Source organism: Stenotrophobium rhamnosiphilum (assembly GCF_003052265.1).
GTDB lineage: Bacteria > Pseudomonadota > Gammaproteobacteria > Nevskiales > Nevskiaceae > Stenotrophobium > Stenotrophobium rhamnosiphilum.
Window position 1 is genome coordinate 57,672 of the sequence record NZ_QANS01000005.1, and the last position, 230,686, is coordinate 288,357.

The 230,686-nt window shown below is 53.8% G+C and carries 223 protein-coding genes, 2 tRNA genes and 1 pseudogene (2 of these 226 only partly in view); 80 read left to right on the forward strand and 146 right to left on the reverse strand.

All coding sequences use genetic code 11. From position 1 onward, the window contains the following. The 4 genes from CJD38_RS13155 to CJD38_RS13170 form a co-directional block, all read right to left on the reverse strand. Positions 1–848, reverse strand: partial view of an efflux RND transporter periplasmic adaptor subunit gene (locus CJD38_RS13155; protein WP_161554233.1) — the 5' portion only. The gene continues 256 nt to the left of window position 1, outside the view; the window shows 848 of its 1,104 coding nt (coding positions 1–848); the start codon lies at positions 846–848; the stop codon falls past the left edge of the window. Between the two features lie 253 nt (positions 849–1,101). Beyond that, the gene (locus tag CJD38_RS13160; protein WP_161554234.1) at positions 1,102–2,025 is read right to left on the reverse strand and encodes an SDR family NAD(P)-dependent oxidoreductase; all 924 of its coding nucleotides are present in this window, start codon (positions 2,023–2,025) and stop codon (positions 1,102–1,104) included. A gap of 91 nt (positions 2,026–2,116) precedes the next feature. Then, entirely contained in the window at positions 2,117–3,247 is a 1,131-nt protein-coding gene (locus CJD38_RS13165; protein ID WP_107941133.1) for an FAS1-like dehydratase domain-containing protein, read from the reverse strand. 22 nt (positions 3,248–3,269) lie between these two features. Next, positions 3,270–4,826 carry an acetate--CoA ligase gene (locus tag CJD38_RS13170; RefSeq protein WP_107940831.1) on the reverse strand — a complete coding sequence of 519 codons (1,557 nt, stop codon included), beginning with the start codon at positions 4,824–4,826 and terminating at the stop codon, positions 3,270–3,272. A gap of 289 nt (positions 4,827–5,115) precedes the next feature. Between CJD38_RS13170 and CJD38_RS13175 the strand changes: the two genes are divergently transcribed. The 6 genes from CJD38_RS13175 (at position 5,116) to CJD38_RS13200 (ending at position 11,345) form a co-directional block, all read left to right on the forward strand. Further along, positions 5,116–6,039, forward strand: a complete 924-nt coding sequence (locus CJD38_RS13175) for a helix-turn-helix transcriptional regulator (RefSeq protein WP_146165985.1) — start codon at positions 5,116–5,118, stop codon at positions 6,037–6,039. 146 nt (positions 6,040–6,185) lie between these two features. Beyond that, positions 6,186–8,825, forward strand: a complete 2,640-nt coding sequence (locus tag CJD38_RS13180) for a TonB-dependent receptor (protein WP_107940833.1) — start codon at positions 6,186–6,188, stop codon at positions 8,823–8,825. A 158-nt stretch (positions 8,826–8,983) separates the two neighbouring features. Then, positions 8,984–9,697 (forward strand): hypothetical protein, encoded by a 714-nt coding sequence (locus CJD38_RS13185; RefSeq protein ID WP_107940834.1) that lies wholly within the window; start codon positions 8,984–8,986, stop codon positions 9,695–9,697. Continuing rightward, positions 9,694–10,485, forward strand: coding sequence for a hypothetical protein (locus CJD38_RS13190; RefSeq protein WP_107940835.1), 792 nt, complete (start codon positions 9,694–9,696; stop codon positions 10,483–10,485). Before CJD38_RS13185 ends, CJD38_RS13190 begins: the two co-directional genes overlap by 4 nt. Beyond that, positions 10,482–11,057 (forward strand): cytochrome c oxidase subunit 3, encoded by a 576-nt coding sequence (locus CJD38_RS13195; protein WP_107940836.1) that lies wholly within the window; start codon positions 10,482–10,484, stop codon positions 11,055–11,057. The genes CJD38_RS13190 and CJD38_RS13195 overlap by 4 nt, the downstream gene beginning before the upstream one ends. Before the next feature lie 9 nt (positions 11,058–11,066). Then, positions 11,067–11,345 carry a cytochrome C oxidase subunit IV family protein gene (locus tag CJD38_RS13200; RefSeq protein ID WP_161554235.1) on the forward strand — a complete coding sequence of 93 codons (279 nt, stop codon included), beginning with the start codon at positions 11,067–11,069 and terminating at the stop codon, positions 11,343–11,345. A gap of 290 nt (positions 11,346–11,635) precedes the next feature. On the opposite strand, the gene CJD38_RS13205 is transcribed toward CJD38_RS13200, so the two are convergent. Both CJD38_RS13205 and CJD38_RS13210 read right to left on the reverse strand, forming a co-directional pair. After that, positions 11,636–12,799 carry a MopE-related protein gene (locus CJD38_RS13205; RefSeq protein ID WP_107940838.1) on the reverse strand — a complete coding sequence of 388 codons (1,164 nt, stop codon included), beginning with the start codon at positions 12,797–12,799 and terminating at the stop codon, positions 11,636–11,638. A 94-nt stretch (positions 12,800–12,893) separates the two neighbouring features. Continuing rightward, positions 12,894–15,209, reverse strand: coding sequence for an RCC1 domain-containing protein (locus CJD38_RS13210; protein ID WP_161554236.1), 2,316 nt, complete (start codon positions 15,207–15,209; stop codon positions 12,894–12,896). 207 nt (positions 15,210–15,416) lie between these two features. Between CJD38_RS13210 and CJD38_RS13215 the strand changes: the two genes are divergently transcribed. Both CJD38_RS13215 and CJD38_RS13220 read left to right on the forward strand, forming a co-directional pair. Beyond that, positions 15,417–16,178 (forward strand): response regulator transcription factor, encoded by a 762-nt coding sequence (locus tag CJD38_RS13215; protein WP_206362998.1) that lies wholly within the window; start codon positions 15,417–15,419, stop codon positions 16,176–16,178. Then, positions 16,175–17,992, forward strand: a complete 1,818-nt coding sequence (locus CJD38_RS13220; protein ID WP_107940840.1) for an ATP-binding response regulator — start codon at positions 16,175–16,177, stop codon at positions 17,990–17,992. Before CJD38_RS13215 ends, CJD38_RS13220 begins: the two co-directional genes overlap by 4 nt. A 178-nt stretch (positions 17,993–18,170) precedes the next feature. Here CJD38_RS13220 and CJD38_RS13225 read toward each other — a convergent pair whose 3' ends face one another. Further along, positions 18,171–18,572 carry a winged helix-turn-helix transcriptional regulator gene (locus tag CJD38_RS13225; protein WP_107940841.1) on the reverse strand — a complete coding sequence of 134 codons (402 nt, stop codon included), beginning with the start codon at positions 18,570–18,572 and terminating at the stop codon, positions 18,171–18,173. A 159-nt stretch (positions 18,573–18,731) separates the two neighbouring features. Between CJD38_RS13225 and CJD38_RS13230 the strand changes: the two genes are divergently transcribed. Next, a complete protein-coding gene (locus CJD38_RS13230) occupies positions 18,732–19,766 on the forward strand; it encodes an SDR family NAD(P)-dependent oxidoreductase (protein WP_107940842.1) in 1,035 nt (344 codons plus the stop codon). Between the two features lie 131 nt (positions 19,767–19,897). Further along, entirely contained in the window at positions 19,898–20,275 is a 378-nt protein-coding gene (locus CJD38_RS13235) for a VOC family protein (RefSeq protein WP_107940843.1), read from the forward strand. 156 nt (positions 20,276–20,431) lie between these two features. Here the strand turns inward: CJD38_RS13235 and CJD38_RS13240 are convergent, their stop codons facing one another. Continuing rightward, the gene (locus tag CJD38_RS13240; RefSeq protein WP_206362999.1) at positions 20,432–21,193 is read right to left on the reverse strand and encodes an IclR family transcriptional regulator; all 762 of its coding nucleotides are present in this window, start codon (positions 21,191–21,193) and stop codon (positions 20,432–20,434) included. 351 nt (positions 21,194–21,544) lie between these two features. Here CJD38_RS13240 and CJD38_RS13245 point away from each other — a divergent pair, with 351 nt between their 5' ends. The 9 genes from CJD38_RS13245 to CJD38_RS13285 all read left to right on the forward strand — a co-directional run bounded on the left by CJD38_RS13245 (position 21,545) and on the right by CJD38_RS13285 (position 33,397). Continuing rightward, positions 21,545–22,381: an SDR family NAD(P)-dependent oxidoreductase gene (locus tag CJD38_RS13245; RefSeq protein WP_107940845.1), complete on the forward strand. Its 837-nt coding sequence runs from the start codon at positions 21,545–21,547 to the stop codon at positions 22,379–22,381. A gap of 5 nt (positions 22,382–22,386) precedes the next feature. After that, positions 22,387–23,754 carry an aromatic ring-hydroxylating oxygenase subunit alpha gene (locus tag CJD38_RS13250; RefSeq protein WP_107940846.1) on the forward strand — a complete coding sequence of 456 codons (1,368 nt, stop codon included), beginning with the start codon at positions 22,387–22,389 and terminating at the stop codon, positions 23,752–23,754. Positions 23,755–23,824: 70 nt separating this feature from the next. Next, positions 23,825–24,640: a TauD/TfdA dioxygenase family protein gene (locus CJD38_RS13255; RefSeq protein ID WP_107940847.1), complete on the forward strand. Its 816-nt coding sequence runs from the start codon at positions 23,825–23,827 to the stop codon at positions 24,638–24,640. A gap of 8 nt (positions 24,641–24,648) precedes the next feature. Beyond that, complete coding sequence (locus tag CJD38_RS13260) at positions 24,649–25,887, forward strand: MFS transporter (RefSeq protein WP_107940848.1); 1,239 nt, start codon at positions 24,649–24,651, stop codon at positions 25,885–25,887. Between the two features lie 13 nt (positions 25,888–25,900). After that, positions 25,901–27,742 carry a flavin-containing monooxygenase gene (locus tag CJD38_RS13265; protein ID WP_206363000.1) on the forward strand — a complete coding sequence of 614 codons (1,842 nt, stop codon included), beginning with the start codon at positions 25,901–25,903 and terminating at the stop codon, positions 27,740–27,742. An 11-nt stretch (positions 27,743–27,753) separates the two neighbouring features. After that, on the forward strand, positions 27,754–29,127 hold the full coding sequence (locus CJD38_RS13270; RefSeq protein ID WP_107940849.1) for an aromatic ring-hydroxylating oxygenase subunit alpha: 1,374 nt from the start codon (positions 27,754–27,756) through the stop codon (positions 29,125–29,127). A gap of 55 nt (positions 29,128–29,182) precedes the next feature. Beyond that, complete coding sequence (locus CJD38_RS13275) at positions 29,183–30,910, forward strand: thiamine pyrophosphate-binding protein (RefSeq protein WP_107940850.1); 1,728 nt, start codon at positions 29,183–29,185, stop codon at positions 30,908–30,910. A gap of 132 nt (positions 30,911–31,042) precedes the next feature. Beyond that, the gene (locus CJD38_RS13280; RefSeq protein ID WP_107940851.1) at positions 31,043–32,476 is read left to right on the forward strand and encodes an aldehyde dehydrogenase family protein; all 1,434 of its coding nucleotides are present in this window, start codon (positions 31,043–31,045) and stop codon (positions 32,474–32,476) included. 9 nt (positions 32,477–32,485) lie between these two features. Beyond that, complete coding sequence (locus CJD38_RS13285) at positions 32,486–33,397, forward strand: SDR family NAD(P)-dependent oxidoreductase (protein WP_107940852.1); 912 nt, start codon at positions 32,486–32,488, stop codon at positions 33,395–33,397. A 3-nt stretch (positions 33,398–33,400) separates the two neighbouring features. On the opposite strand, the gene CJD38_RS13290 is transcribed toward CJD38_RS13285, so the two are convergent. The 10 genes from CJD38_RS13290 to CJD38_RS13330 form a co-directional block, all read right to left on the reverse strand. Next, entirely contained in the window at positions 33,401–34,129 is a 729-nt protein-coding gene (locus CJD38_RS13290; RefSeq protein ID WP_107941136.1) for a Crp/Fnr family transcriptional regulator, read from the reverse strand. A 125-nt stretch (positions 34,130–34,254) separates the two neighbouring features. Further along, positions 34,255–34,449 carry a CsbD family protein gene (locus CJD38_RS13295; RefSeq protein ID WP_107940853.1) on the reverse strand — a complete coding sequence of 65 codons (195 nt, stop codon included), beginning with the start codon at positions 34,447–34,449 and terminating at the stop codon, positions 34,255–34,257. A gap of 27 nt (positions 34,450–34,476) precedes the next feature. Next, complete coding sequence (locus CJD38_RS18565) at positions 34,477–35,085, reverse strand: BON domain-containing protein (RefSeq protein WP_107940854.1); 609 nt, start codon at positions 35,083–35,085, stop codon at positions 34,477–34,479. Positions 35,086–35,562: 477 nt separating this feature from the next. Beyond that, complete coding sequence (locus CJD38_RS13305; RefSeq protein ID WP_107940855.1) at positions 35,563–36,921, reverse strand: sigma 54-interacting transcriptional regulator; 1,359 nt, start codon at positions 36,919–36,921, stop codon at positions 35,563–35,565. 5 nt (positions 36,922–36,926) lie between these two features. Further along, positions 36,927–37,385: a hypothetical protein gene (locus CJD38_RS13310; RefSeq protein ID WP_107940856.1), complete on the reverse strand. Its 459-nt coding sequence runs from the start codon at positions 37,383–37,385 to the stop codon at positions 36,927–36,929. A gap of 67 nt (positions 37,386–37,452) precedes the next feature. Next, positions 37,453–38,940 (reverse strand): ATP-binding protein, encoded by a 1,488-nt coding sequence (locus CJD38_RS13315; protein WP_107940857.1) that lies wholly within the window; start codon positions 38,938–38,940, stop codon positions 37,453–37,455. A gap of 262 nt (positions 38,941–39,202) precedes the next feature. Continuing rightward, on the reverse strand, positions 39,203–39,562 hold the full coding sequence (locus CJD38_RS13320; protein WP_107940858.1) for a hypothetical protein: 360 nt from the start codon (positions 39,560–39,562) through the stop codon (positions 39,203–39,205). Then, entirely contained in the window at positions 39,559–39,816 is a 258-nt protein-coding gene (locus CJD38_RS18375; RefSeq protein WP_146165986.1) for a hypothetical protein, read from the reverse strand. Before CJD38_RS18375 ends, CJD38_RS13320 begins: the two co-directional genes overlap by 4 nt. Before the next feature lie 160 nt (positions 39,817–39,976). Further along, complete coding sequence (locus CJD38_RS13325; protein WP_107940859.1) at positions 39,977–40,306, reverse strand: hypothetical protein; 330 nt, start codon at positions 40,304–40,306, stop codon at positions 39,977–39,979. A 28-nt stretch (positions 40,307–40,334) separates the two neighbouring features. After that, a complete protein-coding gene (locus tag CJD38_RS13330; RefSeq protein WP_107940860.1) occupies positions 40,335–40,508 on the reverse strand; it encodes a DUF1328 domain-containing protein in 174 nt (57 codons plus the stop codon). 513 nt (positions 40,509–41,021) lie between these two features. Between CJD38_RS13330 and CJD38_RS13335 the strand changes: the two genes are divergently transcribed. From CJD38_RS13335 to CJD38_RS13355, 5 genes and pseudogenes are all read left to right on the forward strand, one after another. Then, positions 41,022–41,570 carry a DUF4142 domain-containing protein gene (locus CJD38_RS13335; RefSeq protein ID WP_161554237.1) on the forward strand — a complete coding sequence of 183 codons (549 nt, stop codon included), beginning with the start codon at positions 41,022–41,024 and terminating at the stop codon, positions 41,568–41,570. A 155-nt stretch (positions 41,571–41,725) separates the two neighbouring features. After that, positions 41,726–42,181: a PA2169 family four-helix-bundle protein gene (locus tag CJD38_RS13340; RefSeq protein WP_107940862.1), complete on the forward strand. Its 456-nt coding sequence runs from the start codon at positions 41,726–41,728 to the stop codon at positions 42,179–42,181. Between the two features lie 505 nt (positions 42,182–42,686). After that, a pseudogene (locus tag CJD38_RS13345) lies at positions 42,687–43,889 on the forward strand (cytochrome P450); the annotation flags it as partial. Between the two features lie 378 nt (positions 43,890–44,267). Next, positions 44,268–44,588 (forward strand): 2Fe-2S iron-sulfur cluster-binding protein, encoded by a 321-nt coding sequence (locus CJD38_RS13350; protein ID WP_107940864.1) that lies wholly within the window; start codon positions 44,268–44,270, stop codon positions 44,586–44,588. Between the two features lie 80 nt (positions 44,589–44,668). Further along, complete coding sequence (locus CJD38_RS13355; protein ID WP_107940865.1) at positions 44,669–45,283, forward strand: TetR/AcrR family transcriptional regulator; 615 nt, start codon at positions 44,669–44,671, stop codon at positions 45,281–45,283. Positions 45,284–45,290: 7 nt separating this feature from the next. On the opposite strand, the gene CJD38_RS13360 is transcribed toward CJD38_RS13355, so the two are convergent. Genes CJD38_RS13360 through CJD38_RS13380 form a run of 6 tightly spaced genes read right to left on the reverse strand, consistent with a single transcriptional unit; the run spans position 45,291 to position 50,675 of the window. Beyond that, on the reverse strand, positions 45,291–46,967 hold the full coding sequence (locus CJD38_RS13360; RefSeq protein ID WP_107940866.1) for a cytochrome P450: 1,677 nt from the start codon (positions 46,965–46,967) through the stop codon (positions 45,291–45,293). A gap of 12 nt (positions 46,968–46,979) precedes the next feature. After that, on the reverse strand, positions 46,980–47,432 hold the full coding sequence (locus tag CJD38_RS13365) for a hypothetical protein (RefSeq protein ID WP_206363001.1): 453 nt from the start codon (positions 47,430–47,432) through the stop codon (positions 46,980–46,982). A gap of 35 nt (positions 47,433–47,467) precedes the next feature. Next, the gene (locus CJD38_RS13370) at positions 47,468–48,169 is read right to left on the reverse strand and encodes a hypothetical protein (protein ID WP_107940867.1); all 702 of its coding nucleotides are present in this window, start codon (positions 48,167–48,169) and stop codon (positions 47,468–47,470) included. Between the two features lie 7 nt (positions 48,170–48,176). Continuing rightward, a complete protein-coding gene (locus CJD38_RS18785) occupies positions 48,177–48,311 on the reverse strand; it encodes a hypothetical protein (RefSeq protein WP_276307798.1) in 135 nt (44 codons plus the stop codon). Next, positions 48,308–49,126 carry a CbbQ/NirQ/NorQ/GpvN family protein gene (locus tag CJD38_RS13375; RefSeq protein ID WP_107940868.1) on the reverse strand — a complete coding sequence of 273 codons (819 nt, stop codon included), beginning with the start codon at positions 49,124–49,126 and terminating at the stop codon, positions 48,308–48,310. The genes CJD38_RS18785 and CJD38_RS13375 overlap by 4 nt, the downstream gene beginning before the upstream one ends. 16 nt (positions 49,127–49,142) lie before the next feature. Next, entirely contained in the window at positions 49,143–50,675 is a 1,533-nt protein-coding gene (locus CJD38_RS13380; protein WP_206363002.1) for a nitric oxide reductase activation protein NorD, read from the reverse strand. A 355-nt stretch (positions 50,676–51,030) separates the two neighbouring features. On the opposite strand from CJD38_RS13380, the gene CJD38_RS13385 reads away from it, so the two are divergent. The 8 genes from CJD38_RS13385 to CJD38_RS13420 all read left to right on the forward strand — a co-directional run bounded on the left by CJD38_RS13385 (position 51,031) and on the right by CJD38_RS13420 (position 61,533). Beyond that, entirely contained in the window at positions 51,031–51,690 is a 660-nt protein-coding gene (locus tag CJD38_RS13385; RefSeq protein ID WP_161554238.1) for a TetR/AcrR family transcriptional regulator, read from the forward strand. Between the two features lie 45 nt (positions 51,691–51,735). Continuing rightward, entirely contained in the window at positions 51,736–52,851 is a 1,116-nt protein-coding gene (locus tag CJD38_RS13390; protein ID WP_107940871.1) for a spirocyclase AveC family protein, read from the forward strand. Next, positions 52,844–53,728 carry an SDR family NAD(P)-dependent oxidoreductase gene (locus CJD38_RS13395; RefSeq protein WP_206363003.1) on the forward strand — a complete coding sequence of 295 codons (885 nt, stop codon included), beginning with the start codon at positions 52,844–52,846 and terminating at the stop codon, positions 53,726–53,728. The genes CJD38_RS13390 and CJD38_RS13395 overlap by 8 nt, the downstream gene beginning before the upstream one ends. A gap of 23 nt (positions 53,729–53,751) precedes the next feature. Next, the gene (locus tag CJD38_RS13400; RefSeq protein ID WP_206363004.1) at positions 53,752–55,467 is read left to right on the forward strand and encodes a nitric oxide reductase activation protein NorD; all 1,716 of its coding nucleotides are present in this window, start codon (positions 53,752–53,754) and stop codon (positions 55,465–55,467) included. Positions 55,468–55,663: 196 nt separating this feature from the next. Then, the gene (locus CJD38_RS18460; RefSeq protein ID WP_206363005.1) at positions 55,664–58,315 is read left to right on the forward strand and encodes a TonB-dependent receptor; all 2,652 of its coding nucleotides are present in this window, start codon (positions 55,664–55,666) and stop codon (positions 58,313–58,315) included. 13 nt (positions 58,316–58,328) lie between these two features. Then, a complete protein-coding gene (locus CJD38_RS13410) occupies positions 58,329–59,135 on the forward strand; it encodes a CbbQ/NirQ/NorQ/GpvN family protein (protein ID WP_107941138.1) in 807 nt (268 codons plus the stop codon). Between the two features lie 186 nt (positions 59,136–59,321). Beyond that, positions 59,322–60,104, forward strand: a complete 783-nt coding sequence (locus tag CJD38_RS13415; protein ID WP_107940873.1) for a spirocyclase AveC family protein — start codon at positions 59,322–59,324, stop codon at positions 60,102–60,104. 118 nt (positions 60,105–60,222) lie between these two features. Continuing rightward, the gene (locus tag CJD38_RS13420) at positions 60,223–61,533 is read left to right on the forward strand and encodes a PQQ-dependent sugar dehydrogenase (protein ID WP_107940874.1); all 1,311 of its coding nucleotides are present in this window, start codon (positions 60,223–60,225) and stop codon (positions 61,531–61,533) included. 43 nt (positions 61,534–61,576) lie between these two features. Here the strand turns inward: CJD38_RS13420 and modA are convergent, their stop codons facing one another. The 8 genes from modA to zwf all read right to left on the reverse strand — a co-directional run bounded on the left by modA (position 61,577) and on the right by zwf (position 69,747). Then, complete coding sequence (modA, locus tag CJD38_RS13425; protein ID WP_107940875.1) at positions 61,577–62,341, reverse strand: molybdate ABC transporter substrate-binding protein; 765 nt, start codon at positions 62,339–62,341, stop codon at positions 61,577–61,579. Between the two features lie 86 nt (positions 62,342–62,427). Further along, positions 62,428–63,936, reverse strand: coding sequence for an EAL domain-containing protein (locus CJD38_RS13430; RefSeq protein WP_206363007.1), 1,509 nt, complete (start codon positions 63,934–63,936; stop codon positions 62,428–62,430). A gap of 175 nt (positions 63,937–64,111) precedes the next feature. After that, positions 64,112–64,615 carry a nuclear transport factor 2 family protein gene (locus CJD38_RS13435; RefSeq protein ID WP_107940877.1) on the reverse strand — a complete coding sequence of 168 codons (504 nt, stop codon included), beginning with the start codon at positions 64,613–64,615 and terminating at the stop codon, positions 64,112–64,114. A gap of 40 nt (positions 64,616–64,655) precedes the next feature. After that, positions 64,656–65,654: an NAD-dependent epimerase/dehydratase family protein gene (locus tag CJD38_RS13440; RefSeq protein ID WP_107940878.1), complete on the reverse strand. Its 999-nt coding sequence runs from the start codon at positions 65,652–65,654 to the stop codon at positions 64,656–64,658. Between the two features lie 132 nt (positions 65,655–65,786). Beyond that, the gene (gene hexR / locus CJD38_RS13445) at positions 65,787–66,632 is read right to left on the reverse strand and encodes a transcriptional regulator HexR (RefSeq protein WP_107940879.1); all 846 of its coding nucleotides are present in this window, start codon (positions 66,630–66,632) and stop codon (positions 65,787–65,789) included. After that, positions 66,632–67,603: a glucokinase gene (locus CJD38_RS13450; protein ID WP_107940880.1), complete on the reverse strand. Its 972-nt coding sequence runs from the start codon at positions 67,601–67,603 to the stop codon at positions 66,632–66,634. Before CJD38_RS13450 ends, hexR begins: the two co-directional genes overlap by 1 nt. Then, complete coding sequence (pgl, locus tag CJD38_RS13455) at positions 67,584–68,279, reverse strand: 6-phosphogluconolactonase (RefSeq protein ID WP_161554240.1); 696 nt, start codon at positions 68,277–68,279, stop codon at positions 67,584–67,586. Before pgl ends, CJD38_RS13450 begins: the two co-directional genes overlap by 20 nt. Positions 68,280–68,283: 4 nt before the next feature. Continuing rightward, positions 68,284–69,747, reverse strand: a complete 1,464-nt coding sequence (zwf, locus tag CJD38_RS13460) for a glucose-6-phosphate dehydrogenase (RefSeq protein ID WP_107940882.1) — start codon at positions 69,745–69,747, stop codon at positions 68,284–68,286. A 299-nt stretch (positions 69,748–70,046) separates the two neighbouring features. Here zwf and edd point away from each other — a divergent pair, with 299 nt between their 5' ends. Beyond that, positions 70,047–71,939, forward strand: a complete 1,893-nt coding sequence (gene edd / locus CJD38_RS13465) for a phosphogluconate dehydratase (protein WP_107940883.1) — start codon at positions 70,047–70,049, stop codon at positions 71,937–71,939. Continuing rightward, positions 71,936–72,565, forward strand: a complete 630-nt coding sequence (locus CJD38_RS13470; RefSeq protein ID WP_107940884.1) for a bifunctional 4-hydroxy-2-oxoglutarate aldolase/2-dehydro-3-deoxy-phosphogluconate aldolase — start codon at positions 71,936–71,938, stop codon at positions 72,563–72,565. Before edd ends, CJD38_RS13470 begins: the two co-directional genes overlap by 4 nt. 16 nt (positions 72,566–72,581) lie before the next feature. Here CJD38_RS13470 and lra1 read toward each other — a convergent pair whose 3' ends face one another. Together lra1 and CJD38_RS13480 are read right to left on the reverse strand one after the other, a co-directional pair. Beyond that, a complete protein-coding gene (lra1, locus tag CJD38_RS13475; RefSeq protein ID WP_107940885.1) occupies positions 72,582–73,343 on the reverse strand; it encodes an L-rhamnose 1-dehydrogenase Lra1 in 762 nt (253 codons plus the stop codon). A gap of 67 nt (positions 73,344–73,410) precedes the next feature. After that, the gene (locus CJD38_RS13480) at positions 73,411–74,196 is read right to left on the reverse strand and encodes an IclR family transcriptional regulator (protein WP_107940886.1); all 786 of its coding nucleotides are present in this window, start codon (positions 74,194–74,196) and stop codon (positions 73,411–73,413) included. A 209-nt stretch (positions 74,197–74,405) separates the two neighbouring features. On the opposite strand from CJD38_RS13480, the gene rhmD reads away from it, so the two are divergent. From rhmD to CJD38_RS13510, 6 genes are all read left to right on the forward strand, one after another. Then, positions 74,406–75,584, forward strand: coding sequence for an L-rhamnonate dehydratase (rhmD, locus tag CJD38_RS13485; protein ID WP_107940887.1), 1,179 nt, complete (start codon positions 74,406–74,408; stop codon positions 75,582–75,584). Positions 75,585–75,602: 18 nt separating this feature from the next. Beyond that, positions 75,603–76,472 (forward strand): 2,4-didehydro-3-deoxy-L-rhamnonate hydrolase, encoded by an 870-nt coding sequence (locus CJD38_RS13490; protein WP_107940888.1) that lies wholly within the window; start codon positions 75,603–75,605, stop codon positions 76,470–76,472. Next, on the forward strand, positions 76,469–77,218 hold the full coding sequence (locus CJD38_RS13495) for an SDR family NAD(P)-dependent oxidoreductase (protein ID WP_107940889.1): 750 nt from the start codon (positions 76,469–76,471) through the stop codon (positions 77,216–77,218). Before CJD38_RS13490 ends, CJD38_RS13495 begins: the two co-directional genes overlap by 4 nt. A gap of 11 nt (positions 77,219–77,229) precedes the next feature. Then, positions 77,230–78,129 (forward strand): amidohydrolase family protein, encoded by a 900-nt coding sequence (locus tag CJD38_RS13500; RefSeq protein WP_107940890.1) that lies wholly within the window; start codon positions 77,230–77,232, stop codon positions 78,127–78,129. 73 nt (positions 78,130–78,202) lie between these two features. Further along, positions 78,203–79,438, forward strand: a complete 1,236-nt coding sequence (locus CJD38_RS13505; RefSeq protein WP_436296027.1) for a sugar MFS transporter — start codon at positions 78,203–78,205, stop codon at positions 79,436–79,438. Between the two features lie 13 nt (positions 79,439–79,451). Beyond that, positions 79,452–81,116, forward strand: a complete 1,665-nt coding sequence (locus CJD38_RS13510) for an AMP-binding protein (RefSeq protein ID WP_240783626.1) — start codon at positions 79,452–79,454, stop codon at positions 81,114–81,116. A 16-nt stretch (positions 81,117–81,132) separates the two neighbouring features. Here CJD38_RS13510 and CJD38_RS13515 read toward each other — a convergent pair whose 3' ends face one another. From CJD38_RS13515 to CJD38_RS13540, 6 genes are all read right to left on the reverse strand, one after another. Next, entirely contained in the window at positions 81,133–82,356 is a 1,224-nt protein-coding gene (locus CJD38_RS13515; protein ID WP_240783627.1) for a tetratricopeptide repeat protein, read from the reverse strand. 18 nt (positions 82,357–82,374) lie between these two features. Then, positions 82,375–82,806 carry an ExbD/TolR family protein gene (locus tag CJD38_RS13520; protein WP_107940893.1) on the reverse strand — a complete coding sequence of 144 codons (432 nt, stop codon included), beginning with the start codon at positions 82,804–82,806 and terminating at the stop codon, positions 82,375–82,377. 3 nt (positions 82,807–82,809) lie between these two features. Continuing rightward, the gene (locus CJD38_RS13525; protein ID WP_107940894.1) at positions 82,810–83,238 is read right to left on the reverse strand and encodes an ExbD/TolR family protein; all 429 of its coding nucleotides are present in this window, start codon (positions 83,236–83,238) and stop codon (positions 82,810–82,812) included. 16 nt (positions 83,239–83,254) lie between these two features. Next, positions 83,255–84,082, reverse strand: a complete 828-nt coding sequence (locus CJD38_RS18790; RefSeq protein WP_107941140.1) for a MotA/TolQ/ExbB proton channel family protein — start codon at positions 84,080–84,082, stop codon at positions 83,255–83,257. A 106-nt stretch (positions 84,083–84,188) separates the two neighbouring features. Next, complete coding sequence (locus tag CJD38_RS13535; RefSeq protein WP_107940895.1) at positions 84,189–84,806, reverse strand: energy transducer TonB; 618 nt, start codon at positions 84,804–84,806, stop codon at positions 84,189–84,191. Positions 84,807–85,083: 277 nt separating this feature from the next. Then, a complete protein-coding gene (locus CJD38_RS13540; RefSeq protein ID WP_240783628.1) occupies positions 85,084–85,812 on the reverse strand; it encodes a FadR/GntR family transcriptional regulator in 729 nt (242 codons plus the stop codon). 95 nt (positions 85,813–85,907) lie between these two features. On the opposite strand from CJD38_RS13540, the gene CJD38_RS13545 reads away from it, so the two are divergent. From CJD38_RS13545 to CJD38_RS13555, 3 genes are read left to right on the forward strand one after another with little or no spacing between them, the layout of a single operon-like run. Then, a complete protein-coding gene (locus tag CJD38_RS13545; RefSeq protein WP_107940897.1) occupies positions 85,908–86,723 on the forward strand; it encodes a (Fe-S)-binding protein in 816 nt (271 codons plus the stop codon). Continuing rightward, entirely contained in the window at positions 86,720–87,430 is a 711-nt protein-coding gene (locus CJD38_RS13550; RefSeq protein ID WP_107940898.1) for a LutC/YkgG family protein, read from the forward strand. Before CJD38_RS13545 ends, CJD38_RS13550 begins: the two co-directional genes overlap by 4 nt. Continuing rightward, on the forward strand, positions 87,427–88,875 hold the full coding sequence (locus CJD38_RS13555) for a LutB/LldF family L-lactate oxidation iron-sulfur protein (protein ID WP_107940899.1): 1,449 nt from the start codon (positions 87,427–87,429) through the stop codon (positions 88,873–88,875). The genes CJD38_RS13550 and CJD38_RS13555 overlap by 4 nt, the downstream gene beginning before the upstream one ends. A gap of 19 nt (positions 88,876–88,894) precedes the next feature. On the opposite strand, the gene CJD38_RS13560 is transcribed toward CJD38_RS13555, so the two are convergent. From CJD38_RS13560 to CJD38_RS13570, 3 genes are read right to left on the reverse strand one after another with little or no spacing between them, the layout of a single operon-like run. After that, a complete protein-coding gene (locus CJD38_RS13560) occupies positions 88,895–92,266 on the reverse strand; it encodes a family 78 glycoside hydrolase catalytic domain (protein WP_240783629.1) in 3,372 nt (1,123 codons plus the stop codon). A gap of 52 nt (positions 92,267–92,318) precedes the next feature. Next, the gene (locus CJD38_RS13565; RefSeq protein ID WP_107940900.1) at positions 92,319–93,269 is read right to left on the reverse strand and encodes an alpha/beta hydrolase; all 951 of its coding nucleotides are present in this window, start codon (positions 93,267–93,269) and stop codon (positions 92,319–92,321) included. A gap of 15 nt (positions 93,270–93,284) precedes the next feature. Next, complete coding sequence (locus CJD38_RS13570; protein WP_107940901.1) at positions 93,285–96,074, reverse strand: TonB-dependent receptor; 2,790 nt, start codon at positions 96,072–96,074, stop codon at positions 93,285–93,287. 156 nt (positions 96,075–96,230) lie between these two features. Here CJD38_RS13570 and CJD38_RS13575 point away from each other — a divergent pair, with 156 nt between their 5' ends. Beyond that, positions 96,231–96,920 (forward strand): TetR/AcrR family transcriptional regulator, encoded by a 690-nt coding sequence (locus tag CJD38_RS13575; RefSeq protein ID WP_161554241.1) that lies wholly within the window; start codon positions 96,231–96,233, stop codon positions 96,918–96,920. Between the two features lie 121 nt (positions 96,921–97,041). On the opposite strand, the gene CJD38_RS13580 is transcribed toward CJD38_RS13575, so the two are convergent. Both CJD38_RS13580 and CJD38_RS13585 read right to left on the reverse strand, forming a co-directional pair. Then, on the reverse strand, positions 97,042–98,634 hold the full coding sequence (locus CJD38_RS13580; protein ID WP_146165987.1) for a tannase/feruloyl esterase family alpha/beta hydrolase: 1,593 nt from the start codon (positions 98,632–98,634) through the stop codon (positions 97,042–97,044). A 29-nt stretch (positions 98,635–98,663) separates the two neighbouring features. After that, positions 98,664–100,262 carry a carboxylesterase/lipase family protein gene (locus CJD38_RS13585; protein ID WP_161554242.1) on the reverse strand — a complete coding sequence of 533 codons (1,599 nt, stop codon included), beginning with the start codon at positions 100,260–100,262 and terminating at the stop codon, positions 98,664–98,666. A 336-nt stretch (positions 100,263–100,598) separates the two neighbouring features. Between CJD38_RS13585 and CJD38_RS13590 the strand changes: the two genes are divergently transcribed. Then, positions 100,599–101,282: a TetR/AcrR family transcriptional regulator gene (locus CJD38_RS13590; protein ID WP_107940905.1), complete on the forward strand. Its 684-nt coding sequence runs from the start codon at positions 100,599–100,601 to the stop codon at positions 101,280–101,282. Here the strand turns inward: CJD38_RS13590 and CJD38_RS13595 are convergent. Next, the gene (locus CJD38_RS13595; RefSeq protein WP_107940906.1) at positions 101,272–102,639 is read right to left on the reverse strand and encodes an MFS transporter; all 1,368 of its coding nucleotides are present in this window, start codon (positions 102,637–102,639) and stop codon (positions 101,272–101,274) included. The genes CJD38_RS13590 and CJD38_RS13595 overlap by 11 nt on opposite strands. Positions 102,640–102,736: 97 nt before the next feature. On the opposite strand from CJD38_RS13595, the gene CJD38_RS13600 reads away from it, so the two are divergent. Further along, entirely contained in the window at positions 102,737–104,683 is a 1,947-nt protein-coding gene (locus CJD38_RS13600) for a glycoside hydrolase family 5 protein (protein ID WP_107940907.1), read from the forward strand. A 98-nt stretch (positions 104,684–104,781) separates the two neighbouring features. Beyond that, entirely contained in the window at positions 104,782–105,825 is a 1,044-nt protein-coding gene (locus tag CJD38_RS13605) for a poly(ethylene terephthalate) hydrolase family protein (RefSeq protein WP_107940908.1), read from the forward strand. 57 nt (positions 105,826–105,882) lie between these two features. Here the strand turns inward: CJD38_RS13605 and CJD38_RS18570 are convergent, their stop codons facing one another. The 20 genes from CJD38_RS18570 to CJD38_RS13705 all read right to left on the reverse strand — a co-directional run bounded on the left by CJD38_RS18570 (position 105,883) and on the right by CJD38_RS13705 (position 127,218). Next, a complete protein-coding gene (locus CJD38_RS18570; RefSeq protein ID WP_161554243.1) occupies positions 105,883–107,079 on the reverse strand; it encodes a methyl-accepting chemotaxis protein in 1,197 nt (398 codons plus the stop codon). 56 nt (positions 107,080–107,135) lie between these two features. Next, the gene (locus tag CJD38_RS13615) at positions 107,136–108,188 is read right to left on the reverse strand and encodes a protein-glutamate methylesterase/protein-glutamine glutaminase (RefSeq protein WP_107940910.1); all 1,053 of its coding nucleotides are present in this window, start codon (positions 108,186–108,188) and stop codon (positions 107,136–107,138) included. Between the two features lie 3 nt (positions 108,189–108,191). Then, positions 108,192–108,848, reverse strand: a complete 657-nt coding sequence (gene cheD, locus CJD38_RS13620) for a chemoreceptor glutamine deamidase CheD (protein ID WP_107940911.1) — start codon at positions 108,846–108,848, stop codon at positions 108,192–108,194. Next, positions 108,845–109,729 (reverse strand): CheR family methyltransferase, encoded by an 885-nt coding sequence (locus CJD38_RS13625; RefSeq protein WP_107941142.1) that lies wholly within the window; start codon positions 109,727–109,729, stop codon positions 108,845–108,847. Before CJD38_RS13625 ends, cheD begins: the two co-directional genes overlap by 4 nt. Positions 109,730–109,757: 28 nt before the next feature. Continuing rightward, on the reverse strand, positions 109,758–112,106 hold the full coding sequence (locus CJD38_RS18795) for a methyl-accepting chemotaxis protein (protein WP_107940912.1): 2,349 nt from the start codon (positions 112,104–112,106) through the stop codon (positions 109,758–109,760). A 26-nt stretch (positions 112,107–112,132) separates the two neighbouring features. Next, positions 112,133–112,669, reverse strand: a complete 537-nt coding sequence (locus CJD38_RS13635) for a chemotaxis protein CheW (RefSeq protein ID WP_107940913.1) — start codon at positions 112,667–112,669, stop codon at positions 112,133–112,135. 17 nt (positions 112,670–112,686) lie between these two features. Continuing rightward, positions 112,687–114,696, reverse strand: a complete 2,010-nt coding sequence (locus CJD38_RS13640; RefSeq protein WP_107940914.1) for a chemotaxis protein CheW — start codon at positions 114,694–114,696, stop codon at positions 112,687–112,689. A 2-nt stretch (positions 114,697–114,698) separates the two neighbouring features. Then, entirely contained in the window at positions 114,699–115,061 is a 363-nt protein-coding gene (locus CJD38_RS13645; RefSeq protein ID WP_107940915.1) for a response regulator, read from the reverse strand. After that, complete coding sequence (locus tag CJD38_RS18470) at positions 115,058–115,420, reverse strand: STAS domain-containing protein (RefSeq protein WP_161554244.1); 363 nt, start codon at positions 115,418–115,420, stop codon at positions 115,058–115,060. Before CJD38_RS18470 ends, CJD38_RS13645 begins: the two co-directional genes overlap by 4 nt. Before the next feature lie 307 nt (positions 115,421–115,727). Then, on the reverse strand, positions 115,728–116,225 hold the full coding sequence (locus CJD38_RS13655) for a chemotaxis protein CheW (protein ID WP_107940917.1): 498 nt from the start codon (positions 116,223–116,225) through the stop codon (positions 115,728–115,730). Beyond that, positions 116,222–117,199: a flagellar motor protein MotD gene (gene motD / locus CJD38_RS13660; protein ID WP_161554245.1), complete on the reverse strand. Its 978-nt coding sequence runs from the start codon at positions 117,197–117,199 to the stop codon at positions 116,222–116,224. Before motD ends, CJD38_RS13655 begins: the two co-directional genes overlap by 4 nt. An 8-nt stretch (positions 117,200–117,207) precedes the next feature. Continuing rightward, positions 117,208–117,948, reverse strand: coding sequence for a flagellar motor protein (locus CJD38_RS13665; protein ID WP_107940919.1), 741 nt, complete (start codon positions 117,946–117,948; stop codon positions 117,208–117,210). 6 nt (positions 117,949–117,954) lie between these two features. Further along, a complete protein-coding gene (locus CJD38_RS13670) occupies positions 117,955–119,697 on the reverse strand; it encodes a chemotaxis protein CheA (protein ID WP_107940920.1) in 1,743 nt (580 codons plus the stop codon). Positions 119,698–119,705: 8 nt separating this feature from the next. Further along, complete coding sequence (locus tag CJD38_RS13675) at positions 119,706–120,446, reverse strand: protein phosphatase CheZ (RefSeq protein ID WP_107940921.1); 741 nt, start codon at positions 120,444–120,446, stop codon at positions 119,706–119,708. Next, complete coding sequence (locus CJD38_RS13680) at positions 120,443–120,835, reverse strand: chemotaxis response regulator CheY (protein ID WP_170107373.1); 393 nt, start codon at positions 120,833–120,835, stop codon at positions 120,443–120,445. The genes CJD38_RS13675 and CJD38_RS13680 overlap by 4 nt, the downstream gene beginning before the upstream one ends. Before the next feature lie 45 nt (positions 120,836–120,880). Further along, entirely contained in the window at positions 120,881–121,615 is a 735-nt protein-coding gene (locus CJD38_RS13685; RefSeq protein WP_107940922.1) for an RNA polymerase sigma factor FliA, read from the reverse strand. Then, positions 121,612–122,505 carry a MinD/ParA family protein gene (locus CJD38_RS13690; protein ID WP_276307799.1) on the reverse strand — a complete coding sequence of 298 codons (894 nt, stop codon included), beginning with the start codon at positions 122,503–122,505 and terminating at the stop codon, positions 121,612–121,614. Before CJD38_RS13690 ends, CJD38_RS13685 begins: the two co-directional genes overlap by 4 nt. Continuing rightward, entirely contained in the window at positions 122,492–123,712 is a 1,221-nt protein-coding gene (flhF, locus tag CJD38_RS13695) for a flagellar biosynthesis GTPase FlhF (protein ID WP_107940923.1), read from the reverse strand. The genes CJD38_RS13690 and flhF overlap by 14 nt, the downstream gene beginning before the upstream one ends. 46 nt (positions 123,713–123,758) lie before the next feature. Then, positions 123,759–125,828: a flagellar biosynthesis protein FlhA gene (gene flhA, locus CJD38_RS13700; protein WP_107940924.1), complete on the reverse strand. Its 2,070-nt coding sequence runs from the start codon at positions 125,826–125,828 to the stop codon at positions 123,759–123,761. Between the two features lie 154 nt (positions 125,829–125,982). Further along, positions 125,983–127,218 (reverse strand): LVIVD repeat-containing protein, encoded by a 1,236-nt coding sequence (locus CJD38_RS13705; protein WP_107940925.1) that lies wholly within the window; start codon positions 127,216–127,218, stop codon positions 125,983–125,985. Between the two features lie 469 nt (positions 127,219–127,687). Here CJD38_RS13705 and CJD38_RS13715 point away from each other — a divergent pair, with 469 nt between their 5' ends. Together CJD38_RS13715 and CJD38_RS18385 are read left to right on the forward strand one after the other, a co-directional pair. Further along, the gene (locus CJD38_RS13715; RefSeq protein WP_107940927.1) at positions 127,688–128,032 is read left to right on the forward strand and encodes a HopJ type III effector protein; all 345 of its coding nucleotides are present in this window, start codon (positions 127,688–127,690) and stop codon (positions 128,030–128,032) included. A 237-nt stretch (positions 128,033–128,269) separates the two neighbouring features. Next, positions 128,270–128,533 (forward strand): hypothetical protein, encoded by a 264-nt coding sequence (locus CJD38_RS18385; RefSeq protein WP_146165989.1) that lies wholly within the window; start codon positions 128,270–128,272, stop codon positions 128,531–128,533. A 35-nt stretch (positions 128,534–128,568) separates the two neighbouring features. Here CJD38_RS18385 and CJD38_RS13720 read toward each other — a convergent pair whose 3' ends face one another. The 6 genes from CJD38_RS13720 to CJD38_RS13745 form a co-directional block, all read right to left on the reverse strand. Further along, positions 128,569–129,066: a DNA-deoxyinosine glycosylase gene (locus CJD38_RS13720; RefSeq protein WP_107940928.1), complete on the reverse strand. Its 498-nt coding sequence runs from the start codon at positions 129,064–129,066 to the stop codon at positions 128,569–128,571. Positions 129,067–129,119: 53 nt separating this feature from the next. Beyond that, entirely contained in the window at positions 129,120–129,455 is a 336-nt protein-coding gene (locus tag CJD38_RS13725) for a hypothetical protein (RefSeq protein WP_107940929.1), read from the reverse strand. Then, positions 129,452–129,868 carry a phage holin family protein gene (locus CJD38_RS13730; protein WP_146165990.1) on the reverse strand — a complete coding sequence of 139 codons (417 nt, stop codon included), beginning with the start codon at positions 129,866–129,868 and terminating at the stop codon, positions 129,452–129,454. The genes CJD38_RS13725 and CJD38_RS13730 overlap by 4 nt, the downstream gene beginning before the upstream one ends. An 11-nt stretch (positions 129,869–129,879) precedes the next feature. Further along, complete coding sequence (locus CJD38_RS13735; protein ID WP_107940931.1) at positions 129,880–130,287, reverse strand: ElaB/YgaM/YqjD family protein; 408 nt, start codon at positions 130,285–130,287, stop codon at positions 129,880–129,882. A 233-nt stretch (positions 130,288–130,520) separates the two neighbouring features. Further along, positions 130,521–130,763 (reverse strand): hypothetical protein, encoded by a 243-nt coding sequence (locus CJD38_RS13740; RefSeq protein WP_107940932.1) that lies wholly within the window; start codon positions 130,761–130,763, stop codon positions 130,521–130,523. Between the two features lie 392 nt (positions 130,764–131,155). Beyond that, positions 131,156–132,055 (reverse strand): hypothetical protein, encoded by a 900-nt coding sequence (locus tag CJD38_RS13745; protein ID WP_206363008.1) that lies wholly within the window; start codon positions 132,053–132,055, stop codon positions 131,156–131,158. A gap of 279 nt (positions 132,056–132,334) precedes the next feature. Between CJD38_RS13745 and CJD38_RS13750 the strand changes: the two genes are divergently transcribed. Together CJD38_RS13750 and CJD38_RS13755 are read left to right on the forward strand one after the other, a co-directional pair. After that, positions 132,335–132,928 carry a hypothetical protein gene (locus CJD38_RS13750; RefSeq protein WP_107940933.1) on the forward strand — a complete coding sequence of 198 codons (594 nt, stop codon included), beginning with the start codon at positions 132,335–132,337 and terminating at the stop codon, positions 132,926–132,928. Positions 132,929–133,032: 104 nt separating this feature from the next. Then, positions 133,033–133,455, forward strand: coding sequence for an SET domain-containing protein (locus CJD38_RS13755; protein WP_107940934.1), 423 nt, complete (start codon positions 133,033–133,035; stop codon positions 133,453–133,455). Between the two features lie 46 nt (positions 133,456–133,501). On the opposite strand, the gene CJD38_RS13760 is transcribed toward CJD38_RS13755, so the two are convergent. From CJD38_RS13760 to CJD38_RS13815, 12 genes are all read right to left on the reverse strand, one after another. After that, a complete protein-coding gene (locus CJD38_RS13760; protein ID WP_107940935.1) occupies positions 133,502–133,987 on the reverse strand; it encodes a VOC family protein in 486 nt (161 codons plus the stop codon). 95 nt (positions 133,988–134,082) lie between these two features. After that, entirely contained in the window at positions 134,083–134,652 is a 570-nt protein-coding gene (locus tag CJD38_RS13765; RefSeq protein WP_107940936.1) for a hypothetical protein, read from the reverse strand. After that, on the reverse strand, positions 134,639–135,187 hold the full coding sequence (locus CJD38_RS13770) for a DUF4304 domain-containing protein (RefSeq protein ID WP_107940937.1): 549 nt from the start codon (positions 135,185–135,187) through the stop codon (positions 134,639–134,641). The genes CJD38_RS13765 and CJD38_RS13770 overlap by 14 nt, the downstream gene beginning before the upstream one ends. Positions 135,188–135,262: 75 nt before the next feature. Further along, positions 135,263–135,781 (reverse strand): class IV adenylate cyclase, encoded by a 519-nt coding sequence (locus CJD38_RS13775; protein WP_107940938.1) that lies wholly within the window; start codon positions 135,779–135,781, stop codon positions 135,263–135,265. Positions 135,782–136,036: 255 nt separating this feature from the next. Next, positions 136,037–137,164: a flagellar biosynthesis protein FlhB gene (flhB, locus tag CJD38_RS13780; RefSeq protein ID WP_107940939.1), complete on the reverse strand. Its 1,128-nt coding sequence runs from the start codon at positions 137,162–137,164 to the stop codon at positions 136,037–136,039. Position 137,165: 1 nt separating this feature from the next. Then, positions 137,166–137,942 (reverse strand): flagellar biosynthetic protein FliR, encoded by a 777-nt coding sequence (gene fliR / locus CJD38_RS13785; protein ID WP_107940940.1) that lies wholly within the window; start codon positions 137,940–137,942, stop codon positions 137,166–137,168. Between the two features lie 7 nt (positions 137,943–137,949). Continuing rightward, positions 137,950–138,219 (reverse strand): flagellar biosynthesis protein FliQ, encoded by a 270-nt coding sequence (gene fliQ / locus CJD38_RS13790; RefSeq protein WP_107940941.1) that lies wholly within the window; start codon positions 138,217–138,219, stop codon positions 137,950–137,952. Next, positions 138,216–138,965 (reverse strand): flagellar type III secretion system pore protein FliP, encoded by a 750-nt coding sequence (gene fliP, locus CJD38_RS13795; RefSeq protein WP_107940942.1) that lies wholly within the window; start codon positions 138,963–138,965, stop codon positions 138,216–138,218. Before fliP ends, fliQ begins: the two co-directional genes overlap by 4 nt. Further along, a complete protein-coding gene (fliO, locus tag CJD38_RS13800) occupies positions 138,962–139,360 on the reverse strand; it encodes a flagellar biosynthetic protein FliO (protein WP_107940943.1) in 399 nt (132 codons plus the stop codon). The genes fliP and fliO overlap by 4 nt, the downstream gene beginning before the upstream one ends. Positions 139,361–139,362: 2 nt before the next feature. Next, entirely contained in the window at positions 139,363–139,734 is a 372-nt protein-coding gene (fliN, locus tag CJD38_RS13805) for a flagellar motor switch protein FliN (RefSeq protein WP_107940944.1), read from the reverse strand. A 4-nt stretch (positions 139,735–139,738) separates the two neighbouring features. Next, entirely contained in the window at positions 139,739–140,740 is a 1,002-nt protein-coding gene (gene fliM / locus CJD38_RS13810; RefSeq protein ID WP_107940945.1) for a flagellar motor switch protein FliM, read from the reverse strand. Beyond that, positions 140,737–141,267 carry a flagellar basal body-associated FliL family protein gene (locus tag CJD38_RS13815; protein WP_161554246.1) on the reverse strand — a complete coding sequence of 177 codons (531 nt, stop codon included), beginning with the start codon at positions 141,265–141,267 and terminating at the stop codon, positions 140,737–140,739. Before CJD38_RS13815 ends, fliM begins: the two co-directional genes overlap by 4 nt. Positions 141,268–141,766: 499 nt before the next feature. Between CJD38_RS13815 and CJD38_RS13820 the strand changes: the two genes are divergently transcribed. Next, the gene (locus tag CJD38_RS13820; RefSeq protein WP_494546298.1) at positions 141,767–144,295 is read left to right on the forward strand and encodes a pyridoxal-phosphate dependent enzyme; all 2,529 of its coding nucleotides are present in this window, start codon (positions 141,767–141,769) and stop codon (positions 144,293–144,295) included. A 21-nt stretch (positions 144,296–144,316) separates the two neighbouring features. Here the strand turns inward: CJD38_RS13820 and CJD38_RS13825 are convergent, their stop codons facing one another. From CJD38_RS13825 to CJD38_RS13915, 18 genes are all read right to left on the reverse strand, one after another. Continuing rightward, on the reverse strand, positions 144,317–145,393 hold the full coding sequence (locus tag CJD38_RS13825) for a flagellar hook-length control protein FliK (protein WP_161554248.1): 1,077 nt from the start codon (positions 145,391–145,393) through the stop codon (positions 144,317–144,319). 13 nt (positions 145,394–145,406) lie between these two features. Further along, positions 145,407–145,865 carry a flagellar export protein FliJ gene (fliJ, locus tag CJD38_RS13830; protein WP_107940949.1) on the reverse strand — a complete coding sequence of 153 codons (459 nt, stop codon included), beginning with the start codon at positions 145,863–145,865 and terminating at the stop codon, positions 145,407–145,409. An 11-nt stretch (positions 145,866–145,876) separates the two neighbouring features. After that, positions 145,877–147,229 carry a flagellar protein export ATPase FliI gene (gene fliI / locus CJD38_RS13835; RefSeq protein ID WP_107940950.1) on the reverse strand — a complete coding sequence of 451 codons (1,353 nt, stop codon included), beginning with the start codon at positions 147,227–147,229 and terminating at the stop codon, positions 145,877–145,879. Further along, entirely contained in the window at positions 147,226–147,861 is a 636-nt protein-coding gene (locus tag CJD38_RS13840; protein ID WP_107940951.1) for a FliH/SctL family protein, read from the reverse strand. Before CJD38_RS13840 ends, fliI begins: the two co-directional genes overlap by 4 nt. Then, on the reverse strand, positions 147,845–148,852 hold the full coding sequence (gene fliG, locus CJD38_RS13845; RefSeq protein WP_107940952.1) for a flagellar motor switch protein FliG: 1,008 nt from the start codon (positions 148,850–148,852) through the stop codon (positions 147,845–147,847). Before fliG ends, CJD38_RS13840 begins: the two co-directional genes overlap by 17 nt. Next, positions 148,845–150,512, reverse strand: a complete 1,668-nt coding sequence (gene fliF / locus CJD38_RS13850; protein WP_107940953.1) for a flagellar basal-body MS-ring/collar protein FliF — start codon at positions 150,510–150,512, stop codon at positions 148,845–148,847. Before fliF ends, fliG begins: the two co-directional genes overlap by 8 nt. 1 nt (position 150,513) lies before the next feature. Continuing rightward, positions 150,514–150,837: a flagellar hook-basal body complex protein FliE gene (gene fliE / locus CJD38_RS13855; protein ID WP_107940954.1), complete on the reverse strand. Its 324-nt coding sequence runs from the start codon at positions 150,835–150,837 to the stop codon at positions 150,514–150,516. A 97-nt stretch (positions 150,838–150,934) separates the two neighbouring features. Next, on the reverse strand, positions 150,935–152,464 hold the full coding sequence (locus CJD38_RS13860) for a sigma-54 dependent transcriptional regulator (RefSeq protein ID WP_107940955.1): 1,530 nt from the start codon (positions 152,462–152,464) through the stop codon (positions 150,935–150,937). A 45-nt stretch (positions 152,465–152,509) separates the two neighbouring features. Continuing rightward, on the reverse strand, positions 152,510–153,958 hold the full coding sequence (gene rpoN, locus CJD38_RS13865) for an RNA polymerase factor sigma-54 (RefSeq protein WP_107940956.1): 1,449 nt from the start codon (positions 153,956–153,958) through the stop codon (positions 152,510–152,512). Positions 153,959–154,094: 136 nt separating this feature from the next. Beyond that, positions 154,095–154,757, reverse strand: coding sequence for a response regulator (locus CJD38_RS13870; protein ID WP_107940957.1), 663 nt, complete (start codon positions 154,755–154,757; stop codon positions 154,095–154,097). Between the two features lie 56 nt (positions 154,758–154,813). Next, entirely contained in the window at positions 154,814–155,356 is a 543-nt protein-coding gene (locus CJD38_RS13875; RefSeq protein ID WP_107940958.1) for a PilZ domain-containing protein, read from the reverse strand. Between the two features lie 63 nt (positions 155,357–155,419). Then, positions 155,420–155,833 carry a flagellar export chaperone FliS gene (gene fliS, locus CJD38_RS13880; protein ID WP_240783630.1) on the reverse strand — a complete coding sequence of 138 codons (414 nt, stop codon included), beginning with the start codon at positions 155,831–155,833 and terminating at the stop codon, positions 155,420–155,422. Between the two features lie 247 nt (positions 155,834–156,080). After that, positions 156,081–156,836 carry a hypothetical protein gene (locus CJD38_RS13885; RefSeq protein WP_107940959.1) on the reverse strand — a complete coding sequence of 252 codons (756 nt, stop codon included), beginning with the start codon at positions 156,834–156,836 and terminating at the stop codon, positions 156,081–156,083. A gap of 192 nt (positions 156,837–157,028) precedes the next feature. Next, a complete protein-coding gene (locus tag CJD38_RS13890) occupies positions 157,029–157,700 on the reverse strand; it encodes a DUF1963 domain-containing protein (RefSeq protein ID WP_276307800.1) in 672 nt (223 codons plus the stop codon). 133 nt (positions 157,701–157,833) lie between these two features. Further along, complete coding sequence (locus tag CJD38_RS13895; RefSeq protein WP_107940961.1) at positions 157,834–158,418, reverse strand: hypothetical protein; 585 nt, start codon at positions 158,416–158,418, stop codon at positions 157,834–157,836. Positions 158,419–158,532: 114 nt separating this feature from the next. Further along, a complete protein-coding gene (locus CJD38_RS13900) occupies positions 158,533–158,787 on the reverse strand; it encodes a DUF2164 domain-containing protein (RefSeq protein ID WP_107940962.1) in 255 nt (84 codons plus the stop codon). 645 nt (positions 158,788–159,432) lie between these two features. Next, entirely contained in the window at positions 159,433–159,879 is a 447-nt protein-coding gene (locus tag CJD38_RS13910; protein WP_107940964.1) for a hypothetical protein, read from the reverse strand. A gap of 60 nt (positions 159,880–159,939) precedes the next feature. Beyond that, the gene (locus CJD38_RS13915) at positions 159,940–160,272 is read right to left on the reverse strand and encodes a hypothetical protein (RefSeq protein ID WP_107940965.1); all 333 of its coding nucleotides are present in this window, start codon (positions 160,270–160,272) and stop codon (positions 159,940–159,942) included. Between the two features lie 355 nt (positions 160,273–160,627). Between CJD38_RS13915 and CJD38_RS13920 the strand changes: the two genes are divergently transcribed. Continuing rightward, on the forward strand, positions 160,628–161,899 hold the full coding sequence (locus tag CJD38_RS13920) for a DUF4034 domain-containing protein (protein ID WP_107940966.1): 1,272 nt from the start codon (positions 160,628–160,630) through the stop codon (positions 161,897–161,899). A gap of 185 nt (positions 161,900–162,084) precedes the next feature. On the opposite strand, the gene fliD is transcribed toward CJD38_RS13920, so the two are convergent. From fliD to CJD38_RS14000, 15 genes are all read right to left on the reverse strand, one after another. Beyond that, entirely contained in the window at positions 162,085–163,461 is a 1,377-nt protein-coding gene (gene fliD, locus CJD38_RS13925; RefSeq protein WP_107940967.1) for a flagellar filament capping protein FliD, read from the reverse strand. Between the two features lie 28 nt (positions 163,462–163,489). Beyond that, positions 163,490–163,849, reverse strand: a complete 360-nt coding sequence (locus CJD38_RS13930; RefSeq protein ID WP_107940968.1) for a flagellar protein FlaG — start codon at positions 163,847–163,849, stop codon at positions 163,490–163,492. A gap of 85 nt (positions 163,850–163,934) precedes the next feature. Next, positions 163,935–165,077, reverse strand: a complete 1,143-nt coding sequence (locus CJD38_RS13935; RefSeq protein ID WP_107940969.1) for a flagellin N-terminal helical domain-containing protein — start codon at positions 165,075–165,077, stop codon at positions 163,935–163,937. 386 nt (positions 165,078–165,463) lie between these two features. Beyond that, a complete protein-coding gene (gene flgL / locus CJD38_RS13945; RefSeq protein ID WP_146165992.1) occupies positions 165,464–166,657 on the reverse strand; it encodes a flagellar hook-associated protein FlgL in 1,194 nt (397 codons plus the stop codon). A 3-nt stretch (positions 166,658–166,660) separates the two neighbouring features. Next, positions 166,661–168,283 (reverse strand): flagellar hook-associated protein FlgK, encoded by a 1,623-nt coding sequence (gene flgK / locus CJD38_RS13950; RefSeq protein ID WP_107940972.1) that lies wholly within the window; start codon positions 168,281–168,283, stop codon positions 166,661–166,663. 13 nt (positions 168,284–168,296) lie between these two features. Then, positions 168,297–169,184 carry a flagellar assembly peptidoglycan hydrolase FlgJ gene (gene flgJ, locus CJD38_RS13955; RefSeq protein ID WP_107940973.1) on the reverse strand — a complete coding sequence of 296 codons (888 nt, stop codon included), beginning with the start codon at positions 169,182–169,184 and terminating at the stop codon, positions 168,297–168,299. A 14-nt stretch (positions 169,185–169,198) separates the two neighbouring features. Continuing rightward, positions 169,199–170,275, reverse strand: a complete 1,077-nt coding sequence (locus CJD38_RS13960; protein ID WP_107941147.1) for a flagellar basal body P-ring protein FlgI — start codon at positions 170,273–170,275, stop codon at positions 169,199–169,201. Positions 170,276–170,513: 238 nt separating this feature from the next. Continuing rightward, positions 170,514–171,182 carry a flagellar basal body L-ring protein FlgH gene (flgH, locus tag CJD38_RS13965; RefSeq protein ID WP_107941148.1) on the reverse strand — a complete coding sequence of 223 codons (669 nt, stop codon included), beginning with the start codon at positions 171,180–171,182 and terminating at the stop codon, positions 170,514–170,516. A 14-nt stretch (positions 171,183–171,196) separates the two neighbouring features. Then, positions 171,197–171,982: a flagellar basal-body rod protein FlgG gene (flgG, locus tag CJD38_RS13970; RefSeq protein ID WP_107940974.1), complete on the reverse strand. Its 786-nt coding sequence runs from the start codon at positions 171,980–171,982 to the stop codon at positions 171,197–171,199. A 243-nt stretch (positions 171,983–172,225) separates the two neighbouring features. Further along, positions 172,226–172,966 carry a flagellar basal body rod protein FlgF gene (locus tag CJD38_RS13975; RefSeq protein ID WP_107940975.1) on the reverse strand — a complete coding sequence of 247 codons (741 nt, stop codon included), beginning with the start codon at positions 172,964–172,966 and terminating at the stop codon, positions 172,226–172,228. A gap of 13 nt (positions 172,967–172,979) precedes the next feature. Continuing rightward, positions 172,980–174,209: a flagellar hook protein FlgE gene (gene flgE / locus CJD38_RS13980; protein ID WP_107940976.1), complete on the reverse strand. Its 1,230-nt coding sequence runs from the start codon at positions 174,207–174,209 to the stop codon at positions 172,980–172,982. 31 nt (positions 174,210–174,240) lie between these two features. Continuing rightward, positions 174,241–174,900 (reverse strand): flagellar hook assembly protein FlgD, encoded by a 660-nt coding sequence (locus CJD38_RS13985; RefSeq protein WP_107940977.1) that lies wholly within the window; start codon positions 174,898–174,900, stop codon positions 174,241–174,243. A 1-nt stretch (position 174,901) separates the two neighbouring features. After that, positions 174,902–175,309, reverse strand: coding sequence for a flagellar basal body rod protein FlgC (gene flgC / locus CJD38_RS13990; protein WP_107940978.1), 408 nt, complete (start codon positions 175,307–175,309; stop codon positions 174,902–174,904). A 1-nt stretch (position 175,310) separates the two neighbouring features. Further along, the gene (gene flgB / locus CJD38_RS13995) at positions 175,311–175,721 is read right to left on the reverse strand and encodes a flagellar basal body rod protein FlgB (RefSeq protein ID WP_107940979.1); all 411 of its coding nucleotides are present in this window, start codon (positions 175,719–175,721) and stop codon (positions 175,311–175,313) included. 74 nt (positions 175,722–175,795) lie between these two features. Next, positions 175,796–176,731, reverse strand: coding sequence for a chemotaxis protein CheV (locus CJD38_RS14000; protein ID WP_107940980.1), 936 nt, complete (start codon positions 176,729–176,731; stop codon positions 175,796–175,798). Between the two features lie 127 nt (positions 176,732–176,858). On the opposite strand from CJD38_RS14000, the gene flgA reads away from it, so the two are divergent. From flgA to CJD38_RS14020, 4 genes are all read left to right on the forward strand, one after another. Continuing rightward, positions 176,859–177,548, forward strand: a complete 690-nt coding sequence (gene flgA / locus CJD38_RS14005) for a flagellar basal body P-ring formation chaperone FlgA (RefSeq protein WP_107940981.1) — start codon at positions 176,859–176,861, stop codon at positions 177,546–177,548. Between the two features lie 97 nt (positions 177,549–177,645). After that, positions 177,646–177,963: a flagellar biosynthesis anti-sigma factor FlgM gene (gene flgM, locus CJD38_RS14010; protein ID WP_161554250.1), complete on the forward strand. Its 318-nt coding sequence runs from the start codon at positions 177,646–177,648 to the stop codon at positions 177,961–177,963. Beyond that, positions 177,942–178,424 carry a flagella synthesis protein FlgN gene (locus tag CJD38_RS14015; protein ID WP_107940983.1) on the forward strand — a complete coding sequence of 161 codons (483 nt, stop codon included), beginning with the start codon at positions 177,942–177,944 and terminating at the stop codon, positions 178,422–178,424. Before flgM ends, CJD38_RS14015 begins: the two co-directional genes overlap by 22 nt. Before the next feature lie 251 nt (positions 178,425–178,675). Continuing rightward, positions 178,676–179,788: a Fic family protein gene (locus CJD38_RS14020; RefSeq protein WP_107940984.1), complete on the forward strand. Its 1,113-nt coding sequence runs from the start codon at positions 178,676–178,678 to the stop codon at positions 179,786–179,788. A 34-nt stretch (positions 179,789–179,822) separates the two neighbouring features. Here CJD38_RS14020 and CJD38_RS14025 read toward each other — a convergent pair. The 6 genes from CJD38_RS14025 to CJD38_RS14050 form a co-directional block, all read right to left on the reverse strand. Continuing rightward, positions 179,823–179,896 (reverse strand) — tRNA-Gln (locus tag CJD38_RS14025). 66 nt (positions 179,897–179,962) lie between these two features. Further along, on the reverse strand, positions 179,963–180,364 hold the full coding sequence (gene rpsI, locus CJD38_RS14030; RefSeq protein ID WP_107940985.1) for a 30S ribosomal protein S9: 402 nt from the start codon (positions 180,362–180,364) through the stop codon (positions 179,963–179,965). Positions 180,365–180,375: 11 nt separating this feature from the next. Continuing rightward, complete coding sequence (gene rplM / locus CJD38_RS14035) at positions 180,376–180,804, reverse strand: 50S ribosomal protein L13 (RefSeq protein ID WP_107940986.1); 429 nt, start codon at positions 180,802–180,804, stop codon at positions 180,376–180,378. Between the two features lie 144 nt (positions 180,805–180,948). After that, a complete protein-coding gene (locus CJD38_RS14040) occupies positions 180,949–182,010 on the reverse strand; it encodes a PilT/PilU family type 4a pilus ATPase (protein ID WP_107940987.1) in 1,062 nt (353 codons plus the stop codon). A gap of 140 nt (positions 182,011–182,150) precedes the next feature. Beyond that, complete coding sequence (locus CJD38_RS14045; protein WP_107940988.1) at positions 182,151–183,317, reverse strand: PilT/PilU family type 4a pilus ATPase; 1,167 nt, start codon at positions 183,315–183,317, stop codon at positions 182,151–182,153. Between the two features lie 9 nt (positions 183,318–183,326). Beyond that, entirely contained in the window at positions 183,327–184,361 is a 1,035-nt protein-coding gene (locus CJD38_RS14050) for a type IV pilus twitching motility protein PilT (protein WP_107940989.1), read from the reverse strand. Positions 184,362–184,460: 99 nt separating this feature from the next. Between CJD38_RS14050 and CJD38_RS14055 the strand changes: the two genes are divergently transcribed. The 3 genes from CJD38_RS14055 (at position 184,461) to rpiA (ending at position 188,002) form a co-directional block, all read left to right on the forward strand. After that, positions 184,461–185,165, forward strand: a complete 705-nt coding sequence (locus CJD38_RS14055) for a YggS family pyridoxal phosphate-dependent enzyme (protein ID WP_107940990.1) — start codon at positions 184,461–184,463, stop codon at positions 185,163–185,165. 112 nt (positions 185,166–185,277) lie between these two features. Further along, positions 185,278–187,299, forward strand: coding sequence for an acyltransferase family protein (locus tag CJD38_RS14060; protein WP_107940991.1), 2,022 nt, complete (start codon positions 185,278–185,280; stop codon positions 187,297–187,299). A gap of 43 nt (positions 187,300–187,342) precedes the next feature. After that, positions 187,343–188,002 carry a ribose-5-phosphate isomerase RpiA gene (gene rpiA, locus CJD38_RS14065; RefSeq protein WP_107940992.1) on the forward strand — a complete coding sequence of 220 codons (660 nt, stop codon included), beginning with the start codon at positions 187,343–187,345 and terminating at the stop codon, positions 188,000–188,002. A gap of 135 nt (positions 188,003–188,137) precedes the next feature. On the opposite strand, the gene CJD38_RS14070 is transcribed toward rpiA, so the two are convergent. Then, positions 188,138–189,613 (reverse strand): DEAD/DEAH box helicase, encoded by a 1,476-nt coding sequence (locus CJD38_RS14070; protein ID WP_107940993.1) that lies wholly within the window; start codon positions 189,611–189,613, stop codon positions 188,138–188,140. Positions 189,614–189,845: 232 nt separating this feature from the next. Between CJD38_RS14070 and CJD38_RS14075 the strand changes: the two genes are divergently transcribed. Both CJD38_RS14075 and CJD38_RS14080 read left to right on the forward strand, forming a co-directional pair. Beyond that, positions 189,846–190,337 carry a DUF4399 domain-containing protein gene (locus CJD38_RS14075; protein ID WP_107940994.1) on the forward strand — a complete coding sequence of 164 codons (492 nt, stop codon included), beginning with the start codon at positions 189,846–189,848 and terminating at the stop codon, positions 190,335–190,337. 25 nt (positions 190,338–190,362) lie between these two features. Then, positions 190,363–191,130 (forward strand): SDR family NAD(P)-dependent oxidoreductase, encoded by a 768-nt coding sequence (locus CJD38_RS14080; protein WP_107940995.1) that lies wholly within the window; start codon positions 190,363–190,365, stop codon positions 191,128–191,130. A 50-nt stretch (positions 191,131–191,180) separates the two neighbouring features. On the opposite strand, the gene CJD38_RS14085 is transcribed toward CJD38_RS14080, so the two are convergent. Further along, on the reverse strand, positions 191,181–192,062 hold the full coding sequence (locus CJD38_RS14085; RefSeq protein ID WP_107940996.1) for an alpha/beta fold hydrolase: 882 nt from the start codon (positions 192,060–192,062) through the stop codon (positions 191,181–191,183). Between the two features lie 69 nt (positions 192,063–192,131). Here CJD38_RS14085 and CJD38_RS14090 point away from each other — a divergent pair, with 69 nt between their 5' ends. After that, positions 192,132–192,980 carry a mechanosensitive ion channel family protein gene (locus CJD38_RS14090; protein ID WP_107940997.1) on the forward strand — a complete coding sequence of 283 codons (849 nt, stop codon included), beginning with the start codon at positions 192,132–192,134 and terminating at the stop codon, positions 192,978–192,980. 1 nt (position 192,981) lies between these two features. Here CJD38_RS14090 and CJD38_RS14095 read toward each other — a convergent pair whose 3' ends face one another. The 6 genes from CJD38_RS14095 to gatC are packed head-to-tail and all read right to left on the reverse strand — an operon-like array spanning position 192,982 to position 198,332. After that, complete coding sequence (locus CJD38_RS14095) at positions 192,982–193,440, reverse strand: SET domain-containing protein-lysine N-methyltransferase (protein ID WP_107940998.1); 459 nt, start codon at positions 193,438–193,440, stop codon at positions 192,982–192,984. Beyond that, positions 193,440–194,306, reverse strand: coding sequence for an Hsp33 family molecular chaperone HslO (hslO, locus tag CJD38_RS14100; RefSeq protein ID WP_107940999.1), 867 nt, complete (start codon positions 194,304–194,306; stop codon positions 193,440–193,442). Before hslO ends, CJD38_RS14095 begins: the two co-directional genes overlap by 1 nt. A 12-nt stretch (positions 194,307–194,318) precedes the next feature. Then, positions 194,319–195,134 carry a crotonase/enoyl-CoA hydratase family protein gene (locus CJD38_RS14105; RefSeq protein WP_107941000.1) on the reverse strand — a complete coding sequence of 272 codons (816 nt, stop codon included), beginning with the start codon at positions 195,132–195,134 and terminating at the stop codon, positions 194,319–194,321. A gap of 2 nt (positions 195,135–195,136) precedes the next feature. Next, positions 195,137–196,585, reverse strand: a complete 1,449-nt coding sequence (gatB, locus tag CJD38_RS14110; RefSeq protein ID WP_107941001.1) for an Asp-tRNA(Asn)/Glu-tRNA(Gln) amidotransferase subunit GatB — start codon at positions 196,583–196,585, stop codon at positions 195,137–195,139. Then, positions 196,585–198,039 carry an Asp-tRNA(Asn)/Glu-tRNA(Gln) amidotransferase subunit GatA gene (gatA, locus tag CJD38_RS14115; protein WP_107941149.1) on the reverse strand — a complete coding sequence of 485 codons (1,455 nt, stop codon included), beginning with the start codon at positions 198,037–198,039 and terminating at the stop codon, positions 196,585–196,587. The genes gatB and gatA overlap by 1 nt, the downstream gene beginning before the upstream one ends. Before the next feature lie 5 nt (positions 198,040–198,044). After that, positions 198,045–198,332: an Asp-tRNA(Asn)/Glu-tRNA(Gln) amidotransferase subunit GatC gene (gene gatC, locus CJD38_RS14120; RefSeq protein WP_107941002.1), complete on the reverse strand. Its 288-nt coding sequence runs from the start codon at positions 198,330–198,332 to the stop codon at positions 198,045–198,047. A 113-nt stretch (positions 198,333–198,445) separates the two neighbouring features. Here gatC and CJD38_RS14125 point away from each other — a divergent pair, with 113 nt between their 5' ends. The 10 genes from CJD38_RS14125 (at position 198,446) to CJD38_RS14170 (ending at position 209,544) form a co-directional block, all read left to right on the forward strand. After that, entirely contained in the window at positions 198,446–199,483 is a 1,038-nt protein-coding gene (locus CJD38_RS14125; protein WP_107941003.1) for a rod shape-determining protein, read from the forward strand. A 249-nt stretch (positions 199,484–199,732) separates the two neighbouring features. Next, positions 199,733–200,983, forward strand: coding sequence for a rod shape-determining protein MreC (gene mreC / locus CJD38_RS14130; RefSeq protein ID WP_107941004.1), 1,251 nt, complete (start codon positions 199,733–199,735; stop codon positions 200,981–200,983). Then, positions 200,980–201,471, forward strand: a complete 492-nt coding sequence (gene mreD / locus CJD38_RS14135; protein ID WP_240783632.1) for a rod shape-determining protein MreD — start codon at positions 200,980–200,982, stop codon at positions 201,469–201,471. Before mreC ends, mreD begins: the two co-directional genes overlap by 4 nt. 15 nt (positions 201,472–201,486) lie before the next feature. Beyond that, positions 201,487–203,433 carry a penicillin-binding protein 2 gene (gene mrdA, locus CJD38_RS14140; RefSeq protein WP_107941005.1) on the forward strand — a complete coding sequence of 649 codons (1,947 nt, stop codon included), beginning with the start codon at positions 201,487–201,489 and terminating at the stop codon, positions 203,431–203,433. 30 nt (positions 203,434–203,463) lie between these two features. Continuing rightward, positions 203,464–204,591, forward strand: coding sequence for a rod shape-determining protein RodA (gene rodA / locus CJD38_RS14145; protein WP_107941006.1), 1,128 nt, complete (start codon positions 203,464–203,466; stop codon positions 204,589–204,591). Beyond that, on the forward strand, positions 204,591–205,586 hold the full coding sequence (locus CJD38_RS14150) for a lytic murein transglycosylase (protein ID WP_107941007.1): 996 nt from the start codon (positions 204,591–204,593) through the stop codon (positions 205,584–205,586). The genes rodA and CJD38_RS14150 overlap by 1 nt, the downstream gene beginning before the upstream one ends. Then, positions 205,583–206,509, forward strand: a complete 927-nt coding sequence (locus CJD38_RS18800) for a septal ring lytic transglycosylase RlpA family protein (RefSeq protein WP_107941008.1) — start codon at positions 205,583–205,585, stop codon at positions 206,507–206,509. The genes CJD38_RS14150 and CJD38_RS18800 overlap by 4 nt, the downstream gene beginning before the upstream one ends. A 144-nt stretch (positions 206,510–206,653) precedes the next feature. Further along, complete coding sequence (locus CJD38_RS14160; protein WP_240783633.1) at positions 206,654–207,757, forward strand: D-alanyl-D-alanine carboxypeptidase family protein; 1,104 nt, start codon at positions 206,654–206,656, stop codon at positions 207,755–207,757. 71 nt (positions 207,758–207,828) lie between these two features. Continuing rightward, positions 207,829–208,446 (forward strand): lipoyl(octanoyl) transferase LipB, encoded by a 618-nt coding sequence (lipB, locus tag CJD38_RS14165; RefSeq protein ID WP_107941010.1) that lies wholly within the window; start codon positions 207,829–207,831, stop codon positions 208,444–208,446. Positions 208,447–208,614: 168 nt separating this feature from the next. Then, on the forward strand, positions 208,615–209,544 hold the full coding sequence (locus tag CJD38_RS14170; RefSeq protein WP_107941011.1) for an IS1595 family transposase: 930 nt from the start codon (positions 208,615–208,617) through the stop codon (positions 209,542–209,544). A 202-nt stretch (positions 209,545–209,746) separates the two neighbouring features. On the opposite strand, the gene CJD38_RS14175 is transcribed toward CJD38_RS14170, so the two are convergent. Then, positions 209,747–210,490 (reverse strand): DUF1828 domain-containing protein, encoded by a 744-nt coding sequence (locus CJD38_RS14175; protein ID WP_107941012.1) that lies wholly within the window; start codon positions 210,488–210,490, stop codon positions 209,747–209,749. Then, positions 210,490–210,963 carry a hypothetical protein gene (locus tag CJD38_RS14180; protein ID WP_107941013.1) on the reverse strand — a complete coding sequence of 158 codons (474 nt, stop codon included), beginning with the start codon at positions 210,961–210,963 and terminating at the stop codon, positions 210,490–210,492. Before CJD38_RS14180 ends, CJD38_RS14175 begins: the two co-directional genes overlap by 1 nt. Before the next feature lie 286 nt (positions 210,964–211,249). On the opposite strand from CJD38_RS14180, the gene CJD38_RS14185 reads away from it, so the two are divergent. The 6 genes from CJD38_RS14185 to CJD38_RS14210 are packed head-to-tail and all read left to right on the forward strand — an operon-like array spanning position 211,250 to position 215,074. After that, positions 211,250–212,077, forward strand: a complete 828-nt coding sequence (locus CJD38_RS14185; RefSeq protein ID WP_107941014.1) for an ABC transporter ATP-binding protein — start codon at positions 211,250–211,252, stop codon at positions 212,075–212,077. Positions 212,078–212,085: 8 nt separating this feature from the next. Continuing rightward, complete coding sequence (mlaE, locus tag CJD38_RS14190; RefSeq protein WP_240783635.1) at positions 212,086–212,841, forward strand: lipid asymmetry maintenance ABC transporter permease subunit MlaE; 756 nt, start codon at positions 212,086–212,088, stop codon at positions 212,839–212,841. A 16-nt stretch (positions 212,842–212,857) separates the two neighbouring features. Then, positions 212,858–213,337, forward strand: a complete 480-nt coding sequence (mlaD, locus tag CJD38_RS14195) for an outer membrane lipid asymmetry maintenance protein MlaD (protein WP_107941016.1) — start codon at positions 212,858–212,860, stop codon at positions 213,335–213,337. Beyond that, complete coding sequence (locus CJD38_RS14200) at positions 213,334–213,948, forward strand: MlaC/ttg2D family ABC transporter substrate-binding protein (RefSeq protein WP_107941017.1); 615 nt, start codon at positions 213,334–213,336, stop codon at positions 213,946–213,948. Before mlaD ends, CJD38_RS14200 begins: the two co-directional genes overlap by 4 nt. 20 nt (positions 213,949–213,968) lie before the next feature. Then, a complete protein-coding gene (locus tag CJD38_RS14205) occupies positions 213,969–214,223 on the forward strand; it encodes an STAS domain-containing protein (protein WP_206363009.1) in 255 nt (84 codons plus the stop codon). A gap of 29 nt (positions 214,224–214,252) precedes the next feature. Then, the gene (locus CJD38_RS14210; RefSeq protein WP_240783636.1) at positions 214,253–215,074 is read left to right on the forward strand and encodes an MlaA family lipoprotein; all 822 of its coding nucleotides are present in this window, start codon (positions 214,253–214,255) and stop codon (positions 215,072–215,074) included. Between the two features lie 63 nt (positions 215,075–215,137). Here the strand turns inward: CJD38_RS14210 and purL are convergent, their stop codons facing one another. From purL to CJD38_RS14265, 11 genes are all read right to left on the reverse strand, one after another. Continuing rightward, the gene (purL, locus tag CJD38_RS14215) at positions 215,138–218,974 is read right to left on the reverse strand and encodes a phosphoribosylformylglycinamidine synthase (protein ID WP_107941019.1); all 3,837 of its coding nucleotides are present in this window, start codon (positions 218,972–218,974) and stop codon (positions 215,138–215,140) included. A 1,089-nt stretch (positions 218,975–220,063) separates the two neighbouring features. Continuing rightward, the gene (locus CJD38_RS14220; protein ID WP_206363010.1) at positions 220,064–220,831 is read right to left on the reverse strand and encodes an MBL fold metallo-hydrolase; all 768 of its coding nucleotides are present in this window, start codon (positions 220,829–220,831) and stop codon (positions 220,064–220,066) included. Continuing rightward, positions 220,828–221,166 carry a DUF1820 family protein gene (locus tag CJD38_RS14225; protein ID WP_107941020.1) on the reverse strand — a complete coding sequence of 113 codons (339 nt, stop codon included), beginning with the start codon at positions 221,164–221,166 and terminating at the stop codon, positions 220,828–220,830. Before CJD38_RS14225 ends, CJD38_RS14220 begins: the two co-directional genes overlap by 4 nt. Beyond that, positions 221,163–222,092, reverse strand: coding sequence for a polysaccharide deacetylase family protein (locus tag CJD38_RS14230; RefSeq protein ID WP_107941153.1), 930 nt, complete (start codon positions 222,090–222,092; stop codon positions 221,163–221,165). Before CJD38_RS14230 ends, CJD38_RS14225 begins: the two co-directional genes overlap by 4 nt. Positions 222,093–222,102: 10 nt before the next feature. Continuing rightward, a complete protein-coding gene (locus CJD38_RS14235) occupies positions 222,103–223,146 on the reverse strand; it encodes a bifunctional UDP-4-keto-pentose/UDP-xylose synthase (RefSeq protein ID WP_107941021.1) in 1,044 nt (347 codons plus the stop codon). A 13-nt stretch (positions 223,147–223,159) separates the two neighbouring features. Beyond that, positions 223,160–224,080, reverse strand: coding sequence for a formyltransferase (locus CJD38_RS14240; RefSeq protein WP_107941022.1), 921 nt, complete (start codon positions 224,078–224,080; stop codon positions 223,160–223,162). Then, entirely contained in the window at positions 224,080–225,018 is a 939-nt protein-coding gene (locus CJD38_RS14245; protein WP_107941023.1) for a glycosyltransferase, read from the reverse strand. Before CJD38_RS14245 ends, CJD38_RS14240 begins: the two co-directional genes overlap by 1 nt. After that, a complete protein-coding gene (locus tag CJD38_RS14250; RefSeq protein WP_107941024.1) occupies positions 225,015–226,136 on the reverse strand; it encodes a DegT/DnrJ/EryC1/StrS family aminotransferase in 1,122 nt (373 codons plus the stop codon). The genes CJD38_RS14245 and CJD38_RS14250 overlap by 4 nt, the downstream gene beginning before the upstream one ends. Further along, positions 226,136–226,510: an EamA family transporter gene (locus CJD38_RS14255; protein WP_107941025.1), complete on the reverse strand. Its 375-nt coding sequence runs from the start codon at positions 226,508–226,510 to the stop codon at positions 226,136–226,138. Before CJD38_RS14255 ends, CJD38_RS14250 begins: the two co-directional genes overlap by 1 nt. After that, positions 226,507–228,159 (reverse strand): glycosyltransferase family 39 protein, encoded by a 1,653-nt coding sequence (locus CJD38_RS14260; RefSeq protein WP_161554251.1) that lies wholly within the window; start codon positions 228,157–228,159, stop codon positions 226,507–226,509. The genes CJD38_RS14255 and CJD38_RS14260 overlap by 4 nt, the downstream gene beginning before the upstream one ends. Before the next feature lie 85 nt (positions 228,160–228,244). After that, positions 228,245–228,334: transfer RNA gene (locus CJD38_RS14265), tRNA-Ser, on the reverse strand. A 118-nt stretch (positions 228,335–228,452) separates the two neighbouring features. On the opposite strand from CJD38_RS14265, the gene mltF reads away from it, so the two are divergent. Continuing rightward, positions 228,453–229,949: a membrane-bound lytic murein transglycosylase MltF gene (mltF, locus tag CJD38_RS14270; RefSeq protein WP_107941027.1), complete on the forward strand. Its 1,497-nt coding sequence runs from the start codon at positions 228,453–228,455 to the stop codon at positions 229,947–229,949. A 132-nt stretch (positions 229,950–230,081) separates the two neighbouring features. On the opposite strand, the gene def is transcribed toward mltF, so the two are convergent. Continuing rightward, positions 230,082–230,612, reverse strand: coding sequence for a peptide deformylase (def, locus tag CJD38_RS14275; RefSeq protein ID WP_107941028.1), 531 nt, complete (start codon positions 230,610–230,612; stop codon positions 230,082–230,084). Next, positions 230,609–230,686: the end of a (2Fe-2S) ferredoxin domain-containing protein gene (locus CJD38_RS14280; protein WP_107941029.1), read on the reverse strand. The gene runs 237 nt beyond the window's last position; the window shows 78 of its 315 coding nt (coding positions 238–315); its start codon lies beyond the right edge, outside the window — the gene reads right to left on this strand; its stop codon occupies positions 230,609–230,611. Before CJD38_RS14280 ends, def begins: the two co-directional genes overlap by 4 nt.

Below are 230,686 nucleotides of genomic sequence, written 5' to 3' on the forward strand. Positions count from 1 at the left end.
GCAAAACGACCAGTGACAAACACGCCTGCACTCAAGCCGCTGGCCGCGGGCAGATCGACATAAGCAAACCCATTGCGCGTCTTCGCATCAACTGTTGGCGAAACCTGTCGCAACTTACCCGTCACTTTCGATCCGTCAACCGCAGTCAATGTAACTGCCATGCCTGCTTTCAATCGTGTCAGAGCCGCAGCGGGAACTTGAGCGCGCCACTCCAAACGGTTTTTACGTACGAGGCGGAACAATTCCACGCCGACCATGCCAACGGATCCAACCGTTGCAGAGCGCGACGAAATCACGCCGTCGTCCGGAGCAACTACGCGTGCATAACGCAGCTGCAAAGCTTGAACTCTTTGTTGGGCCTTGGCCGAAGCGAGCATGGCTTCTGCCACTTGCGCTTGCGTGTGATAACCCATGATGACTTGTGCCGAGAGCGCATTGCTCTCGGCTAATTTATCCGCGCGCACAACATCAGCAGCAGCTTTCGCCAGATTCGCCTGTGCCTCGGCAACAGCCGCATCCTGACGCAGCAAGTTCGCACGTAATACATCTTCGCTGTAGCGAGCCAGAAGTTGGCCCTTGCTGACTTGATCGCCAACATCAGCACGCACTTCATCAAGGCGCACACCGCCGACTTCCGCACCAATGATCGCTTCTTGCCATGGCGTCACTTCGCCGCTGGCGGTTATCTCATCGCCCCAAGACTCTTGCTTGGGTGAAACCAGTTCAACCGCCATGACTGGCTTGGCCACGGTGGCTTCAGCTGTCTTGCCCTTGCACGCGGGGAGCAGCGTTACTGCCATTCCCACAAGAAAAACTGCCGCGATGCGGCCGATGATTGGTTTGCTCACGCTGCGCTTACACCTGAGATGAAACATAGAAGGACTGACCACATCAGCCTCGCGGCGACCGGATACCTTTTCGGAACGGGCCGCAAGATATGAAATAGAGTGGTTCATATATGGATTTTGAAGCTTTCGGCGTAGGACTGTCAACGCACAAACGGATGACTTACCTTGCCGGACGCAGCACACGCCAAAACTGGGCAGGAACGTCGCCCATCGGATACGTTTTATATGAGTGCTTTACCGCGTTGGATGATGCTTACGGCCAGAGATAGCGCATGCCCGTTTCCGATTCCAACCACGCCCAGAGCCTCGCTGCATCCGGCAAAGACTGCGCAGCTTTGGACGGCTTGGCGACCCGCGGCGCGCCGCGCATCTCAGCGAATCCAGACGGGCCATAAAACAAACCACCGCTGGCATTGGCGTCGATAGCCGCCATCAATGTCGGCTTCGCACCGTCTTCAATGCTTTGTCCGCCATAGTTGATGGCCCAACGCATGGTCAGCCGCGCCAGTCGATGTTTAAGAGGCAGCGGACCATTGTGGTTCCACCCCGCCCCGATGCCAGTTTTGGAAATGCCCGGGTGCGCAGCCAGACTCAGCAGTTTGTTGCCTGCTAACTGAGCGCGGCGATCCAGTTCTAAAGCAAACATCAGTGCAGCCAGCTTGGCGACGCCGTAAGCGATAGTCGGATCGTAACCACTCACTTGATTGAGATCGTTGAAAGGCAGCTTCGCGGTTCTGTGGGCCATGCTCGACAGCGTGACCACACGCGGTGACTGCGCTCGGTTTAACGCTTTCAACAGCGAGCCTGTCAGTACGTAATGCCCCACAACGCTAACGCCAAAACCAAGCTCGTGCCCCAGCGACGTTGCTGCGCGCTGCATCGGCGGTAGCAGGCCTGCGTTGTTGATCAGGAGATCGAGAACTAGATTCTCCTGTTCACGTTCATCAGCAAAATTTTTGACCGCGTCGAGATCACCAAGATCCAAAGCAAAGAATCTCGCGTTACTTTGCGGAACTGCTTCAATAATCGATCGTGCCGCTGCTTCACCTGCCTCACGATTGCGGTCGACAATCAGAACCTGAGCACCCTCACGCGCCAGACTCAGCGCAGTGGCAAGCCCTAATCCAGCAGCGCCTCCAGTAACTAAAGCAGTGCGTCGTTCAAGCGTGTTCGTCACGAGACTTTCCATTTTCTATTTGCAGGCACTGTAAACAAAAACGCCGCTGTGTCAGATCACGACACAGCGGCGCTGCACTTACAGACAAGTCTTACGGCAGTTCGACGATACCAACGCCAGTCGCGGAGAGTTCGCCCGTGTGCGTGATCGCTTTCTGGGTGATTTCCACCAGCTTGCGGCCATCTTCTTCAAACTTGCGGGTCACTTCGCCATTGATGTAGATGACATCGCCTTCCGGATTGTGACGACGGATTTGGCTGTTGGAGCTACGCAGGAAGCCTGCATCGCCCTGCCAGTTGGTCAGGTGATGCGTGAGCCATGAGGTGCGCTCTGGGCCGTAATCGTAGGCACCTGGCGTACCAACCTTCAGTGCAAACTCTTCTTCCCAATGCACGCGCTCTGGGCAATCTGGAATGCCGAAGCGGTTCTTGATGCCGAGGCCCGGATGCTTGTGATGCTGCGCCCAAGCGAGTTTGTTAGCGCGGATGTACAAGCCGCCCCAGCCCTGCGCGTAGCAGATAAAGCCGGTGACAGTCATCGGACCCTTCACCATCGTTGGCAACTTGTCACCAACATTGACGTCCTTCCAGTAACGCGGCGTGGCGCCACGTACTTCTTCCTTCGCATACAGCTCGAAGATCTTCGACAGCTCTTCGTCGGTGTAGACCTTCGGAGCACGTGCCTTTACTTCCTTGTACTTGGTGCCTTCTTCGCGAGCGACGTCGCGATCGGTGCGGAAGCACCAGCTGTCGGCTTCAGCAACGCACTCGCCCTTCTGATTGAAGAACTTCACGTTGTAGATCTGCTGGAAAGAACGACCAGCGAATTTGGTCTGATGTTCGATCAGATCTTTCAGCTTGGCTTCAGTGGTGATGGTGTCATTGCGCTTGACTGGCAAATGCCACTTCCAATTCGCGCCAGCCCACATTGCGTGCGTGCCTGACAGGCCGCCAACGTAGCCAGAGATAATGCGGCTGGTGGTGAACAGGAAGCTAGGCAGCGCAACGATGCCACCGAAGCGCGACTTGGCTGCGTATTCCGGATCGCACCAGAGCGGGTTGTCATCGCCAATGCCATGCGCGTAGTGACGAATCGCATCACGCGTGGCTTCGTAGTTCCAAGGCTCTACGGTGTCAGTGATTGCAACGCCGATGCGCGAACGAAGATCATCCAACGCCTTGTCGGTGATTTTTGGAAACAGAGTCTCTTTCTCTTGTGACATGCCACTCTCCTTGAAATATTCGTTATGCAACTGCCGCGGCGCTTTCACGATCACGCAGCACTTTGCGATTGACCTTACCGGCCGGGGTTTTGGGTAATTCGTCGACGATGGCAATCACGCGTGGATACTCGTGCTGGCTCAAGCGCTCGCGCGTGAAGTCCTGCAGTTCGCGAATAAATACGTCGTCGGTGTTGCGTGGGCTTACTACGAAGGCCTTCACCACCTGCCCGCGCAACTGATCCTTCACGCCGATGACCGCGGCTTCGCGCACATCGGGATGCTTCAACAAAACGTTTTCGATCTCGACGGCGCTCATCGTCCAGCCAGCAGAGATGATCACGTCATCTGCGCGACCACCGTGATACAGATATCCGTCTTCGTCGATATAGCCGAGATCTTTAGTGGCGACCCACTGGCCGCGACGCAGCAGTTTCAGCTCCCCGACCTGACGCGGCTCGCAACGCTTGCCGCTAGGGTCGTGCACTTCTACGGTCTGACCGGGAATCGCTTTGCCTAGTGAACCGGGCTTTACCTGAAAATCTGGCGCGCCGGGATAATTCACCAGCACCACACCAATTTCCGTCGTGCCATACATGCTGCACACGGGGTGACCAAATAGTGGCTCAACATATTCCAACGTCGCCGTATCAATCGGCTCGCCGGTGTAAGAAAGCTTCTGGATGTTGAATTTGAACTTCTCGGCTTCACCAGTCGCCTTCATCATTCGATAGTGCGTTGCCGCTGCCGAAAGATTGGTGATCTTGAAATCCTGCAGCGCCTGCAACAAACGGATCGCTGCAAATTTGCCTGACATGGTGCCGGTGGTTACGCCGAGTGACAGTGGCGCCAAGGTGCCGTGCCACATGCCATGTCCCCATGCAGGCGACGATGGGCAGAAGAAATCATCACCCGGACGAACGCCGGTGCCGTACAACGCAGCGAGTGCAAGCACGACGATTGATTTGTGAGTGTGCTTAACCGCAGCAGGCAACTCGCGCGTGGTTCCCGAGGTGTACTGGAACGCTGCGAGATCATCGCCTTTTGTAGTGACGACGAATGTATCTGAGAATTTCTTCAGCTCTTCGAACAGCGATTCATCTGCAACTACAACTCGTGTATTTGCAGAAGTACGTGCGGTTTCTGCTTTCTCAGTATTAGTAACGAGAATTGTCGGCGTGCAATCCGCTACACGCAGCTGAACGCCTTCAGGTCCAAACAATGTGAATAACGGCACACTGATTGCGCCCGTCTTCATCGCGCCAAACATCGCCATGTAAAACGCCAGCGATGGATCAAGCATGAACGCAACGCGATCGCCCGGCTTTACGCCTTGCGCAATCAGCCAGTTCGCAAAGCGGCTAGACCACAGCGAGATTTCTTTAAAGCTGAGAATTTCATCGTGACCATCAGCATGCGCAACGCGCACGGCAATCCGCTTGGAATCAGCGGCGTGCCGATCAATGCACTCATGAGCAATGTTGAAGGACTCAGGAGTCCCGTCAAACAAAGCCCAGACCTCCTGCATCGAGTAATGCTGCTGTGCATCAGCATAGCTCGTGTATTCCGTCAGCTTCTTCATTCAGTGTCTCTTGCTCTAGGCCATAAGGCCTTTGTCATTCCGAACGGAGTGAGGAATCCTGCTGTGAAGAGCCGAAGCAAGATCCCTCGCTGCGCTCGGGATGACAGATCGTTTTGTTATGGGACTCATCAAAACAGAATTTGGATATTGTTGTCAATGCGCAATACTTGTTTTATATATACAACAATGTAAGTATCGGATAAGCCATCAGTTAGCGACAAGAACCACTACCGATTGAGGCAAAACACGCTTGTGCAGAACATTGCCGCCCGCACATGGAGGTGCATAATTGAATGACCATAGTCTCGAACGTCAGCGCCCTCAAAACGCCTACACGATGAAGCCGCACGCAAAAGCAGCGATGGATGTGGATGCCGAACTGAATGTGCCTAGCGCACAGGTTCAGCTTGTCCACTATCAATTCGGCGAAGCGCCGAAGAGCGTTGTGCGGATGGACAGCACCATCCGCGTTGAACTCAGCCTCTCGCCAAGACATCGCAGCGCGCGCGCCTGCTTTGCAGATCGTTGGAGTTCGAATCGTTTTGAACGCATCGGTGAAATGTTCGTGCTGCCGCCGACCATTGATATGACGGCACGCAGTGATGAGACCCACTCCATCCACTCGGTGATCTGCCAGCTTGAACTTGAACCAGTGGTTTCACTGTTCGATACCTTGCCGGATCTTTCTGATCACTTCCTGTTAATCGGCTTGGATATCCGCGATGTGAATCTACGCAGACTGATGCTGCGCATGGCCAATGAGGTCAAACATCCGGGCTTTGGCAGTCGCATTCTGGTGGATGCACTTGCAACCCAAATCAGCATTGAGCTTTTGCGTTATGGCAAGGCGATTCCCGAACTGACTAAGCAAGTGGGGCTCGCAGCGTGGCAATTAAAACGCATAGATGATCGCCTGATTGATATGCGCGAAGCCCCCACCCTGCCGGAGCTGGCCAAGCTGTGTGGCATATCAGTGCGTCAACTCACTCGTGGTTTCCGCGCCTCGCGTGGCTGCTCGGTTGGCACGCATGTCGCTATCAGTCAGATGGCTCATGCCGAGGTGCTTTTAGCCAAGGATCAGAGCATCGCATCCATCGCCGAGACGCTAGGCTTCTCCTCCGCTTCAAACTTTTGCTACGCCTTCCGTCGTTCGACCGGCAAGACACCAAACGAATACCGTCAGTCTTTGTCGCACTACTCAAGCCTGAACTAAAACGCGTCGAAATCGCAGTAAAAGCATCTGGCCTACTTTCAATAGAAAGGCCAGTAATCAGCCTAGACCCTGATCACTTTCCCCTCTAGCTTTATCAAATACGCGGGACCACCCGCGAGTCGCAGCATTTCTGAAGGGGAAGATGCATGAGGAAAAACCTCGCGAATAAACGTTTTTTTGCGCCAATCGCGCTTTGCCTCACATTGGCAGCGCCGACTGCTGTTCTTGCGCAGGCTGAAAGCGATCTCGATAGCTTGCTCAATACAATTGAGCCAGAGGCATCGAGCAAGCAGCCCAGCACTGCAGAACCAGCGCCAGTAGCAGAGACCACGCCTGCTCCTGCAAATGAATCTTCTGCAGAAACCGCGCCGTTGGAAGTGATCACACTTCCTGAGCAAGCCAAAACAGCGCCTCCTGCTCAAACGAACACGCAATCACGCGCCCGCATTGAAGAGGTCGTGGTCACCGCACAACGTACTGCAGAAAACATGCAGGACGTTCCCATCGCAATCTCTGCGATCAGTGCCGATGATCTGCGTCGCGATCAGATCAGCAGTCCGCAGGATTTGAATGGACGCATACCGTCACTGGTCATCACCAGCGGCAGCCAGATGCGCAATACGGAATCCCCAACTATTCGTGGACAGGGCGCGCAATTTGGCGCCAGCCCCGGTGTCGTTATTTATATTGGAGAAGTAGCAGTTCCGTCTGATCCGGTCGCCAACAACCAAGGCGGCCCAGGCAAATTTTTTGATCTGTCGAGCGTGCAGGTTCTCAAAGGCTCGCAGGGCACGTTGTTTGGCCGCAATACAACCGGTGGCGCATTGCTGTTGGAGCCACACAGACCGGAAGACAATCTTTCGGTCTCCATCAGTACCGGCGTTAGTAATTTGTCAGGCCGTAAATTGGAAGGCGTGTTCAATGCGCCGATCATCAGCGACACGCTGCTCGTCCGCGTTGGCGGCCAGTATCTTGATCGCGCGGGTTTCACCCACGATGTCGTCACCGGCAAAGATTACGACAGTAAGCACTACTGGACTGCGCGCGCGGGGTTGCTATGGAAACCCAACGAGTCTTTCGAAAACTATTTGATGAGTTACTGGACAGACAGCAAGGACAACGGCACTGCAACCGTAATCGAGCGAATCAATCGGGAAGGTCTTAATCGCGCGATACCCGGCGCCATTGGCTTAGGTGCGCTGTCGCAAGCGATTCCAGGTTTGGACATCACCCAAACCGCCAACCTCGGCTGCACCGTACTGAATTTCTTTGGCCCTTCGACCAACTGCGGGCAAGACATCCTTGACGAGCAAGCCGCACGTGGCAAGCGCCATGTACAGCTCAGCGGCGATCCCACCGACATGCTCAAGACTGGCGCGATTATCGACAAAGCCCGCTACGCACTGAGCGATACGCTGAACCTCGTCAATATCGCCAGCTATTCCGCCTTCAGACACGGCTATCGCTGGGATCTCGACGGCTCGCGCGCCTCGCTCAATGAGTTCATCAATCCCGACGGCGTGCTGCAGTCCGATGTCCGCACCATCACTGAAGAACTACAACTGCAAGGCAAGGGCTTTGACGATGCGCTGAATTTTGTGATCGGTGGTTACTATGAAAAGACCAAAGCCAAAGGTCACATCATTGCCAAGTCGCTGATGTTTGTTGATGTTGATCAGCAGTACGAACAGAGCAAGAAATCCTTCGCGCCCTTCATGCAAGGCACTTACGATCTCGGGCATTTGTTTGAACCCTTGGAAGGCCTCAATTTCACCCTCGGCGCGCGTCGCACCAACGACAAGACCAGCGGCAATGCATCAATCAAGCAAGTTGCTGTCGGTCTTGTGCCACTGGTCGACAAAAGTTTTGTCGCCGCAATAGAAAGTGCGGTGTGGACCTACACCGCTGGGCTCGACTACAAGCTTGATGGCGATGAAAGCCACAATCTGCTCTACGGCAAAATTAGTCGCGGCTACAAAACTGGCGGCATCGCACCGATCTCCGTCAACCCCGCGCGCTACACCTACAAGCCAGAGTTCGTCACCAATTACGAGCTTGGACAAAAGTCTGACTTCACCGTCGCTCAAATTCCGGCGCGCCTCAATAGCGCGGTCTACTACACCAGCTATACCAATTTGCAGAAGGCCGGCATCGACGCTTACGTGCCGCCCAACTCCGTCAGCCCAGTTCCACAACTCGGCCAATCTATTTTCAACGTCGGCAAGGCCTGGGTCGCAGGCTTTGAAATGGACCTGACACTTCAGCCGACAGAACACTTCAGCTTCGTTGGCACCTATGGCTACACACGTGCTGCTTATCAGACATTCAAAGTGGACTACACCGGCGCAACACCACAGCTCGATTGCAGCGGCCAAGAGAAAGGAGCCGGCAATGTAATTGATCTGAGTTGCATTCCTTACCAATCCGCACCCAAACAACAATTCAGTTTGTCGAGTCGCTATACCTTGCCACTAGATTCCAAGTACGGCGATGTTGAAGCCTCGATGACCTACACATGGACCGACAAGCAATACAGCGGACAATCCTCTCCACCACAGGCAGAGCCCGGCGCATGGCTCCCTTCGGTTGGACTGTTCAATGCCAGCCTGAGTTGGCGCGATATCATGAGCACGTCACTTGATCTGCAACTGTACGGCAGCAATCTGGCCAACAAGCTCTATCGCATTTCCAACAGCAACCAATGGAACCTGACTTACTTCCAGAGTTCGATCTATTCAGAGCCGCGAATCATTGGTCTCAATCTCAGCTATCACTGGGGTGAGTAATGCAAAGAGCGACTGCATACAATCCTTGTCATTTCGAACACCTTTGTGTCATTCCGAACGGAGTGAGGAATCTAGCTTCAATTCTCGCCAATAAAGCGGCCGCAAGATTCCTCGTTGCACTCGGAATGACAAATCAATTTTGAGCCTGAGAAATAACAATGCGTAAAGTTGATGGCGAAATTATTCTGTTCTGGGCGCTGCCTTTTTTTGCCCTGATGTGGATTGTGATTTTCTTTTTGTTCCCCGGATTTTCACCGCCAATGTCACCCACGATGTCAGCAGAACAAGTCGCTGCTTTCTATCGTGATCCAGAAAATCTTCCGCGCATTCGCTACAGCATGATCATGTTCAACTGGTTTGCTGTGGGCATCGTCACGTTCCTGACGCTGATCGTGATGCAGATGAAGCGCATGGCGCATCGCACGCCGATCCTCGCCTACTGCTATCTGGGCTGCTCAACGGGTGGGCCCGTGCTGTTCTTCCTCGCTGATCTGTTCTGGTTGATGGCGGCCTTCCGTCCAGAACGCGATCCACAACTCACGCAACTCTTCAACGATCTCGCTTGGGTCACATTCACCGGACAGGTCGGCTTCATGGTTGCGCAGTGTGTGTTTCTCGCTTTGGCGATTTTTCTGGATCGACAAGCCAAGCCCATATTTCAACGCTGGGTCGCACACTTCAATCTGATCATCGCCGCAGCAGTAGCACCCGCTGCGTTCGTCGCAACTGCACTGACCGGCCCACTCGCGTGGGACGGCCTGCTGTCATTCTGGGTTCGCAACAGTGCGATCGCTCTTTGGCTCGTTGTGATGGCCATCGTCATCGGCAAAACGCTGTACAAGCAACGCGCAGAAGAAGTAGCCGCCGCATGAGCGCCGTAGCGAGCGAGCTTGCAGCACCGCCCGCAAGTCTCGTGGGGCGTATTGGCTGGCACTGGAAACACAATCCCAAGATCGAGTTGTGGATCATGTGGTGGGCGATGGTTTGCTTCTACCAACTGTTCGGCGTCGTCTTCGCCTTGATGACACGCGTAATGCCACCGCCTGCACCGTGGTGGGATCAAGCCAGAATCGTGCAATGGTTCAACGACAATCACTACGGCCTGCTGTGGGGATTCGGCATCATTTTTTTGGTCGCGGGCATCACCGCCTCCATGAATGCTCTGATCGCCTACTCAATGACACGCATGTCGGTGAGCCGCGCATTCAGTTACATCTACGTCGCGATTTATTCGCTCGCCACGCTGCCCGGCATGTTGTTGACTGCCATTTTTCTGACAGTCGGCGCGCTGCGTCCTGATCGTGATCCGGCTGTGATCAGCTGGCTGTATGACGCCAGCTTCACCGCTTTCGTCGGCACCATGGGCGTGTTTCTCATCGGCACATCGGTGTGGATGCTCGCCGTGCTGCTCGACAAGAATCGCGTGTTCCCGCTGTGGTTTGCTTATCTCAACATCTGCAATCTGCTGACGGAAATTGTTGTGGCACCCATGTGGATCTTCAAGGAAGGCCCGTTTGCATGGAATGGCATCATCGCCTTCTGGGTCGACACACTGGTGTTTGTCGTCTACACAATAGCGTTCATCACCTTGCTACGCCGACTGATCGTCCGTGAAGATTTTGGCGATGGCCCTCTGCCCGAACTTGAGCAGCGCACATGAGCACCATCGTCGCAACCAATGCCGAACGCAGCGTGCCTGGTCAGATCGACATCTGGTATTTCGTACTGGTTGAAGTTGTGATCTTCAGCAGCTACTTCATCACCTACATGCTCTACCGCATCTGGGATCCGGCGCTTTACTTGGAATCACAAGCGCATCTAAGCCAGAACTTCGGCGCACTCAACACAGTGATCCTGCTGGTCAGCTCCTGGTTGATTGCCCGCGGTGTTCAAGCCGCACGAGAGCAGCGATACGAATCAGCACAGAACTTGGTCGGCATGACCATTCTTTGCGGGGTGCTATTCATCATCTCAAAACTGTTTGAGTGGTCTTCAAAGATCCAGCAAGGATTCGAGTTTTCGACCAACCAGTTTTTCTCTTTCTACTACTTCTTGACCGGCATCCACGTTCTGCACGTGCTGATCGGTTTTGTCTTCCTTAGCGTTGTAATTTATCAACTCCGCAGCCCGCAGCGGCGTTCGATCAAGGTCATCGAATCCGGTGCCATCTACTGGCACATGGTCGATTTCCTGTGGGTGATCATCTTCGCCCTGCTCTACGTGATGAGGTGATCAATGGGCATGACGGATAAAAGACTGGCCGCTGTTTGCCTACTCCTCACAGGCGTGACGCTGCTTTCATGGTGGCTAGGTAACAGCCACGGTCATCATGCGTTCACGCTGAACGCAGGCATCACACTGGGCGTGATTTTGATCGCAGCACTGAAAGTACGCGTGATCGCTTGGGAGTTTATGGAACTGAAGCAAGCGCCATTGAAGATGCAGCGCGTTGCTGATGCAGCGCTTGCGTTCATCATCACGGTCTTGTTGACACTTTATTTCGTCGGGCTCTCAGCGTAAGAAGATCTCGAGTTATCGACACTCAAATATTCGCTTTGTGCCAGAAGCGGACGTTCAATGCCCAAACTCTTCCTGCGCGGATTCGTAGCGAAGCGAAAGTGTAGAGGTTGGCTGGATACATAATCTAGCCAAATTCCGAGCTGTCCCGCCGACGCAATTTTCTGCGTAATTCTTCAATGAAATAACTGCTGTCTGACATCAAAGGATCAATTGCGAGAATACGTTTTCTGTTCACTTCAAGTTTTGGTCGCTCCCCGTTCTCAGCTATTTATCTCTTACACGACCGAGACTCAATCGCTCAATGAGTACCTGCAGTCCTCGTTGATGCTGTTACCAGAAATCTCGGCGGCAGCAGGATTGATGGCGACATTGTTGTCGTCGCAATCACGGAATATGTCCTGCTCCTGCGAGTAATAGCCGTCGCCATCGTTGTCGGTGCCGTAATCAATCATCAGTGGCAGATAGAAATGCCCGCCATCCGAGACGATCTTGACGAGGACATTCTGGTCGCTGCTACTGCTGTTCTTTAGCGAGGAAGGTGTCACGCCATCTTCCAGATAGACCTCTTCATGCCAGAAGCCATCGGCCATCAAAGCAGTAACACCATAGTAATGACCGGCGGGCACGGTGACCTTGAACCAGTCCGCGTCACCCGTCGTCAGGCTATGGCCCCAACGGTCCTCCGGCACCATGTGGAGATACTGCAGCTGATAGAGCTGGTAGTTAGCCATGGGAATACGGCTGGTGGTTGTGGCAGCGTTGTTATCGGTCGGTTCGAAACTGTCCGGGTCAGAGGCCAGCAGCATGTCCGCTCCCGTGCAGTCCTGATCCACGCCATCGCCAGGGATATCGTTGCCCCAGATACTGATGTCGGCATTCTTCTCATTGCAATCAAACCAGCTTGAAACATCATCACCATCACTGTCCACATAGGAATGCACGTTGAGCCAGTAATTGCTCACGCCCCAGTCTTGGCGATTATCAAGAGTCTGATAGCCGATCTTGAGAAAGTAAGTGCCCGATGCGGCGGGCGTGAACTTGATGCGGTTGGCGGCCAAATAAAAGTTGTTGCGCGCACCGACTTCGGTCACGCCATCGGTTCCATACATTCGGGTTTCCGTGCCACAGGTGGGGCACTGGTGGTCCACTACCACCTCGTAAGTCGTGCCGGCCTTTAAATCCAACTTGACCCAATCCAGATCACCCTGCGGGAAAATCGTGCCCTTGTAAGTGCGGTTGACCCGGATCGCCGTAGCGTGGGCGGCGTCGCGGTTGATATCGCCGTTGACGTCGAAGTCGTCTACCGCGGTGGGATAGAAGGTCTTGTCCGGCTCCCGCTTGTCGCTGCCGCTATCGCCTCCTGCACAAGCAGCCAACAAAGCAGCCATGAGTAAGGACAAGATGAAGTTCGCAAGCTTCTTCCTGCGGATCAATTCTGTATGAGCAAAATTCATAATGGCTCCTGTCGTCAGATCAATGAGAGACGCGAGTGAAACCGCATCTCTCCATGCGATACAGAAGACTTGGTTGTTTTTCCGTGGGCACCGTTTATTTCCAGAAGACGGCGCCGCCCGATACAGCCACCGGTGTCAGCCTGTTAGTGCTGCTGTTATCACCGAGCCGACCATCACCGTTGTAGCCCCAACAGACCACCGTGCCGTCAGTCTTGAGCGCACAGCTGTGAAGATTGCCTGCAGCAATGGCGACGACATCGCTGAGGCCGGAAACGGCGACAGGCGTCGCGCGATTGCTTGTGCTGCCATCGCCCAGCTGACCAACATCATTCAGGCCCCAGCAAACGACAGTGCCTCCAACCTTGAGCGCACATGTGTGGGAGTAACCGACAGCAATGGCTGCAGCATCCGTCAGACCGGAAACTGAAACTGGGTAAATACTGTTGGCACCGCTACCATCACCCAGTTCGCCATAGGTATTGTTGTTGCCCCAGCAATCCACCGTGCCATCCGCCTTCAGCGCGCAGCTGTGGCGCATGCCTGCACCGATCGCCACAGCATTCGTGAGCCCGGAAACCGTATCAGGTGTGCTCGTGGTCCCGTGTCCGGTGCCAAGCTGCCCAAACGAGTTGTCGCCCCAGCAGGCCGCCGTCCCATCAGCCTTTAGTGCGCAGGTATGTGTCCACCCGGTCGCAACGGCCACCACGCCCGCGATACCGTCAACCATGACTGGCGCGGTGATCTTGTCGGGCGTGACGGGAATACCCACTTGCCCGGAGGAGTTGGAACCCCAACAAGCCACCGAGCCATCCGCCTTGAGCGCGCAGCTGTGATTCGAAGCTGCAATGGCCACGACACTCGTGAGACCAGAAACTGCAATGGGTGTGCTGTGGTAGTTCGTACTGCCGTCGCCCAATGCGCCATTTAAATTGCTGCCCCAACAAGCCACTGTTCCACCAGTCTTGAGAGCACAGCTAAGACTATTGCCAGCCACAATGCTGACGACATCGGTGAGGCCGGAGACAGTAAACGGTGTCAAGCGATCAGGAGCGCTGCCATCGGTGGCGCCGCCATCGCCCAACTCGCCGGAGGAGTTGTGGCCCCAACAGGCGACTGTGCGATCAGCTTGAAGGGCACAACTATGCCCACCACCGGCGCTCAAAGGTCGGATTACAGCCGTCAACGACACCGACACGGTTAGTAGTGCCGCATTGCTGTTCACCGAGGCTGAACTATTGCTGGCCACAGCACGGAAACGCTTGCCGTTGTCGCCGGCTGCTGTCGCGGGCGTGGTGTAGCTGGCGCTAGTCGCGCCAGTGATGTTGATCCAGTTCGTCCCGTTATCACTGGACACCTGCCACTGGAAAGTGGGAGTTGGCACACCACTGGCAACGACACTAAAATGTGCGCTGCTACCTGCCGTCACGCTCGCATCCTGCGGCTGCGTGGTGAAAACCGGCGCAGCGTTGGCCGCAGTCACCGTCAGCGTGGCCACGTTGCTGTTGACGCTGCCTTCACTGTTCGTGGCAACAACACGAAATTGCGCGCCACTGTTGCCTGCAACGGTGACAGACGTGGTGTAGCTGTTGTTCGTTTCGCCAGAGATGTCTACCCAACTGCCACCACCATTGTTGGAGCGCTGCCATTGCAGTGTTGGCGTCGGCGTACCGGTGGCGCTGGCAGTGAACGTCGCGCTGCTGCCTTCGGCAACACTCTGACTCGCGGGTTGTGTGGTGAAAGAAGGCGCTGCATTTCCCGATGACGCCGGATTGATCGTCAACACCACAGCATTGCTAGTGACGCTGCCCGCTGTGTTGCTCACCAGCACGCGGAACTGCGCGCCACTGGCTGAGGCTGACGTGGCCGGAGTGGTGTAGCTGGATGACGTTGCAGAGCTGATGTCATTCCAGCTGCTGCCGTCGGCTGATAACTGCCACCGATATTGCAGGGACGTGCCAGTAGCCGTGACGCTAAATGTGGCAGTGCCCGGTTCAGTAACGGTCTGGCTCATCGGCTGCACGGTGATGGCCGGTGCCTGCACCCCCGTCGTCACCGTAAGTTGAGCGGGCGAACTCGCCACCGTTGCTCCAGCTGCTGTGACCAGTACGCGGAAAAGATGACCCGAGTCACTCAGCGTTGTTGTCGCCAGCGTGTAACTGGCTGCCGTGGCACCGGCAATGTCGGCCCAACTCACCCCGCTGTTATTGCTGGTTTGCCATTGATAGGCAGGCGTTGTACCCGTCGCCGTGACGCTGAATGCGGCGAGGTTGCCTGCTACCACCGATACATCCGCTGGCTGCGCGGTAATCACCGGCGTTGGCGGCGGCGCGTGGTGGCCACTGCTGCAAGCAGCCAGCAAAAACACCACAGCCATCAGCGCCACGTTCCGGCCCCATCGTTGTTTTTGCATGACGACTCGATCCATTTCCCTGCTCCTGTCCTGCTCGGACACAGCATTGGAAAAAAATGGCGTCAGCAGGAGTGCCGAAAGTCATGCTGTCATCGGGAAACTTGTAAGAAATCTCCGCGTCAGCACCAATGCAGATGCAACGGCGTGAGTCAGAACCTGAAAATGACTTTCGCCACTAGGCGAACCGGGTGACAAGACCTAGCATTCATGGCATCAATTGCAGGCACACCTTTATTTCTTTCCGACATGAGTACGGCAAAGATCGATATCACCCGATCCATTGGGGCCCGCGGAGCAACGTCGTCGGCTGACGGCATTCTGGTTGTTGACGACCACGAACTCGTGCGCCTGGGATTTCGTGCATTGGTGCAGTCACAGGCGTCTGTGGCAGAACAATCCTCAATCGCACTGTTCGAGGCCAACACCTTGGCGCAGGCACTGTCGCTCTATCGCGAGCATCGCGAAGAAATTGCCGTGATCGTGCTGGACCTGAATCTGCCGGACAGCAATGGACTCGACGGTCTGATGGCCTTCCGCCAGCATTTTCCCGCTGCCACCGTGGTGGTGTTGTCAGGCAGCGATCATCCCGCCACGGTGCAGAACGCGCTGGCGCTGGGTGCCGTGTCTTTCTTTTCAAAAGCCGGCGATCTTGGTGACATGGTTGGCTTTGTACACACTTGTTTGCTGCACGGGCCGGAGGTCGCGAGCCAGCGACGATCTCGTCCCACAGCGACCTTCCCCGGGTTCAGTAGCGCGTCTGATCCTGGAGAATTTGCAGCATCGGCAGGACAGGCTTTGTCCACTCGTCAATTGCAGATTCTGCAGTGGCTGTTGCAAGGCAAGTCCAACCGCGAGATCAGCCAGCTTGCGTTTCTGTCCGAAGGCACGGTGAAGAATCATGTCTCGACGCTACTGCTGTCCTTCGGCGTGCGCTCGCGTGCGCAGCTCATCAGCAAGCTGCGCACATGAACGCGCCTTCATCCGTCGCCACGCCCAAGACGATCGTTAACTCAGAACTCCCGGATCTCGACGCCCTGATTCTGCGAGAGCAGGCAGCTTCGTTGTTTTCCACCGTCCGCCCTGCCACCTATAGCGACAGCGTGGTCACGGTGGTGTTTAGCCTGCTGATGTACTGGTATACAGATCAGCTGCTGATTTTTGCGTGGATGGCAGTGCATCTCTACACCCTGATGCGCATGCCACTGATGACGGCGTATTTCAACGATGCCGACGCTGACAAGAATGTTGAGCACTGGATCGATATCTATTGTCGCGAGGTATTCTTCAATACTGCGGGCTGGGGCCTAGCAGCAATCCTCTTTTTGCCAGAAAGCGTGCCGCTCACCTCAATCATGGTGGTGGTCATCATGGGCTTCTGCATGGGTGGCGTGCTCGCCGTCGCGCCGTTGCGACGCGCCACATATAGTCTGCTGATGCCGATGATGCTGGGACTCATACTGGCGCTGCTGCTGCGAGCCAGCGTGCTGAACCTTGCACTGGCGTGTTTCTGCGCAGCCTTCCTGATTGCCATACTTCGCTTTGCCAAGGCGCAGCAGGAATTGCTCACAACCGCCCTGCGCACGCGCTTTGAAAAAGCGGCGCTGGCAGAACGACTGGAACAACAGGTGCACGCCACCGAGATCGCCAGTCAAGAGAAAACCCGCTTCCTCGCTGCCGCCAGTCACGATCTGCGCCAGCCGCTGCACGCCATCGCCTTGCTCGGCGCTGCGTTAGAAAAAGAACTCAGTGATCGCCCTGAACAGCGCAACGCCTCAAGGTTGATGCGAGCCGTGAATTCGCTCCGCCACTCTCTCGACACCATGCTGGACGTGTCACGGTTGGACGCCGGTGTGGTTGTAGCCGAACGACAACCGGTCGCGCTGCACACTCTTTTTCAGTCGCTCAACCAAAGTTTCATCAACACCGCCAGCGAAAAAGATATCGAACTGCGTCTGCGCTCCAGTCCATTATGGGTCGACAGTGATCCACAGCTATTGCATCGCATGCTGTCCAATCTCATCGACAACGCTATCAAGTACACGCAGAAAGGTGGGGTGCTAGTGGTAGCCCGAAAACGCCACTCGAAAGACACAGGCATGCATACGGCAGAAGTATGGATAGACATCTACGACTCCGGCATCGGCATCGCAACGGAACAACAGTCACGCGTATTCGAAGAGTTCTATCAGATCGGCAATCCCGGTCGTGACCGTTCGCTAGGCCTTGGCATTGGCCTTTCCATCGTCAAACGACTTTCGCAATTGCTCGTACACCCAGTAGAGGTACGCTCTGTGCAGGGGCATGGATCACGCTTCCGCGTGCGATTGCAGGCAGCGCGTCCTCAGGCCGCTGCGCAATTTGCCGATGATCAGCACCTGCCACTATTGCGGCCGTACATACCGGCGCGCTTACCCAAGCGTGTTCTGGTACTTGATGATGAAGCCGATGTCCGCGAAGCCATGAGCCAACTATTGCATGCACATGGCATCGAAGCAGAAGCCGTGGCCACCGAAGCTGAAGCCGCAATAGCTCTACAAAGCTCAGCTAAAGAACTGAATCCGTTTGCCTTGCTGATATGTGATTTCCGTCTTGCCAACGGCATCGACGGGTTGCAAGTTGGCCAATCCCTGTCCCAACGTTTTTTCAATATTCCGCTACTACTGATCACAGGAGAAACCGCGCCAGAGCGTTTACAACGTGTTCGCGAGGCCGGCGTCCCAGTGCTATTCAAGCCCGTAAACACAGAACGTCTTTTTCAGGCGATGACGGCAGCCTTGGGGTGAAATTTTCTTTCGCCAAGTATGGATTCTTGATTCTCGCTTTCAAATCTCATAGTTGGAGTTCAGCCACTTCGTAAAGACGGCGTCAAAGTGCCAGAAGCAGACGGCCACAGTTGTGGTCTATTGGCTCTCAGGAAATTGCGTACGCGCCATCGGCCTCTGTAATCCCAAACTAAAATTTTTACTTCTGATCAAACAGCCGTTGAGACTTTCTCACCTGTTCAGAGTTAGCGTTGACCCAATCCAAAAGGGCCTGAAGCGGTTCAAGCAGGGTTTCTCCAAGCTTGGTGAGTTGATATTCAACGCGAGGCGGAACTTCAGGAAATATCTCTCTCGACACCATGCCGTCCCGTTCCAAATTACGCAGAGTAACGGTGAGCATTTTCTGAGAGATACCAGGGATGCATTTTTCAACAGCGGAGAACCTTGCGCGGCAATCTGGAAACATCTCCAGAGTGAGAAGAATAAAAATGCTCCATTTGTCTCCAACCTTCGTTAAGAGCTCGCGAACAGCGGCTGGATCCTTGCTCTTACAGAGCGTTGCCGGATCCGGAGGTTTTGTTCTGTTTTCTCTCTTCCCCATGACTTACCTCGGAGTTAGTGACGCACTTTAAAGTGCCTTCTTCCAGATAAAAGCATTCTACTTTATCTTTGCTGCGCATAAGAAAGCCACTAACTATAAGTTTGTATTGATGCTAGTGGTGGACATCTGTTCGGCAATCGAGATTAAAGGAAGACGGAAATGGAAAAGAGCAACTATGGCGGCGCGCTGCAGCGACCAATCGATTCAGGATTTGGCGCTGCCTCCACGACGGAAGAGGTCATCAGTGGAATTGACCTCAATGGGAAAACAGCCATCGTCACTGGCGGCTATACGGGAATCGGACTCGAAACGGTCAAAGCGCTTGTTTCCGCTGGAGCCACTGTAATTGTCCCCGCAAAGAACATCGAGAAGGCCAGAAGCGCGTTGGCTGGAATCGCAAATGTCGAACTGGACACGATCGATTTGGCGGATTCGAGATCGGTTGACGCATTTGCGAGCGCGTTCATCGCGTCTGGCCGCTCCCTTCATCTCCTGATCAACAATGCAGGGATCATGTGGGCTCCCCTGCTACGCGATGAGCGCGGCAATGAACTGCAGTTGTCCACCAACTATCTGGGACACTTTCAGCTCACCTCGCGACTGTGGAGTGCGCTGGTAAAAGCCAGTGGAGCTCGCGTTATCAATGTCTCGTCATGGGGTCATCACTTCGCGCCAGTTTCTTTCGACGATCCAAATTTTGTCACGCGGGAGTACGAAACGTTGTTAGCTTACGGCCAGTCCAAAACTGCCGTCACTTTATTCTCGTTGGAGCTCGACAACAGAGGAAGAGCCGCTGATGTTCGTTCATACGCAGTGCATCCCGGAATCGTCGTCGAGACCGATCTGAGCAGAAATCTTTCCAAAGAGGATTTGCAGAAATTCGGGGCTCTCGATGAAAACTACAGGGCGATAAACGATCCATCGAAGGGGCTCAAGACTCTTTCCCAGGGAGCGTCGACAACAGTGTGGTGCGCTACCGCCCCGACCCTAAAGACTATCGGTGGTGTGTATTGCGAGGACGCGGACATCGCCGAACTGGACGGCGTTAACGCAGACGGCTCTCCCGAAGTTATCGATGCAGGCGCAATGCGCGGTGTTGCGAAGTATGCGCTCAACGAAGAGTCGGCAAAGCTTCTCTGGACTCTGAGCGAAAAGCTCGCGGGCGTGCCGTTCCTGATTCCTCAGAAGGACTAAAGCAGTGTTGAACCATCAGCGGCCACTTCTGAACTTGAGGTGTTTCGATAGATGGCGGCGCCAAAACATTTTTACTTCGTGGCGGAATGCTGATCTGCCGTCACGCACATTCAACTGAACGGAGAGAAACCATGATCGACCACATCATCCTGACTGTCAGCGACGTTAAGCGCTCACTTGAGTTCTACGAAGCGTCGTTAAAGCCACTCAATATTTCGATGAACGTGCCCTTCAAAGGCGTTGACGGGCACCCAGACCTTTGGGGATTTGGAGACGGCATTAAAGCCTTTTTTTGGCTGAAGCAGGGAAGACCGTATCCAGACGCGATTCATTGGGGATTTGAGGCAAAAGACAACAACGATGTCGACAAATTCTATGAGGCGGCAATGGCTGCGGGCGCAACAGACCGTATTTCACCACGCGCACGGCTGGAGTATTACCCCGGCTACTACGCAGCAGATGTTATCGATCCGGATGGTTATCATTTCGAGGTTGTCCATAAAAGCTAGTGCACGTCTGATCTAAAGAGAGATGCCGAAATTAATGAGCGTGTTCGCTTCGGCGAGAGTAATCATCTTTCTTATCGACAGTCTGCTTAGGGCTGAAAGCAGTCAGTCAGAATCATGCTGCGAATCACGATCTTCTGAGCGCACTGGCTCTAGGTGTCAGGCGGACCCAAGCTGTCTCGAAACTTTCGCAGCACTGTCTTTCAGATCACGACCAATCTTAGCCAGCATCTGATCCTGCAGTTGTCCACTGATACCGACAACCACAAGGCAGTTAGCTAATTGCTCGTTCACGCCAAACACTGGCGCAGCAACAACGGTGACGCCGGCCATGTAGTTGCCCTGATCGAGTGCGTAGCCTTTCGTGCGCGTCTCAGCGACCTGTGCTTCCCACTCGGTGAGTGATGGCGCGCTATCCCATCTCAGGCCTTTGAAGCGACGACGAAGTTCTTCGCGATCGTATTCGCCGAATGCCGCGATGCAGCGGCCGCTGGCGCTGATGGTTGCTGGGAATCGGCTGCCAATCTGCGTGTGCAACTGAATCATGCTTTCGGAACGCGCCATGGCCACAACAATCATGTGATCCAAGCCTGAAACCTGCACGCCCATCGCTGTGACGCCGTATTCGCGGGCGATGCGATCCAGCGCTGACTGGGCGATATCCGCAAAACGATTCTGACTCAGCCATTGACGCGCCAACGTCAGCAGACCCACGTTGAGCGTGTAGAGCTTGGTATTAGCGTCGAAGCTAACGAAATCTTCAGCAACCAAAGTCCTCAAGATGTGCAGACAAGTGCTGGGAATGATGCTCAGAGAACGGGCAATGAACTGCACGCCGACAGGCTCGGAAGATCGGCCCAGCAAACGAAGAATTGCTGCAGCGCGAGAAACCGCCGGAACCGTGCTTTTCTCAAGTGCCACATCGAGCGCGGCTGCATGAGAGCTAGTCTTTTTTGTGGTTTTTTCTCTAGCCGCCATGGATCTGCGTCTTCTGCGTTCTGTGGATGACGTCACTGCGCGGATGATACGTGCATTGCGCACAAGCTGAAACACGCAAGTGCCCGTAAACAGGCGAAAACCTGAGCGTAGACGCGGTATTTCTCAATGCAGCAGATTCAGCACACAAACAGTGCCGATTTAGGCAACTTGTGTACAGCATTGTTGACTACATTCACTAGCAGCCGTTAATGTCGTTCGACACTAGAAAGCGCAGCTTTTGAAGCCTTCGTAAACCTGCCCATTCTTCCTATAAAAACGGACTGAGAGAGATCCATGGACCTCAAACTTGCTGGCCGAATTGTTGTGGTATCGGGTGCTGCCGGCGGCGGCATTGGCACCACCACGACCCGCATGTTGGCTGAGGCAGGTGCAACGGTGATCGCCGTCAGTCGCTCTCAGGCCAATCTCGACAAACACATTGGCCCAATGGTCGCCAGCGGTCTTTCCGTTATTCCTGTTGCGGCAGACACATCCACCGACGAAGGCATCGCAACTGCGATGGCTGCAGCGAAGAACGCCAAAGGCACGCTCTACGGTCTGGTCAACGTCGCAGGCAATGCAGCACCAGCAACGTGGATGCCGACGACGCGTGTTACTCGCAAGGATTGGCGCGATCTGTTCTCGCAGAATCTCGAGACGATGTTTTTCATGAGCCAAGCGGTCGCAGCGGAGCTCAAAGCACAGAAGCTTCCAGGCTCCATCGTTTCGATCTCATCAATCAGCGGCATGAACACCGCGCCATTTCATAGCGGCTATGGCGCAGCCAAAGCAGCCATCGTTGCAGTGACTCGCACAATGGCGACTGAACTCGCGCTCGACAATATCCGCGTCAACGCCATTGCGCCCGGTCCTACGGCAACGCCAGCTTCTGAAGCGTTCATCGACAAAGATGAAGAACGTGATCGCAGTGCGATTGCGATGGGTCGTCGTGGTCGCCCCGAAGAACAAGCCAATACCCTGCTCTTTCTGCTTTCTGAAGCGTCGGGCTATATCACCGGCCAGACGATTCTCGTTGATGGCGGCCTCAATCTGAAATGGACGCATCTGCGCTCGGACAACACGTCTCTGTTTCTCAAGAACGAAGAATTCCGCGCAGCGATGAAGCGCTAAGAGACATGAGCAAAGGTCCTGAAATTTCATCGGCAGAAGACTTAGGTGAATCCGCAACGATCAGCGCGGACGCTTACACCTCGGTGGAATACGCTCGCGCTGAACGCGACAAGCTGTGGCGCAAAGTCTGGCAGCAAGTCGGACGTATTGAAGAAATTCCAGAAGTCGGCAATTACCTCGCTTACGAAATTCATGATGACTCGATCATCATTGTTCGCACTGCGGTCGACAGCATCAAGGCTTATCACAACGTTTGCCCACATCGTGGTCGTCGCCTCGTTGATATTCCTGAAGGCGCAAAGCAAGGCTGCGGTCGCAAGACGGCATTCACCTGTGGCTTTCACGGCTGGCGCTTTAATCTCGAAGGCGAGAACACGCACATTCCGCACAAGGATGATTGGTGCGGAACGCTGACGCCTGAGAACACGCGCCTTGGCGAAGTGAAGGTCGACACCTGGGGCGGTTGGGTTTGGATCAATATGGATCCGAAATCCGAATCACTTCAGGAATATCTCGATCCAGCAGCCGGCCTTCTCGACCCATTTGAATTGCAGAACATGCGCTATCGCTGGCGCAAGTGGGGCATCTTCGATTGCAACTGGAAAGTTGCGATGGAAGCGTTCAACGAGACCTACCACGTTGCCACCACGCATCCTGAGTTCAACAAGTACGGCGAATTCCGTGGCTGGGCACGTGCGCAAGGCAAGCACAGCAACATCGGCTACGAAGCGCCGAAGAGCATGGACCAGAATCAGGCTGGCAAGCTGCGAGTCGGCACCGGTGCTGATCCACGTCTCTCCACTGCAGAAATGCAGATGTACACCTGGACCAAAGCCAACACCAACACCACGCAGACGATGGTAGATGCAGCGCAGCGTTTGAAAGACGAACTGCCTGAAGGCACGCCTGCTGGCGAAGTGCTGATGCACTGGCTGAAGACCGCGCGCGCTGACGATGCGGCACGCGGCGTGGTCTGGCCCGTGGTTGATCCTGCACATGTCGGCAAGAGCGGCACGGCTTGGCAGATCTTTCCCAATTTCCAAATTGGTCACGCTGTGAACAACGCACTTTGCTACAGCGCGCGTCCTTATGGCGATGATCCTAACAAGTGCATCTTCGAAGCAGCGGTTTATGAATTGTTCCCGAAGGGACAAGAACCGAAGACGGAATGGACGTTCTCGCCCGCTACTGAAGAAGCTTGGTGCTACGTGCTGGGTCAGGATTTTTCCAATATGGCCGCCGTGCAGAAAGGCATGAAGTCGGCTGGATTCAAAGGCACCAAACCAAATCCTTACATGGAACGCAGCACGGTCAATCTGCATTTCAATTTGGCGAAATACATGGGCACTGGCGCCCCACGAAAGCTCAAGTGAGCTTTACGAAAGCCATCAGCAACATCCAATAAATCATCAGCAACACCAGAAATAAGCTTGGAGCATTCCAATGACACTCAAGAGCACTGAACTAACTCCGCGGATCGCTTCCGCCATTCATGCCGACAAGGCGGATCTTCTCAGCGGCAAGTACGCCACGGAAATCCGTGCGCTGCTTGAACAGCGCGGCGTGCTGGTATTTCCGCAGGTGAATTTCACGGATGAAGAACAGGTCGCCTTTACCAACACGCTCGGCACCTTTGCGCCTGAGCACGACGGCGAGATCATCTACAAGGTCACGCTCGACAACAACGTGAATCCCAAGGCTGATTACCTCAAAGGCTCTTGGTACTGGCACATCGACGGCACGATGAACACAGTACCCATCCTCGCGTCGATTCTTTCGGCGAAGGTGCTGTCACCAACCGGTGGCGATACCGATTTCTGCAACACCTATGCCGCTTACGACGATCTGCCAGACGCAGAGAAAGATGAACTCGAAAAGCTGCGCGTGATGCACTCGGCTTGGAACACGCTGTTCTATTACGACCCAGAACCAGATCCACGTTTGCTCGCTGGCATGCAGGCGATTGGCGATCAGGAACTGCCTCTGGTGTGGAAGCATCGCTCCGGCCGTAAATCTCTGGTGATTGGCGCAACCGCACGCCAAGTCCTCAATATGGAAGACAAGAAGAGTGCCCATCTCTTGGTGCGTTTGCGCCACTGGGCAACGCAGGCGCAGTTCTCTTATCGCCACAAGTGGACCGTTGGCGACACCGTGATCTGGGACAACACCGGCACCATGCATCGCGCAACGCCTTATGACCCGAACGCTGGCCGCAGATTGCATCGCACGAAGTTGCAGGGCGAAGAAGCTTTTTCGTAAAGCAATTTATGTCGACACAACAAAACGCGGCCGCGGAGTGGCGTGGCTACTGGTATCTGCCCTTCGTGGCAGCGCTGGGCTATGCCACGTCGGTTATTCACGTCTATACGATTGGTCCATTCATTGGGCCGCTGCAGACGGAGTTCGGCTGGTCGCGTGCTGAGATCTCAATCGGCCTGACCGTTTCCAGCATCATCAGCGCGCTGTTCTGCATCCCCATCGGCATGTTGGTGGACAAAATCGGGCCGCGCCGCATTGGCTTGATCGGCGTTGTGTTGATGACGGCAGCATTCGCTTTACTGAGCTCGGCAAGCGGCTCGATTAGCAATTGGGTGTTGCTGTGGACGTGCATTGCATTCGCAACACTCGGCGTGCAGGCAACCGTGTGGACGAGTGCAGTTAATAGCCGCTTTGAAAAATCACGCGGGCTCGCACTCGCCGTTACGCTTTCTGGCGCATCACTCAGTGCTGCGATTTTTCCACTGCTCGCAACTTGGCTGATTGGTGCATACGGCTGGCGCATGGGCTTTGTCGGTCTTGGCGCTGCTTGGGCCGCTATCGTATTTCCGTTTCTGCTGTTGTTCTTCCGCGGTGCACGCGATCAAAGTTCCAAGGCCGTTCCAGTACCCGCCAAAGTACTCACGGGTCTTACGCTCAGCGAAGGCTTTCGTACGTTCGCGCTTTATAAGTTATTGCTTGCAGCTGGCCTTTTCTCATTCACAGCGATTGGTGCGCTCGTACACTTTGTGCCGATCCTCACCGGTGCTGGCACCACGCGATTGGAAGCAGCCAGCATCGCCGGACTCATCGGCATCTTCTCGCTGGTTGGACGCCTCGGCACTGGCTTTTTATTGGATCGCTTTTCAGCGCAGAAAATCGGCGCTCTCGCATTCATGCTGCCTGTCATCGGCATATCGCTGCTGTTGCTTGATGCCAGCAATCATCTTTATCAGTCCATCGCGGCAGCAACGCTCGGACTCACCGTTGGCGCAGAGGTGGATGTCATCGCCTTTCTCGCCGCAAAACATTTCGGCTTGAAGAACTTCGGTTCGTTGTACGGCGCAATGGTTATGGCGCTTTCACTCGGCACCTCGTTCGGTCCACTGACTGCAGGCGCGGTGTTTGATCATTACGGCAGCTATGCGCCGTTCCTCATGCTCAACGTAGTACTGATGACGCTCAGCGCAATCACGCTACTCAGTCTCGGCTCGCCTCCTGCGCAAGCTGCCGCTGAAGTAGTCAGCTAGCCATCAAAAATTCATGGATAACAAAACAATGAAGTGTGAGCCAACCCATACACCTGCTGAGATCGATATTCCCAAGCTACGGGAAAAATATCGACTGGAACGTGAAAAGCGTTTCCGTGCAGAAGGTAACCAGCAGTATGTACGTCCGAAAAAAGCTGGTGCCGGCAAAGCCGAGCCGTTTTCTGATCCTTATAAACCGGTTGTTCCACGCGCTTCGTTGAAGGAAGACATTGATGTTGCGGTGCTCGGTGGCGGCTTCACCGGCATCCTCGCTTCAGTGCAATTGCGCAAAGCTGGCGTCAGCAGTTTCCGCAATATCGAGCAGGCCGGTGATTTTGGTGGCGTCTGGTATTGGAATCGCTATCCCGGTATCCAGTGCGACAACGAATCGTATTGCTACATGCCACTGCTGGAAGAAACCGGCTTTATTCCTACGAAGCGCTTTGCCGACGGTGTCGAGATCCAAGGACATTGTGTTCGCATCGCCAAGCAGTTTGGTCTCTATGACAATGCGCTGTTCCACACGCAAGTCACTGCACTGCGCTGGGATGAGTCCATTCAGCGCTGGCGCGTCAGCACCGATCGCGGCGATGAAATTCGTGCACGCTTTGTGATCATGGCTGGTGGCCCGCTCAATCGGCCCAAGCTGCCGGGCATTCCCGGTCTGCAAGATTTCAAAGGCAAGGTTTTTCATTCCGCGCGTTGGGACTACGGTTACACCGGCGGTAGCTGGGAAAATCCGACGCTCGACAAACTCAAAGACAAACGCGTAGCCGTAGTTGGCACGGGTGCCACTGCCATCCAGATCGTTCCCTTCCTAGGCAAATACGCCAAGGAAGTTTTTGTTCTACAACGCACGCCACCGAGTGTTGATGCGCGGCCAAATCCACCGACAGATCAAGCTTGGGCCAAAACGCTACAGCCTGGCTGGCAGAAACAACGTCAGGAAAATTTCCATCGCGGCGCGATGGAAGGATTTCATCCTGGTGAACAAGATCTGATCTGCGATTTCTGGACCGAGATCAATCGCAACGTCGCCGCAAAACTCGCGGAACAAGGTTGGCCCGCGATCACGCCAGAAACTTTCATGGCGATGCGCGAAGACGAGGATTACCACGTGATGGAGCGTTTCCGTCGCCGCATCGACGAGATCGTTGACGACAAGGCAACGGCGGAAGCACTCAAACCTTGGTTCCGTTTCCATTGCAAGCGTCCGCTCTCCAGCGACACTTACTATCCGACCTTCAATCAGCCGAATGTGCATCTGATCGACGTCTCAGACACCAAGGGTGTTGAACGTCTGACTGAGAATGGATTCGTGCACGATGGCAAGGAATATCCAATTGATCTGTTGATCTGCGCCAGCGGTTTCGAAGTCACCAGCGATCTGGATCAGCGCTGGGGCATTGACGAGATCAGCGGCCGCAATGGAACGTCGCTTTATGATTACTGGAACGACGGTTACAAGACCCTGCATGGCGTGGTCTCGCGCGGGTTCCCTAATCAGTTCTTCACTGGCTACATCCAAGGCGGCCTCTACGCCACGACGGTGGAACAGTTCAATCGCCAAGGCCATCACATTGCCTGGATCATTGCTGAGTCACTAAAACGCGGCATCAGCGCTGTTGAACCCACGCAGGAAGCGCAAGATGAGTGGGTAGCGACGATGGCGCCTTCAACGGGTTTCTCGCAGTACATGCAAAGCGAATGCCCGCCAAGCTATCTCAACAATGAGTCCGGCAAATTCCGCTACTACCTCGGTGAGTTCTATCTCGCCGGCTTCACCGCATTTGAACAGCTGTTGCAGGACTGGCGCAGCAAAGGCGACATGGCGGGACTTGACGTCAAGTCATGACAGGAGAAGGTATGAACAAGCCAACGAATCTTGGGATTGAAGATCTAACCGAACCACTAACCTATTCGGCCGAATCGTTTTTGTCTCGCGATTACGCCAAAGAGGAAGGCAACAAGCTGTGGGCGAAAGTCTGGCAGCACGCCGGTCGCGTTGAAGAAATTCCGGAGGTCGGCAATTTCATCACCTACAACGTAGGCGACGACTCCATTTTGATCGTTCGCACTGCAGCGGACACGATCAAGGCTTATCACAACGTCTGCTCACACCGCGGTCGTCAGTTGGTGGATACACCACCCGAAGCACACAGCGCCTGCGGCAAGCGCACGCAGTTTGTCTGCGGCTTTCATGCTTGGCGTTACGACCTTGATGGCAACTGCACGCACAAGCTCGACGAGGGCGACTGGAAAGGCACGTTGACCGATGTGCGTACACATCTCGGTGAAGTGAAAGTCGACACCTGGGGCGGTTGGCTGTTCATCAACATGGACGCTAACGCTGCCCCTCTTCACGAATATCTCGATCCCGTCACCAAGACGCTTGGGCCGTTTTCGATGGAGAAGATGCGCTACAAGTGGCGTCAGTGGGTGATCTTCGATTGCAACTGGAAGACCGCGATTGAAGCGTTCATGGAGCCGTATCACGTTGAAGGCACGCACACGCAGTTGCTGAAGTACGGTCAGTACTACGCTTACAGCAAGGCACACAAGCTGCACGGCGTCAGCGGATTTGATGAACGCGATCCGACGATGAAGATGAAGCAGAGCAGCACCATCACTCGCGCTGGCAAGGGTGCAGACGCACGCGTCTCGACCTACGAACTGCAGAACGAGATTTACACCACGGTTAACAACGCCAGCACCACTGAGACCTTGGTGAATGCAGCGAAGCGCCTCGTTGATGAATTGCCAGAAGGCACACCACCGGGCGATGTGATCAAACACTGGCTCGCATCTGCACGCGCCGACGATGCCAAGCGTGGCATTGAGTGGCCGACGATTACTCCAGAGCAGATGGGCGAAGCAGGTTTGGCATGGAGCGTTTTTCCAAACATGTCGATCCTGCAAGGCATCACGTTTGCACTTTGCTATCGCGCTCGTCCCTACGGCGATGATCCGAACAAGTGCATCTTTGAGTCTTATGCGATTGAGCGTTTCCCAGAAGGTCAGGAGCCAAAGACCGAATGGGTGTACGCCGAAGCCACCGCTGAGAAGTGGGGCAAGGTTCTATCGCAAGATTTTTCCAACATGGCTGCAGTGCAACGCGGCATGAAGTCACGTGGCTTCCGCGGCACGCTGCCTAATCCGCATCAAGAACGCAAAGTCACCAACTTCCATCGCGTGCTGGCTGATTACATGCAGGCAGACGCGCCGAAGTTGATCAAGTAGACAGCGCTCGCTGATCCAAACCAATACATCACGAATACCAACAGAGAATAGAAACATGGCCGTCAAAGTTTACGAACGCATCCTTGAGCTTCTCGAAGCCGAAGGTATCAACACCGTTTTCGGCATTCCGGATCCTAACTTCGTTCACCTGTTTGTCGCTGCTGAAAAGCGCGGCTGGAATGTCGTCACTCCACACCACGAACTCTCTGCCGGCTTCATGGCCGAAGGCTACGCACGCATGACCGGCAAGCCGGCGCTGTGTATCGCCACGCTGGGCCCGGGCGTTGCCCTCGCCTCTGGTTCGATGATGACGTCGCTGGTTGAAAACACGCCGGTCATTTATCTCGGCGGTCAGCGCGCTCGCATCACGGAGCAGCGCGTACGTCGCGGTCGCATCCAGTTTATCCAGCAGGAAGCACTGTTCGAGAACTCGGTGAAGTGGAGCGCGAGCATTGAGTACGCCGAGCAGACCGACGAAATCATTCGCCACGCGCTGCGCGTCTGTCAGTCCGGCACGCCGGGCCCGGTCTACATCGAATATCCATCGCACATCATTCAGCAGGACCTGGACGTGCCTCCGGCGTTGCCGCCATCGTCTTACCGTTTGGTTGAGCCGGGTGCAGACGGCAACATGGTTGCCAAGGCTGTCGAGCTGATCAAGAACGCCGAGTGCCCAGTGCTGTTGGTGGGTCACGCGGTGCAGTGCACGCGCGCTGGTCAGAAAGTGAAAGAACTGGCGCAGCTGATGGGCTGCCCTATTCTGCAAACCTCGGGTGGTACCGCATTCATCGAAGGCGTTGAAGATCGCACCTTCCCTTATCTGTTCTCCCAAGTGGGTGACGAAATCGTCGCCAAGTCCGACGTCGTTGTCGCCATCGGCACCGAAATCGGCGAGCCAATTCACTACGGTCGTAACTTCTTGTGGGCCGAGGGCAAGACGGATCGCAAATGGATTTACGTTGAATTGGATCCGGAAGCGATTGGCCAGAATCGTCCGATCGACGTGCCACTGGTTGGAGACCTGCGCACCGTCGTACCGCAGCTCTCTGCTGGACTGAAAGGCAGCCCACGCAAGGAACATCCGGATCTGCAACGTTGGATCAAAGAAGATAAAGATCGCCTACTGGCGCTGACCAAACAGGATTTCAAAACCGACAGCGGCCGCGTTCACACGGGCCAGTGGGTTGTTGAAGCGACCAAGGCGATGCCGAAGAACGCGATCCACGCGCGCGACGGCGGTTGCACCGTGGTCTTCACGTGGACTTATCTGCAAGCCAAGCCGCATGACGTGGTTTGGAATCAGAACTTCGGTTGCTTGGGCACCGGTCTTGGCTACGCAATCGGTGCCTCGATTGCTGACGGTCGCAAGCGTCCAGTTTTGTTGACCACTAGCGACTCGTCATTCCTGTATCACATCGGTGATCTCGAAGTGGTTTCGCGTCTCAAGATTCCGATGGTTGTCGTTGTTGCTGTCGACAACGCATGGGGCTTGGAAGTTGGCGTGTACAAGCGCACCTTCGGTCATGGCAACACCACCGAACCGGGCGTGCATTGGAGCAAAGACGTTCGCTTCGACCAAATCGCCAAGGGCCTCGGCTGCGAAGGCGTTTATGTCGAGAAAGGTGAAGACCTCGGTGCAGCAGTGACGGCTGCATTTGCAAGCGGCAAGCCAACTGTCATCCACGTACCAATCGACCCCGTCATCAACCACGGTGGCAACCAGAATCTGGATACGCCGAACTACGCGCGTTTCCGCACTTGGTACGCCGAAGGTCAGTCGTAAAGAAAGTCTCCCTCTCCCCGCGTGCGGGGAGAGGGTCAGGGGTGAGGGGCTCTCGCCAATTAGAGAGAACCCCTCACCCTAGCCCTCTCCCCACAAGTAGGGAGAGGGAAACAAGAAAACACGGAGAAGGTTATGCGCGAGTATCTGAAACTCTACATCGACGGCCAGTGGGTTAGCCCTAGCGAAACAAAAACTGCGGACATCATCAACCCAGCGACTGAAGAGGTCTCAGGTCGCATCGCGCTTGGAAATGCAGCAGATGTCGATAAGGCAGTGAAAGCTGCAAGTCGAGCCTTCGACAGCTGGTCACAGACGAGCCGCAAGCAACGCATCGAACTGCTCGAATCGATTCAGGCTGAATACACCAAGCGCAAAGCTGATATCGGCGCTGCGATCACTGAAGAGATGGGCGCCCCAACAGGATTGGCGCAAGGCTTCCACGTTGATCTTGGCGCAGGCCATCTCGCGACTGCGATTGAGACTCTGAAAGAGTTCAAGTTTGAAGAACAACGCGGCGTAACTCTGATTAGCAAAGATCCCATCGGCGTCTGCGCACTCATCACACCTTGGAACTGGCCGATGAATCAGGTCACCGTCAAAGTGTTCCCTGCCCTCGCGACAGGCAACACGATGGTGCTCAAACCACCTCAGCTTGCGTCTTACTCAGCGCAGATCTTTGCTGAAGTGATGCATGCCGCGGGCGTGCCGAAGGGCGTGTTCAACATGATTCATGGCAGCGGCTCTGTGGTTGGCTCAGCGCTGTCAGCTCATCCACAAGTGGATCTGGTTTCCATCACTGGTTCTGAAACCGTCGGTATCGAAATCGCAAAGAGCGCAGCGAATACCGTCAAGCGTGTTTGTCAGGAACTCGGCGGCAAGAGCGCCTTCATTGTTCTTGATGACGCCAAGCTCCCCGAAAATGTTGCGGGTGCCACCAGCGGCTTGATGGTGAACTCAGGACAAACCTGCAGCGCAGGCTCACGTCTACTCGTACCGAAAGCACGCATGGCTGAAGCGATTGAAGCCGCGCGCGCAGCCGCTGCCGCAGTCACTGTTGGCGATCCCAATACTGCAGTCGCAATGGGCCCGGTCGTATCAAAGGGTCAGTTCAACGAGATTCAGAAGTACATTCAGATCGGTATCGACGAAGGCGCGCAACTGATCGCGGGCGGTATTGGTCGCCCAGAGGGTTTGAGCAAAGGTTGGTTCGTTAAACCGACTGTGTTCGCCAACGTGCGTAACGATATGCGCGTTGCTCGCGAAGAAATCTTTGGGCCAGTGCTGGTCATCATCGGCTACGACAATATCGATGACGCCATCGCCATCGCCAACGATTCAGACTTTGGCCTGGCTGGTTACGTTAACGGCGCCGACGCCAAGCAATGCAATGCAGTCGCTAAGCGCATGCGCACCGGCTGGGTCTCCATCAACGGCGGCTTCGATTTCAACGCGCCCTTCGGCGGAATCAAGAAGAGCGGCAATGGTCGCGAATGGGGCGAGTTTGGTTTCCATGAATATGTAGAAATCAAATCACTGCTCGGTTACGCACCAGCACCAGCGCAGTAAGGAACAATCATGAGCGAGCTGAGATTCGATAATCGCGTTGCCGTCATCACCGGCGCGGGTCGTGGCCTTGGTCGCGCTTATGCGCTACTACTCGCTTCACGCGGCGCGAAGATTGTCGTCAACGATCCCGGCGTCTCGCTACAAGGCGAAGGCACCGATGCTGATCCCGCACAAGAAGTCGTCAACGAAATCAAAGCCGCTGGCGGCGACGCCGTTGCCAGCAAAGAATCTGTCGCGACTTCTGCTGGCGGCAAAGCGATCATCCAGACTGCACTCGATCACTTCGGCAAGATCGACATCTTGATTCACAACGCGGGCAATGTTCGTCGCGCTGCACTCAAGGATATGGGCGACGATGATTTCAACGCCGTGCTTGATGTGCATCTACGCGGCGCGTTCCATGTGCTGCGCCCTGCTTTCGCATCGATGTGCAAACAGAAATATGGCCGCATCGTGCTGACATCCTCTGTCAGCGGCATCTACGGCAATCACAACGTCGCCAACTACGCGACATCCAAGACCGGCATGATTGGCCTCTGCAATGTCGCTGCGCTCGAAGGCGCAGCCGAAGGTGTGAAGTGCAACATCATTGCACCCGGCGCCGTCACGCGCATGGCCGAGGGGCTCGACACGTCAATGTATCCACCGATGGGTCCAGAACTTGTTGCGCCCGTCGTCGGCTGGCTCGCACATGAGTCCTGTTCGGTCACAGGTGAAATTCTGAGCTCAATGGCTGGTCGTGTATCCAAGATCTACATCGCAGAAACACAAGGCGTGTATCAGCCCGCGTGGAGCGTTGAGCAAGTGGGTGAACAGATCAATGCCATTGGCGATCAGTCTGCCCCTTGGGTATTTGCACCGGTACCCAAAGGACAGGTCGATCACATCATGCATAGCTTTGAGATGGCTCGCAAAGGTTAATCATCAATTAACCGCACACGAACACGGGCCTGGCAGCAGGCGTGCGTATTCATGTCTAACCACTTCGTAGCACTCGCAGCTCAATTCTTCGAGCTTGGGACGATTGAGCACGGTGATCTGTCCGCGGGCGTATTGAATAACGTTCTGTAGTCGCAATTTGCCCGCAGCGCTGGTGATGCCTTCACGGCGCACACCGAGCATGCCTGCGATTAAATCTTGCGTCAGACTCAGCTTGTTACCCGGTACGCGGTCATGCGCCAGCAACAGCAAGCGGCACAACTGCTGTTCAACGGAGTGATGACGATTGCAAACCGCGGTCTGCGACATTTGCGTCATCAGTGATTGCGTATATCGCAGGAGCAATTCCAAAAACTCTCCATGACGATTGAATTCTTCTTTGATCTGCTGCTTCGGCAGTCGATATGCAGAGCCCGCGCCATGCACGATGGCTTGACTGGAAGTGCTGTCACCGCCCAGTAGCAAAGCGATGCCAACGAGACCTTCGTTGCCGACCATCGAGATTTCTCCGGAAGCGCCACTCTCTGTCTCGTGAAACAAAGACACGATGGAATCAACTGGAAAATAAACATGCCGCAAGCTATCACCGGAATGGCACAAGACCTTTCCCATCGACAGCGGCACTAGTTCAAGTCTCGGAAAGAGACGATCCTGAATTTGAGCCGGTAAGGCAGCTAAGAGATGATTTTTTTGTGGTGCCAGTGAATCGAGCATGTCTGCCTCCATTTGCTTCTAATTGAATTGAATTGCTGTTTTAAAACAGGCCCGCAGTGGTGACACTGCGGGCCATTGGAACGGAGGCTAAGGGGGAGCCTCCGTGAACCACTCAAAAAAAACGCTTAGTGAAAGCCGAGATCCTTCAGCTGTTCCTTGGCTTTTTCTTTGGCAAGGCCATACTTTTCCTGCAGCTTGCCGAGAAGATGTTCCTGATTTCCTTCAGCCTGCTTTAGATCGTCGTCAGTGAGTTCGCCCCACTTCTGTTTGATCTTGCCGGACAACTGCTTCCATTCGCCTTTAACGGTATCTTTGTTCATTGCAATTACTCCTGTTTCAGGGGGAAATTAATTCGTGGTGCCAGCAAGGAGAGCCGACGTGTCGACGCTGCTTACGCCTTCGATGTTCTTGGCCAAATCGGTGGCGTGATCAATCGAAGCCTGTGAATCAACGGTGCCCGACAAGGCAACGACATGGTTCTTCGTCTTCACGCTGATCTTGAAGCCCTTGGTCACGCTGTCAGCCAGCAGTGCCGACTTCACTTTCGTCGTAACCCAGCTGTCCGAAACTACGCGTTCAGTCTTCTTGGCAGCGCGCTTGGTCTTCTTCTCGACCTGGCTCGTCAACGATGGGGTCTGAATGTCGTTGCCAACGTTCAACACGCCTTCAACGGTTTTTGCGACTTCTTCAGCAGCGCTCTTTGCTTCGGAGCTTGGAGCCGTGCCGGTCAGCGACACAACGCCATTGGCGGTCGTCACGCTGATGTCGGAATCTTTCAGACGCTTGTCTTCGAGATACTTCGCCTTCACTTTGGTGGTGATGGCAGCGTCGCTGATTGCGGTGCTGACATTAGCGCTCTTAGGCTCTGGTGCATTAGCGGCCTGAACAGTAGAGACGACGCCGAGGCTCATCAAAGTTGCGACTGAAACGGCGGTTGCGATGTGTTTAATCTTCATTGGGATATCTCCTGGAAATACATGGGTAAAAAGTTGATTGACCGACTGAAAAAGTTACGAATAAATTTTTAGCGTGTGAGAACACGCGGAAGCGACGCGCTCAGAATTGGCCCGTGCGGACGTCGTCAGCGAAAGCTTGAGAGGATCCGAAACAAGCGGCGGCAAACACGCTTGGGATCAATACAGACTGAATCTTTTGCATAAATGTCCTCATCCTTGAGTGGCTGATTTATCGAAATCGGAAGTCAATTTCCGTTTCCTCAGCTAGATAAGGGCAACGCGCGTGCCAACTCTATAAAGTCATTTATTAACAGTGAGTTATGAACTAAATTCGGCGCGATTCGAGCAGCGAGGCTCGTATTGAGCGTGAAATCGCGCAAAAGTGTCGGGAGATACCGACACTCCTTTTACAGGCAGCGCCTACAAGGCTGTTTTTATTGGTTTTTTGGTGTCGCCTTTCAGCGACAGAGGCCGCAATCAGCTTTCGGATTTGAACAAAGCAGGGTTCAAACCGAATCGCGACAGCAGCTTGTAGAACTCCGTGCGATTGCGTTCAGCCATGCGCGATGCCTGGCTGATATTACCGCCGGTGATCTGCAACAGCTGAGTGAGATACGCACGCGTAAAGTCATCGCGCGCTTGAGCAAATGTGGGGAGTGCAGAAAATTCACTACCCAATGCCTTTTGAACGATGCGTGCGCCAATGACCGGCGTAACCGACAAGGCCACATTCTGTTCAACAATATTGAAAAGCTGACGCACATTGCCCGGCCATGCCGCTGCCACCAGCAACTCCATCGCCTCGGGTGCATAAACTTTGCAGCGCTCGCCACTGCGTTCCGCCAAAGCAGCGAGATAGCGAGATACGAGTATGGGAATATCGCTGACACGCTCCGACAACGAAGGCATGCGCAGCCCGACCACATTCAGTCGGTAATAAAGATCGGCTCGGAACTTCTCTTCTTCCATCGCATATTTCAAATCACGATGTGTTGCAGAAAGGATTCGTACATTCACGGGGAATGACTTCACACTTCCGACCGGCCGAACCTGACGCTCCTGAAGTACGCGAAGTAGTTTGACCTGCAGTGGCAACGGCATGTCGCCGATTTCGTCCAACAGCAGCGTGCCGCCATCGGCCGCACGGAAAAGACCTTCGTGCTCACGAATGGCGCCAGTAAAAGCGCCTTTCTCGTGGCCGAACAATTCCGATTCCAACAAATTCTCTGGAATAGCGCCGCAGTTGACGGCGATAAATTCCTTGCTGGCACGAGGACTGGCCTTATGAATAGCGCGAGCGAGCAACTCTTTGCCGGTGCCGCTCTCGCCCATGATCATGACGCTAGTCTCGCTCGAGGCCACTCGATGAGCGTCCTCCAGCAGCTGAAGCATGACGGGGTGCATCGTGACGATTTCTTCGCGCCACTTTTTACTGCGGCTAGGATCAACAGCAATTGAACCGCCAGAAAGCTGCATGGCTTTCTCGACAACGGCCAACAAAGCTTCTTTGTCGACAGGCTTGGTCAGAAAATCGAATGCGCCACGATGCGTCGCAGCAACGGCGTCTGGAATCGTTCCGTGAGCCGTCAGCAAGATCATCGGCAAGCCGGGATGCAAACGCTGCACTTCCGTCAACAGTTCCATGCCGTCAGTTACCGGCATGCGTAAATCCGAAATAATTAAATCCGGCCGGAAGCTGTAAATCATATTGATTGCTTCGGCGGCATCTTTCGCGCAATCAGTATCGTAGTTGTGCGCGCGCAGTCGAATGCTCAACAGCCGCAGCATGTCAGGATCATCGTCAACCAGCAGAATTCGGCGCTTTGCTGTTTCCATAAAAGTTAGCGAGCCCCCGCCGTGCGTGGGTTCGTTTTTTCCAGATTCTGTTCGATTGCAGTCAAGGCTTTAATTTGTGCTTTAACTTCTTCTAGCTGTTGGTTCAGATCTTTGTTGCCGCTGGAGAGCGCTTTAACTTTTCCTTCCAGCGCATAGGTCTGCTTGTTGGCCGCGACTCTTGTCCTTAAATAAATTGCAATCACTCGCGGAAGCGATTCATTTTGTGCTTGCAGCTCATCAATCATCTGTTGCGATTTGAGGAGATCTGCGTGCGAATGACCGGGCGTCGTCAGGGCCAATGCCAATCGCATTTTATTAGTTTGAGAAGGATCGGCTTCGTATTGCTGCTGAAGCTCTACATCGAGACTCTTGTGGGTCGCCGCGTCTGCCTCAAGCAGCTGCTGCATCAATGTCAGCAGATCTTCCAGTTGCATGATCGTTCTCTGATCATCAACCTTGGTCATTCCCGGCATGCTCTGACATGCACTCAAACCAACGCTCACCAGCAGAAGCGTTGCGATGTAATGAAGTTTAGACGGCGACCGAGACTGAGGCGCGCTCGTATTCGATCGGCATGCGAATCGAGAAACAAGCGCCCAAAGCGGGGCGATCGACGACAGCAATGGTTCCCCCATGCGCTTTAACGCAATCATTAACCACCGCAAGTCCAATGCCCGTACCTTGTAGGTGGCGGCCAGCAGGCGGCTTACCCGTGAAGTAAGGGTCAAAAATATTGTTGCGATCATTCTCTGGGATGCCTGGCCCTTCATCCGCAATCTCTATTTGCAATTCGTTAGATGTCTTAACGCTATTGGATTCCACCACTTCTAAACGAGCGGCTATGGATATCGTACCGGCCTTCGGAGAGAACTTTATAGCATTGGAAATCAGATTATCCAACGTCATTCTGAGGCGCTCACGATCAGCATACACCTGAAACGAATCACAATTTATTGCAAAGGTCAGACTCTTGGCCGTTATTAGGACGCGATAGCGTTGTACACAACGATCGATCAAGGGGCGCATTGGGAAGAAACTGAAATCCATACGGCCGGCTTTTTCGCGCCAATCTTCAAAATCCAGCAGATTTTCGATCAAATTTTGGAGCTCGAAGCTGTTGTTATTCAGAATGCCGACAACCTCAACTTGTTGCTCCGACAAACTGCCGGTCACGCCTTCCGCCAATAGCTCTACAGCCTCACGGACATTGGCCAAAGGCGTCTTCAACTCATGGGCCATCTGGCGTAAGAAACGGTTTTTGTCCTGATCAACAGTCAGCAATCTTGTTCGCAGCCAATCGAGTTCTTGTCCCAAACGTTGCAGCTCTTGCGGGCCTCTAACTGAGATGGGCTTGTCTAATCGGTCTGCGCCCAGATCCCGAATCACGCGATCCAGTTTGCGCAAGGGAAAGATCACATAGTAGGCGGACAACAGCGCCATACCACAGGCTATGGGCAACAAGAATGCGCCGAGTGTGATTAAAAAGTTTTCGTGTTTGATCGCCCGCTGTTCAATTGCGCTGGCTTCATTGGCGATAAATATCTGCGCCTGGTCTGTAATTCCATTTGCCAGCTTATGGACTTCACCAAACTTGTCTAATGCCTGCGCAAGCTCAGTCGCTTGAGGGTTATTCAGTCTGAGTGCCGCGCCCAGCGCGCTCACATCGGAGCCAATCTTGTCGAGCTGCCAATCGCTTTGTCGATATTGAGTCGAAAGTTTTAAATCAGCCAATGCCTCATTGACCGCTCGTGCTCGCTTAGGAAATGTCTCAAGACTTTGCGGCTGACCCAGCACTCGATACTGCTGCGAGATGCGATCGATAGCGATAAGGCTATCTTCAAGTGCTTGGCTTTTTTGAATAACATGAATCCCATTATTCAAAAGATGATTACTGTCATCAGCAAGTGTCTTTGCATAAATCGCCGCCACAGCGGATACCACAATGATGGGCAGCGCTACTAGCGCATAGCCCAGCAATATCAAGCTAAAAATAGAGCGCGGTCTTGTAGGAATCCGCATCAGCGATTACCTCGCGTAAAGATTGGCAATGCGGAAATCGATCTACATTTCGATTTACGAAGTAGAGCCCCACCAATCCAACGATGTAAATGACTGGCGCGCCCTAGCATAAAGCCACATCTCCCTATTGCAAAGTTTCAGACCATGAAGGTCCCGTTAATTACATCATCACTTCCACAAGTAGCTTTTTTCTGATTGCCATAAAGTCGACTGTGTGATGCTCACGTTGTATTTAAATTCGACAACGCTAATCAATGTCGACTTAGCCGCAAAGCACTCTCAGTATTTGAACGTGATTTTGCATTGCGTCGTGATTGACTTGACCTTCAGACTCACCCATCTGCGTTGCTTGCACGGCGATGCCGGTGTCCGGCGCTTCAGCGTGAAACTGCTGCCATGACCTCGCCTGCTGAAAAGCAGACTGCGCCTTACGCGGAGTTGGCTTAGGCTTTTTGATGGAAGGCTTAACGTCGTAGTCCGTGTCTTGGCGCTGAACGCTAGGCGGCGGAGTTGGCTTCTTCGGCTTTTTGTCTTTATGGGACTCAGCCTCAATTTGCGGAGCGCCTTCGATTTGCTCAGAGAGTTTGATCAATGCGTGACCGTCTTCATGAATAGAATTCATTTGGCTTCTCCTAAATTAACGGTGCGGCTTTGGTCGTCGGTCCAGCCTAGGACTGAATGTCTATTAAGAACTGAAAGCTTGGCGACGATTTCGCGGATATCTGCGGATGCATCCATCACGCCGTGCCAATCTTCTTTTTGAAAGCACATCAATAAATAATCTTTCATCAGTACAAAGTCTCTCTCAAGCTGGCGTCTTTCCTGTTCAGGTGCGCGATCTCGAAACAGTGCTTCTTTTGTTTGGACTTTATTCATGGGGATCATTTTTTTATTTTATTAATTGGGTTGAACAGTAGTCAGGCATCCACGCTTGATTGAGCGCTAACTGACGCCGGTATAAATGACCCGCCAACCTTAGGTACAAGGATGGCGGGTCATAACCGGGTCAAGAGATGACCGGCATACTCTTCAACAATTACCGCTGCTGCGGCTTGTCCTGTGCGCGAGGACGATCACTCTGTTCGCCTTGCTGCTTGGACTGTGGTGAAGATTTGCCGCCGCCTGGCTGACGATTCTCATCGTCGTGACGTGCATGCTGCTGTGAATCTCGGCCAGCGCTGCGATCGTCTTCCTGACCAACCGACGTGCGGCTTTCGCCTTGCTGACGAGATTGCTCACCTTGCTTTGCATGCTGCTGGCTAGCGTTCTGCTGGGATTCAGCGTTAGCACGATCCTTGTTGGCATCCTGCTTGTTCACTGAGTTCTGCTGATTTTTATCTGTAGGTTTACCGTTATTTTCTTTCACAATAATTCTCCTGAAGGGTATCGATTTATTACTCAACCGGTGTGCGAACGCGGACGCCGCTAACCAGGCTGACAACGAAAAGAACCAAGAAAAGGAAGAAAAGAATCTTTGCTATTCCGGTTGCCGCTGAGGCAATACCGATAAAGCCCAAGTAACCTGCAAAAAGCGCAACGATGAAAAATACTGCCGCCCAATAAAGCATTGTCGTTCTCCTGAAAGTGCTTCATTACAGGTCGCATCTATTCAACCTGCGATCAAGCCAATTTATTCTGGCTCACTAGAATTCAGGCAATCACCGTGCCAATGCTTTTCTTTCCCAGGTGTAACAGTGAGTTATCGATTTATATCGTTCTGAGATTGGTCTATTTATTGCGCGCACGACTTCTCACTGCATGAATGTGTCGCCATATGACGACAGTTAAATCCATTCAAAAAATAAGTGTTTGTATTTTTTACAAATAAGCAGTCGTTAGAAAACGACACTCCTGAGATATTGCCCCACCAATAGGCCAACACACAGAAAATTTATGTGGGAATAAAATAATTTTCTACCTGAATATTTTTTATTGATGTGTCGCGTTAACGACGAGATGAATTAATATTAATTGGAACCATGCCGATCAAACGCGTTCATAACTTTGTACATGCATAACCAATGCACGGACTCGACTGCAGATGCAGACGAATAAATTCCTAATGGATGAAGGAGAAGTTTATGAAACCGTTTAAGCGTAATTTGGCTCTCATCGGACTCGCTGTTGGTATTGGCATGCCGCTATACGCATCTGCTGATTCCTCATCGGATTCAACAAAGGCTACTGGGCCTACGACTGTTTCCAAAGATGACATCGAGTTTCTTGGAAAAGCCGCGCAAGCTGATATGACCGAAGTTCAAGCAGCAACAATTGCATCAAGCCGCGCTCTAACTACTGAAGCAAAGTCATTGGCTACCAGCGCCAAGACAGATCATGAAGTGAATAACACTGATCTTCGTGCAATCGCTGCAACCAAAGGTGTCGTGCTTCCTACGCGTCTAGATTCCAAGCACCAGAAAGAACTGGATAACCTTCAGAAGGTAGACGCAAAGAAGTTTGATGCTGCCTACGCTGAAGTGGTGAAGGATAGCCACGAAGATGCCGTTGATCTCTTTGAGAAGACTGCAAAGAAATCTAAGGATGCAGACATTCAAACCTATGCGAAGAACACGCTGCCAACACTTAAGCAGCATCTCGACATGGCCAAGCGCCTTGATGAGAAGAGCTAGTTGTTAAAGCTCTGTTCACTGCCGCTCATTTTTGATGAGCGCAGCTCTCGCATCAAACTTGAAATGAACTTCTAGTCATAACTCAAGTCGGAATATCGTGACGTTAATATTTTTCAGCGTCACGCACTTATTTAATTAAATTGTTAAGGAGATTTATGAATACCAATGACACCATCAGCATTTTGAACGACCTCATCGAAACAACTGAGGACGGCAAGAAAGGTTTTACTGAAGCCGCACACGACGCGACCAAGCCAGAACTGAAAGCAGCTTTCCAGCAACGCGCAGTTGAATGCAGCAACGCTGCGACTGAGCTTCAGAGCCTCGTGCAATCCATCGGCGGCAAACCTGCAACGACCGGCACCATCGCAGGCGCTGCTCACCGCGGCTGGGTCAAGGTTAAATCGGCCGTATCTGACAGCAACGTCGCTGTTCTAGAGGAGGTGGAACGTGGTGAAGATCGCGCCAAGGCCGTATTTGCCAAGGCACTCAAAAGCGAGATTCCGCCACCTATTCGCACCGTGGTACAGCGTCAGTACGAAGGCGTGATTCGTAATCACGATCGCATGCGGGACTTGCGTAACAGCTATCGCGCATCTGCAAGCGCTTAACGCTAGCTGACCTATCAGGCTGCACTCTTTCGATTCATTAAGTGTGCAGCCTGATAGTTTTATTTCTGTTTTCAAAGAATCAATCTATGCGTCGCCAAATATTTTCTTCCTATATGCGCCAACGAGTCGCACACGTCGTTGACGCCAACCGACGTGGGAACCCAGCAGTCGTCGCCACTTGCCATGGGAGCCATGCGGCAGGACACGCGGCCTTAAAGCTGCCCCGCCTCCAATCCGCGACTGAGACGACTGTCAGCCAACCGTAGCGCTTTCTAAAGTCCTCGCGCCCCGCTTAAATACATTTCTATTTCAATAATTTAGCTTAAATAACACTGAGCAGAATTTCGCCTGCCCGGTGATTTTTAGTGTCAGCGAGCTTGCCCGCTTTACAGGCTAATGAACATGCGTGTACATTATAGTTCAGCATGACCGCTGCCCCTGCGAGGGCAATTGGAGACGGCATGTCCTACCCACGCACAGCAATAAACACGCGAAGGAACGAGAAATGAATTCAGCTGCCGCTCAGAGCATCTCATGGGATCCCTACAACACAGATCTAATCCCTAACCCGTATCCGATGTACAAGCGCCTCCGCGAGGAGATGCCGCTGTACTACAACGAGGAACACGATTTCTACGCGATCAGTCGCTATGCAGATATCGAAGCCACGCTGCGCGATCGCGACCTGTTCAGCTCAGCACACGGCGACATTCTTGAGTTCATCAAAGCCAAATCCGTAATGCCGGATTCCGTGTTCATTCACCAGGATCCACCTAAGCACACGGCTTATCGCTCGCTGATGCAGCGCATCATCACGCCTAAGCGCATGTTCGCTGTTGAGCAGGACATTCGCGCACTTTGCGCACGCAGCCTTGATCATTTGGTTGGCGGCGACCGCTTCGACTTCATCACCAATCTCGGCGCAGAAATGCCAATGCGTGCGGTCAGCATGCTGCTGGGCATTCCTGAAAAAGATCAGACTGCAATCCGCGAATCTGTTGATGCGCGCATGCGCACTGAAGCTGGCAAGCCGATCGACCTCGCAAACCAGCAAGCCATTCAACAAGAAGCCCTCGCAGGCTTTGAGGAATACATCAGCTGGCGCGAAAAGAATCCGTCCGACGACATGATGACGGAACTGCTGCAGACGGATTTCAAAGATCCCGAAGGCGTTGTTCGCAAGCTAACGCGCGATGAGATTTCCAATATCGTCAACGTCGTCGCTGGCGCAGGCAACGAGACCACCAATCGCTTGATCGGCTGGATGGGCAAGACGCTCTCCGAGCATCCTGATCAGCGCCGCGACATCGTCAAGAACCCTGCACTGATTCCGGCTGCCATCGAAGAACTGCTGCGCTACGAACCACCTGGCCCATTCCTCGCACGCGAAGTGATGCGTGATATCGAACTGCACGGCAAGAAGATTCCGAAAGGCGCTGCGATGATCATGCTAGTCGCTGCAGGCAATCGCGATGAGTCGCGCTTTGTTGACGGTGACAAATTCAACATCCATCGCGAACAGCGTCCGCACATGACTTTTGGTCAAGGCATTCACGTTTGCATCGGCGCACCGCTGGCACGTCTTGAAGGCCGCGTTGCAATGGAAGAAGTGCTCAAGCGATTCCCAGAATGGGAAGTGGATTACGACAAAGCCGTGATGTCATCGACGTCATCCGTGCGTGGTTGGGATTCGCTGCCCGTCTGGATTGGTTCCAAGCCGAAGAACTACGTTGCACCAAAGCCCGCCGCACCTGCGCCAGCACCCGCTGCCCCTGCAGCAGATGTCACGCTGGAAGGCACTTGGAATGTCGTCGTCAAAGGCCCTACCGGCCCGCAGCCTGCTGTGCTGACGCTGGAGCGCAATGGCGACAGCTTCACCGGCGCACAGGCCGGCGCTGGCACCAGCACGCCTATCGCCGACTTCAAGAAAACAGGCAACAAGATTTACTGGGTCAACCACATCACCAAGCCAATGAAGATAAAAGTAGAATTCACGGGCGAGCTCAGCGGCAATGTCATCACCGGCAAGGCCAAGGCTGGCTTCATGGGCTCGTATCCTTTCACCGCAACCAAGGCGTAAGCAGTCATGCCAAAGATTCTCTACATCGAACACAACGGCAAAGAGCATGTGGTTGATGCGGATGTCGGCAAAAGCGTGATGCAAAACGCGCTCGAAAATCTCGTGCCAGGCATCATCGGCGACTGCGGTGGTGCTTGTTCATGCGCTACCTGCCATGGCTACATCGACCCAGCTTGGGAAGGCAAGGCCGGCAGCAGAAATGAGAACGAAGAAATGATGTTGGATGGCGCTTTACGTGTTGAGCCAAATAGTCGCCTGACCTGTCAGGTGATCATGACGCAGGAACTCGATGGCCTCGTGGTACGTCTGCCTGAATCACAGTTCTAAACAAGTTGTCGTCTGGAGCACGGACAGATGTCCGTGCTCCAACGCACTTTTGTTCAGAGAACTGAGACTAAACTGTGCGCATGAGTAAGACGGTCGAACCCACTCCGCGCAAAACCCATATCCGGAATCCGGTGCAGACGCGCGAGCGATTGCTGCAAGCCACAGTCGAGTTGCTTGCGCTGAAAGGGCCGGATGCACTGTCGATCAAAGAAGCTGCACAGCTGGCTAATGTCAGTCGTGGTGTCGCCTATCAACATTTCACCGACCGCGATCATCTCCTGCGCGAAGCCAAAGGCTGGATCACGGAACGTTTGCTTGAATCAGTTCAGTACAGCAGCGTTGCCTCCGCTGATGATGTGATGCTACAAACCGCACGACTCGTCATGCAGAACCGCGATGCCGCCACACTGCTCATTGCAGATGCGATTGCAGGCCGCGAACTGTCATCTGATCACCCAATCAATCGGATGGTCAGACAAACGCTTAAACATATGCAAAGCACCGGCGAAGCACGCGCCGATCTCGACGTTGAAATTCTCTCGTACATCTTCCTCGGCATGACCTCAACACTCGTCATGCTCAGCCGATTGCCCGACAGTGATCATGAGCAACTCGCTCAACGCTTTACGCGCGAATTATCGAACTTCCTCCGCCACGGTATTTTCTCGCCTACGGCGACACCGCAGAAGACTTAACACCGGATTACATTTTTACGGCGGTAAAAGGGAACGAGCCCATGATCGAAGCCTTGATCTTGCCGTTCATCGAGTTGCCATCAACAACGCCTGAGAACTGCAGTTTCAGCGGAAGCGGCTTACTGATCTTATTGACCCAGCTGAGCTTGCCACTGCGACTGTCGTAGTCGATTTCTTTAACGGTTTCGACCTGACCCAGTGCGGACTGCGTGCCGCCGAGAACACCATTCTCGACTTTCAAGATCAAGGTTGTTTCCTGTGGTCCGGTGGGTCCATGAATTGTGACTGTCCACGTTCCTTCAACTGATGCTGGAGGCCCGGCAGTCACTGTTGCTTTGGCAGTGCTCGCGGCAACCGCCGCTGCCAACACAGGCATTTCCGCTGCTTTAGGTGCAGCGCTGGTTGTGGATTCGGGCTCATCTACTTCAGCACTTTCAACTCCCCACTGGAGATGAATACTGGTCGGCCCCGCAATGATACTGCCATGGAAAGTCGGCGGTCTCTTGGGATCTAAACGGAACTCAGGCAGTTTGTACAAGATTGTTTCGTACATGATCTTGAGTTCCAAGCGCGCGAGGTGAATACCAAGACAATGATGTGGCCCCGAGCCGAAGGCCAAGTGCGTGAGTCCTTCGCGATTCATATCGAACTTCGTCGGCTGCGCGTACTTTTTCTCGTCAACGCTAGCGCTAGGAATGAACATCATGACGCGCTCAAGTTCTTTCATCTGCACGCCATGAAATTCGGTATCGCGCTTCATGATGCGAATCGGCGCAACGAAGGCATAGCGTCGCAATATTTCTTCTGAAGCCTGTGGAATCAGTTCTGGGTTAGCGCGAAGCTTTCTTTGCAGATCGATATCACTGGCGATATGACGTACGCCAAAGCCCATTGCATTGACGACCGTATCGAGGCCAGCGATGAACAGGATGACGCAATAGCTCAGCATCAAATCCAGCGTCATCGGCTCGCCTTCAATCTCCAAGGACCACAACAGACTAATGAGATCCTGCTTGGGATCATGTTGACGTTCGATAATGGTGTCGCGCATGACGGCCGCGATGCTTTGCATCATCAGCATGTTTTCGGACAGATCAGGCGAAATGGACGTCAGATGTTTCTTGGCCAGATCACGGTATTCTCGTTCCTTGTTTTTCGGCAACCCAAATAATCCGAGGAAGATTTCTACCGGATAGATATCCGACACATCATGCTGAAACTCGCAGCGGCCCTTGGCCACAATGCCATCAATCAAGCGTTCTGCGACAGCGCGAATTTCAGCTTCGCGAGCCATCACAGATTTTGGCGAGAAAGTCGAAAACAGCGGTAACCGCAGCTTTGCGTGCAAAGGTGGATCAATACAGATGGGCACAGGAGAGGGAATGCGCTCCTCTGCTGGCAGATCGGCCATCATTGCCTCGAACGCGGCAGGCGAAAAATGTTCGCTTGAGAATGATCCATAGTCGCGCAAAGCGTCTTGAACGGCGTCGTGGGACTGCACCATCCAATGGCCACCGTTATAGGGCGTCCAGAAAATGGGCGGCGCCTTTACAGCGAGGTCAGCAGCACGCGCGTGCGGATCTCGGCAGTATTCAGGGTCGGTGTTGTAGTCGAATTCATAAACAACAGACTCCGAAACGTGATCCGGCCTTTTCACCTTATTGGCCATGTCTGCGCTGCTCATTGATAACTCCCTTTATTGTTGTGGTTGCGCTGCAGATAGACCTGCTTTTAACGCGACATCTCGCTCTGCACGAAGCCTGGCCCCCGCCGCTTCACGTGCAAGTCGCTCATCACGAAATTTGACGAGATCGCGATAACCGATTCGCTTGTAGTGCGGCCGCGGCTGAATGCCCCAGGTGTCTTGCGCGGTCTTCTGCCCTTTTGCTTCTGCAGGCCCAAACAGTGGATACGGCACGATGCACTCACGTGAGTCATCGGCAAATCTGACCTTCTCCATCTCATGACAGACTTCAGTCAGCGTCAGCGTGGGCCAACCCATCCACATCGCGATGAGTGGAAACGACAGTGCCGCTTCAAAAACCAAACACACAAGGCATACGAACAGCCCGCGCTGTAACCACTTATGCATATTGGCGTAGTGCGCGGTTGTGCCCAGCGGTAAATCTTTTTCATTAGATGCGTTCATCTGGAATTCCTTTTATTGAGTTCAGTCGCTTTTCATCACTCGGAGAAAATCTCGCGATTGACCGTGTGTAGGTAAGGAAGTGAGAGAAATGGCGTGATGTACCAGATGTCGTAGAGCCACCAACCCCACACCGGGAAGGTGACGCCCGAATAGCGAATGTCAGCGAAGATCGTCATGTTGGTGTTGTAGCCCGTCCACACAATCACGCCCATCCAGCAGGTCACGATGAGCCACTGCTGGCCCCAGCGTTTCATTTGCAGAAGACCAATTGCTGCGGCCAAGCGCGCGCAGAACAGAACTGGGATCAAAGCAATTTCCCAAGCTTTTTCACCGGGCGCGCCTGCACCACCCAGCCACAGTTCGTTGTAGTGCCAGAAATATCCACCATCAAACATCGCGCCCCAACCTGTTGTGAGTACACGATTGACGAGGGTGTGGTTGGCGAAGAGATCAAGTGTCCAACCCATGCTGTTGAGCGCGGAGTCGATAATCACCAGATAACCGATCAAGGTGACGATGGTCGGACGCATTGAAAGCCCGGCTTTCGCGGCGTTGATCTGAAGCCTTAGCCCATACAGAAACAAAGGCAATCCGAAGAGGCCGAGGATAGCGGTGCCCATCAGAATAGTGCCGCTGATCATCCACTTGTCAGCGCGTAGCTGTGCTGCAGCGCTGTCGCTCTGATGTGCGTCGTAGTTTCCGAAATTTCCGGATTGCGAATTAGTAATAGCTGTCATGACGATTTCACCAGTTGCTGATGGATTTCAGATACAGCTGAACGAGGAACGTGGCAAAGATCCATGAATAAATGAGGACCTGGAAAACGATCATCGCTTTCTTGCGGCGACGATCCTGCTCGGATACCGATTTGTTGTTCATGCTTTAACTCCTCCCGCGTCGACGCGTTTAGTCGCTGCCCCCAATAAACTTGCCGAGGCCAATTCACGTAGGCCGTCGTTGATAGCGCCGTCATTGCTGAGTGGCGCGAGAATGCAAACTTCAGCTGCTTCCAATTCGCTTGCACCGGCCGCGACCAGCTTTGCAGCCGTAACGAGGACGCGAGTAGAAGGTGGTTCGAAATGGAAAATGTCGTCTGCCTTGCGTATCGACATCGCGCAATTCACAAGACGCTTTGCTGCTGAGAGATCAATGCCCGCTTCAGAAACCAGCACTTCTGCTTCACGCTCGGGTGGCAGATACGTCATTGCCACCGTGACGAAGCGTTGACGGAATGAAGGCTTGAGTTCTTTCAGCGAGCTGCGATACGCAGGGTTGTAAGAGCACACCAACATGAAAGAGTCTGGCGCCGTGACAACTTCACCCGCGCGATCAAGATATAAGGTGCGGCGATGATCGGTCAGCGAGTGCAGAACGGCGAGTGAGTCATGGCGTGCTTCAACCACTTCGTCCATGTAACAAATCGCACCGCTTTTCACGGCTCTGGTCAGCGGCCCGTCGTTCCACACGACGTCGCCACCGGTGACCATGAATCGGCCGACCAAATCCGAACTGGTTAGATCATCGTGGCAGCTGATGGTCACAACATCGCGACCGAGCACTTCTCCCATGTACTCCACGAAGCGTGTTTTTCCGCAGCCTGTTGGCCCGGTCAACATCACGGGCACACGTTGCGTTGCAGCCTGTTTGAACAGTGCCACTTCAGATCCGTTGCTTTGATAATAGTTATTGCTCATTTACTCCTCGCACTTCTTATGTCGCTACAAGCTCGCGGTGAACCTGCGCTAATACGCGCGGCAGATCCTCCACTCGCCTGATGCGTGTCGAACGTCGTGGCCCGAAAATATCTGGCAGTGGATCGACCTTCGTCTGTCCAACGCCGATGTAATAAATAGATACCGATGCTTCAGTTGCTTCCTCGACGGCATGTGCTGCATCTGCCCAGGCATAGCGACCTTCGTAGCCTTCATCTGAAAGTTGTCCGTCTCCGATCACGATCAACAAACGGCGCTCCGATGGCTGTGCGAGCAGGCGACTAGTCAAATGCCGGATTGGTGCGCCTAAGCGGGTGTATCCGCCCGTCAGCAAACCAAGATCACTGGGCATGACGGAGTTGGCGTCTGTGAAATCTCTGAGGCAAGTCACATCGACGCGATGACGTGTCTTACCGTTGAAAACAAACAGTCCATGTCGCTCACGCGCGATCGACATCGCATGACAAAGCGCGTCGGCACACTCCAATTCCAATTTGAAAGTGCGGCCGTTCTGTCCACCTAACGAAGCACTACCGTCGAGCAGCAGCGCAGTGGTGACGTCACGAAATGTTGGCAGCAGATCTCTGAAGACACGCGCTTCAGCAGCTTTTCCGGTTAAGCGATCGACGTGGAAGTCGATGTACTGATCGATATCGAGATCTGAGCCATCTTCCAAGCGCTTCTGCATCACGCGATGCGTGTGCTCTTCGAACCAACGACGCAAATCAGCCGCTGGTACACGTGGCTTGCCTTTCTTTGCCTGAAACTTTCTTTCCAGCACTGCGACGTGATCAGGAAGGAATTTCTTCGTCCACAAATTCCACTCAGGATATGGAACGCCTGCACGTTGATCTGCGCGAATCTCGGGATCATCGTCCTCAGGACGACTCGGAGGAGGAATGCGAGAACTCTTGATGTTCCCTTTTCCACCCACCGGAATCGTGTCGTAGCCTGGCGAGAGATAGCGTTTAGTTTTCGACCAGGGCATGCGACCTTGTCGTCTACGCAATGCATTTAACAAACCACCTTTGGTAGCCGCGCCGATCGGCAGTTGTCCCAGCAATGGGTGATAGCTCAACTCTTGCTCTGATTTCGCTAACGCCATTGCACCTTCGAGTATCGCGACGCCATCCAGATCGGCGCTTCTCATATCAAGGTCTGGCAGAAAGCGTCGCAGCTCAGGCACCAGGCCCGGCCAACGCGAACCAATCCATCCCAACGCAACGCCACCTTCCACTAGTGAAAGTGCAGTGAGTTGTCTGGGCGATAAGGCTTGCAGCGTGAATGTAGCGATGCGGCTCTTCGATGGGGCGCATTGCATCGCGATGCCGCAGGTCCAGGTTCGCAAAGTCCAATCCGGACTCACTGCTGGATAGGGAACGTTCATCACCGTGCGGCCGAGATTCATGCCGAAGATGCGGCGCTCGCCGGACATGAGATGGACGCTGTCGCAGCGCCCTTCTGACAGGGCCGATGCAACAACCGCACAGCTGCGCTCGATGCTTAGCGCGTCTGCGGAATCATGGGACACGACGGAATCGGCGTTTGGAAGACGGGATTCAGAACGTGCCTACAGATTCGAAGAACCAATACCAAAACCAAATCACAAGGCCACAGATACCGAAGGCAAACACTAAACGCAGAGAGTCCAGAAGGATCAGTTCCAACATTTCAATCTCCTCATTTGTACTGCGCTGGTTCCCAATGCTTGCGCCCTAATTGCAAGCTTCCAGCGCCCGGCGGGTGGCGCCTTTGTTAGGCGTCTTTAAAAATTCTACTTGCGAGTTAGTTGAATTTCAACTTTCGAGTTAGTAGAATTTGTTCCTGAAGATGCGGTTTGGCATGCCTGCCGCTGCAAAAACCCGGGAAAGAGGCCTTTAAAAGCCGTGAACGCACAAGTCGCAACAACAGAACCAAGTGGTGCCAGAGCCGAGCGCACGCGCACGGCCATTCTTGCGGCAGCCGAAGATCTTTTTGCCCGACGCGGCTTTGCATCTACCCGCCTAGAAGACGTGGCGGAAATTGTTGGGATGACCCGCGCAGCACTCTTCTACTACTACGGCGACAAGCAGGCCTTGTTCGACGCCATGCTCGCCGACACTTTTGGATCACTGGCCATCAAGCTCGATGAAGTGCTGGCCAAAGGTGGCAGCATTTCGGAGCAGATTGAATTGGGCGTCGAAGCTTGGGTGGATGCCATCGTTGCTCGTCCGGCAATGGCGCGTCTGATCATGCGCATCGTTGCTGACGGTCCCGAGTTCCTGAAACACGGTGTCTTCTCAGACAACAACCAGATCGCGATGAAGTACTGGGCACTCTTCGAAAAAGGCCGCGCCAGTGGCGAGCTCAAGCCACTTCACGATGACCCTTTCCACGCAGCAAGCGCAGTAATCGGCTCGACGGTTTTCTACGTTGGCGCACTCGCAGCACTGGTTCCACACGGGCATTTTGAACCGCTGGATGAGCAACAAATCTCGGCACACAAGAGCGAAACGCTACACACCACGCGCCGTTTGCTGGGGATCGCGGAGCGCAACAAGAAATAAGAGGCTTCGTAAAAACAATTCGCTTCAAGTCTGGGGGGACTGGTAATGTCGAATCGCGTTAATGCAGCGTTGTCTAACAAGAGTTCAGTAACTACGTGGGTGTGGAGCCTTATTGGCATCACAATCATTTACCTGATTGCCCACTTCTCCGTGATGGGCGCTGTTTCTCCACGCATTTCGAATCCTGAGGCGGTGGGCATCCCTCGCCCTGTCGAGTTTTTATTCGGCTTTAAATACTGGGTGGAGTTCCACGAATTTTTCACGGTCGTGGCGATGGTCGCGCTATTTGTTGGATGCGTTTCTGTTTGGCGACGCACGCCTGGCCATCCTTATGTGCTGATGGCTATCGCTTCAACCGCAATTGTCTGGCAAGACCCGATCATGAACTGGGCGCCGTATGCGGTTTACAACCCGCAGCTCTGGCATTGGCCAGAAGACTGGCCGCTCATCAATATGTCACCCACCGTAGAGCCTTTCATCGTTGTGGGTTACGCGCTGTTTTATTTCGGGCCGTTCTTTCCTGCCGTTGCGTTGCTGAAGCGTTTGCAGGCTAGAAGCACGATGGATGCATTCGTCTGGCGCAAACCACTGGTAAGCCTTGCGCTGTTGATCCTAGTGATCGGCTTCGTGATGGACATGATGCTTGAGGTGTCGCTCATCCGTACCGGCTTGTATATCTACTCGCAAGTCATTCCATTTGGTTCGCTATTCCCGAATACCCCTTTCCAGTTCCCATTGATCTGGGAATCTGCACTGGTCACCCTCGTGATGATCCCGGCAGGTGTGCTCTGCTATCGCGATGACACCGGTCGCACGGTTGCAGAAAAGCTCACACAAAGACTCCGCTTCTTGCAGTCACGCCCAACGCTCGCAACATTTCTGGTGATGTTCGGCATCTTGAACATCGCCTACTTCATGTACGGCGCAGCGTTCGCAGCCATTCGCGTCTCCGGTGCAGCGACAGCAGTTGCCTGCCCTTACCCATTTCCAGAAGCAAAGGTTTACGACCCACAGGGTTATTACGAAAGCGAAGGCCAGCCCGGCCCTTTCTTCGAAGGCTACTGGAACAAGATCACGATCGGACAACCCGATGGCCGTCCCAAGGTAAATCCAATCAAGCCTGATGCTGTGTGCTCACCGAAGGAGAAGCCAAATGCGTAGTGTCGTCATAACCGGCGCCTCGCGCGGACTCGGTCTCGCGTCAGCAACACATATGTATCAACAAGGCTGGACAGTGGTCGCTGCGATGCGATCAATCGAAGCCGGTCTCGAAAAACTACGCGAAGCAACAGGTGCAAAGGTTGGCGATCCGCGTTTGATTGGCGTGAAGTTAGATCTGACCGATATTGCTTCGATTCCCACAACAGCTCGCGCGATTGAAGTAGCTGTTGGTGCGCCCGATGTCATCGTGCATAACGCAGGCGTCGCCGCAGCAGGCGTCGCAGAAGAAACACCTGATGAAGTCTGGCAGCAGTTATTCGCAACCAATCTGTTTGGCCCTGTCGCACTGACCAAAGCACTGTTGCCTGCAATGCGTGCAAAAGGCAGTGGTCGCATCGTTGCGATCTCCAGCATGGGCGCAATTCGCGGCATGCCAATCATCAGTGCTTATTCAGCATCGAAAGGTGCGCTTGAGCGTTGGGCTGAAGCCTTATCGCAGGAAGTCGCGCCATTCGGACTCGGCGTCACTATCCTAGTTACTGGCTCGTTCAACACCGACATCCTGACCGAGCAAACACCAGACTACGGCAATCATCACGGCCCTTACGGCACGATGTACGAAAGCATTCATACCGCAGGCAAAGCTGCCGTCAGCAAAGCCTTGCCACCTTCGCGCTTCGCGCTGGCATTGGCAGAAGCGGCAGAAGATACAGCACCGATTGTGCGACGCACCGTCGGTTCTGATGCAAGCGCGCTGTCCTTTATCTCACGCGTCCTGCCTAGAACATTGGTGCATCACATCATTCGCATGGCGATGAAGATTCCTTCGCAGGGCGCGCTCAGTAGAGCGTCTCTAGCCAAATTGTCGAAGACCTGAAGAAGTCGTAGCTCACGAATCTCGTGAACGACATCAATCACAACAAAGATCTCGCTCGCTTAGGCATGTTGGCCTCGGCACTTTCTCGTCGCGATATCCGTGTTGATCACACTGTTCTTGGCATTCCCGCGTGGACGAACGGAACGGTGATTTATGTGGACGGCAGCGCTGACTTCAGATATCAACTCAAAGAGCTATGCGTTCAGAGCGCCTTGCTCGTAGCAGGCAGCTTGAGTCGAGAGCTTGTTCAACGTTTGGCGCGTCGCCCAGAACTAGCCAAAAGATATCTGGCTGTTGAAGGGCATCGTGCTCTGTCAACGCTTAAAGATGTGTTGCCGCCGGTGATGCAATCGTTGATCGATAACGCAACAGCGTCGCGCTCCAATTCAGCCGCAGATTCTCTGAATATCGCCTTGAGCCGAGAAAGCATTGCGACTCCACCGCAATGCTTCGGTGCAATTCGTGCCCGAGAGTTGCTCGCCGCACATCAGCACGCAGGCGGATCCGGCTCAAGCGGGCAACATGTTCCGCGTCAGCAACAAAAGAAAGAACTAACCGAACTCGCTGAAGATGCCAATCACGACGACGAAGACATCGAAGATTTTGCAACCAGCCCAGTAGGCGGTGGTGGAGGACTAGGCAAACTTCTGCAGAAAATGTTTCAGATGGTACGCAAGGTCAAAGGCGACGGCGCTCTAGGCGCTGATTCTGCTACGCACTGGTCACGATCCGGTGCACGCGCAAAAGTTCGCGCCGTACATTCGACAGCAAGCGCAGAAACTGTTGATGACGCTTTCGGCAAAGGGAAAGGCATTCTCTATCCAGAATGGGATGTTCATCAGCGTCGATATCGATACGACTGGTGCACGGTCAAGGAAATCGATCCGCCCGCTGAGTCACACACATCAGTAATGTGGATGCATCAATACGATCTGCGAAAGCCTCTTGCGCGATTGGGCATGGGGCTTGACCGTTATCACCGTCAAACACAAGGCGATGACATCGATATTGATGCAGCGATTGAAGCGCAGGTTGAGATGATGGCGGGATCAGCGCCTGATGAATCCGTTTACATCGAAAGCAAGCGTCGCCGTCGTGATTTATCAGTGCTCGTTTTGCTGGATATCTCCGGCTCTGTTTCTCAGGAAGGTTCGTCGGGCACCAGTGTTCACGACCAGCAACGCAACGTCGCAGCGGCACTGATAGCGGCATTGCACAAAATTGGCGATCGCGTAGCCCTGTATGCCTTTCACTCGCAGGGCCGATCCGACGTGCATCTGGTTCCCGTAAAGCGCTTTGCTGAGGGATTGGACAACACGGTGATGAGCAGGCTCTACAGCCTCAAACCCGGCGCATATTCGCGACTAGGCGCCGCGATCCGTCATGGCGCGAGCGTGCTGATTGATCGCAGCGGCACATCGAGACGATTACTAGTCGTGCTTTCCGATGGCTTGGCCTACGACCATGGATATGAACCCGCTTATGGCGCTGCTGATGCGCGACAAGCACTAGCCGAAGCGCGACGTGATGGCGTTGGTTGCTTGTGCGTTTGCGTGGGCGCAAACACTGATGCCGAAGTCTTGCGCCGCGTTTTTGGCAGTGCAGCACACGCCACAATTCCAAATCACGATCAGTTGATTCAAACAATTGGTCCGCTGTTCCGTTCAGCACTGCGCTCGACGGATGTTCGCAGAAAATTTTCAAAGCCAAGAAGAAACAAAGAAGAGGTCGCAAGCTGATTACTACATAGGGAACAGACAACGGTTAATGCTCATAGAAGCAGCCGTTTCTGTATCCATGCCTTAAGGCGGGGATGAGGAGAAGAGAATGTACAGATGGACGAATAAATTGATCGCGATCAGTGTCGCATCCTGCATGGGATTGCCACTGATGGTCAGAGCACAGACGACATCGGATTCGACTGAAGATGCAGCGTTGGAGCAACTCCTCGAAAGCCCCGCCCTTTCATCCGATGCACAGCCCGGATCACCGCGTCCAGATGAATCGAGCCCAGCTCCTTCGCCTAGCGCAGCTCAAGCTTCGGTAGCAGATCCTAAAGCGACTAATCCTGCATCCACAGAGCAGAATGCGGTCGCTGCACCAAAAGCAGAGCTGGACCTAGAGAAAGTGGATAAACCATATCCACCTAAAAGAAAGGCGTCACAGCTAGAAGAAATCGTAGTGACAGCACAGAGGCGTGAAGAAAACTTACAGGCCGTTCCGATCTCCATCACGGTCTTAAGCCAAGCCCAACTCTCCAACGCGAATATCACCAACTCTGCCGACTTGGCTCGCTATGTTCCTTCTCTCTCGACCAACAACCGCTTCGGACCAGAAAACGCTTCCTTCACGATTCGCGGATTCACTCAAGACTTTCATACATCCGCTTCTGTCGGAGTTTATTTTGCCGACATGATCGCGCCACGAGGTCAGAGCACGCAGACTTCTGGCGACGGCGCAGGGCCCGGCTCTTTATGGGATCTCCAAAACGTTCAAGTATTGAAAGGGCCTCAGGGCACTTTGTTCGGACGCAATACAACGGGCGGCGCGATCCTGATTGTTCCGAAAAAGCCGACCGACGAATTTGAAGGCTACGTCGACGTCACCGGAGGAAACTTCAATACCAATCATATTCAGGCTGTGGTCAATTTCCCTGTAAATGAAGATTTGAGAATGCGCGTGGGCGTAGACAGAAACCAACGCGATGGAAATCTGACCAACATCACTCGAATCGGCGCGGATAAATTCGGCGATGTGAACTACACCGCAGGCCGTCTCAGTGCAGTGTGGGATATCACCGACAAGATTGAAAACTACAGCATCCTTAGCTTTGTTAACTCGGATACTGCTGGTTATACACAGCAGTTGTATGCGTGTAACAACCCGATCACGCGCCTGACGCAGGCCGGCATCGACGCCTCAGCCATCCTCCCAGGCCTGCAGAATATTCTGACAAGTGGGCGCATTAACCTAACCGATCCGATTCCTGGGGTTCCCATTGGCAGTCCTTTTGCGCTCTTAACCTTTCAATCATGCGAACAACAGCTCGCGGATCAGAAGGCCGCTGGTCAGGGCGGGTTTTATGACGTCGTCAGTGCAATCAAGACGCCGATCACTGTGATCAAAGAGCGTCGCTTCATCAACTCTACAACCTGGAAGATTTCGGACAACGTAACGTTTAAGAATAATTTTTCCTATGCACATCTGTTTACAAAGAATGGCTCAAACATATTTGGAACTCGCTTTCCTGATCACACCGACCTCACTGGTCAACGTGAATTTCCTCTAGGCGCTTCATTAGTTGGCCCAGACGTTCCTGTCACCAATCAGAAAACTGTGGTGGAGGAAATACAACTCCTAGGCGATTACTTTGATCAACGCCTGATCTGGCAGGCCGGGCTGTACTACGAGCACAGCACGCCGGATGGCCTCTCTGGAAACAACTCCGCCTCATTCATTAATTGTGATCTAAGGACTATCGAAGGCCAGCCATCGCAGTACAACTGCTTTGACCCCATACAGGGAATTCTCGGCGGTGTGCTGTCTTATAAGGTCACGATGGACTATCTGAACTTGGCTGCTTACGGGCAAGGCAGCTTTAATTTTACTGATCAGTTCAGCATGACATTTGGCATGCGTTACACCAAAGATAAAACCGAGGGATACGGAGTCAAGAACCTCTATAAATATAATCTCTTCATTCAGCAGGCCCCTACCGTTACCGTACAACGGCCTAAAACTGAAAGTCAGGCGCCAACCGGCATGATTGAGTTCAACTACCATCCAAATGATGGTCTGATGACTTACGCGAAATACACCCGCGGTTATCGCCAAGGCAACGTCAACATCATTGCCGATCCCGGCTTGGATATTCACGAGCCTGAATATATTAAAACCTATGAAGTGGGCTTGAAGAGTAGCTTTGAGTTTCTCATTCCAGGTCGCATTAACGTTGCAGCATTCAAAAATGAATTGACCGACATGCAACTTCAAGGCGGTTACATCTCCACTACTTCGGGCCCGACAACCGCCATTTTTAATGCAGGTAAAGGTGAATCGCAGGGCTTTGAAATTGAATCCACCTTTCAGCCGCTGGAATCGCTGACAGCAAGCCTGTCGTACTCCTACCTGAAAACAAAATTGGTCAAATCAGCAGACTTCTGCGGCAGAGTCGCCGCCGTAGGCCTTCTTGAAGGCATTTCATGTACGCCGATTGCTGACGTTGGCGATGAACTTCCATTTGCACCGAAATCTTCCTACGTGATCAATCTCAACTGGGCCATGCCAGTGCCTGAAGAGTTCGGCCAAGTATCTTTTGGCTCAACCTACGCTTACACCGGCAAGCAACGCGCGGCAGCAACAAGCTCGACACCTTTCGCAATCCTTGAAGATTTCGGAATACTGAACTTGAACCTGAATTGGAACGACATTTACAACAAGTCATTTGACTTCAGCATTGTTGGAACCAACGTTCTCGACAAAAACTACGTGACCTTCACGAGCGGAACATACAAACCATTGGGCGTTGAATCTCGCTCAGTAGGACTCCCCCGCATGATTAGCGCACGACTCAAATACAGCTTCTAAACTTCATATGAACATGCCAACTAAAAACATAAACGCTAGCACTCGACCGTATTACGTTGCGGTTGCGAATGAAGAACAAGTATTCAACGCAGCCTTTCGCCAAGGACTTTCGATTCTTTTAAAAGGACCAACAGGCTGCGGCAAAACGCGCTTTGTCGAAGCCATGGCCCATGATTTAGGCAGACCCTTAATCACTGTTTCCTGTCACGACGATTTGACTACCGCAGACTTGGTTGGCCGCTTCCATCTCAATGGCGGTAAGACTGAGTGGGTGGATGGCCCACTGACTCGTGCCGTACGCGAAGGCGCGATTTGCTATCTCGACGAAGTGGTTGAAGCCCGACAAGATACGACCGTTGTTCTTCATCCTTTGGCGGATCATCGCCGTCAGCTACCACTGGAACGCTTGGGCGTAACGCTCGATGCTGCACCGGGCTTTTGCTTGGTCGTTTCCTATAACCCTGGCTATCAAAGCGTGCTGAAGGATCTAAAAGATTCGACGCGCCAGCGCATGGTGGCTATCGAGTTTGGCTATCCGACTGCAGACGTCGAAGAGAAAATCGTCGAAAAGGAATCGGGTATTGGACATGAGCAAGCTGCTGCACTCGTTCGTCTTGGACAAGCGATTCGCAGACTTGAAACTGGAGGGTTACGCGAAGTGGCCTCCACCAGAGTGCTCATAGCCACGGGCAGATTAGCGTCCGCAGGCTTGACGCTTTCCGAAGCAGCTCGCGCTGCTATCGCAGGCCCATTATCCGACGATCCCAACATCACCAGCGGTTTGAACAAGATGATCGATGTGTATCTGCCTACCTCGTAAGCGCAATCGATCAAGTGCTTAGAGAATTCTTAGTCGTACAGAAGTTCATCAATCTATAGAGGCAACTGCCGTGGGCGCATTAATCATGCTGGGTACGCTTTTGGGATTGATCGTTCTTATCTTCGGACTGGTGCTTCGATTCGATCCAGAAGCACGCGGCGCCTCAAAGCGTAAGGGGAGCTGACAATGACTGAATTAACCCCACTCCTGAAAGCGTCAATCAGCTTTGCCTACATTGGCGCGTTTGTGTTTGTCGCTGCGGGTTTATTTTTAAGTTATCGCCAAGGCCGCCCACACGCGCTCATGCTCCTGTGCATTTCTGCGATTTCTTTCTCGTGGATTGAAGCTCCTTATGATTGGGCAATGTATGCGCAGTTCCCTGCCGCTATTCCGCGCATGCCCTCTTGGTGGCCGTTGAACATGACTTGGGGCGGCCTGCCTGCATCCGTTCCACCAGGCTATATCGCTTACTTCGTTCTTCCTGCCGTGATCGGCGTTGCTGTTGGCCGCTGGATCATCAAAACATTTCAGCTGCGTGCGCCAATTACGCTATTGATCGTGGGCCTTGCTGTTGGAACTCTGTGGGCGCTGATATTCAACGCTGGCCTCGGTGCAAAGCTAGGCGTCTTCTACTATGGCCGCGTTATCGAAGGACTCGCACTTCGTGAAGGCACAAAGAATCAATATCCGCTTTACGACGCGCTCGCGATGGGCGTGCAAATGATGACGTTCACCTATCTGCTCGGACGGACCGACTCAATGGGTCGAACATTGGTTGATGCGTGGGCAGATTCAAAGACAAAAAGCCGCCTGCGTTCGTCCCTACTCTCTATTGCAGCCTTCATCGTCATTGGCCACATCTTGTATCTCTCGGTGTTTATGCCGCATCTCGTCACCAAACAGCTGGGGCTGGTCAATGTTGGCCCGACAGAGCAACTGTTCGAAGGCATACCCAATCAACCGCTTTAGCTACTCAGACAGAGCATTGGAGAAATAACAGGGCCTTTGGTGCCTTTGGCCACAGTGATCAATGCTGGATTCTGCTTTAATCAGCATTCGATATTGAAAGACCAAAGGATGGTCCTCTATGAATGCTCAAGTTCCAGCAATCTTGCTCGCCCTGCTGTTGCCGACCATAGCCGGGGCTACAGATGCCGATAGCTTTGAAAAGAGCACGGGGCCGCGTCCAACGCTGCCTGCGCCCACCAGCTCGATGCTACCAACGCTCCACATCGCACCTGCTAAAAGCTGGCCTGCTGGAGCAACCCCCAAAGCAGCGCCCGGTTTTGCAGTAAAAGCATTCGCAAAGAATCTGGATCACCCGCGCTGGCTCTATGTGCTGCCGAATGGTGATGTGCTTGTCGCCGAATCCGATAGCCCACCGCAACCAGAAGACAATAAGGGCCTTAAAGGTTGGTTTGCGAAGTTCATCATGAAACGTGCGGGCTCTGGTCATCCAAGCGCCAATCGCATTTCATTGCTGCGTGATACCAACAACGATGGCTTTGCAGATGTGCAGACTGTTTTCCTGAAGGATCTGAACTCGCCTTTTGGAATGGCCTTGATCGGCAATGATCTCTATGTCGCCAACACCGACGCAGTGCTGCGTTTCCCTTACAAAGCAGGCGACACGGTTATTTCTGCTGCGGGGAAGAAGTTTGCTGATTTACCGGGCGGCCCACTCAACCATCACTGGACCAAAAACATCATCGCCAGCAAAGACGGCTTGCACCTCTATGCAACTGTTGGGTCTAACAGCAACGTCGCCGAAAACGGCATGGACAAGGAATTTCAGCGCGCAGCAATTTTAGAAATTGATGTAGCGACCGGAAAATCACGAGTGTTCGCATCTGGCCTGCGCAATCCAAACGGCATGGACTGGGAACCTAAAACCGGCGCATTGTGGACCGTCGTCAATGAGCGCGATGAGCTGGGCAATGATCTGGTTCCAGATTATTTGACCTCGGTAAAACCCGGCGCGTTCTATGGCTGGCCCTATAGCTATTACGGCCAACATGTCGACACGCGCGTGACGCCTGCACGTCCTGATTTGGTCGCCAAGGCGATTCCGCCAGACTATGCGCTCGGCGGCCACGTCGCAGCTTTAGGTCTGACGTTTTATCAAGGCAAACTCTTTCCGCAGCGTTACAACGGCGGCGCGTTTATTGGCCAGCACGGTTCGTGGAACCGTAAACCTCGCAGTGGCTATAACGTGGTTTTTGTGCCTTTCAACAACGGCACGGCTAACGGCAAGATCGAAGAAGTGCTGACCGGATTTGTTGATGAAGACGGCGATGCTTTAGGCAGACCGGTTGGCGTTACTGTCGATCAGAAAGGTGCCTTACTCGTCGCCGATGACGTCGGCAATACCGTGTGGCGAGTTGTACCGAACAAGTAATACAAAAGGGGCCCACTGGGCCCCTTTTGTTATCTGATGCTACTTACGGTTTCAACAGAACAAATCCGTATTGCTTGAAGATAGCCGCTGCTTCTGGAGAGTTCGTCAGAAATTGCATCAGCGCTTTTGCTTCTGGACGAGCATTGCTGACAATCGCAAACGGATAAACGATCGACTTGTGCGTGTCGGTCGGGAAACGCTCTAGAACTTCCACCTTGCTGCTGATCGCTGCATCCGTCGCATAAACAATGCCCAGCGGGCACTCGCCGCGCTCAACGAAAGCCAATGCAGTGCGCACGTCATCAGTGCCAACAATGCGGCCCGTCAACGGCGTCCACCAGCCCAGCTTCTCAAGACTTTGCTTTGCATAAATGCCGACAGGAACAACGCCGGGCTCGCCCGTGCATAGCTTTCCCTCAAAGGCTTCTGCGATCTTGAAGTCTTTCTTCATTTCGATTGGCAGACGCCTGCCCTTTGGCGCGATCAGTACCAAATCGTTGCCGAGAAGGTTTACAACTGAATCGGGCGCAATTTTTTTGCGGTCACTGAGATAGTCCATCCAGGACATATCCGCTGACGCGAATATATCTACAGGCGCACCAGCTTCGATCTGCTTGGCCAATGCCGAAGATGCGCCATACGCAAGGCTGGGGGCTGGATGATTCTGCTTCTGCCATTGCACAGAAATGTCATTGAGCGCGTTGGTCAGACTCGCTGCAGCAAAGACGCGAACCGGCTCTTCTGCAAACAGCTGCGTCGAACCCAAAAGCAGGAAACTTAAGACTAAAGAACGGCAAATGAATCGCATTGATTAACTACCCGGGAGATCGCCTCGATATGTATCGTTGTATATATCGATGAGACCTGTCAATTATTGAAGCGATAGCTAGTGCGTCACTGTTTGCCTGAAGCGCTTAGTAGATCAGGTAAAGACATGGGCTTTGAGAACAGCCAGCCCTGCGCGTATTGCACGCCGCGACTGCGCAGAAATTCCGCCTGCACAGAAGTTTCCACGCCCTCGGCGATCATTTTGAGCCCCAAAGATCTCGCCATTTCAACAATGTGCTGCACTACGTGGCTCGTAGCGGCATCCGTGCCGATGGTGTCGACAAAAGATTTGTCGATCTTCAAGTAGTCAATTTCAAAGCTCTCAAGGTACGAAAGGCTGGAGTAGCCCGTGCCGAAATCATCAATTGCTACGGGCATTCCGATGCTTCGTAATTGCCGCACGATTTCGCGGGCCTTTTCTGGGTCTGCAAATCCACGCTCGGTAATTTCGACCAGCAAGTTGCCTGCGCCAGCGCCCGTAGCGATCTTGAGTCCATTCAGCATTCCTACGGTTTCATCAGCATGCAGGTCTTCTGCAGAAAGGTTGATGCCGATATGAAAATCTGGTCTGCGTTTAAATAAATCCGCAGCGTCGTTAGCGATAAGCCCTACGACATGCTGAGTCACCTGCCGAATAAGGCCGGCATCTTCCGCAACAGGGATGAAGATATCCGGACGCACCATTTGGCCATCAGGTCGACGCCAACGAATCAGCGCTTCCGCGCCCACCCACTGGTTTGTCTGCAGGTCAACGATGGGCTGGTAGACCATGAAGAATTCGCCGCGACGCAAGGCTGTTTTCAATATCGTCGGCATCGCCATGCGTTGTCGCGCTCGATAAAGCACCACAATTGATAGCGCGATGCCCACCAACACACCGCCCAGAATGATCAGCGATGCCACAGTGCGTGTACGTTGAGCCAGATGCGCAATAGGCAGCGCAGCTATCGAAGCAATTTCATATCGCTGAGAAGCAACAACAGCGACAACATGATCGCCATCGATGAAAGCAGTTTCACTCTTGCCCGCCAGTGCATCAAACCAACTCGGCTTGATGTAGCCCTTCGACGTGAACACTTGTCCATTGCTCGACGATATGGCCGCCAATGCAAGTCCCTTCGCGTCGGCACGGATATCAAGCGGCAGGTCTTTGTGAATGATGGCTGCGTAGTGTTGGGTCTCAACAACGATGAATGAGATGCCTTTAGCGAATGGCAGCTGCACGTTGGCGCGTATCTTGGCTCCGTCGCGCTGAGTCCAATCGACGGGACCAAGGTTAAGTCCCTTGCCCTCCAGCCCAAGCGATGAGCAAACCAATTGGTTGCCACGCATATAACCAATACTCTGGATATAGCTGGATGCCAGATCAATTTTTCGCATCAACTCAACGCTAGCATCCGAGCAAGGATCAACAGATTGAAGCGCCATCAGCGATGCGACGCCGCGAGTGATTTGATCTGTGGTGCTATCCGAGCGAGCGAGCGCATCTTTGGCATAGTCCAAAGCGCTATTGGTTTCGGTATCGCGCGCTTCTTTTGCAGCCAGATAAATGGCCAACTTAATAGGCGCAGCCACCGCAAGTATTGCGACGGCTACAGTAATTATTTTCGTAATTCTCGGGCCCATTGTCCGATCCCATTTTATGTAGGGCTACCCGATGCGCCGGGCAATTCATCTTAGCTTATCGGAACGCTTTGAGATTTGCGGCGGTTACTGTGCTCAGGCCGATGTGGGCACTGCACAAAAATCTTTATTTCCGTTTACGTGCCTGCTTAAACCGTTCAATAGGCGCAACGAGTTTGGTGGCCAGCCTCATCCACAGTGGAACATTGAATGAATAGCTGTGCTGCTGCCTGCGCGTTTTGATGCGCCAGCCTTCCGGCGTGCGGATGTAGGTGTCGTGATACCAGATGCCAAACATCACTGTGTTTGTTCCACCCAACAGGCTCGGCGCCAACATGGGATTGAAGCAAGAGACCTGCCCCGTCGCGGTATCACCCTCAATCACAAACTGAAAGTTGCCCATCAAGTGCATGTAGCTCTTGAAGAACTTCAGCGTGCGCGGCAGCCACTCTTTAATCTCTGCGTAAGAGCCCTTGATGCCACCGGTCGCGGTGTAATCGATGATCGCGTCTGCTACAAAAACTTGATCAAGCCGATCCCAAGATCGCTGGTCTATCGCATTCGCGTATTCAATCGCGAGCTGCTCTAGATCCATACGATCTTGGAGGGTGTCTAGGAGATTCTGATTCATGGGCAAATCCTGAAAATCCAAACACGATCAGCAAAGAATTTTAAGCGGCGCGGTCGACCTTGAAATGGCCTTTCGCGACGAAGAATGCGATGAGGTCGCCCATGGTTTCTTCCAATGGCCGCGGCGCATAACCCAAATCACGCTCTGCTTTTGAGCGATCAACGATGGGCGAAGTTGCGATGGCGTCCAACGCTGCTTTAGAAAACGGACCGTCTTCCGCGCCGCCGTTCTTGGACAACTTGGAAACCATCGGCGCGATGGCCTGAATGAATCCCATCGGGATCGAGAATTTGGGGCCCGGACGTCCAACGTAGCGCGCAGCCACTCTGCAAGCATCCAGCATTTCGATGTAATGACCACCGAGCAGATAGTTCTCACCGGTGCGTCCACGCTCACTCGCCAGCAGCAAGCCCATCGCGACGTCGCGTACATCCACGAGATCAAATCCACCTGCGACCATCGCAGGAATCTTGCCGCGTGCGGAATCGAGAAAGACGACATTGAGTCGCGAGATCACGCTGCCAAAATCGGTTGGGCCATACACGCCGGTGGGATAACAAATCACGCCATCCAAGCCCTTGGCTACAACCTTCAAGAACTCCTGCTCACCTGCGTACTTGGAGCGGCTGTAAACAGGCAACGCTGCATCGGTCGAGCGCGGCAAGGTTTCTGAGAGCTGGCGATTGCATTTATTCTGATCGAAGGATGCGATCGAACTCACGTGCACCATGCGCTTCACTTTGCAGGCGAGTGCAGCCTCGGCAACGATGCGAACGCCGTCGACGTTAATGGTCCAAGCAACAGGATCTTCCTGAGCCAGCGTGATCTTGGCGACAAGGTGATAAACCACATCAACGCCTTCAAGCGCGGCTTGGATCGAAGCCGGATTAAGAATGTCGGCCTCAATAAACGAGACGCGAGGATCAAGCGATGGGGAGCGGACCCGGTCGATGGCTCGAACCTGATGGCCGGCATCCAAAAGAACCTGGGCGAGATTCAACCCGACGTAACCGCTTGCTCCAGTAATAGCTGCAATCATCTCAATCTTTAATTTAAGGGTGTTTAGTACCCCTAACGTTGCCTTACAAGGCGCCCTTTCCGCCTACTGCGGATCAAGTAGATTGGCCCTGAGAGGGCTAGAACAGGCCGCCCAAACGAGGCTCAAGGCCGCTTAGTCGTCGTAACCCAGCACACGCTTCTGCTTGAGACTGCCCTTGGCGCGCTCCAATTCCTTGGTCAGGCGAACGCCACGCTGCAAGGCAACGCCCACGGCCAATGAATCGATGATGGCCAAATGGGCGATTCGCGAAGTCATCGGCGTGTAGATTTCAGGATCTTCTTCGCAGTCGGCGTATAACGCGACGGTGGAAAGCTTGGCGACAGGCGATCCGCTGTGGGTAATGCTAATAACGTCAGCACCCGCTTCTCGCGCCAGTTCCAAGCTGCGCAACAGATCGATAGTCCGACCCGTATTTGAAATGGCAACAACAGCATCCCCACGTTTCAACATGGTGGCGGCCATGCTGTGGATATGCGGATCTGAATAAGCGACTGAGTGAACACGCAGGCGGAAGAATTTGTGCTGCGCGTCCTGCGCAACGATGCCGGAATTTCCCTGGCCATAAAATTCGATCTTGCGCGCAGCACTTAGAATTTTTACTGCGCGCTGCAGCGCTTTCATATCCAGCTGATTCCGCACTTGGATCAAAGCGGCGATGCTGCTATCGAAAACCTTTGCTACCAAATCCGGCACAGAATCATTGGGGCCCACATCGCTGTGTACATAAGACACGCCTGTAGCGAGACTGCGTGCGAGATGAAGTTTGAAATCTCGATAGCCGTCGCAGCCAGCGGCTCGACAGAAACGCAGAACGGTGGGCTCGCTTACTTCAGCCAGTTCAGCAATCGCGCTAATCGAGAGACTCAAAACCTGATTGGGTCGCGCAATTACAAGATCAGCGACGCGTTGCTCAGATTTTCTGAGCTGTTCTCGCAGACCTTTTACGCGTGTCAGCATCAGGGCGCATCCAAGGCAATGGCAGCGCCAATCAACGCAGGGTTATCAGCGTGAATCACATACGCAGGGATCGGAATCAGATATTCCGACATGCGACCTTTGGCCTCAAAGCGCGCACGAAATTTGGACTGATGGAAATACTCACCGAGCCGCGGCACGATGCCGCCACCGATATACACACCACCGCGCGAGCCAATGGTTAAAGCGAGACTGCCTGCTGCGTTACCGAGCAAACTGCAAAACAGTGACAGTGCCTCTGCGCAATCAGCGTCTTCGCCAGAAAGACCACGCTGGGTGACTTCTGCTGGCGTTAACGTCAGCGGTGATCGGCCAGCAAGCTGTGCCACCGCGCGATACAAATTGCACAAGCCCATGCCTGAGAGCACACGCTCTGCCGAAACATGTCCGAACTCGCGTCGAAGGATGGCGATGATTTCCGCTTCGTAATCGTCAGCGGTCGCAACGGTGATGTGCCCGCCTTCGCCTGACAGCGGCACCCAACGTCCCTCGCCCGCTGACAGCAACGCAGAAACACCCAAGCCAGTGCCAGGTCCGAGCAAAGCGCACGCTCCAAGCTCAACACGCTCACCACCACCGAGCTGACGCAATTCATGCGAAGCCAAATGCGGCAAAGACATTGCAAGCGCAGCAAAGTCGTTGAGCATCAGCAAGCGATCCAGATGCAAATGCTTGCGAGCTTGCTCAGTTGAAAACGCCCAATGCTGATTGGTCATCTTGATTGCATCGCCAGTCACCGGATTGGCAATCGCAACCGCTGCTTCAGTCACATGCGGCGAACCACTGAGCTCTAAGAAGCGCTCAACGGCATCAACAAAATTTGGGAAGTCGCCAGTCGGCAGCGTTTTGCACTCAACTGGCTCACGAGCGCCATCGCGCAACAAACCAAAGCGCGCGTTGCTGCCGCCAATATCGGCGACCAAACGCAAAGGCTTATGGGCTCCAGTAGACATGCACAGGTACCTGTTTCTGATGAAGGATGAAGCTAATCGGCATCCCAACCGTCGGGCCAGCACTCAAGGCGCGACGATAGACGTTTAGCTTACTGTCTCCACGAATAAGTATGTCGATCTGGCGACTTTGCAAAAGCGCTGGCAGCGTCAGACTGATTCTGCGATGCGGCGCAGTCACTGGATCGAGAATCATGCAGCTGCGGCCAGAATTTAAATCCAGCGCTTGCGCTAACTGCGGCGCCTGCGGAAATAGCGATGCTGTATGTCCGTCATCGCCCATGCCTAGAACGACTACATCAAGTGGCGTCGATAGCTTCTTCAATGCTGCTTCGGCTTGGCGCTCGCCGTCTGGCACTGGCGTTAAAGAAGCGTCAGACAAACCACTCAGCACGGCTGTTGCAGCTGCGCCTTGCAGCAAATGCCGACGAATCATGGCCTCGTTGTTATCTGCATGGTTGGCATCGACCCAACGATCATCTGTCGGCAGAACACTAACGGCAGACCAATCGAGTTCATGCGCGCTTAAAGCGTTGAGAAAATCAGCAGGCGTACGTCCGCCAGAAACCACCAAGCTCGCCTTGGATCTGGCAGCTAAGGCTTCACGCAATTTGGCAGCCGTGGCAGCAGCCAATGCTGATGCCAGCTCTTGATCAGAAGTAAAAAAGTGTTCAGACAACAAACTAACTTTCCTCTGGCCAAGACGACCCTTCACGCGCGAGCAAGGCACTGGCAGCGGCTGGGCCCCAGCTACCCGCGGTGTATGACTTCGGCTTTTCGTCGCTGCTATTCCAAGCATCGAGAATAGGCTCGACCCAGCGCCAAGCGGCGTCAAGTTCATCGCGACGCATAAACAAGGTGAGCTTGCCGCGAATGACGTCCATCAACAGACGCTCATAAGCATCCATTGGTCGCTGTTTGAACTGCTCAGAGAAATCGAGATTCAAACTCACAGGCTTGAGTTGCATCTCATTGCCCGGTTCCTTGGCCATCAGATACAGCTTCAGCTCTTCTTCAGGCTGCAGCTGAATGATCAGTCGATTGCCTTGAATGCCGCCTTTGGGTGGCGGAAAGATTGAATGCGGAACGTTGCGGAAATTGATCACAATCTCAGCGACGCGATCTTGCAGGCGCTTACCAGTGCGCAAATAGAACGGCACGCCGGACCAACGCCAGTTATTGATTTCCGCCTTGAGCGCAACAAATGTTTCAGTGTTGCTGCTGCTGGAAATACCTTCTTCCTGCACGTAGCTAATAACCGGCTGACCATCAATCGCACCTGCGCGGTACTGACCACGCACGGTCGAACCGCGAACCGTCTCTGCCGTCATTGGCACCAGACCGCGCAGCACTTTTAGCTTCTCGTCACGCACCGCATCAGGGTCAATACTCGATGGCGGTTCCATTGCAATGATGCATAGCAGTTGCAGCAAATGGTTTTGAACCATATCGCGCATTGCGCCAGCCCGGTCATAGAAATCACCGCGCTTTTCTACGCCGACACGCTCTGCGATGGTGATTTGAACATCACGCACCCAGGAGCGACTCCATAGCGGTTCGAACAAGGCATTGCCGAAACGCAGCGCCATCAGATTCTGCACAGGTTCTTTGCCTAGGTAATGATCGATTCGATAAATCTGCGATTCATCGAAAACACTACCAACGCGTGCATTGATCTCTTGAGCAGAGGCCAGATCGCGACCCAGCGGTTTTTCAAGAACTACGCGAGAGTTGCTGTGGATTAAATTCGCGACTGAAAGATTTTCACAAATTGACGTGAATAGATCAGGGGCAGTCGAGAGATAAAAAACTCGGACTTTTGCAGCGGAGTCTTTAAGAAAATCTGCGAGCGCGGAAAAGTCGGAGGCGATTCCAGCATCAACACGCAGATATTCGAGGCGTTTGGCGAAGACGTTGAATAAGGTCTCGCTGAACAGGCCTTTTTCAATATTGAGAATGCAATGCTCTTTGACCTGAGCAACAAATTGCTCGCGCGTCTGCTCTTGTCGAGCAACGCCAATGATGCGGCCGTGTGCTGGAAGGTCTCCAGCAACATGTCGGGAATACAGTGCGGGAAGTAGCTTGCGAAGCGCCAGATCGCCGCTGCCACCGAACAACACCAAGTCAAACGATTCCACCTGCTGCACGGCTGCTCCTTGCAATGAATTTCATCAACGTGCGAACCCAAAACAGGCTCACCGTTAAATTTATGTAGTTAATTTACACAAAAGCCATCTAGCGATAACAGTGTGACGTAAGCGCCCTAGGACAGGCAACAACGCCTCACAGCACCCATATATTGGGATAAATCGATAATTTTCACAACATTTTGGGCGCTCCTCCCTTGGGACGTCCAATTTTATGTTGCTATACTACATAAATATGACGGGTCGTCCGTCCGCCCAAATTACCGATCGTTAGCGTCATCAACGAGGCCCGCACCCAGATGGAACTCGATAAAACTCTCAGTGAAGTCACCGATAGAATCTGCAATCGCAGCCGCGCAAGCCGTGCCAGCTATCTGAAGCGGATTGAAGTCGTTGCCACGCAGCACCCCAGAAGAAGCAAACTGGGCTGTACTAATCTGGCGCACGCCTTTGCAGCTTCGGCACCCGATGACAAGAAAGCACTACGCGCTTTCAACTTCGCCAATATCGCCATCGTCTCCGCCTACAACGATATGTTGTCGGCACATCAGCCTTTTGCACGTTACCCAGACCTGATCAAAACCGCCGCCCGCAAAGCCGGCGCAGTGGCACAGTTCGCTGGCGGCGTTCCCGCGATGTGCGACGGCATCACGCAGGGCGAGCCCGGAATGGAGCTGTCTCTGTTCTCGCGCGACGTCATTGCGATGTCCACCGCAGTCGCACTGTCACACAACACCTTTGATGCGGCTTTGTACTTGGGCGTGTGCGACAAGATTGTTCCGGGCCTGCTCATCGGTGCGCTTCAGTTTGGCCACCTGCCCGCGATCTTCGTACCCGCAGGTCCAATGACTACTGGCATGAGCAATGCCGAGAAATCGCGCGTACGCCAACTGTTCGCACGCGGAGAACTCAGCCGCGAAGAATTGCTGGAGGCCGAATCCAAGTCCTATCACGGCCCGGGCACCTGCACTTTCTACGGCACCGCCAACAGCAATCAGATGCTGATGGAAGTCATGGGCCTGCACCTGCCCGGCGCTGCGTTCATCAACCCCAATACACCGTTGCGCGATGCACTCACGGTCGCCGCAACAGAGCGCGCCGTTCGCATTACCGCCTTGCATGAGGAGTACACACCGATTGCACAGGTGATTGATGAGCGCGCCATTGTTAACGGCATTGTCGGCCTGTTGGCCACCGGCGGCTCAACTAATCACACGATCCATCTTGTAGCGATTGCTCGCGCAGCGGGCATCCTGATTAACTGGGACGATTTCAACGATCTCTCTGCCGTCATTCCCTTGCTGGCCAAGGTTTATCCGAATGGCAGCGCCGACGTAAATCAGTTCCACGCCGCTGGTGGCGTCGGCTTCTTGATTCGCGAACTGCTTAGCCGCGGCCTGCTGCATGAGAACGTGATGACTGTCGCTGGGCGCGGACTCTCGCGTTACACCGAAGCGCCTCAGCTCGACAACGAAAAATTGTCTTGGCAGCCAACCCCCATCAATAGCCTTGATGAATCTGTGCTTGCACCAGCAAGCAAACCTTTCCAAGCCGATGGCGGTTTGCGTTTGCTCCGCGGAAATTTAGGCCGCGCCGTTATTAAATCTTCTGCTGTTGCGGCCAAGCACCGCCGCGTTCACGCGCCTGCGCTGGTGTTCAATAGTCAGGAAGAAGTGATTGCCGCTTATGAGGCCAGACAGCTGCAACGCGACTTCATCGCGGTCGTACGCTTTCAAGGCCCACGCGCAAACGGCATGCCTGAGTTACACAAGCTCACACCGCTACTGGGCGTTCTTCAAGACGACGGCTTTCATGTCGCGCTCGTCACCGATGGCAGAATGTCTGGCGCATCTGGAAAAGTCCCCGCCGCAATTCACGTCAGCCCAGAATGTTTGGCTGGTGGCCCGCTAGGCAAAGTACAAAACGGCGATATGGTGCTGCTCGATGCCGAGCACGGCATTCTGGAAGTCGAAGTGGCTGGCGACGTCCTAGCTTCACGATCCGCCGATGTCGTTGATCTCAGCGCCAATGAATTTGGCATGGGCCGCGAACTCTTCAGCATGTTCCGCTCACAAGTCTCAAGTGCAGAGCAAGGCGCAATTACTTTTGGCCATACTGCTGAAACCAACACGCCCGCACCTCAACGTCCATCAGAACACTTCACCGTACTGTCAGCTGAGGCTGAAGCATGAATACCACTGAGCTTATGAAACTCTCTCCAGTCATTCCGGTGATTGTGATTGATGATGAATCCCATGCCGTGCCAATGGCGCGTGCCTTGGTCGCTGGTGGAATTCGCGTTCTAGAAGTGACGCTCAGAACACCAAGTGCACTTGCTGCGATTCGCAATATTTCTCGTGAAGTGCCCGACGCGATTGTTGGCGCAGGTACGGTTCTCAACCCTGAGCATTTGCTTGCAGCTGCGGATGCTGGCGCGCAGTTCGCTGTGAGTCCCGGTCTGACTCAAGCCTTGGCAGCCGCAGCCAAATCCTCTGGCTTGGCACTGTTGCCAGGCGCCGTAACGCCGTCTGAAATCATGCTGGCGATGGAGCTTGGATTTAACAATCTGAAGTTCTTTCCCGCTCAACAATCCGGCGGCGTTGCCATGTTGAAGGCGCTGCATGGCCCTTTCGGCTCCACAAAGTTTTGCCCTACAGGTGGCATTTCTCTGGAGACAGCTGCGGAGTATTTGGCGCTAGAGAATGTCGCCTGCATCGGCGGCTCATGGCTAACGCCAAAAGCTTTGATGCAGAAGCAGGACTGGGCAGGAATACAGCAACTCGCAGAACAGGCAGTGACGCTACTCAGAAAAAAGTAGCGTCACGCAGTAGCTGTTACTGCAAATTCACAAACATGCCGCCGTCAACGAGCAACGAAGACCCTGTGACGTAGCGCGCCAAATCTGAAGCCAGAAATACAACGCAGCCTGCGACATCATCGGGCTCGCCCAATCGGCCTAGTGGAATACGGCCTTCCATGTATTTTTTCTTGGCGGGATCCGCCAAGTCTTCCTTGTTGATGTCAGTCGCGATCGTACCTGGCAAGACTGAATTACAACGAATGCCATAACGTCCAAGCGCAATTGCGCAGGACTGCATCAGCGAGTGCACGCCTGCTTTGGTTGGCGTGTAATGCGTCTGCATTTCGCCGCCGACCAATGCGCTAATCGAACTGATCGCAACAATCGCGCCGCCCGATCCCTGTTGCTGCATGCGCTTGGCAGCGGCTTGAACCATGTAATAAGCACCATGCAGATTCACACGCATCGTGCGTTCAAGAATCTCTGCGGGCATATCAAGGAAAGCATGAAACGGACAAATGCCTGCATTGCTTACAAAGACATCAATCTTTCCGAAAGCTTTTACCGCAGCTTCGACAAAAGCCGGTGCGGATGCTGCATCAGCAACATCGCCTTTCACCGCAATCGCGCGCTTACCTAAAGCTTCAATCTCAGCAACCACAGCAGCCGCGGCTTCTGGCTCATTCAGATAATTGATTGCGACATCTGCGCCCTGTTTTGCACAGGCAATCGCGGTCGCGCGACCGATACCGTGTGCCGCACCTGTGATCAAAACCGTTTTACCTTGCAGCAGCATTGACCGTCTCCCCCATATTTTTAGAGTCGATTTTTATAATTGATTTTTATAATTGATTTTTTACAGATTACTGCGGCTCGCTCCAGCCGAGTTCACGGCTGATCGCTGCAGTTGTTTTCTTCACTTCAACAACCAGCTCTGCCATGCGCGCATCACTCATATATTGAGCAGCGCTGGAGAGACTGATTGCAGCAATGATGTTGCCGCCCGCTTCGCGAATCGGCGCAGCGACACAGCGAATCTGATCTTCGTTCTCTTCAAGATCGAAGGCGTAGCCCTGCCGCGCATAAGTGCGCATGCGTTTTACCCATGTCTTGAAGAAACTTTCCGACGCATTCTTGCCGGTTTCAGAGAGATACAAGTCATGCCAGCTAGCTTCGTCTTCATCGAGAATCAGCGCCTTGCCCAATCCCGTTGAGGTCACAGGCTGACGTTCGCCAACACGCGAACTAATCTCTACGCGACGACGCCCTGGAATCTTGTCCAAGTAAAGCGCACGGCGTCCTTCAAGCGAACCCAAATGCACGGTGTCTTCAGAAGCCAGCGCAAGCGCTTCTAGATGCGGCGCAGCAATGCGGATGATGTTCATCTGCTGACGCGCGCCATAGCCGAGCTCTAAAAGTTTTGGCCCCAGGCTATAGCCTTCGCGGGGAACGAAAGCGAGATAGCGACGCTCGACCAACACTGAAGCAAGTCGATGTGCCGTGCTGCGCGTGAGTTCGAGTTTCTCTGCAAGCTCAGCAAGCCCAATGACACCTGCTGCCGCAGCTTCGAGTACATCGAGGCCACGTAATAGTGTTTGGCTGCCAGAAGGAGCGGCGGAATCTGCGGTAGTAATTTTGCGTTTGGCCATATTCTTAGGTTGACTGTTTATATCCCATATATTAATATTATATCCCATAATATGAAATATACAAGCAGCAATGATTGCTTGAGCCGAGGGGAGAGACGAGATGAATGATCCGATCAGGATGTCAGCAAAGCGATGCCCCATCGCGGCAACGTATTTAGTTTAAACACGACTACGCTCACACCACTCTGCTTACCAACCAGACTATAGACATGACCTTTCCACTGATTAAACACGTTCGCGCATTTGTTGTTCGTGGCGGCGGCGCCGATTACCACGATCAGGGCTCTGGCCATTGGATTGACGATCACATCGCCACGCCGATGAGCCGCTACCCTGAATATCGCCAGAGCCGTCAAAGCTTCGGCATCAACGTTCTCGGCACCTTGGTTGTCGAGATCGAAGCAGCAGATGGCACGGTTGGTTTTGCAGTGACCACCGGCGGCGAACCCGCTGCTTATATTGTTGAGAAGCACCTCGCTCGTTTCCTCGAAGGCGCCAGCGTCACCGACTACGAGAAGATCTGGGACCAGATGTACTTCTCGACGCAGTTCTATGGTCGCAAGGGCTTGGTCGTCAACGCACTCAGCGGCGTTGATCTCGCGCTATGGGATTTGCTCGGCAAGCTGCGCAAGGAGCCGGTCTATCAGCTGCTCGGCGGCAAGGTTCGCGAAGAACTGCAGTTCTACGCCACCAGCTCGCGCCCTGACCTCTCGAAGAAACTCGGCTTCATCGGCGGCAAGATGCCACTGCATCATGGTCCAGCTGAAGGCGAAGAAGGCCTGAAGAAAAATATTGCTGAACTCGCAGAGATGCGTGAACGCGTTGGTGATGACTTCTGGCTGATGCTCGATTGCTGGATGAGCCTTGATCTCAACTATGCAACGCGCCTCGCACACGAAGCGCACAAGCACGGCCTCAAGTGGATTGAAGAAGCACTGAGCCCGGACGACTACTGGGGTTATCGCGATCTGAAAAAGAACGCGCCGAAAGGAATGCTCGTCACCACCGGTGAACATGAAGCCACACGTTGGGGCTTCCGCATGCTGTTGGAAATGGATTGCTGCGACATCATTCAGCCTGATGTGGGCTGGTGCGGCGGCATCACCGAACTGATCAAGATTTCTGCACTCGCAGACGCACGTGGCGTAATGGTGATTCCACACGGCTCCAGCGTTTACAGCTATCACTTCGTCATCACGCGTCACAACAGCCCGTTCGCCGAGTTCCTGATGATGGCGCCGGATGCAGACAAGGTTGTGCCGATGTTCAACCCGCTACTGCTCGATGAGCCAGTGCCGGTCAATGGTCGCTTGAAGCTGGACGACAAACCCGGCTTCGGCGTGCAACTGAATCCAGCATGCAAACTCCATCGTCCGTACACGCATTAATAATCCGAGCGCACTCATATGAAATTGCTACGCCATGGATTGGCAGGCCAGGAAAAACCCGGACTACTCGACAGCAACGGTGTGCTGCGTGATTTGTCCGGCGTCATCGCTGACATCACTCCGCAAGTTCTTTCGAAAGCTGGACTGGCAAAACTCGCTGCGCTGAACACAAATGATTTGCCAATCGTTGCCGGCAATCCTCGTCTCGGCGTACCTGTTGCTGGCATCAGCAAGTTTCTCGCTATCGGCCTCAACTTCGCCGATCACGCAGAAGAATCAAAGCTGCCGATTCCAACTGAGCCTGTGCTCTTCACCAAAGCGATCAGCTGCCTGAACGGCCCCAACGATGACGTGATGTTGCCGAAGGGATCGAGGAAAGGTGATTGGGAAGTTGAGCTCGGCTTCATCATCGGCCGCACCGCGAGCTACGTCGAAGAAGCTGAAGCACTCGATTATGTTGCTGGTTATGTTCTGGTGAACGACGTCAGCGAACGCGAATTCCAGATCGAGCGTGGCGGCAGCTGGGACAAAGGCAAAGGCTGCGACACGTTTGGACCTGTCGGCCCTTGGCTGGTCACGTCTGATGAAGTTGGCGATCCGCAAGTTCTGGATATGTGGCTCGACGTCAACGACAAGCGCATGCAAACCGGCAACAGCCGCACGATGATCTTCACCATCGCCCAGCTGGTCAGCTACATCAGCAAATTCATCACGCTGCACCCCGGCGATCTGATTATTACCGGCACGCCACCTGGCGTTGGCCTCGGACAAAAGCCAGAGCCGATCTATCTGAAAGCTGGCGACACCATGAGCCTTGGCATTGCCAAGCTCGGCGAGCAGAAACAAAAAGTTGTCGCCTGGCACGCCACCGATGAGTCAAACGCATGAGCACCTTCGCAGGTCGTTTTGCAGGACAGACTGCAGTCATCACCGGCGGCGCTTCAGGCGTTGGTCGCGAACTCGCAGCTCGTCTGACAACAGAAGGTGCGACCGTCAGCATTTGGGATCGCGACGAATGTGCATTGTCAGAAGCGATTCAATTTACCGGCGCCATTCACAGCAAGGTTGTTGACGTAACTGACGCGGCGCAAATCTCTGCAGCCGCACTAGAAGCTAATACCAAATTAGGTCGCATCGATATTCTCGTGGTCAGCGCTGGCATCACCGGCCCCACCACCACGCTGTGGGATTACCCGCCAGAAGACTGGCATCAAGTCATTGATGTCAATTTGAACGGAACCTATCACTGCTGTCGTGCAGTGGTGCCTTACATGCTGAAGAATGATTACGGCCGTATCGTCAACATCTCTTCGGTCGCAGGCAAAGAGGGAAACCCCAACGCATCTGCGTATTCCACGTCGAAAGCTGGCGTCATCGGCCTGACCAAATCACTCGGCAAGGAATTGGCGAAGACCGGCATTCGCGTTAACTGCGTGACACCTGCAACCTTTCGCAGTCCGATTCTTGCGCAGCTGACGCAAGGCCAGATCGACTACATGCTGTCGCGCATTCCGATGGGTCGTATCGGCGAGACCGAAGAAGTCGCTGCGCTGGTTTCATGGTTGGTGAGTCGCGAGTGCTCGTTCAGCACCGCTGCGACGTTTGATATCTCTGGCGGTCGGACGACTTACTGAGATCGACAGCGATGATCGATTTTCCCATCATCGATCCGCATCAGCATCTGTGGGATTTCAGTCGAAATCACTACGCATGGCTGATGCAGCAGCCTCTGCCGCACAACCCGGCCGGGGACTGCACTGCCATCGCCAAGCCTTATGGCCTTAGCGATTATCTGAGAGATACGACGGGCTGGTCGATTAAGAAAACCGTGCATGTCGATGCGGGCGCCGATGCCAAAGACGCACTCAACGAAACACGTTGGTTGCAAGAACTTGCCGATCAATATGGCGCTCCGCATGGCATTGTCGCTTTTGCTGAGCTGAATCATCCTGAAGTGGAATCGCTGCTGGCCGCACATTGGGAACATGCCAATGTTCGCGGCATTCGCCAGATCATTAACTGGCACAAAGATCCGCTCAAAACATATACGTCACATGATCTGCTGGAAGATCTCGCATGGCGTCGTGGATTTAGTCTTCTGCAGAAATATGGTCTGTCATTTGATCTGCAGATCTATCCATCACAGATGCCTGCTGCGGCCCTACTCGCCGCGCGTCATCCCGGCACGCAACTCATTCTGAATCACGCAGGGATGCCGACGGATCGTGACCCTGCAGGTCTCGAAGCTTGGCGCAAAGGCATGACCTTGCTCGCCAGACAACCCAATGTAGCGGTCAAGATTTCCGGTCTGTCGATGATTGACCGCAACTGGACTGTCGAAAGCATTCGACCTTTCGTACTGACCACGGTTGAACTGTTCGGACCAGAACGCTGCATGTTCGCCAGCAACTTCCCCGTGGACAAGCTCTACGGAAGTTTCACCAAACACTTTTGTGCTTATGACCAGATCACTGCTGATTTCAGTCTGGCTGAGCGCTACAAACTTTTTGCCAATACAGCCGAGGCGATCTATCGGCTGAGCTGAATTTCAGAACCGACCCTCGAATATACGAAGGCGGAACTACATACAAACAAGCGACGAGGGGACAGAGATGACGATGCAAACCGCGGAAGTAACCGCGAATGGAAAGACGCAACGATCCGCGCTGACTGTGCCGCTGATCTATGCGATCAGTTGCTTCTTCATCTGGGGTCTCGCCTACGGCCTGCTGGATGTATTGAACAAACATTTTCAGGACACGCTCGGCGTCGGCAAGGCTGAATCCACCTGGCTGCAGATCGCCTACTTTGGCGCCTATCTGACGATGAGTTTGCCCGCAGGCGCGCTGCTGCGTCGCAAGGGTTATAAGTTCGGACTGCTCACCGGCTTGTGCATTACCGCCGGCGGTGCCTTTCTGTTTATTCCTTCTGCAGAGGCAGCAAGCTTTCCATTTTTCGTGTGCTCGATGTTCGTACTCGCCACCGGTCTCTGCTATCTGGAAACCACCGCTGATACCTACGTCAACGTGCTGGGCCCTGCCGATCGCGCAGAGCATCGTCTAAATCTCGCGCAGTCGTTTAATGGTCTCGGTGCTTTCATGGGGCCGATCATTGGCGGCGCTCTATTTTTTGGCGGCACTGTCGGATCCGATAACGCGCATCAGTCGATCCAGACGACCTACGCTGTCATCGGCGTATTAGTTCTGATCTTCGCGATTCTGCTTTCACGCGCACACCTTCCAGAGATCGCCGAACCTGAATCCACGCATGGCGGCGCACAAGGCGCACTCTCCAGCGAGAAACACTTCGTACTGGGTGTAACAACGCAAGCGCTCTACATCGGCGCGCAAGTCGGCATCGGCGCCTTCTTCATCAATCTCGTCACCGAAACCTGGTCAGGGCTCAGCTCGCAGAACGGCGCTTACATGCTGTCGATCGGCATGCTGCTGTTCCTTGTTGGTCGCTTCGTAACGACTGGCCTGATGACTCGCTTTGCACCACGCAAGATTCTGATGACCTACGGCGTGATTAATACCGTGCTGACCGTAGTTGTGGCCTTGGGCATCCAGAAAGTTTCTGCAGTCGCATTGATCGCAGTGTTCTTCTTCATGTCCACAATGTTCGCCACCATCTTCACCTTGGGCGTTAAAGATCTTGGCGCTAACACCAAGCGCGCATCATCGATTATGGTGATGGCCATCGGCGGCGGTGTGTTGCTGCCCTACCCGATGGGACTGATCGCAGAATCTTTTGGCACTGCTTCGGCCTTCTTCCTTCCTGCAGCGTGCTTTGTTCTGGTAGCGTTCTATGGCTGGAAAGGCGCACAGATTTCCAGACTCAATTCCAAAGCCTAAAAGAAGACAGAACATGTCCAACGCGAATGACCTTAATTCAGATCTCATGTCCTACTCCAATGGCCCCAGCACCGTGCCTTTGCTCGGTCAGACCATCGGAGAAAACCTGCGCCGCACTGTAGAGCGCTTTGCTGAACGCGAAGCGCTGGTGGTTCCATTTCAAAACTATCGCGCGAACTATCGTCAATTCTGGGATGAAGTGGGTCTCGCCGCTCGCGGCCTGATGGCTCGCGGAGTGCAGAAAGGCGATCGCGTCGGCATCTGGGCCCCCAATCGTTATGAGTGGGTCATCGTTCAATACGCCACGGCGCGTATCGGCGCGATTCTGGTCAACATCAACCCGGCTTATAAAACTGCAGAACTCGAATATGCACTGAAGCTGTCCGGCATTAGCGTTCTGATTCTGGCCAAGGCTTTCCGCACCACGAACTATGTAGAGATGCTGGACGAAGTACGCGGCAAGTGTCCTGATCTGCGAGACGCTCTGGTCCTGGAACAAGATTGGCAAACGCTGCTGAAACAAAGTGATCAGGTTTCTGAAGCGCAGCTCAACGAACGCGAAGCGGGCCTGCAGTTCGACGACCCGATCAATATCCAGTTCACCTCCGGCACAACGGGCTTGCCGAAGGGCGCCACACTCAGTCACCACAATATTCTGAACAACGGCTATTTCGTTGGCTTGACCTGTCGCTACACCGAAGAAGATCGCGTTTGCATCCCCGTGCCTTTCTATCACTGCTTCGGCATGGTGCTCGGCAATCTCGCATGCACAGCGCACGGCGCCTGCATGGTGATTCCTGCTGAGAGCTTCGATGCTTATGAAACGCTCAACACGGTACAAACAGAACGCTGCACGTCGCTCTACGGCGTACCGACGATGTTCATCGGCGAACTCGAGCATCCTGAATTTTCAAAGTTTGATCTATCGACTTTGCGCACCGGCATCATGGCGGGCTCACCCTGCCCAGTTGAGGTGATGAAGAAAGTGACGACGCTGATGAACATGCGCGAAGTCACGATCGGCTATGGCATGACGGAAACCTCGCCGATCTCGACACAGAACGCGGCAGACGATCCGTTTGATCGTCGCGTCTCAACGGTGGGCCGCGTACATCCTCATGTCGAGATCAAGATCATTGATCCGGAAACCGGCGCTATTGTTCCGTGTGGAACACCAGGTGAATTCTGCACCCGCGGTTATTCCGTGATGATTGGCTACTGGAACAATGAAGAAGCCACGAAGAAGGCGATTGATCGTGGCCACTGGATGCATACGGGCGATCTTGCAACGCTAGATGAAGAAGGCTACGTCAAGATTGTCGGCCGCATTAAGGACATGATCATCCGCGGCGGCGAGAACATCTTCCCTCGCGAGATTGAAGAATTTCTCTACGGACATCCCTGCGTTTCAGATGTGCAGGTGATCGGCGTGCCAAGCGAGAAATACGGTGAAGAGGTGATGGCCTGGATCAAGGTCCGTGAAGGCTCTAGCGCTACTGGCGAAGAGCTGCAGGCTTACTGCAAAGGCCGTATCGCGACGTACAAGATTCCGCGCTACTGGAAGTTTGTGGATAGTTTCCCGATGACGGTCACCGGCAAGATCCAGAAATTCCGTATGCGTGATGTTGCGATTGAAGAATTGAAACTGAATAAAGCGGCAGGCATCGCCACCGCTTGATAATGAAACGGCGGTCTTAACGACCGCCGAGTTTTATCTGCCAGAGCCTTGCAAGATCAGCGGTACCGTTCTTGCCTTTGACCTGAGACAAGCTCTTCAAAGCTTCGTCTTTCTTGCCGGCACGAATCTGCACATAAGCCAAATGCAAACGCGCTTCGTCAGCGTCTTTCAGTTTGCCCTTGGCAATGCCCTTCTGGATCAGCGACAGCGCTTTATCAAACTGACCATAGCCCGCATAAGCGAGACCGGTATTGACCAAGCCATCGCCACCCGGCTGTTGGCCCGCCTGTGTTTCGCTAGCAGCCAAGCTGGTTTTATCTTCAGCAATCTTGCGTGCAACCATCGCCTTGAGTCGAGCCTGACGATCAAGATCACGCGCCGCGCCTTTGCCCAGCACGCCGACCTTATTGCCCTGATCCAGAAACTGCTGCGCTTCACCGGGGTAACCGGCCTGAAGTGACAACTCGATCGCATCAACATAATCCGCTGCGCTGCTGATCGTGCCGGTCTCAACACGCAGACGATAAGTATCAAGCGCCAGTTTGTTTGAGAATCCAGATTTGGTTGCAGTACGCGCGATCAGATCATTCCAATAGCTGGCCTTGGGGTGATAGATCACTAGCTTGGTCAAAGCAACAACATAACCCGCCGTATCGTTCTGCTTGATCGCACAACTGGCCAACAGTTCTAGTTGATCTTCGGTGGGCGCTTTGCCAGCAGCCTCTTGCGCAGCGAGCAGTGCTGAGAGTTCTTTAGCAGCATCTGCAAAGCGACCCGACAAGTACAAAACCTGAGGCAGTAGCGCCAATACAGCAGGATTATTGCCGCCGTCCTGACGGTATTTACGCAGGGTGTCTGCGGCTTTTGCGTAGTTTTTTCCCGAGTAAGCCAGGCCGATCATGATCTCCAATGTCGGCAGCTCATCCGTCTTGGTCATCAATCCAGAAGCAAGCGCTGAGTCGAATGACTTCAGTGCAGTCGCAGTGTCACCAGCGCCACCCGCAGCAGCGCCGCGCATACGATCAATGATGAAACGCTCGTAAGGCGTTAGCTTGGGAATGGCTGCGGCCTCATCAACCTTGCCCAAGGCATCGCGATATTTCTGCTGTTGCAGAAGATCCTTGGCCGCCTGAAGTGGCTTGCCCACTTCTGCACGCAAAGACTGATCCGCAGCAGCAATCGCTACGGTGGCGGAAGCCAGCAGCACAAGGCTGGCGATAACACGCATGAAAAATGACATTACCGAACTCCGGGCAAACTATTGGAGAAACTGTTCGTTACCAACTAATCCGATTTGCGTGATACCCAAGCGCTGAGCTTCTGCCAGCACGGTAGCAACATATTTGTATTCAACGAGTTTGTTTGGACGGATATGCAGCTCTGCAGGCTCTGCAGAATTGGCCTCTGCCGTCAGGCGCTGTTCAAGCGCTGTGCGATCAGGCACCACTTCACCGTTCCACAGAATCGTGCCGTCGAAATCAATTTCCAAATCAATCGACGGCGGCGGCTCACCTGGCGGTGGCGCGCTGCTGCTGGGCATATCCAGCTTTACCGCATGCGTCTGAATGGGGATGGTGATGATCAGCATGATCAGCAACACCAACATCACGTCGATCAGCGGCGTCGTATTGATATCAACGACGACTTCCGGTTCGCCCGATCCATTTCCTTGGCCTACATTCATTCCCATGGTCTAGCTCTTAGGAGGCGGTTCAGTAATGAATGAAATCTTGGCAATACCCGCACGCTGGCAGGTCACCACGACTTCGCCTATCGATTGATAGCGAACAGACTGATCGCCACGGATATGAATTTCAGGTTGCGGAATCTTCACCGCAATCGTCTTCATCCGTTCAAACAAGGCTGGCAAATCAGCGACACGTTTTTCGTTCCAGTAAACATTTCCATCGCGATCCACGGCGATGATGATGTTCTCGGGTTTGGTCTGCGTGGGTTGATTGCGTTCGGTCGGCAGCGTCACCGGCACGGTATGCGTCACCACCGGAATCGTGATCAAGAAGATGATCAGCAGCACCAACATCACGTCTACCAAAGGCGTGGTGTTAATGGACGCTATGACCTCGTCTTCGTCTTCTTCAGCGCTGCCGATCTGCATTCCCATCGCGAATCTCCTACGCTCAGGCTGCTTTACGCTGGCTCACGCTGCTGCTGTCGCTCACGCGAGCACCAGAAATCAGCGCGGCGTGGAGATCGGTCGAGAAGGAACGCACACGGCCCATTGCGGCCTTGTTGCGACGAACCAACCAGTTGTAGCCCATAACCGCTGGCACAGCGACCGCAAGACCAATCGCCGTCATGATGAGTGCTTCGCCGACCGGACCCGCAACCTTGTCGATTGAGGCTTGGCCAGAAATGCCGATGGCCGTCAGTGCGTGGTAAATGCCCCAAACCGTTCCGAACAAACCAACGAATGGCGCGGTAGAACCGACGGTTGCCAACACTGACAAACCGCCCTGCAAACGGCTGGAAATTTCTTCAACAGCCTGATTGATTGAAATCGTGATCCAGCTGCTGCGATCAACTTCCTGCACCACATTACCTTCGTAATGTTTGCTGGCTAGCAAGGCTCGATCAGCGATGTACCAAAACGGCGTTCCCGCTTGCAGTGCAGCCTGCCCTTGCGAAACCGCTGGCGTGTTCCAGAATTTTGCGCTGGTGTCTTTAGCCTGAGCAAACAGTTTCTGCTGCTCGTAGAGCTTCACAAACATGATGTACCAAGTCGCTGCCGACATGATCAGCATCAGCACCAGTACGGTCTTGGCGACGAAATCGCCTTGGCGCCAAAGGGCATCCACGCCGTAAGGATTGTTCACCTGCTCAGTTGCAGGAGTGATCGGCACAGGATCTTGCGCTAATGCCACTGGAGCCATCAGCCCCATGAATAGCGTAGACACTGCGATAGCAATAACTGCGAACAGACTCTTCATACGTTTTGACAGCGACATAGCACCGATCTCCATATCCGTAAGCCGCGCGAAACGGCTGTTAACTCTTACTAAATCTTTTTTAGACTCAACATCATTGCCGCTGTGCATCGTTCTACTTGGCGCTCTAGTTAGAGCCCGGTATTTTCCAGACGTACTTGATCTTTGCCCACGCAGGCGTAGCAACACCGTTAACCGTTCCTGGAACAAACTTGCAGCGACTGAGTGCTGCTCTGGCAGCCTCATCAAGTCGAGGGAATCCACTCGTGCCCTCAACGCGACTCTCAGCAACCTTGCCGTCGATGCCAATCAAGAATGCCAACGTCACCGTGCCCTTCTCGCCAAGACGCTGCGATGACGGCGGATACTCAGGCTCGCGGCAGCTGCGACGTGCATTGATTACTGGCGCAACTGGCGACGGATTCTTTGGAACCGCTGCTGGCGGATTTTTTGGCACGACAGTCGTGACCGCTGCTGGAGGCGGCGGTGGCTGCTGAATGACAATTTCTGGCGGCGGAACGAACGTTGGTGGAGGCGGCTCGAACGTCGGCGGAGGCGGCGGTGGTGGCGCCTCCTGCGATTTAATTTCCTGGAGAATTTTGGTCTCAATCGGAGCAGGCAGCACTTCGATGGCTTTACGTGCGAGACCGCTGACGAGCGCATAGATCAAGGCCACGTGGAATAACACCACGAAGCCAATGCCGGCCAATCTTCGACCAGGTTCAGGGCGCCGGCCAAACTCCATTCTCTGTCTCCTCAAACGCGAACGGCCGACTGTGCGGCTCTATATTTATTACTTCTGTAACGACATGACTTAAATTCTTGTCATGTCGTTAATTCCATATTATGGGATATAATTCTATATATTGGGAATGTAGTTGTCAAGGAATGCGCGTGTAAATTCACCTCATCACGCCTGCTTTTCGCTAGGGAAATACGCACTAATGCCTAGCGAAGAACTAATCGCCATATAAAAAACATCGCAATAGATTTACAAAAAACGTCGTTAAGCAATAAACGCTTTAGCGCTTCCGACGCGGGGGAATATGGTCAAGTGCGTTAAGCCGCGTTCTGACAAATTCGATGTGCTGCTTAGAAACCGCACCTGCACGCGCAGCATCGCCAGCAACAATCGCTGCGACGAGTTCATGATGCTGGCTGCGCAATTGCGTAGACGTTTCTGACTGCGGAGAGAGTCCTGCAATGCTGAGTTGCACATGCTCGTGCAAAACTTTCAGCAGTGAATCGATCAGGTAAGAGAACACAGGATTGTGTGTTGCCTCTGCGATGGCCTGATGCAATGCGACATCTGCTTTGACTTGTTGTTGACGATCACTGCCGCGATACGCCACATCAACATCCTGACCTAGTTGAATCAAGCGCTCTTTATCCGCTTGAGTGCCGCGCTCTGCGGCTAACTCTGCCGTGCGGCTTTCGAGCATCTCGCGGAATTCAATCAGGTCCGCTTGAATCAGCGGATGACGATCCACCATGTCCGTCCAAATCTCAGCCATGCGTTGATCTTTCGCGGCACTGACAAAAGTGCCGATGCCATGCTGACGGGTGAGAACGCCTTTGCTGACAAGCAAACTGATCCCTTCGCGCAGCGACGCGCGGGAAACTCCAAGGGACAAGGACAGTTCACGTTCAGAGGGCAAGGCCTTCCCAACTTTGAACTTATTTTCACGAATGCCGCGTTGCAGGTACTCGACAACAGTCGTCGCACGATTCTTTGATGTCGGAGCTGTCACGGGGCCATCCGATGCTAGTGGTCTGACCACCATAGCATGCAGCTGTAGCTTGAGCACACTGCTGGAATGTTCGAATGAACTGCGCGTGGAGGAACATGAACACTGCACTACAAGGAGCGGCACAGACCGCTAGCAAGAAGCCATCGCAAGTCTATTTTTTCGCGACTTGTGTGATTGATATGTTCAGCCCGCAATCTGGACTCGATGCGGTTGATCTGATCGAACGCGCCGGCATCAAAGTGCTGTTCCCGCTCAAGCAATCTTGCTGCGGACAACCGGCCTACACCACTGGCTTTAGCAGCGACGCTCGACTTGTCGCGGCTGCTCAGCTCGATTTATTTCCAGCGCCTTGGCCTGTTGTAGTTCCTTCTGGATCTTGTGGAGGAATGCTGAGACATCACTGGCCAAAACTCTTCGCGGATGATCCGGTGCGCCTTGAGAAAGCACGAGACATCGCAGCTCGCACCGTCGAATTCTCCGAGTTCATGGTCAACACACTGGGATTGGATTTGAGCGGCGCGAGTGCGCAGCCAGTGACTGTTGCAGTGCACACCTCTTGCACCGCACGTCGAGAAATGGATAACCACCACCATGTTCGTCGCCTGCTGAAGCAGATGCCGGGCGTTGAAGTCGTCGTGCAAGAACATGAATCCGAATGCTGCGGCTTTGGCGGAACGTTCTCAGTGAAGCACCCCGAAATCTCCAGCGCGATGGCGCGCGACAAGGTTGATGCGATTACAGCGACGGGTTGCGACGCACTAATCAGCGCGGACTGCGGTTGCCTGCTGAACTTGAACGGCAATCTTGAGAAGCGCGCAGACATCTTGCGTGGAGAACACGTCGCCACGTTTATCCGTAATCGTCTTGATCATTCGTCTGGTTCACCAAACCGCTTGGAGACATCGAAATGAGTGCTACCCACTTGTCGGATAACCAGCGCGCACGCTCAGCCATTTTTAAGCGCTTACGCGAGATACCGGTATCGCCATTGCCTGCGCCAGACGTACAAGCCTATTTCCGCGCGCAGCCTACGGTTCTGGTTCAGAGCAGCGCCAATCGAATTGAACGCTTTATTACGCAAGCTAAATCGTGGCGCACTGAAATCATTGAAGCCACGCCGGGTACTTGGCAGGAATACGTTGCTGAAGTCGTGCAGAAGAAATCATTGCAGCGTTTACTGGCTGGTCGTGGCACGAGCTTTTCGGAAGGACTGAATCGTGCGCTCGGCAATAAGCTGAGCTGGTACGACGAAGATCTTTCCGAAATCAAACCGATCCTATTCAGCGAAACCGACGCAGGCATTACAACAGTGCGCAGCGGTGTCGCCGAAACTGGCAGCTTGATCGTGTGGCCCACGCACAATGAACCGCGCAGCTTGTCTCTGGTGCCACCCGTCCATATCGCAATTCTCTACGCCAGCGATATTGTCGAAACACTTTTTGAGGCCGTCAGCACGCAAAATTGGGCCAGCGGCATGCCAACCAATGCTTTATTGATTAGCGGCCCATCCAGAACATCGGATATTCAGCGCACGCTGGCTTATGGCGCACATGGCCCCAAAGAACTGGTACTTATTTTGATCCGCGATGATGTCGCCAATACACAGGCTCGAGCATGAGTGTCACTGAGCACATTGTTCGACCTGAAGATTTCAAACTCCGAAGTCGAGAGTCAGTAGCGGATCCCAAGCTGCGCGGCAATTTTCGCGGTGCGATGGATTTTCTGATTGATAAGCGTGCGGCTCAGTTCCCGGATAACGCGACATTCACGCTATTGCGCAAGGTTGGCGAAACCACTCGCAAGCATGCACTTTCCCGATTGCCGGATTTGCTGGATCAGCTGGAAATCAATTTGCAGCGCCTGGGCGTCAACGTTCACTACGCCGAGAATAGTGCAGACGCCAATCGAATCTTTCTGGAGATTGCCAAGAAGCATCATGCGGACATGATGATCAAAGGCAAATCGATGGTCAGCGAAGAGATTGAGCTGAACCAAGCGATGGCCACTGAAGGCATTGAGTGCATTGAGTCCGACATGGGCGAATACATTCTGCAGATAGATGGCGATCGGCCCAGCCACATCATCATGCCGGCAATTCATAAGACCAAGCAGGATATTGCCAAGCTATTCTCCGAGAAGATTCCCGGTGCCACGTACACAGAAGACGTCGATGAGCTGATCAGCATGGGTCGCAGCGTGCTGCGCGATAAATTCCGCGATGCGCGCATTGGCGTCTCTGGCGTCAATTTCATGATTGCTGAGACGGGCACGATTGCGCTGGTTGAGAACGAAGGCAATGGCCGCATGTGCACGACCATTCCTGATGTCCATATCGCCATCACTGGCATTGAGAAGGTCGTTGAAAAGCTTGAGCACGTCGTACCGCTTTACGCTCTGCTGACGCGCTCTGCCACTGGCCAAGCCGTATCCACCTATTTCAATCTGATCACCGGCCCGCGTCGTGTTGGTGAAAAAGACGGCCCACGCGAGATGCATTTGATCCTGCTCGATAATGGCCGCACTCAGGCTTATCGCGAAGAAAAGTTTCGCGCGACGCTGCAATGCATCCGCTGCGGCGCGTGCATGAATCATTGCCCGGTGTATACACGCGTCGGTGGACACAGCTACGGCACGGCTTATCCGGGACCTATCGGCTCCATCATCTCTCCGCATCTTCTCGGCTTGTCGGGAACGCGCGACTTGCCCACAGCTTCAAGCCTGTGTGGTGCTTGTGGTGAGGTTTGTCCGGTTGGCATTCCGATTCCGGAAATCTTGATGCGTCTGCGCGAGGCTGCGCGCAATAACAGCGATGGCGCAGATCAGGCTTTGCGAGGTCAGGCTAGCGCACGCAAGATGCTTGAAGCACTGACTTGGAAAGCTTGGCGAATACTCTACTCAAACTCATTCCTCTATCGCCCATTCGTTTTCATAGCGACAAGGCTGCGTTGGCTAACGCCGACGAATCAAGCCGGCTGGACGACATCCAGAACGCCGCTGCGTCCTGCGCCTAGAGCCATGCGTGAGTTACTGGCGCAACGTAATAAGCAGCGAGAGAAAAACTAAGGCCACAAAGATTGTGGCCTTAGTGCGTCGCGGTCTTGGCCTTTACGTCCTTCGCTTCAAAATTAAAGCTGCCAGCTCCGATCTGATAGATCGCATAGGCGCCATCAATCTTCTTGAAGCGCGCACCGGTCGGAACAGAGGCCGCCTTCACGCCACCTGTTGGCACCCAGATTTCCGCAGCAGCAGGCACGCGAACTTTCAGAGTGAAGCGACCATCAGCACGCTTCCAACTCGATTCAACAACACCGCGCTCGGTATCAATGCTGGCACGTGCCCATTCCAATCCCGTTGGCGGATAAGGCTTGATCACGATGCTGCGATAACCCGGAGCCGATGCGCGAATGCCCGCAATGCTCTGATAAAAGTAAGAACTGATTGATCCCCAGTAATGATGATCGTAAGAGCGTGATGTCAGCTCCCAGCCTTCTGCCATCGTTGAGAGACCGTTGTTGATCCAGTAACCCCAGCTAGGTAGATCGGTCTGCGTTGCAAGGGCATAAGCCGTATCGGCGTAGCCATAGTCGCCGAGCATCGTCATCACATAACGACCCGCGTAAACGCCGGTCGTCATCAGATGATTATTCTGAGCGACGATGTCTGCGTTCAGGTGACGAACGACGGCCGCCTCGTGACCTGTCGGAACCATTCCAAATGCCACCGGAAGAATATTCGGCGTCTGCGCATAGGCACGCTCTTGACCGCTAGGCTCAAGCGCACGGTAAATCTCTTTCTTGGCATCCCAGTATCGTTGGTTGTAAGCCGTGCGAACTTTATTCGCCAGCGCACGATACTGATCACGATCTTTTGTTTTGCCGAGAATGTCTGCGCTTTGTGCGAGCAGATTGATCATGTGGAAGTAATAAGCTGCAGCCGTCGCGTCCACCGGACCTGCTGGCATGCGCATGATGGCTTCCATAAACCCACCCGGCGGCAAGGGCACTGAGTACTCGCCGAGGAATGGATTGTTGGGATTGTTATAGCTGTAGTTATCTTCAGTAAAAAATCCGCCGGTGTAATCAACCAGATTTTTTTGCGTGACATACATCTGCTCAAGAATGCGGCGATCACCCAATGCCTGGTACATTTCCCAAGGCAGAATGAAGGTAGCCGCATCCCAAGGTGGCACAGCACCCCAGACCATTTCCCAACCCGGCGATTCTTCGTATCCGTAATATGGTGTTGATGGAACAATCTTTGGGATTTCGCCTTTGGCAGATTGTGAGTCGCGGAAATCTGCCAACCATTTGGTCCAGACACCCGCTACTTTAAAGTTAGTGATCGAAGCTAAAGCAGATGCCTGCGCATCACCGGTCCAGCCGTTCTTCTCTAGCGTCGGCGTGTCAGTTTGATTGCCGTGCATATTGTTGAGGATGGTGTTGCGTGCTGCGGCCTGAATTTTATTCAGCAGTTCGTTCGAGCTTTCAAACTCTCCCGCCATTGCAACGGCGGAGTGCACGATTTCGCCCGTGAGCGCGTCCAAGCTAGGCGTTCCAGGAAATCCTTCGACCTGCACATAGCGGAAGCCTTTGTAGCTGAAGCTGGGCATCCACTGTTCTGCTCCGCCGCCAGCCAAGGTGTACTGATCGGTCTGCAGCTGCGTATCAACCAAACCGCTGACGATTTCAACGCCGCCATCCTCAGCGAGTTTCTCAGTCTGTATCAATCTAACCGTGGTTCCGCGCGGACCTTTCACATTCAAATGCAGGCGACCAGCGAAGATGCGGCCGAAATCGAAAACGTAAATTCCAGGCTTAGGCTCTGTCACCGCAACTGGCGTCATCACGCCAACATTGGTAATTGGTTCTTGCTGGGCAGCAGACAAAACGCCAGCAGGTCCGTTCACTACAGCGACCTTGCTCCAAGCTGAATCCTCGAAACCCGCATTGAGCCAGCCTGCTGGCAGAAGCCGCGCGTCATAGCGCTCACCGCCATACACAGAATCATGTTGAGTCGGACCATCAGTCGTGCGCCAGCTGCCATCGCTATTGATTACAACGCGGCGACCATCGGCATAGCTCAGCTCAAGTTGCGCCAATACAGTTGGCGCCGCATGCCAAGGCGCCATATGCCAATACCATTCATTGGGCTCAGTGACGCCATACCAACCGCGGCCCAGTTCAACACCGAGAACATTGGCGCCAATCTTGATGAGATTAGTGACATCAAACGTGCGATACAGCACGCGCTTATCGTAGGCGGTGTAACCATCTTGTAGGGCATCACCAACAGTGTTCTGATTCAACGTCAGCTTGGGCAAGCCACCTGCAGCAAGATAGAGGCGTGCAGAGACTGGTGATTCCGCCACATTGAATTGATGACGCAGCAACGGTGCCGGCGCAGAGAGTGGCAACACCAAGTCTTTATCTGGCACGCCTGCCGCCACGGCCAAGCCTTTTTCCGTGATGTGACCGCCGGTGAACGGACTGATGCCATCACTAAAGTCGGTGCGGAATAATTCTTTGCCTTGATCTTCCACTCGCACGGAGTGAATGACCGCAGCATCGACTTCTTCAGAAGTCATGCCGATGGTTCCGGCGCTTTGACCATCATCAACAAGCGTATCGATAACCACGCCATCGAGTCGCGTGATGATTGAAGTTCCTTTCGTCTCGATCGTGAGATTGTGACGCTTGGTTTTCCAGTTCGCTGCGGCGTCAGCCAACGCGACGGTCTTCAACGTTTTGGTCGTCACAGCGGAGCTGCTGCCGCCCGCATAGTGACGTTGTTTTGCTAGCAGCTTGGGTTTGCCCCCCGACATCCCCACTTCCCACAGATACGCTTCACCGTAAGTTTTTCCTACGGGTTTTGCACGGAATAAGAATCCGACGGATTTTCCGGTGAGGGTGAAATCGATACTGATGATGGCGTCGCGCCAATCGTGATCTACTGTTTGGCGACCGCCGATCCATTGCGCAGACCAATCGGACTTGGCGAGCAAGCCCATCTCCCAGAATGACGCTTCACTCCATTCAGAAGCCTGGCCCTTTCCATCCCAAGTACGCACCTGCCACCAATATCGCGTGCGCGATGTCAGTGCTGGGCCGGCGTAAGGTAATTGCACACTCTCAGCCGATTTAACGCGGCCGCTGTCCCACAAAGCTGCGCGCTCAAATCCGCTGGCACTGGTCGCAACACGAATTTGATAAGCGCTTTGTCTGCCATCGCCTGTGCTTGGAATTTTCCAAGTCAGGCGTGGATGCAGAACATCAATGCCGATAGGCTGCTTGGCGTATTCCACGCGCAGGTCAGAAGGAATCATCTTCACCGCCGCAGACTGTTGCTTGGATGTACTGATTGATTTTCCGCTACCACTGGCAAAAGCTGGCTGGCCGGCCAAAACCAACGCTGCGCAAACAACAGCAAGATATTCAGCGCGACGTTTTTCAATCACAGCTTGTTCCTCAACTTGATGCTGCCGTTGTTTAGTAATCGGCGGCGTCGATTCACTTGCTGCGCTTCAACATGTTCTTCATTTCGAGCCAATCAGTAAACGCTTTCGCCCATTGATCACTGGTTGTTTCCTGTTGCTTCAAGGCGAAGCCATGTCCGCCTTCGGCGTAGACATGAAGTTCTGCTTCAACCCCCGCAGCTTGTAGGGTCTTGTAAATAGGCAGCGTGGAAATTGCTGTTAAGCCATCGTCCGCCGCAGCAGCCAAGAATACCGGCGGGGTGTCGCTAGGCACTTTGGCGATATTCCAAGGGCCGCTATAAATGATGCCCGCAAAATCCGGACGACTTGCAGAGTCATGATCGGTGGCAACGCCCGTAGCGACGACACCGCCAGCAGAAAAGCCGAGCACGCCAATTTTGCGTGAAGAAATACCCCATTCTTTTGCGCGCTTGCGTACGAGCTTGATCGCCTGCTGCGCATCTGCAATAGCTGGCGGCCCCAGACGCTGCATGTCTTCATGAATTGCGCCGCCGCCTGTGAGCAGTGGTACAAGAATGCCGAGAATATCGATCGAGAAAGTGAAATCCGAAGCCGGCGTCTCTTCAACGCGATAACGCAGAATGAAAGCGGTAATACCTTTCGAGTTCAACCAACGAGCAATCTGTTCGCCTTCGAGATCAATACTCAAGAAACGGAATGCGCCGCCTGGGCAGATGATAACCGCAGTGCCGTTAGCGATTGCAGGGTCAGGCCGGTAAACCTCAAGCGACGGCTTGACCACATTGCGGACAACGCGATCGCCCCACGGCGCAACGGTTTCCTGCTCAACTTGCTTGAGCTTCTCCGCACCCGGAGCAACACCGGGCCAAACAGCAATGCGCTGCGGCCCAGTAGAAGATTGCTCAGGAGGCGTAACGATCTTGCCCGTCGCGCAGGCGCACAGCACGCTGAGTACTGCACCCGCTGCAATGGCGACGACAGCAGAACGCTTAGATTGCTTCATTATGCTTTGCTCTATTTAGAAGCGTGCTTCAAGTGACATGCCGATGAATCGGAACGACTCGGTAGACAGCGCCTGACCTGACGTGTCGATGCCTGGCGATGACAGAGTGCCGAGCAGGTACGGCGCAAACAGGAACGGCGAGTTGGGCTTGTTGGTTAAGTTACGCCCAAAGATTGCAATTTCCCAGTTGCGGTCAGCACCACGAACACCAATTCTGCCACCCAAAATCGCGCGGTCAGGCGTTGTTGCACGGCTATCGTCAGATGGCACAAAGCTAATGCTGGTGCGATAAACCACATCGGCACCCACAAACATGCTTACTCGATCGCTAACGCCAAATTCATATTCTGGTGCCAGCAAGAACTTGAAGCGCGGTGCGTAAGTCATCTGCTTGCCGCCAATATCCTGCAGCGTCTCTGCATCGGTATCGGGGCATTCAGGGCCGACCTGCGTGCAAGTCGTCATGTAGCCAGCTGGGAACGTGACTTTGTTGTACAGGATGCCGCTGTTCACGACCAAGCCTTTGGCGAGGAAGCCGAACATATCCAACTCGATACCTTTTGTAACAACCTGCGAGATATTGTTTGGCGTCTGGCCTGCTGCGGTGAAGACTGAAGATTGGAAATCTTTGATCGTTGTGTGGAACACGTTGATGTTCGTCGCGATGATGCCGCCGAAGAACGTCGACTTGATGCCCGCTTCATAATCCATTGGGTATTCCGGCTTGACGATGGAGATCGAAGCCGGCGCTGGCAACTTAACTTCCAGTCCGTCCAGAGTCGGAATAATTCCAGGTGGATTGAACACAACCTGTGGACCTTTATAACCGTGCGAAGCCGTCAGATACGCCATCGAGCTCTTCGAGATGTCGTACTGCAAACCCAATTTCCAGGAAATATTGTTGACCTTGGATTGACCAGCTAATGGTTCGTTCAATGGCATCAATGGCGAGCCGAGAGGAAGCAATGACGTGACCACGCCAAGATAGGACGTCGACGTCATCTGTACATCATCGCGAGTCCAGCGTGCACCGGCGATCAGCTTCAGATCATCCAGCACTCTGTACGTCGCTTGACCGAATACGGCATAGCTCTTCAGATCGGCAATGTATTGGTTCGGGTTGTTCAGCGCAACCAGACCGTTGGCGCAAATACCCAGCGTGCCGCACAAGGAGACTGGAATGGTGCCGTCAATGATCGACGTCAGCGCATCCGCGCCAATCACCTGCGTCAGGAAGTTAGGAACATGTGACTTCGACCAGAAGCCGCCGACCACGTATTCCAAGTCCTCGCCTACTGGAGAAGCCAAACGAACTTCTTGCGTGTAGACACTGTTATCAAACTTGTTGCCGTTATCGTAGTAATTGCCAGGCAGGCCATCGACGTCGATGAAACCATCCTGCTTGTAACGTCGCGCTGATGTAATCGATGTCAGCGTGTAATCGCCAATCTGCCAATCGATCTGTGCAGAAGCACCATAGGTCGTAGCGTCGTTAACGGTCGGATTGTTATTGCATGAGATTCTGTTGCTCATCGACGGAATCGTGCCGTTGCAACCAGGAATCGCGGTGGGCTCGCCGGTATCGCTCTTCACGTAACGGTTGAACAGAATGTAGAGCTGTTCATTGACGTGCTGCTTCTCGTAGTCGCCGATAATGTTGATGGTCAGATCAGGTGTCGGCTCCCACAGGAAACGTGCGCGACCACCATCAATTTTCAAAACGCTGTCATTGCCACGAACTGCGTTGTGGATCAGCCCAGACTGATAACTCTGGCCAACGCTGATACGAAATGCGGAATCGTCGGTGATTGGAATGTTCACCATGCCATGCACAACTCGGGTGTCGTACTTAGCGCCAAGCTCTGCACGACCAAAGGCTTCAAACTTCGAAGGATCAGGCTTGTTGGTAGTAACGCTGATCACACCGGCTGATGCGTTCTTGCCGAACAGCGTGCCTTGAGGACCGCGCAACACTTCAATCTGTGCGATGTCGAACAAGCTCACCGATGGTGCTTTACCCAGCACAACGCCATCTGCGACGTAGGAAACAGCTTGCTCGGCAGTAACGCTGAATGAGTTGGTAGAAATACCGCGAATACTGATACGCGTGTCTGGGTTGCCGTCTTCGCCGCTGGCTTCCACGGCGGGAACTGCGCGACTCAGATTGCTGATCTGACTAATGTTCTGTCGGCTCATCTGTTCAGAGTTAACAACCGTCACAGCGATAGGCACTTTCTGCAAACGTTCTTCACGCTTCTGCGCCGTTACAACAATTTCATCGATGTTCTGTGGTGCCGCTTCTTCCTTCTCGACTTTGACTACCTTCTTCTCTTCCTGATGATTCACAGGAATTGTCGGAAGGAGTTCTGAAGTCTGACTGGCGTCGCCGCTTGCAGCTGGCGCAGCTGCAGTCGCGTCGGTTGCTGCGGCATCAGTTGCAGCAGGCTGTGCTGAGAGTTCTTCGATACCCGCTAATGGATCGTCTACTGGTTTAGCAGTGGCAGTGGTTTCAGCTGTCGTCGCAGCTGGAACTTGCTCTGCATTTGCAGGCACTGCTGTCGTTTCTGCTACCGCGGCAGAATCTGGAGCAGCAGTAGTTTCTGCAGCAGCTGGCTCAGCAGCAACAGCTTCTGGTGCAGGAGTCGCAGCTGAGTTTTCTGCGCTAGGCGCAATCGCTGATTCAGCAGCAGGTTCAGTAGTAGCTGATTGCGCTTCTTGCGCAATAGCTGAGGCCGTGGAAATTGCCGTGATCAACGACAAGCAACCGGGAACTAACAACGCGCGCACATGTGTAGCGATTGACATCCAATGTCTCCTCCAAAGGCCGTTTTACGGCTCGAATAAGCCAATACTATCCATGAAAAAACAAACTGGCAAGCCGGTTTGTTATTGTCATATAATGGGACGAATCGAACGGTGCTAAAGGCGTCGTTTCGGACTAAAAACAAAAGGGAGTTAGCAGTGCCAAAAGCCAAGCCCACCGCAGTTAAGGCGGCCGTAAAAGCAGCCGTACGCAGCAAGAAGGTCGTTGTGGAATTGCCGCGCGCTCGCCGTACCAATACTGAACGCAGTTCAGAAACGCGCCGGAAGCTTTTCGACGCTTCGATCTCGTGCTTACACGAGTTTGGCTATGCAGCGACAACAACGGCGATGGTTGCTGAGCGCGCTGGCGTAAGCCGTGGCGCGATGAATCACCACTTTGCAACCAAAGTTGATCTGATGGTAGCGGTCGTCGAATACATCTACGCACGCGACATCGATATTTATCGCGAAAGCCTTACTCGAATTCCTCAGAAAGATCACATGCGCCGCTTGTTGGATCTGGCGTGGACAACGATCAGCGGCGACGGTGGACAAGCCGTGCTGCACGTCATGCTGGCCATGCAAGGCGATCCAGAGCTGCGCATCAAATTGCCGCCAGTGATCAACGCAATCAGCGAAGGTTCACGCCAAGGCCTGAGAAGTCTGGCTAAAGCGTCCGGCCTCAAGAATCAGGCGGTGATCGACGCTAGCAGTGTTCTCCATCTTGCCGCGTTACGTGGACTGGCAATTGAATCGATTATTTCGCCAGATCAGAAAGGTATTGCTGGCGCACTGAAGCTCTTACACGTCTATCAGGATTATCTGGTTAACACGCTGAGCAAAGACTAAGCGCTACGCTTTTTGATCGCCCAATAAAAAACATCCCATGAACTCTCCGTAGCGTCCTTCAGAGAATTCATGGAATGTTAGTCAACGCTAGAACTAGCGAAGCAGTTTAGGCAACGCGCTGTTACTTCTTATCAGCGCGGCACTCAAAGTTTTCAGCCTTATCGGTAGAGCCGCTACCCTTCCAATGTGCGACTTTCGGATAAGGGCACAGTGGCCGCGTACGTAGGGGCTCGCTTTGCTCCATACCCAGCAGCTTCGCGTACTCATTTTCATACTTGCTGGCAATGATCGTGTCAGGTGCCGTCTTCTTTTCGACCCACTGCTCAAGCGGCGTCAGCATGTCGAAATCATTCGGCCCTGGCCCACCAATGCAATGCGCTAAACCCGGCGCCATGTAGAAGCGCATGAATTTCGCGGTTGCTGCTGCACCCATCTTGGCGTGCAAACGTTCGTAGTACTTGATCGTGCCCAGCGGCGTCAGCGCGCCATCGGCCCAGCCGTGATACAGAATCAACTTGCCGCCCTTCTTTGCAAAGGCGCTCATGTCTGGCTTATCTGAGTTCAGAATCGGGCCAATCTTTTTTACCGACTTGGCGTAATCCGCATCAAGATTGAGTTTGGATAAATCCCAAGCTGCATCTTCATGAACCATATTGCGGAAGAGTTCAGTTGCGTAAAACGCTTGGTCTGCCTTTGGCCCCGTAATCCACTGCGACCATTGCACTGCTTCAGAGCCAACCGGATAGCCTGGATACATTTGGGCGCCAGTTTTTGAATTGCGCGGTCCTTGGTAAATCTTTTTCGCAGCTTCAACTTGGGCTGCGCTCAGGCAGTCCGCCTGATCGCCATTAGTGCACTGAACAACAGCAGGATTAAATACACAGCGACGTGGATCTTCCAGAATTCCATCGGCAACTCCATCTATTAAGTCGCATTGTTTAATGACCGCGTCTTGCAACACGGCAAGCTTATCGTCAGGCAGTGCGCTTTCAGGCGTCTCGTTAATGGCTTTCGTATTCCAAGCAAAGCCTGCTGAGATTCCGGTCCACGCATTTGCGGGTGCGCCCGCCACGATGCCATCGTAATCGTGTGGAAAGCGTTGAGCTTCCATCAAGGCTTCGCGTCCGCCGTTAGAGCATCCCTGAAAATAAGAATACTTTTGTGCCTTGTTGTAATGCGCTTTGATCAAAGCTTTAGCCGCTAGCGCAGTCACGTGATTTGAGCGATAGCCATAGTCCTTCACTCTTTCCGGATGCCCAAGTGCCCAAGCTCCATTCAAGCTCCAGCCCTCGCCTTCACCGACATGCCCGGTGTCAGTGCCTGCCGTCGCATAGCCACGCGCAACGGCATCACGCATCGCGACATGCGGCGGATTCAAACTGCCGGCCAATCCACCATTACCCGTGCCAAGAAATTTACCGTTCCAGTCTTTCTGAGGCGGCAACCATACTTCTGAACGAATTGATGAACCCTTCGTCGGCGTTAACGTCAGCAGCACTCGACAAAAAGTTGCATTGGCAGGCACCGGCGGCAAGATCGGCATGCCGAAATCAATGGTATCGGCAGGCGTCACCGTATCCACTGAATCAACATGCAGCTGCGCCATCTTGAAATTCTTCAAGTCATCACAGGAATTTTCTGCATAAGCCGGCATCATGCTTAACGCAACGATAACCAAGCCAAGCACACTCAATATTCTTCCAACGTTGTTCACACAATTCTCCGAACAGTCGAATGCAGCGATCAACGCTTGCTGAAATGAAGCGTCAGCGCTTCAACAGCAGGCGTTGCAGCAGCCGCGACGGCCGCACCCTTATCGGAGAACTCCAAAAGCTTGTCGTCTTTCTTGGTATATGCGGGCCAAGCAGCCTGGCCAGCAACATTAGGTACGCCGGTTTTGGCGAATGCAGTGAAATAATCTTGCAGCACTTTCGCCGCCTGACGATCCGCATCGCTCACCTTGTCACCAGTAGCTGCGAGATTGCCAAAGATGTACGGGATATCTGTTGCATGCGCCGCGCCTTTAGAGCCTTTCGACTTGGCTTCTGACACATAGCTGAATCGATAGAGATACGTTGGCTGTACAGATGACGCGCTTGCGGCCAGATAACGTGCTGGTTCAACAAAGGTCACGTCACTAACGATGCTGACATCAAACACATCGCGCGAACCGTAGGCATCAACAATTTTGTCGAGATCGTCGCCGAGCTTCTCAACCAGTGGCTTGCTCATCGGCTTCAGGAAGATACCTGGCAAGAATCCAAGTTCATTGCTGGTGGAGCCAACGAGATAAGGAACCTTCGCCTGTTTACCTGCTGCAAAGCCGTCAGCAACACTGCTCGTGACAATCTTGCCGTCGAGAATCGGACCGGTGTAAGTCTTGGCTTCCGGATTGAGGAGGCTGATCGAGCCCTGAATCTTGGATGCAGGAATCGCGCGCAATGCCGCAGCGTCATCCTTGCCCTTGGCAAGACCAGCTGACGTAGCAAACGCTTGTCCAATCGATTCTGCTGAAGGACCGCTTGGACCATCATCACGCAGCGATTTCCAAACGGTGCGACCACCACCCGACATCACGATCGCTTTCTGGAACAAGCCTTTTGCCGGACCCGCCAACATCAGGTTGTTGATGGAATCACCACCTGCGGACTGACCAAACACAGTCACGTTGTCAGGGTTGCCACCAAACGCTTTGATGTTGCGCTTGATCCATTGCAGCGCAGCGATTTGATCCATGAAGCCGTAGTTGGCGAGCGCGCCATCTGGACTTTCAGCGCTCAGCGCAGGATGTGCAAAGAAGCCAAAACGAGCCAAGCGATAGTTAAACGTGACGACGATAACGCCGCGTGAAACCAGCGCGCTGCCATCCATCACAGCAGCCGTGCCCGATCCACTGACAAAACCACCGCCATGAACCCAGACCATCACTGGCAATTTGCTTGCAGGCGTTGCCGATGCAGGAGCCCAAACGTTCAAGTTGAGGCAATCTTCGCTGAGCGGCTGCTTTGAAGTTGTTTTGTCCCATGACATGCGATTCTGCATACAGTCGTTGCCGTATTGGCTTGCATCACGCACATCCGTCCACGCTGCGGCTGGTGCAGGTGCGCGCCAGCGACGATCGCCTACAGGCGGCGCGGCATACGGGATATTTTTGAACGAGATGACATCGATATTGTTTGCGCCGCGAAGCGCGCCGGTATCAACGCGTACAACGTTGGCCTCAGGGGCAGCATCGGCAGCCGTCGCGTTGAATGGCAGGACTGTGCCCACGCTTACCAGCAGAGCAGCTGCTGACCGGATTAAAAATTGCGCGCGCGAAATCTGCTGCGTTTGATCATCCATAACCATGCCACTCTCCTGTCGCTTGCTTTTAGTAGTCGGCTCCGGATGTCATCATGTGACATCTCTCATTAACCGTTTGCATAATGAGTTTATAATAGCCCAAGCATCGCAAATGTAAAAGCGGTGCCGATTACTGTGTGATCGCAGTGCAATATCAGCAGTAAGATAGGGCTTAGAACACTGTCTACAAATGAAATTTCAGAGTTAAGACAACGTTAAAACCAATTAAATTCCGTATAGCGTGAGACTGACCCGTCACTTAAAGTCGCACTCGAATAAAATGAAGCATCAGATTATCGGCACTTAATCCTTTTGAACCTGCGCTCCGGATCCACAATGAAAATTACAAAAATAAAGAAAGCGCGAGCTGCGAAGATCAAGAAAGTCAAAGATATCCTCAAGCCCAATACACGTGCCCTTCAAAAAGAAGCAACGCGAGCCACCATTCTGAACTCCGCCCTGCAAATATTTTCCGAGCATGGCTACGAAGGCAGTTCTACGCGCGATATTGCAGCCCATGCAGGCGTACATCACGCATTAATCAAATATTACTTTGAGAACAAAGACAGCTTGTGGCGCGCTGCCGTGAGCTTTTTGTTTGAGCGGCAAGCGTCGGAGATGAATTTTGCACCGCCGGGCGCTTCAACCAAAACTCGCGAAGGCCGTCGCGAGTATGCGCGTACGATTTTGCGCCAATACGTTCTCTACTGTGCACGCCATCCAGAGCATGCACGCTTGATGGTGCAAGAGAGCGTGCGCGATAACGATCGCCTTCAGTGGGCGGCAGATAGCTTCATCGTGCAAACCTCACGCTCAGCAGAAAAGTTTGTCCGCTTGATGCAGCGCGAAGGCGTGATGCCCCAAGGTTCAGCACCTGCAATGGTTTACATGATGGTCGGTGCTGCGCAGATGTTTTATACCCTCGCGCCGGAAGTCCGGCGCGTCTGGCATATCGATCCTTTCGACAAAAACGTTATCGAATCGCACATCGATGCTCTACAAGCGGTGTTTATCCGCTAGGCGTTGCACGGTTGCGCGCGGCAATTTCTTCAACCATCTTGGCATGCGCTTTCAGACTCAGCGGATAGAACGCAATCAGCGTCACCGTGATCAAACCGCCTGCCAATGGGATCCAGAACATCATTTGTTTGATGCCCTCAATCGTTTCTGCTGTCTGATGCGCATTGGAGACATAGCCGACATGCGCCAATGCGAGGCCAAGAAAACCTGCGCCGAAACCTAAGGCCATCTTCTGTCCCAGCGTTGCCAAGCCAAACACCATCGACTCTGTACGCACACCGCTGCGCCATTCGCCGTACTCAACCGTGTCCGGCAGCATCGACCAGAAGCAGACGATGAATGAACTTGAGCTCACTGCTTGCAGCGCCAACGCACCAAACAACAAAGGCACTGAACTGCCATCAATCAGATGCCAGGAGACAAGGCCGAGTAGACCGGGAATTGCGCCCCACAACCAAGCGTTGCGCTTGCCGAAACGGCGAGCAACCCACGTCCAGAACGGAACAAATAAACCAGCGAGCAGCGCCACAAATGCCAAAGCACTCGAACCGATCTTGGGCTGGTCTAGAACGTATTTAAAGTAGTACAGCAAATTCTTGCCGAACAGCGTGCTTGAGAATGAGGTGATCATCACCGCGCCCAACACAATCAATAACGCGCGATTGCTCAGCAGAGATTTCACAACTTCAGCACCGGAACGACGTGGTTCTGTTTCCGTCTCTTCGCTAGCGTCGTGGCCTTTGGTTGCCCATGCCACGAGTACAAATATTGCGGTGGCCAGAAGACCAAAGCCCAGCGCCAGAATGATCCAGCCACGGCGCGGTGAATCTGGCGTCGCCAAACCATTGACGAACGGTAGCGTTGCACCTGCAACCAACACCGCAGATAAGGTCGCAAATACCATGCGGAAGCCGGTGAGGTCCGCACGGATTCTTGCATCACGAGTCACACGTGCGAACAGTGATGCATACGGAATCGAAAGCACGGCATAGATCGTACGGAAGATCACGTGCGTGGTGGCTGTGAAGATCACTGCCGCCATGCCAGAGCCAGACGGAACGACAAACATTGCGGCAAAAGCCAGCGCCAGCGGAATGCCGCCAAATAATAAATAAGGACGGTAGCGGCCATAGCGAGTACGCGTGCGATCAGCTACGAGGCCCATCACCGGGTCGAGCACCGCGTCCCAAATCAGGGCGGCCATATAGATGGTGCCCGCGATTGCAGGCGGCAGGCCAACAACGTCGGTATAGAAGTACAGCAGATAGATCGACGCCATCTGCCAATAGAGATTGAAGCCAAAATCGCCCGCGCCCAGCGCGACTTTCCGGCCCAAGGTCATCTTCAGTTCGTTCATTGTTCCCCCATTCTCCAGCAAATCTTATAAGACCTATTCGCTATTTATTAACCAACTGTATAATGAGATTATCACAGAACAAATATAAGGGGCGAAAATGTCGCAGCTTGAGATTGGGATTTCAGGGAAAAGGTTCATCGATGCCAAGGGCCGTCATGTCATTCTGCGTGGCATCAACCTTGGTAGCGACTGCAAACTGCCCTACCCCGATGGCGGCACTGATCGCCCTACTGATTTTAGTGACCATAGAACAGTCAGCTTTGTTGGACGCCCGTTCCCATTAGCAGAAGCCGATGAACATCTGGGCCGCATAAAGCATTGGGGCTTTAACGCACTGCGTTTTCTAGTGACATGGGAAGCCGTGGAACATGAAGGTCCCGGCCAATACGACGTCGAGTACATCGAGTACGTTCGTGAAGTTTGCCTGCGCGCGCAAAATTTTGGCCTCAATCTCTTCATCGACTTTCATCAAGACGTTTGGAGCCGCATGTCTGGCGGCAGCGGCGCTCCGTGCTGGATATTCGAAAAACTCGGACTGAATTACCAAGCGTTTAATGCCGCTGGTGCCGTGCACGTCATGCAATACCGCTATGACTATTCAAATCCTGAAAGACGGCAAGAAGATAAATATCCAACGATGAGTTGGCCAATCAACTACCGAATGCCCGTGAATTGCATTTTGTGGACGTCATTTTTCGCAGGCGCGACGTTGACACCAAAGTGGATCATCGATGGCGAAAATGTTCAGGATTATCTGCAGAACAAATACTTCGGCGCAGTGCGCGCACTTGCGCAGCGCCTTAGTGATCTCGACAACGTGATGGGCTTTGACAGCCTCAACGAACCGGGCATGGGTTGGCTGGGAGAAAAACTTTCAGAGCGCCATCCAGACATCACCGCCAAAGGCCATCCCGGCCCTAATTGGACGCCGTTGGATGGCCTCAGAGTTGCGCGTGGCATGACGACCACTTTGCCTGTATTGCGCGCAACCGCCCACTCGCTGCACGCTGGACTGGTGCGCGAAGCAGATCGCCAATTCAATACTGCACAAGTCTCGATCTGGAACCCGGGTGTTCAGGATCCCTTCGAACAAGCCGGCGCATGGCGCAAAGACGGTGATCAGGCCGTCGTCGTCAATGAAGATTTCTTTGCAATGCTGGATGGCCGCAAGATCAACCCTGAAGGTGATTTTTTGCAGCCCTTCTTCCAGAAAATGGCGGCTGCGTTTCGCGAGATACGCCCTGACTGGTTCCTGTTTGCTGAGATCAATCCACATGTTGTGGGCGTGGGTCGCACCTTCCCCAAAGAGATGCCTACCAACTCGATCAACACGAGCCATTGGTATGACGTCGGACTTTTGTGGAGCAAGCGCATTGATACCGAACAGGACGATGCCGCTAAAACCAAAACACGCAATCGCTATGGCTTAGAGCTCGCCTATATGCGCAGCTTGGCGGATCGCATCAATGGTGGATCACCAACACTGATCGGCGAGTTCGGCATTCCTTATGACCTCAACGACGGCGAATCCTTCTCACGTTGGGGAAAAGGTGAACGCGGCGCTGATGTCTGGAAACCACAAGCCGTTGCGCTGGAATTGACCTACGACGCAATGGACATGCTGTTGCTGTCATCAACGCAGTGGAACTACACCGCAAGCAACCGCAATGATCTGCGCATTGGCGACGGCTGGAACCAGGAAGACCTCTCGGTGTTCTCACGCGATCAACAAACCGATCCCGCTGATCCAAGCTCTGGCGGCCGAGCAGTCGAAGGCTTTAGCCGCCCCTACGTACAACGAGCACAGGGCATTCTGAAGAGCATGCACTTCGATCCAAAGGAAAAGCGCTTCGTCGCTGAAGTCGACGCTGCAGCCGAAGTATCGGCACCTACAGAAATCTACTGGCCAGCACGCCTTGGCAAAGATTTGAAAGTCGAACTTTCTGGCGTTGAGGCCGAATGGTCTTATTCGCTTAAAGATCAGCGCGTGCACGTTCAAGCGAAAGCAACAGGCAGTTTTAAAATTTCCATCAGCGCTCAATGATGGAAAAAGCTCGGCGCGACAAAAAGCGCGCTGAGCTTTTAGCGGTACATAAATACAAGTAGTCGCCAAAGAGCGGCACACGGGGTGAGGAGAAATGAATGAACGCATCAACTGTGCGGCGGACGCTGTCGCGTGGCGTATTTTGTCTGCTGGTCTTGATGATCGGCTGTTCGCAATCTGAAGCACCACAAACAGAAACAGATTCATCGACAAAGACAGAACCCGGCAACACGCCCAACTATCCACGCGGCCCCATCGAACTGAAGTATTACAACGATGGCCCTTGGGCGGCGACATCCAAGGTAAATTTTGCCTGCTGTGATTCCACCGGTAACGCATTCGATATCTGGTATCCAACAGAACTCGGCAAAGGCGGATTCCAGCATCCCGTCATTACTTGGGGAGACGGCTCGGCGGCCAAGCCGACTGAATACGCCTACTTCCTCAAACATCTCGCAAGCTGGGGCTTTATCGTCATTGCCAGCGAAACCAGCAATGCACATACCGGCCAAGAGATCATCGATGCGGCCAAGCATGTCGTTGCAGGAAACAGCGATCCTTCAAGTATTTTTTATCGAAAGGTCGCGGTGAATCAGGTTGGCGCGATGGGCCATTCACAAGGTGCTGGAGGAGCAATGAATGCACTCATGAAGTCTGGCGGCTTCATCAAGACCGTCGTTCCGTTTGAGCGGCCACAACAGCGTCAATGCACGGAAGCGGGTGATTGCCCCAGCACTGCGGGAATTACCAGCGGCTCAATATTCTTCGTGAATGGTTCAGAAGATGGCTCCGTCGCACCTTCAACGCAAAGTGATAACTGCATGCTCAATGGCCAAACCAATGAGCAGTCCTATCACTGCCTATATCAAAACACGCCAGATACCGTAGACAAGGCTTGGGGAACGGTTGTCGGCGCTGCTCACAACGACATACAAGGCGCGCCCGACTGCAGCAACCTGCCCCTGCCCTCGCAATTACTGCTGTGCAAGCGCGGCTCCTATGGCTATCTCGGATATCCAACCGCCTGGATGATGGATCAGCTGCAAGCTGATGCATACGCTCACAGTGCGTTTGTCAGTGGCAGTGGTGAATTCTTCCGTCCGAATCCGAACTGGAGAAACCAGATCAGCAACATCCATTAGCGAATAAGCTTGAGATACAAAAAGGCCCGCTATCGCGGGCCTTTTATTTCACATCGCTTAGAACAACTCCACTCCACCTGCATCCATGCTGATCTGCGACACCGGTTTGTGCTGAGGCTTGCGCCAATCTTCAACGACCTGCGCTGTCACTTCGAGCGTACGTGGTGGCGGCGACGCTTTGATCACAATCGGCGCAGACTGATCCTGAAGAATGACCGCAAGGTTGCCGGCTTCGCTATTGATCGATTCCAAGCGCCGTACATGGTGCTCAGCAGCGATCAGGGCCTGCGTTGCAATGTCTTCGAACTGCAAGCAGCGTACTGCTTTGGAGACCGCATCATTGATCTTGTGGCTAGCGCCAGAAACTTCGCGGATGCCTTCGGTATAGGTTTGATTAATTTCTTCAACCTGCCCCAGCAAACGGCCGACTTCTTCTTTGGCATGAACGCTCATGCTCATGTCACGCGTTGCCATGCTGCCGACGGTATCGCGAACTTTTGCGATGGCTTCTTTGGAACTGAAGACCAGTTTGCGAATCTGTTCATTGAAATTGGTTGAACGCTCAGAGAGGTTACGAACTTCTTCGGCCACCACCGCAAACCCACGCCCTGCTTCACCGGCTCTCGCTGCTTCGATTGCAGCGTTTAGAGCGAGCAGATTGGTTTGATCAGCGATGGACTTCACATCACCGAGCAATTCAAAGATCGCATCAAGATGCTTCACCATCACGTCGATGTTCTCGACGGTGTTGGAACTCTGCTGACTCACCTGCGACAAGATGTCGACCATATTACCCATCAGGCTGCTGGTCATCTGCGAGAACTTCTGAATATTGATTGCGTCCGGATCACCCTTACCATTGCGATTCATTACACGAGATACAGCCTCTTCTTGCAGCTTGGATTGGCGATTAAGCTCTTCGAAGCTGCCGGTCAGTTGCACAACCGCGTCATGCACCAGACGACGGACGCGTTCCACTTCACCAATCACATTCTTCATTTCGTCAGACAGACCACCACGCAATTCACCTAGAAGAACTTGGTGCTTCTCCAATGCATGGCCGTGCTGAACGCCGAATGATTGCGCCTTGATCAGATTGCTGCCGTTCTTCCAAGCCCAGTGAATCAAGCTGGCCACCAGCGCGACAGTTGAGAGACCGGTCCAGAATCCTCCGCCGATAAAAACCTCCGTCGCCACATGGAGCGTGACGAATGCCAAGGGGATGGCAAATATTTTTATGATCTCTCGGTACATGCTGAACTCCATTAACGCTTCTTGTTGTTTATCGGCACGAATTAGAATTTCTTGATTTACGAACTAACCAATCTGAGTGCGGCGTCTGCCATTTCACTCAGAGGCAAAACCTGTTCCACCGCGCCAATGCGATGCGCTGAACCCGGCATTCCCCACACCACGCTGCTTGCTTCGTCTTGGCACAGCGTGTGCGCTCCACCATCACGCATCAGCTTGAGTCCGCGTGCGCCGTCGTCGCCCATGCCGGTCAGAATCAGACCGACGGCATTGGGGCCCGCGTGTTCGGAGACTGATTTGAATAGAACATCAACGCTGGGTTTATGGCGATTGACCGGATCGGTGTCGGTAATCTGACAAACGTATTTGGCGCCATCGCGTCGCACCAACAAATGAAAACCACCGGGTGCGATGTAAGCGTGCCCGGGAAGAATCAGCTGGCCATCGCGGGCCTCACAAACCGACATCGCGCAGCTGCGGTTCATGCGCTCAGCAAACGGGCGGCTGAACAGCGCAGGAATATGTTGTGTGATCACGATTGCTGGCGCATCTGGCGGCATGCCTTCCAACACAACCTTGATCGCTTCTGTTCCACCAGTAGATGCGCCAATCGCAATCAGCTTGTCGGTGGTGCGGAACATTCTCGGGCCAGATTTTCTCTTCGGCGCTTCCGGTACCGGACCACCCGAACGCAGCAATGCTGGCCCACGTGGTTTCACTGTTGCGGCCGCTTTGATCTTGTCGCGCAGATCATCGGCGTACATCTGCAAGCCGTTGGCGACATCAAGCTTGGGCTTGGTGACAAAATCGACTGCGCCGAGTTCTAGCGCCTGCAAGGTCACTTCTGCACCGCGTTCCGTTAAGCTCGAAACCATGATCACCGGCATCGGTCGCAGACGCATCAGATTTTCCAGAAACGTCAGGCCATCCATGCGCGGCATCTCGACGTCCAGCGTCAGCACATCGGGATTCAGCTCCTTGATCTTCTCGCGTGCAACCAAAGGATCCGGCGCAGTGCCGACCACCTGGATCTGCGGATCAGCCGACAGCAACTCGGTCAGCAGCTGTCGCACCAATGCGGAATCGTCAACGATGAGGACGCGTATGGTCATGGCTCAGTCAAACAACTCGATATCGCCAGCAACTGGCTTGGCTCGCAAGCTGTCCTGATAAACGCGCTCGGCATCCATTTCTGCGCGGTTGAGCGCAGTGGCCAGGCGCATCACCAGCACACGTCCTGTTTTCGGAAAAAAAATGATCTTGCGTGGGCAGGTGTCGCCCAGATCTTCGGCAACGACGGGAATCTGCTCGTTGCCAAGGTATTGATGAACAAACTCGGCATTACGCGTACCGACATCCGCTGAGATGATGCTGCGCAGAACATTCGCACCGCCAAAAACCTTGGCTTCAAGATTCCTGCGGTTCGCGCCCTGCTTCAATAGTTCATTAACCAGCACTTCCATCGCATAGCTGCCATAGCGTGCGGAGTAAATGTTGCCGGTATTCAATTCAGATTCCGGCAACATGAAGTGATTCATTCCGCCGATTCCCAGCACAACGTCGCGAATGCAGGCCGAGACACAAGAACCGAGCGTCGTCACCAGCCCCATGTTCTCGCCAGTCACCTGATACTCACCAGGCAAGATGCGCGCGACATCAACGCCGAGGCGGCTGTCGTAATACTTTCTGCCACTCGCACCATGCGCAGTCCGTTCCGACCACGCATCCGTACGCGTTGGAGCAACTGCACTTCGCGCAGAAGCCAGTGTCATTGGTGACGTCCAGGCAGCGCGCGCACAGCACCCTGATTAACCGGCGCATACACACTCTTGCCGATACCACGGAAAAGATCGGTCGCTTGATGGAAACTTTCTGAATGGCCACAAAACAACAGGCCGTCGGGTTTCATCAGCGGTTTCATCTTGCTGAGGATGTCGCGCTGCGTTGGCTTATCGAAATAGATCATTACATTGCGGCAGAAGATCGCGTCGAAAGGCTGCTTCATCGGCCAACGCCCATCGAGCAGATTGAGCTGGCGGAAGCTAATGAGATTCCGCAGGCAGTCAGCGACTTTTACAAAGCCTTCGTTCTCGCCTTTTCCACGCTTGAAATATTTTTTGAGGCGCGCTTCGCCTATGCTTTCCACGCGCTCAATCGGATAAACGCCACGTGATGCCGTCTGCAAAACCTGCGTATCGATATCCGTCGCCAGAATGCTTATTGGCGGCGTCGATGTGCCGAAGCTCTCGATTGCGGTGATAGCCATCGAATACGGCTCCTCGCCGGTCGAGGCAGCCGAGCACCACAGAGTGGAGTGTCCGGACTTTCGGCGCGCAAGGAAGTTTTCAAGAATATCGAAGTGGTGTGCCTCACGGTAGAACGATGTGAGATTGGTTGTGAGTGCATTGGTGAAACTTTCCCACTCCGGAGATTCCGGGTTGGCATCAAGTGCATCGAGATACTCCGAGAAACGCTCACCATCCAAGGCACGCAGTCGTCTAGCGAGTCGGCTATAGACCATATCCTGCTTGGATTCTGAAAGTGAAATCCCTGCTCGCGCGTAGATCATCTTGCGCACACGAGTGAAGTCACTCGTGGTGTAGATGAAATCACGTCTGCCACCACTGGTAGCAGACTGACTTTCAAGGATCATGGTCGACATCTCCTAGGAACCGTAGCGCTTAAAACTCAGCCCACTGTTCGTCGGACTTCTCGGCCGCATGATGTCCATTGGTGCCGTTACGCTTGATCGGCGTAACTGTAGGCTTGGCTGCAGGACGTGATGGCACTCCGCGTATCGCTGGCTTAGCTGCCATCACTGGTTTTCGTGCTGCGATCGCCGGTGACGGCGCACGTGCCGGTGCTGCTGGCGCGCTGGTCTCACCGGAGATCGTGTACTGCGACACTGCGCTGACCAATCCACCGGCCTGTTCTTCAAGTGAACGTGCCGAGGCAGAAGCTTCTTCAACCAGCGCAGCGTTCTGCTGCGTGACTTCGTCCATCTGCGTGATCGCCTGATTAACCTGCTCGATGCCCGAGCTCTGCTCCTGCGATGCGGCGGTGATCTCGCCCATGATGTCGGTCACTCGTTTCACCGAGGTCACGATTTCTTCCATGGTTTGACCAGCCTGCGCCACCAGCTTGGTGCCAGTGTCGACCTTGCCGACGCTGTCACCGATCAAAGTCTTGATTTCTTTTGCTGCACCTGCCGAACGCTGTGCCAGGCTGCGAACTTCTGCGGCCACCACCGCGAATCCGCGACCCTGCTCACCTGCACGTGCCGCTTCAACTGCTGCGTTGAGTGCGAGGATGTTGGTCTGGAAGGCGATGCCGTCGATCACGCCGATGATGTCCGAGATCTTGCGTGAAGACTCGTTGATCGCGCTCATCGTAGTGACCACTTCGCCGACGACCTTGCCGCCTTTGACTGCAATGTCGCTGGCGCCGATGGCGAGTTGGTTGGCCTGCTTGGCGTTCTCTGCGTTCTGCTTCACGGTGGAGGTGAGCTCTTCCATGCTCGATGCGGTTTCTTCGAGTGAGGAGGCCTGCTCTTCTGTGCGCTGTGACAAATCGGTATTGCCGGCTGCGATTTCGCGTGCTGCGGTATTGATGGTGTCGGAAGAGACCTTGATCTGGCGAACCAGATTTTCCATACCCTCAACTATCGAATTCACGCCTTCGCAAAGATCACGGATGGAACCGTTCTTTCCATCAAGTGGAATACGTTTGACCAAGTCACCATCTTTGGCGGCGCTGACCACCGCTTGCGTCTGTTCCACCGCCTGCTGCAGAACCTGCGATGCACGGACCTGCTCGGTGACATCGGTGGCGTACTTCACTACCTTGAACGGCTTGCCATTCATGTCATAGATCGGGTTGTAAGAAGCCTGAATCCAGATTTCCTTGCCGCCCTTGCCAATGCGCTTGTACTGACCCGAGTCGTATTCGCCGCGACCGAGTTTTTCCCAGAACATGCGGTATTCAACGCTGGCACGATAATCCGGCTCGACAAACAGGCTGTGATGCTGACCTTTGATCTCATTCAGCGAATAGCCGAGTGTGACCAGGAAGTTTTCATTCGCGTCGATGATCTTTCCATCTAGCGAGAATGAAATAACGGCCTGTGCCTTGCTGATGGCAGACAGCTGTCCTGAGTAATCAGCATTCTGAAGTTTCTGTTGCGTGATGTTTGTCGCGTACTTCACGACCTTGAAAGGCTTGCCGTTCATATCGAAGATCGGGTTGTAAGACGCTTCAATCCAAATTTCAGCGCCGCCTTTGGCAATGCGCTTGTACTGACCCGCGTCGTATTCGCCGCGTCCCAGCTTTTCCCAGAACGCGCGGTATTCAGGCGATGCGCGATAAACCGGATCAGCGAACATGCCGTGATGCTGCCCCTTGATCTCTTCCAAGGTGTAGCCGAGCGTATTCAGAAAGTTTTCGTTGGCGTTAACAATTTTTCCATCGAGCGTGAATTCAATCACCGCCTGCGCTTTGCTGATAGCTGATAGCTGTCCTTCATAGTCTGCCGACTTAAGCTTTGCCGCAGTAATGTCGGTTGCGTACTTCACAACCTTGAACGGCTTGCCGTTAGTGTCGAAGATCGGGTTGTAAGAAGCCTGAATCCAGATTTCTCTGCCACCTTTGGCAATGCGCTTGTACTGGCCTGAGTCATATTCACCACGACCCAGCTTTTCCCAGAACGCTGCGTATTCAGGGCTGCTGCGATAAGCGGCTTCAGCAAACATGCTGTGATGCTGGCCTTTGACTTCATCCAGAGAGTACCCGAGTGCGTTCAGGAAATTGTCGTTGGCATGCAGGATCTTGCCGTCGAGGCTGAACTCAATCACAGCCTGCGCTTTGTTGATCGCTGCGATTTGGCCTTCCAGATCTGCCATGCGGAGTTTCAGACTGTCCGCGCCCTTAGTCGCTGGACTGGCTTTCTTCGCAATAACTTTTTTCGAAGTAACCATTTTTCTTTTCGCCGCAACCGCTTTCTTAGCGACTTTTTTGATGATTTTCTTGCTCATGGGATGCCTCGTTCAGTTCTAAAGATTTAGTGTTGGGTAGCGCTATCGGTCGACGGTGGCAGCAGTGCCATGTCTTGCGAGCGCAGAAGTTTTTCGATGTCGACCAGAATCAGCATGCGGTCATCCAGCGTGCCGAGACCGGTGATGAAGCGCGTGTCCATCGCGCCGCCAAACTCAGGCGCGGGACGAATCTGTTCGGAGGCCAGATGCATCACATCGGAAACGCTGTCGACCACCATGCCGACTACGCGTCTTTCGATGTTGAGAATGATCATGACCGTGAAGGCGTTGTACTCCGCCTTGCCGAGCTTGAACTTGATGCGCAAGTCCACCACCGGAACGATGGTGCCGCGCAGGTTGATCACGCCCTTGATGAAATCCGGTGCATCCGGAATCTTGGTGACGGTGTCGTAGCCGCGAATCTCTTGCACCTTCAAAATGTCGACGCCGTATTCCTCGTCGCCAAGCGTGAAGGTGAGGAACTCCTGCTCAAGCTCTTTAGCGCTGGCGATATCCCGCGTGCCATTCGCGCGTGCTTGGGTACTTACATCTGCTGCAGACATGTGTTGTCTCCTTGTGTTCAGGCGGCCTGGTCGCAGGCATTCGCCCGAACCAGTTCTCCAACATCCAGAATCAACGCCACTCGGCCATCGCCGAGAATGGTGGCGCCAGAAATGCCGGAGATCCGGCGGTAATTACTTTCGAGGCTCTTGATCACGACCTGCTGTTGACCGACCAGCTCGTCCACCATCAAAGCGACCTTGCGACCTTCTGATTCGATCAACACGAGAATTCCTTTCTGTGGTTCCGTAATGCCGGAGCCCAGATGGAACACTTCTCGCAGCGGAACCAGCGGCAGAATTTCTCCACGCACGCGGACCACACGGCCCTGCCCTGCAATGCTCTTCACGTCTTCAGCACGCGGCTGTAGTGATTCAGCAACTGCATTGAGTGGCACGATGAAGATTTCTTCGCCGACGGATACCGACATGCCGTCGAGAATCGCCAGCGTTAATGGCAAGCGGATCATGATGGTCATGCCGCGACCATCGACCGACGTGATGTCGACCTGACCACCAAGTGCCTGAATGTTTTTCTTGACCACGTCCATTCCAACGCCACGGCCTGAGATGTCCGTGACTTTTTCGGCAGTGGAGAATCCTGGCGCGAAGATCAGTTGCCAGATCTCGCCATCAGGTGCGTTGTCAGAAACGGTAATGCCACGTTCCTTGGCCTTGGCAATCAGCTTGGCGCGATCAAGACCACGGCCATCGTCAGACACTTCGATCATGATGCTGCCACCACGATGCGCGGCTTTCAGCGTGATCGTGCCTGATGAATCTTTTCCTGCAGCAAGACGCACATCCGGCATTTCAATACCGTGATCCAGCGAATTGCGCACGAGATGATTCAGAGGATCAGCAATCTTCTCGATCACACTCTTATCCAGTTCAGTGCTTTCACCGACCATGACCAGACGCGCCTGCTTGCCAAGCTTGCCGGCAAGATCGCGAATCAATCGTGGGAAGCGGCTGAATACAAAATCCATCGGCAACATGCGGATCGACATCACCGCTTCCTGCATGCTGCGGGTATTGCGATCAAGCTGAGAGAGTCCCGTCATCAGCTTTTCATGCAGTACTGGGTCTAACGCAGCAGCTTGCTGTGCCAGCATGGCCTGCGTAATCACCAACTCACCGACCAGATTGATCAGTGAATCAATTTTCTCGGTGCCGACGCGGATCGATCCGCTCTCACCACTACTAGCCTTGTGCGCGTCAGCAGGTGCCGCGTTCTCGCGACCGCCTTGAATGACTGCCAGTTGTGGCTTGGTCACTTCAGGCTTGGCTTCAACAACCGCTGCAGCAGCCTTCTCTTGCACCAGTTCAATCGTCAGGTCTGATTCGTCTTCGACCCACGCAAAAACTTCCAGCACGCTGGCGCGGCTGCATTCAGCGTGTAATTCGATATTCCAGGCGAGATAGCAGTCTTCTGCATCCGCCACTTCAAAACTGGGCAGCGCTTGATCATCCAGCGTTACCTGCATCTCACCCAGCGTGCCGAGCTCGCGGATGATGCGAAGTGGATCATTGCCACCTCGGAACAAATTTCTGTGTGGCGCGAAACGGATATGCCAGTGATTGGAAGCTTTCGCTGCTACCACTGGAGCCGCACTCACTGCTGCGGGTTTGTCAGAAGGCGCACTGAGCAAAGTCTGCTCAAGTTCAGCACGCAGTTGTTCTACTGACTGCGTGTCTGCAGCCGTGCTATCGCGCGCAGCGGTGAGCAGCCCACGTACCACATCGACTGATCTCAGCAGAAGGTCCACATCATGCTGCGTCACCGCACGCTGACCCGAGCGCATCTGGTCCAGCAGGGTTTCGAGCAGGTGAGTGAATCCAGCCACATCCAGAAAGCCGAATGTCGCCGCTCCACCCTTCATCGAATGTGCAGCCCTGAAGATTGTATTAATGATTTCGGAATCGGCGTTGCCGATATCCAGCTTGAGTAACGCGCTCTCCATCACGTCCAGGCCTTCGAAGCTTTCTTCGAAGAAGGTTTGGTGAAATCGGCTGAAGTCGATTTCCATGACTAAGCCAGTACGCGCTTGATCGTCGTGATGAGTTGATCCGGATTAAATGGCTTGATCAGCCAACCGGTCGCACCCGCGGACTTACCCTCCATTTTCTTTTCAGGCGTCGATTCCGTCGTCAGCATCAACAGCGGCGTGAATTTGTAATCCGGCATCGTTCGCAAATTCCTGACCAGCGTGATGCCATCCATATTCGGCATGTTCACGTCAGCCAACACCAGCGAGAATTTTTCCTTCGCCGCCAAATCGAGCGCGACGCGGCCGTCTTCGGCTTCAACCACATCGAAGCCGGCAGCCTTCAGGGTAAAGGCAACCATCTGCCTCATTGATGTCGAATCATCTACTGCGAGTATGCGAGTCATGCTGCTTCTGGCTCCATTCCAAGGCTTAGCAATGTCGTTGCTCCCAATAACGCCGCGGCGCCTCTGAGAGCAACTGAAGGTTCACGCCATGAAACGTCGCGTCCCGCTTTACGACGGTCTTTGCAAAACATGCAGAAGAGTTGAAGTGCTGCGGCATGGATGCGTTGAATCTCCGACGCGTCCAAAGTCACCACTCGTTCATCTGCCACATCTTTCGCAAGCATCTGGCGCAAACCACCTGCTTCCTCGATTCCGAGTTCCGCAGGCAATTTGATTACTAAAGATGATTCGGCAGAATTTCCGGATTCTTTAACGAGCGAAATCCCGGCAGCACTTTCTGATTTGGACTTTTTTTTCATGGCAGCACTCTCCTCGCTGTATCGATGAAGGCGGTCTCCGACTCCCTTACGAGTGATGGATTCCGCATGCAGAGGACTAGGCAACATCTGTTCCCGCACAAGCAGGCAAATTCCCGACAGCGGATAGCGGTGCCTAATCAGCCGCAGGTAAACCGATGGAGTGTGTAAAAGAGCCGCTAGAAGGTAGGCAAGAAATTGAATGCGGAGCAAAAACCAATGCCCGAAATTCCGCGTGAGCAGATTGGGGAGCGCTCATATTTTTATTGCGGCGGATTTCTGACTGGAAACGTCAGCAGGTTTTGCAGCCTCAGGCTGCGAGTGAAGCTTCCGAATTGTCAGGCAAGCTCACGAAATTCAGCAGCGTCAGCAGATCATCGTTCCGCTGAACGTAGCCCAGCACGGTATTAGCGGTATTACCCGCAGTACCGGAGGGCACTGGATTGATCGCGTTCTGCTGGATATCCAGTACTTCGAGAATACGATCGACACGAATACCCAAGGCCTGGTCTTCGTGATTCACCACAATCACGCAATGCGATTCTGTGGTTTGGTCCAGACCAAGCCATACCGCCAGATCAATCACCGTCACGATGCTACCGCGCAGATTGATCACACCGAGCACAGACTGCGGAGCACAGGGTACTGGTTCGATATCGGCGTCTGACAAAACTTCAAAGACTTTAAGAATGGCAATTGCATACTTCTGACCGCCCAACTCAAAGCTCACCCATCTTGAAGCGATAGCGCCCGCTTGCTGCGCAGAGTAGGACGTGCTGATCGGTGCAGAACTGGCAACAAGGTTCATGGCGTGAGTGCTCCAGTAGTTCCAACTGCTTCAGCTGCTGAAGCAGTATCAATACTCTCAACAGGGCTTTCGACTTCTTCCTGATCCAATGCACCCGTCATCGCCTTGAAGTCAGCGGCATGGCGATCATCAGGCCCAGAAAGAATAACCAACACCACACGACGATTCTGATCACGGCCCAATGCAGTTTTGTTATCGCCAATCGGGCGGTATTCACCCAAGCCTTCCACACTCATGCGCGTCGGCTCAACACCGCGCTGCATGAACAGATGAACAACACTGGCTGCGCGCGCCGCAGACAATTCCCAGTTGGATGGGAATACGCGTGTGTTGATCGGAACGTTATCGGTGTGACCTTCAATGCGGATCACATTCGGGAATGGCTTCAGAATTCCTGAAAGCTTATCCAGCGTCGACACGGCGCCGTGAGAAATCTCGGCAGAGCCGCTGCTGTATAAAATGTCGGTCTTGATTTCGACTTCAAGCCAGTTACTTCCTGGGCGCACCACCACCAAGCCCTGCTTGATCAAACCCGCCATCGCCGCCTGCACTTCGACAGCAATGCGCTTGAGCGATCTGGCACCTTCTGAATAACCCGTGTTGCCGCTTGAATTTACATCGTGCTGCGGGATCATCGTCTTCAGCGATCCCGGCAGTGTTCTCGGCGTGTGCATATCACGCAAGATGCCGCCGAGTGACTGATCAATCGCTGGCGCAGGCAGCACGCTCATCTTCTGATCATTATCTGATCCACGACTCTTGTTATTGCCGAACTGCACCGGGCGCAGGGATTTTGGCGGACCACCAAACGCGACCGACAGCGCATCCGACAACACGCGGAACTTGCCTTCGTTAACCGAAGACACCGCATACATCACCACAAACAGCGCCAGCAGCAGGGTTACCAAGTCGCCATAGGGAATGGCCCAGGCTTCGTGGTTGGCATGCTCTTCATGTTTATGTTTGCGGGCCACGAATAATCTCAGTGAAAGAAGCCTTGCAGCTTGGCTTCGATATTGCGCGGATTCTCACCGCGTGAAATGGAGATCAGGCCTTCAACAATCATCTCGCGCATGCGCGTCTGATCGGCGACTACTGCCTTGAGTTTTGATGCCATCGGCAACAAGAACAGGTTGGCCGCACCGATGCCGTAGATCGTCGCAACGAATGCGGCCGCAATACCGTGGCCCAGCTTGCTAGGGTCTGCGAGGTTAGCCATCACCGACATCAAACCCATCACCGCGCCGATGATGCCGAGCGTTGGTGCGTAGATGCCCATGCCTTCAAACACCTTGGCGCCTTGCAGGTCGAAATGTTCTTTAGTGGTCAGTTCAACTTCCAACACGCTGCGAATCATGTCCGGCTCAGAGCCATCGACCAGCAGCTGTAAACCTTTCTTGATGAAGCTATCGGTCTCCGCTTCAACACTCGCTTCAAGTGCGAGCAAGCCTTGCTTACGTGCCGCATTGCTCCAATCCACGATCTTTTGAATCATGACTTTGGAATCCATCTTCGGCGGCATGAACACCCATTTGGCCATCTTCATGCCGTGCTTGAACGTCGCCAACGGTGTCTGCACAAGAATTGATGAGATCGTGCCGATGATCACAATCACAAAGGCCGCAGGGCCCCAGAGCGCCGCAACACCACTGCCTTTCAGAATGCTGCCGACAATCAGAACCAAGAAGGCCAGCGGAAAACCAATGACACTTAAGATATCCATCGCTGCTTATCCTCCCCCAGCTGAACAGGCTTTGATCAAGCCAGGGAAATCGAGAATTAAGGCTACTCTGCCTTGGCCCGTGACTGTTGCGCCCGCTAGGCCAGTAAGCCCGCGCAGCATCGCACCCAAGGGTTTGATCACAACTTCTTCACGTCCACGAACTTGGCTCACGACAAAGCCATAACGTTCGTTATCCACATTCGCCAAAACCACATGACGCGTCAGTTCAGGATCAGCGCGTACGCCAGCCCAGCGATCGAGATGAATCAATCGCACCAGCTCATCGCGGATCAGCACGACATCCCATTTATCCAGTCGACGAATGCTTTCTGTATTCAGCACCGTGACATCAATGACCGAAGACAGCGGCATTGCGAACGTGCGCCCAGCAACCGACACCATCAGCGCAGGCAAGATCGCTAACGTCAGTGGCAACTGGATCAACACCACACTGCCATTGCCGATGCGCGATTCAATTTTTACCGTGCCCTTCAGATTGGTGATCGCGGACTTAACCACGTCCATGCCAACGCCGCGACCAGACAAATCAGAGATCTGTTCTTTGGTCGAGAAACCGGGCATGAAAACCAATTGCAGACATTCGTCAGGGCTGAGTCTTTCTGCCGCAGCTTCAGTCAGTAGCCCTTTCTCCACGACTTTCTTGCGCAGCTTCTCGCTATCGATACCGGCGCCATCGTCGGAGATTGAAATCAGGATGTGATCGCCCTGCTGTCTTGCAGCAAGGACCAGATGGCCTGCTTCTGATTTGCCAGCGCGCTTGCGCACGTCTGGCATTTCAATGCCGTGGTCAACCGCATTGCGAACCATATGCACCAGCGGATCAGCCAGTGCGTCGACCAGATTCTTATCGAGATCGGTGTCTTCACCCACCAGTTCGACTTCGACCTGCTTGCCGAGCGCACGCGCAACATCACGAGCGACTTTGGGGAATCTTGAAAATACCTTACGCACCGGCCGCATGCGGATTTGCATAACGGCGCCTTGCAGACTGCGCGTGATGAAATCGAGCTGACCAATGGCTTTACTCAGATCATCTGAAGAGCTGGACCCACGCAGGATCTTGAGTCGATTACGTAGCAGTACCAGTTCACCAACCAGATTCATCATCTTGTCGAGACGATTGGTATCGACACGAATCGTGGTTTCCGGTGGCGGCGCATGAGCAACTACAGCTTTGCCGCTCACTTCGGGTTTTGCAGGAGTCTCTACCGCCGCTTCGACGACTGGCGCGACTGCTTTGCCTGAACCATGAAACTGATCCAGCAATGCTTCGAATTCATCGTCACTGATTGCATCATTGCTCGACGCAGCTGGCTCAACCTTGACGACGACAGGTGCCGGGGCAACACAAGAATCATGCAAGCTTTTGATCAGCGCCGCAGGCGCCGCAGACAAAGATTCACCCGAAGACACCTGAGCCATCATCACCTGCAAGTGGTCGACAGACTGCAGAATTGCATCCAGCAGATTCTGATCCATCTCGCGCTTGCCGCTACGCAAGAGATTAAAGACATCTTCAGCGGCATGGCACAAATCAACCATGGGACCAAAGTTGAGGAAGCCCGCACCGCCCTTCACCGTGTGGAAAGCGCGGAAAATTGCGTTGAGTAATTCCTGGTCGTCAGGACGCTTCTCCATCTCGATCAGCTGCTCGCCCAATTTTTCAACAAGCTCACCCGCTTCCATCACAAAGTCGGCAAGGATTTCGTTGCTGGTGTCGACGTTCATATTGGGCCTTAGAATCCCAGCTCGGCCAACAGCGCATCAGCATCCTGCTGACTGCTGGAAACACTCAGGCCTGGAACCGCTGGGCCTTCGAGCTTCTCTTCATGCGGCATAGAGACATGGCCCGCTTTCAAAGCAGAGCCAGTGCTGCGTAGCATCTCGATCAAGCCAGACTCAACATCGCGCACCACACGAATCACGCGCTTGATGATTTGGCCGGTGAGATCCTGATATTCCTGAATCTGCGCCAGCTCGGTCAGATTGGACCGCAAATGCGAGGTGCCCATATTGACGCTGACTTCCATGCCGGAAATCGCTTCCAACAGATTGTCGACATCGGCCTTGGCATTGTTGCTGGCATACACGCGAACTCTTGCAGCAGCCACACGCGACATCGCTTTCTTAATCTGATCAGTCTGTTCCTTGCTCTGATCAACCAGATCCAGCGTTTTGTGAGCAGCCTCTTCCGTCACCTTCACCACATAGTCGAGACGCTGACAGGCGTCTGGAATATCGGAGCTGGCAACACGAGACAGGCGATCATCCGCATTGATGTCTTTCACCGCATGATGAAGTTCACGTGTGATCTTGACGACACTACCAAGCAAGTTCTGCTCACGCATGCCGACCAACTGGCTCATATACAACTCATACAAAGGCTCATCGCCGCTTTCCAGCGCACGAACCATTTCTTTGAGTTTTGAAAGCGTCCCGAGATGGACAGGAACACTCTCCTTTAACAGCGCGTTCACGCAGCCTCCGCCACGCGCTGGAATATCTTGTCGATCTTTTCTTTCAGGGTCACCGCCGTGAAAGGCTTGATGATGTAGCCATTCACGCCTGCTTTGGCCGCTTCGATGATCTGATCGCGCTGAGCCTCTGCCGTCACCATCAATACTGGCAGCTTGGCCAGACGTGCATCGGCGCGAATATTCTTCAGCAGATCAATGCCGGTCATGCCAGGCATATTCCAGTCGGTGACAACGAAATCGAACTCACCGGCCTGCAACAAGGGCCATGCGGTCTTGCCGTCATCAGCCTCGGTGGTATTGCTATACCCAAGATCGCCCAGAAGATTCTTAACGATGCGTCTCATCGTCGAAAAATCATCAACAATCAGAATTTTCATATTCCTGTCCATAAGGGCCTCAATTCCATCCAATTAATTTTTTAATTACTTCCACACTCACGGCACAGCCACTTCGCCTTGCCACTCATGCATGCGTGCTTTGAGTCTTAGCAGCGCTTGTCCATGAATCTGACAAACGCGTGACTCACTGATATTCAGCGTCGCGCCGATTTCACGAAGATTCATTTCCTCTTCGTAGTAGAGCGATAGAACCAACTTTTCCCGCTCTGGGAGATTGCCGATGTTCTCGGCAAGGTCATGCTGGAATTCGCTCTGCTGCAACTGATCCATCGGACTACTCGAGCCATCCGGATAATCAAAGCCTTCTTCATCCGGCGCATGGGCGTCCATGCTCAGAATCTGGCAGCGCGCAGCATCAGCGGAGATCGCGTGATACTCCGACAGGCTTACCGATAATTTTTCTGCGACTTCAGCATCGCGTGCTTCGCGACCCGTGGCCTGCTCAATCTCGTGCATGGCTTTGGCAGCACTGCGGGCGAGACGATGAACTGAACGAGGGGCCCAATCGCTCTTGCGCAGTTCATCGAGCATCGCACCGCGAATGCGGATGCCGGCATAGGTTTCGAATGACGCACCTTTGTCATCACTGTAGTGACGAGCAGCTTCAATCAAGCCGATCAAACCGCCCTGAATAAGATCGTTCACATCAACGCTGGTCGGCAGTCGTGCAGACAGGTGATGGGCAATGCGTTTCACCAGTTCGCCATACCGCGCCAGCAATTCGGTTTCGGTGGCTCTGGTGCTCATCATCATTGCGGGTTGGGCGCTCATGCGGCCGTACTCACAAGTGTTCTGTGATCAACACTGACCAGACGTTCAACAAAGAACTCCAAATTGCCGCGCGCGCCCTTGGGCATTCCCCATTGATTGATTTTTTTGGCGAGCGTTTTGAAAGCTTCAGCAGAGATCGAATTTGGATAGAGATCGACCACCGCCTTCTGGCGTCGAACTGCACGCTGCAACCACTCGTCGTGCGGAATCGATCCGACCAAATTCAGAGTGACATCGAGAAAGCGTTCTGAAACTCGGCGAAGGTTTTCGTGAATCTCACGCGCTTCAATCGCGTTGTGAACTTTATTGGCCAGAATCTGAATGCGTTTAACGCCGTGATCGCGGTTCAAAACCTTGATCAGTGCATAGGCATCCGTCATTGAGGCCGGATCACCGCAAACCACGACGATGACTTCCTGCGAGGCCTGACTGAAAGTAATCACGCTGTCGGCAATACCGGCTGCGGTATCAACAATCAGAACATCGAGCGAACGATGTAGATCACTAAAGGCGTGGATCAAACCAGCGTTCTGCGCTTGCGTGAGTTCTGCCATCTGACGTTTTCCGGACGATGCCGGAACAATCAGCAGATCGCCTGGCCCTTTCAACAAGGTGTCTTCAAGCGTGCACTTGCCTTCAATCACATCGGCAAGGTTGTATTTAGGTTGTAGGCCCAGCATCACATCGACATTGGCCAAGCCGAGATCGCCATCAAGCAGCATGACCTTCTTGCCTGACATCGCCATCGACACGGCCAAGTTAACCGAGACACTGGTTTTGCCAACGCCACCTTTACCGCTCGTGACCGCAATCACTTGCACCGGCTTCATCGCCGCTTTCAACATCAGCAGGCCAGAAGCCTGGTGAGTCGGCACATTAGGCGTTTGCATAAGTCACTCCGGAAAATTTCACGGCGAGCGTGGTGTCTTCAGCTTCTGAAGGACATTGACGTACCAGCTGCATCGCTCGAATCACCAAACGATCTGCCTTTGCCTGCTGCAAATCCTCAGGAACTTTCTGACCGTCGGTCGTGAAGGCAATCGGCAGGTTGTGGCTGATCGCGACTGAAAGCGCCCCACCAATGCGTGTGCTCTCGTCCAGCTTGGTGAGAATGCAGCCCGTAAGTGGCGTGGTGCCGAAGCGGTTGACGATTTCATTCAGTGAGCCGGCCTGACTATTAGCAGCCATCACTAGAAAAGTTTTGATCGGTTTAGAGATGCCTTGCAGCTCCGAGAACTGAGCGGCCAGATTCACATCGCGCGGCGCCATGCCTGCGGTATCAATCAGAACCATCTTGCGATCTGACAAACGCGTCATTAACTCAGCAAGTTCTGCACTATTGGATGCGGTGTGAACTGGAATGCCGAGCAGTCGACCGTAAGTAAAGAGTTGCTCTTGCGCGCCGATGCGGTAGTGATCGGTTGTGACCAGCGCCAGATCACGTGTGCCAAAGTTTTCGGCGTAACGTGCGGCGAGCTTGGCCAGCGTGGTGGTTTTGCCAACGCCGGTCGGGCCAATCAATGCGATGACACCGCCTTCAAGGACTGGGTCATCTTTAAGAACTGGAATTCTGCGCGACAGCAAACCTAAAGGCAGAAAGCGTGCACGTTCACTGTCGGTATCTTCTGGCACTTCGCCAGCAATCTGTCGGGCTAGTTCATTGTCCAAGCCAATATCGTTCAGCACACTCAGTACAGCGACGCGTTCTGGTTGGCTCTGCTTGAGATCTTTCCAGATCAGTCCAGCGAGTTGGCGTTCCATCAAGCGGCGGATATCACTCAGCTCCTCGCGAACCTGGGTGATTTCGATGTTGTCGGTTTTGATCGGCTCAGGGGTGATCACTGGCACTGCTGCGGCCACTGATTTCTCAATGACGACTTTTTCCGCTGCCGGAGTTTCGAAAACTTCTTTCGCTTCTTGCGCAGCCTGACGCTGAACCTGTTGGATCAGCGAGACGTCGTAGTCCACCGCGGCAACCACTTCAATCTCCGAACCCACTCGGCGATTAGAGAGAATGACCGCATCGGGTCCCTGCTCTTCACGGACAAGGCGAATCGCCTCACGCATGCTCTTGGCTAAAAAACGCTTGATCTTCATTCGACAGCCCCTTTGCTATTCATGTCGCTATTCCTTGTCTTGAGACTCAATAAGCAACCGCACCGAGCATCCGAATTTTTTTGCTATCGGGTACTTCGTTGTAGGCGAGCACATGGAGTCCAGGAATCGTCTGGCGCGTAAATTTGGAGAGCAGCGGTCTTAGCGAACTCGGCACCAACAGCACCGACGGTTCCCCGGATGATTCACGTTGCATGACGCTGTCTGTCAGAGATTTATGCATGCGCTCAGCTAATCCAGGTTCGAGAACCGCTCCTCCACTTTGCAGGGAGTCTTGCAACACTCGTTCCAGCTGAGGCGCCAATGTGAGAACCGGCAACTCTGGTTCCATTCCATTGATTTCTTGGACAATCTGGCGACCGAGCGCAACGCGCACGACGCTAATCAACGCGCCAGGATCTTGACTACGCGGCGCGTGCTCCGACAAAGCTTCGGCGATGCCACGCAGATTCCGCAGCGGAATGCGTTCGGCCAACAGGCCCTGCAACACTTTGACGAACACACTCAGTGCGAGTGTTTTAGGCACAAGGTCTTCAACCAATTTGGGCGTCGACTTGGCCAGACCATTGAGCAGCGCTTGTGCCTCGTCATGGCCGAGTAGCTCTGGCGCGTTGTCTTTAATGACTTGAGAAATATGTGTGGCGATCACCGTGCCCGCATCGACGACGGTGTAACCCTGCGTCTGCGCGTGTTCACGCGTGCTCTTCTCGATCCACAGCGCTTCAAGGCCATATGTCGGATCACGTGTGGGAATGCCTTCCACGGCACCGAAGACGCGACCCGAGTTGAGCGCGAGTTCGCGGTCGGGATAAACCTGACCACTAGCCAGCGGCACGCCATGCAAGGTGATGCGATACGCACCCGGTTGCAGCTCAAGGTTGTCGCGCACATGAACCGGCGGCACCAGAAAGCCCAACTCTTGTGTCAGTTTCTTGCGGACACCTTTAATGCGGGACATCAACTCGCCGCCTTTGCGGGCATCAACCAGTGGAATCAAGCGATAGCCGACTTCCAAACCCAGCGCGTCTTCTGGAGAAACGTCTTCCCAAGAAAGCTCTTGTGGTTTTGCCGGTGCGGCGTCGGTGGCTTCGGTTTTGGCTTCCAGCTTTTTCTGCGCTTCGCGTTGCAGCATCAACCAACCGATACCACCGCAGGCAATGCCCAAAGCCAAGAACGCCATATTCGGCATGCCCGGCACCAAGCCCACCGCAAACATCAGGCCGCCAGTAATCAACAGCACGCGTGGCTGACCGAATACCTGTGAGATCAGTTGCTGCCCCATGTCCTGCGAGCGCGACATGCGTGTGACCAGAATTGCCACCGAAGTCGATAACAACAATGACGGCAGCTGAGCAACGAGACCGTCACCAATCGTCAGCAAGGTGTAATTCTTAAGCGCAACTTCAATCGGCAGCCCATGCTCCAAGGTGCCGATCAGCAAACCGCCGATGATATTGATGAACAAAATCAGGATGCCGGCCATCGCGTCGCCGCGAATAAATTTGCTCGAGCCATCCATGGAGCCGTAGAAGTCGGCTTCCTCGCGAACCTCGTTGCGGCGGGCCGTAGCCTCTTCACGCGTCAAGATACCGGCGTTCATATCTGCGTCGATCGCCATCTGTTTGCCGGGCAAGGCATCCAGGGTGAAACGTGCGGCGACTTCGGAAACGCGCTCCGCGCCCTTGGTCACCACCATGAAATTGATGATGGTCAAGATCGCGAAAACAACGAAGCCGACGCTGTAGTGCCCCCCAATAACAAACTCACCAAAGGCCTCAATGACATGACCAGCGGCACTGGTGCCTTCATGACCATGCAGCAAAACCACGCGAGTGGAGGCAACGTTTAGCGCCAGTCGCAGCACCGTCACTACCAGCAATACCGTAGGGAAAGCGCTGAATTCCATCGGCCGCATGACATAAACCACGGCCAGCAAAATGACGATAGACAGCGCGATGTTGAACGTGAACAGCAAATCCAGCATGAAGGGCGCCAGCGGCACCACCACCATCGCCATAATCACCATCAACAGAATCGGCGCACCCAAGCCATTGCGTCGCAGGCTGCCGATACTCTTGCTGATCTCACTAAAATTCATGCGCGCTCCGCGACGTTGATTTGACGTCTAACAGAGCTACTGCAGGGCTTGTGCCAGAGAGATTTGGGTTAATTCACTGTAGGGCGGGAGCATCCCGCCTTCCGCGAAAGGCGGGATGCTCCCGCCCTACATGCGCTGAAAGCGAACTCTTGAGCTATGGCCACGCGCCGTTAGTCACACGCACCGCGAAGAAGCCGCTATTCGAGTCGGTGTACCAAACTTCCTTTCGCTCTGGCGCGAATGCAGGACGTGACACTGCGCCACCCTTGCCGGGATTCGATGAGAGGGCTTCCCCATCGAGTGGCGCATTGAAGTAAGCCACTTCGCGAGGATGATACGGATCGCGAATATCAAATATTCGTAAGCCCGAAAGAATCATGCTGCACGCAACGATTGTTGGATCAACACGCGTAGGCATATCGCAATAGTGTGCGGAGTAGCCGCCATATGCGGTATCTCCTGCACCCGGATCATCGACGACAGCAGCGAAGTTTTCTGGCTGATGAACTTCGAGGCGCAGATTAGAAATGACCTTGGGTTTTGCTTCGTTCGAGATATCGATGATGCGGCCAGCGCCAACCTGAGAAGCAGCACCAAATTCATCGAACTCGAGCACATACGGTTTGCCCTTGCTTGTGAATGGCACAGCGTTCTGCGGAATGCTTCCGTGCTCCCACTCTGTTTCCGAAACAGTCTTCACTTTCGGATTAGGCAAGCGCGCTTGAATCTGCGAGATGTCGAGAATCCTCATTTTTCCGCTGGTATCGGCAACATAAGCACGATTGCCATCTGCACTGACTGACAAGCCATGCGTGTCCATGAACGCAGACCAAATCAGCAACGGAAACTCAGGATTTGAAATGTCTATCGCTGCAATTGTGCTCGTGATTGGAGAGCCGCTAAAGAATGTGAGGCCATCAGGCGAGACCCCGCTTTCATGACCGAATAGGCCGGTGAGCGATATCGATTTAAGTACAGGATGACGACAGTCTTTCGTGAGGTCATAGATATCAACAATACCTGGGCCAACCGCCGGATTTGCATTCACGGCAATCAACAGGCCGCGCTTCTCGCTTAGATTGAGAGATTCATGCGGCGACAGCATTGCCGGAGTCAGCAATTGCTCTATCAGCACCGGATGCGTGGGATCGTTCATGTCCATGACATTGACGCCAATCGCGCCATCTAAAATGCCTAGAGGAAATATGTTCGAAGCGTCGTAATACGCACACTCGTTTCCTTGCGAATCGACATAGCGCTCAACTTTCCATCCACCGACGGTGGCATAGCTTTTTGGAGTCGTATACGAGCCGACGAGTTCCGTATTGCAGGTGATGCCTCGCAACGCAAGTCCGCTTTCGATATCGGCCTGCGACAACCTGCCCTGCATGCCTGACTCTGGCCTAGAGCCCGGACCACATTTTGCTTTTGGCGTAGCGGCGGGCGCGCTGCCAGCAGCAGCCACGGGCGCAGATGGAGATTGCGATCTACTACAACTGATCAAACCTGGCGACAGACTGCACACGGCCAAGCAGATCCATATCACTGGATGCTTCACGGTCTCTTCTCCTTTGCGCTATATACGCTGGCCACAGTCGCTTCGACTTTTGTCGTATGCGCTGCATGCTCGACTGCTACTCAAAAAACATCGATGAGTGCAGGTGTTTCAGGGAGTGTGTTCGCTTTAAATTCTGCTGGCAGTCACAAGCGTGACAGGTAGATTTGGCCCATATCACACTGCCACTTGTAGAGCGGGAGCATCCCGCCTTTCGCGGAAGACGGAATGCTCCCGGCCTACATGCACCGCTTATATGAGTCCGCGGTTAAACTGTGCACCCCAATTAAATCTCGCCCTTAATATGTCTCTGACTACATTTCTTCAGCGCTTAAAAGAAACTCCCGATCAGATCGAATTCGCCGACACCATCGCGGCCATCGAAAGTCATTACGAATACAGGCCGACTGCGTTTCGTAATGGCGAAGTCGAAAACGCGGCAGGTCAGAATGGTGGTTCATGCAAAATCTTTGCATTCGCAAAATTGCAGAACTTGAGCGTCAACGAAACGCTCGCCTGCTTTGGTCGCTACTACCGTGAAGATGTGCTGCAACATCCGGATGCGAGCGATCATCAGAACATCCGTACTTTCATCCGCAATGGATGGAACGGCATCGCTTTCTCAGGTGAAGCTCTGCGGGTTCGCTGAGAGCTCATTGGGGGTCGGATTTGCACCCTTAATTGGCGGCGTAGTTACCCATAGGTTTTCGGGGTTTAGCCACCGTGCTGACAGGCAACACCCCCTCGTAAAGTGACATTCTAGAAAGGCAGAATGTAGGAATATTCCTACATTCTGATTTGAAATTTTCCGACTAAAAATCCGCGAAAAGGATCGGTAAATTTCTGCCCGAATTCCAAGGAGTCCACAACCAACGGGGAGGTAACGATGAACCACCGTACGAATGCGCATCTTGAACGTCAGAAGCAGCAATCAATCGTTTACTTAGGGCTTTCCGTCGCTGTTTTGATTTTGATGTTTTTGAGTCAGGAAAGAATGCTGACTCTGCTGAGCGCACTTCTATTCGGCATTACATCAGTTCGTGGAATCGTAATACTTGCAGGAATTCTATTGGATCGTCCTCCAACCCCAAGTGCTGTTCCAGGGGCGATTACGGAAGACATTCCGCTTCGCGTTGAAGCCGACAATTAAACTAGATCGCGTGCAGATATAAAAACTTAAAAAGGTTAGTCGCTCAACGCCACTCGCCACGCCGCAATCTTTTGCTCAAGCGAAACCGCGTGTGCAGGACTAGATGATGGCAGCCGCGTGAAAGTGATTCCGCTGACATTGAGATGGGGCAGAACGTAAGTATTAAAACTTTTCTCTGCCTCAGCGCCGTTAAAGACCACGTGCTTGATATGCGGATGCTGCTGAAAGAATGACAGGAAGTCATTGGGCACCCGAGAGCCCGCTTCAATCGCGCTATCTAAACTGCCTGCGCGAACACAGTTATGCAGTACATCCCACAGCGCCACACCTGAGGCCATTAGTTTCTCAACACGAGTCTCATAAGCTGACTCTGCATCAAAACCATAGATGCCAGCCATGATTGGCCAAAACGAATTGCGCGGATGGGCGTAATACTGATTCGCTTTGAGTGAAAGCACGCCAGGCATACTGCCGAGCACCAGCACTCGCGCCGATTGATTTGAGATGGGATTGAAACTTGTTACCGCGCTCATCTTGCTTGCCTAAAAAAATGAGACTGCCTATTGGCGGCAATTAAAACATTGTTTTAGTTTTTGTTGTGTGAGCTGTCAGTAAACGTTAACTGGTGCCCACTGTGTTGGTGGACATTACGCATCACGCGGAAAGCGCTTGTGAGCCCTAACAGCAATTGCATTGCACGTGGCCCAAGCAGACGGACTGCCATAACGCTCAGACCTGCTTTGAGCATCGGTTCGGACATCAGTGCGCGCATCGTCTGGCTTCTTGGAAAACCGTTTTGCACCGCGTTCGCCATTCCTTTGCGCGGCGCGTGCGGCTCACCGAGCAAGTCCTTGATGCGGTGACGCTGCTGATCGAGTCGGCGCAGCACGCTTGCCCGCTCAGCCTTAGCTTCTGCGTTCACAGATAGCTCCTCAGTAGATAGAGCGTTTTGCTCAATTCCGTTCTAACAATGGCGAAGCGCTCTTCACGTTTTTGCGAGAGTTGGCCGAGATAACGCCAGGCCAGATAACTCGCCATGGCGAACAGTAACGGCAACACAGCGATGGCATACATCCGATAAGGCGTATTCCATGTGAGCGCAACGATCAGCACTCCTGCGTACAACAGCGTCAGGCCAACCAGAACGGCAAGCAGTTGCATGCCCAGCATAAATTTTTTCAGGCGAGCACTTTCTTCCGCCCAATCCAATCGCGCCGCTTCCGCTATCGACGTCGCATGTTCGATCAGCAGACCGCTTGCCGTGCGCGCTAGGCGCACGGCATCCAGTAGCTCAATCGCCACCTTACCCGCAGATGGTCCCGCTACTACGGACATTGCAGCCGACCTTAGCGACGTGCAACCAGCACGCCGAGCAGCAAGCCCAACGCAGCGCCGATACCGACGGCCTTCCATGGCTCATGATTCACGTATTCGTTGGTTGCCGTAGCGGCAGCACGACCACGTTGCATCACGCCTTGAGCGGCTGAGTCCAGCGCTTCTTTGGCGGTACCAATGCGTTCCTGAATCTTGTCTTTGGCTTTCTTCAGTTCGTCACCCGAGAGCGAGGTGCTGGACTTGATCAGGTCTTCAATATCCGAAACAAAATTATGAAACTCACGCGACAAAGCGGACGACGAACCGCCAACTGCCTTAACCGCAGTGCCGACGCCACTATTGCTGCTGGCGCTGTTGCTCGTACTGTTGCTATTGCCGTTGTGACGATCGGATGGGCGATTAACGAGTGTATCTTCCATGTTTCTTACTCCTATTTATGACTAAGTCCGGCACCGCAGCAATGCTGCGCGATTAACCTTTCGAGTTCATGTTCAATGCCGTCGAGTTTTTTGAATGACTAAGCACCGCTTATTGATCTAAATTAATCGGATAAATAGCGGCCTTAGAAAACAATAGTCCTGAGCAATTTGAGAGTCTGTGCGGTAACAAGCATTTAAGTGATCGTTACATTTCTCGCGTGCTTGACGACGCGCTAATCGTGCGACTCATCGAGTAAAAGACCGAAGTCTCCTTCGATAATTTCACTGCCAAATAGGGCTTCCGCAAGAAGTCCGCATGCTTGTATCACTGCCACAGAAAATAAAATAAAGCACACCAGTGTCATCCACATTTGTGAGCTGGCATACGTGAGCGTGATCAATATCAGGCTATAGACAAGAAATGAGGCCGCTTGCAGTGCCGACCGTTCTGTAGAAATTACTTCAAGATTGTTCATCACAAACTCCCGTCTATGAATGTTCTAAACAGCGTTGGACGGCGCCGCGACGCTGACGGTGAGAAGTCGCGCCCTATTGCCTGTGGATTGACTATGAGTTCGGCCAATCCACCACGTCTGTCAGCCACCGTACATAGGGTGAGATTGGCCCAATTTGTACCGAAGACAGACGTCAACAATAAAAAAGGCCGCACTCGCATTATTTGAATTGATGCGAGCGCGGCCCTTTTGGTTCATAGAGTTGCGGCGACACTCGCTAAATCAGGTCGTCGCGTTTGCAATGCACGCTCAACGCACAAATAGCGCGATAAGAATGACGATAGGGAGTGGAATTCCCAAAAGCAGAAGTAGTATTGAACGCATGATTGTCTCCTGTTGAGTGCGAAAATAATTTACTTATCGCGCAGTCGGCCGCCAAAAGTGGCGAGGTAGCTGGCAACAAAGGCGCCTAGCAGCAGAGAGATAAAGAACCAAAGTGCGGCATAGGCAGAAGTCTTGCGAGCCTTATCCACTGCTTCCTTGGCTGCGGTCTCGGCTTGCAGCATCTTTGCCTGAACCTCATTCACACGCTTCTCAGCTTCAACCTGACTCAGATCAGTGCGCTCAACTACCAACTGCGTGAGGTAGGCCTTGTCATCAGCAGGCAATTCGCCTGTACGCGCGCTGTTGGCAAAAATCCGTCCAGCTTCTGCAAGCGTCGCAGCGGAAGAATCCGCAGCGTCAGGTTTTTTAACGGCTTTGCTTCTGAACATGGAATCTAGGAAATAGCCATTCGAATTGTCGCTACCTTTATTCGCGTGCTGCTCAGCGACTGCCGCACCGCCAGCAACGCCACCAGCAGCAGAAGCCAAAACCTTAGTGCCGCCGCTCAGCGTCGAACCAATCACAGAACTGAGTAGCGCTGCAGTCAACAGCGTCGCAACACCCCAAGCCAAGAAGCCATGCGCGGTATCACGAAAATAAACTTCGTCTTCTGGCGCGCCCAACCATCGGGAACGCAGTCGGCCTGCGAGATAACCACCTACACCGGAAGCGGCTAGCTGCGTAAATGAAATCCAGACGATCGCTGATATTCCAAGTGCCGCAGCACCTACACCATCTTGTGCCCATGGCGAAACGCTAGATAAGCCAAGTCCGCTTCCGAGAAATAACAGAATCAAGGAAAGAGACGCGGCGCCCACTGCACCAGCGAAAACAGCGCCCCATGAAACGGCACTTAAAGCACGCGGGGAATAACGAGCAGCGTCGTTCAATTGCGTTAATGCCGATAACTCTTCAGCAGTTCTGTTCATAGATCACCTTTGATCCTCGACTCGCGAAATTACGAGACGACTTGATTGCAAGTGGCTGAACAGTAGAGTCGATCACTACTTACGTCTGTGTGTTCTCGCGCATTGGATTTTCATCAACTTCTAAGGCGAAACCCAACTACAAGTTGCGAGAGATTCCTATTGCGTGAAAGGCGTTAAGAGGTATGTGCGATATCAAACAGACCATTGCGCTGAATGCGCTCAAGGTCTGTCGGCGAACGACCTGTAAACCAGCGTCGACTTAATGCCATTGGAGGCGCCATGAAAAACAAACAACTGAAGGAACTACTGATTCAATCTCTCGAGCACGAACGCGGAGGGGTTGAGGTTTATACAACCGCAGTGCAATGCGCTATGAACGATGATTTGAGAGAGGAATGGAGCAAATATCTAGGCCAGACCAAGCATCACGTTGAGGTCCTGATCGGTGTTTTCCAAGACCTCAGCCTAGACATTGACGAAGAAACGCCTGGTCGCCAAATTGTTCACGATCTTGGCGCTGCACTGGTCAAGGCAATGAACGCCGCATTGAAGGCGGGCGATCCCGTAGCTGCAGAACTCGTCGCATGTGAATGCGTCGTGCTTGCCGAAACCAAGGATCACCTTAATTGGGAATTGATTGGTGCATGCGCAAAAAAAGTTGGCGGCGTAGAAGCCTCAGTACTCAAGGCCGCTAGCGAAGAAGTTGAAGACGAAGAAGACGAGCACCTGTATCACACCAAAGGCTGGTGCCGTGAACTGTGGATTGAATCTCTTGGCATGCGCGCTGTTCTACCTCCTCCCGAAGAACGCAAGCACGTCAAAACCGCAATCGGCGCATCACGCGCCGAACAAGCCCGCGGCACGATGCGTTAAACCAGAAATCTTTTACGCACAATAAGGGGCCAGACTTACGTTGATTGAATTCAATGTGAGTCTGGCCCCTCTAGTTTCAGGCGGCGCTTCACTACACCCAATCAATGCGCCACAATTCGGAAATGCAAAGCCGAGGATTTAATTTTGCCGTTCGCCGCAGCCCCATCAACGGGCGTGGACTGCATACCCTGAGCAACCTGCCGGCCCGCCGCAAAGTCGGCGAAATCACAGGAACGCGCGTCAAGAATCGAGTGGCTTGGAAACGAGTCGCTCAAATGGAAAAGATTTTCCTAGTCGCGTTAGACGACAAGTTCAGCCTTGATATTTCCCAAGGGAGTGCATTCAAGGACATGAACCATAGCTGTCAGCCGAACTGCTATTTACGAATCATTGCCGGCCGGATTGAGGTTTATACGCTGCGTCGTATATCGGCAGGCTCTGAGCTAACCGTGGACTATGTGGAAACCCCACATCCAAACGGAATGCCGTGTCGGTGCGGAGCGCCAAATTGTCGCGGCGTGATCTAAAACGTAGGGCGGGAGCATCCCGCCTTCCGCGAAGTTAAGAAGCATTTCACCCGCGAATCGCTGCTTCAATCGCACTGATATCAATTTTTCTCATCGTCATCATTGCATCGAACGCGCGCTTGGCAACAGCAGGATCAGGACTGGTCACAGCTTTAACTAAAACGACCGGCGAAATCTGCCAAGACAAACCCCACTTATCCTTGCACCAACCACACGCACTCTCTTGACCGCCGTTGCCAACGATAGCGTTCCAATAGCGATCTGTTTCAGCTTGATCATAAGTCGCCACCTGAAACGAAAACGCCTCGTTGTGTGTAAACGCAGAACCACCATTGAGTCCGATGCACGCGATACCCATGATGGTAAATTCCACCGTCAACGCATCTCCTTTCTTCCCCGACGGAAAGTCTCCCGGCGCGCGATGCACGGCACCAACGGAAGAGTCAGGAAAGGTTTTGGCGTAGAACTGCGCGGCTTCTTCGGCGTCGCCGTTGTACCAGAGGCAGATTGTGTTTTTTGCTGGGGTTGTCATTTCATTTCTCCACTGAGATCGAAAATCTTGCGGTTCTAGATACAGGTTAAGTTCGCACCGTTTGAAACTAATGTGAGTCTGGCCACTTTAATTCCTTAATCCCACCATATGCGAATCCTTCTTCCTTCCACGTCGAATTCATCTGCGGCCAATTTTTTAATGAATACCTGCTTTAACCTCTCTACAAGCTTGGCATTTTCGTTGTCTGGAATTTTCTCACCCTTGCCCGCTAGAACCGTTTCCTCGCGTTGGTGCGTCCAATACGGGAGGTCGATGTAGAGAACAGGTGAGCCCTCTCTCCCGAATTCGATTGACGAGACCTTGCCTCGAAACTCTGTCATAGCTGCGGCGACTTTCTCGCCTTCAAAGTTGTTGTATGACTTAACGAGAGCGATGAGCTTCTGTGCCTGTACAATTCTAAGGCGAGGTGTAAGTAACTGCGTGGACTGAAATCGCACCGACTCATCGAGACCGAAGCCAATCTTAATGAATGTTGTCGCCGCACCGATGTCGACTTCAGGCGGCAGCACTAAAGGCCCAGTCGGAAGCGCCGATCTGATCGAGGTTGGACTAATTGGTTCAGCAGTGACAGCTATGCCTTGCGCCACAACAGTTTCAACTGTCAGCAGCATAGTGAAAGCGATGAGGCACCTAGCAAATGTCATGAGTATTTCCTGAATGTTCGACGCTGGTGCTAAGTTGGGCCAGACCAAGCAACTTACGCGACGCAGTGATGTTCTCGGGCTGTGCCTTGCCGTCCAGCGCTGCTCGTAATGCTTGCCGCTCTGCTTCTGGCAAGACGCTAGTTGGAGCAAGAAGTGCCTTCAATGTGCACGACTCAAGCCAAGGCAAACCGACAGAATGTATGTATTCGGCCATACGCTGTGCGCAGTCCTTCAAGGACTCTTGATTTGATTCAAATTGGAAGTTCGGTCGTTGTTTGTCCTCATCGCTACTGATGCCCAACAGTGCGATGAATGAACGAGGATCGTTTAATACGCGAATGCAAACGTGAATGCGGAAGTCTGGACCGAAGCTGAACTTATGAACATGGAGAAACTGCACAACATGGCCACGCTCACGGCAGAACCACGTTGATTTACGCGTAAAGCCCTCAGCTGCCATGGCTTTAGCAAAAAGGCGAAGAATCTTCGCTGTGTCATTGCAACTCGATGACTTTGCAGTAGGCGAATCAGTCATCTTTGCCTGACCTAACGACCAAGTTCAGCCGCGTTCCTGCCGCGAAGCGGCAGGAACGTCGGACGGAGTGCATTGTTAGGCGTCAACGTGAGCCAGCAGATCGACATAGGCAGTTTCGACGAGTTGCGATGGCTCAACGCCGAGTTGACCCAGTAGCGAGTGTGCTTCCGCGACTCCGACCTCAATGGGTTCATTCTCTTCCAAAACGACCTCAAGCTCTAAGAAGTGACCAAGGCCTTTTACTTGGTCTAGGTGGACGCGAGTTCTTCCAACAAGGTACAGAGTGCGATGCTTCAGAACTCTGCCGACCTGGCCATACGCGAGGCTCAGGCACTCGCGCAAGCCTTCCGGGTTCGCGGTTGGCGTACGGACATAAAAAGACTCTTTGGGGCCTTGCTCATTGGCACGACGATAGAAAATAAGCTCGCCTTCTGTGGCTGAGAAGGCGCGGAGTTTCAGGCGCCCGGACTCGCAGCGGAAGAACGTGTCGTCTTGGGTGATTTCGATCGGGCCACTCGTTGCCACGGCAGCCGCTTTGGGCACCAGCGTTTGGACGCTCTGAATGCGCGCTTTGATTTCGATATTACGAGGCATTGACGCCTAACTACAATTGGACCGCTCAATAGCGGTCAATAATTGCTGCATTTCGTCGGTTTTCATCAGCCGGATCATTTGCAAGACACTGACTTAACAAGGCTCGGTCAGAACTATCGCCGGATTAGGCCGCTAAATCAATTTACGTAATTGGCATACAGCACAGCGATGGGACTTTTGCGTAGGACGGGAGTATCCCGCCTTCCGCGATATTGGCAGGCGCGAAAAGCGGGATACTCCCGCCCTACGACAAGCTTACTTCTCGTCCAACTCGCCACCCGGTACATCACCAATATCTGGCATCACCGGTGGTGGGCCGCTGCGGTACATGCGGAGTTGGTAGACGTAGCTCAGCACCTGTGCGACTGCGGCGTACAGGGTTGTTGGGATTTCTTGATCGAGTTCGGTGCTGCGGTAGAGAGCGCGTGCGAGCGGTGGTGCTTCCAAGATTGGCACGCGATTTTGTTTGCCGAGTTCGCGGATTGCTAATGCGATTTGATCGGCGCCTTTGGCTACGACGACTGGTGCGCGGGTTTTATCGGCGGTGTATTTGAGTGCGACGGCGTAGTGCGTTGGGTTGGTGACGATGACGTCGGCGGTTGGCACCTGCTCCATCATTCTGCGGCGCGACATTTCGCGTTGGATTTGGCGGACGCGGGCTTTTACTTCTGGGCGGCCTTCGCTTTCTTTGTATTCGTCTCGCAGCTCCTGCTTGGTCATCTTGAGTTGCTTTTCGTATTGCCAGATTTGATACGGCACATCCAGCAGTGCAATCAGCAACATCGCGCCACACAGAAACGCGAAGGAATGTGTGAACAGCATGCCTGCGTGCGCTAAGCCCTGATTGGTGGACTCTGAGCTCAGGCCAATCAATTCACTGCGCGTTGACCACCATGCCATTCCAGCAACAACGCCAAGCACGATGAGCTTGAGCATGCTCTTCATCAACTCAATCAGGCTGTTGATAGAAAAGATACGGCCCAATCCGGTCAGTGGATTGATGCGATCAATATCAGGCATGAATGCCTTGGCGCTGAAGTTCCAACCGCCGAGCAACATTGGCGCGACAATCGCCATCACGACCAGGCCTATGAAAACTGGCATCAGCAGGTGCATTGCCTTGCCGAAGGTTTGTCCCAAGAACATTGGCAATTGACCTGAGTCGGTCAAAACAGCTGGATCGATGGTGAGTGAGCTGCGCATCAACTGTTGCGCGCCAGTCACGATGTCTCCGCCATGACTAATCAACAACCCTGCACCTGCAACCATCACCAACGCGGTGGTGAGATCACGAGAACGTGGGACCTGTCCGCGCTCACGCGCCTCTCGGCGTCGCTTGGGACTCGCGCTTTCAGTTTTTTCTTGTGCGCTCGATTCGGACATATCAGCGAGGAGCAACCAGCACGGCGATCAGTTTCCATGACTCATCAAGCAAGCCTGCAAACGCGACCTGAAGCCCGGGCAAGCAATAGACAAGCAGCATCACACCTGCAAACAAGGAGATCGGGAAACCGACCGACTGCAAATTGATGGATGGCGTTGCGCGACTCAGAACGCCAAAGGCCAGATTAACCAGCAGTAGTGCCGTCATCACCGGCAGTGCGATTTTCAATCCGCCGGAGAAGATCACCCCACTCCACTCTAGCAATGCAGAGAGCCGATGCAGATCAACGCCGCCTTCTTGTATCGGCATCGTGATAAAGCTGTTCGCCAGCGTTTCAATCAGAATCAGATGTCCGTTCATCGACAGAAACAGCAGCGTTGCGAGGATCAACAGGAAGTTGCCGACTACTGGTGTGCTGACACCGCGCACGGGATCAGCAAGCTGCGCAAAGCTGAGGCCCATGCCATAAGAAATGATTTCGCCGGCCATCACCACCGCTTCAAAGGCCAGCATCAGAACGAATCCGATGGCGACACCAATGACAAACTGTTGCAGCGTCATCAAATACCAAGCAGCACTGAACAATGTTGTGGCAGCGACTACTGGCGTGAGTGGGGCGATGACGACGGTGAGCGCAAGGCCGAGCATCAGACGTACGCGGCGAGAAGCGTGCATGGAGCCGAGCACTGGCGCTGTCATCAGTACGCCGCCGATGCGGGTAAAGGTCCAGAAGTAGTGCTGTACCCAGGACAAAAGCTCAGCATCGGTCAGGGTCATTGCAGCGCTAGCCGATGAGATTCGGAATGTTCTCGAAAAGACGCTGCGTAAACTCCATCAGCAGCCGCAACATCCATGGCCCGGTAAAAACCAGTACCGCAGCCATTGCGACCAGCTTCGGGATGAAGCTCAGCGTCATTTCGTTGATCTGTGTGGCGGCTTGGAAGATACCGACGATGACACCGACTGCCAGCGAAGTGAGCAGCAACGGCGCAGCCAGCATCAACGCAAGTTGCAACGCATCGCGTCCTTGCGTGATGACGGTTTCCGGTGTCATGAAATGCCCCGGAAGCTGGATGCCAATGTGCCCATCACCAGCGCCCAGCCATCCACCATCACAAACAGCATCAGCTTGAACGGCAGCGAAATGATCATCGGCGACATCATCATCATGCCCATGCTCATCAGCACAGTAGAGACGACGAGGTCGATGATCACGAAAGGAATGAATAAGAGGAATCCGATCTGGAAGGCCGTGGTTAATTCACTGGTGACGAATGAGGCAGCCAATACGCTGAAAGGAATATCGTCGGCGGTTTTATATTGGCCGTGACCTGCAATCTTGGAAAAGGTCATCAAGCTGGATTCGCGAGTCTGCGCCAGCATGAATCCACGCACGGGTTTTGATGCAGCGGTGACGGCGGGCTGCAACTCCATCTTGCCATCGAGATAAGGCTGCGCGGCTTCGGTGTAAACCTTGTCGAACACCGGCGCCATTACAAAGTAAGTAAGGAATAGAGAGAGGCCAATCAGAATCTGATTAGAAGGCGTTTGGCTGGTGCCGAGTGCTTGGCGCAATAAGCCGAGCACGATGACGATGCGGGTGAATGAAGTCATCATCAGCAGTGCCGCTGGCAACAGCGACAAAACCGTCATCAGGATCAACACCTGAATGTTGAGGCTGTAAGTGCTGCCACCACCCGCTGCTGGTATCACTGTAATCGCAGGCAAGCTACCGGCTGCTGCAAAAACTTCTGGCGCCATAAAGCCCAGCAAGCCGAACAGAAGAATGTTCTTGATCATTTGCTCACCTTGCTCTGAATCAATTGACGCAGGCGCTCTGCAAACGGTGAAAGCTCGGAGGCTTGCTCACTAGTGACTACTGGCGCTTGATCGAACACATGCAGCGTTTGCACGCGGCCTGGTGCAACACCAATCAACAAATGCTTGTCACCGGCCTGCACCATCAGCACTCGCTCACGCGCGCCGACTTGGATGCCGCCATTGATACGCAGGCTGCTCGCGCCGCCGATGCGGGCGCGTTGCATCCAACGCATGATCCAAGCGATAGCGAAGATCACTGCCAACACCAGCGCAAGGCTGAATGCTGTGGAGAACAGATTCCCCGCCATCGAAGTTGAAGTGGCGGCCACAACTGGCGCAGCGGTTTCAGCAGCAGCTGTTGTTGGAAATAACATGATTAGCGCAGGCGACGAATGCGTTCTGCTGGGCTGATGACGTCAGTCAGTCGAATGCCGAACTTTTCATTGACGACCACCACTTCACCGTGTGCGACGAGCGTGCCGTTAACGTAAACATCAAGCGGCTCACCGGCTTCGCGTTCCAGCTCCACGACGGAGCCTTGATTGAGTTGCAGCAGATTGCGAATGGGGATGCGCGTGCGGCCCACTTCCATCGAGAGTGTTACCGACACATCAAGAATGACATCCAGATTGACGTCGCTGCTGGTGTTGGGGCTGACAGCAACATCGCTGTCCAGCGTTTGAAAGTTGGCGCGTTCCGCTGACGATGCGGTTGCTGACGCGTTGGAATTAGGTACTGGATTGCTCATGGTCTTAGTTCCTGCGTGTCGTTGAGTTTGTTTCGCGGCTAATCACTTCACTGATGCGAAGTGCATTGCGGCCGCAGCTGACGCCAAACGTTCCGCGGAAAACCGGCAGGTTCTCCACGCAAATATCCAGCGATCTGGGCATGTTGATTGGGATGATGTCGCCAGCTTTGAGCTTCATCAGGTCACGCACAGTGATGGTGCTGCGTGCGAGGTCGGTGCTCACTTCCACTTCGGCATCTTTGATCTGCTCGCGCAGCGACATGGTCCAGCGTTCGTCACGGCCCATGCGATCCGACTGGATACCGGTATCAAGCTGATCGCGAATCGGCTCCAGCATCGAGTAAGGAATGGTGACGTGAAGATCACCGCCGCCGCCTTCCAGTTCAATATGGAATTTGGAAACCACCACAATCTCGGAAGGCGAGACGATGTTGGCAAAGTGTGGATTCACTTCTGAGTTGATGTATTCAAAATCCAGATCCATCACTGGCGACCAGGCTTCTTTCAAATCAACGAAAGCCTGACGAATCATCAGCTGAATCACGCGGATTTCAGTCGGCGTGAACTCGCGCCCTTCAATCTTGGTGGCCAAACGACCATCACCACCAAAGAAGTTTTCAACTACTGAAAACACCAAGCGTGGTTCAAAGATAAACAGCGCGGTGCCGCGCAGTGGTTTGATGCGAACCAGATTGAGGCTGGTCGGCACAAACAGTGAGTGGGTGTATTCGCCGAACTTGGCCATCTGAATGCCGACGACCGACAACTCTGGCGAGCGGCGCAACATGTTGAACAGGCCAATACGGAACAAACGAGCGAAGCGCTCGTTGACCATTTCTAGCGTCGGCATGCGGCCGCGAACAATGCGGTCTTGTGAGCCAAAGTTGAATGGGCGTGCTTCGTTAGGTGCGGCAGGCGCCTGCATCTCAACTTCAACATTGCCGCTATCAACGCCGTGCAACAGCGCGTCGATCTCGTCTTGCGACAACAGCTCTTTGGTACTCATTGGATGACGAAGCTGGAGAAGTAAACGGCTTCGATACCGGCGCTGCCGGTTTCTTCTTTCAGCACGCGCTGAATTTCTGCGAGGGCTTTAGCTTGCAGCGCTTCTTTGCCTGCGCGTGTGCCGAGTTCAAAAGCATGCTGCTGTCCGAACAACAGCAACAGGCTGTTACGAATGCGTGGCATGTGGGTCTTGGCGTCTTCAATCGACTTTGGATTGCGCGCCATCACTTCGAGATCAACCTGCATATAACGCAGAGCTTCGGCGTCTTCCAGATTCACAACGAATGCAGGTTGCAGCGGCAGATAAATCGCTGCGGCCTTGCCACTGGCAGGCGCTGCATCAGCCGCTTTGCCATGAGCATCGTGACCGGCGGCACTGCCTTGCGTGGAATACCAAAATCCACCACCGCCACCAGCAGCCAACATCAGCAAGCTGATGATGTAGACAAGCGCTTTGCTCTTCTTGGCTGGAGGCGCAGGCACCTGTCCAGCCTGGTCTTCTCGAATGGCGTTTGCAGCTGCAGACATTTTTGACATCCCCGTCTTGTGACTTTCCACAAGGAGAGGAGCAAGCCGTGTGCCACACGAAATAATGATTTAAAGGCTATTCAAACAAGCACTTATTTTTGGCGACGGAAAATTGACTGGGTTATGGAAAAAGGGATGTCGAGTAACTGGCGTCTTCTGAGTAGGGCGGGAGTATCCCGCCTTCCGCGAAGTCGGCAGACGCGAAAGGCGGGATGCTCCCGCCCTACGGTTGTAGCCCGGGTGCAACCCGGGTCTTCCATTAATCATGCGGCGCTTCCCGGGTTTCACCCGGGCTACACAGCTCGCGTGGCTTAGGAGGGGGGCAGTTCAATTCTTATGGATTTGCCCATCCATGACAGGTAACATTCTGTAGGGATTTGCTTACATCTGTGGCTTTTTCCAAATAGATATAAAGGGCTCGTCGTTAGACAGCGCCCACTAAGACTCAAGGTTGAGTCGGCTAAATGGGGAAGCAAGGATGCGAGCGTTATTGATGGTTATGTTTGCAGTATCTGCTGCAATCTTAACTTTAGGATCGCCCTCCGCTACGGCGTTAGGACTCGGAGACATCGAGCAGCGATCCAACTTGGGTTCACCCCTACACGTTTTAATTCCAATCACTGGCGCAGGCGAAGAAAGCCTTTCAGCCGCCGTTGCCCGTATTGCCCCAGAAAATATTTACGCGCGCAATTCCATTGAGCGGCCGATGTTGCTCGGTCGAACCAGAGTAGAAGTGGTGAAGCGGGATGGAAACTCGTTCATAGAAATCACCAGCAGAGAATCTGTACGTGAACCGATCCTTGATCTGATCATTGAATTGATCAGTATCGATGGCAGCAAATTGCAACGCAGCTATTCACTACTGCTGGACCCACCAGATTCCCGCGCGCCTGTACAGACAACGGCGAGTACAAAACTACAAACTGTGCAGCAGCAATCGCCAGCCGTTCAGATGAAGCCATTGGCTGTCGCCGAAGCACCGCAGCCTGTATTGCAGACTCCAACACCCGCCAAGGCACCGGTTAAACAGCAACGTCGTATCGCGCCAGTTGCGCAGCCACAGAAGCTGGCGCCGCCTGTATTGGATACCTCAGAACCGATCACGCTTGAGCATCCGAGATTGAAGCTGTCAGAACGACTGGAACACCCGCCGTTTATTCGTGCAAGTGAACCCGCAAATATCAAACGGGATACGACACCCCAATTGTTAACTACATATGGTGTCAACGCGGAAACAACGACAACACTAGCAGTAGCTGAGGACGTAGCCCCTGCGGCTGGAGTGGAATCGAATCCAGAACAAACCGCTGCGATCGACAAGAAACCAGCAACAAGCGGCATCAGCAATATCTGGATCGCTTTCGTTGCGCTGTTAGTGGCGGTAGCAGGCTTCAAGTTTTGGCAGAAGCGCTCGACATCAACACGCCCATCATCACCAGCAGCAGCATCAGTGCGCGTTGAACAAGATGAAGTGATTCCGGCGACACCCTCGCAGAACATCAACTCAGCGCCAGCACCGATTCCGAACGAAATACCAGAACATTGGCAAGACCCTATTCCGCTTGTAGAAGCTGCGCCAAGCTATTCGCCACCACCACGCGAGATTGTTGAGGTCGCCAAAGCTCCGCTCGAACAACATCCGGAGCACGCGCTCAGTTTCTACCACGATGTGGCACAACTTCTGAAAGCATCACTCACGCAAGAGCCCAAGCGTCGCGATCTGCGTTACAAGCTGCTGGAAATTTTCTACGCTGCCAATCTCAAAGAAGAGTTCCGCGAGCAAACTCGTTTTTATCTCGAACAGTTGGAAGGCCGTTCTGATGAAAACTGGGCAGAGATTGTGCGTATGGGCCGCCAGTTACTTCCCGACAGCAATTTGTTTAGCGATACGCCGCAGGTTCTCACGCGAACCACGGTACAAGTATTGCCAGTGATGCAAACGCCGAAGAAGCCGGAGTTTGAGCGGTTCTACGAATCCGTCAATCAGAGCGAACTCAGTGCTCGACAAGCCGAGCTTGAGCAGGATTGGGAGCGGATTACGCAATCCGCTTCGTTTGAGCAAATGTTCAGAGAGTTGATGCAGCAGAATATGCCGCGGCCTACTCCGCTACAAAAAATTGAGCGAGTCGCCTCGGATGAAAACGGCGCACAGATCTTCCGTAAGTTTGAAGATCAACGTGGCGCAACTGATATCCCTTTGATTAACGCCTGCGGACAAGTACTGCTGGGACAGTGTCTGGGCAAAAACAGAATCATCACCGCGACCCAAGATGGAATACACGGCGTTGCTGTAGCGACAGTGGCACGCCTGCTCCGCATGAAGTGCACCATCTATATGCCGCAAGCGACGCAAGAACAGAACGCTGCTCGCCTGCGCCGTATGCGCGAGCTGGGCGCGGACATCATCACGCTTTATCCGTCGATGGATGCCAGCCATGAAGACATACGCTCCAGAGCGCTGGAAGATTGGTTTTTGGACAGCAAGGGCAGCTTCTATGTGAATAGCATTGATGCTGGTCCTTATCCGTACCCAAGCATCGTCCAATATTTTCAAGGCATCGTGGGTCGTGAGACACAAGAACAGATGCACGAGCTCGGAATTCTCCCAGACGCAATCATCGCGGGTACCGGCGATGGATTCAGTGCGATTGGCTTACTCGGTCCCTATCTCAATGATAAGCAGGTGAGTCTGTATTGCGTTGAAACGACCGTGCCGTCCTCACAACAAAAAATCCGTCATCGATTTGGTCGCGAGCATTCGTGGATGCGCACCTCTGGCCGTGTGTCGTATCTGACGACAAGCATTGCCGATGCCACGCAGACCATTGCAGATGCAGAAAAGCAATATGGCTGGTCATTGGATCTGCCTGCTGCTGAAGTGCTGGCACAAGCAAAAGTGCTAGCGCGGAAGATGCGTCCCGATCAGAAATTGCTGGTGATGCTGCCCAAGCCCGAAGACAGTCAAATCGTTCCGACAGCCTGGCACGTCACTACAAAAGGCCCAATCGATTTAGCCCTTAAGCAATAAGCCGTTCAGCGCGGAGCTGGCTTAAGCGTAATCGTCGACGAGGCCACGGCGCCAACGAACGGGCGGTGCCTGCTCTGAATCCTGTGGCTCTGAAGAATTTCTGGCGTGTGGATTCGGCTGATGCGTATCGGGCTGACGGCCACTCGTGTCTTGTGGCGTCTGCGAGAACACCTGTGCTTGCGACAGGTTGAGTCCCTGCTGCGAGAACATGTCACGCAAACGAGGCAACGAGGCTTCTAGTGCATCACGCGTCATCGCGTGCGTGGCGGTGAAGCGCAGATCAGCCTTGTCATTCTCGATGCGGATCTGGACGTTAATCGGCCCCATATCGTCCGGCGTCACATTGATCTCAACCTTCTGCATGCCCTCGCCGACTGCCCACAACAAGCGGTGGCCCAAAGCGGCAGGCCATTCACGATTGGTGATCGGCAATTCATCGAGCACACCTGGCGCAGTCACTGGCAATGCCAGTGCTACTGCCGTCATGGTTGGCGCCTGATGGGTTGGAGTTGCGAGTAGTGGCGCTGGCGTCGGCGCTGGTGATTCGATGTCTGCGAGTACAGATGCAATGAGATCGGCTTTGTCGGTCATGCGGCCGTCAATCACCGGCGGCACTTCTTTCGCGGCAACAGTCAAAGCGACTGCGACGGGAGTTGAAGTGTCTGGCGTATCAACAACTAGCGTTGCGAGCGGATTTGTAGGGCTTGCTGCTGGAGGTGTGCGAACTGTGTTTGGTGAGATAGCTAGCGTTGCAATCGCATCATCCTGTCCGCCTGTTGCCGGAGGAGCATCATTCGGTGGCAGCACGTTGAGCAGAGACATCAGCAAAGCAATATCCGGAGTAGCGGCTGCATCTGTCGCATCAGCCGAAACCACTTTGGTTTTAGCCACAGGCACTTTTGCTTCGATCTTTTGTCCTGCCGTCGCATTGGACAGTACTTGTCCAAACAACTGAGGCAGTGGGCTGTCGTCAGACGATTGCACCGCATCATCCTTGGCAACGGCTTTCTTCGGCCCGACTTCCTTGGCCGAGGACAGATCCACACTCATTCTTGATGAGGCAGTCTGACTATCAGCGCTGGCGCCCATGCTGCTCATCACATTCATCGGCTTACATGCCCGAAGCAGCGTTCATTGCCAAAGCTCGAAAATAGCTTTGGCTGGCACGCTCATCGGAATTCTTTTGTTCGATGCGTTCAGTCTGCTGTCGCTCCTGCATGCGATACGAAGCGGCGAGTTGTTCCAGGACGCCGACATCGCGACGCTTCAACAACCAGCGAGTGCGTTCGGCTTCGCAGCGCTGCTTGGCTTGCTCCAGCAATGTTTTCTGAAAGCCTTCTGCTTCACGCAACTTCGCCAGAAAAGCGTGGCGGTTGCTGATCAGCGCTGGCGTGCTAGCAACGGTTACGGTGTTGACGTAATCCTGCAGATAACGCTGCAACTCCGAGAGTCGCGTTTCATGCTCGGTGACTAGGCGCTGGCACTCGGCCATCGCGCGCATTGCCTCATCCTCGCGCTTATCGGCAACAAGCTGAAGGGGTTCTAAACGCGATGATCGGGAGGGTGACATCGCCGTTTCCTTTAATTAGTGGTCAGCAGGTTTTGCAGGGCGCCCAAGCTGCCCGCGCAAGTGGCAGGCTCGCGTACGTCCTGTTTAAGAAATTCTTCAATCCGCGGCCACATCGCAATCGCGGTATCAACGCGTGCATCGCTGCCCTTTTGGTACGCGCCAATACTGATGAGATCGCGATTACGTTGGTACGCGGAGAACAATTGGCGGAAACGTCTAACCAACTGCTGATGCGGTGTATCTGTGATTTCAACAGCGCAGCGGCTGATCGAAGATTCGATATCGATTGCTGGATAGATGCCAGAGTCGGCAATTGAGCGTGACAACAAGATGTGTCCGTCCAGAATACCTCGCGCGCAATCGGCAATCGGATCATTCGGATCATCGCCTTCTGTCAGCACGGTGTAGAACGCCGTAATGGAACCAGTGCCGTCGAGTCCATTGCCTGCACGCTCAACCAGTTGTGGCAGACGTGCAAATACCGATGGCGGATAACCGCGCGTTGTTGGCGGCTCACCCACAGCCAAACCAATTTCACGTTGTGCCTGTGCAAAGCGCGTCAGTGAATCCATCAGCAGCAGAACGTTCTTGCCCTGATCACGAAAATATTCTGCAATAGCTGTTGCCAGAGACGCACCACGTAAACGCATCAATGGCGAACGGTCAGAAGGCGTCGCCACAACCACCGCGCGACGCATGCCTTCTGGCCCCAAGCTGTTTTCAATGAACTCGCGGACTTCGCGACCGCGTTCACCAATCAGGCCCACGACGATGACATCGGCATTCGTATAGCGCGTCATCATGCCGAGCAATGTCGATTTACCGACGCCAGTGCCCGCGAACAAACCAATGCGCTGGCCACGGCCAACGGTTAACAGAGAATTGATGATGCGAACGCCGACATCCAGCGGCTCACGGATAGGCGCACGCGACAGCGGATTGATGGGCGTGCCATTGAGACGCACGCGGTCGGTGCAACGTGGCGCAGGTTTTCCGTCGAGTGGTTGGCCTTCGCCATCCAGTACACGACCAAGCAGTGCATCACCGACAGCGACTTCTGCGGCATGACGAATGGGGATTACGCGGGCATTAGGCAACAGGCCATGCATCTCGCCTGCTGGCATCAAGAAGATTCGATCACCGGAGAAGCCGACAACTTCAGCTTCCTGTGAAACGCCATCGGCGGCTTCAACACGGCAGCGTCCGCCAATCTGCACGGAGCAACCGACTGCTTCAAGCGTCAGTCCAACGACGCGTTTCAGCACGCCTTCAACGATGGGTCCACGCACACCATTAAGGCGCGGGCTCAAGCCATCAAGCGATTTAACAAGTGTCTGGTCGCGCTCATCGCGCCAGGCGTTCAAGCGTCCTCGCCGAGCAAGGCCCGTTCAATATTGGTTTGGCGTGTGTCCATGCGCGCATCAATCTGGCTGGACTCAGTGACGACGCGGCAATCACCGCGGCGCAGCGTGGCATCCGCCACCAGTTTCCAGTTTGCATCCGTGGTCAGACTCAGCGTGTTCTTCAACGCCGACAAATCATCCGGATGCAGAAAGATCTTCATCTCGCGCGTGCTGGTCGTCACTGCTGCGACGGCTTCATTCACTGCGCCAGTAACCAGTTGCGGATCCAGCTCAATCGCCTGATTGACCAAGCGTCTTGCGGTATCCACCACCAAGCGAATCAGCGCATGTTCAACTTCTGCGCTGAGATCCTTGAGCGGACGAGACATGTGTTCGAGTAGCAAGCTGATCTGAGCGGCAACAGCCTGTGCTTCACGGTTGCCATTGGCATAGCCTTCGGCATGACCGCGGGCAAAGCCTTCTTCGTAGGCAGCTTTCTCAATCGAATCGAGATGCGCAGCCGTATTCAGCTTGCTGCGCGAAACCATCGGATTTTCACGATTGTCGCGGCCGTCTTCGGACAGCGGTGGGCAATTCCAAAGCGTCGCGCCAGCGCTTAATTCATTGGAGAGAACTTCAAACAAATTCGTCACCCTTTCCGCCGAGCATGATGGTGCCGGCGTCCGCTAAACGGCGTGCAATGACCAGAATTTCCTTCTGCGCGGCTTCCACATCGGAGACGCGTGCCGGGCCCTTGGCTTCCATGTCTTCGAGCAACATTTCTGCTGCACGTTTGGACATATTGCTGGTGATCTTTTCTTTAACGCGTGGTTCTGCACCCTTGAGTGCAACGCCGAGAATTTCGGGGGGCACGTCGCGAAGCAGTGCCTGAATGCCGCGATCATCAACTTCGCCGAGATCATCAAACACAAACATCAGTTCCTGAATGCGAGTATTGAGGTCTGCATCCAGTTCTCCAATCTTGGTGGAGATCGCATTACCAACTGACGAGTCCATCAAGTTGAGAATGTTAGCCGCGACCTTGATGCCGCCGACGCTGGAAGATTTGATGTTGTTACCGCCAGAGAATTGCTTCTCCATAATTTCATCCAGCTCGCGCAGTGCGCTCGGCTGAATGCCATCCAGGCGTGCGATACGCACCAGCACATCGCTGCGCATACGCTCAGGCAACAAGGCAATCACTTCCGCTGCCTGATCTGGATCCAGATAGGCCAACACGATCGAAACAATTTGCGGATGTTCATTGCGCACCAGATCAGCAACAGCGCGCGTCTCCATCCACTTGAGTGCTTCAAGACCCTTGCTGTTACGGCCGAGCAAGATGCGGTCAATCAGGCCACTCGCTTTATCTTCACCCAGTGCGCCGGTCAGTACACGGCGAACGTAGTCATCTGCACCAACACCCAGCGAAGTCTGCGACTCCATCTCGGTGACAAAGTTTTCCATGATCTGCGTGGCGTGTTCGCGTGACACATTGTTCAGCGATGCCATCGCCTGCCCGACTTTCTGCACATCCTTGGCGCCCATGTGCTTGAGCACTTCGGCGGCCTCGGTCTCGCCCAGCGACATCAGGAGAATCGCTGCGCGTGCAGATCCATTCGTCGCTGCCTGTGCTTCAACCATCGGTGTTCACCCATGTTTTAATCACCTGCGCTACACGCTTGGGATCGGCAGCAACCGCTCCACGCGCCAGTGCAAGTTTCTGTTCGTACTGCGGAACTGGGCGCGGCTTATCGTCTGCCGCGCTGTGGCTGTCATCGAGCATCGCGGTGATGGGCGCGCCTTCACTGACGAGCCTGGCCGTGACTTGTTTGTTGGGATCTGTCTCAGCCAGATACTTGATGGCTGGACGCATCACTGCAAAAACCAGAATGACGATGATCAGAACAGCGAGGCCCTGACGTCCGTACTCACGAACTTCCTGGCGCTGCCAGATCGGAGTTGGGGCTTCGACTGGAATTGGATTGGTGGTGAACAAAGCGTTCTGCACACTCATGGTGTCGCCGCGCTTTTCATCAAAGCCAACCGCTTGTCTCACCAGATTCTCGACCTTGGCTAATTCATCTTTGCTCAACGGTGCCAGCGTGGTGCCGCCTTTGCCATCTGACTTTGGCAAGTTGTCGACGAGTACTGCGACGGAGAGACGACGAAGTTCGCCAGCCGGACGACGCACATGGCTAACCGTGCGATCGACTTCGTAATTACGCGTGCTGTTGCGGCTCTCGGTGATTGGATTGCTGCTCGTCGTGTTGCTGGCTGCAATTGGAGTTGCACCTGCTTTACCCGCAGCAGCCAATGCGCCCGGTGGATTCAGTGGCTGCGCCTGAGCATTGCTCGGTGGCTGATTGCTGGTTGCACCAGGAATGCCTTGAGCGCCGCCACTTGGGCCACGCGTGGTGTTTTCAGAAGTCTGCTCGCTACGCACGATGGCGGAATCTGGCTTGTAACTTTCAGTGGCTTCTTCAGTCACCGAGTAATCCATATCCGCAACAACCTGTGCACTGACGCGACCGCTACCGGTCATCGGCGTCAGCAGCTGTTCAATGCGGCGAACGTAATCGGCTTCCAGTTTGCGAGATTGCTCAAACTGGTTTGCAGCTTGTTGGGTTGGATCGTTGGCATCACCCGAGTTGCTGAGCAAGTGACCGTATTGGTCAATCACAGTGACATTGCCAACCACAAGATTCGGCACGCTGGATGCGACCAGATGCACGATCGAAGCAATCTGATTGCCGTCGAGACTACGACCCGGTGCAAGATCAACCAACACCGATGCACTCGCAGCTGAACCGCCATTGGCAAAAACAGATTGCTTAGGAAGCGCCAGATGCACACGTGCACCTTGTACTGATTGCAGACTGCTGACCGTGCGACCCAGCTCCGTCTCCAGCGCATGTTGATAGCGCGCGCTCTCAACAAACTGGCTGGTGCCGAAACCCTGCTCCTGCTGCATCATCTCAAAGCCCATGCTGGTGCTCTTCGGCAAACCCTGCGAGGCCAGTTTGAGACGCGCTTCGTAAACCTTGTCAGCAGCCACCATCACGGCGCCGCTGTTGTTGTCGAGTTGAAACGAAACGTTCGCCGTACGCAGCGCTTCGGCGACGTCGGAAGAATCTTTGGTCGACAAGCTGGAATAAACCGCAGCCATCGGCGGCTTCTGTGACCACATGTAGATGCTGACACCGGCGGCGACTGCGCCTGCGATGCCCACCAGAAAAAGGATCTGGCGCAGACCGGGAATTGCGCCGAGTGAATCCATTCGTGGAAGTGTGAGTTGGGCCATATCAGATCGGCATATTCATGATGTCTTGGTAGGCACTCACCAAGCGATTACGGACTTCTGCCATTGCTTTAAATGAAACCTGAGCACTCGCCTGCGCGATCATCACCTTGGCCAGATCAGCACTGGGATCACCCATCTCGAAAGACTGTTGCAGTTGGGTGGCGGTTTGCTGCGTTTGATTGACTTGCGAAATGGCGTTGCCGACGAGTTGGCCGAAACCACTTTCCGTCGGACTTTTGGCAGCAACGTTTGCCGGGCGATTGGCCGCCTGCTCACTCAGTGAGCGAATCTGCGACAACACGCGGTTTACGTCGATGTCATTCATGCTTGCCAAATTCCAAAACCGTTCTCTGTGTTACATCGAGCAATTCTTGTGCCCAAGGAGAAATCACCAGCAGTGACGGAATCCTGACGTCCATTTTTTAGGCGCTGATGGCCTCACGCAGTTCGGTAACGTCCTGCATCAGGTCATCAACATTTAAGTCCGAAGAATCTTCTCTTTGAAGACCGTACTTACGCAGCTTTTCAACCAGCGTGGTGCGGCGCGTGTTCAGCAGTTTGGCGGCGTGAGCGACAACACCATTAGCCTGACGCAGCGCCTGCTTGATCAAATTGAGTTCGATGTTGGCGATGTGATCCTTCAGATCAACGCCGTCTGGAGGCAACTGACTGAAGCCCGGCATTGCAACAACGGCTGGCGATGGCATGACGTTGTCTTCAGTAGAAGCTTCTTCGTCAGCATTGGCCTGCAAGGTTTCTGGCAGTACCGTCTCCATGATGCTCGTTACTTTTGAAACAACACCGCGACGATAGGTCTGTGGCAGATCCGTGGCCTGAACCAGACCGCGTGGATGCAGCACAGCAAGACGTTCGATCAGATTGTGCAGTTCACGCACGTTGCCTGGCCAAGGATACTGGCGCAGAGCATTGATGGCGTCGGGTGCAAAGCGAACCGAGCCGTGACCGTTGCGATCCATGCTGACGGTGATGTCATCAATCAACAGCTGCAGATCATCGATGCGATCACGCAGCGGTGGGGTTTCGATTGGGAACACATTGAGGCGGTAGAAGAGATCTTCGCGGAAGTTTCCTTTGCGAATGTTTTCTTCCAGATTGCGATGCGTAGCAGCAATAACGCGAACATCACAACGAACGCTGTGGTTGCTGCCAACGCGTTCATAGGTTCTTTCTTGCAGGGCGCGGAGAATCTTGACCTGCATCGGCAAGCTCATGTCGCCGATTTCATCAAGGAATAGCGTGCCGCCATCGGCCATCTCGAAACGACCTTTGCGAGTGGTGATGGCGCCGGTGAATGCGCCCTTCTCATGACCGAAGAGTTCGCTCTCCAGCAATTCTGAAGGAATCGCGCCACAGTTCACGGCAACAAAAGGCTTGTCGCGGCGATTGGAGCTTTCATGAATGGCGCGTGCAACGACTTCTTTGCCCGTGCCAGATTCGCCGGTCACAAGAACCGTGGTGTCGAAACCAGCAACCTGCTCGATCATACGACGCAGACGCTTCACAACAGGAGAGTTTCCTGTAGGGCCGTCTGACAAATATTTGACCACTTCGTTGATGCGCTTGCGCTGCATATGCGTGCGCTTGAGCAAGTCATGCAGTTGGGTGTATTTGAATGGGAAATCCAAAGTCACGCACGCCAGACGATCAAACTCAAACTCTTGCAGAATCTGTTCATAGAATTCTGGCAGCACCAGCAATGGCGGATGGTAGTGATCACGCTTGAACCACTCGGTAAATTTTTTCAGTGATTCGGCGTTGTCGAATTTTCCAATGACCACGGCCACCCAATCTTGGGGGCTGTGCTTGTTCAAATCGATTTCAGCTGCATCACCCACCAGCACCGAACGCCAATCGATGAACTGCAGAATCGAACGCAGAATTTCGCTTCTTTGCGCATCTGCATCGATTACAAGAATTTTGGCTTCAGACATGGTGCTCTCACTTGAACTTATTTTTTTAGAAACTAACTGGCAAAACTAGACTGCGATGCGAAGCGCCTGACGCGGCTTCTGAAGACGTCTTTCTTTTGCTGAAGCAATCTTCATCGCCTCGCGATACTTGGCGACTGTTCTACGAGCCACGTTCACACCCTTGCGATGCAACATTGCAGCGATGGCACCATCGCACATCGGTGCGCTACGGTTTTCGCCATCGATGATGCGACGGATGATGGCTTTGACGGCAGTGCCGGAGGTTTCGGATTCCGCACCACCTAGCATGCTAGGGAAGAAATCCTTCAGCTCGTAAACGCCCCATGGCGTTTGTACGTATTTGTTGGTGGTGACGCGGCACACGGTCGATTCGTGCATCTCGATGGTGTCTGCAATCTCGCGAAGCGTCAGCGGCATCATGGCTTCTTCCCCATCAACGAGAAATTTGGCCTGTCGTGAGAAGATTGCGCGAGCGGTTTTTAGCAACGTGGTGTTGCGCATTTCGACACCGCGCACCAACCAGCGAGCTTCCTGCAACTGGTCACGCAGTACGCGATGTTCGGAAGAACCAATCAACAGTTTCTCGTAAAGTGAATTCACGCGAATGCGTGGTAGCGTTGCTGGGTTGAGGTCGATCTTCCAGTTGCCTTGGCGACCGCTGACGATGATGTCTGGCACCACTGCACGTGCCGGACTATTGGCGGATGCACCTGGTTTTGGGTTGAGCATCAAGATCAGATTGATGGCGACAGCAAGTGTGTTGTCGTCGGTCTGGAACACTTCTCTCAGCGCTGCGTAGTCTTGTGCACCGAGTGCGTTGAGGTGCTGTCTAACGATCTCATTGGCCATTTCAAGACCTAGGGTCTTGCGCGGCAGATCGCGCAGTTGGAGTAGCAGGCATTCGCGCAGATTGCGTGCAGCGAATCCGCTTGGCTCTACAGCTTGAACCTTGTGCAACACCGCTGCGACGTCCTGCTCGGTGACGTCCAGTTCGGAAAGCTTTTCTGCAATCTCAAGCAACGAGCTTTCGAGATAGCCGTTGTCATCCACTGCTTCGACAATCGCCAACGCAATGCGCATGTCCATCGGATCATTCAGGCTGGTGCGCAGCTGTTCCAGCGCGCGGATGCGAATATCTTCTGATGGCATTGCAGGCGTGCGATCTTCTATTGGATTTTCGTCATCCATTGGTTCGCCGCCGGACCAGCTGTCTGCGCTGCTCCAGTCGAAGTCTTCTGACATCTGTTCAAGTGCAGTCGCGTCGTTTGCAGACACCGCAACAATTTCTTCGTGGTTGCTTGCTTCTGCGGGAGCGGCTTCTGACTCTGTGACTTCGGAGTCTTCGTCCTGCTCAAGCATCAGGTTTTCTTCTAGCGCTTGGCGGACTTCTTGTTCTAGTTCTAGTGTCGACAGCTGCAGCATGCGGATGGACTGCAAGAGCTGCGGGGTCATCGCGATCTGTTGGCCCAGATGCAAGCGAATTCCTGGATTCATTTTGTACTCTCCTCAATTCCTTTTGAGTGAAATGCAACGCTGCATTTCGTTGAAGCCATCATTGGCCTACAGCGTCAAATCTCCAATCGTTCATTCCCTTACTGCGTGTAAGGGGAACCCTTACATTTGGAATTTTTCAGGCGCTAGGAGTTGGGAATGAGGTGACAGGATTTGATCCGTCAAATCCATGACGGATTGCGTAGTGAATCAAGGCATTTGAAGTTTTGAGATGCAGAGCCTCCATCGCGCGTGCGCGATGCGTCTCTACGGTTTTGATGCCGACACCCATGATTCCTGCGATCTCCTTCGTGGTGCTGCCACGTGCGAGGAGCTGCATGATTTGACGCTGACGTACGGTCAGTGAGGGCCGATCTTCGCCACGCTGCAAACGGCGCTGTTCAAGCGCGCTGCGTGAGACCTTGGGGCTGAAGTAACTTTGTCCACGAGCGGTGGCGCGTAGGGCAAGCTCGAGTTCTTGACGCTCTGCATCCTTGGCAACAAAGCTGGCGATGCCTGCTTTCAACGCTGCACGTACAGGCTGCATCGCCGTTTGATCAGACAAGACCAACACTGCGCTGGCCGGATAATGTCGATTGATCTGTTCAGTGCAATCGAGACCACTCATGCTCGCGAGATCCATATCAGTGATGACGATATCGGGTCTGTGTCGCGCGACGAGTTTCAGTAATTCTTGGCCATCGCCGGTCTCGGCAATAACCTTCATTCCATGCATCGTTTCAATCAAGCAGCGCACGGCTGCGCGCATCAAAGTTTGCTGATCGGCAAGGATGATTTTCATAGTGATGCGTCGGCTCGGTTGGATGAAGATCCCCGTCCCCGCACCGCTTGCCACGGTTACTTTTGTACGAGAGACCTTGTTTCAGCAACCGAACGACGGTGATGCAGAAATACATGCTGCTCCAGTGCCAAATAACAGCTCGCCCCCGGATGTTCTAAGCATGCCCCCACCCATCCATCATCCTGTTCCTGAACAACTGCGGGTAAACGCAGAGGCTCGGCAATACAGGGATTCAGGTACAGCGAGAGCATGATGCGCGATCCCTTAAGTGGTACTGGCCTTACCAACTTCCAACGTAGGTAATCGGCTGACAAACGGAGTTCGACCTCGTCGGGCAGTTTCAGATGGGTTCGAGCGATGCTGGCAACCAGCCCTAGCAGCAGATCCATCTTCGAATGCAGGCGGTTAATCTCCTGCTCCAACTCGCCCTCTTCGCCCACCATGCGATGCCGCTCTTCGATGGCAGCCACCCTGCCTAGCAAGCTGACATTGCGTTCGCAGAGACGTTCTAAGTAGAGGGCGTCCGGCGGCGCGGATAACTCCACCCAATCCAAGGGCAGCAAGTCGTCATACGCCAGTGTTTTGACAGTTTCTTTCATGGTCAGCTACCCCCATGCCATTTCCGTACCCGAGGAGCCGTTGAGTCGCCCAACCCGGACGAATCAGGAAAGCGGCGACGCCCGAAGGTTGAGTGGAATGGCATCCCAGGCAGATTTGACGTCCCGCAGCAGCCCGGCGACCTCGTCGATGATCGCCACATCATCATCAACATTGGCCTTCAGCAGACGACGCACCATGTAGTCGTAGAGGTTCTCAAGATTGCGAGCGATGTCACCGCCAGCCTCGTGATCAAGATTGAGGCGCAAGTGCTCAATGATCGCGACCGTCTTGGCCACGCCATGCAACTTCTGCGGACGATCCTTTCGCAACACACCGCCCTTGGCCTGCGCGAGACGATCCAACGCGCCAGCAAGCAGCATCTGCACAAGCTGATGCGGACTGGCATCGCCCATGGCGCCAGCAACGTCGTTGGACTGATATTGCGCGAGCGCTGTGTTCTGACGATAAGCCATCATCTGAGTATTCCTGTCTGTGCCTTAGGTACATCGGCATGGGGTGGGAATACTTGAGTGGGTTTTCTTTAAAAAACCTTGGGTGAGCTTTTGGGCGCGCTATTTGAAGTTGGGGTGATTTGTTGGGGTTGTTTTGTGCCAAGTGCTGTAGGTCACACTTCTCAATTCATCGTCACAAAAAAGACGTAAGCAATGTTGGAGTTCAGCCGCCCCTGTACGTGGTCGACTGGAACGACTTGTTGGGGAAAATTTACGACTTAGTATCTTCAGCGCCATCGCGAAGCGCGACAATCCCTAAGTACAAAGTTATTGGGACGGTCTTTCTGTATGCAGGCCCCTGAAGATCAAAGGCCAACCATGCCCCGGAGAGCACCCACAGAACCGGGCCCAATGCATTTACCCAAGGATTTCTTTTCATAAGTTCTTTGACCAATTGCTTTGCTGCCTCCCTGCCTATTATTTGTGCAATAAGGCTGATGATTATTGTTTCAATAATTCCAAGCGTGATTTTTGGCCCAAGAATTTCGACAAGGATTGGCAAAATTAAAACCTTGCCATTTCCTTTTATTTTTTCTATTACCGCTTTTATGTCGGCATTTCCCATGCCGATATCTTTAAATGCGTTCGATAGATCCTCAGGGCTTTTGCTTAGGAGCTCTTTCTCGACAACAGCGTTAACAAGGCGCTCTAAGCGAGCCTCAACGCTGCCCCCAATCTTTATTTTTACACTAAGCTTTTCGCATACATCATTGATTATTTCTGTTGCGCTGACACCCCCCGAAGAGCTGAATAGAGCGCGTTTCAAATAGGCAAGATCGGAAGACCCAAAATATTTTATTTGTTTATCTATGAGGGTTATCAGTTCTTTCTTGGCGTTTGGGCTGCTGCCGCTTTGCGCCAAAAGAGATTTTCTCTTCTTATCATCAGTAAATGACAGGTAGCTATCAAGAACCTCTGAAAGGTAATTGAAGTCTTCTTTCTGGCACTTTTTTAGTATGGCTTCCATAACTTCTCCTGATTTAACCTAACGTTTAACTTTAGCGGCGTGCCAAAGGCACGTCTGCTTGAAGAAAGGGTTTGCCATATCTGCGAGGTATATGAAATATGAAATAAGGGGTCGGAGTAACTATTTCGAAGATTAAGCGAATAATTACTCCGGCCCCTTATTTTTAAAGCTGACGTTGGCAGCTATATGCAATTACCCACATGCCCAGCCGAAGGCTAAGTTACTTGGATGAATTGCACATTGGCTAATGTGGCCACATCCAACATCACCAAACATGTAAGGAAGATGACCACTCGAATCAATTTGAAAAACAAGACGCATCTGTGACCCACATTCAGGACATTGCGGATATTCAACGCCTTGAACCCAAGCTGGCCAGCCTAAGAGCTTTTCTCCCGAGCGAGGAAAGCCCTTCTCGCTGAGTTCCTCGGACTCCTCGTCAGTCAATTCAACTCCGAGCGATCGAAGCTCTTCCCAATTTGGCAGGTCATGGTCCACTTTCCAACCGACGATGAGCTTAGGTGGAAAGCCATTTAGAACCGCGGATGAATCTACCGCCTCAGACTTACCTTCAGCACTTACGATTCTCAACAGCGTGCTTTTCGAGAATGGGAAGAAAGCTTCACAATCAACCTCGCATAGAGGTTCAGAGTTAGTGCAATAGAAAAACTGTAGGAGTCCTTCACCCCATGGCGAGGTTACTTGCTCCGGAAGCTCAGAGGGATTTAGTTGCAGAAAAAGCTGCATAGGCTTTCCGCAGTTTTGGCAAGCGGGCCATTTGCTGCCTGAAGGCAAGAAAGGTGCGCCGGAAAACTTTGACGCATTTAAGGGGCCATCCTGGGGGCGACTACAGGAAGCCAGCAAGGACGTTCGAATTTTGTAAGATTCATTTTACTTCCTTGGAATTACCTCAGAATTTTACTGACGTTGCAGCCATCGCAAACGTCCCCCTTCGACGAGTAAAAGAAATAAGGGGTCTTACTCGCCGTATCAGCGCTCATGTATTTTCTCCCTCTTGTAGTTCACTAAAATAGATAGCTTTAAAGTTCTTCATCCACCTAAAAACCTCGGCAGATAAGCTTGTAATGCCGATCACTGAACATATTCCCCAGAAATTCTGGAGTGAGGGCGAGCGATGAATGCATTCATGAGAACAGTTGGATTCTTCAGGAAACGCAAAGAAGTAAAAAATTAGGCCATAAGCGAGCGGTATCGAAATCAATATTAACGGAGAAAAATAACGCTTCCATCCTGTTGATCTCCAGATTTTCACGTACTCTGACTTGTCCTTAATGCCTGCAAATATTAAAAAATAATACGGCATCAGGACCCAGTAAATTGAAAACAAAAAACCTGTTGTTGAAGGAAATTCGGAGCGTTGTACCCAAGTATCGATTGATGGCACCAGATAGGAAAGCGCAGCAACAAATTGCTGCACTAGCAAAGATGTCCTGATTTGATCTTCATCTGTAAGGAATGGGATCAGAATGACAAATGCAATTGGCAACCAAAATATTGGTCGCTTGATCAATGGATCCTGCGCTATTTCATTCCAGACTTTGGGATCAGAAGGTAGATACATTTGCTTTCCTGTCTAACAGCTATCCATTCCCTATTCTTGCGAAATATGCGATCAGGCCAAATGGAAAAAACAGCCAGTATGTTGGAGCAAATAATGGGTCGGAGTAATTATTCTTCATTTTCGGAACTCCGTCGGCCTCTCAAGCTGATAAATAGTCTCGGACCACTCCTCCAGCTTGCTGGAAAGAATCGCTTGAGCGTCGTATAGGCCGCGGTTATAAAAGTATGTGCCCATTTCGCTTGAGAAGAATTCGAGCAAGAACTCAGCATCGAATCTTCCAATCTCTTGCTTGAGCTCTTCAATAAAATAGAGCTGAATCTTCTTGACGATGATGGCAGTCTCATCGGCCGTGAATTTAATTTCTGGCATGAACTTCCCTGTACGTTCTTATGATCAGACCCAAATGTCTGGTGGCAATTATCTTGCCACGGGCATGGGCCACTGGATGAGCCATATAAACGGATAAGGAGCCTGAAAAATTACTCTGCCCCCTTAAGCTTTCGTATTTTTTACTTTGTTGCTTTGCCGAGAGAATAGAAAGCCCAAACACCCAGTACCGCTAATGCAGCGTACGCTACGCCGGCAACTAACCCGATGGACTTGCCCACACTAAAGTGCGACTTAGCAACCGATTTTATTTGAACGACAGGGATAGAGATGCTTCCCTCATTACTCTGGCCAGTCAATGTGCGGCTATCAATTGATACTACTTTTAGTTGAATGTTGGTTCCTGCGTAGGTAACCACAGTGACTGTATCGCCTGGCTTCAGGCTCCCTAGCGTATTCGGAAGTTTGCCGCCTTGGCTCACTTGCATCGACGTACATCCAATGAGTGAAAGGATTAGGAGAAATGTGAGAAGAGTTCTAGGCATACGCGCTGATAGAGAATTTGGATCTTTATAGTTAAACATCGACAGCAAACCAAAGAAGAAAATTAGGAGATCGGATTAAATATTCGAATAACTACTGCGGAGCTCTTACCTTTCAGTATGGAACTCCCAAGCCGTAAACTTTTTACGCCTGCTCCGATTCGCCGTGTAGAGAATCTAGCAAATGTGATCGACGCATAAGCCAGACGAAGAAGATGATATTCAGAACCACCCCGACAAAAATTCTGAAAGCTTCAGAATCAAATGGCCCGATATTGCGAAAACCCAGTGCATAGGAATTCACTGAGATTGCAAACACGCACGCCGTAGCGATAAGTGGACCAGTTACTGATTTTCTGAATACTCGTACCTTTGGAAATACACGCCAAATGATCAACACAAGCAATAAAGAAATTGCGTAGTAAATAGGCGTGTATGCACAAGCAAGAGCGACTTGCCAAAAGATGGCCGAGAACACACCTGCCTCCGACGATGACCATGTTCCGGCAAGTCCGAAAACTGCAAGGACAGCAGGCGCTGCAAGTGGGCTGGCATAAAGTGCGAGAGTGTCGATTTCGTCAGAGATTTTCATCGAATGCCCAATACTTGAATTAGACCGACCTACAGAGCGGCGAATAAGCAGGCTGAGGAATTAATCGAGCCCAGCCAAAATCTGACTCATCCGCTTACCAGTGGCAGATTTTCTCAAGGCGAAGATGATCGCCTTACTCAGCACGTCCTCTGAGAATTTCGGATGCGCCAAGTCAGTCGCGCATGCGAGCGGGCCGACAAACGTTTCCCAGTCATCACCCACCCACCATTCACAGTCGGATGGCGGGACGTCTTCATCGATCTCTTTCGAAACGAAGCGCTGCGTCTTCGAATCAAAAGACACGTCTTCGTTGATGCCCGTGACGATAAAACGGACTACAGCCCCAGCGTAGGCGGTGCAGAACGACTCGTGGATATCTTTTTCGATTTTCATATTGGCATTTTCTCAGGAATGGCCACGAAAGTGCATCTGCACTTAATAGGTCAACGGGGAAACGGAAACTTCAGCAAAAGCCTGTCCCTGATTTTTTATGCTTATGCTTGGAATGTTGCCGTATTAGCCCGCAAACGCAATTACCCATTTGGCTAATTGTTTTCGAAAATCAATATGGCTTAATTGCCTTTCTTGGGCAAGAAAGTTTGCTTCGAGGTGAAAGCGGACATCCAAGTTTACCTGGCGGCATGCCTAAGCATGCCTCGACATCCGTCAGCATGTTCGGCGAGACTTCATTCAGTCGACCTGTCGTATCGGCGCAAGTCGCATCAATAAAAAAATATAAGGGGAGCAAATGTCCAAGCTCAAAGCTACGTTCAAAGGTGGCGCCGTTGTCGTGCTAGCCATGACTGTTGGATTCCTGGTTTTCTTTGCGCTGGAGCGTGTCCGCGCAACGAAACAGGTGCCGTCTCCCGCAACGCAGACCTTGCTCGGCATTCCGGGCACTTATGATACCGAGCCCAGGATGGAGAACGAGCGGACTGCAGTGACTGCGGCTCTGGGCAAAGACGACTATGCCGCCGTCGAGCAATTGCTCAACAATTCCATCGCTGACTATAAACAGGGCCGCCTTAGTGATGTTGGCCTACGTAATCTGTTTAGTGTTTTCGCTGTAGATACGCCGGAGTTGCAAACTAAGCTCGACGCTTGGGTCTTGCAGAATCGCCAATCCTACGCGGCGACTCTCGCACGCGGCATTTATTTCCGAACTGTCGGCGAATCACGGCGCGGCTCGGATTTTATTCAGGATACGCCGCAGGAAAATATTGACCAGATGGTCGACTATCTGGGTAAAGCTTTTTTCGACTTACAGGCTTCGCTTGCGATGGATGACAAGCCGATCGTCAGCTATCTGTATCTTGTCTCGGTAGGTAAGCATGTTAAGGGACGCGAGTTTCTTACTCGGACCTACGATGCCGCGTTGCGTATAGACCCAAAGAACTTCATCGTGCGCCGAGCATACCTGCAGTCCTTGCGTCCTCGCTGGGGCGGATCAATAAAGGCGATGGGCGATGTTGTTCAAGGCGCTCGTGCCGCAAACCTGCCCCCATCACAGATTTCAGAACTGGAAGGCCTGATAGAGATTGATCTTGGCTCGCAGGCGGCGCGGAGAGAACTCCACGCTCAAGCCATTCCACACTTTGCAAATGCGGCGCGCGTATTCCCCAACAGCGATGGGGACTTTTGGTACCAATACGCTTATTCGCAAGAACCAATTGCCGGCTGCCCGCAGCGGATACCAACGCTGCGGCGTCTAGTTTCGCTACCTGTGAGTGAGTTGGAAAATGTTCCAGATGACGGGCTCGGATGGGCTCATGCCCAACTTGCTTGGTGTCACGGCAAGGCTCACCAGAAAGACGGGTATCTCACTGAACTCAAGCTTGCCGCTGAAACAGGAAACGCTTGGGCGCAGTGGACCTATGGGGAAGAGCTATTTCACGGTGCTCTAATGCCCGTAGACAAAGAAGCAGCCAAGGGCTGGTTTACAAAATCTGCAGCTCAAGGTGATGAGAACGCAATAAAAGCACTAGCAGGTGAGCATAACCACTCGTCGCAATCGAAGTAGCGAAATTGGGATGCTCCAGACTCAATCGATACAAACAGCACATACCACTTCGCACTAACGCACGATGTCATTTAGTAATTGATAAATAGTATTTGATAAACAGAACGACACAGCACAGCCCACCATCATCCCGAGCGAGATGGCCGCGCAGCAACGGACAACGGGCGCAATGCGGCCCGTAGAAGTTAATTACTTTTGGAGGTGGTCCAGCCTGGCAGGTTGTCGAGCTGCTGCGTCAGGTAGTCCTGTGTGGATTTGAGGGTTGCGACCAAGGTGTCTAGCGCGCTGTATTGAGCCAGCAGGCGGGTTTCTTCTGCGCTCATTCTGGTGTCTAGCGCTGCTTTCTGTTTGCCGATGTCTTTGAGGTCGGCTTGCAGGCCTTGCATCTTGCTGTCGATAGAACCGCCTACCGTCAGCGTGCTGGTGAGCAGTGAGCTAAGTTGTGCGCCGAAGCCGCCGCTGCCTGAAAACATTTTTTGAACTGAGCCGATGTCGGTCGACAAGGCGCTGTTCAATGCCGCTGTATCCAGCGTCAGTGTGCCGTCTTTGGATGAGCTGATGCCGATCTGTGACAGCAGCGTAAACGCACTGCCGGTTTCACTGGCCGCGCCACCAACGATGGAACGTAATTGCGTCATCAAGTGTTGCGCGGTGGAGTCTCCCAGCAGCGCGCCACTGGCCTGACCTGTCGGATCAAACTTGGTGAGGCCGGAGATCGTCGACAACGCACTGTTGTAAGCGGTTACAAAATCTTGCACTGCACCCGCCGCAGCGGAGGTGTTCGGTGCGATGGTGAGTGTATTGGTTGCGCCAGGATTGGCTTTGACCAGATTGATCGTCACACCACTGATGGCATTGGTGACGGTGTTGGAACTGCTGGTGACGTCGTAGCCATCAATCTTCAACTGCGCGTTCGCTGCGGTTTGCAGAACGCTGGTGCTGATGAATGAAGCGCCGCCTACTGTTGCTGCTGAACTCAGCGTCACTGCATTGTCAGTGCCGGTTTTCTGCGATTGCAGCACCAAGCGTGAACCGGTGTTGTCGGTAACGATTGAAGCGGTGACGCCTTTGTTATCGGCGGCGCCGTTGATGGCGCTGACGAGATCAGAAAGTTTGTTGGCACTCGCCGAAAGATTAACGGTGAATGATGAAGCGCCAACGCCGACGGTGACGCTGCCCGCACCTACTTCCGTTGCTGCATTAGCGTAGCTGCTGCTGGCGATCTTGCTGGCTGTGGCTAGAGAAACCACTTCCACATTGTAAGTTGCACTGCCACCACCGCTGGTGCTGGCGGTGAAGGTGCTGCTGTCACTGGACTGCGCTGTGCTCTTGCCGAGCGTGCCGGTGCTGCCCATGGCCTTTGCTGCGGTTTGAAGTGCAGACAATGCGGACTTCAAACTGCCGAGTGCAGAGATGGTCGTGTTGTCTTTATCTGTTGCAGCGGCCAAACGTTTATCGGGCGCTGCGCGTGAGGCGGCGACTAACTGTGAAACGATATTACTGACATCCAGTCCGGAGCCAATGCCTGGCGAACTGACGCTAGACGTAACAGTAGTAGTCATAGACCTTGCTCCAGAAGATGACCGTAGCTCATGCCTTGGCCTTTACCAAACCACTGTTCGTTTCTGCGAGATAGCGCGCAATACGCAGCGCGACCTCACTGGGAATTTGTTGCAGAACGGTTCCGTCCTGCGAATCAACTACGGACACCACCACTTCATTGAGCGTCTGGTCGACGCTGAATTTGAGGTCGGTGCGTTTTTCTGCAAAGTGTTTATTGAGTCTGTCGACTGCATCATTCAGCGCTTCGAGTTCGACCGGCTTATTCGTCGCGTCATCCTTGCTCACCGTCGGCGCCACAAATACAGAAGCGCGCAAGCTATCGCCGCGCGCTGGTGTGGCTGCCGCAACTGCGGCAATCCTAGGTAGTTCTTGGATTAAGTCGCTCATGGCTGCTTCGCTTTAAATCCGATTCAACTCCTCAGCGCAAAAAATCCGGAGGAGGAGCAGTGCTCCTCCTCCGGCGTATCGGCTTTTAGCCTTGGAGCAACTTCAGTACACCCTGTGGTGCTGAGTTGGCCTGAGCCACCATCGCCGTACCAGCCTGCTGCAAGATCTGTGCGCGAGTCATGTTCGCGGTTTCTTGAGCAAAGTCTGCGTCGGTGATTCGGCTGCGGGCTGCAGAGAGGTTCGTCGAGGTCGTCTGCAAGTTGCTGATGACCGAAGCGAAGCGGCTCTGATAAGCACCGAGGTTACCGCGTGCGGTGTTGACGTCGTTCAGTGCAGCGTCCATCTGCGTGAGTGCGAGAGTGGCGCCAGCTGAGGTCGACAGATCCAACGTTGCATAACCAGTCTGCGTTGCGGCAGCGGTGACTGCAGCGGTGAGGCCGGTTGTTGCGGTGGTGCCGGTACCCGACATTGCAACGGTGATGCCCGAGTTGCCTGAAGAGTTCAGCGTTACCGTGGTGCCGGTATCGTTGATGGCGAAAACGCCGGTCTGGTCAGCAACCGAGTTGATCGCATCGCGGATCTGCGAAGCGCGTTGTGTTGCGCTGCTCGCTGCACCGACTGCGCCTACGCTGACACCGTTGATGGTGAGGTCACCTGCAGTGACCGCAGTCAGCGTGGTGGCAGCAGCGCCGGTCACGCTAGCGCTGGTGTAAGTACCCAGAGCGCTGGCGTTGGCGTTCACGATGGAACCGACCGTGATCACCTGACCGGCGTTGGCGCCGATCTGGAAGCTCTGGTTAGAGAACGAACCATCAAGCAGGTTTACACCGTTGTACTGCTGTTGCTGAGCAACACGATTGTTTTCAGACATCAGCTGTTGGGCTTCAGCGTTGAGCGATGCGCGGTCAATGCTGCTGTTGGAACCGTTAGCCGACTGTACTGCCAGCTCGCGGATACGCTGCAAGTTGGTGGTGACCTGTTGCAGTGCGCCTTCAGCGGTCTGCGTCAGTGAGATGCCGTCGTTGGCATTGCGAGCAGCCTGGTCGAGGCCATTGATCTGTGCAGTCATACGCTGCGAAATGCCGAGGCCTGCGGCGTCGTCTTTGGCGCTGTTGATGCGCATGCCTGAAGACAGGCGTGACATCGAGGTCTGCAGCGAGCTCTGCGAGTTGGACAGGTTCTGCTGTGCAACTAGCGACATGACGTTGGTGTTAATTACGCTTGACATGGATTCTTCTCCGAAAGTATTGAGGACTTCCCGGCAGGCTCAGGCCTAGCCCTGGATTGCAGCAGCTTGGTCTCATTTCTGGGATTGCCTGCCGTTGCTGAGTCTATTAACGGGCTCGATTCCGGATTCTTGATGCGTTCAGCGGCTTAATGGATGAACGGAGACGCATGACAGATAAGCGGTGTGATTTGTTCTTTACGAAATAATTTTGTCGTTCTGAACGGACGCTTTGTTGTTCTGATCACTCTTTGTCATTCCGAACGTAGTGAGGAATCTTGCTTCGAGAACGGCGAGATTCCTCACTGCGTTCGGAATGACACACTTAAAGCAGATTCCAGATATGGCTCGGGCCGGCAAGCCGGCCCGATATGAAAGTGCCTTCGCATTCATCGTAAATATTGGAACAAGGACAACGACTGCACCTTGGTATAAGCAAGCTGCAAAGCCTGCAGCGATACCGTCGTCAGGTTGAGCTCTGTGCTGGCCTGCGCAAGATCAAGGTCACGCACATTCGACAGCAAGCTCTTCATGGCTACAGATTGATCCTGGAGGCGATTGCTTGCATCGTCGAGCGACGCCATACGCGCGCCAACATCAGAGCGCGTGTTGGTTACGGCATCGAAGCTGCGAGAAATCTCTGATTGCAGGTTTTGCATCTGCGTCTGCCACTGCGCACGCCCTGCACTACTCGTTGGAGGATTCTGCGTCAGCGAGATCAGATCTCGCAGGCTGGCAAACACATCCTTGGGCGCGCTGGGTGAAACCGTGAAGCTGTCACCCGTCGCAGCAGCGCCAGAGAAAGTCAGCTGCACGCCGCGAAACGACACCGTACCGCCATCGGTGTAAGCGCCGCTGGCAATCACGTTGTTGGAGCTGTCTGTCACCGAATAGTTGCCGCCGGTGAAAGCGACGTTGTACGTACCGCCATCCCAGAGGCTGGCATCTTTAACCTGGCTGTTTGTCAGCTGTGCTACGCCGGTATTAGTGGTGCTCACAGCCGTGGCGAAAGTGCCATTGCCGCTGGAGTTGTTCATGTAAACACTGGCGCCGTTGTCACCATCCGCAATCGTTCTCTGCGGGCCAATCTGCAACAAGCGAGAAGAGGTGTCGCCGTTATACGTCACGCTATTACCGGTTTGCGTGAATGGCGCGCTGATGCTGCTACTGCCCGCAAAGAGGTAATGGCCCTCGCCGTCTTGTGCATTGGCGTCGCTGAGCAACTGGTTGTAGTACTGCTGCAACTGCGCAGTGATGGCCTGCAATGACTGCGGGCTCTGTGATCCATTCGTGGCCTGAATCGCGAGCGCGCTGACGCTCTGCAGAATATTGCCGCTATCAGCCAATGCATTTTCTTCAAGGCCAAGACGTTGCTGGGCCGTGTTGATATTGCTGCCGTAGGTCGTAATGCCAGCCAGCACCTGATCCAGCGACATGCCTCTGGCCCAACCCGCCGGATCATCTGCCGCTGTCTGCATGCGTTGCTGGCTGCTGATCTGACTTTGGATCTTGGCCAGATTATTCTGCTGCGCGTTCATGCTACGCACAGACTGTTCAATCATCGCACTCGTTGAGATTCTCACGGATTAACCTCCACGCGTTGCACTGAGCAGGGTCTGGAACATGTCTCGCGCCATCGAGATCACTTGAGCTGCAGCTTGATAGGCCTGCTGATAACGCAACAGGTCAGCTGCTTCCTCATCAAGGTTCACGCCGGAGACAGAATCCAGATCGCTCTTGGTTTGTTGTTGAATTGCCTGCGCCGCATCGCGCCGCGTTGAAATCTGCTGCGATAGATTGCCGGTCTGTGAAACCAGCGCGATATTCGCTGCGGTGATCGAAACCGTACCGCCACTGAGCACGCCGTTGGCGCCAACATTGGCGAGCAGATTCGCATTACCGTTGTTGCCACTGCCGCTAGTGCCGAGTGCAGCAGCGGATGCTGCTGCAATTTTTGCAGGATCAGTAATCGCTACCTGCATTTGGCCCGCTGCATGATTCAGCGGTTGCACCAGAAAGCTGTCACCGCTCGCAGCACTACCGCTAACTTGAAAGCTCACACCTCCAGCCACGAATGGATTCGATGCCGTACCTGCGCCAGTCATCGTGACTGCCGCGCCAGTGCTGGCATCACTCAGATTCCAGTTGCTGCCGTCATAGCGAAGAACATAATTGTTGTTGCCGATCTGACCGACATCGGTGAGACCGACTGACACTGCAGCGCTGCCCGCGTTGGTATTCGCTGCAGAAGCCGAGCCACTGATGGTTGCAAAGAAGTTGCCGCCCATCTGGCCATTCTGATCAACACCCTGCGTATGCTGCGCATTCAAGGCCTGCGTCAGGCCTGCGGCAATCGCGCCGAGTTTGTTTTGCGTGGGCACAATCAGTTGGCTGCGAACATCCATCAAGCCGCCGATAACACCGCCACTGATCTGGCTGTTGATGTTGACGGCAGGATTGCCAATCGAAATTTCCAGATCACCATTGCCGTAGGTATTCGGCACCAGCTTGAGCGACTGCGACGTGCCGCCAAGAACCAGCGCCTGACCACCGGCGGTGAAGACATTCATCGATCCATCAGTCTGCTGAACCGTCGAGATGCCAACGTTCTGTGAAATTTGTGTGATCAAACGATCGCGCTGATCCAACAGGTCATTCGCGGACTGCCCGCTACCCTGCGCCAGCGCAATGCTGTTGTTGAGCTGCGCGATGGATTGTGCAGCCTGATTGATCTGGCTGACGGACTGCGTGAGCTGTGAATTGATCTCCGCGTTCATGCCATCCAGCTGGCCTTGCAGATCACTGAACTGACTGCTGAGATTACTTGCAGCACTCAACAGCGTCTGACGCGCGCTGGTGGATTGTGGATCAGCTGCGACGCCGCTCATGGCGGTAAAGAATTTTTGCAGTGGTGCTGAAAGTCCAGACGATTTACCAGACAGCAAACCATCAACGCGCGAAGCCATCGTCGAAAAAGCATCAAGGCGTGAAAACGAGGACTGATCCGACAGCGAGCGCGAAATCACCAGCCCATCTGTGAAGCGTCTAATGCCACTGACCTCAACGCCACCGACAAGGTTGGCTTGCAACGTCGTCTGCTGACGGCTGTAGCCCACCGTGTTGGCGTTGGCGATGTTGTTGCTAACAGTGTTCAGCGCCTGGCTATACGCCTGTAGGGCTGAAACACCGCTGCTGATCATGTCGGTCATAATAAACTCCGGGTCAGGCCGTCAGCGTCTTTGGATGGGTGTCGAGCGCTGCCGTCATTAGCGGACCGGAAGAGATTCTTCCAATCTTTTGTGCGTATGCGGGATCGGTGGCGTATCCCGCGCGTTGCAGCCCTTCTGCATAACGATGGCCGTCGCCACCGTGTTGCAGGGCGTCGGCATAACGCGGATTGCTCTTGATGAAATTGACGTAGTCCTTGAACGCTTCAGCTGGTGAGCTGTAGCTGCGGAACGCGGCAACTTCTGCATGCGCAACGCCGCCGCTGTATTCATGTGTCTTGGTATTCACGCTGGCACCGTCCCATTTACCGTGGGCCTTGATGCCGAAGTAGTTGTAGCTCGGCGTGCCGTCTGCGTTCTTGATCTGGTGTTTGCCCCAGCCGGTTTCGAGTGCAGCTTGAGCAACGAGTGTTTTGGCTGAGATGCCCAACTCACGTGCAGCAGCTTCTGCTTGTGGCAACAGGCTGCGAATGAAATCCATCGGCTTGCTGAGCAGGCTGGATGAATGTTCTGCGGGCTTTGTTTCAGAAGCAGCTGGAGCTGCTGGCATCTTCAGTGCGGCTGGCACAGCGGCATTCTGCGGCGCCATCTTGGATTGCTGAAGCTGACGTACCAGCAGATCCGCAATGCCAAGGCCGCGGCCTTGCGACATCGTCTGCGCCAGCTGGTTGTTAAACATGTCCTGATAAAACTCGCCCTGCTCGCCGCCCATCATGTCGTTGCCAATCTTGGCTTCGTTCGCGCTCTTGAGCAGTTGCTTGATGAACATGGCTTCAAACTGTTTGGCGGCCGTCTTCAGCGCTTCCGGATCCTGCGCACGTGCAGATGCGCGCAGTTTTGTGAACTGCGAAATATCATTAACGTTCGATGCGTTGAGAGCCATGGCGGATCCCTGCTTTAAATCACGATCAGCTCGGCGCGCAGGGCACCGGCTTCTTTGAGCGCTTCGAGGATGGCAACAATGTCACCCGGCGCAGCGCCGACCTGATTCACTGCACGCACGATGTCATCGAGGCTCGCTTCCGGCGCAAACAAGAACATGCGCGAATCGGCCTGCTTCACATCAATGCTGCTTTGCGCAGTGACAACGGTCTGACCTTCACTAAAGGGCGCAGGCTGACTTACCTTGGGTCTTTCAGTAATCGTTACCGACAATGAGCCGTGCGATACCGCCGCAGGCAGCACACGCACGTGGCTGCCAATGACGATGGTGCCGGTGCGCGAATTGATGACGACGCGTGCGGGTGCTTCACCTGGATCAACGTCAATGGATTCAAGTACAGCAATAAAGCCTACGCGCTGACTAGGATTGGCTGGCGCCTTAACGGCAACAGTGACTGAATCAATCGCACGCGAGGCGCCTTCACCCAGCGCAGTATCAATGCCTTTGACCATGCGCGATGCCGTTGTGAAATCGGCCGCGTGCAAATTCAGGATCACTTCTGCAGAGCTGGAAATATCACTAACAACCATGCGCTCAACCGATGCGCCGCCGGGAATTCGGCCAGCGCTGGGAATGTTGACGCTAATTTTTGAACCGTCAGCGCCAGATACACCAAGGCCACCAACAACAAGATTGCCCTGTGCAATCGCGTAGACCTGTCCGTCAGCGCCTTTGAGTGGCGCCATCAGCAAGGCACCGCCACGCAGTGAGCTTGCGTTGCCGATGGAAGAAACCGTGATATCAATTTTCTGCCCGGGCTTTGCAAACGCTGGAAGATCCGCACTGATCGCCACTGCGGCAACATTCTTCAACTGCGGATTCACACCAGCCGGCACAACAACGCCGAGCTGCTGCAACATGTTCTTGAGACTTTGGATCGTGAAAGGCGCTTGGCTGGTTTGATCGCCCGTTCCGTTAAGTCCGACAACAAGGCCATAACCGACGAGAGGATTGCTGCGCACGCCCGCGACATCGGCGAGATCCTTGATGCGCTCTGCATGCGCAACGCTTGGGCGCGCCATGAAAACCATCAACACCAAAAGATTGAGCGCGACCCACAAAGCTACGCGCGTCAGTCGATTAAAAAGATTGTTCTTCTTGTTTTCTACTGGCGCCTGCAATACGGGTGCAGGAGCTTGAACCGGCGGAAGCGGTCTGCGCATCGGCACTACAACGGCTGAGCTCGCGATGCTGATGCGGGGTCTTTCAACGCGACGGCGTGTCACGGTGAGATTTTGGGAAAACTGTAGAACGGTCATGTCACTGCCCTCAGAACGGCCACAGTGGCGAGCTGAAGAAACGCGCCAACCAACCTTTACTGTTGCTCTCAGCCAACGTGCCCTCGCCCGTGTATGAAATGCGGGCATCGGCAACGCGGCTGGAAGGAATGGTGTTTTCTGGCGAGATATCCGCAGGCCGGACAACGCCTTCGATACGCACGAACTCTGAACCCTGATTGAGCTTCAGATTCTTTTCGCCGCGTACGATCAAATTGCCGTTAGGCTGGCGACCAATCACCGTCACCGTGACATTGCCTTGCAGCGTGTTGCTCTGTGAGCTGTCGCCACTGCCTGCAAATTTATGCGACGAGTCGAGGTCTGCCGACAATATTGCGGTGCCGTTAACTGAAACAGGCATGCCAAAGATTGTCGGCGCAGCCACACTGCTGCTGGTGTCTTTTGCGGTGGTTGTCGCTGCGCTGGTTTTTGCCGTGGTGGTTTCCACCAGCAAGATCGTCAGCACATCGCCAACATTGCGTGCCTTCTGATCTTCAAACAGTGCCATGCCTTGCGAGGCTGAATAGATCGATCCGTTTTGCGGTGCTGCCACCGGCGTTGTGTAGGCGGCTGGCGGATCAGCCTGGCGCTGTGCCGGAGCACTGGCGCAACCCGTCACTGCCAGTAGCATCGCCAATTCAAGCCACACAAGTTTGCGCATGATCACGACGAGACTCACAAGTTATTGCTGACGTACTGCAGCATCGAATCCGTCGTCTGGATCGCTTTGGAATTGATCTCGTACGCGCGCTGCGTTTCGATCATGTTGACCATTTCTTCAACGATGTTGACGTTGGAAGATTCCAGCGAGCCTTGCGACAAAGTGCCGAGACCATTCAAGCCTGGCGTGCCGGTTTGTGGCGGACCACTGGCAGCGGTTTCGACATAGAGGTTTTCACCTTTAGCCTGCAAACCTGCTGGGTTAATAAAATCTGAAGTCGTCAGCGTGCCGACCTGCTGTGGCGATGCCTGACCTGCAAGCTGCACGGTCACGACACCATCGTTGCCGATGCTGATGCTTTGTGCGCCTTGTGGAACGGTGACGCCTGGCTGCAACAGGTAACCACTGCTAGTGACGAGTTGGCCTTGGTTGCTGAGTTTGAAGCTGCCATCGCGTGTGTATGCAACGGTGCCGTCAGGCTGTTGAATCTGGAAAAAGCCGCGACCGTTGACTGCGAGATCGAGCGAGTTTCCGGTTTGCAGCAGATTGCCCTGCTGAAACATTTTCTCGGTGGCGATCACGCGTACACCGGTGCCGAGATTCAATCCCGTCGGCGCCTGTGTTTGCTGAGAAGTCTGCGCGCCAGCCTGACGCACGTTCTGATACAGCAGATCTTCAAACGCCGCGCGGCCTTTCTTGAAGCCGGTGGTGTTGACGTTGGCAAGGTTGTTAGAGACGACGCTCATACGCGTCTGCTGCGCATCGAGGCCGGTCTTGGCAATCCAGAGTGCTTGATTCATGGGTCATCCTCCGTGGCGGAATTCCGCCGCATGGAGGGGTAGTTACAAGTTCTGGGCCAGAGGGGGTGTTGGCGGAAAAATGGCGCTTAGGTTTTGCTCCTCTCTCCCCATGTTGTGTATGGGGAGAGAGGCCGGGAGTGAGGGGCTGCGCATTAGCTACGAGGCGCATTGCTTGTCAGCTGGGAGTGCCGCCCCTCACCCCGGCCCTCTCCCCATAAAAAGCATGGGGAGAGGGAGAAGGGTTTAGCTCATCCGCATAACAGACTGCGCAGCCGTCGCATTGTCTTCGATGGTCTTCATCATCTTGACCTGCAACTCAAACTGACGCGCCAGGCCAATCATGTTGACCATCGTCTGCGGCAAATTGACGTTACTGGATTCCAGCACGCCGCTGGAGACAGCATTGCCCGAAGAAGGATTCAGCGTGGCACCAGGCACGGCGCGCATCAAGCCATCTGAGCCGCGCTGTAGTTGCGTGGGATCTGCATCAACCACTTTGAGACGACCCACACTGGCCATCGTCGCTGGATCTTGTCCTAGTGGAACGATCGACAAAGTTCCGTCGGCACCAATATTGACGGATGAGTTGGGCGGAATAGAGATCGGCCCACCATCACCAAGCACTAAGTGCCCAGCACCCGTCTGCAACTGGCCGAGTGCATTAACGCGCAGATCGCCTGCGCGGGTATAAGCCTCCGTGCCATCTGGCGCTTGCACGCCAAGCCAGCTGTTGTCGCGCATGGCGACATCCAGTGGGTTGCCGGTTTGCACTAAGGCACCAGAGGAGGAATCCCATCCGGTCTCGACCGCCACTGCGTTGACGCGCGTGGGTTGGCCGGGGCCATTCACGGCATCGGATTGCAGCGCCGCAATTTCGGCGCGAAAGCCGAGCGTGCTGGCGTTGGCGATGTTGTTGTTGTTCACCGCCTGTGCACGCATGGTCTGCGTTGCACCGGTCATCGCTACATAAAGTGCTCTGTCCATGGCGGCTCAGCCGTTATCTAATGTTGATGATGGTTTGCGTAATCTGGTCAGCGGTCTGAATCATCTGCGCATTCGCCTGGTAGCTACGTTGTGCGGTGATCATGTTGACCAGCTGTGTGGTGAGATCGACATTGCTGGATTCCAGCGCTTTCGATTGCACCTGACCAAAGTTGGTTGCGCCTGCAACACCGCGCAGCGCCTGACCAGAGCCGAATGTTTCTGCCCAGCTGGCGTTACCGAGTTGCTGCAAGCCTTGTGGGTTTGCGAATGTCGTCAAGGCAATCTGGCCCAATGCTTTCGATTGGCCATTGGAATAGCGCGCTTGAACAACGCCGGTGCTGTCGACCGCAATGCCGGTGAGTTTGCCGGTGGTGTAGCCGTCTTGATTGAGTGCGCTGACTGCAAACTGACTACCGAACTGTGTGGTCTTGCTCAGGTCCAGCGTCATGTTCATCGCGGATGCGCCGTTGCCGGGCGTGTATCCAGGCAGCGTGACATTGCCGCCTGCTGGCGTGATCAGTGCGCCATTGCTGGAGTACTGAAGTGCGGTGCTGCCGGCTTGAGCAACGCCATCAATGCTGGTGTGCATCGTCCAGTCATTCGCGGTTGCACCTGCAACGAAATAGAGATTGGCGGAGTGCGCGGCACCCAGCGAGTCATAAACCGTGACTGACGTGGTTTGGTTGTAGCTGGTGGCATCAGTTGGCGAGAACGTTGCCGTCGCTGGTGCAGTCGCACCACTTGGAAGATTCAGTTCGACATCGACACTGCTGGTTGCAGCAGGAGGATTGTCGGCAGTGGTCAGCTGTAGATCGGACAGACCGCCGGTATTGAAGCCACCATTCGGCAGCGCTGAGAAAACCTGCAGACGCTCGCCAGTGCCATTAACAACATAGCCACTGTTATCAGTGGTGAAGCTGCCGGCGCGCGTGTAAGACAAGCTGCCGTTATTGCTCATCGTGAAAAAGCCAGCGCCATTGTTGAGCGCCATATCCAGCGAGCTGTTGCTGCTGGCGATGGTGCCTTGCGAAAAATCTTGTGCGAGTCGCGTCACCGTGACACCGGTGCCGGATTGCGTACCGTTGGAACCGTAAAGGCTCGACTGGTAGATATCGCCAAAATTCACGGACGATTCTTTGAAGCCAACCGTATTCGCGTTGGCGATATTGTTGGCCGTGGTGTTGAGATTTGCCTGTGCTGCACTGAGTCCGCTGAGGGCGGTGCCGAAAGAACCTAGTGACATGTTGTGCTCCTGTAAGAGTTACGCGCCGTGATTAACTGATCTGGCGGATCGTGCTGAAAGCGACGGAACCAATGCCGTCGACACTGAGATTGAGTGCGCCGCTTGAATCCAGCGACACACTGTTGACCTTGCCGGCAGCGAGCATGGTTGCAGCTTGCGACTGCGAACCCGTGCCAACCGTGGCGGTGAAGTTGTATTGCCCTGCAGGTGCAGCAGCGCCGTTGTTGTCGATGCCGTCCCACTGGAATTGCGTGAGGCCAGAAGCCTGCGCGCCGAGATCAATACGACGAATCAACTGACCCGAAGAATCGGTGACGTTGACGATGACGTTGCCACTGGCAGGCGCATCGACTGCGAGAGAAATTTTTCCGCCCGTGCTGAGCACAGCTTTAGACGAAGAGGTGAGTACGTTGTGCCCGACCAAACTCGAAGCCTGTAGTGCTTGGCCTGAAGACAAAGACGAAGCCAGCGTGCTGAAAGAGTTCTGCAGATTCTGAATGCCCGACACCGTCGAGAACTGCGCCATCTGACTCACGAACTCACTGTTATCCAGCGGCTTGAGTGGATCCTGATTCTTTAACTGTGAGGTCATCAGTTTCAGAAAATCATTCTGCGTCAGCGTCTGCGCTTGCAAGGCGCTGGTGACGTTGTTGGTGCTGCTATTACTTCCGACACTGCCAATGGCGCTCATATTACTTTCCTAAATTGAGAGTTCGGAGTGCCAGGTCTTTGGCGGTGTTCATCACCTCCACGCTGCCTTGATAGGAGCGTGAAGCCGAAATCATGTTGACCATCTCTTCGACGGTATTGATGTTGGGTGCGTAGACATAACCCTGTGCATCCGCGATCGGATTGCCAGGCTCGTAGCGCTTCTGCGCATCCGCCTGGCTCTCGACAACGCCGAGTACCTGTACGCCTGCGGTGGCTGTGCCTTCAGTACCGGGCTCAGCACGGAAAACGGGCATGCGTGCTTTGTAAACTTTGCTGGCATCGCCGCTGACGGAATCAGCATTCGCCAAATTACTGGCGACAGTATTCAGGCGCAGTGACTGTGCGCTGAGCGCCGATCCTGCAATATCAAAGATGCGGAAGTTCGACATATTAGTTACCCGTGATCGCTGTCATCAGCGATTTCAGGCGATAGTCGATGAAGCTCAAGCTGGCTTGGTAATGCAGCGCAGACTCGGCGTATGCGGCTTGCTCGGTCTGCACATCGACCGTGTTGCCATCAACGCTGGGCTGGGTTGAAACGCGATAAACGGTCGCAGCCTTCTGCATGTCCTCGTTGATGCCGCCTTCTAGCGGAATGTGTGAGGCATTGGTGGCGCCAGTAGTCGCAGGCTTTCCCGCGTTCTCAGCGGTTTGCGCGAGCAGCTTGTTGAAGTCGAGATCTTTGGCTTGGTATCCCGGCGTGTCGGCGTTGGCGATGTTGGAGGCGAGCACCTCCATGCGCTGACGCTGGAAATTCAGCGCTGCTGCATGTACCCCGAACACTGTGTCGAATCCTGACATGGGAACCTCCTGCACAAACCTCTATGCAGGGAATCAGGCAATCCCTGTGCCAGACGAACGCCGTCAAATAAACATCAGTGGACCTGCTGCACTTCCTTCAGCCGGTCCAGCACACCAGTGGCCAGCTCGTCAGAGCTGAATTTGGCGACGAAACGATCGGCGCCGACGCGCTGCACCATGGCGTTGTTGAAGACGCCTGAGAGCGAGGTGTGCAGCATTACGAAGAGATTGCGCAGCTGCGGGTCGCGACGGATTTCTGTCGTCAAGGTGTAGCCGTCCATATCGGGCATCTCGACATCGGAGATCACCATCAGCAGTTCGTCTTCCGGCTTCTTGCCTTGGTCGACCATTGCCCTGAGTTCTTTCAATGCTTCGCGGCCGTCACGTACTAATAAGCAGTCGATGCCGATTTGGTTGAGGATGCGTTCGATCTGCGTACGCGCGACGCGGGAGTCATCTGCCACCAGCACACGACGCTTGTTCACGCCCAGATCACGTGCTGCGTTGAGCAGGCTGTTGTCGACGGGCTTCAATTCACCAACGACATCCGACAACACTTTTTCAACATCAATGATTTCTACGAGTTCTTTGCCAAAGCGCGTGATTGCGGTGAGATAACTCTCTTGTCCACCGTGCGGCGGTGGCATTACCGTTTCTACGTTGACGTGGATGATGCGATCAACCGAGCGCACCAGAAAGCCCTGCACCGAGCGATTGAACTCAGTGACGATCACATGCGCAGCTGCATCATCCGGTGTCGGCTCACCGCCTACCGCCTTGCGCAGATCAATCACCGGCACCACGCGGCCGCGGATATCGGCGACGCCTTTCACCAGCGGATGAGCGGAGGGCATCCAACTGATACGCGGGCATGGCAGCACTTCCTGCACCTTGAACACGTTGATGCCAAAGATTTGACGCTCGTCGAGACGGAACAGCAGCAAGGCGAGCCGGTTGTGTCCGGCCAACTGGGTACTGCGGTCTATGCTTTCCAGCAAACCGGTCGTCATCGCGTGCTACCTCCAAGGTCTGATTTCTTATCGGATCAATCATTCGGAACTTGAGTCACTCTCCAAAACTTTGCTGGCACAGCGCTTGCCTCTGTGCAGTTAAGAAAGTTTTATTGGGAGTGCGACGATGTCATGCAAGCTGCTGGTTCTGCCTTTGATGCTGTGCTGCCTGGCAGCGCATGCACAGACGCAGGACTTCGAATCACCTGAACGGATTCGCAGCATTGCGCGTGACTACGCACAGCAATCGGCTGGCACTGGCACGCAGGTTGAGGCCACTTCGATTGATGATCGTCTGCGTCTTCCCGCTTGCACCAAAGCGCCATCCGCCTTCATGCCACAGGGCAACAACGGCCGCGGTGCCATCACCGTTGGCGTGCGTTGTAATGCGCCGGTGGCATGGACACTCTATGTACCCGTGCGCATCAGTCAGACCATGCAGGTGCTGGTGCTGAATCGCTCGTTGAATCGTGGCGAGCTGATTACTGCCGACATGATCAGCTTTCAGTCCCGCGACACCGCTACCCTGCCCTACGGTTACTTAAGCAATCTGTCGGATGCCACAGGCAAAACGCTGAAGCGCCCGCTGGTTGCAGGCTCCGTGCTCTCGCCCGATGCGATGGAGATGCAGCGCATCATCAAGCGCGGCCAGTCGGTCACCGTACTCAGCCATATCGGTGGACTCGAGGTGCGCGCCCAAGGCACAGCGCTTTCAGACGCCGGCCAAGGCGATCGCCTCCGCGTTGAAAACAAGAGTTCCCGCCGAGTGGTAGAGGGCGTGGTACTGAACGCAGACTCCATTGAAGTGGCGATGTAGCACCATGATCGCCATGACCGCCCAACTTCATCCTAAAGTTTTCGATTGGGCGGCCGTTAATCCGTATGCAAGCCAAGCCATTGCATGGATGAACGTTATGACGACACGAATTGATACTTACATCGCGAACGCAGCAGCAAGCGTGCGCAGCGGTCTCAAATCCGCAGATGCAACGGCCAAGACAGGCAGCTCAGACGCGCCCATCTCCAACGTTGCCCGGATCGATTCCGCCAAGTTCACACCGGATGCACTGCAGCTTCAGAAGATTGAAAGCAGCATCGCAAAGATTCCGGTGGCCGATCATCAACGCGTCGCCGCAGTACGCAACGCCATCGAAAACGGCAGCTACAAGGTCGATTCGCAGGCAGTGGCCAGCAAGTTGGCGCGCATGGAATGGGAGATATCGCTCAAATGACGAACCAAGACAATCAACTCAGCGCCCCAGCAGAAGCTGTTCCGCAGATCGTCGAACAGCACATTTCCTCAGCAATAGAACTGCTGGAAATTCTCCAGCAAGAACGCCAAGCCCTGATCTCCGGCAAGCCCGACGCAATCGAAAAAGTCTGCGCATCAAAAATTAAATCCGTAAACACGTTCAAGCTACTGAGCGAAAAACTCACCCAGTACCTGGGCAACGAAACCATCGAACAACTGATCACCCGCATCGGCATTCAACAACGCTGGCAGCAGTTGTTATCTCTGGCAACTGAATGCCAAAAACACAACCTCGCCAACGGCGCCCTGCTTGATGAACGCCAGAACTACGTCCGACACGCCATCAAATGCCTCTTCGGCCACGAAGCACGGCCTGGGGTTTATGGACGTTGGGGTGATACGAGCTTTAGGCCTGAGCGGCGGATGATTGCTAGTGCTTAATCAGCAACGATCAAAACCATGGAAACAAAAAAGCCCGCTTTCGCGGGCTTTTTTGTTACAGATGTTGGCTGGGAGACTAGGACTCGAAGCTAGATAAACAGTGTCAGAGACTGTTGCCCTACTATTAGCTGATCTGCTGCACGCATCAGGACAGATGGATTCATCAAGCTGCGGCAATTAGAATGCTTAATCACCGCTAATAACGCGGAGATTAGGTTGCCACTGTGGTAAATAAAGATTATATTCACCGCATGAAAAGCGGCGAAAAAACCTATATCTGGCAACAGAACGATTGGCCCTCATGGCGCTATGACGCGTCAGTTTTGGCCTCACCCCTAGCAGCGGTACTTCGTGCACAAGGCCATCTGGCAGGTCGAATGACTGCATTCGGAATGGCACAACGCGACGAAGCCAGCGTGCGCACATTCACTGCCGATGTCCTCAAGACGAGCGAGATCGAGGGCGAGAAGCTCAATGCTGATGCGGTCCGCTCATCTGTGGCACGACGCCTTGGCGTCGACGTGGGCGCATTAGCACCTGTGGATCGCAATGTTGAAGGCGTTGTGGAGATGGTGCTGGACGCCACAAAAAATTATTTGGCGCCGCTCACGCAAGAACGACTCTGGAGCTGGCACGGCGCTTTATTTCCAACAGGCCGCAGTGGTCTTTACGAAATCCGCGTCGCGCAGTGGCGCGATGATCACGCAGGGCCAATGCAAGTTGTTTCTGGAGGCTATGGTCGCGAGCGCGTGCATTACGAAGCGCCGCCCGCCACGCAGCTTGATGTCGAGATGGAAACATTTCTTCAGTGGTTCAACGGTGAATCAACTGAGAGCCCAGTGATTCGCGCGGGTCTCGCGCATCTTTGGTTTGTCACAGTGCATCCGCTTGATGATGGCAACGGACGCGTTGCGCGTGCGGTCGGTGATATGGCGTTGGCACGCGCAGAGCAATCGTCTCAACGCTATTACAGTCTGTCGGCTCAGATCCAACGTGATCGTAAAAATTATTACGAACTTCTGGAACGCACACAGAAAGGATCACTGGATGTCACTGAGTGGTTGCAGTGGTTTCTCTCTGGCTTATTGAGCGCGTTGCAGCAAGCAGAGTTGGCGCTGAATGACGTGCTCGTAAAAGCCAAGTTCTGGCAACGATGGGCTGAGGCGCCGCTCAATCCACGACAAATTAAATTGCTGAATCTTCTGCTCGATGGTTTTGAGGGCAATCTGACGAGTGGCAAGTGGGCGAAGATTGCGAAGTGTTCGCCAGATACTGCGTTGCGTGACATCACCACGTTGCTGGAACTCGGTGTGCTGAAAAAATCTGAGGCCGGTGGGCGCAGCACTAGTTATGTCGTGCAATAAAAAAGCCCGCTTTCGCGGGCTTTTTTATACAGATTGGTTGGGAGACTAGGACTCGAACCTAGATAAACAGTGTCAGAGACTGTTGTCCTACCATTAGACGATCTCCCAGCAGGTGAAACTGTATCGCTGCGTTGCGGGCTTTGAGGCCTGCAACGCAGCGATACAACAAGCAGATTAACGCTTGGAGTACTGAGTACCGCGGCGGGCTTTGTGGAAGCCGACCTTTTTACGTTCAACTTCACGTGCGTCGCGGGTAACCAGACCAGCAGCACGCATTGGGCCACGGAGGGCTTCGTCGTACTGGATCAGGGCGCGGGTGATGCCGTGACGGATCGCGCCAGCTTGGCCCGATGGACCGCCGCCGGAGACGGTGATCTTGAGGTCAAAACGGGTCAGGGAGTCAGCGAGTTCCAGCGGCTGGCGAACCAGCATGCGGGAGGTTTCGCGACCGAAGTAAGCGTCTACGGTTTTGCCGTTGACGCTGATTTCGCCCTTACCTGGCTTGAGGAAAACACGAGCGGAGGCGGTCTTGCGGCGGCCGGTGCCGTAGTTTTGTTCGACTTGTTTGGTAGCCATGATATTTAAGCTCAGATGGTCAATTGCTTAGGCTGCTGCGCGGTATGCGGGTGCTCAGCACCGGCGTATACCTTGAGCTTGCGGAACTGGGCGTAACCCAGTGGGCCCTTAGGCAACATGCCCTTCACGGCCTTTTCGATAACGCGCTCTGGGGTCTTAGCCAGAACTTCACCGAGGGTGGTGCTCTTCAAGCCGCCATGGTGCTGGCTATGGCTGTAGTAGACCTTTCCTTCGAGTTTGTTGCCGGTGGTGTGAACCTTGGCAGCGTTGATCACGACGATGTAGTCGCCGTTATCAGCATTAGGGGTGTATTCCGGCTTGTGCTTGCCGCGGAGGCGACGAGCAACTTCAGTAGCCAGGCGTCCGAGGGTTTTCCCTTCGGCATCAACGATATACCAGTCCCGCTTGGCATTCTCGTTGTTAATAAAAATGGTCTTCATGTGCAACCTAATCGGTAGTTATAGTTCGGTTACCCAACAACTGGTAACGTCGTTTCCTTTAAAAAAAGGAGCGCGATTCTAGTCGCAGCGGCCGTCAGATGCAACCTTTAGCGTAGACAAAAGGCCGCACTGTCAAGTGCCCAATTAACCACCAAAGTTGATCTTGGCTTCCATGTTGCTGCGTGAGTCGGAGTTGGCCAAGGCTTCTTCCATCTCGATTTTGCCGCTCTTGTAGAGCTGGTAGAGGGAGTTATCGAAGGTGAGCATGCCCTTATCAGAGGACTGGCTCATGGCGTCTTTGATCTCGTCGATACGCTGACTGAGGATCAGGTCCGATATATATGGAGTGTTGATCAGAATTTCAAAGGCGGCGACTCGCTTGCCGTTTTTGGCGCGGACCAGTCGCTGCGAGACGATGGCGCGCAGGGTCATCGACAAGTCCATATAGAGCTGGTCGCGCGATTCTTGCGAATACAGGTTCACGATACGTTGCAGGGCCTGATAGGCGTTGTTGGCGTGCAACGTGGCCAGCGACAGGTGACCGGTGTTGGCCAGCTGCATGGCGGCGTCCATGGTGGAGCGCTGACGCACCTCGCCGATGAGGATCACATCCGGCGCTTCACGCAGTGCGCTTTGCAGGGCGCGGTCGATCGTCAGCGTGTCTTGACCCAACTCGCGTTGGTTGATGATGGAGCGCTTGTTGGGGTGCACAAACTCAATCGGATCTTCGATCGCGAGAATGTGGCCCGTGGAGTTCTCGTTGCGGTGATTGATCATGCCCGCTTGCGTGGTGGTTTTGCCGGAGCCGGTGGCGCCGACCATCAACACCATGCCGCGCTTGAGCATGATCAGGTCTTTAAGTATTTCTGGCGTGCCCAGCAGCTCCAAAACAGGCGGATCAGATTTCACGAAACGCAGCACCATCGCGACGCTATTGCGCTGCATAAAGACGTTGACGCGGAAACGGCCGAGGCCGCCCGCTTGCGTGGCGAGGTCGATTTCAAGGTTCTGCTTGAAGTACTCCTGCTGCTCCGGCGTGAGGATGCTCATCGCCAGTTCTTCAATAAAGTCCGACGTCATCTGCGTTTTGCCGATGGCGAACATCTCGCCCTCGACCTTGAGCATGGCCGCTGCGTTGGTGGTGAAGAAAATATCGGAAGCGTTCTTTTCTACTGCGAGCTTCAGATAGGGCAGGATTTTGAGCATCGTGAGGTCCCCAGACCACCGCTTGTCACGATCTGCTTGAGCAGATCAGGCAAAGGTTTGTTCTTATTTATATAACGTATTAAATAAGTAAAGCAATATAAAACAAACGCTCAGCCCTTTAAGGTTGAGCGCGTGATGGCTTAGCGCCGCATCAGCTGCGCTTTTTCTTCTTCCTTCATCTGCAGGCGGCGAACACCTTCGTCGTCCAACAAGTTCTGGCGCGCGCGCTTGGATTCGAGTTTCACGCGCAGACGCAGTTCGTTCTGAGAGTCGGCGTTTCGCACAGCCTCTTCATAACCAATGAGGCCTTCTTCAAAGAGTTTGAACAGGAACTGATCGAACGTGATCATGCCCTGCTCGTTCGAGCGGCTCATCACTTCCTTAATCTGGTGCACTTCGCCCTTGAAGATCAGGTCTGCGATCAGCGGCGAGTTGATCAGGATTTCCATTGCCGCAACACGACCGCCGCCGTCTTTGCGAATCAAGCGCTGCGAGATGATCGCTTTGGTGTTGAGCGACAAGTCCATCAACAGCTGTTCGCGCTTTTCTTCTGGGAAGAAGTTGATGATGCGATCGAGTGCTTGGTTGGCGCTGTTGGCGTGCAACGTCGACAACACCAAGTGACCGGTTTCTGCGAAGTTGATGGCGTATTCCATCGTCTCGCGCGTACGAATTTCGCCGATCAGAATGACGTCAGGTGCTTGACGCAAAGTGTTCTTCAGCGCGTTTTCCCAGCTAAATGTGTCTGCGCCAACTTCACGCTGCGTGATCATGCAGCCGATATGCGGATGCACGTATTCGATCGGATCTTCAATCGTAATGATGTGACCCTTAGTATTGGCATTGCGGAATCCGAGCATCGCTGCGAGCGATGTTGATTTACCCGAACCCGTCGCGCCCACCATCAGCACCAAGCCACGCTTGGTCATGACGATGTCTTGCAGAATCTTGGGCAGACCGAGCTGCTCAAATTTTGGAATGTCGGTTTGAATCGTACGCAGCACGCCGCCTACTTGGCCTTGCTGAATAAATGCACTGACACGAAAGCGACCGATCTGCGGGGGACTGATCGCAAAGTTACATTCGTTGGTGGATTCAAATTCTTTGATCTGACGATCGTTCATCAGCGAACGAATAATCATCGCCGAGTTTTCACCCGTCAGCGCCTTGTCCATCACTGGCGTTAAGTTGCCATCGACTTTAATCGCGGGCGGAAAACCTGACGTGATGAAAAGATCCGAGCCGCCGCGCTGTTTCATTAGCGTAAGCAACTGTTGAATAAGTTTTATAGCCTGTTCGCGTTCCATGTCAGCCTCTTACAGATCCAGCGGCTTGTTAGCTTTGCGGCGTGCATCATCAACCGTGACCGTGCCGCGGCGGACCATTTCTTTAAGCGTCTGCTCCAACGTCACCATGCCTTCTTTCTGACCGGTCTGGATCGACGAATACATCTGCGCAATTTTGTTTTCGCGAATCAGGTTACGAATCGCCGGCGTGCCGATCATGATTTCGTGAGCAGCCACACGGCCACCGCCCTTCTTCTTCATCAGCGTCTGCGAAACCACCGCACGCAAACCTTCCGACAACATTGCGCGAACCATTTCTTTTTCTGCAGCTGGAAACACGTCGACGATACGATCGATCGTTTTCGCGGCGCTGGACGTATGCAGCGTGCCGAAAACCAAGTGGCCCGTTTCGGCGGCAGACAGTGCCAAGCGAATGGTTTCAAGGTCACGCATTTCGCCGACGAGAATGGTGTCGGGATCTTCACGCAGTGCCGAACGCAGCGCTTCATTAAAGCCCAGCGTGTCGCGATGTACTTCGCGTTGGTTGATCAGACACTTCTTTGACTGATGCACGAATTCGATCGGATCCTCAATCGTGAGGATGTGGCCGTACTCATTTTCATTCTTGTGGTTGACCATCGCCGCCAATGTGGTCGATTTGCCCGAACCCGTAGGGCCCGTGACAAGTACCAATCCGCGTGGCGTATCTGCCAACTCTTTAAAGATGGCCGGACAACCGAGATCTTCCAGCGACAGAATCTTTGACGGAATCGTACGGAACACGGCGCCAGCGCCGCGGTTCTGGTTAAAAGCATTTACGCGGAAACGTGCGAGGCCAGGAATTTCAAACGAAAAGTCGCATTCCAAAAATTCGTCGTAAGCCTTGCGCTGCTTGTCGTTCATGATGTCGTACACCATGTCATGAACTTGTTTGTGATCCAGCGGCGGCAGATTAATGCGTTTGACGTCACCGTCCACGCGAATCATCGGCTCAATACCAGCGGACAAGTGAAGATCTGAGGCGCCTTGTTTGACGCCAAAGGTCAGTAACTGAGCGATATCCATCGCCTAACCCCTCATTTGAATTTTTATCGGTCGGTAACGACGCTACCCCAGCGCGTTACACTTATGTGGACACTAGCGGTCTTTTCCCCTACCCGCAATATGAATTTCATTACTGACAATCTGTTGGCCGTGCGCGAGCGCATAGGCAAAGCCTGTGCCACGAGTCATCGCGCGCCTGAATCCGTGCAGCTACTGGCCGTCAGCAAGAAATTTAACGCCGCCACAGTGCAGCTCGCGATAGCCGCTGGCCTGACCGATTTTGGCGAGAATTACCTACAAGAAGGCCTCGACAAAATCGCTGCCCTGCCGCGTGAAAAGCTGAGCTGGCATTTCATCGGCCCGGTGCAATCCAACAAGACTCGTGGCTTGGCGGAACAGTTCGATTGGGTGCATAGCGTTGATCGTCTCAAGATCGCTCAGCGGCTTTCCGAACAGCGCCCAGCCTCTCTGCCGCCGCTCAATGTTTGCGTGCAGGTCAATATTTCGGGCGAGGCCAGCAAATCCGGCTGCGCACCGGTCGAGGCGCTGGCGCTTTGTCAGGCAGTCGCCGCATTGCCAAGATTGAAATTGCGCGGACTGATGGCGATCCCCGCACCCGTAGCAGACGGCGCCGATCCACGCGCCCCGTTCCGCGCGCTGCGCGAACTGTTCGAACAAACCCGCGCCAGCAGCGAGGTGGGCGCCGGGTTTGATACGCTTTCCGCCGGAATGTCAGACGATCTCGAAGCCGCCATTGCCGAAGGGGCAACGATGGTACGCATCGGGACTGCGATCTTTGGCTCGCGCTCCTCAAAAGGACTCTGAGGACCACACTGACAGCAAAAGCGCATCGGGCCATGCCGTATAGCCAAAAGTCACCGTACACAAGCGGTATGCAGCGTGCCTTCAGTAAATTTTAAGTAACAAAAATATAAAAATGAAAAATCTGGGGGCGCCGAACTCACACGAGAATCGGCTTACATATCGAGCAGATATTCAGGGACTGCGAGCAATTGCAATTTTGCTGGTCGTCGCTGCCCACGCAAAAGTCTCTGGTTTAGCAGGAGGCTTTATCGGCGTAGACGTGTTCTTCGTTCTGTCAGGCTTTTTAATCACGGGCCTGCTTACGCAAGAATTAACCGCAACCGGCTCAATTCAGTTCTTACGCTTTTACGCACGTCGCTTCCAACGCTTGCTACCCGCAATGCTGTTAGTGCTGGCATGCACCTGCATAGCGGCAGCGATTTTTATCCTTCCCGGCGGCCAAGTCAGTCAAGCATCAGCAGCCGCTGCAGCCTCCGTATGGCTCAGCAATTTTCATTTTGCCTTTTCCAATATTGATTATTTTGGCCCGAGCGCCGAAAACAATCTCTTCTTGCACACGTGGTCGCTTGGCGTAGAAGAACAGTTCTATCTTGTATGGCCAGCGCTTTTGATCTTTATTGCCGCATTGCCGCTAGGCTCTAAATTCCAAGGCAAAGTCAAAATAAAAATTGCGATGTTTGCTGTTGTGGGCATCAGCCTTGTTAGCTGCGTCCTTACGACACAGCATTCGCCAGAGCTAGCGTTTTACATGATGCCGTGGAGAGCTTGGCAATTTGCACTAGGCGCCCTCGCGATGCTCTATTGCGGAAATCCAGCCGATGTTGAGACTCACAGCAGAAACCCCCAGTCAGCAAAGTTTGTCTGGATAGGATGGATAGGATTAGTTTTAATCTTGGGCTCTGCTTTGTTTCTCACGCCAAACTTGGCATATCCAGGCGCATGGGCCCTCATTCCTTCGATAGGAACCGCGTGCTTGCTGATGGCAGGAGCGAAAAATGTAGGCGGCGGCGCGAGTACATTTCTGTCGCTGCGCCCAATGCAGGCAATCGGGCGCGTTTCATACAGTTGGTATTTATGGCATTGGCCTGTACTGATCTTGGGCGCAACACTTTTTGATTCCACTCACCCGCTTGCTAGGCTTTTGCTGGTCGCGATATCACTACTTCTTGCAGTATTGTCGTATCGCCTCGTTGAATCCCCCATTCGTCAAAGCAAAAAGCTGATCGAACGCCCCTCGATTGTCTTCTTCACTTCAGTCTCGTTAATCATTGTCGCTTGCACCTTAAGCGTCCAATGGGGAAATGCCGTATCAAACTGGCTAAGTCAACCCCAGCAGCAGCGTAATGCGTATATCAGAAACGGCATGCCCATTATTTATCGCATGGGTTGCGACACTGACATCCGCAGTTCAAGTCTCCACGTCTGCGCATTTGGCAAAGAAAATGCAAAGCACACTGCGGTATTAGTGGGAGACAGTATCGGTGCGCAGTGGTTTCCTGCAGCAGCGAAGATTTTCAATGGGGCGGACTGGCGGTTAATTGCATTCACAAAATCTGCTTGCCCGATAGTTGATGAACCTATTTTCTATTCAAAAATTGGACGCGAGTACACCGAATGCGCGCAATGGCGCAGTGAAGCTTTACTTGAGATACAGAAGTTAAAACCAGATGTTTTATTAATAGGCTCTGCGGCGCACCCTGCATATTCGAATGAACAGTGGAAAGCGGGAACGAATCGAGTTCTGTCAAAAATCAGCCCATTTGCTCAGAACATCTATCTGATACGCCCAACGCCAGTACTGCCGTTTAACGGCCTAGATTGCATATCGGGGCGTAATTGGTGGCCTAGGCAGCTTTTAGGAAAAACAGAATGCAAAGCTCCCGCGAATAGTCAGCGCGCAACTGAAATATTTCATGCACTCACCGCCGCAGCAAATTCATTCAAAAACGTAAAAATTCTAGACCTAAATAACAGTGTCTGCCCCAATAACAAGTGCACTGCGGAGCTTGGCGGCATGGCTGTATTTCGCGATACCCAGCACTTGAATGCAAACTTTATCGAATCACTAAGCCCTCAATTGGAAGACCAATTGGACTTGGGCACTTTAGTTTCCAAGCGAAAAGCACCAAACTAACTGGCGTTAATACTCTCCCTTCAATGTAACTCGAGATGCACCAATGACACAGGACGAAGCCAAAAAAGCCGCCGCCGAAGCCGCACTCAAATATGTTGTGCCCGGCGAACCACTCGGCGTTGGTACTGGCTCCACCGTTAATTTCTTCATTGATGCATTGGCCAAGATTCGCCATGACATTCCGGGCGCTGTGTCTTCCTCTAACGCCAGCAGTGAGCGTTTGAAGAAGATTGGCATTGAAGTGCTGGACCTTAACAACACTGGTCAGTTGTCGATCTATGTTGATGGCGCTGATGAAGCTGATGCGAATCTGCGCTTGATCAAAGGCGGTGGCGCTGCGCTGACGCGCGAGAAGATTGTTGCCGCAGCGAGTCGCAAGTTTGTTTGTATTGCTGACGAGAGCAAGCTGGTGAAGGTGCTGGGCAAGTTTCCGCTCCCAATCGAAGTGATTCCGATGGCGCGCAGTTATGTCGCGCGTGAGTTGTTGAAACTCGGTGGCAGCTGCGAGCTGCGCATGGGCGTCACGACGGATAACGGCAACGTCATTATCGACGTGCGCAATCTGGAAATTCTTGATCCGGTCACTCTGGAAAATAAGATCAACCAAATTCCAGGCGTGGTCACGGTTGGTTTGTTTGCTCAGCGTCCAGCCGATGTGTTGTTGCTCGGCGGCCCTAATGGCGTGCGTGAACTGAAAGTTTAAGCACACACTTGTCATCCCGAGCGTAGCGAGGGATCTCGCTTTTAACGGCAAGATCCCTCGCTACGCTCGGGATGACAGATAACAAAAAACCCTCGCCGCTTACGCAACGAGGGTTTTTTAATGCCCGCCGTTTACTTAGCGTGGCTTGCTTGAAGGACGACCTGCACCGCCGCTATTGCGACCGCCGAAGCTTGGGCGACCGCCTGCATTGCTCGCACGGTTACCGTTGCTGTTACCGCCACGGTTGCCATTCGAGCTGCCGTTACTTGGGCGATTGCCGTTGCTTGAGTTGCCATTGCTAGGACGGTTGCCATTGCTGGAATTACCGTTGGCGCGATTGCCGCTCGATGCGCCACCACCAAAGTGTTTGCGTGGTTCGCTATCGCCTGCAGGACGCGGACGGCTTGGGGCCGCTTTGCGTGCTTGTGGGCGCATTGGTGGACGTGGCAGATCACGTAGTGGTTCGGTCGCGGTGTAGCCTTCGACTTCGAACACGCTGATGGTTTTCTTCAGCAGACGTTCGATATCTTTCAGCTCACCTTTTTCGTCACCAGAAACCAGCGAGATCGCTTCGCCTGTTGCGCCAGCGCGGCCGGTACGACCGATGCGGTGCACGTAATCTTCTGGAACGTTAGGCAGTTCGTAGTTCACAACATGCGGCAGCTGGTCGATGTCCAGACCGCGTGCGGCGATGTCGGTTGCGACCAGAACGCGCACGGCGCCTGATTTGAAATCGGCCAGCGCACGCGTACGCGCACCCTGACTCTTGTTGCCGTGAATCGCGGCAGTGGTGATGCCATCTTTTGCGAGACGATCAGCCAAACGATTGGCACCATGTTTGGTACGCGTGAACACCAGCGTCTGCTGCCAGTTGCCGCGGCTGATCATGAATGCCAGCAAACCAGCTTTCTGATCTTTAGCGATATGCACAACGCGTTGACCGACCGTTGCAACGGCGGAGTTACGTGGCGCGATGTCGATGCTGACAGGATTCTGCAGCAGGCCTTCGGCGAGCTTGCGAATGTCTGGCGAGAACGTTGCGGAGAACAGCAGGTTCTGACGCTTGCGTGGCAGCAAGGTGATAACGCGCTTGATGTCATGGATAAAGCCCATGTCCAACATGCGATCCGCTTCATCCAGAACCAGCGTTTCAACGCGGCCGAGATCAACCGTGCGCTGGCTGACGTGATCGAGCAAACGACCTGGCGTTGCGACGATGATGTCGACGCCACGACGCAGCATGTCGATCTGAGGATTGATATTCACGCCACCGAAAATCACGGCGGTGCGAAGTGAAGGCAGATTGCGGCTATAAGTGCGAACGCTGTCAGCAACCTGAGCAGCGAGTTCGCGCGTAGGCACCAACACCAGCACGCGCACAGCGCGGCGAGATTGAGCGCCTACAGCAGCTTCGTCAGCCTGCAGTTTTTGAAGGATTGGCAGCGTGAATGCAGCCGTTTTGCCGGTGCCGGTTTGCGCAGCAGCGAGCAAATCGTGACCAGCGAGGACAGCAGGAATGGCTTGTGCCTGAATCGGCGTGGGCTCGGTGTAGCCTTCTTTGGACACGGCTTCGAGCAGGCCCTGTGACAGGCCAAGGTTTGCAAATGACATTAGGTAAAGCTCCTGAAGCGCCTGGCCCCGCTACGCAGGGACCGGTTCAGGCAGCGAAAATAAGGATTAATCGGGGACGAAAACTTGGGATTCCGCGATGGTTTGCAACGGAGGGGAAAGAGTTCCAACTCATGGCACCAACCGGAAGGTGCCCTTAGCAAACGGCGCGCAGTATAGACGTGAGCCGCTAAAAGTCCTAATTTCGCGGACCCGAGAAATACTGGAGAGCCCCATGAAACACACGATTAAGCTGATTGCCATCAGCACTTTGCTGCTCAGCGCGACTGCCGTACAGGCAGATTGGAAATCAGACCTGAAGGATGCCGCCATCCAGAAGGGCAACAACACCGCAGCCGAAAAGCTGGGCCTCGCGACCACCGCCCCTGCCGGCGCCAAGGTTTACATCATCTCCCCTAAGAACGGCGACACCGTCAGCAGCCCGGTCACCGTGCAGTTTGGCCTCAGCGGCGCTGGCGTTGCACCTGCAGGAACGCAGGTGGAAAACACCGGCCACCATCACCTGCTGATTGATGATCCAGCCGTGGATCTGACCAAAGCACTGCCAGCCAGCGATCAGGTTGTTCACTTTGGCAAAGGCCAGACCGAAACCTCGCTCAAGCTCAAGCCAGGCAAGCACACCCTTCAGCTGATTTTTGCCGACTGGAAACACCAGCCGTTCAATCCTTCGCTGGGCTCCGACAAAATCACGATCACCGTTAAATAAACCCACATAAGAAGAACTCGAATCCATGCAAGTTAAAAACAGCACTTTCATCATCAGCGGCGGCGCTTCAGGCCTCGGCGCTGGTACGGCCAAGCGTCTTGTTGGCGCAGGCGCGAATGTCATCCTCGCTGACCTCAACGAAAAAGTCGGCACTGACTTCGCTGCCGAACTCGGCAAGCAAGCACGCTTTCTGCGCGTTGACGTCACCAACGAAGCTGACGTCGCCGCAGCCGTGGCACTGGCACAAAAGGAATTTGGCAGCGTACAGGGTGCAGTCAACTGCGCAGGTATTGCTGGCGGTGAGAAAGTTGTCGGTAAAGAAGGCGCGCATTCACTCGCCAATTTTGCACGCGCGATCAACATCAATCTGATCGGCACGTTCAACATGATTCGCCTGACCTCCGTCGCGATGAGTCAACAGGCTCCGAACGAAGAAGGCGAGCGCGGCGTGATTGTGAACACGGCATCGGTAGCTGCGTTTGATGGCCAGATTGGTCAGGCGGCTTACGCTGCGTCGAAGGCTGGTGTGGTTGGTATGACGCTACCTATCGCACGTGAACTGGCACGCCACGGCATCCGCATCATGACGATCGCACCGGGCCTGTTTGAGACGCCGATGATGGCCGGCATGCCGCAGGACGTGCAGGATTCGCTCGGCAAAACCGTGCCGTTTCCACCACGTTTGGGCCGCAGCGGCGAGTTCGCTCAGTTGGTGCAGCAGATTGTTGAAAACCCGATGTTGAATGGCGAGTGCATTCGTTTGGACGGCGCGCTGCGCATGGCTCCGAAATAAGTCAGTCGTTGAATCAAAAAGGGCGCGACATTGTCGCGCCCTTTCTTTTTTTAGCTGTTCTTACTTTCTCGATTAAGAAAATCCAATACATGCTCCGCAAACTGCTCCGGCTGTTCGCACTGCATAAAGTGCCCGGCACCTTGCATCGTAATCAGCTTGTATCCCGCATCGAAGCAATAGGCCTGATTCTCAAACATCTCAGCACCAATACAGCCATCGTCCGTGCCACGAATGACTCGCGCAGGTACTGATAACTTTTGCGTGAAAATCGCTCGCCCTTCCCGGCTTGCCAAGGTTGCAGGCAAAGCACGGTAATAAGCCAGTGCAGCCTTCAGGCGCACAGGATCAGAGAACCCGGCTTTCAGCGGCGCGAAATCATCTTCGGTGAAATTCCACCGCGGCGACCAATTGCGGATCAATTGTCGTAGCCAGAGAAAATCGTCTGCCACCACACGGCGCTCTGGAATCACGGGCAACTGAAAGAATCCGATATAGCGCGAACGCACAATCTGTTTGAGCGTCGGCTTGAGCAAAAAATGTCGCAGATGCGGAATCGCGGCGGTGACGATGCCACGCACATGCTGCGGATACAGCGTGGCGGCGAAATAGGCGGTGACGGCGCCCCAATCGTGGCCGACAATAAATGCACGCTCTTCACCGAGCGCTTTGATCAGCTCAATCGCGTCGCGCCCGAGGGTTGTAGCGCGATAGTCGCCGTCGGACGCCATACCGCTTGGCGCATAGCCGCGCATGAACGGCGCAACAGCGCGATAACCCGAGGCGGCCAATGCCGAAAGCAGCGGTCGCATGCTCCAAGCCGTATCCGGGAAACCGTGCAGGCAAAGCACGAGTGGCCCCTCGCCCGCTTCCAGTACGGAAAAGTCGAGGCCATTGGCCCGAACCCAGCGGGGCAGAAATTCAGAAGTGGACATGGGAACTCTTGGATGCTGATGACATCAGAGCACTTACACTAAACTTCGCTCCTTGAGAAAGGAATACCCATGACGATTCAGCAACGCGTACACAATTTGATGCAGGAACCAGAACAACTTTTTGATCTGGCGGCACCGTTCGTTCTGCATTTGTTTGCAGCGATCCTGATCTTCTTCGTGGGTAAATGGCTGGCGAATTGGGGCGTCAAACTCGTGCGCACCGCAATGCGCCGCGCTCATGTTGATGAAACGCTGGGCGATTTCCTAGGCAATGTGCTCTATGGCTTAGCACTGACCGTTGTCGTGGTTTCCGCGATGCATCAGGTCGGTATCGACACGACCTCCGCGGCTGCAGTCTTGGGCGGTACCGCGCTGGCCATTGGCCTGTCGCTACAGCAACAACTTTCCTCACTCGCCGCTGGCGTGATCCTGATCATCTTCCGTCCGTTCAATAAGGGCGATACGGTAGAGATTGGCACCGGCATCAAAGGCGTTGTCGAAGAGATCCGAATTGTTCACACGCGCCTGCGCACTTTTGATAATCGCGAAGTGATGATTCCGAATTCCAGCATCACCACCAACACGATCACTAATTTCACGGTGCGCGGCATGCGCCGCATCGATCTGGTGATTTCGATCAGCTACGGCGCCGATCTACTGAAAGCCAAGCAAGTGTTGCGTGAATTGCAGGACACCGAAGCACGCGTGCTGAAAAGTCCCGCGCCGACTGTTGGCGTTAAAGATCTAACGGCGAGCTCGCTGGATTTGAACGTGCAGTCGTGGGTCAAAACGGCTGACTACGATGCAGTGCGCTCTGATCAGCTTGAGAAGATTAAATTGCGCTTCGAACGCGATGGCATTCCATTGCCTTCAGCCGCAATGGATGTGACTGTGCATCAAGCGCCGGATGGGAAATAACTTAAAGCGCTTTGAGTAGCTGCTCAGCACTACCACGCAGGCATTCTTCCCACGACAGGCCAACGATGGCGCGGCCGGTGACGCTGTCTTTAAACGGCATCTCTTCAGCAGAGCCGATGACGTAGCGATAGTCCATCGTGATTTCTTCGCCGGGAGTGAGTTCACGCAGGGCGAAGATAAAACCGAGATGCCATTGAGCATTTGGCGTGAACGAGTGATTGACGTAGCATTCATCACTCCACTCTGGCGTCAGTGAAAAATAATCTTCAAACCAACGCACGCTGGATTCCACTTCAACGGAATCCGCTGCGTATTCACGCAATTTCTTTTCTGGCCAGACGGTGTGCACATTGTCTGGCGCGATGATCACAGCGCCTTTGCTGATGGCTTCATCAGCAAACAGGCCTTTGCCTGCGAAAGGAATTAATGAAGGGCCAACCTTGTATTTTGGAATGATCATTAATGACGCGTTGGCGTCAACGGTTCGCCAAGCGCAGCGCTGAATAATTCTTTCACTTCAATCGGCGTAAAGATGTATTCGTGGCCGCAAAATTCGCAGGTGACATCCACCTTGCCACGCTCTTCGAGTACCGGCGTGAGTTCTTCCTCGCCAAGGCCGAGCAACATCGTCGCGATGCTGCCGCGATCACAGCGGCAAGAGAGTTTCACTGCACGCGGCTCGAACATGCTCAGCTCTTCAGCATGGAACAAGCGGCGCATCAGCGTTTCTGCATCAACGCTGGCGAGTTCAGCTTCATCCAGTGTGCCGAGCAAGGCTTGCAGATGTTCCCAGCCCTGCTCGTCTGCGACGCCTTCAGGCAAACGCTGCAACAGAATGCCTGCGAGACGGCCTTCGCTCATTGCGAGACGCATCATCGTCGGCAATTGCTCGGACTGCATGAAATAGGTTTCGAGTGCATTAGCGAGTGCAGCGCCTTCAGTCGGTACGAAAGCTTGATAGTTCTGCGTGCCAACGTCTGGGTCGAGCATCATCGCCAGCGTGCCGCCCTGCACTAGTTCTTCAAATGTGCCTTGAGCATCTTCCGCTGCCTTGGCCATGCCGCGCACAACGAGATGGCGATCAATCTGTGCAACGAGAAGCTTGATGGCGCCCTTGCCTTCCTGAAACTGAAGATTGATGCGGCCTTCGAATTTGGAATGCGAAGCCAGCAAAGGCATTGCTGCGATAGCCTGTCCGACAATCTTGCGGACGTCTGGCGCGTAGACGCGCGAGCCGAGCATCTCGCCGATACCCGTGGTGATCTCCACCACAGCGCCACGCACACCATAAGCAGGAAACAAAAAATCTGTGAGCGTGTCGGCCATCGTTGCGAACTCTTAACCGCCGTATTGGCGTGGCCCAAACTTGGGCGCTTGTTTGGTCATGCCCGCTTTGACTGCGGCGCGCTGATTACGTGTGAAGAACATGCGCCACTGCAACCAGGTTTCGATTGCGAATGCGCACCACACCGATTTGGTCCATGTTTTATGGAACAGCGCTTTGCCTGCGGCAACCGCATCGGGTGAACGTGTTTTGATTTGGGCGACGAACGCTTCTGCGTCTTGCAGCGGCTGGTCGGAAACATGCGTGACGAGATTCATCGCCTTCGCTTCAACGCCAGTGAAAGTGCGGCCGGTCATCGTCAATTCCTTGGCGACGTCCATTGGCAACAATTCGCGCAGCGTCACGCTGCCGGTCATGTCGGGGATCAGGCCCCACTTCACTTCCATGATCGACATTTCTGCATCAGGTTTGACGTAGCGGAAGTCGCAAGCGAGTGCGAGCTGCATGCCACCGCCATAGCACTTGCCATGCACAACGGCGACCACCGGCACCGGCATCTCGCGCCAGCACCAGGCGATGCGCTGAGCGAGGTTGGTCATGCGTCCCCACTTAAGGAACATGCGCAGGCCTTTGCTCGGCGCTTTGCTGAACGACGGCACATCCAAACCGCTACAGAATGACGGGCCTTCGCCCTGCAAAATCACTGCGCGCAGGTTGCGATCTTTGCGCAGTGACTTTGCAGCAGCAACGACACCACAGAACATGTCCCAGTCCAGTGCATTGTGCTTATCAGCACGCGTCATCGAGACATACGCGACATTGTCACGGATCTCGACACGAACACGGTTATGGAACAGTTCTGCGCTCATCTTTAGCCTGCCAATTTTTCTTTCAGCAAACGATTCAATGCATCCGGGTTGGCCTTGCCCTGCGTCGCCTTCATCGCCTGACCGACGAAGAAGCCGAACAGTTTGTCCTTACCGCTGCGGTAATCCGCAAGCTGACCTGGGTTCTTCGCCATCACATCTTCAATTGCCGCGATGATCGCGCTCTCGTCGGTGATCTGCACGAGACCCTTGGCCTTGATGATGGTGTCGGCATCGCCTTCGCCAGCGAGCATCGCTTCGAAAACTTCTTTCGCGATTTTGCCCGAGATGGTTTTGTCTGAAATGCGCTTCAACATGCCAGAGAGCATGTCAGTGCTGATTGGCGACGTTGAAATGTCTTTGCCAATTTTGTTCAGCGCACCGAGCAAGTCGGTGGTGATCCAGTTAGCGCAGGTTTTGCCGTCTGCGCCGCTGCTCTTCACAACGGTCTCATAGTAATCAGCCAACGCACGCTCGGCGGTGAGCACGGCAGCGTCGTACTTCGACAGACCATATTGCGAGACGAAACGATCACGCATCGCTTCTGGCAATTCCGGCATCGTGGCACGAATGCCTGCGATGTCTTCTTGCGTCAGGACGACAGGCAACAAATCCGGATCCGGGAAGTAGCGATAGTCGTTGGCGTTTTCTTTCGTGCGCATCGAACGCGTCTCACCCGTATCTGGGTTGTATAGACGCGTTTCCTGAATGATCTTGCCGCCAGCTTCAATCACATCGATCTGACGTTCAATTTCATACTCAATCGCTTTTTCAACATAGCGGAAGGAGTTGATGTTCTTGGTTTCAGTACGCGTACCGAACGGTGCGTTAGGACCACGACGCACAGACACGTTGGCATCGCAACGGAAAGAACCTTCCGCCATGTTGCCATCGCACACATCGAGATAAACAACGAGCTGGTGCAGTTTCTTCAGATACGCAACCGCTTCAGCAGCCGAACGAATATCCGGCTCCGATACAATTTCAATCAGCGGCGTGCCTGCACGATTCAAGTCGATGCCAGTTTGGCCCGAGAAGTTTTCGTGCAGCGATTTGCCTGCATCTTCTTCCAAGTGCGCACGCGTGATGCCGATGCGCTTGGTGACACCGCCTTCGAGTTCGATATCGAGATGGCCGTGTTCAACAATTGGCAACTCGTATTGCGAAATCTGATAACCCTTGGGCAAATCCGGATAGAAGTAGTGCTTGCGTGCGAACACGCAGCGCTCTGCGATTTTGGCGTCGACTGACAAACCAAACTTCACTGCCATGCGAACGGCTTCGGCATTGAGTACTGGCAACACGCCGGGTAAACCCAACGTCACCGCGTCAGCTTGCGTGTTGGGCTCTGCACCATAGGTGGTGGAAGCGCCGGAGAAAATTTTGGTCTTGGTGCGGAGCTGGCAGTGAACTTCCAGTCCGATCACGACTTCCCATGCTGGTTCTTGCGACATTATGCGAATTCCTTCGGCGACTGCTTGTGGAAGTCGGTCGCCAATTGATACTGGTGCGCCACGTTGAGCAAGCGCCCTTCTTCAAAGTAGTTGCCCATCAACTGCAAGCCAACCGGCAGGCCATCAACAAAACCGCATGGCAAGCTCATCGCAGGAATGCCCGCGAGGTTGGCAGCGATGGTGTAGATGTCGTTGAGATACATCGCAACCGGATCATCAGCATTGGTGCCGAGCTTGAAGGCAACATCGGTTGCCGTAGGGCCGAGCACAACATCAACATCTTTGAATGCGGCTTTGAAATCGTCGCAGATCAGACGACGTACTTTCTGCGCCTTCAAGTAATACGCGTCGTAATAACCGTGGCTCAACACATAGGTGCCGACCATGATGCGGCGCTGCACTTCTGCACCAAAACCTTCGCCGCGTGATTTCTTGTAGAGATCTTCCAGCGTCTTCACGCCGTCTGCGCGATGGCCGTAACGCACGCCATCAAGACGTGCGAGGTTGCTTGAAGCTTCTGCAGGTGCAACGACGTAATACGTTGGCACTGACAGCGGCGAGTTCGGCAAGGAAATTTCCTTGATCACTGCGCCCAACTCTTTGAACTTCTGGATCGCCGCTTCAACGAGAACACGCGCGCCCGGGGCAAGACCTTCTGCGAAGTATTCGCTTGGAATGCCGATGCGCAGGCCTTTGATCGACTGATTGAGGCCAGCAACGTAATCATCAACTGGCTTTTCAACGCTGGTTGAATCGCGTGGATCAAAGCCCGACATCTCGCGCAGCACAACCGCAGCATCTTCTGCGCTACGTGCAACAACACCCGCCTGATCGAGCGACGAGGCGAACGCGATCATGCCGAAGCGTGAGACGCGGCCATACGTTGGCTTGATGCCGGTGAGGTTGGTAAGCGATGCAGGCTGGCGAATCGAGCCGCCGGTGTCCGTTGCAGTCGCGACTGGCGCGAGCGCCGCAGCAACAGCCGCAACCGAACCACCCGAAGAGCCGCCCGGAACGCGAGTCACGTCCCAAGGATTCTTCACCGGGCCGTACCAGCTGGTCTCGTTCGACGAGCCCATGGCGAATTCGTCCATATTGGCTTTGCCGAGCATGACCATGCCGGCAGCATCCAACTTCTGCACGATGGTGGCGTCGTAAGGCGCAATAAAACGGTCCAGCATCTGTGAGGCGCAGGAGGTGCGAACACCCTGCGTGCAGAAAATGTCCTTCTGAATGAGCGGAATGCCGAGCAGCGCGCCGGCTTCGCCCTTGGCGAGGCGCGCATCAGCGAGCTCGGCCTGGCGCATCGCGCGGGCGGCGGTCACGGTAATCAGGCTATTCAGTTGCGGATCGAGACGATCGATACGCTTGAGAAAATGCTGTGTTAACTCTTTGGAGCTGAACTTCTTGTCGCGCAGGCCGTCAGAAAGCTCGCGAATGCTTAAGTTGTGCATGTCGGTCACTCGATCACCTTCGGAACAAGGAACAGGCCATCCTGCACAGCAGGGGCATGTTCCTGAAAAGCTTCGCGCTGGTCGACTTCAGTGACCACGTCTGGGCGCAGGCGCTGGACCATGTCCAGCGGATGGGCCATAACAGGCACGCCGTCGGTATTGACGGCCGTTAAACGGTCCACCATGCCGAGAATATTGGAGAGCTGGGTGGCGTAGTGCTCAACCTGCTCGTTTTTAAGCTCAAGTCGTGCAAGATGCGCGACCTGTCTGACCTGATCTGGAGAGAGGCTCATAGGGGGAAAAATGGTTTATGATGTGCAGATGCACAATTTTAGCTGTTGTGCGCCCAGTTCGCTTGGGCTAAAACGAATTTATCAGCAATTTCACATAAAGACAGAACCCAAACATGTTTGATGCCGTCCGCCGTTTGTTTGTTAACGACCTTTCTATCGATCTCGGCACGGCCAATACATTGGTCTATGTGCGCGACGAAGGCATTGTGTTGAACGAGCCTTCTGTTGTGTCGATTCGTCTGGATTCGCGTGGCAGCAAAAAGATCGAGGCTGTGGGCCTTGATGCTAAGAAAATGCTGGGCCGCACGCCTAACAACATCTCCACCATCCGTCCTTTGCGCGATGGCGTTATCGCTGACTACACCGTCACCGAAAAAATGCTGCAGCACTTCATCCGCAAGGTTCAGAAGGGCCGCATGATGCGCCCGATCACCCGCGTGGTGGTTTGCGTTCCTTACGGCTCTACGCAGGTAGAACGCCGCGCCATCCGTGAATCGGTTGAAAACGCCGGCGCACGTAAGGTGTATGTGATTGAAGAACCGATCGCCGCTGCGCTGGGCGCTGGCATTCCGATCGGCGAAGCACGCGGCTCGATGGTTGTCGACATCGGTGGTGGTACTTCAGAAGTGGCCGTGATCTCACTCAACGGTATCGTCTACGCTGAATCGGTTCGTATCGGCGGCGACAAGTTCGACGAAGCCATCGTTTCTTATGTGCGTCGCCAGTACAACATGCTGATCGGCGAAGCCACGGCAGAGCGCATCAAGCAGGAAATCGGCACCGCATTCCCTGGCCATGAAGTGCAGGAAATCGACGTCGTCGGCCGCCATCTGGCTGCAGGCGTGCCACGTAACTTCACGATGAACTCCAACGAAATCCTCGACGCGCTTCAAGAGCCTCTGGCCGGCATCGTCAAGGCAGTTAAGCAGGCTCTGGAACGCACTCCGCCAGAACTCGGTTCCGACGTCGCCGAGCGCGGCATTGTTCTGACCGGCGGTGGCGCACTCCTGCGTGACCTCGACAAACTGATCAGCGAAGAAACCGGCCTGCCGGTGATCATTGCTGATGATCCTCTCACCTGCGTTGCCCGCGGCGGCGGCATGGTGCTGGATATGCTGGACCGTCAGTCCGACTTCTACTCGATGGATTGATGCGGTTCGGGGCTTGCCCCACCCGCGCTGCGATATAAGGCCTCTGGGTCGTTATAAAATATCGGTTGTTTTAGTTTTATTAAATATTTTATAACGAACGCAGAGGCCTAAATATTGCCAGTCGCGCACTTGTTTAAAGCCTGAATTTTCCAACAAGAAAAGCCTTGCAGAACAAGCCTGCTGCTCATATTTTGGCCACCCTCAGAAAGTGTGCTATTTTCGCACCACTAATTCGGCTATTAGATTCATTTGAACACGGTCAATTCTCACCGTCGCTACTTCCCACGGGGCCCTGGACTGGGTCTGAGAACCTTTGTCTTAGCCATCCTCTCCGGCTTCATGATTTATGCCGACCAGCACGGCACAAGCCTGAAACCACTGCGCGAATACGCCACTTGGTCCGTATCGCCGCTCGTATGGCTCGCATCACTTCCGCAAGGCGCGGTACAAGTTGGCGCAGGCGTTAAAACGCGCGATTCGCTTGAGCGTGAAAATCTGGCATTGCATGATCAGCAACTTTTGCTGCAAGCCAAACTGCAAAAACTCGCAGCACTCGAAGCCGAAAATCGTCGCATTCGCGAACTACTTTCTTCGTCGCAAATGCTGCAAGACCGCGTACTGATCGCTGAGATCATCGCCGTCAGCCAAGATCCTTATCGTCATCAGATCACGCTCAATAAAGGCACCAGCGATCGGGTCTATCGTGGCCAAGCATTGATTGATGCGACGGGCATCATGGGTCAGGTTGTCGAAGTCGGCCCGCATACATCACAAGCTTTGTTGATCACCGATCCTGATCACGGCATTCCTGTCGAAATTAATCGCACGGGTTTGCAAACCATTGCACTGGGTCTTGGTGATGGTCGCGGATTGAAACTGCCGTTTTTGCCTAGCAACGCTGACATTAAAGTGGGCGACTTGTTGGTGTCATCCGCACTCGGTGGACGTTTCCCAGCAGGCTATCCCGTAGGCCAGATTCATAACGTTAAGAATTTGGCTGGCGAACATTTTATGGAAGCCATTGCGTACCCCAGCGCAAAACTCAATCAAGGTCGTCAGGCCTTGTTGGTGTGGAGCGAACACAAAACGGGCACAGCACCGGCACCTATCGCTGCAGTTGCATTGCCTGCGACAGCACCTGAGTCTGTTCCAACGCCTGCTGCTCTTCCGATTCCGGCGCCAGCACCCGCAGCTGTAACGCCTGCAGTTGTTGCAACGCCAAAACCAAGTGCAGTTGCACCTACGCCAGCACCGAAGCCAGCGCCAAAACCGGCAGTAGCCGCTCCTGCAGCTAAACCTGCACCGAAGCCTGCCGTCACCACACCCAAACCAGTTGTCTCAGCGCCGAAACCAGCGGCTGCACCCGCTGCGAAACCTGCTACTAAACCTGCTGCTCAAGCTGCACCGGCCGCTGCATCTAAACCAGCAGCGGCGCCGAAGCCTGCTACCGATCACGCGACGCCTGCAGCGACGCCCGAACCAACACCGACTACACCGTGATCATCAGCGGCCGTTCGCTACATTTCGCATTTATCTTCAGCCTGCTGGCTGCGCTGTTGCTGCAACTGATTGAGTTGCCAGAATTGCTCAGCGGCGCGCGCCCTCTGTGGTTGCCATTGTTTGTCGCGTATTGGGCACTCACAGAATCGCGCACACATATTTTGTTAGGCGCTTTTATTCTTGGCGTGTGTGCCGACGTCTGCTTCGGCACTACGCTCGGTCAACACGAGCTGGGCTTGGTGCTCGTCGCTTATTTCGTCACACGTCTGCGTCCAATTTTTGTTTTGTTCCCACTGTGGCAAGCCACGCTGGCACTGATCCCGGTTTGGGTTGGCTATTCCTTCCTGATGTTCTGGATCGACGGCATCACCAACCATCGTGCTGACGCTTGGCTGCGTTGGTTGCCTGTCGTCTCGACCTCCCTGTTCTGGCCGCTGGTATTCGCGCTGATGGAACTCGTGCGCGGCGGTCGCAACGATGATGAATAGCGCACGTCACTACTGATGGGCCAAAGACGCGAAAAATTTAAAGATTTACACGGCGAGAAAAATACATTTCTCAACCGTGCAGTTTTTGCGGGCGTCACCTGTCTGGCCCTTGCTGTTGTTCTCGTCGCACGACTGATCAATCTGCAGGTGATGAACCACGATTACTACAGCACACGAGCTGACGATAATCGTATGCGCATCACGCCAGTTCCTCCGGTGCGCGGTTTGATCTACGACCGCAATGGCACCTTGCTGGCAGAAAATCGTCCAGCCTTCGTTCTAGAAGTCACTCCAGAACAAGCGGGCAATCTTGACGATGCGCTAAAAAGTCTTGAATCCGTCATCGCACTCACGCCAAAGGATATCGCTCGTTTCAAAGAGCGCGTACGCAAAACACCGCGCTATCGTGGCGTGCCGCTGCGCAATAACTTGTCGATGGAAGAAGTTGCGCGTTATGAAATTAATCGTCATGACTTTCACGGCATTGACGTCAACGCGGGCCTCACGCGTAACTATCCGCTGAGCCTCGCCGCCTCACATGTGGTTGGCTACGTTGGTGCAATCAACGAAGAAGAACTCAAAGAATTGGATTCGGCCCAATATCAGGGCCTGATTCAAATGGGCAAAGTTGGCGTTGAGAAAAGCCAGGAAGAACTGCTTCGCGGCACTCCAGGTGCCAAGATCATCGAAGCCAATGCTTATGGCCGTCCGCTGCGCGAACTCGACTATCGCAAAGGCGCGCCGGGCAAGAATCTGTATCTGTCACTCGATTCTAAAGTGCAGGCTGTTGCTGAAGCTGCACTGGGTGATCTCAACGGCGCAATCGTCGCCATTGATCCTCGCAATGGCGAAGTAATCGCCATGGTTAGCAAGCCCGGTTTTGATCCGCAATTGTTCTCAGAAGGCGTCGACGCAGTTACTTACAAAGCGCTCAACACCGATCCCAATCGCCCACTGTTCAACCGCGCACTGCAAGGCACTTATCCGCCGGGTTCGACTGTAAAACCTGCGATGGCACTGGCCGGTTTGGAATTCAATGTCGTTGCACCTGAGCACAAAGAATTCTGCAAAGGCGAGTACATGCTGCCGGGTTCTTCGCGCAAGTATCGCTGCTGGAAACGCGCGGGCCACGGCTGGATGGATATGACGCAGGGCGTCATGAAATCTTGCGACGTTTATTTTTACGCACTCGCCAACACGCTGGGTGTTGATCGCATTTATGAAGCCATGTCGGGCTTTGGTCTTGGCAAACCGACCGGTGTTGATTTGCCACTCGAAAAAGGCGGCCTGATGCCGTCACGCGAGTGGAAGCGTCGCGCACGAAAAGAAAACTGGTATCCCGGCGAAACCCTGAACATCGGTATCGGTCAGGGTTATATGACGACGACGCCAATGCAGCTCGCGCAAATGGCCGCACGTATTGCGATGCGTGGCGGTGGCTTCAAGCCGCACATCGTGCATTCCACCGAAGATGCGCTGACCAAAGTCGTCACCTTGGTGAAGCCAGAAGCACTGCCCCCGATCGTGCTGCAAAACCCCAAAAACTGGGATGCCGTCATCTCTGCGATGGAAGGCGTAGCGCAGCTACAAGGCGGCACCGCTTACAAAATTGGCCACGACGCGCCTTATCGCATCGCTGCAAAAACCGGTACCGCGCAGGTTGCGGGCATGGCGCAGAACGAAGCCAAAGCACGTGCGATGGAAACAATCCCCGTGCACTTGCGCGACCACGCTTTGTTTATCGCCTTTGCACCCGCAGATGATCCTAAGATTGCTGTTGGCGTGCTCGCTGAACACGGCGGCCACGGCGCCTCCGTTGCTGCGCCCATCGCACGCAAACTGATGGACATGTATTTGCTCGGCGAGGTGCGTTACCGTGATGGCACTGAACCGGTAGCCGCAGTCGTGGCAGATCCGAATGCAGCGCCCACTGAAGACGACGACATCAACGACGCCCGATGATCCTTTCGAATAAAAAACGAGTTCGTCATCATGCTTAGCGCACCACGTCGTTCAAGCAGACCTGAGCCTAGCCTCGCCGACTCTCTCGAACGTTGGCACATCGACATGTGGCTGTTGCTGTTGTTGCTCGCTATTGGCGTTATTGGCCTTGTCGTTTTGTATTCAGCGTCTGGTCACTCGCTCGATCAAGTTATGAACCAAGGCGAGCGCTGGATCATCGGTCTCATCGTGATGGCCGTGGTCGCACAGGCGCCGCCTGAGTGGTATCGCGCGATTGCGCCATGGATCTACAGCGTCACCGTTATTCTGTTGATACTGACGCTGGCAATCGGCGCGACCGCCAAAGGCGCACAGCGTTGGCTTGATCTCGGCTTCCTCCGCTTCCAGCCTTCAGAAATGATGAAGCTGGCAATGCCGATGACGGTTGCGGCGTTTCTACATGGCCGCAATCTGCCACCACGCATCATCACGATGTTGATTGCGCTGGTGATGGTGCTTGTGCCTTTTGCACTGATTGCCAAACAACCTGACCTCGGCACGGCATTGCTGGTAATTGCAGCAGGCTTCTTTGCTTTGTTCTTCGCAGGCTTCCGTTGGCGCTGGATGATTGGTGCACTCGCTGCACTCGGCGCCGCAGCACCTTTGATGTGGAACAAGCTGCATGACTATCAACGTCAACGCATCCTCACCCTGCTCGATCCTGAGAGCGATCCGCTCGGCACCGGTTATCACATCACGCAATCCAAAATTGCTATCGGCAGCGGTGGCTTGTTTGGCAAGGGCTGGCTCAACGGCTCACAAGCCAAACTGGATTTCTTGCCCGAGTCACACACCGACTTCATCTTCGCGGTTTACTCCGAAGAATTTGGCCTGCTCGGCATCCTGTTGCTGCTGATCATTTATCTCGCGGTGGTTGCACGCGGCTTGTTTATCGCCGCACGCGCGCAAGACACCTTCCAGCGCTTGCTGGCTGCAAGTCTTTCAATGACTTTCTTCATTTACGTTTTCATCAACATGGGCATGGTCATCGGCTTACTACCAGTCGTTGGCGTGCCCTTGCCACTGGTAAGCTACGGCGGAACTTCTATCGTTACGCTGCTCACCGGATTTGGAATGCTGATGTCGGTTCAAACTCACCGTAAATTGTTGTCGAGTTGATGAAGCGCCTCGTCGCGGGTCTCCTACTTTGCTTCAGCGCCGCTGCTTCAGCGGACTACAGCGAGCACGCGGGTGTGCCGCAATTGCTGAATACGCTCAAGCAAGAGCACGGTTTCAGCGATGCTGAAATCGCCAATGTTCGTCTGGCATTGGTCGATGCACAGCGTTTGCCTCAGCTCGTCGAACAAGAAAAAAACGCGCCGGAAAGAACTGAAAATTGGTCGCAGTATTCGCGTCGCATTGATGCCGCGCGCATCCAAGGTGGCGTCAATATCTTGCAGGAACAGGCCGCCTACTTTGCCCGTGCAGAAGAAGAGTTCGGCGTCTCGCCGGTCGTCATCGCAGGAATCATGGGCGTTGAAACACGCTATGGCCGCATCACCGGAAAAATTCGAGTTCTGGATTCGCTGGCAACGCAAGGATTTGATCACCCGACTCGCACGCGCTTTTTCATGAGCGAGCTTGCGCATTTTTTTGTTTACTGCCGCGATGCCGGTATTGATCCGAGAATTCCGCAGGGCTCCTACGCGGGCGCGATGGGCGCAGCGCAGTTCATGCCGAGTAACTATCGCCGACTCGCGCTGGATTACGACGGCAATGGCAGCAAAGATTTGTGGACGGTGCAGGATGCAATTGGCTCCATCGCCAATTACTTCACTAACTTCCGCCCGACACAGTCGTGGCGACGTGGCGAGCCACTGGCGATCCGTGCACATGCCGTATTTCCGCTGCCTGAAAATCTTGAACGCAATGGCAAGGCGACTGCGTATACCGCTGCGGAGTTGATCAAAGCGGGCATCGTTCCAGAAGTGCCATTGCCACCGAATACCCCGGTCGGCCTGATTGAACTTCAATTGGATCAAGGCGTCGAATACTGGATCGCATTCCATAACTTCTACACCGTGATGACGTATAACCCGCGAACCTTCTACGCCATGGCGGTGACACAATTGTCGCTGCGCATTCAGCAACAACTCGACGCGCCGCCACCATGAGACTTGTGCAGCGCTCGCTGCTCCTCATGACGGTACTCACGCTGGTTGCTTGCACTGCTGCCCCGCCGATACCAACGCAGCGTCGCCCCAGAACAGTTCCCACGCAGCAACCGCATCCACCACGCACGCCGGCGCAATCCAACATCGATGGACCCGCGCCTTCGTGGCAAAAAGATTTTGCGCCGGACGATGATGAGATTCCGCCGGGCATCGAAAACACTCCCGATGCTGTGCCCATCGACGAACCGCGTAGTCGCGGTGGCAATTCCAAGACCTATGAAGTTTTGGGCAAAACTTACAGTGTTATGGATGATGCCAAAGGCTTCACTGAGCGTGGTCATGCGTCTTGGTATGGCAAAAAATTCCATGGTCGTAAGACGGCCAATGGCGAGCGCTACGACATGTTTCAAATGAGCGCTGCGCATAAAAGCTTGCCGATCCCGAGCTATGTGCGCGTCACCGATCTGGATACCAACAAAAGCGCGATCGTGCGCGTCAATGACCGCGGCCCCTTTCATGGCGATCGCATCATTGATTTGTCTTACGCAGCTGCCGCCAAAATTGGGTTGATTGGTCACGGCACTTCTCTGGTCGAAATTACCGCCCTCGCACCCGGCGAAGAAATAACAGCAGCAGAACCGGCGCCGATCGAAACTGCATCAGTCTCTGCGACGCCTGTACTGGTTGGACCGATGGGAGGCTATCTGCAGATTGGCGCCTATATCGACCCCATCAACGCCGCGAACTTGCGAGACAGTCTGATCAGTCAGGGCTTTGACTCGGTGCAAATTCGCACAGTGCAAAGACTCGATGCGCCGATCCATCGCGTATTGATTGGCCCATTCCGTGATCAGGATGCGGCGCGCAACGTCCGCAATCGTCTGGACTCACGCAATCTCATTCCGCAATGGGTCAAGGAATAAGTTGTCGCAGCCCCCATCTTTGCTGCACTGCGATAGAATTCGCCACCGCAAGGTTCTCCGTCCACTTTTGATACCTGCCCCATGAAAAAAATCGCCGCGCTATTCCTTCTGGCTAGCTGTTCTTTCAGCGCCCTTGCGCAGACCATGTCTCTGCCTGTTCCTGCCGCTCCAACCATGGATGTGTCCAGCTACGCGCTGCTCGATTTTCAAAGCGGCGAGCTGATTGCCAGCCATAATCCAGACACACGCGTAGAGCCGGCCAGCATCACCAAGGTGATGACGGTTTACGTTGCTTTCGATGAAATCAAGCACGGTCGACTGAAGCTCAGCGACACCGCGTTGATCAGCGAAAAAGCTTGGCGTCAGGGCAAAGACTCCAGTGAGTCGCGCATGTTCATCGAAGTCGGCACACGCGTGAAGATCGAAGATCTACTGCGCGGCATCATCATCGCCTCCGGTAACGACGCCAGCGTTGCGCTCTCTGAGCACATGGCGGGCAGCGAATCAGTCTTCGCTGAGATGATGAATCAGTACGCCAAAAAGCTGGGCATGAAGAACACCCACTTCGCAGATGCCAGCGGTTTACCTGACCCGAATCACTACACCACCGCACGCGACCTGACGATTCTGGGCCGCGCTCTGATTCGCGATTTCCCAGAGATGTACAAAATCTTCGCCGAACGCAGCTACGCCTACAGCGGCGCGCCGAAAGTAAAAGCACAGCCCAATCGCAACGGCTTGCTGGAAAAAGATCCTAGCGTTGACGGCATCAAAACCGGTCACACCAGCGCCGCAGGTTACTGCCTGTTGGCTTCTGCTCAACGCGATGGCCGTCGTCTGATCTCCGCCGTCATGGGCGCACCGTCTTGGGCTGGCCGCGAAACGTCTAGCTTGGAACTACTGAACTACGGTTTCCGCTTCTATGAAACCGTTTCGATGTTTGGCGCCACAAAACCAGTCAGCACGATTCGCGTTTGGAAAGGCAGCGAAGAGCAATTGGCTGTTGGCGTTCTGCCAGCGCTGTCGATGGCGCTGCCACGCGGCTCCAGCGCACAGATCAAAGCTGTTCCACAGATTACGGAGCAGGCAGTAGCGCCGATTAAAGCGGGCCAGAAACTCGGCACCATCACCATCACGCTCAACGGCAAACCACTGCGTACCGTGCCTTTGGTAGCACTCAAAGATGTTCCGGAAGGCGGCTTCTTCCATCGCATCAGCGACTCGGTGCAGATGCTGATCAGCAAGTAGTCCATTCGTCTTTACAGAGCCTCCTCGCCTCATTCGGTGAGGAGGCTTTTTTGTTTCTGTAGAATCCGCACATGAGCTCTCCCATCATCCGCCAACTTGGACTACGGCCTTACGCCGAAACGTTCGAAGCCATGCGCACGTTTACCCAAACGCGCACAGAAGAAACGCCGGATGAAATTTGGTTTCTTGAACACCCTCCGGTGTTCACACAGGGCCAAGCTGGGAAACCTGAACATCTCTTACTGCCCGGCGATATTCCCGTTGTGCAGTCAGATCGTGGCGGCCAAGTGACGTATCACGGCCCTGGCCAATCTGTTGTGTACTTCCTGATTGATCTGCAACGTCGTGGCTACGGCATACGTAGTCTGGTGACACGACTCGAAGACGCCATCATCGCGACGCTTGCGGGCTACAACATCGAAGCTGCTGCACGTCGCGACGCACCGGGCGTGTATGTGAAAGGCGACAAGATTGCTTCATTAGGTTTGCGCGTTCGCAGTGCCCGTACGTATCACGGCCTCTCATTGAACGTGAAGATGGATATGGAGCCGTTCTCGCGCATTAATCCCTGCGGCTATGAAGGCCTGCATATGACTCAAGTGTCGACTCTTGGCGGCCCCAGTGATTTGGCACGCGTGAATGCAGATCTTGAAATCGCACTGTTGCGTGCCTTGGGTTACACAAGCTGAGCAATTTGATCTCTGACGTTTGCCCTCGCACATCGCAATCACATATTTTTATTTAACTTATTAATTAATTTTAAATTAATAAATTAAAACAATCTTTGCTAGCGGGATTATGCACTTGACATAGCAGACGTTCGGGAGGAAAATAACCTCACTGAATAGAGAACTGCCATGACTGATTTAACTCTCCCAATCTTCACTGACGAAACCGCAGCCCGCGAACATCTTGAGATGATCCGCTGGAACGGTAAGCCATTCTGCCCGCATTGCGGCGAGTGCGAAGCGGTCACGAAGATGCAGGGCGAGAGCCATCGCGCAGGCTTGCACCAGTGCAATTCATGCCGTGGTGCGTTCACCGTGACCAATGGCACGGTAATGGAATCTAGCCATATCCCGCTTAACAAGTGGGTTCTGGCGTTTCACCTGATGTGCGCCAGCAAGAAAGGCATAAGCGCATTGCAGATTCAGCGCATGCTCGGCCTTGGTTCTTACCGTACTGCGTGGTTCATGGTTCACCGCATCCGCGAGGCAATGCGCTCGGGTGGCATGGCTCCTCCTCTTGGCGGCAATGGCAAGGTTGTCGAAATTGACGAGACGTATATCGGCAAGAAGAAAGGCGCGAAGGTAAGGACTGGCGCAGCCCATAAGCACGCAGTGCTTACCCTTGTTGAGCGCGATGGCGAGTCCCGCTCTTTCCACGTTGAAGGCACTTCACACATTGATGTGCTGCCGATCATTCGTGCAAACATTGATCGTGAGACTCGCGTAGTGACTGACGAAGCTCCGATTTATAAGCATCTTGGAAACGTCTTTAAGAGCCATTCAACGGTTCACCACGGCAAGGGTGAATATGTGCGTGGCAATGTCCACACCAACACCGTAGAAGGCTTCTACAGCGTGTTTAAGCGCGGCATGAAGGGCGTTTACCAGCACTGCGGCGAACAGCACTTACACCGCTATGTCGCAGAGTTCGATTTCCGTTATAGCAACCGTGCAGCCTTGGGCGTCAATGATGAAGCCCGCACATTGAAAGCGATTCGGGGCGCAGAAGGCAAGCGCCTCATGCTCCAAGGTTCTCAAACGGGGAAGACCCTTAACTGAGGGTGAGGCCTCTCGTATCTTTGAATTGATACGGATGGATTGGACTGAATAAACAAAAGCCCGCATTTAGCGGGCTTTTGCTTTCTTGGGCTTCGCCTTAGAAGGCTTGAGCGGTGTTGGGGGCGTACTTAATGCTTTGCGTAGAGCTTCATCGCGGCGTTTAGATGTTTCTTCTTCGCTGAATTTGTCTTGAGTTGTCATATCAATGCGTCACAGGAGGAGCGCCAGAAAGATTATTCGTCAGCCTGGAAAATGGAAGAACTTTTACCAAGGTTGAAAGGATGTCTGATTCAGCTCTGGCACGTTCCGGATCGAAACGATCATCCATAACGACCATTATGGAAACTCTAAGCGAAGAGTTCTGAACGTCGGCAGCCTTTCTGAGAATGGCCCCTGTTTTTCCTGAGTGTGGCCGCGCGGCATCGATCAGTTCATCTGACATCCTGAAATTAAAATCATGAGAACGACCTGAATGTCCAACAGCATGGCAGTTGCGGATCAATTCTTCATTGGGTCGCCATAATTTAAGATGGCCTTCGACCTCATCGATGAAGTCTGTCATTTCAGGGCCGACGCCAAACACTTCTCTTTCAAGATCTGCTATGGCCAACATAGCCCCGATATAGCGTGAAACAAGTCCGGCTGCGCCGTTCGCTACAGCGATTCCAGTAACTTCACCGCTATGTTCTAACTTCATTCCAAAAGTGGAAATTATCTGACCCACTCCCTTCCATTTTTTTCTATCACTGACGTCCATGCCGATGCTTCTTAAATGAAAAAGAGTATCGGCATTATCAGAAATGCGAACCATGCCCCTCTCTTCAATGTAATAAAGTGAAATTGGCTCTCCGTCAGAAAAGCTTAGGGGTGTGAAAACCCTATAAACACCAGAAGATTTTTCTAGGCATTCAAATCCCATTCGGTTGAAAAGGTCTGCGCAAGACATTAAATCAATCTTCCATCAAACGGGCCGCGGTATCTTCCACCATACCCGATATTTGCAATTTTCAGAAATTCTCTGAACCAACTTTCGTGATGTTTACAATCAAGGTTCCCGATTCTAATTTCTTCAACATGTTTGCCTAAATGCAGGTGCGGGCCATAACAATCAGGTTCATCGCCGCCATTGTGGCCTCTGTGATCCGTCGGGATTACTTCCAATTGAATAGCGCGCTTTCTGGGGAAAGAAAGGATTGTGAACCCGTATTTACAGTCATCGAATTGCGGCGGGTCTCTATATGAAAGTTCAAGCATCAACCCGCGGATTGAAATTCCATTGGCGTCCACAATTGGCGTAGAAAAAATCATCTGCGCGCTTTGATTTGGGGAGGGCGTCCAAAACAGATCATCAGGCGACATAAATTTTTCGAGGGCGAGTATCTCTCTCGCCTCTGCTTCTGGCAGATCGTTTCCCGACACCGCATCCCCCGAAGCGTGGCTTGATGCGTAGACTATGCATAAAATTATCGGCTATGGCAAGTGCATAATTGCGTTTGCTAGGCTGACTTCAAGTAGCGCACCTCATCTGCTCAGCGTTTGATTACGTATAGAGACAAGCAAGTCGCGACACCAGATTAATGCGTCATTCAGGCGACCTGAGTAAGATTGCGTCTTGTAATCTTGAATTTAGGCCACAAGACGTTAGATCAGGGTTACACAAGCAAGACCCGCGACAATCCACATCCAATAAGAATGCTCGCCGTCCATGACAACTTCAGTTTCAGATGATGCCGCACTGGTACGCGTCCGCGGGCTAAAGTTTAGCCATGGGCCGCGTGTCATCTATGACGGCGTCGATATCGACATTCCACGTGGCAAAGTCACTGCTGTCATGGGACCGTCGGGCACGGGTAAGACGACTCTGCTGCGCATCATCGGCGGCCAATGGCAGCCTGCGGCTGGCACGGTCGAATTTGATGGCGTGAATGTACACACGCTGCGTCGCAAAGCGCTGTACGAGCTACGCAAGCGCATGGGCATGCTGTTTCAGAACGGCGCACTGCTGACGGATCTCAGCGTATTCGAGAACGTCGCTTTCCCGATGCGCGAGCACACTGATCTGCCAGAAAGCATGATCCGCGATCTTGTGCTGATGAAACTTGAAGCTGTGGGCCTGCGCGGCGCACGCGATCTTTTCCCATCACAACTTTCAGGCGGCATGAGCCGACGCGTGGGCCTCGCTCGCGCGATTGCGCTCGACCCTGATCTAGTGATGTTCGACGAACCGTTCACGGGTCAGGATCCCATCTCGATGGGCGTGCTGATGCGCTTAATCCGCAGCCTAAATGATGCGCTGGGCCTGACCTCAATCGTCGTCTCACACGACGTTGAAGAAGTCCTGTCGATCAGTGATTACGCCTACGTGATTGCGAGTGGCAAAGTGCTGGCCAGCGGCACACCCGATTCGATTCGTAATAGCGATTCACCCTACGTACAGCAGTTCTTGCGCGGTGAACCGGACGGCCCGGTGGCATTCCACTACAAAGCCGCTGCCTATGCAGATGACCTCATGAATAAAGGCAAGAAAGCATGAAGGGAAGCATGAGCATCATTACTGACATGTTGCAGGGCCTCGGCCGTGCACAGTTCTTCTTGTTGTCGATCATTGGCGCAATCCCCAGCGCACTGTTGCGCCCGCGCCTGCTGATACAACAGCTTTATACCGTCGGCGTGATGTCGCTGATCATCATCGTGATCTCCGGCTCTTTTGTCGGCATGGTGCTCGCGCTGCAGGGTTATCGCACGCTGGTTGATTTCGGCGCTGCTGAATCACTCGGTGTATTTGTTGCGGTTGTTATCGTGCGCGAACTTGGTCCGGTTGTGACCGCATTATTGTTTGCTGGTCGCGCAGGCTCGGCACTCGCTGCAGAAATTGGTTTGATGAAAGCCACCGATCAGCTCTCCGGCATGGAGATGATGGCGGTTGATCCGATTAAACGCGTGATCGCGCCGCGCTTTGTTGCGGGCTTGATTGCGATGCCGCTGCTCTCGATGATCTTCGCGATGATGGCCATCGGCATTGCTGGCGGCCATGCCATCGGCGTCAATCTACTCGGCGTCGATGACGGCGCTTACTGGTCACAGATTCACTCCAGTCTTCACTGGGAAGATGTCCGCGACAGTCTGGTCAAGAGCGCAGTGTTTGGCGCCGCCGTCAGTTGGATCGCAGTCTATCAGGGCTATCACGCGGCCCCGACTTCAGAAGGCGTATCGCGGGCAACTACTTCAACCGTTGTGGTGTCGTCACTTGCGATTCTCGCACTCGACTTCATTCTTACCGCATTCATGTTCCATTAAGGGCAGGCAGGTCAACATGCAATCCAGAGCTTTAGAAATTCTCGTCGGTTTTTTTGTCTGCCTCGGTGTCTCTGCCGTATTTATTCTGACGTTCAGAGTTGCAAGCCTGACCAGTGTGGAAGGCGGCAAGGGTTACACGGTAACGGCCACCTTCCAGAACATCGGTGGCCTGAAGACCGGCGGCGCAGTGAAGTTGGCGGGCGTGAAGATCGGCAGAATTAAGAGCATCACGATTGACCCGAATAGTTTTGAAGCAGTTGCCACGATGGAAATTTCGGATGTGTACAACACGATTCCGGAAGACAGCGGCGGCAAAATTCTCACCGCCGGCTTGCTCGGCGAGCAGTACGTCAGCATTGATGTCGGTGGCGCTGAAGAATCGCTTAAAGAAGGTTCAAAGTTGAAGTTCACGCAGTCAGCCTTGGTACTTGAAAACATCATTGGCCAATTTTTAACTAGCCAGGCCTCGAAAAGCCCGGAGAAGGACGCAAAATGAAAAAACTTATCCTGTTGCTTAGCGCCGCGTTGATGTCGATGACGGCACACGCTGCTGCTCCTAAAGCGCCTGATCAGGTTGCACAAGACGCGACGACGCAGCTGTTGCAGTTGCTGACCGCGAACCACGTTAAGTACAAAGCCGACAGCAAGCTGTATTACAAAACAGTGAACGACGTTGTTGTGCCGCTTTTCGACGTGCCTTATATCGGCCGTCTCGTACTGGGCCGCAACGCCAAAACCGCAACCGATGATCAGCGCACGCGCTTTCAGAACGCATTTAAAGACATGCTGATCCGCTCATACGCTAACGCGATGCTGGATAACTTCGACTCTGTAAAGGTTAGCTGGCAGCCGCTGCGTATGGCCGCAGATGCAACTGACGTCACCGTGAGCTCCACGCTGCTGCGCACTGGTAAACAGCCTGTACCGGTTGGCTTTGCAATGCGCTTGAATGGCACCGAATGGAAGATTTATGACATCACCGTTGAGAACATTTCGCTGGTGATCAACTTCCGCAGCCAGATCAATGAAGAGATCAAGAAGAACGGTCTCGACAGCGTCATTACTCGCATGGAATCGGGCGAGTATTCGGCCAAGCCGAAGTCCTAATCCTCAATATGGCGAACTCGATGACCACACTACCCACCACACTGAGCTTTTCAACGGTCTCAGCACTGCTACCGCAGGCTGACACGCTGATTGCCAGCGGTGCGCTGGACCTTTCCGGCGTCACACGGGCCGATAGTGCTGGCATCTCCCTGTTACTTGAGCTGAACCGTCGCGCGCAGGCGCGCGGCGTTCAGCTTAGAATGACAGGCGCCAATGAGCAGATTCGCAGCCTCCTGAGTTTTTTTGGGCTAGATGAGATCCTGACTCTGGCCTGAAAAAAATCGGGGTAGGTCTGGGGATGCGAATGGGGAACACCAAATTTCTGTCACGCAGTTTGATGCTGCTGATCAGTGTCATGCTTGGCGCATGCGCGCACAGTCCAATCGATGAGCCCAGCGATCCGTTGGAGCCTGTCAATCGCGCGTTTTATAGCTTCAACGAACAACTCGATAACTTCGTTGCGCGCCCCGCTGCCAAGGGTTACGTCGCAGCAGTGCCTGAAGAAGTGCGCAACGGCGTTCGCAATTTCTTCTCGAACCTCTCCTATCCCACCGTCGTTGTTAACAGCGCACTGCAAGGCAAGTTCAAACAGAGCGGCCTTGATCTGACACGCTTTGTGATGAACTCGACCTTTGGTCTGTGTGGCTTCCTTGATCCCGCGACAATGGTCGGCTTGGTCAGACACGATGAAGATTTTGGCCAGACGCTCGGCTATTGGGGCGTTGGCCCCGGCTGGTATCTGATGCTGCCGTTCTTTGGTCCAAGCAGTAACCGAGACCTGACCGGGCGCGCCATCGGCATCACCACAGATCCGCTGACCTACGTCGGCGATTCAACAATCAATCTTGCGATGACCGGAGCTAGCGCAATCAAAACGCGTGCCGATCTGCTAAGCGCAGACAGTGTGTTGGAACAACAGTTTGATCGTTACGTCTTTATCCGTAGCGCTTATCTGCAACGTCGCCAAAGCTTGGTTTACGACGGCAATCCGCCACGTGAAAGCTATGAGCTTGATGATGAAGATGATGGCGATTCAGCGCCAGCGCCCGCAGCGAAGGAAGATTCAAGCGAGTCAAAGACGTCGGATACTTCACCAATTCCACGATTCAATATCGACATTCGCTGATTCAGCAATCTGAGAAGCGAAAAGGCGTGTCGCATTTTGTGCGACACGCCTTTTTTATTGATATCAGCCGACCCACTTTCTAGCGTTCTTGAACATCTGCATCCAAGGCGTAAATTGTCCGTTCGCCTGCGGCCAGTAGCTACCGGTGACGCCAGCGATGGTACGTTCAGGATGCGGCATCATGATGGTGACGCGACCATCATCGTTGCAGATACCGGTGAGACCAGCTGGCGATCCGTTCGGATTCTGCGGATAGCTCTCAGCAACATTGCCGAAGTTGTCGACAAAGGTCAGGCCCACCTGCTGCGCATCAACCATGGCATCCAGATGCCCTTCAGCACTGAACACTGCGCGACCTTCACCGTGTGCAACGGCGATCGGCAAGCGTGAACCTTCCATGCCAGCAAGGAACAGTGATTTGCTCTCGACGACTTCTACCATCGTCCAGCGCGCTTCAAATTGCTCCGAGCGATTGCGACGGAATGCGGGCCAGTTCTGCGCGCCCGGCACGATGTCTTTCAGTGCAGCGAACATCTGACAGCCGTTACAGACACCAAGCGCGAACTTGTCTTTGTTCGCGAGGAAATTCTGGAACTCATCACGCGCACGTGCGTTGAACAGAATGGTTTTCGCCCAACCCTGCCCTGCGCCGAGTACGTCGCCGTATGAGAAGCCGCCACAAGCGACGAGACCGTTAAAGTCATTGAGCTGCACGCGGCCACTCAACACATCGGTCATGTGCACATCGACTGATTCAAAGCCTGCCGCATCAAACGCCCAAGCCATTTCGGTCTGACCGTTGACGCCCTGCTCACGCAGAATCGCAACGCGTGGACGTGATTTAAGGATGTTTGGCGCAACGTTCGGATCAAAATTCAACTGAACGTTGAGACCCGGATCGCTCGCAGCACCGACGTTAGCGAATTCTTCGCTGACGCAATCTGGTTCGTCACGCAGTGCCGCGATACGCATGCTGGTTTCAGCCCAGCGCTTGTGCAGCATTTCACGTTCAGCGGCATAAACCTGCTTGCCTGCCTGCGTGAAACGAACGCTGTCATCAGCAGCGATTGCGCCAATATCATGAATAGACAACTGTGCAGCACGCAGTTGCGCCAAAACAATTTCGACATCCGCAGCGCGAACCTGCAGAACCATGCCGAGTTCTTCGTTGAAGAGCGCAGCAATGACATCAGCGCCCAAGGTATCGAGCGCGACATCAACGCCTGCATGACCCGCAAATGCCATCTCGCAAAGCGTTGCGAACAAGCCGCCATCAGAACGATCGTGATAAGCCAACACACGGCCAGCAGCATTGAGCGATTGCACCGCATCAAACGCCGCTTTCAGTTGCTGCGCTTGATCAAGGTCTGGTGCCACATCGCCGACTTCGCCATAAACCTGCGCCAATGCAGAACCGCCTAAACGATTCTTGCCATTGCCCAGATCAATCAGGATCAAGCGCGTGTCACCTGCGTCCGTGCGTAGCTGCGGCGTCAGGCTCTTGCGCACATCCGCGACTGGCGCAAAGGCGGAAATAACGACTGACAGCGGTGACGTTTGCGTGCGCGTCTCACCGTTCTGCTGCCAGACACTTTTCATCGACAGCGAATCTTTACCCACTGGAATCGCAATACCCAACTCAGGGCACAGCTCGGCACCGACAGTGCGAACAGTATCAAACAAGCGTGCATCTTCGTCGTTCTGACCGCAGGCGGCCATCCAGTTTGCAGACAGACGTACATCAGAAAGTTTGTTGATGCTTGCAGCAGCAATATTCGTGATCGCCTCGCCTACCGCCATGCGGCCAGAAGCTGGTGCATTGAGCAGCGCGAGCAGCGGGCGTTCGCCCATGCTCATCGCTTCGCCCGTCGTTGCAGTGAATGCAGTCGCGGTAACAGCGCAATCTGCAACTGGCACCTGCCAAGGACCCACCATCTGATCACGCACAGTGAGACCACCGACAGTGCGGTCGCCGATCGTGATCAGGAAGTTCTTGGAAGCCACCGTTGGCAAACGCAGAACGCGTTCAGCAGCGTCTTCAAGTTTGATCTTGCTGGTATCAAGCGCTGGAAATTTCGACGGCGCACGCTGCGCATTGCGCTGCATGCGAGGTGGCTTGCCGAGCAACACTGGCATCGGCATGTTCACGGTCAAAGAACCATCAAGCGTGTCTTCAACAATCAGCTGCTGCTCAACGGTTGCGATGCCGACGACTGCAAACGGGCAACGCTCACGTGCGCAAGCTTGCTCCAGCACCGCGATACCTTCGGGTGCAATCGCGAGCACGTAGCGCTCTTGCGATTCATTGCACCAGATTTCCATTGGCGACAACGCTGGATCTGCACTCTGCACATCGCGCAGCTTGAAGTGACCACCGCGATCATCCGCATGCACGAGTTCCGGCAGTGCGTTGGAGATACCACCTGCACCGACGTCATGAATCGAGAGAATTGGATTCTTCTCGCCAAGCGCCCAGCAAGCATCAACGACTTCCTGACAGCGGCGCTCTAACTCAGGGTTAGCACGCTGCACCGAAGCAAAATCAAGATCGGCCGTCTGCGCGCCAGTAGCCATTGACGAACCTGCTGCACCACCCAGACCAATCAACATCGCCGGGCCGCCGAGCACTACGAGGCGCGCGCCAACGGTGACGGCCATCTTGTCGACATGCTGCGTACGGATATTGCCGTAGCCGCCTGCGATCATGATGGGCTTGTGATAACCACGGTTGCGACCATCTGGCGTCAGCATTTCCAGCGTGCGGAAATAACCATTGAGATTGGGGCGACCAAATTCGTTGTTGTATGCAGCGGCGCCAATGGGGCCGTCGAGCATGATCTGCAGTGCGCTCGCAACGCGAGGCGGTTTGCCGAGATCTTTTTCCCAAGGCTGGTTAAATTCAGGAATGCGTAGATTGGAAACCGTGAAGCCGCTAAGCCCCGCTTTCGGTTTCGCGCCGCGACCGGTTGCGGCCTCATCACGAATCTCACCGCCATTACCGGTTGCTGCGCCAGGATGCGGCGAGATACCGGTGGGGTGATTGTGCGTCTCGACCTTCATCAAAATATCGACGCGCTCATCGTGACCACGCCAGACATGATCAGGATCGCGGAAAAAGCGCGTCGCTTCATGACCTTCAATCACTGACGAGTTATCGGAATACGCCGACAGCACACCAGTAGGATTAGCCTTGTACGACTCTTTGATCATCTGGAACAGAGACAACGGCTGCACCGCGCCATCGACGGTGAACTCGGCATTGAAAATTTTGTGGCGGCAATGTTCGCTGTTGACCTGCGCGAACATCATCAACTCAGCGTCAGTCGGATTCTTAGCACTGCGCGTGTAGTGATCGGCGAGATAAGCCATCTCTTCGCCAGAGAGCGCGAGACCCCAATCTTTGTTCGCTGCTTCAAGTGCGGCTTTACCGCCAGCGAGTACATCAACGGTACGCAAGCTGCGGCGCGGCTGGGCATCGAATACATGATGCAGCTCGGATGCATCGACCAACACCGATTCCATCATCGGGTCATGTAACTCTGCCAATGCGGCGGGCGGCAGCGACTGGATGCCGCTGAACAGATAAGCACGCCCACGCTCGATACGGTTAACCCCAAGTCCGCAGACCCTAGCGATATCGGTAGCCTTGCTGCACCAAGGCGACGTTGTGCCGACGCGTGGCACGACGAAAAGCGTCAGCTCCGCTGGCGGCAACATCGCCAAACCTTCGCCCAACAACACACGCAGATCGGACTCGGTAACGCCTTCAGCGTCGACAAGGAAGAACTCGATGGCGCGAACATCCGCCAATCCAGGGGCCTGCGGACGCAGACTTTCGAGCAAACGAGCGACACGAAAAGCCGAGAGACACTCAGCGCCGGGGAGTACGGAAAGGGACATTGCGATCCTTCAGGGTCGGCGCCCGTTGGATACGGGCGAGAAACGGCCGCTATTTTCTCATTTTTTGATGCGGATTTTGGCTTTCGGGAGCAGCTTATTTTTGCTTTTTATAATGTTACTAATTATTTACTTAATTTAATTAAGATAACTAATTAAAACTATTTCTCTGAATCAAGACTCATCACTGATGGCTTTTAGCTTGGAGCGCGCTTCGCGGGCTAAGGCCTACTCTGATTGAGGCGTCGTGTTTCGCACGGCGTGCGAGTTACTTTCTTTGCTTGTGCAAAGAAAGTAACCAAAGAAAACACACCCTGCGTACGCGCTCCCACAAAAAGACGTGGGAGTTCCCTGCGCTTCTCGTCTTGGCCGGGGTGCGTGACAGGACATCCCTGTCCAGACACGCACGCTTCGGCATCCTGCCTTCGCCCGCGCTATTCGCGCGGCTATGACCGACCAAGACTGCGATGCTCGGCGCTGCCGAAGGGGCCCGACATCAAAAGCAAAGCGACTCTTGCTGTGAATGGGGAGAGAGTCTCCTCAATGGCGCTTTCTGTGCTTGAGAACAGTAAAAGTGTTGGCGGCACTTTTGATCACATTAATCGCTGCATCACGGCTCATTCGCTCGCTTGCTGATGCGATGTACAAGTGGCTTTGCTGTACCGGGTTCCCTTCGACAACGCCGAGCATCACAGCACTGATCGGTTAAATGCCGACGCTTGCGTCGGGCGAGGCAGGAGCCGAGCGTGCAGCCAGGCCATGGATGGCCTGTCATGCACCCCGATCAGTGCGAGAGTGAGCTAGGGATTTCAATGAGTGCCAGTGGCACTCATTGCCTAGCGAACGCCACGGAGTGGCCGCGGGGGAACGTCTTTTGTTCCGGCGTAGTCGCAGGGTGCCCTTTCTTTTGGTTACTTTTCTTTGGGCACGCAAAGAAAAGTAACTCGCGCTACAGCGCGAAAGACGCCATCTCAATCAGAGCAGGCAGCAGCCAAGAAGCGTGTAAAAGCTGGTGGGTTACGCCGCGCTGCGGCTAACCCACCCTACAATTCATCGCAATATTTAAACAGGAATGCGTGCGCACTGCGCACCCTACAAAATCTCTCGCCACTCCAACCCACGCGCCTGATGCGCACAAACCAACCATGACGGCGCATCATCAATTGCCTGCGCAGCCGCAGACAGCGCAAGCCCCGGCGTGTTGTTCTTCTCAGACAGATGCGTCAGCACAAGATGCTGAAGTTTCGAACGATCAATCTGCGTCAGCAATTCAGCCGCCTGCATATTCGACAAATGTCCGAATTCACCACCCACACGCTTCTGCAGCTTGGCGGTATACGGACCATTGCGCAGCATTTCAACGTCGTAGTTGAACTCCAGCATCAGCGCATCACAGCCCGATAAACATTCGCGCATGAATGGCGTCACCGAGCCCGCATCAGACACCATACCCAATCGACTACCGCCCGCGATGAAGACGAAATGCGACGGCTCGCGCGCATCGTGAGGCACAGAGAACGGCTGCACTTCAATCTCGCCAACGGTAAACGGCTCGTTCGGATTGAATCGTGTGAGTACGGGCACGTGGGGATCATCCCAACCCGCATGCGTGCCGTTGGTCATCCATACCGGAATCTTGAATTTGCGAGACAAACGCGACACACCGCCAATGTGATCGTGATGCTCGTGTGTCACCAAAATCCCTGACAGGGTTTCTGGTTCAACGCCAAAGCGGCGCAAACGTGTTTCAGCTTCGCGCAGAAAAAACCCGCAGTCGATCAGGATGCGTGTGCTGCCGTATTCAACGAGCGTGCCATTGCCGCGACTACCACTACCCAACGATGCAAATCGCAGCTTCATTTCTTCGGCTCGAAGCTGCCATACGTTGGAAACGGCGTGACCTTGCCGCTCTCGCCGCCAGCAGCATGAATGCGCGGCGTGACTTGTTTGCTATTCACTTCGTCGATGCGGATCACCGAATGAAGCGGCACATAGAAGCGCTCAACGTCAGCAAATTCTGTTTTGAGTTTCTCTTCAGATGGATCAATCACGACCGACGATTTTTCGCCGAACACGAGTTTCTCCACTTCAATAAAACCCATCATGCTGCCGTGACTGACGCTACGGGCGTAGATCTCATAGACCTGCCCTTGGTTGTTGAACTGAATGCGATAAAGACGTTGCTTGGCGCTCATGCGCTGATACTCACTGGCGCTTCAACGCAGCGACCTTGTACGGCGAGAATGCCGGAGCGGCCGGGGATGCTATCCATTTTTACTTCGTGTGCGGGCAGCGTAGCGACATCTAGCGATTTGAACATCGTTTCAGTCGAAACCAAGTCATAACCCTGAGCACGCCAGCCAGCCAACAAACGATCAAACGTTGGCATCCACTTCATGCCTTCCAGTTCTGAGTGCAGTGTGTAGACATGCCCGTGCGGCGGCGGATTCGCTGTCAGCTCAAGAATGTGTTCGTGCACATTGTCTTGCGTCAGGCCATCGACACCGATGAGTTCATCAAGCGTTGGCAATGTAGATGGCAATTGCGGCACTTCAACGCGCTCACCATTCACCACGGGAATAAACGGATGGGTGCCGCGACCATCAGAGGCGTAGCACAAACCCAGATCATGTTCGTGCAAGTACGCAGCGTTATTCATCTGCCATCCTGCCGCACCATGCGTCTTCGGCGTCGAGCCAAACACAGACTTGAACGCTTCGACTGCCTTGTTCATCTCAGCACGTGTCCACGTTGCATCAGCACCCGCAACGCCATCCTGCCAGCGCACGTGATCGTAGGTGTGGATGCCGACTTCAAAGCCCGCATCGCGAACACTGCGCATCAGCTCGGCGCATTTGCGTGCGATGTCTGGACCGGGCAACAAAGTGCCATAGAGCAGCGTTTGAATGCCGTAATGCTCGACAACCGATGTGCGTGAAACTTTCTGCAAGAACCCAGGACGGAAAACACGCTTGATCGCACGGCCAGTGTGATCAGGGCCGAGGCTCCACAAAAACGTGGCGCCCGCTTGGTGTTTTCTCAGTAGATCAACCAACGGCGGCACGCCTTCACGCGTGCCGCGGTATGTGTCGACGTCAATCTTTAAAGCTAGTTGCGGCACAGCGCGTTTCTCAGTCAACGAGTCCACGCGCCTCAGCAACCTGACCACGATAAGCGTCGAAGATCTGGCGAAGTGCATCAGCCATTGACGTCTGTGGTTTCCAGTTCAAATCCTTCATCGTGTTTTCGATTTTCGGAACACGGTTCTGCACGTCCTGATAACCCTTGCCGTAGTACTCGCCAGAAGTCGTTTCGATCAACTTCACTTTAGCTGCGGTATCGCGATATTCCGGATACTCAGCAGCCAGCTTCAACATCATCTCGGCGAGTTCACGCACTGAGAAATTGTTGACGGGGTTGCCGATGTTGTAAATCTGATGACGTGCCTTGTCGTCTTTGTTCTCGATGATTTTCATCATCGCGTCGATGCCGTCACCGATGTAAGTGAAGGCGCGTTTCTGGCTACCGCCGTCGACCAACTTGATTGGCTCGCCACGGACGATGTGGCCAAGGAACTGCGTGATGACACGCGAGCTGCCTTCTTTGGCGGTGTTGATATTGTCGAGACCGGCGCCGATCCAGTTGAACGGACGGAACAGCGTGTAGTCGAGGCCTTCGCTCATGCCGTAGCCATGGATCACGCGATCCATCAGCTGCTTGGAGCAGGCGTAAATCCAACGTGGCTTGTTGATCGGGCCGTAGACCATGCTGGAGGCTTCGGGATCAAACTCTTCATCTGCGCACATACCGTAAACCTCAGAGGTCGACGGGAACAGGATGCGCTTCTTGTACTTCACGCAGTGGCGAACGATCGGCAGGTTCGCTTCAAAGTCGAGTTCAAATACGCGAAGTGGCTGCTGAACGTAAGTCGCAGGTGTCGCAATCGCGACCAACGGCAACACCACATCGCATTTGCGCACGTGATATTCGATCCATTCTTTATTGATGGTGATGTCACCTTCAAAGAAATGGAAGTTCGGCTTGCCGAGAAGATCCGTAATGCGATCCGTGCTCATGTCCATGCCGTAGACATGCCAGTCGGTCGTCTCAAGGATGCGCTTGGACAGGTGATGTCCGATGAAGCCATTGACGCCGAGGATGAGAATTTTTTTCATGTGAGTCTCTGAATCAAGCTAAAAGTGCGAATTCTGTATTGCCAAAACGAGAGCGGAAGACACCGGCGGTTAATGCAACGCCGTCTAACTCTGCTGATAACAAACGCAGCGTCGCGCCATCGGCACAACGCAGGAACAACTGATCGTTCTTACAAAATATGGCGGGATCGCCGCTGGAGCGCTGCTCTACAGCCAGCGTACGCCAGATCACCAAACGACCATCACGCAGATCGCTGAATGCACCCGGATACGGATGAGTCACCGCGCGTACGAGGTTATGAATTGCGGCTGCAGATTGCGTCCAGTCAATACGGCCATCTTCTGCTTTGCGTCCGCCGAAATATGAACCCTGCTTGAGATCCATCGGCTGCAATTTCGCGCTGCCATCCACCAGTGAAGGCAATGCACGCTGCAAGGTAATCTCAGCAGCAACTAATACCTTGCTGAAGACTTCTTCAGCGGTGTCATTCGGCAGGATCGGCACGGCCATCTGATCAACGATGCGACCAGCATCCGGCTTCTCAACCATCTCGTGCAGCGTGGCGCCGGCTTCGGTTTCGCCGTGTATCACGGCCCAATTGATCGGCACGCGACCACGATACTTAGGCAGCAAGGAGCCATGCATATTGAAACCACCGCGGCGCGGGATTTCCAAAATGGCGGGCTTGAGCATGCTGCGGTAGTAAAACGAAAACAGAAAGTCTGGCGATGCTGCTTTGAGCAAAGCCATCGTCGCCGCGTCATGTGGATCAACAGGCGTAACCACGGGAATGCCGCGCTCTTGCGCGAGTGATTTGACGCTGGAGAACCAGATGTTCTCGCCAGCCGCATCTTCATGCGTGACCACTAACTTGACGTCAATGCCCTGCGCCAGCAGCACTGACAAGCAGCGCACGCCAACGTTGTGATAAGCAAAGACGACAGCACTGGTCATTATTTTTGTTCCAGCACTTCAGAGATCAGATAGCGCGGACGCTGACGGACTTCCTGATAAATACGGCCGATGTATTCACCAAGAATGCCGATGCCGAACAAGGCAATGCCGATCAAGAAGAAGGCGATGCCAAACAAGGTGAACACCCCCTCTGCTTCAGCACCCAAGATCAAGCGGCGCACCATCAGGTAGACCACCAGCAGTGCCGATAAGAACGAAATCGCCATGCCGAGCATCGAAAACACTTGCAGCGGAACCAGCGAGAAGCCAGTCATCAAATCGAAGTTGAGGCGCATCAACTTGTACAGCGAATACTTTGATTCACCGGCAAAGCGCTCTTCGTGTTTTACGATCACTTCAACCGGACGCTGCGAATACGAGTAGGCCAAGGCAGGAATGAAGGTGTTCATTTCCTGGCATTGATTGATCGTGTGAACGATGCGCTTGCTGTAAGCGCGCATCATGCAGCCATGATCCGTGATGCGAATGTTGGTGATCTTGTCGCGCACTTGGTTGACGATGCGCGAAGCGACATGACGCCAGATCGAATCGTTACGCTTCTCGCGGATCGAGCCGACATAGTCGTAACCCTCGTCCATTTTTTCGAGCAGCTTGCCGATTTCTTCCGGCGGATTCTGCAAGTCGGCATCAATCGTGACGATGCGTTCGCCACGTGAATGCTCAAAGCCCGCAAGAATCGCGCGGTGCTGGCCGAAGTTGCCATTAAACAGAATCACGCGCGTCACGTCTGGACGCTTCTCGAACTGCGCACTGAGCATGCCAGCGGAGCGATCACGCGAACCGTCGTTGATGAAAATAACTTCGTAAGAAACATTCAGCGCGTCGAGTGCCGGATACAGACGTGCGAACAAGGCGTCCAGCACCGCTTCCTCGTTATAAACGGGAATGACAACGCTGAGATTAGGAGTCTGGGTCATTGGGCAGCCCGTAAAACGTTAGTAACAGCATCGCAAACTTTACGCACATCAGCCGCCGTCATTGCGGCAAACAAAGGCAGGGTCACTGTATCGCGGCCAATGCGTTCGGCCACCGGGAAGTCACCTTCTTTAAATCCGAGTTCACGGAACAGTGTGAACAGATGCATCGCCGGATAGTGCACGCCGACGCCCACGCCCTGCGCTTTCATCTGTTCGATGAACTGTGCGCGGCTGATCTTGAATTTTTCAAATGGAATGAGCGGCTGAAACATATGCCAGTTGCTCTGCTCGTAATCTTCAACTGGCAGATCACATCCCAAGCTGCGATCAAAGCAGCGGAAATATTCGCGTGCAAGTTCGCGGCGCTGTTGGTTGAAGCCATCCAGTTTGCGCAACTGATGAATACCAATCACCGCTGCAACATCGGTCAGGTTGGATTTGCCACCAAGTACATCAACGTCCATACCGCCATCAGCAAAGCGTGTAACACCCTGCAAGCGCAGCTTCTCAAACAAGCGCGCTTCTTCCTCGGTATTCATCACGAGGCAACCACCTTCTGTGGTGGTGATGTTTTTATTAGCGTGGAAGCTGAAAGAAATCAGATCGCCATCTACGCCAATTTCACGACCTTTCCAGTTTGAGCCCATCGCTTGCGCGGCATCTTCAACCACACGCAAATTGTGACGACGTGCAATCTCATAGAGGCGATCACGATCAACCGGCAAACCTGCGAGATCCACCGGGATAATCGCTTTGGTCTTAGGCGTGATTGCGGCTTCAAGCTTGTTCAAATCAATATTGCGCGTGACCGGATCGGCATCCACAAACACTGGCTTAGCGCCAACAGTAAGAATGACATTCGCGGTGGCAACCCAAGACATCGGTGTGGTGATGACTTCATCGCCGGGCCCGATCTTGCACAAACGTAGTGCAATTTCCAAAGCTGCTGTCGCGGAATTAAGCACGCGCACAGGACGACCGCCGTAGCGAGCAGACAGCGTTGCTTCGAGTTCTTTAACTTTGGGGCCGCTGGTGATCCAGCCCGAACGCAAAACATCGCCGACAGCGGCGATGGTTTCTTCGTCTATCGACGGGCGTGTGAAGGGCAGAAAATCCATCAGGTCGGTTTCGCCACGAGATAAACGCCGATGATGATGATGCCCATGCCGACAACGCGCGTCACTGTGATCGCTTCACCAAATAACCACCAAGCGAAGATGGCATTGACGATGTAGCCGAGTGACAGCATTGGATACGCGATGCTCACTTCAACGCGCGAAAGCGCCATGATCCAAACAATCACGCTCACCACGTAGCAAGACAAACCACCAACGATGTGTGGATTGGTCGCCATCGACCAGCCGATTGGCCAGACATTGGCTGCGCTAAATTCAAATTGACCGATGGTGCGCGTGCCCGCTTTGAGCAACAGCTGCGCGGCAGCGTTGAGCATCACGCCAAAAACAATCAGTCCAAATTCGAGAGCTTTCATGGTTTTTTGAACACGACGCGACGAGGATCGGTATAGATCACCGTCATTGGCAATCCGGATTCCTGCAATTTTTGATGCGTTTTTACATTGGTAATGGCCAGCGCATTCGGTGCAGCATTCCAACGCAGGGCAAAAGCCTCGTTCGTTGGAATCCATTTGTGCGGTTCAGCTTCCTGACCAAGATTGAACTCGTCAACGTAATTCACCAAGGTCACAGTGCGCTTGATATAAAACGGCAACGTCTGGTCATAGCGTTCCACTGAGAACACTTCAGTGTCTGCTTTGAGATAAGGCGTCATCGCTGCAGCGGCATTTTTGGCTGAAACCAACGGCGACAACACCTGATAGCCGTCCATCAACACCGCGCACAAAAACACGCCGCCCAAACTAATCTGCATCACCGACCAATCTTTGCGACTCTGCGATGCGGAACGCGCCGCGAGTGCTGCACACACGATCATGCCCAGTGCACCAGCAATCACCCAGTATGAAGCTTGGTAGTGATATTCAACCGGCGTTCTCACACTGCCCTTGGCAAAGAACAGGAGGTAAGTAACACCGGCAATCAATATGACCGACACCGCGCCCGCCAAAGCCATTGCATGTTTGCGCAACACATTCGGCTGCGCTGCTTCGAGATAACGGCCTAGCAACAAACCGAGTGCTGGGAACATCGGCAATAGATACGCAGGCAACTTGGAACTGGAGACGCTAAAGAACAGAAAAATAAATGAGCACCAGACCAACAACACACCGTTGGGCTGAAAGCTGCTGCTCTCACGCTTGGCCGCGTAACGCGTCAGCGAAGGCAACAAAGTTGTCCACGGAAATAAGCCAGCCAACAGCAAGGGCACAAAGTAATACCAAGCACCCGTGCGACGCGCTTGATCGGTGGCAAAGCGGCCGAAGTGTTCATGAATGAAGAAGAACTTTGCGAACTCTGGGTTGCGCATCGACACGATGACGAACCAAGGCGCAGCTAATGCAAGGAATAGCAGCGGGCCCCACAAGGGCTCCATGCGCGGCCAGGTTATCCAATCGCGATAAATCAGGCTGTAGAACACCAGCGCAGCGCCGGGAATCACAATGCCGATAAGTCCCTTGCTAAGCATCGCGCCGGCCATTGCGGCCCACACAAAGAACATCCATTTTCTACGTGACGTTGCCTGCGTTTTGTCATCTTGTGCAATCAAGAATCCGCAGAGCACGGCGGTCAAAAAGAAGCTCACGCCCATGTCGACAGTTACGACGTGGCTAAGCCCCATCACCCAGAGCATGCTGACTGTCGTAAAGCCCGCATAAAGCCCTGCCGTCGCGCCCCAGAGGCGGCGTCCGGTGTACCAAACCAATAGCGCGGCGAGAAAACCACAAATTCCGGGCCAGAGGCGGGCCACAAATTCGGATTCACCAAACGCTTGGAACAAAGCCGCCGAAGCCCAGTACTGCAGCGCCGGCTTTTCAAAATATTTGAGGTCGTTGAGACGTGGCGTTACGAAGTCGCCGCTCTGCGCCATCTCGCGTGCAATTTCGGCGTAGCGCCCTTCATCAGTGCCGGCGAGATCGCGGAAAGAGAGCGAACTGAACCAAAGCGCGCCGATGGCTAACCAGCACAGCAAAATGACCGTTGCGGAAAGTGAGGTGCGGGACATAGCGGCGGGAGCGTGATTTGCGGCAGTCATCGGGGACCCGTTCGACTTCCTGAAGTGGCGGTAGTTCTATGCGAACGCTTTAAAGTGGCGGAGAGGGAGGGATTCGAACCCCCGGTAGGTTTGCACCTACGCCTGATTTCGAGTCAGGTACATTCAACCACTCTGCCACCTCTCCGTTTTTACCGCGCCAGAATTTAACAGGCCAAATTTCATTTGCTGGCACCCTGCCCTCTTTCTGATGCTTGCCAGTGTGTTACGTTTCCGGCCAGACCCGTGAGGAGCGCGGATTCTAAATGAACACGGCGGCCACGCCTACTCTTTCTGTCAAAAATCACCGCCGATTGGCGGTTTTTGGCGTGATTTCGCTGTTGTTATTCCTTTTACTGTCCACTTGCTCGCCGCGCACCGACCAATTACAGCAAATCAAGGCAACCGGCGTTCTGCGCATTTCCACCGTCAACAGCCCCACCACTTACTACATCGGCGCGGCTGGCCCCTTGGGTTTTGAATATGAATTGGCCAAGGGTTTTGCCGAAAGCCTGAATGCCGGCTTGGAAGTGGTGGTCGCCAGCAGCCCCGCCGAGGCCATCCAAATGGCCCGTGAAGGCCGCGTGCATTTTGCCGCCGCCGGCTTGGCCATCACCCCTGAGCGCGAGAAAACCATGCGCTTCTCGCCAGCCATGCTGCGCGTGGTGCCGCAGTTGGTTTATCGCATGGGCGAAACCCGGCCAGATAATTTGGACGACTTGGAGGGGACCATCCGCGTTCAGCGCGGCAGCATTGGTGCCGAACTCTTAAGTGAAGCCAAGAAAAAATACCCCGACCTGAAATGGGAAGAAACGGACGATCAGGAAACCGAAGAGTTGCTGTATCAGGTGGCGAATAATCAGTTGGGCTACACCATCGCCAACTCCGACATTATCTCGATCAATCAGCGCTATTACCCGCGACTGCGTGTCGCCTTTGCTGCCTCCAAATCACAGGATCTGGCTTGGGCTTTCCAAAAAAGTGGCGACAACAGTTTGTTTGATGCGGCCAATGCTTATCTGGAAGTGTTTCGCGGTGTGGACCTGCCACGTTTGCGCGACCGTTATTTTGGCCACATCGAACAGGTGAATTACATGGGCGCCGTCACGCTGGCCTCCATGGTGCAAACCCGACTCACGCGTTACCGCAAAGCGTTTGAAGACGCCGCGGAAAAGCATCAACTCGATTGGCGCCTTTTAGCGGCCATGGGTTATCAGGAATCGCATTGGGATGAAGACGCCGTGAGCCCGACAGGCGTTAAAGGCTTGATGATGCTGACGCTGGATACCGCGGATTTTCTCAACGTCAGAGATCGCGAAGATCCGGTGCAGAGCATTTTTGGCGGCGCACGTTATTTCCGCCAATTGCTTGAACAGTTGCCACCCGAAATCAAAGAGCCTGATCGCACATGGATGGGCCTCGCCGCTTACAACATCGGCATCGGCCATGTGTTTGATGCGCGTAGTCTCACGCGCTCGCTCGGTGGCAATCCCAATCATTGGCTCGACGTGCGTAACTCGCTGCCGCTACTGACGCAGGAGCGTTGGTATATGCAAACCAAACACGGTTATGCACGTGGGTATGAAACGGTGGCCTATGTCGGCAATGTGCGTACGTATTACGACATGCTGAGTTGGATCACGAATGTCGCGCCGGGTCGTGGCCAGCAACCTGAGCTGGAACAAGAGCCGCCACTGCAAACGCCAGCGGGCGCTAAAAAGCATCGCGAAGACCCGCTGCACATCAATTCGCCGATTCTTTAAAAATATGGCTTTGCGTAGGGTGGGTAGAGCACAGCGAAACCCACCGTTGGGATTGAGCCATGGTGGGTTTCGCTGCGCTCTACCCACCCTACGGATTGTTTAATTTCTTTATTTTTGTATAAATTAAAACAATCAGTCGTCGTTGTCCGGCATGCCCGGAAACAACACGTCGGTGTACCCAAACTGCTTAAAGTCCCTCACCCGCATTGGATACAGCACGCCATCCAGATGGTCGCACTCATGTTGCACCACGCGCGCATGAAAATCGCTGGCGGTGCGATCAATCACTTTGCCGTATTGATCAAAGCCCTGATATCGCAAGCTGCGATATCGCGGCACAACACCGCGCAGACCCGGCACTGACAAGCAGCCTTCCCAACCATCTTCCTGCTCATCACCGATAAACGTGATGATGGGATTAATCAGCACCGTCTCTGGCACTGCATCCGCATCGGGATAACGTGGGCTGCTGGAAAAACCAAAAATCACCAAGCGCAGATTCACGCCAATTTGCGGCGCTGCGAGGCCGGCACCGTTGAGCGCGTGCATGGTTTCGAACATGTCAGCGATCAGCGCGTGCACCTCTGGCGTATCGAATTTCGCTACCGGTTCCGCTACGCGCAACAAGCGTGGATCGCCCATTTTCAGAACGTCGTGAATCATTTCAGCCTCAAGCGATCAACGATGCGGCCGTTCTGAATGTGTTCGCTAATAATTTCGTCGATGTCTTCTTCATC

What these genes read in the sequence shown, in the direction of transcription:
- CJD38_RS13165 (WP_107941133.1), bottom strand. Translation starts at nt 3,247, where the DNA reads ATGTCACAAGAGAAAGAGACTCTGTTTCCAAAAATCACCGACAAGGCG.
- CJD38_RS13170 (WP_107940831.1), bottom strand. Translation starts at nt 4,826, where the DNA reads ATGAAGAAGCTGACGGAATACACGAGCTATGCTGATGCACAGCAGCAT.
- CJD38_RS13180 (WP_107940833.1), top strand. Translation starts at nt 6,186, where the DNA reads ATGAGGAAAAACCTCGCGAATAAACGTTTTTTTGCGCCAATCGCGCTT.
- CJD38_RS13185 (WP_107940834.1), top strand. Translation starts at nt 8,984, where the DNA reads ATGCGTAAAGTTGATGGCGAAATTATTCTGTTCTGGGCGCTGCCTTTT.
- CJD38_RS13190 (WP_107940835.1), top strand. Translation starts at nt 9,694, where the DNA reads ATGAGCGCCGTAGCGAGCGAGCTTGCAGCACCGCCCGCAAGTCTCGTG.
- CJD38_RS13195 (WP_107940836.1), top strand. Translation starts at nt 10,482, where the DNA reads ATGAGCACCATCGTCGCAACCAATGCCGAACGCAGCGTGCCTGGTCAG.
- CJD38_RS13200 (WP_161554235.1), top strand. Translation starts at nt 11,067, where the DNA reads ATGACGGATAAAAGACTGGCCGCTGTTTGCCTACTCCTCACAGGCGTG.
- CJD38_RS13205 (WP_107940838.1), bottom strand. Translation starts at nt 12,799, where the DNA reads ATGAATTTTGCTCATACAGAATTGATCCGCAGGAAGAAGCTTGCGAAC.
- CJD38_RS13210 (WP_161554236.1), bottom strand. Translation starts at nt 15,209, where the DNA reads ATGCAAAAACAACGATGGGGCCGGAACGTGGCGCTGATGGCTGTGGTG.
- CJD38_RS13215 (WP_206362998.1), top strand. Translation starts at nt 15,417, where the DNA reads ATGGCATCAATTGCAGGCACACCTTTATTTCTTTCCGACATGAGTACG.
- CJD38_RS13220 (WP_107940840.1), top strand. Translation starts at nt 16,175, where the DNA reads ATGAACGCGCCTTCATCCGTCGCCACGCCCAAGACGATCGTTAACTCA.
- CJD38_RS13225 (WP_107940841.1), bottom strand. Translation starts at nt 18,572, where the DNA reads ATGGGGAAGAGAGAAAACAGAACAAAACCTCCGGATCCGGCAACGCTC.
- CJD38_RS13230 (WP_107940842.1), top strand. Translation starts at nt 18,732, where the DNA reads ATGGAAAAGAGCAACTATGGCGGCGCGCTGCAGCGACCAATCGATTCA.
- CJD38_RS13235 (WP_107940843.1), top strand. Translation starts at nt 19,898, where the DNA reads ATGATCGACCACATCATCCTGACTGTCAGCGACGTTAAGCGCTCACTT.
- CJD38_RS13245 (WP_107940845.1), top strand. Translation starts at nt 21,545, where the DNA reads ATGGACCTCAAACTTGCTGGCCGAATTGTTGTGGTATCGGGTGCTGCC.
- CJD38_RS13250 (WP_107940846.1), top strand. Translation starts at nt 22,387, where the DNA reads ATGAGCAAAGGTCCTGAAATTTCATCGGCAGAAGACTTAGGTGAATCC.
- CJD38_RS13255 (WP_107940847.1), top strand. Translation starts at nt 23,825, where the DNA reads ATGACACTCAAGAGCACTGAACTAACTCCGCGGATCGCTTCCGCCATT.
- CJD38_RS13260 (WP_107940848.1), top strand. Translation starts at nt 24,649, where the DNA reads ATGTCGACACAACAAAACGCGGCCGCGGAGTGGCGTGGCTACTGGTAT.
- CJD38_RS13265 (WP_206363000.1), top strand. Translation starts at nt 25,901, where the DNA reads ATGGATAACAAAACAATGAAGTGTGAGCCAACCCATACACCTGCTGAG.
- CJD38_RS13270 (WP_107940849.1), top strand. Translation starts at nt 27,754, where the DNA reads ATGAACAAGCCAACGAATCTTGGGATTGAAGATCTAACCGAACCACTA.
- CJD38_RS13275 (WP_107940850.1), top strand. Translation starts at nt 29,183, where the DNA reads ATGGCCGTCAAAGTTTACGAACGCATCCTTGAGCTTCTCGAAGCCGAA.
- CJD38_RS13280 (WP_107940851.1), top strand. Translation starts at nt 31,043, where the DNA reads ATGCGCGAGTATCTGAAACTCTACATCGACGGCCAGTGGGTTAGCCCT.
- CJD38_RS13285 (WP_107940852.1), top strand. Translation starts at nt 32,486, where the DNA reads ATGAGCGAGCTGAGATTCGATAATCGCGTTGCCGTCATCACCGGCGCG.
- CJD38_RS13290 (WP_107941136.1), bottom strand. Translation starts at nt 34,129, where the DNA reads ATGCTCGATTCACTGGCACCACAAAAAAATCATCTCTTAGCTGCCTTA.
- CJD38_RS13295 (WP_107940853.1), bottom strand. Translation starts at nt 34,449, where the DNA reads ATGAACAAAGATACCGTTAAAGGCGAATGGAAGCAGTTGTCCGGCAAG.
- CJD38_RS18565 (WP_107940854.1), bottom strand. Translation starts at nt 35,085, where the DNA reads ATGAAGATTAAACACATCGCAACCGCCGTTTCAGTCGCAACTTTGATG.
- CJD38_RS13305 (WP_107940855.1), bottom strand. Translation starts at nt 36,921, where the DNA reads ATGGAAACAGCAAAGCGCCGAATTCTGCTGGTTGACGATGATCCTGAC.
- CJD38_RS13310 (WP_107940856.1), bottom strand. Translation starts at nt 37,385, where the DNA reads ATGACCAAGGTTGATGATCAGAGAACGATCATGCAACTGGAAGATCTG.
- CJD38_RS13315 (WP_107940857.1), bottom strand. Translation starts at nt 38,940, where the DNA reads ATGCGGATTCCTACAAGACCGCGCTCTATTTTTAGCTTGATATTGCTG.
- CJD38_RS13320 (WP_107940858.1), bottom strand. Translation starts at nt 39,562, where the DNA reads ATGAATTCTATTCATGAAGACGGTCACGCATTGATCAAACTCTCTGAG.
- CJD38_RS18375 (WP_146165986.1), bottom strand. Translation starts at nt 39,816, where the DNA reads ATGAATAAAGTCCAAACAAAAGAAGCACTGTTTCGAGATCGCGCACCT.
- CJD38_RS13330 (WP_107940860.1), bottom strand. Translation starts at nt 40,508, where the DNA reads ATGCTTTATTGGGCGGCAGTATTTTTCATCGTTGCGCTTTTTGCAGGT.
- CJD38_RS13335 (WP_161554237.1), top strand. Translation starts at nt 41,022, where the DNA reads ATGAAACCGTTTAAGCGTAATTTGGCTCTCATCGGACTCGCTGTTGGT.
- CJD38_RS13340 (WP_107940862.1), top strand. Translation starts at nt 41,726, where the DNA reads ATGAATACCAATGACACCATCAGCATTTTGAACGACCTCATCGAAACA.
- CJD38_RS13350 (WP_107940864.1), top strand. Translation starts at nt 44,268, where the DNA reads ATGCCAAAGATTCTCTACATCGAACACAACGGCAAAGAGCATGTGGTT.
- CJD38_RS13355 (WP_107940865.1), top strand. Translation starts at nt 44,669, where the DNA reads ATGAGTAAGACGGTCGAACCCACTCCGCGCAAAACCCATATCCGGAAT.
- CJD38_RS13360 (WP_107940866.1), bottom strand. Translation starts at nt 46,967, where the DNA reads ATGAGCAGCGCAGACATGGCCAATAAGGTGAAAAGGCCGGATCACGTT.
- CJD38_RS13365 (WP_206363001.1), bottom strand. Translation starts at nt 47,432, where the DNA reads ATGAACGCATCTAATGAAAAAGATTTACCGCTGGGCACAACCGCGCAC.
- CJD38_RS13370 (WP_107940867.1), bottom strand. Translation starts at nt 48,169, where the DNA reads ATGACAGCTATTACTAATTCGCAATCCGGAAATTTCGGAAACTACGAC.
- CJD38_RS18785 (WP_276307798.1), bottom strand. Translation starts at nt 48,311, where the DNA reads ATGAACAACAAATCGGTATCCGAGCAGGATCGTCGCCGCAAGAAAGCG.
- CJD38_RS13375 (WP_107940868.1), bottom strand. Translation starts at nt 49,126, where the DNA reads ATGAGCAATAACTATTATCAAAGCAACGGATCTGAAGTGGCACTGTTC.
- CJD38_RS13390 (WP_107940871.1), top strand. Translation starts at nt 51,736, where the DNA reads ATGTCGAATCGCGTTAATGCAGCGTTGTCTAACAAGAGTTCAGTAACT.
- CJD38_RS13395 (WP_206363003.1), top strand. Translation starts at nt 52,844, where the DNA reads ATGCGTAGTGTCGTCATAACCGGCGCCTCGCGCGGACTCGGTCTCGCG.
- CJD38_RS13410 (WP_107941138.1), top strand. Translation starts at nt 58,329, where the DNA reads ATGCCAACTAAAAACATAAACGCTAGCACTCGACCGTATTACGTTGCG.
- CJD38_RS13415 (WP_107940873.1), top strand. Translation starts at nt 59,322, where the DNA reads ATGACTGAATTAACCCCACTCCTGAAAGCGTCAATCAGCTTTGCCTAC.
- CJD38_RS13420 (WP_107940874.1), top strand. Translation starts at nt 60,223, where the DNA reads ATGAATGCTCAAGTTCCAGCAATCTTGCTCGCCCTGCTGTTGCCGACC.
- modA (WP_107940875.1), bottom strand. Translation starts at nt 62,341, where the DNA reads ATGCGATTCATTTGCCGTTCTTTAGTCTTAAGTTTCCTGCTTTTGGGT.
- CJD38_RS13435 (WP_107940877.1), bottom strand. Translation starts at nt 64,615, where the DNA reads ATGAATCAGAATCTCCTAGACACCCTCCAAGATCGTATGGATCTAGAG.
- CJD38_RS13440 (WP_107940878.1), bottom strand. Translation starts at nt 65,654, where the DNA reads ATGATTGCAGCTATTACTGGAGCAAGCGGTTACGTCGGGTTGAATCTC.
- hexR (WP_107940879.1), bottom strand. Translation starts at nt 66,632, where the DNA reads ATGCTGACACGCGTAAAAGGTCTGCGAGAACAGCTCAGAAAATCTGAG.
- CJD38_RS13450 (WP_107940880.1), bottom strand. Translation starts at nt 67,603, where the DNA reads ATGTCTACTGGAGCCCATAAGCCTTTGCGTTTGGTCGCCGATATTGGC.
- edd (WP_107940883.1), top strand. Translation starts at nt 70,047, where the DNA reads ATGGAACTCGATAAAACTCTCAGTGAAGTCACCGATAGAATCTGCAAT.
- CJD38_RS13470 (WP_107940884.1), top strand. Translation starts at nt 71,936, where the DNA reads ATGAATACCACTGAGCTTATGAAACTCTCTCCAGTCATTCCGGTGATT.
- lra1 (WP_107940885.1), bottom strand. Translation starts at nt 73,343, where the DNA reads ATGCTGCTGCAAGGTAAAACGGTTTTGATCACAGGTGCGGCACACGGT.
- CJD38_RS13480 (WP_107940886.1), bottom strand. Translation starts at nt 74,196, where the DNA reads ATGGCCAAACGCAAAATTACTACCGCAGATTCCGCCGCTCCTTCTGGC.
- rhmD (WP_107940887.1), top strand. Translation starts at nt 74,406, where the DNA reads ATGACCTTTCCACTGATTAAACACGTTCGCGCATTTGTTGTTCGTGGC.
- CJD38_RS13490 (WP_107940888.1), top strand. Translation starts at nt 75,603, where the DNA reads ATGAAATTGCTACGCCATGGATTGGCAGGCCAGGAAAAACCCGGACTA.
- CJD38_RS13495 (WP_107940889.1), top strand. Translation starts at nt 76,469, where the DNA reads ATGAGCACCTTCGCAGGTCGTTTTGCAGGACAGACTGCAGTCATCACC.
- CJD38_RS13500 (WP_107940890.1), top strand. Translation starts at nt 77,230, where the DNA reads ATGATCGATTTTCCCATCATCGATCCGCATCAGCATCTGTGGGATTTC.
- CJD38_RS13505 (WP_436296027.1), top strand. Translation starts at nt 78,203, where the DNA reads ATGCAAACCGCGGAAGTAACCGCGAATGGAAAGACGCAACGATCCGCG.
- CJD38_RS13510 (WP_240783626.1), top strand. Translation starts at nt 79,452, where the DNA reads ATGTCCAACGCGAATGACCTTAATTCAGATCTCATGTCCTACTCCAAT.
- CJD38_RS13515 (WP_240783627.1), bottom strand. Translation starts at nt 82,356, where the DNA reads ATGTCATTTTTCATGCGTGTTATCGCCAGCCTTGTGCTGCTGGCTTCC.
- CJD38_RS13520 (WP_107940893.1), bottom strand. Translation starts at nt 82,806, where the DNA reads ATGGGAATGAATGTAGGCCAAGGAAATGGATCGGGCGAACCGGAAGTC.
- CJD38_RS13525 (WP_107940894.1), bottom strand. Translation starts at nt 83,238, where the DNA reads ATGGGAATGCAGATCGGCAGCGCTGAAGAAGACGAAGACGAGGTCATA.
- CJD38_RS18790 (WP_107941140.1), bottom strand. Translation starts at nt 84,082, where the DNA reads ATGTCGCTGTCAAAACGTATGAAGAGTCTGTTCGCAGTTATTGCTATC.
- CJD38_RS13535 (WP_107940895.1), bottom strand. Translation starts at nt 84,806, where the DNA reads ATGGAGTTTGGCCGGCGCCCTGAACCTGGTCGAAGATTGGCCGGCATT.
- CJD38_RS13545 (WP_107940897.1), top strand. Translation starts at nt 85,908, where the DNA reads ATGAACACTGCACTACAAGGAGCGGCACAGACCGCTAGCAAGAAGCCA.
- CJD38_RS13550 (WP_107940898.1), top strand. Translation starts at nt 86,720, where the DNA reads ATGAGTGCTACCCACTTGTCGGATAACCAGCGCGCACGCTCAGCCATT.
- CJD38_RS13555 (WP_107940899.1), top strand. Translation starts at nt 87,427, where the DNA reads ATGAGTGTCACTGAGCACATTGTTCGACCTGAAGATTTCAAACTCCGA.
- CJD38_RS13565 (WP_107940900.1), bottom strand. Translation starts at nt 93,269, where the DNA reads ATGAAGCAATCTAAGCGTTCTGCTGTCGTCGCCATTGCAGCGGGTGCA.
- CJD38_RS13570 (WP_107940901.1), bottom strand. Translation starts at nt 96,074, where the DNA reads ATGTCAATCGCTACACATGTGCGCGCGTTGTTAGTTCCCGGTTGCTTG.
- CJD38_RS13585 (WP_161554242.1), bottom strand. Translation starts at nt 100,262, where the DNA reads ATGGATGATCAAACGCAGCAGATTTCGCGCGCGCAATTTTTAATCCGG.
- CJD38_RS13590 (WP_107940905.1), top strand. Translation starts at nt 100,599, where the DNA reads ATGAAAATTACAAAAATAAAGAAAGCGCGAGCTGCGAAGATCAAGAAA.
- CJD38_RS13595 (WP_107940906.1), bottom strand. Translation starts at nt 102,639, where the DNA reads ATGAACGAACTGAAGATGACCTTGGGCCGGAAAGTCGCGCTGGGCGCG.
- CJD38_RS13600 (WP_107940907.1), top strand. Translation starts at nt 102,737, where the DNA reads ATGTCGCAGCTTGAGATTGGGATTTCAGGGAAAAGGTTCATCGATGCC.
- CJD38_RS13605 (WP_107940908.1), top strand. Translation starts at nt 104,782, where the DNA reads ATGAACGCATCAACTGTGCGGCGGACGCTGTCGCGTGGCGTATTTTGT.
- CJD38_RS18570 (WP_161554243.1), bottom strand. Translation starts at nt 107,079, where the DNA reads ATGTACCGAGAGATCATAAAAATATTTGCCATCCCCTTGGCATTCGTC.
- CJD38_RS13615 (WP_107940910.1), bottom strand. Translation starts at nt 108,188, where the DNA reads ATGACCATACGCGTCCTCATCGTTGACGATTCCGCATTGGTGCGACAG.
- cheD (WP_107940911.1), bottom strand. Translation starts at nt 108,848, where the DNA reads ATGACACTGGCTTCTGCGCGAAGTGCAGTTGCTCCAACGCGTACGGAT.
- CJD38_RS13625 (WP_107941142.1), bottom strand. Translation starts at nt 109,729, where the DNA reads ATGATCCTTGAAAGTCAGTCTGCTACCAGTGGTGGCAGACGTGATTTC.
- CJD38_RS18795 (WP_107940912.1), bottom strand. Translation starts at nt 112,106, where the DNA reads ATGAGCAAGAAAATCATCAAAAAAGTCGCTAAGAAAGCGGTTGCGGCG.
- CJD38_RS13635 (WP_107940913.1), bottom strand. Translation starts at nt 112,669, where the DNA reads ATGTCTGCAGCAGATGTAAGTACCCAAGCACGCGCGAATGGCACGCGG.
- CJD38_RS13640 (WP_107940914.1), bottom strand. Translation starts at nt 114,696, where the DNA reads ATGGAAATCGACTTCAGCCGATTTCACCAAACCTTCTTCGAAGAAAGC.
- CJD38_RS13645 (WP_107940915.1), bottom strand. Translation starts at nt 115,061, where the DNA reads ATGACTCGCATACTCGCAGTAGATGATTCGACATCAATGAGGCAGATG.
- CJD38_RS18470 (WP_161554244.1), bottom strand. Translation starts at nt 115,420, where the DNA reads ATGAAAAAAAAGTCCAAATCAGAAAGTGCTGCCGGGATTTCGCTCGTT.
- CJD38_RS13655 (WP_107940917.1), bottom strand. Translation starts at nt 116,225, where the DNA reads ATGAACCTTGTTGCCAGTTCTGCACCGATCAGCACGTCCTACTCTGCG.
- CJD38_RS13665 (WP_107940919.1), bottom strand. Translation starts at nt 117,948, where the DNA reads ATGGATATCTTAAGTGTCATTGGTTTTCCGCTGGCCTTCTTGGTTCTG.
- CJD38_RS13670 (WP_107940920.1), bottom strand. Translation starts at nt 119,697, where the DNA reads ATGAACGTCGACACCAGCAACGAAATCCTTGCCGACTTTGTGATGGAA.
- CJD38_RS13680 (WP_170107373.1), bottom strand. Translation starts at nt 120,835, where the DNA reads ATGGACAGGAATATGAAAATTCTGATTGTTGATGATTTTTCGACGATG.
- CJD38_RS13685 (WP_107940922.1), bottom strand. Translation starts at nt 121,615, where the DNA reads ATGAGCGCCCAACCCGCAATGATGATGAGCACCAGAGCCACCGAAACC.
- CJD38_RS13690 (WP_276307799.1), bottom strand. Translation starts at nt 122,505, where the DNA reads ATGCAAACGCCTAATGTGCCGACTCACCAGGCTTCTGGCCTGCTGATG.
- flhF (WP_107940923.1), bottom strand. Translation starts at nt 123,712, where the DNA reads ATGAAGATCAAGCGTTTTTTAGCCAAGAGCATGCGTGAGGCGATTCGC.
- flhA (WP_107940924.1), bottom strand. Translation starts at nt 125,828, where the DNA reads ATGAATTTTAGTGAGATCAGCAAGAGTATCGGCAGCCTGCGACGCAAT.
- CJD38_RS13705 (WP_107940925.1), bottom strand. Translation starts at nt 127,218, where the DNA reads ATGCAGGGCAGGTTGTCGCAGGCCGATATCGAAAGCGGACTTGCGTTG.
- CJD38_RS13715 (WP_107940927.1), top strand. Translation starts at nt 127,688, where the DNA reads ATGTCTCTGACTACATTTCTTCAGCGCTTAAAAGAAACTCCCGATCAG.
- CJD38_RS18385 (WP_146165989.1), top strand. Translation starts at nt 128,270, where the DNA reads ATGAACCACCGTACGAATGCGCATCTTGAACGTCAGAAGCAGCAATCA.
- CJD38_RS13720 (WP_107940928.1), bottom strand. Translation starts at nt 129,066, where the DNA reads ATGAGCGCGGTAACAAGTTTCAATCCCATCTCAAATCAATCGGCGCGA.
- CJD38_RS13730 (WP_146165990.1), bottom strand. Translation starts at nt 129,868, where the DNA reads ATGTCCGTAGTAGCGGGACCATCTGCGGGTAAGGTGGCGATTGAGCTA.
- CJD38_RS13735 (WP_107940931.1), bottom strand. Translation starts at nt 130,287, where the DNA reads ATGGAAGATACACTCGTTAATCGCCCATCCGATCGTCACAACGGCAAT.
- CJD38_RS13740 (WP_107940932.1), bottom strand. Translation starts at nt 130,763, where the DNA reads ATGAACAATCTTGAAGTAATTTCTACAGAACGGTCGGCACTGCAAGCG.
- CJD38_RS13745 (WP_206363008.1), bottom strand. Translation starts at nt 132,055, where the DNA reads ATGAACAGAACTGCTGAAGAGTTATCGGCATTAACGCAATTGAACGAC.
- CJD38_RS13750 (WP_107940933.1), top strand. Translation starts at nt 132,335, where the DNA reads ATGAAAAACAAACAACTGAAGGAACTACTGATTCAATCTCTCGAGCAC.
- CJD38_RS13755 (WP_107940934.1), top strand. Translation starts at nt 133,033, where the DNA reads ATGCGCCACAATTCGGAAATGCAAAGCCGAGGATTTAATTTTGCCGTT.
- CJD38_RS13760 (WP_107940935.1), bottom strand. Translation starts at nt 133,987, where the DNA reads ATGACAACCCCAGCAAAAAACACAATCTGCCTCTGGTACAACGGCGAC.
- CJD38_RS13765 (WP_107940936.1), bottom strand. Translation starts at nt 134,652, where the DNA reads ATGACATTTGCTAGGTGCCTCATCGCTTTCACTATGCTGCTGACAGTT.
- CJD38_RS13770 (WP_107940937.1), bottom strand. Translation starts at nt 135,187, where the DNA reads ATGACTGATTCGCCTACTGCAAAGTCATCGAGTTGCAATGACACAGCG.
- CJD38_RS13775 (WP_107940938.1), bottom strand. Translation starts at nt 135,781, where the DNA reads ATGCCTCGTAATATCGAAATCAAAGCGCGCATTCAGAGCGTCCAAACG.
- flhB (WP_107940939.1), bottom strand. Translation starts at nt 137,164, where the DNA reads ATGTCCGAATCGAGCGCACAAGAAAAAACTGAAAGCGCGAGTCCCAAG.
- fliR (WP_107940940.1), bottom strand. Translation starts at nt 137,942, where the DNA reads ATGACCCTGACCGATGCTGAGCTTTTGTCCTGGGTACAGCACTACTTC.
- fliQ (WP_107940941.1), bottom strand. Translation starts at nt 138,219, where the DNA reads ATGACACCGGAAACCGTCATCACGCAAGGACGCGATGCGTTGCAACTT.
- fliP (WP_107940942.1), bottom strand. Translation starts at nt 138,965, where the DNA reads ATGATCAAGAACATTCTTCTGTTCGGCTTGCTGGGCTTTATGGCGCCA.
- fliO (WP_107940943.1), bottom strand. Translation starts at nt 139,360, where the DNA reads ATGTTATTTCCAACAACAGCTGCTGCTGAAACCGCTGCGCCAGTTGTG.
- fliN (WP_107940944.1), bottom strand. Translation starts at nt 139,734, where the DNA reads ATGAGCAATCCAGTACCTAATTCCAACGCGTCAGCAACCGCATCGTCA.
- fliM (WP_107940945.1), bottom strand. Translation starts at nt 140,740, where the DNA reads ATGAGTACCAAAGAGCTGTTGTCGCAAGACGAGATCGACGCGCTGTTG.
- CJD38_RS13815 (WP_161554246.1), bottom strand. Translation starts at nt 141,267, where the DNA reads ATGTCTGCAGCTGCAAACGCCATTCGAGAAGACCAGGCTGGACAGGTG.
- CJD38_RS13820 (WP_494546298.1), top strand. Translation starts at nt 141,767, where the DNA reads ATGTTTGCAGTATCTGCTGCAATCTTAACTTTAGGATCGCCCTCCGCT.
- CJD38_RS13825 (WP_161554248.1), bottom strand. Translation starts at nt 145,393, where the DNA reads ATGAGCAGCATGGGCGCCAGCGCTGATAGTCAGACTGCCTCATCAAGA.
- fliJ (WP_107940949.1), bottom strand. Translation starts at nt 145,865, where the DNA reads ATGTCACCCTCCCGATCATCGCGTTTAGAACCCCTTCAGCTTGTTGCC.
- fliG (WP_107940952.1), bottom strand. Translation starts at nt 148,852, where the DNA reads ATGGTTGAAGCACAGGCAGCGACGAATGGATCTGCACGCGCAGCGATT.
- fliF (WP_107940953.1), bottom strand. Translation starts at nt 150,512, where the DNA reads ATGGCCCAACTCACACTTCCACGAATGGATTCACTCGGCGCAATTCCC.
- fliE (WP_107940954.1), bottom strand. Translation starts at nt 150,837, where the DNA reads ATGAATGACATCGACGTAAACCGCGTGTTGTCGCAGATTCGCTCACTG.
- CJD38_RS13860 (WP_107940955.1), bottom strand. Translation starts at nt 152,464, where the DNA reads ATGTCTGAAGCCAAAATTCTTGTAATCGATGCAGATGCGCAAAGAAGC.
- rpoN (WP_107940956.1), bottom strand. Translation starts at nt 153,958, where the DNA reads ATGAATCCAGGAATTCGCTTGCATCTGGGCCAACAGATCGCGATGACC.
- CJD38_RS13870 (WP_107940957.1), bottom strand. Translation starts at nt 154,757, where the DNA reads ATGAAAATCATCCTTGCCGATCAGCAAACTTTGATGCGCGCAGCCGTG.
- CJD38_RS13875 (WP_107940958.1), bottom strand. Translation starts at nt 155,356, where the DNA reads ATGAAAGAAACTGTCAAAACACTGGCGTATGACGACTTGCTGCCCTTG.
- fliS (WP_240783630.1), bottom strand. Translation starts at nt 155,833, where the DNA reads ATGATGGCTTATCGTCAGAACACAGCGCTCGCGCAATATCAGTCCAAC.
- CJD38_RS13885 (WP_107940959.1), bottom strand. Translation starts at nt 156,836, where the DNA reads ATGGAAGCCATACTAAAAAAGTGCCAGAAAGAAGACTTCAATTACCTT.
- CJD38_RS13895 (WP_107940961.1), bottom strand. Translation starts at nt 158,418, where the DNA reads ATGTATCTACCTTCTGATCCCAAAGTCTGGAATGAAATAGCGCAGGAT.
- CJD38_RS13900 (WP_107940962.1), bottom strand. Translation starts at nt 158,787, where the DNA reads ATGCCAGAAATTAAATTCACGGCCGATGAGACTGCCATCATCGTCAAG.
- CJD38_RS13910 (WP_107940964.1), bottom strand. Translation starts at nt 159,879, where the DNA reads ATGAAAATCTCTGACGAAATCGACACTCTCGCACTTTATGCCAGCCCA.
- CJD38_RS13915 (WP_107940965.1), bottom strand. Translation starts at nt 160,272, where the DNA reads ATGAAAATCGAAAAAGATATCCACGAGTCGTTCTGCACCGCCTACGCT.
- CJD38_RS13920 (WP_107940966.1), top strand. Translation starts at nt 160,628, where the DNA reads ATGTCCAAGCTCAAAGCTACGTTCAAAGGTGGCGCCGTTGTCGTGCTA.
- fliD (WP_107940967.1), bottom strand. Translation starts at nt 163,461, where the DNA reads ATGACTACTACTGTTACGTCTAGCGTCAGTTCGCCAGGCATTGGCTCC.
- CJD38_RS13930 (WP_107940968.1), bottom strand. Translation starts at nt 163,849, where the DNA reads ATGAGCGACTTAATCCAAGAACTACCTAGGATTGCCGCAGTTGCGGCA.
- CJD38_RS13935 (WP_107940969.1), bottom strand. Translation starts at nt 165,077, where the DNA reads ATGTCAAGCGTAATTAACACCAACGTCATGTCGCTAGTTGCACAGCAG.
- flgK (WP_107940972.1), bottom strand. Translation starts at nt 168,283, where the DNA reads ATGACCGACATGATCAGCAGCGGTGTTTCAGCCCTACAGGCGTATAGC.
- flgJ (WP_107940973.1), bottom strand. Translation starts at nt 169,184, where the DNA reads ATGGCTCTCAACGCATCGAACGTTAATGATATTTCGCAGTTCACAAAA.
- CJD38_RS13960 (WP_107941147.1), bottom strand. Translation starts at nt 170,275, where the DNA reads ATGGTTTTCATGGCGCGCCCAAGCGTTGCGCATGCAGAGCGCATCAAG.
- flgH (WP_107941148.1), bottom strand. Translation starts at nt 171,182, where the DNA reads ATGCGCAAACTTGTGTGGCTTGAATTGGCGATGCTACTGGCAGTGACG.
- flgG (WP_107940974.1), bottom strand. Translation starts at nt 171,982, where the DNA reads ATGAATCAAGCACTCTGGATTGCCAAGACCGGCCTCGATGCGCAGCAG.
- CJD38_RS13975 (WP_107940975.1), bottom strand. Translation starts at nt 172,966, where the DNA reads ATGGACAGAGCACTTTATGTAGCGATGACCGGTGCAACGCAGACCATG.
- flgE (WP_107940976.1), bottom strand. Translation starts at nt 174,209, where the DNA reads ATGTCACTAGGTTCTTTCGGCACCGCCCTCAGCGGACTCAGTGCAGCA.
- CJD38_RS13985 (WP_107940977.1), bottom strand. Translation starts at nt 174,900, where the DNA reads ATGAGCGCCATTGGCAGTGTCGGAAGTAATAGCAGCACCAACAACGTC.
- flgC (WP_107940978.1), bottom strand. Translation starts at nt 175,309, where the DNA reads ATGTCGAACTTCCGCATCTTTGATATTGCAGGATCGGCGCTCAGCGCA.
- flgB (WP_107940979.1), bottom strand. Translation starts at nt 175,721, where the DNA reads ATGTCAGGATTCGACACAGTGTTCGGGGTACATGCAGCAGCGCTGAAT.
- CJD38_RS14000 (WP_107940980.1), bottom strand. Translation starts at nt 176,731, where the DNA reads ATGACGACCGGTTTGCTGGAAAGCATAGACCGCAGTACCCAGTTGGCC.
- flgA (WP_107940981.1), top strand. Translation starts at nt 176,859, where the DNA reads ATGTCATGCAAGCTGCTGGTTCTGCCTTTGATGCTGTGCTGCCTGGCA.
- flgM (WP_161554250.1), top strand. Translation starts at nt 177,646, where the DNA reads ATGACGACACGAATTGATACTTACATCGCGAACGCAGCAGCAAGCGTG.
- CJD38_RS14015 (WP_107940983.1), top strand. Translation starts at nt 177,942, where the DNA reads ATGGGAGATATCGCTCAAATGACGAACCAAGACAATCAACTCAGCGCC.
- CJD38_RS14020 (WP_107940984.1), top strand. Translation starts at nt 178,676, where the DNA reads ATGAAAAGCGGCGAAAAAACCTATATCTGGCAACAGAACGATTGGCCC.
- rpsI (WP_107940985.1), bottom strand. Translation starts at nt 180,364, where the DNA reads ATGGCTACCAAACAAGTCGAACAAAACTACGGCACCGGCCGCCGCAAG.
- rplM (WP_107940986.1), bottom strand. Translation starts at nt 180,804, where the DNA reads ATGAAGACCATTTTTATTAACAACGAGAATGCCAAGCGGGACTGGTAT.
- CJD38_RS14040 (WP_107940987.1), bottom strand. Translation starts at nt 182,010, where the DNA reads ATGCTCAAAATCCTGCCCTATCTGAAGCTCGCAGTAGAAAAGAACGCT.
- CJD38_RS14045 (WP_107940988.1), bottom strand. Translation starts at nt 183,317, where the DNA reads ATGGAACGCGAACAGGCTATAAAACTTATTCAACAGTTGCTTACGCTA.
- CJD38_RS14050 (WP_107940989.1), bottom strand. Translation starts at nt 184,361, where the DNA reads ATGGATATCGCTCAGTTACTGACCTTTGGCGTCAAACAAGGCGCCTCA.
- CJD38_RS14055 (WP_107940990.1), top strand. Translation starts at nt 184,461, where the DNA reads ATGAATTTCATTACTGACAATCTGTTGGCCGTGCGCGAGCGCATAGGC.
- CJD38_RS14060 (WP_107940991.1), top strand. Translation starts at nt 185,278, where the DNA reads ATGAAAAATCTGGGGGCGCCGAACTCACACGAGAATCGGCTTACATAT.
- rpiA (WP_107940992.1), top strand. Translation starts at nt 187,343, where the DNA reads ATGACACAGGACGAAGCCAAAAAAGCCGCCGCCGAAGCCGCACTCAAA.
- CJD38_RS14070 (WP_107940993.1), bottom strand. Translation starts at nt 189,613, where the DNA reads ATGTCATTTGCAAACCTTGGCCTGTCACAGGGCCTGCTCGAAGCCGTG.
- CJD38_RS14075 (WP_107940994.1), top strand. Translation starts at nt 189,846, where the DNA reads ATGAAACACACGATTAAGCTGATTGCCATCAGCACTTTGCTGCTCAGC.
- CJD38_RS14080 (WP_107940995.1), top strand. Translation starts at nt 190,363, where the DNA reads ATGCAAGTTAAAAACAGCACTTTCATCATCAGCGGCGGCGCTTCAGGC.
- CJD38_RS14085 (WP_107940996.1), bottom strand. Translation starts at nt 192,062, where the DNA reads ATGTCCACTTCTGAATTTCTGCCCCGCTGGGTTCGGGCCAATGGCCTC.
- CJD38_RS14090 (WP_107940997.1), top strand. Translation starts at nt 192,132, where the DNA reads ATGACGATTCAGCAACGCGTACACAATTTGATGCAGGAACCAGAACAA.
- CJD38_RS14095 (WP_107940998.1), bottom strand. Translation starts at nt 193,440, where the DNA reads ATGATCATTCCAAAATACAAGGTTGGCCCTTCATTAATTCCTTTCGCA.
- hslO (WP_107940999.1), bottom strand. Translation starts at nt 194,306, where the DNA reads ATGGCCGACACGCTCACAGATTTTTTGTTTCCTGCTTATGGTGTGCGT.
- CJD38_RS14105 (WP_107941000.1), bottom strand. Translation starts at nt 195,134, where the DNA reads ATGAGCGCAGAACTGTTCCATAACCGTGTTCGTGTCGAGATCCGTGAC.
- gatB (WP_107941001.1), bottom strand. Translation starts at nt 196,585, where the DNA reads ATGTCGCAAGAACCAGCATGGGAAGTCGTGATCGGACTGGAAGTTCAC.
- gatA (WP_107941149.1), bottom strand. Translation starts at nt 198,039, where the DNA reads ATGCACAACTTAAGCATTCGCGAGCTTTCTGACGGCCTGCGCGACAAG.
- gatC (WP_107941002.1), bottom strand. Translation starts at nt 198,332, where the DNA reads ATGAGCCTCTCTCCAGATCAGGTCAGACAGGTCGCGCATCTTGCACGA.
- CJD38_RS14125 (WP_107941003.1), top strand. Translation starts at nt 198,446, where the DNA reads ATGTTTGATGCCGTCCGCCGTTTGTTTGTTAACGACCTTTCTATCGAT.
- mrdA (WP_107941005.1), top strand. Translation starts at nt 201,487, where the DNA reads ATGGGCCAAAGACGCGAAAAATTTAAAGATTTACACGGCGAGAAAAAT.
- rodA (WP_107941006.1), top strand. Translation starts at nt 203,464, where the DNA reads ATGCTTAGCGCACCACGTCGTTCAAGCAGACCTGAGCCTAGCCTCGCC.
- CJD38_RS14150 (WP_107941007.1), top strand. Translation starts at nt 204,591, where the DNA reads ATGAAGCGCCTCGTCGCGGGTCTCCTACTTTGCTTCAGCGCCGCTGCT.
- CJD38_RS18800 (WP_107941008.1), top strand. Translation starts at nt 205,583, where the DNA reads ATGAGACTTGTGCAGCGCTCGCTGCTCCTCATGACGGTACTCACGCTG.
- CJD38_RS14160 (WP_240783633.1), top strand. Translation starts at nt 206,654, where the DNA reads ATGTCTCTGCCTGTTCCTGCCGCTCCAACCATGGATGTGTCCAGCTAC.
- lipB (WP_107941010.1), top strand. Translation starts at nt 207,829, where the DNA reads ATGAGCTCTCCCATCATCCGCCAACTTGGACTACGGCCTTACGCCGAA.
- CJD38_RS14170 (WP_107941011.1), top strand. Translation starts at nt 208,615, where the DNA reads ATGACTGATTTAACTCTCCCAATCTTCACTGACGAAACCGCAGCCCGC.
- CJD38_RS14175 (WP_107941012.1), bottom strand. Translation starts at nt 210,490, where the DNA reads ATGTCTTGCGCAGACCTTTTCAACCGAATGGGATTTGAATGCCTAGAA.
- CJD38_RS14185 (WP_107941014.1), top strand. Translation starts at nt 211,250, where the DNA reads ATGACAACTTCAGTTTCAGATGATGCCGCACTGGTACGCGTCCGCGGG.
- mlaE (WP_240783635.1), top strand. Translation starts at nt 212,086, where the DNA reads ATGAGCATCATTACTGACATGTTGCAGGGCCTCGGCCGTGCACAGTTC.
- mlaD (WP_107941016.1), top strand. Translation starts at nt 212,858, where the DNA reads ATGCAATCCAGAGCTTTAGAAATTCTCGTCGGTTTTTTTGTCTGCCTC.
- CJD38_RS14200 (WP_107941017.1), top strand. Translation starts at nt 213,334, where the DNA reads ATGAAAAAACTTATCCTGTTGCTTAGCGCCGCGTTGATGTCGATGACG.
- CJD38_RS14205 (WP_206363009.1), top strand. Translation starts at nt 213,969, where the DNA reads ATGACCACACTACCCACCACACTGAGCTTTTCAACGGTCTCAGCACTG.
- CJD38_RS14210 (WP_240783636.1), top strand. Translation starts at nt 214,253, where the DNA reads ATGGGGAACACCAAATTTCTGTCACGCAGTTTGATGCTGCTGATCAGT.
- purL (WP_107941019.1), bottom strand. Translation starts at nt 218,974, where the DNA reads ATGTCCCTTTCCGTACTCCCCGGCGCTGAGTGTCTCTCGGCTTTTCGT.
- CJD38_RS14220 (WP_206363010.1), bottom strand. Translation starts at nt 220,831, where the DNA reads ATGAAGCTGCGATTTGCATCGTTGGGTAGTGGTAGTCGCGGCAATGGC.
- CJD38_RS14225 (WP_107941020.1), bottom strand. Translation starts at nt 221,166, where the DNA reads ATGAGCGCCAAGCAACGTCTTTATCGCATTCAGTTCAACAACCAAGGG.
- CJD38_RS14235 (WP_107941021.1), bottom strand. Translation starts at nt 223,146, where the DNA reads ATGAAAAAAATTCTCATCCTCGGCGTCAATGGCTTCATCGGACATCAC.
- CJD38_RS14240 (WP_107941022.1), bottom strand. Translation starts at nt 224,080, where the DNA reads ATGACCAGTGCTGTCGTCTTTGCTTATCACAACGTTGGCGTGCGCTGC.
- CJD38_RS14245 (WP_107941023.1), bottom strand. Translation starts at nt 225,018, where the DNA reads ATGACCCAGACTCCTAATCTCAGCGTTGTCATTCCCGTTTATAACGAG.
- CJD38_RS14250 (WP_107941024.1), bottom strand. Translation starts at nt 226,136, where the DNA reads ATGGATTTTCTGCCCTTCACACGCCCGTCGATAGACGAAGAAACCATC.
- CJD38_RS14255 (WP_107941025.1), bottom strand. Translation starts at nt 226,510, where the DNA reads ATGAAAGCTCTCGAATTTGGACTGATTGTTTTTGGCGTGATGCTCAAC.
- CJD38_RS14260 (WP_161554251.1), bottom strand. Translation starts at nt 228,159, where the DNA reads ATGTCCCGCACCTCACTTTCCGCAACGGTCATTTTGCTGTGCTGGTTA.
- mltF (WP_107941027.1), top strand. Translation starts at nt 228,453, where the DNA reads ATGAACACGGCGGCCACGCCTACTCTTTCTGTCAAAAATCACCGCCGA.
- def (WP_107941028.1), bottom strand. Translation starts at nt 230,612, where the DNA reads ATGATTCACGACGTTCTGAAAATGGGCGATCCACGCTTGTTGCGCGTA.